The 227,238-nt window shown below is 72.2% G+C and carries 200 protein-coding genes, 6 tRNA genes, 1 other RNA gene and 9 pseudogenes (1 of these 216 cut by a window edge); 90 read left to right on the top strand and 126 right to left on the bottom strand.

What is annotated here, in order from left to right; translation table 11 throughout:
• Positions 1–499: the 3' portion of a hypothetical protein gene (locus tag OIE51_RS15995; RefSeq protein ID WP_326598364.1), read on the top strand. The gene continues 80 nt to the left of window position 1, outside the view; the window shows 499 of its 579 coding nt (coding positions 81–579); its start codon lies off the left edge, out of view; it ends in the stop codon at positions 497–499.
• On the opposite strand, the gene OIE51_RS15990 is transcribed toward OIE51_RS15995, so the two are convergent.
• Positions 485–1,459, bottom strand: coding sequence for a zinc-binding dehydrogenase (locus tag OIE51_RS15990; RefSeq protein ID WP_326598363.1), 975 nt, complete (start codon positions 1,457–1,459; stop codon positions 485–487). The genes OIE51_RS15995 and OIE51_RS15990 overlap by 15 nt on opposite strands.
• Positions 1,460–1,760: 301 nt before the next feature.
• Complete coding sequence (locus OIE51_RS15985; RefSeq protein WP_326598362.1) at positions 1,761–2,615, bottom strand: SigB/SigF/SigG family RNA polymerase sigma factor; 855 nt, start codon at positions 2,613–2,615, stop codon at positions 1,761–1,763.
• Positions 2,616–2,836: 221 nt separating this feature from the next.
• Between OIE51_RS15985 and OIE51_RS15980 the strand changes: the two genes are divergently transcribed.
• Positions 2,837–3,256: a DoxX family membrane protein gene (locus OIE51_RS15980; protein WP_326598361.1), complete on the top strand. Its 420-nt coding sequence runs from the start codon at positions 2,837–2,839 to the stop codon at positions 3,254–3,256.
• 142 nt (positions 3,257–3,398) lie between these two features.
• Positions 3,399–4,541: a MarP family serine protease gene (locus OIE51_RS15975; protein WP_326598360.1), complete on the top strand. Its 1,143-nt coding sequence runs from the start codon at positions 3,399–3,401 to the stop codon at positions 4,539–4,541.
• Positions 4,542–4,562: 21 nt separating this feature from the next.
• Here the strand turns inward: OIE51_RS15975 and OIE51_RS15970 are convergent, their stop codons facing one another.
• Positions 4,563–5,225: a histone deacetylase gene (locus OIE51_RS15970; RefSeq protein ID WP_326598359.1), complete on the bottom strand. Its 663-nt coding sequence runs from the start codon at positions 5,223–5,225 to the stop codon at positions 4,563–4,565.
• Positions 5,226–5,366: 141 nt separating this feature from the next.
• On the opposite strand from OIE51_RS15970, the gene OIE51_RS15965 reads away from it, so the two are divergent.
• Positions 5,367–6,245, top strand: coding sequence for a phosphatidylinositol-specific phospholipase C/glycerophosphodiester phosphodiesterase family protein (locus OIE51_RS15965; protein ID WP_326598358.1), 879 nt, complete (start codon positions 5,367–5,369; stop codon positions 6,243–6,245).
• Between the two features lie 19 nt (positions 6,246–6,264).
• On the opposite strand, the gene OIE51_RS15960 is transcribed toward OIE51_RS15965, so the two are convergent.
• Together OIE51_RS15960 and OIE51_RS15955 are read right to left on the bottom strand one after the other, a co-directional pair.
• Positions 6,265–6,468 (bottom strand): hypothetical protein, encoded by a 204-nt coding sequence (locus tag OIE51_RS15960; protein WP_326598357.1) that lies wholly within the window; start codon positions 6,466–6,468, stop codon positions 6,265–6,267.
• A 219-nt stretch (positions 6,469–6,687) separates the two neighbouring features.
• Positions 6,688–7,467 (bottom strand): VOC family protein, encoded by a 780-nt coding sequence (locus tag OIE51_RS15955; protein WP_326598356.1) that lies wholly within the window; start codon positions 7,465–7,467, stop codon positions 6,688–6,690.
• 235 nt (positions 7,468–7,702) lie between these two features.
• On the opposite strand from OIE51_RS15955, the gene OIE51_RS15950 reads away from it, so the two are divergent.
• Positions 7,703–9,253 carry an alkaline phosphatase D family protein gene (locus OIE51_RS15950; protein WP_326598355.1) on the top strand — a complete coding sequence of 517 codons (1,551 nt, stop codon included), beginning with the start codon at positions 7,703–7,705 and terminating at the stop codon, positions 9,251–9,253.
• 4 nt (positions 9,254–9,257) lie between these two features.
• The gene (locus tag OIE51_RS15945; protein ID WP_326598354.1) at positions 9,258–10,088 is read left to right on the top strand and encodes a polysaccharide lyase family protein; all 831 of its coding nucleotides are present in this window, start codon (positions 9,258–9,260) and stop codon (positions 10,086–10,088) included.
• Here OIE51_RS15945 and OIE51_RS15940 read toward each other — a convergent pair.
• The gene (locus OIE51_RS15940) at positions 10,075–10,341 is read right to left on the bottom strand and encodes a hypothetical protein (protein ID WP_326598353.1); all 267 of its coding nucleotides are present in this window, start codon (positions 10,339–10,341) and stop codon (positions 10,075–10,077) included. The two genes, OIE51_RS15945 and OIE51_RS15940, sit on opposite strands and share 14 nt — an antisense overlap.
• Before the next feature lie 361 nt (positions 10,342–10,702).
• Here OIE51_RS15940 and OIE51_RS15935 point away from each other — a divergent pair, with 361 nt between their 5' ends.
• Together OIE51_RS15935 and OIE51_RS15930 are read left to right on the top strand one after the other, a co-directional pair.
• Complete coding sequence (locus OIE51_RS15935; protein ID WP_326598352.1) at positions 10,703–11,785, top strand: hypothetical protein; 1,083 nt, start codon at positions 10,703–10,705, stop codon at positions 11,783–11,785.
• Positions 11,786–11,932: 147 nt separating this feature from the next.
• Positions 11,933–12,805, top strand: coding sequence for a phospholipid scramblase-related protein (locus OIE51_RS15930; RefSeq protein WP_326598351.1), 873 nt, complete (start codon positions 11,933–11,935; stop codon positions 12,803–12,805).
• Positions 12,806–12,815: 10 nt separating this feature from the next.
• Here OIE51_RS15930 and OIE51_RS15925 read toward each other — a convergent pair whose 3' ends face one another.
• Positions 12,816–12,953 (bottom strand): hypothetical protein, encoded by a 138-nt coding sequence (locus OIE51_RS15925; RefSeq protein ID WP_326598350.1) that lies wholly within the window; start codon positions 12,951–12,953, stop codon positions 12,816–12,818.
• 60 nt (positions 12,954–13,013) lie between these two features.
• On the opposite strand from OIE51_RS15925, the pseudogene OIE51_RS15920 reads away from it, so the two are divergent.
• Positions 13,014–13,282: pseudogene (locus tag OIE51_RS15920) on the top strand (hypothetical protein).
• Between the two features lie 71 nt (positions 13,283–13,353).
• Here OIE51_RS15920 and OIE51_RS15915 read toward each other — a convergent pair.
• From OIE51_RS15915 to OIE51_RS15900, 5 genes are all read right to left on the bottom strand, one after another.
• The gene (locus tag OIE51_RS15915) at positions 13,354–14,292 is read right to left on the bottom strand and encodes a hypothetical protein (RefSeq protein ID WP_326598349.1); all 939 of its coding nucleotides are present in this window, start codon (positions 14,290–14,292) and stop codon (positions 13,354–13,356) included.
• Between the two features lie 47 nt (positions 14,293–14,339).
• Positions 14,340–14,795, bottom strand: coding sequence for an NUDIX domain-containing protein (locus OIE51_RS15910; protein ID WP_326598348.1), 456 nt, complete (start codon positions 14,793–14,795; stop codon positions 14,340–14,342).
• A gap of 499 nt (positions 14,796–15,294) precedes the next feature.
• The gene (locus OIE51_RS26980; protein WP_442812057.1) at positions 15,295–15,849 is read right to left on the bottom strand and encodes a hypothetical protein; all 555 of its coding nucleotides are present in this window, start codon (positions 15,847–15,849) and stop codon (positions 15,295–15,297) included.
• Positions 15,850–16,038: 189 nt separating this feature from the next.
• Positions 16,039–16,218: a hypothetical protein gene (locus tag OIE51_RS15905; protein ID WP_326598347.1), complete on the bottom strand. Its 180-nt coding sequence runs from the start codon at positions 16,216–16,218 to the stop codon at positions 16,039–16,041.
• On the bottom strand, positions 16,215–16,640 hold the full coding sequence (locus OIE51_RS15900; RefSeq protein ID WP_326598346.1) for an ATP-binding protein: 426 nt from the start codon (positions 16,638–16,640) through the stop codon (positions 16,215–16,217). Before OIE51_RS15900 ends, OIE51_RS15905 begins: the two co-directional genes overlap by 4 nt.
• A 218-nt stretch (positions 16,641–16,858) precedes the next feature.
• Here OIE51_RS15900 and OIE51_RS15895 point away from each other — a divergent pair, with 218 nt between their 5' ends.
• The 5 genes from OIE51_RS15895 (at position 16,859) to OIE51_RS15875 (ending at position 19,518) form a co-directional block, all read left to right on the top strand.
• The gene (locus tag OIE51_RS15895; RefSeq protein ID WP_326598345.1) at positions 16,859–17,752 is read left to right on the top strand and encodes a helix-turn-helix domain-containing protein; all 894 of its coding nucleotides are present in this window, start codon (positions 16,859–16,861) and stop codon (positions 17,750–17,752) included.
• Positions 17,742–17,954: a DUF397 domain-containing protein gene (locus tag OIE51_RS15890; protein WP_326598344.1), complete on the top strand. Its 213-nt coding sequence runs from the start codon at positions 17,742–17,744 to the stop codon at positions 17,952–17,954. Before OIE51_RS15895 ends, OIE51_RS15890 begins: the two co-directional genes overlap by 11 nt.
• Positions 17,955–17,965: 11 nt before the next feature.
• Complete coding sequence (locus OIE51_RS15885; protein WP_326598343.1) at positions 17,966–18,157, top strand: DUF397 domain-containing protein; 192 nt, start codon at positions 17,966–17,968, stop codon at positions 18,155–18,157.
• Positions 18,154–18,387, top strand: coding sequence for a hypothetical protein (locus OIE51_RS15880; protein WP_326598342.1), 234 nt, complete (start codon positions 18,154–18,156; stop codon positions 18,385–18,387). Before OIE51_RS15885 ends, OIE51_RS15880 begins: the two co-directional genes overlap by 4 nt.
• 195 nt (positions 18,388–18,582) lie before the next feature.
• Positions 18,583–19,518 (top strand): DUF5996 family protein, encoded by a 936-nt coding sequence (locus OIE51_RS15875; protein ID WP_326600652.1) that lies wholly within the window; start codon positions 18,583–18,585, stop codon positions 19,516–19,518.
• 169 nt (positions 19,519–19,687) lie between these two features.
• On the opposite strand, the gene OIE51_RS15870 is transcribed toward OIE51_RS15875, so the two are convergent.
• Together OIE51_RS15870 and OIE51_RS15865 are read right to left on the bottom strand one after the other, a co-directional pair.
• A complete protein-coding gene (locus tag OIE51_RS15870) occupies positions 19,688–19,882 on the bottom strand; it encodes a hypothetical protein (RefSeq protein WP_326598340.1) in 195 nt (64 codons plus the stop codon).
• A gap of 62 nt (positions 19,883–19,944) precedes the next feature.
• Positions 19,945–21,021 carry a glutamate--cysteine ligase gene (locus OIE51_RS15865; RefSeq protein ID WP_326598339.1) on the bottom strand — a complete coding sequence of 359 codons (1,077 nt, stop codon included), beginning with the start codon at positions 21,019–21,021 and terminating at the stop codon, positions 19,945–19,947.
• A gap of 597 nt (positions 21,022–21,618) precedes the next feature.
• On the opposite strand from OIE51_RS15865, the gene OIE51_RS15860 reads away from it, so the two are divergent.
• Positions 21,619–22,830, top strand: a complete 1,212-nt coding sequence (locus OIE51_RS15860; RefSeq protein WP_326598338.1) for a helix-turn-helix domain-containing protein — start codon at positions 21,619–21,621, stop codon at positions 22,828–22,830.
• Here the strand turns inward: OIE51_RS15860 and fabG are convergent.
• The 3 genes from fabG to OIE51_RS15845 all read right to left on the bottom strand — a co-directional run bounded on the left by fabG (position 22,811) and on the right by OIE51_RS15845 (position 26,038).
• Positions 22,811–23,569, bottom strand: coding sequence for a 3-oxoacyl-ACP reductase FabG (gene fabG / locus OIE51_RS15855; RefSeq protein WP_326598337.1), 759 nt, complete (start codon positions 23,567–23,569; stop codon positions 22,811–22,813). The two genes, OIE51_RS15860 and fabG, sit on opposite strands and share 20 nt — an antisense overlap.
• A gap of 85 nt (positions 23,570–23,654) precedes the next feature.
• Positions 23,655–24,842, bottom strand: a complete 1,188-nt coding sequence (locus OIE51_RS15850) for a thiolase family protein (protein WP_326598336.1) — start codon at positions 24,840–24,842, stop codon at positions 23,655–23,657.
• A 47-nt stretch (positions 24,843–24,889) separates the two neighbouring features.
• Entirely contained in the window at positions 24,890–26,038 is a 1,149-nt protein-coding gene (locus OIE51_RS15845; protein ID WP_326598335.1) for an acyl-CoA dehydrogenase family protein, read from the bottom strand.
• Positions 26,039–26,181: 143 nt separating this feature from the next.
• Here OIE51_RS15845 and OIE51_RS15840 point away from each other — a divergent pair, with 143 nt between their 5' ends.
• The 4 genes from OIE51_RS15840 to OIE51_RS15825 all read left to right on the top strand — a co-directional run bounded on the left by OIE51_RS15840 (position 26,182) and on the right by OIE51_RS15825 (position 30,980).
• Positions 26,182–26,889 (top strand): TetR/AcrR family transcriptional regulator, encoded by a 708-nt coding sequence (locus tag OIE51_RS15840; RefSeq protein WP_326598334.1) that lies wholly within the window; start codon positions 26,182–26,184, stop codon positions 26,887–26,889.
• Between the two features lie 478 nt (positions 26,890–27,367).
• Entirely contained in the window at positions 27,368–28,891 is a 1,524-nt protein-coding gene (gene crtI, locus OIE51_RS15835; protein WP_326598333.1) for a phytoene desaturase family protein, read from the top strand.
• Positions 28,888–30,015: a phytoene/squalene synthase family protein gene (locus OIE51_RS15830; RefSeq protein WP_326598332.1), complete on the top strand. Its 1,128-nt coding sequence runs from the start codon at positions 28,888–28,890 to the stop codon at positions 30,013–30,015. Before crtI ends, OIE51_RS15830 begins: the two co-directional genes overlap by 4 nt.
• On the top strand, positions 30,012–30,980 hold the full coding sequence (locus OIE51_RS15825) for a DUF5914 domain-containing protein (RefSeq protein ID WP_326598331.1): 969 nt from the start codon (positions 30,012–30,014) through the stop codon (positions 30,978–30,980). The genes OIE51_RS15830 and OIE51_RS15825 overlap by 4 nt, the downstream gene beginning before the upstream one ends.
• A gap of 215 nt (positions 30,981–31,195) precedes the next feature.
• Here OIE51_RS15825 and OIE51_RS15820 read toward each other — a convergent pair whose 3' ends face one another.
• Positions 31,196–32,701, bottom strand: coding sequence for an FAD-dependent oxidoreductase (locus OIE51_RS15820; protein WP_326600651.1), 1,506 nt, complete (start codon positions 32,699–32,701; stop codon positions 31,196–31,198).
• 44 nt (positions 32,702–32,745) lie between these two features.
• On the bottom strand, positions 32,746–33,945 hold the full coding sequence (locus tag OIE51_RS15815) for a lycopene cyclase family protein (RefSeq protein ID WP_326598330.1): 1,200 nt from the start codon (positions 33,943–33,945) through the stop codon (positions 32,746–32,748).
• A gap of 7 nt (positions 33,946–33,952) precedes the next feature.
• Here OIE51_RS15815 and OIE51_RS15810 point away from each other — a divergent pair, with 7 nt between their 5' ends.
• Positions 33,953–34,183 carry a hypothetical protein gene (locus OIE51_RS15810; RefSeq protein ID WP_326598329.1) on the top strand — a complete coding sequence of 77 codons (231 nt, stop codon included), beginning with the start codon at positions 33,953–33,955 and terminating at the stop codon, positions 34,181–34,183.
• A gap of 355 nt (positions 34,184–34,538) precedes the next feature.
• On the opposite strand, the gene OIE51_RS15805 is transcribed toward OIE51_RS15810, so the two are convergent.
• Positions 34,539–36,230, bottom strand: a complete 1,692-nt coding sequence (locus OIE51_RS15805) for a GMC family oxidoreductase (RefSeq protein WP_326598328.1) — start codon at positions 36,228–36,230, stop codon at positions 34,539–34,541.
• Between the two features lie 203 nt (positions 36,231–36,433).
• Positions 36,434–37,663: a glycosyltransferase gene (locus OIE51_RS15800; RefSeq protein ID WP_326598327.1), complete on the bottom strand. Its 1,230-nt coding sequence runs from the start codon at positions 37,661–37,663 to the stop codon at positions 36,434–36,436.
• A gap of 80 nt (positions 37,664–37,743) precedes the next feature.
• Between OIE51_RS15800 and OIE51_RS15795 the strand changes: the two genes are divergently transcribed.
• Entirely contained in the window at positions 37,744–38,475 is a 732-nt protein-coding gene (locus OIE51_RS15795) for a TetR/AcrR family transcriptional regulator (RefSeq protein ID WP_326598326.1), read from the top strand.
• A gap of 37 nt (positions 38,476–38,512) precedes the next feature.
• On the opposite strand, the gene OIE51_RS15790 is transcribed toward OIE51_RS15795, so the two are convergent.
• From OIE51_RS15790 to OIE51_RS15745, 10 genes are all read right to left on the bottom strand, one after another.
• Positions 38,513–39,742, bottom strand: a complete 1,230-nt coding sequence (locus OIE51_RS15790) for a M48 family metalloprotease (protein ID WP_326598325.1) — start codon at positions 39,740–39,742, stop codon at positions 38,513–38,515.
• Positions 39,743–39,784: 42 nt separating this feature from the next.
• Entirely contained in the window at positions 39,785–40,297 is a 513-nt protein-coding gene (locus tag OIE51_RS15785; protein ID WP_326598324.1) for a Pycsar system effector family protein, read from the bottom strand.
• A gap of 53 nt (positions 40,298–40,350) precedes the next feature.
• The gene (locus OIE51_RS15780; RefSeq protein WP_326598323.1) at positions 40,351–41,475 is read right to left on the bottom strand and encodes a hypothetical protein; all 1,125 of its coding nucleotides are present in this window, start codon (positions 41,473–41,475) and stop codon (positions 40,351–40,353) included.
• An 88-nt stretch (positions 41,476–41,563) separates the two neighbouring features.
• The gene (locus OIE51_RS15775) at positions 41,564–43,786 is read right to left on the bottom strand and encodes a hypothetical protein (RefSeq protein WP_326598322.1); all 2,223 of its coding nucleotides are present in this window, start codon (positions 43,784–43,786) and stop codon (positions 41,564–41,566) included.
• Positions 43,783–44,700: a hypothetical protein gene (locus OIE51_RS15770; RefSeq protein ID WP_326598320.1), complete on the bottom strand. Its 918-nt coding sequence runs from the start codon at positions 44,698–44,700 to the stop codon at positions 43,783–43,785. The genes OIE51_RS15775 and OIE51_RS15770 overlap by 4 nt, the downstream gene beginning before the upstream one ends.
• Positions 44,701–44,829: 129 nt before the next feature.
• A complete protein-coding gene (locus tag OIE51_RS15765; protein WP_326598319.1) occupies positions 44,830–45,552 on the bottom strand; it encodes a Crp/Fnr family transcriptional regulator in 723 nt (240 codons plus the stop codon).
• Between the two features lie 424 nt (positions 45,553–45,976).
• The gene (locus OIE51_RS15760) at positions 45,977–47,239 is read right to left on the bottom strand and encodes a TIGR02679 family protein (protein WP_326598318.1); all 1,263 of its coding nucleotides are present in this window, start codon (positions 47,237–47,239) and stop codon (positions 45,977–45,979) included.
• Complete coding sequence (locus tag OIE51_RS15755; protein ID WP_326598317.1) at positions 47,229–51,563, bottom strand: SbcC/MukB-like Walker B domain-containing protein; 4,335 nt, start codon at positions 51,561–51,563, stop codon at positions 47,229–47,231. Before OIE51_RS15755 ends, OIE51_RS15760 begins: the two co-directional genes overlap by 11 nt.
• Entirely contained in the window at positions 51,560–52,984 is a 1,425-nt protein-coding gene (locus tag OIE51_RS15750) for a TIGR02678 family protein (RefSeq protein WP_326598316.1), read from the bottom strand. Before OIE51_RS15750 ends, OIE51_RS15755 begins: the two co-directional genes overlap by 4 nt.
• Positions 52,981–54,504 (bottom strand): TIGR02677 family protein, encoded by a 1,524-nt coding sequence (locus OIE51_RS15745; RefSeq protein ID WP_326598315.1) that lies wholly within the window; start codon positions 54,502–54,504, stop codon positions 52,981–52,983. The genes OIE51_RS15750 and OIE51_RS15745 overlap by 4 nt, the downstream gene beginning before the upstream one ends.
• 379 nt (positions 54,505–54,883) lie before the next feature.
• On the opposite strand from OIE51_RS15745, the gene OIE51_RS15740 reads away from it, so the two are divergent.
• The 4 genes from OIE51_RS15740 (at position 54,884) to OIE51_RS15725 (ending at position 61,668) form a co-directional block, all read left to right on the top strand.
• Positions 54,884–55,066, top strand: coding sequence for a hypothetical protein (locus tag OIE51_RS15740; RefSeq protein ID WP_326598314.1), 183 nt, complete (start codon positions 54,884–54,886; stop codon positions 55,064–55,066).
• A gap of 492 nt (positions 55,067–55,558) precedes the next feature.
• Complete coding sequence (locus OIE51_RS15735) at positions 55,559–60,247, top strand: putative T7SS-secreted protein (RefSeq protein WP_326598313.1); 4,689 nt, start codon at positions 55,559–55,561, stop codon at positions 60,245–60,247.
• Between the two features lie 23 nt (positions 60,248–60,270).
• Complete coding sequence (locus tag OIE51_RS15730; protein WP_326598312.1) at positions 60,271–60,495, top strand: hypothetical protein; 225 nt, start codon at positions 60,271–60,273, stop codon at positions 60,493–60,495.
• Positions 60,496–61,428: 933 nt separating this feature from the next.
• Positions 61,429–61,668, top strand: coding sequence for a hypothetical protein (locus OIE51_RS15725; protein WP_326598311.1), 240 nt, complete (start codon positions 61,429–61,431; stop codon positions 61,666–61,668).
• A gap of 92 nt (positions 61,669–61,760) precedes the next feature.
• Here OIE51_RS15725 and OIE51_RS15720 read toward each other — a convergent pair whose 3' ends face one another.
• The 5 genes and pseudogenes from OIE51_RS15720 to OIE51_RS15700 all read right to left on the bottom strand — a co-directional run bounded on the left by OIE51_RS15720 (position 61,761) and on the right by OIE51_RS15700 (position 66,026).
• Positions 61,761–62,684, bottom strand: coding sequence for an APH(6)-I family aminoglycoside O-phosphotransferase (locus OIE51_RS15720; protein ID WP_326598310.1), 924 nt, complete (start codon positions 62,682–62,684; stop codon positions 61,761–61,763).
• 57 nt (positions 62,685–62,741) lie between these two features.
• A pseudogene (locus OIE51_RS15715) lies at positions 62,742–63,931 on the bottom strand (IS110 family transposase).
• 394 nt (positions 63,932–64,325) lie between these two features.
• Positions 64,326–64,451: a hypothetical protein gene (locus OIE51_RS15710; protein ID WP_326598308.1), complete on the bottom strand. Its 126-nt coding sequence runs from the start codon at positions 64,449–64,451 to the stop codon at positions 64,326–64,328.
• 913 nt (positions 64,452–65,364) lie between these two features.
• Positions 65,365–65,802 carry a hypothetical protein gene (locus OIE51_RS15705; RefSeq protein ID WP_326598306.1) on the bottom strand — a complete coding sequence of 146 codons (438 nt, stop codon included), beginning with the start codon at positions 65,800–65,802 and terminating at the stop codon, positions 65,365–65,367.
• 5 nt (positions 65,803–65,807) lie between these two features.
• Positions 65,808–66,026, bottom strand: a complete 219-nt coding sequence (locus OIE51_RS15700; RefSeq protein WP_326600650.1) for a UvrD-helicase domain-containing protein — start codon at positions 66,024–66,026, stop codon at positions 65,808–65,810.
• A 316-nt stretch (positions 66,027–66,342) separates the two neighbouring features.
• Here OIE51_RS15700 and OIE51_RS15695 point away from each other — a divergent pair, with 316 nt between their 5' ends.
• From OIE51_RS15695 to OIE51_RS15680, 4 genes are all read left to right on the top strand, one after another.
• On the top strand, positions 66,343–66,585 hold the full coding sequence (locus OIE51_RS15695; protein ID WP_326598305.1) for a type II toxin-antitoxin system VapB family antitoxin: 243 nt from the start codon (positions 66,343–66,345) through the stop codon (positions 66,583–66,585).
• The gene (locus tag OIE51_RS15690) at positions 66,585–67,004 is read left to right on the top strand and encodes a PIN domain nuclease (protein ID WP_326598304.1); all 420 of its coding nucleotides are present in this window, start codon (positions 66,585–66,587) and stop codon (positions 67,002–67,004) included. The genes OIE51_RS15695 and OIE51_RS15690 overlap by 1 nt, the downstream gene beginning before the upstream one ends.
• A 189-nt stretch (positions 67,005–67,193) precedes the next feature.
• Positions 67,194–67,370, top strand: coding sequence for a hypothetical protein (locus OIE51_RS15685; protein WP_326598303.1), 177 nt, complete (start codon positions 67,194–67,196; stop codon positions 67,368–67,370).
• Positions 67,292–68,164 (top strand): transposase, encoded by an 873-nt coding sequence (locus tag OIE51_RS15680; RefSeq protein ID WP_326598302.1) that lies wholly within the window; start codon positions 67,292–67,294, stop codon positions 68,162–68,164. Before OIE51_RS15685 ends, OIE51_RS15680 begins: the two co-directional genes overlap by 79 nt.
• A gap of 37 nt (positions 68,165–68,201) precedes the next feature.
• Here OIE51_RS15680 and OIE51_RS15675 read toward each other — a convergent pair whose 3' ends face one another.
• A complete protein-coding gene (locus OIE51_RS15675; RefSeq protein WP_326598301.1) occupies positions 68,202–71,198 on the bottom strand; it encodes a DEAD/DEAH box helicase in 2,997 nt (998 codons plus the stop codon).
• A gap of 158 nt (positions 71,199–71,356) precedes the next feature.
• On the opposite strand from OIE51_RS15675, the gene OIE51_RS15670 reads away from it, so the two are divergent.
• Positions 71,357–73,945: a DEAD/DEAH box helicase gene (locus tag OIE51_RS15670; RefSeq protein ID WP_326598300.1), complete on the top strand. Its 2,589-nt coding sequence runs from the start codon at positions 71,357–71,359 to the stop codon at positions 73,943–73,945.
• A gap of 598 nt (positions 73,946–74,543) precedes the next feature.
• On the opposite strand, the gene OIE51_RS15665 is transcribed toward OIE51_RS15670, so the two are convergent.
• The 4 genes from OIE51_RS15665 to OIE51_RS15650 all read right to left on the bottom strand — a co-directional run bounded on the left by OIE51_RS15665 (position 74,544) and on the right by OIE51_RS15650 (position 77,701).
• Positions 74,544–74,620 (bottom strand) — tRNA-Thr (locus tag OIE51_RS15665).
• 42 nt (positions 74,621–74,662) lie between these two features.
• Positions 74,663–74,890 (bottom strand): zf-HC2 domain-containing protein, encoded by a 228-nt coding sequence (locus tag OIE51_RS15660; RefSeq protein WP_326598299.1) that lies wholly within the window; start codon positions 74,888–74,890, stop codon positions 74,663–74,665.
• Positions 74,887–76,473 (bottom strand): alpha/beta hydrolase, encoded by a 1,587-nt coding sequence (locus tag OIE51_RS15655; protein WP_326598298.1) that lies wholly within the window; start codon positions 76,471–76,473, stop codon positions 74,887–74,889. Before OIE51_RS15655 ends, OIE51_RS15660 begins: the two co-directional genes overlap by 4 nt.
• 19 nt (positions 76,474–76,492) lie before the next feature.
• Positions 76,493–77,701: a DNA polymerase III subunit delta' gene (locus OIE51_RS15650; protein ID WP_326598297.1), complete on the bottom strand. Its 1,209-nt coding sequence runs from the start codon at positions 77,699–77,701 to the stop codon at positions 76,493–76,495.
• Between the two features lie 217 nt (positions 77,702–77,918).
• Between OIE51_RS15650 and OIE51_RS15645 the strand changes: the two genes are divergently transcribed.
• Positions 77,919–78,881, top strand: a complete 963-nt coding sequence (locus OIE51_RS15645; RefSeq protein ID WP_326598296.1) for a choice-of-anchor P family protein — start codon at positions 77,919–77,921, stop codon at positions 78,879–78,881.
• Positions 78,882–78,902: 21 nt separating this feature from the next.
• Here the strand turns inward: OIE51_RS15645 and tmk are convergent, their stop codons facing one another.
• The 7 genes from tmk to OIE51_RS15610 form a co-directional block, all read right to left on the bottom strand.
• The gene (tmk, locus tag OIE51_RS15640) at positions 78,903–81,923 is read right to left on the bottom strand and encodes a dTMP kinase (protein WP_326598295.1); all 3,021 of its coding nucleotides are present in this window, start codon (positions 81,921–81,923) and stop codon (positions 78,903–78,905) included.
• An 82-nt stretch (positions 81,924–82,005) separates the two neighbouring features.
• Positions 82,006–84,942 carry a type I DNA topoisomerase gene (topA, locus tag OIE51_RS15635; protein WP_326598294.1) on the bottom strand — a complete coding sequence of 979 codons (2,937 nt, stop codon included), beginning with the start codon at positions 84,940–84,942 and terminating at the stop codon, positions 82,006–82,008.
• Between the two features lie 223 nt (positions 84,943–85,165).
• On the bottom strand, positions 85,166–86,674 hold the full coding sequence (locus tag OIE51_RS15630) for a DUF7059 domain-containing protein (protein ID WP_326598293.1): 1,509 nt from the start codon (positions 86,672–86,674) through the stop codon (positions 85,166–85,168).
• Between the two features lie 54 nt (positions 86,675–86,728).
• Positions 86,729–87,316, bottom strand: a complete 588-nt coding sequence (locus OIE51_RS15625) for a small secreted protein (RefSeq protein WP_326598292.1) — start codon at positions 87,314–87,316, stop codon at positions 86,729–86,731.
• Positions 87,317–87,446: 130 nt separating this feature from the next.
• On the bottom strand, positions 87,447–88,205 hold the full coding sequence (locus tag OIE51_RS15620; protein ID WP_326598291.1) for an SDR family oxidoreductase: 759 nt from the start codon (positions 88,203–88,205) through the stop codon (positions 87,447–87,449).
• Between the two features lie 41 nt (positions 88,206–88,246).
• Positions 88,247–88,666 (bottom strand): ATP-binding protein, encoded by a 420-nt coding sequence (locus OIE51_RS15615; protein ID WP_326598290.1) that lies wholly within the window; start codon positions 88,664–88,666, stop codon positions 88,247–88,249.
• Positions 88,667–88,802: 136 nt separating this feature from the next.
• Positions 88,803–89,144, bottom strand: coding sequence for an STAS domain-containing protein (locus tag OIE51_RS15610; RefSeq protein ID WP_052847650.1), 342 nt, complete (start codon positions 89,142–89,144; stop codon positions 88,803–88,805).
• Positions 89,145–89,279: 135 nt separating this feature from the next.
• Between OIE51_RS15610 and OIE51_RS15605 the strand changes: the two genes are divergently transcribed.
• Positions 89,280–91,643 carry a DEAD/DEAH box helicase gene (locus tag OIE51_RS15605; RefSeq protein ID WP_326598285.1) on the top strand — a complete coding sequence of 788 codons (2,364 nt, stop codon included), beginning with the start codon at positions 89,280–89,282 and terminating at the stop codon, positions 91,641–91,643.
• Here the strand turns inward: OIE51_RS15605 and OIE51_RS15600 are convergent.
• The 7 genes from OIE51_RS15600 to ssd all read right to left on the bottom strand — a co-directional run bounded on the left by OIE51_RS15600 (position 91,621) and on the right by ssd (position 96,362).
• On the bottom strand, positions 91,621–91,977 hold the full coding sequence (locus OIE51_RS15600; protein WP_326598284.1) for an Rv3654c family TadE-like protein: 357 nt from the start codon (positions 91,975–91,977) through the stop codon (positions 91,621–91,623). The two genes, OIE51_RS15605 and OIE51_RS15600, sit on opposite strands and share 23 nt — an antisense overlap.
• The gene (locus OIE51_RS15595) at positions 91,961–92,344 is read right to left on the bottom strand and encodes a TadE family type IV pilus minor pilin (RefSeq protein ID WP_326598283.1); all 384 of its coding nucleotides are present in this window, start codon (positions 92,342–92,344) and stop codon (positions 91,961–91,963) included. The genes OIE51_RS15600 and OIE51_RS15595 overlap by 17 nt, the downstream gene beginning before the upstream one ends.
• The gene (locus tag OIE51_RS15590) at positions 92,298–92,492 is read right to left on the bottom strand and encodes a DUF4244 domain-containing protein (RefSeq protein WP_326598282.1); all 195 of its coding nucleotides are present in this window, start codon (positions 92,490–92,492) and stop codon (positions 92,298–92,300) included. The genes OIE51_RS15595 and OIE51_RS15590 overlap by 47 nt, the downstream gene beginning before the upstream one ends.
• A 147-nt stretch (positions 92,493–92,639) precedes the next feature.
• Positions 92,640–93,230, bottom strand: coding sequence for a type II secretion system F family protein (locus tag OIE51_RS15585; RefSeq protein WP_442811933.1), 591 nt, complete (start codon positions 93,228–93,230; stop codon positions 92,640–92,642).
• The gene (locus OIE51_RS15580; protein WP_326598281.1) at positions 93,227–94,084 is read right to left on the bottom strand and encodes a type II secretion system F family protein; all 858 of its coding nucleotides are present in this window, start codon (positions 94,082–94,084) and stop codon (positions 93,227–93,229) included. The genes OIE51_RS15585 and OIE51_RS15580 overlap by 4 nt, the downstream gene beginning before the upstream one ends.
• A complete protein-coding gene (locus OIE51_RS15575) occupies positions 94,081–95,244 on the bottom strand; it encodes a TadA family conjugal transfer-associated ATPase (protein WP_326600649.1) in 1,164 nt (387 codons plus the stop codon). Before OIE51_RS15575 ends, OIE51_RS15580 begins: the two co-directional genes overlap by 4 nt.
• Before the next feature lie 44 nt (positions 95,245–95,288).
• On the bottom strand, positions 95,289–96,362 hold the full coding sequence (gene ssd, locus OIE51_RS15570) for a septum site-determining protein Ssd (RefSeq protein WP_326598280.1): 1,074 nt from the start codon (positions 96,360–96,362) through the stop codon (positions 95,289–95,291).
• Positions 96,363–96,857: 495 nt separating this feature from the next.
• Between ssd and OIE51_RS15565 the strand changes: the two genes are divergently transcribed.
• A complete protein-coding gene (locus OIE51_RS15565) occupies positions 96,858–97,700 on the top strand; it encodes an HAD family hydrolase (protein ID WP_326598279.1) in 843 nt (280 codons plus the stop codon).
• A gap of 24 nt (positions 97,701–97,724) precedes the next feature.
• On the opposite strand, the gene OIE51_RS15560 is transcribed toward OIE51_RS15565, so the two are convergent.
• The gene (locus OIE51_RS15560) at positions 97,725–98,570 is read right to left on the bottom strand and encodes an oxidoreductase (protein ID WP_326598278.1); all 846 of its coding nucleotides are present in this window, start codon (positions 98,568–98,570) and stop codon (positions 97,725–97,727) included.
• A 105-nt stretch (positions 98,571–98,675) separates the two neighbouring features.
• Between OIE51_RS15560 and OIE51_RS15555 the strand changes: the two genes are divergently transcribed.
• A complete protein-coding gene (locus OIE51_RS15555; RefSeq protein ID WP_326598277.1) occupies positions 98,676–99,665 on the top strand; it encodes an ATP-binding protein in 990 nt (329 codons plus the stop codon).
• Positions 99,666–99,707: 42 nt separating this feature from the next.
• On the opposite strand, the gene OIE51_RS15550 is transcribed toward OIE51_RS15555, so the two are convergent.
• On the bottom strand, positions 99,708–100,955 hold the full coding sequence (locus tag OIE51_RS15550; RefSeq protein ID WP_326598276.1) for a hypothetical protein: 1,248 nt from the start codon (positions 100,953–100,955) through the stop codon (positions 99,708–99,710).
• A 257-nt stretch (positions 100,956–101,212) separates the two neighbouring features.
• On the opposite strand from OIE51_RS15550, the gene OIE51_RS15545 reads away from it, so the two are divergent.
• From OIE51_RS15545 to OIE51_RS15530, 4 genes are all read left to right on the top strand, one after another.
• Positions 101,213–103,501, top strand: coding sequence for a bifunctional SulP family inorganic anion transporter/carbonic anhydrase (locus OIE51_RS15545; RefSeq protein ID WP_326598275.1), 2,289 nt, complete (start codon positions 101,213–101,215; stop codon positions 103,499–103,501).
• 172 nt (positions 103,502–103,673) lie between these two features.
• Complete coding sequence (gene acs, locus OIE51_RS15540) at positions 103,674–105,635, top strand: acetate--CoA ligase (protein WP_326598274.1); 1,962 nt, start codon at positions 103,674–103,676, stop codon at positions 105,633–105,635.
• A gap of 181 nt (positions 105,636–105,816) precedes the next feature.
• Positions 105,817–106,254, top strand: coding sequence for a phage holin family protein (locus tag OIE51_RS15535; RefSeq protein ID WP_326598273.1), 438 nt, complete (start codon positions 105,817–105,819; stop codon positions 106,252–106,254).
• Entirely contained in the window at positions 106,251–107,186 is a 936-nt protein-coding gene (locus tag OIE51_RS15530; RefSeq protein WP_326598272.1) for an alpha/beta fold hydrolase, read from the top strand. Before OIE51_RS15535 ends, OIE51_RS15530 begins: the two co-directional genes overlap by 4 nt.
• A 280-nt stretch (positions 107,187–107,466) precedes the next feature.
• Here OIE51_RS15530 and OIE51_RS15520 read toward each other — a convergent pair whose 3' ends face one another.
• Genes OIE51_RS15520 through nth form a run of 3 tightly spaced genes read right to left on the bottom strand, consistent with a single transcriptional unit; the run spans position 107,467 to position 110,271 of the window.
• Positions 107,467–108,678, bottom strand: a complete 1,212-nt coding sequence (locus OIE51_RS15520; protein ID WP_326598270.1) for a MarP family serine protease — start codon at positions 108,676–108,678, stop codon at positions 107,467–107,469.
• 13 nt (positions 108,679–108,691) lie between these two features.
• Positions 108,692–109,378, bottom strand: a complete 687-nt coding sequence (locus tag OIE51_RS15515) for an NUDIX hydrolase (protein WP_326598268.1) — start codon at positions 109,376–109,378, stop codon at positions 108,692–108,694.
• The gene (gene nth, locus OIE51_RS15510; RefSeq protein WP_326598267.1) at positions 109,375–110,271 is read right to left on the bottom strand and encodes an endonuclease III; all 897 of its coding nucleotides are present in this window, start codon (positions 110,269–110,271) and stop codon (positions 109,375–109,377) included. The genes OIE51_RS15515 and nth overlap by 4 nt, the downstream gene beginning before the upstream one ends.
• 316 nt (positions 110,272–110,587) lie before the next feature.
• Here nth and OIE51_RS15505 point away from each other — a divergent pair, with 316 nt between their 5' ends.
• Positions 110,588–111,262: a Crp/Fnr family transcriptional regulator gene (locus OIE51_RS15505; protein WP_326598266.1), complete on the top strand. Its 675-nt coding sequence runs from the start codon at positions 110,588–110,590 to the stop codon at positions 111,260–111,262.
• 119 nt (positions 111,263–111,381) lie between these two features.
• Here OIE51_RS15505 and OIE51_RS15500 read toward each other — a convergent pair whose 3' ends face one another.
• The 12 genes from OIE51_RS15500 to OIE51_RS15445 form a co-directional block, all read right to left on the bottom strand.
• Complete coding sequence (locus OIE51_RS15500) at positions 111,382–112,293, bottom strand: MBL fold metallo-hydrolase (RefSeq protein ID WP_326598264.1); 912 nt, start codon at positions 112,291–112,293, stop codon at positions 111,382–111,384.
• Positions 112,290–113,183: an NUDIX hydrolase gene (locus OIE51_RS15495; protein WP_326598263.1), complete on the bottom strand. Its 894-nt coding sequence runs from the start codon at positions 113,181–113,183 to the stop codon at positions 112,290–112,292. The genes OIE51_RS15500 and OIE51_RS15495 overlap by 4 nt, the downstream gene beginning before the upstream one ends.
• Positions 113,184–113,338: 155 nt before the next feature.
• Positions 113,339–113,869, bottom strand: a complete 531-nt coding sequence (locus tag OIE51_RS15490; protein ID WP_326598262.1) for a MarR family winged helix-turn-helix transcriptional regulator — start codon at positions 113,867–113,869, stop codon at positions 113,339–113,341.
• Between the two features lie 74 nt (positions 113,870–113,943).
• Entirely contained in the window at positions 113,944–114,309 is a 366-nt protein-coding gene (locus OIE51_RS15485; protein ID WP_326598261.1) for a hypothetical protein, read from the bottom strand.
• 110 nt (positions 114,310–114,419) lie between these two features.
• Complete coding sequence (locus OIE51_RS15480) at positions 114,420–115,325, bottom strand: hypothetical protein (protein ID WP_326598260.1); 906 nt, start codon at positions 115,323–115,325, stop codon at positions 114,420–114,422.
• Between the two features lie 21 nt (positions 115,326–115,346).
• Entirely contained in the window at positions 115,347–115,628 is a 282-nt protein-coding gene (locus OIE51_RS15475) for a hypothetical protein (RefSeq protein WP_326598259.1), read from the bottom strand.
• A 195-nt stretch (positions 115,629–115,823) separates the two neighbouring features.
• Complete coding sequence (locus OIE51_RS15470; RefSeq protein ID WP_326598258.1) at positions 115,824–116,249, bottom strand: PIN domain-containing protein; 426 nt, start codon at positions 116,247–116,249, stop codon at positions 115,824–115,826.
• Positions 116,246–116,524, bottom strand: a complete 279-nt coding sequence (locus OIE51_RS15465; protein WP_326598256.1) for a CopG family transcriptional regulator — start codon at positions 116,522–116,524, stop codon at positions 116,246–116,248. Before OIE51_RS15465 ends, OIE51_RS15470 begins: the two co-directional genes overlap by 4 nt.
• Positions 116,525–116,587: 63 nt before the next feature.
• A complete protein-coding gene (locus OIE51_RS15460; protein WP_326600648.1) occupies positions 116,588–117,484 on the bottom strand; it encodes a phosphorothioated DNA-binding restriction endonuclease in 897 nt (298 codons plus the stop codon).
• 56 nt (positions 117,485–117,540) lie between these two features.
• A complete protein-coding gene (locus OIE51_RS15455; protein ID WP_326598255.1) occupies positions 117,541–120,213 on the bottom strand; it encodes an ATP/GTP-binding protein in 2,673 nt (890 codons plus the stop codon).
• Positions 120,214–120,335: 122 nt separating this feature from the next.
• Positions 120,336–120,409 (bottom strand) — tRNA-Pro (locus tag OIE51_RS15450).
• Between the two features lie 45 nt (positions 120,410–120,454).
• Positions 120,455–121,396 carry a metallophosphoesterase gene (locus OIE51_RS15445; RefSeq protein ID WP_326598254.1) on the bottom strand — a complete coding sequence of 314 codons (942 nt, stop codon included), beginning with the start codon at positions 121,394–121,396 and terminating at the stop codon, positions 120,455–120,457.
• 56 nt (positions 121,397–121,452) lie between these two features.
• Here OIE51_RS15445 and OIE51_RS15440 point away from each other — a divergent pair, with 56 nt between their 5' ends.
• Complete coding sequence (locus tag OIE51_RS15440; protein ID WP_326598253.1) at positions 121,453–121,917, top strand: GatB/YqeY domain-containing protein; 465 nt, start codon at positions 121,453–121,455, stop codon at positions 121,915–121,917.
• Positions 121,918–122,099: 182 nt separating this feature from the next.
• On the opposite strand, the gene OIE51_RS15435 is transcribed toward OIE51_RS15440, so the two are convergent.
• The gene (locus OIE51_RS15435; RefSeq protein WP_326598252.1) at positions 122,100–124,397 is read right to left on the bottom strand and encodes a transglycosylase domain-containing protein; all 2,298 of its coding nucleotides are present in this window, start codon (positions 124,395–124,397) and stop codon (positions 122,100–122,102) included.
• Between the two features lie 340 nt (positions 124,398–124,737).
• Here OIE51_RS15435 and OIE51_RS15430 point away from each other — a divergent pair, with 340 nt between their 5' ends.
• The gene (locus tag OIE51_RS15430) at positions 124,738–125,094 is read left to right on the top strand and encodes a WhiB family transcriptional regulator (RefSeq protein ID WP_326598251.1); all 357 of its coding nucleotides are present in this window, start codon (positions 124,738–124,740) and stop codon (positions 125,092–125,094) included.
• A gap of 80 nt (positions 125,095–125,174) precedes the next feature.
• Here the strand turns inward: OIE51_RS15430 and OIE51_RS15425 are convergent, their stop codons facing one another.
• Positions 125,175–126,473 (bottom strand): ArsA family ATPase, encoded by a 1,299-nt coding sequence (locus tag OIE51_RS15425; protein ID WP_326600647.1) that lies wholly within the window; start codon positions 126,471–126,473, stop codon positions 125,175–125,177.
• Between the two features lie 59 nt (positions 126,474–126,532).
• Entirely contained in the window at positions 126,533–127,513 is a 981-nt protein-coding gene (locus tag OIE51_RS15420; RefSeq protein ID WP_326598250.1) for an ArsA family ATPase, read from the bottom strand.
• 95 nt (positions 127,514–127,608) lie between these two features.
• Here OIE51_RS15420 and OIE51_RS15415 point away from each other — a divergent pair, with 95 nt between their 5' ends.
• The 3 genes from OIE51_RS15415 to OIE51_RS15405 are packed head-to-tail and all read left to right on the top strand — an operon-like array spanning position 127,609 to position 130,047.
• Complete coding sequence (locus OIE51_RS15415; RefSeq protein ID WP_326598249.1) at positions 127,609–127,770, top strand: DUF4177 domain-containing protein; 162 nt, start codon at positions 127,609–127,611, stop codon at positions 127,768–127,770.
• Positions 127,767–128,234 (top strand): RidA family protein, encoded by a 468-nt coding sequence (locus tag OIE51_RS15410; protein ID WP_326598247.1) that lies wholly within the window; start codon positions 127,767–127,769, stop codon positions 128,232–128,234. The genes OIE51_RS15415 and OIE51_RS15410 overlap by 4 nt, the downstream gene beginning before the upstream one ends.
• Positions 128,227–130,047 (top strand): S9 family peptidase, encoded by a 1,821-nt coding sequence (locus OIE51_RS15405; RefSeq protein ID WP_326598246.1) that lies wholly within the window; start codon positions 128,227–128,229, stop codon positions 130,045–130,047. The genes OIE51_RS15410 and OIE51_RS15405 overlap by 8 nt, the downstream gene beginning before the upstream one ends.
• Here OIE51_RS15405 and OIE51_RS15400 read toward each other — a convergent pair.
• The 5 genes from OIE51_RS15400 to OIE51_RS15380 form a co-directional block, all read right to left on the bottom strand.
• A complete protein-coding gene (locus OIE51_RS15400) occupies positions 129,983–130,801 on the bottom strand; it encodes an SURF1 family protein (RefSeq protein ID WP_326598245.1) in 819 nt (272 codons plus the stop codon). The genes OIE51_RS15405 and OIE51_RS15400 overlap by 65 nt on opposite strands.
• A 30-nt stretch (positions 130,802–130,831) precedes the next feature.
• Positions 130,832–132,250, bottom strand: coding sequence for a hypothetical protein (locus OIE51_RS15395; RefSeq protein WP_326598244.1), 1,419 nt, complete (start codon positions 132,248–132,250; stop codon positions 130,832–130,834).
• Positions 132,247–132,912, bottom strand: a complete 666-nt coding sequence (locus OIE51_RS15390; protein WP_442811932.1) for a SigE family RNA polymerase sigma factor — start codon at positions 132,910–132,912, stop codon at positions 132,247–132,249. The genes OIE51_RS15395 and OIE51_RS15390 overlap by 4 nt, the downstream gene beginning before the upstream one ends.
• Positions 132,913–133,268: 356 nt before the next feature.
• Complete coding sequence (locus tag OIE51_RS15385) at positions 133,269–134,540, bottom strand: aspartate kinase (RefSeq protein WP_326598242.1); 1,272 nt, start codon at positions 134,538–134,540, stop codon at positions 133,269–133,271.
• A gap of 185 nt (positions 134,541–134,725) precedes the next feature.
• Positions 134,726–135,373 carry a TetR/AcrR family transcriptional regulator gene (locus OIE51_RS15380; RefSeq protein ID WP_326598241.1) on the bottom strand — a complete coding sequence of 216 codons (648 nt, stop codon included), beginning with the start codon at positions 135,371–135,373 and terminating at the stop codon, positions 134,726–134,728.
• A gap of 95 nt (positions 135,374–135,468) precedes the next feature.
• Here OIE51_RS15380 and OIE51_RS15375 point away from each other — a divergent pair, with 95 nt between their 5' ends.
• Positions 135,469–135,981, top strand: a complete 513-nt coding sequence (locus OIE51_RS15375) for a cupin domain-containing protein (RefSeq protein WP_326598240.1) — start codon at positions 135,469–135,471, stop codon at positions 135,979–135,981.
• Between the two features lie 50 nt (positions 135,982–136,031).
• Positions 136,032–136,187 (top strand): annotated as a pseudogene (locus tag OIE51_RS15370) (MFS transporter); the annotation flags it as partial.
• Positions 136,188–136,256: 69 nt separating this feature from the next.
• Here OIE51_RS15370 and OIE51_RS15365 read toward each other — a convergent pair.
• Positions 136,257–140,636 carry an NACHT and WD repeat domain-containing protein gene (locus tag OIE51_RS15365; RefSeq protein ID WP_326598239.1) on the bottom strand — a complete coding sequence of 1,460 codons (4,380 nt, stop codon included), beginning with the start codon at positions 140,634–140,636 and terminating at the stop codon, positions 136,257–136,259.
• Complete coding sequence (locus OIE51_RS15360) at positions 140,626–141,066, bottom strand: hypothetical protein (RefSeq protein WP_326598238.1); 441 nt, start codon at positions 141,064–141,066, stop codon at positions 140,626–140,628. The genes OIE51_RS15365 and OIE51_RS15360 overlap by 11 nt, the downstream gene beginning before the upstream one ends.
• A gap of 123 nt (positions 141,067–141,189) precedes the next feature.
• On the opposite strand from OIE51_RS15360, the gene OIE51_RS15355 reads away from it, so the two are divergent.
• Both OIE51_RS15355 and OIE51_RS15350 read left to right on the top strand, forming a co-directional pair.
• The gene (locus tag OIE51_RS15355) at positions 141,190–143,364 is read left to right on the top strand and encodes a SpoIIE family protein phosphatase (RefSeq protein WP_326598236.1); all 2,175 of its coding nucleotides are present in this window, start codon (positions 141,190–141,192) and stop codon (positions 143,362–143,364) included.
• A 49-nt stretch (positions 143,365–143,413) separates the two neighbouring features.
• Positions 143,414–143,848 carry a zinc-binding dehydrogenase gene (locus tag OIE51_RS15350; RefSeq protein ID WP_326600645.1) on the top strand — a complete coding sequence of 145 codons (435 nt, stop codon included), beginning with the start codon at positions 143,414–143,416 and terminating at the stop codon, positions 143,846–143,848.
• On the opposite strand, the gene OIE51_RS15345 is transcribed toward OIE51_RS15350, so the two are convergent.
• The 5 genes from OIE51_RS15345 to ffs all read right to left on the bottom strand — a co-directional run bounded on the left by OIE51_RS15345 (position 143,796) and on the right by ffs (position 147,927).
• Positions 143,796–144,557 carry a DUF5063 domain-containing protein gene (locus tag OIE51_RS15345; protein ID WP_326598235.1) on the bottom strand — a complete coding sequence of 254 codons (762 nt, stop codon included), beginning with the start codon at positions 144,555–144,557 and terminating at the stop codon, positions 143,796–143,798. The two genes, OIE51_RS15350 and OIE51_RS15345, sit on opposite strands and share 53 nt — an antisense overlap.
• A 102-nt stretch (positions 144,558–144,659) precedes the next feature.
• Entirely contained in the window at positions 144,660–145,259 is a 600-nt protein-coding gene (gene recR, locus OIE51_RS15340) for a recombination mediator RecR (protein ID WP_326598234.1), read from the bottom strand.
• Between the two features lie 80 nt (positions 145,260–145,339).
• A complete protein-coding gene (locus OIE51_RS15335) occupies positions 145,340–145,681 on the bottom strand; it encodes a YbaB/EbfC family nucleoid-associated protein (RefSeq protein WP_326598233.1) in 342 nt (113 codons plus the stop codon).
• A gap of 68 nt (positions 145,682–145,749) precedes the next feature.
• The gene (locus OIE51_RS15330; protein WP_326598232.1) at positions 145,750–147,801 is read right to left on the bottom strand and encodes a DNA polymerase III subunit gamma and tau; all 2,052 of its coding nucleotides are present in this window, start codon (positions 147,799–147,801) and stop codon (positions 145,750–145,752) included.
• Positions 147,802–147,830: 29 nt separating this feature from the next.
• An RNA gene (gene ffs / locus OIE51_RS15325) (signal recognition particle sRNA small type) lies at positions 147,831–147,927 on the bottom strand.
• Positions 147,928–148,012: 85 nt separating this feature from the next.
• Here ffs and OIE51_RS15320 point away from each other — a divergent pair.
• Positions 148,013–148,097 (top strand) — tRNA-Ser (locus OIE51_RS15320).
• 81 nt (positions 148,098–148,178) lie between these two features.
• On the opposite strand, the pseudogene OIE51_RS15315 reads toward OIE51_RS15320, so the two are convergent.
• The 3 genes and pseudogenes from OIE51_RS15315 to OIE51_RS15305 form a co-directional block, all read right to left on the bottom strand.
• Positions 148,179–148,485 (bottom strand): annotated as a pseudogene (locus OIE51_RS15315) (tyrosine-type recombinase/integrase); the annotation flags it as partial.
• 46 nt (positions 148,486–148,531) lie between these two features.
• A complete protein-coding gene (locus OIE51_RS15310) occupies positions 148,532–148,765 on the bottom strand; it encodes a helix-turn-helix domain-containing protein (RefSeq protein ID WP_326598231.1) in 234 nt (77 codons plus the stop codon).
• 39 nt (positions 148,766–148,804) lie between these two features.
• A complete protein-coding gene (locus OIE51_RS15305; RefSeq protein ID WP_326598230.1) occupies positions 148,805–149,578 on the bottom strand; it encodes an aminotransferase class IV family protein in 774 nt (257 codons plus the stop codon).
• Positions 149,579–149,610: 32 nt separating this feature from the next.
• Here OIE51_RS15305 and fxlM point away from each other — a divergent pair, with 32 nt between their 5' ends.
• From fxlM to OIE51_RS15295, 3 genes and pseudogenes are all read left to right on the top strand, one after another.
• Positions 149,611–150,795 carry a methyltransferase, FxLD system gene (gene fxlM / locus OIE51_RS15300; RefSeq protein WP_326598229.1) on the top strand — a complete coding sequence of 395 codons (1,185 nt, stop codon included), beginning with the start codon at positions 149,611–149,613 and terminating at the stop codon, positions 150,793–150,795.
• A 55-nt stretch (positions 150,796–150,850) separates the two neighbouring features.
• Positions 150,851–150,943, top strand: a pseudogene (locus tag OIE51_RS26975) (hypothetical protein); the annotation flags it as partial.
• Positions 150,944–151,336: 393 nt separating this feature from the next.
• Positions 151,337–152,536 (top strand): WXG100 family type VII secretion target, encoded by a 1,200-nt coding sequence (locus OIE51_RS15295; protein ID WP_326598228.1) that lies wholly within the window; start codon positions 151,337–151,339, stop codon positions 152,534–152,536.
• Here the strand turns inward: OIE51_RS15295 and OIE51_RS15290 are convergent.
• A complete protein-coding gene (locus OIE51_RS15290) occupies positions 152,486–153,247 on the bottom strand; it encodes a helix-turn-helix domain-containing protein (protein WP_326597110.1) in 762 nt (253 codons plus the stop codon). The two genes, OIE51_RS15295 and OIE51_RS15290, sit on opposite strands and share 51 nt — an antisense overlap.
• A gap of 174 nt (positions 153,248–153,421) precedes the next feature.
• On the opposite strand from OIE51_RS15290, the gene OIE51_RS15285 reads away from it, so the two are divergent.
• The 4 genes from OIE51_RS15285 (at position 153,422) to OIE51_RS15275 (ending at position 156,899) form a co-directional block, all read left to right on the top strand.
• Entirely contained in the window at positions 153,422–153,832 is a 411-nt protein-coding gene (locus OIE51_RS15285) for a hypothetical protein (RefSeq protein ID WP_326597111.1), read from the top strand.
• Positions 153,825–154,184, top strand: a complete 360-nt coding sequence (locus tag OIE51_RS15280) for a hypothetical protein (protein WP_326597113.1) — start codon at positions 153,825–153,827, stop codon at positions 154,182–154,184. The genes OIE51_RS15285 and OIE51_RS15280 overlap by 8 nt, the downstream gene beginning before the upstream one ends.
• Positions 154,181–154,639, top strand: a complete 459-nt coding sequence (locus tag OIE51_RS26970) for a DUF7848 domain-containing protein (RefSeq protein ID WP_442811931.1) — start codon at positions 154,181–154,183, stop codon at positions 154,637–154,639. Before OIE51_RS15280 ends, OIE51_RS26970 begins: the two co-directional genes overlap by 4 nt.
• Positions 154,640–155,507: 868 nt before the next feature.
• Entirely contained in the window at positions 155,508–156,899 is a 1,392-nt protein-coding gene (locus tag OIE51_RS15275) for a replication initiator (protein ID WP_326598227.1), read from the top strand.
• Positions 156,900–157,040: 141 nt separating this feature from the next.
• Here the strand turns inward: OIE51_RS15275 and OIE51_RS15270 are convergent, their stop codons facing one another.
• Complete coding sequence (locus OIE51_RS15270; protein WP_326598226.1) at positions 157,041–158,465, bottom strand: recombinase family protein; 1,425 nt, start codon at positions 158,463–158,465, stop codon at positions 157,041–157,043.
• A 49-nt stretch (positions 158,466–158,514) separates the two neighbouring features.
• Here OIE51_RS15270 and OIE51_RS15265 point away from each other — a divergent pair, with 49 nt between their 5' ends.
• The 5 genes from OIE51_RS15265 to OIE51_RS15245 all read left to right on the top strand — a co-directional run bounded on the left by OIE51_RS15265 (position 158,515) and on the right by OIE51_RS15245 (position 161,539).
• Positions 158,515–159,183, top strand: a complete 669-nt coding sequence (locus OIE51_RS15265) for a putative adhesin (RefSeq protein WP_326598225.1) — start codon at positions 158,515–158,517, stop codon at positions 159,181–159,183.
• Positions 159,184–159,202: 19 nt separating this feature from the next.
• The gene (locus OIE51_RS15260; RefSeq protein ID WP_326598224.1) at positions 159,203–159,625 is read left to right on the top strand and encodes a DUF4279 domain-containing protein; all 423 of its coding nucleotides are present in this window, start codon (positions 159,203–159,205) and stop codon (positions 159,623–159,625) included.
• Between the two features lie 11 nt (positions 159,626–159,636).
• A complete protein-coding gene (locus OIE51_RS15255; RefSeq protein WP_326598223.1) occupies positions 159,637–160,035 on the top strand; it encodes a hypothetical protein in 399 nt (132 codons plus the stop codon).
• A 259-nt stretch (positions 160,036–160,294) separates the two neighbouring features.
• Positions 160,295–160,663, top strand: a complete 369-nt coding sequence (locus OIE51_RS15250) for a hypothetical protein (RefSeq protein ID WP_326598222.1) — start codon at positions 160,295–160,297, stop codon at positions 160,661–160,663.
• Positions 160,664–160,801: 138 nt separating this feature from the next.
• A complete protein-coding gene (locus tag OIE51_RS15245) occupies positions 160,802–161,539 on the top strand; it encodes an alpha/beta fold hydrolase (protein ID WP_326598221.1) in 738 nt (245 codons plus the stop codon).
• A gap of 82 nt (positions 161,540–161,621) precedes the next feature.
• Here OIE51_RS15245 and OIE51_RS15240 read toward each other — a convergent pair whose 3' ends face one another.
• Both OIE51_RS15240 and helR read right to left on the bottom strand, forming a co-directional pair.
• On the bottom strand, positions 161,622–161,906 hold the full coding sequence (locus OIE51_RS15240) for a hypothetical protein (RefSeq protein ID WP_326598220.1): 285 nt from the start codon (positions 161,904–161,906) through the stop codon (positions 161,622–161,624).
• 211 nt (positions 161,907–162,117) lie between these two features.
• Positions 162,118–164,265, bottom strand: a complete 2,148-nt coding sequence (helR, locus tag OIE51_RS15235; protein ID WP_326598219.1) for an RNA polymerase recycling motor ATPase HelR — start codon at positions 164,263–164,265, stop codon at positions 162,118–162,120.
• Between the two features lie 449 nt (positions 164,266–164,714).
• On the opposite strand from helR, the pseudogene OIE51_RS15230 reads away from it, so the two are divergent.
• The 3 genes and pseudogenes from OIE51_RS15230 to OIE51_RS15220 all read left to right on the top strand — a co-directional run.
• A pseudogene (locus OIE51_RS15230) lies at positions 164,715–164,909 on the top strand (SAM-dependent methyltransferase); the annotation flags it as partial.
• A gap of 590 nt (positions 164,910–165,499) precedes the next feature.
• A complete protein-coding gene (gene sigJ, locus OIE51_RS15225) occupies positions 165,500–166,426 on the top strand; it encodes an RNA polymerase sigma factor SigJ (protein WP_326598218.1) in 927 nt (308 codons plus the stop codon).
• Between the two features lie 25 nt (positions 166,427–166,451).
• On the top strand, positions 166,452–166,808 hold the full coding sequence (locus OIE51_RS15220; RefSeq protein ID WP_326598217.1) for a DoxX family protein: 357 nt from the start codon (positions 166,452–166,454) through the stop codon (positions 166,806–166,808).
• 132 nt (positions 166,809–166,940) lie between these two features.
• Here OIE51_RS15220 and OIE51_RS15215 read toward each other — a convergent pair.
• The 11 genes and pseudogenes from OIE51_RS15215 to OIE51_RS15165 all read right to left on the bottom strand — a co-directional run.
• Positions 166,941–167,228, bottom strand: a pseudogene (locus OIE51_RS15215) (polyprenyl synthetase family protein); the annotation flags it as partial.
• A gap of 146 nt (positions 167,229–167,374) precedes the next feature.
• The gene (locus OIE51_RS15210) at positions 167,375–169,078 is read right to left on the bottom strand and encodes an ABC transporter ATP-binding protein (RefSeq protein WP_326600644.1); all 1,704 of its coding nucleotides are present in this window, start codon (positions 169,076–169,078) and stop codon (positions 167,375–167,377) included.
• A 2-nt stretch (positions 169,079–169,080) separates the two neighbouring features.
• Positions 169,081–169,899, bottom strand: coding sequence for an ABC transporter permease (locus OIE51_RS15205; protein ID WP_326598216.1), 819 nt, complete (start codon positions 169,897–169,899; stop codon positions 169,081–169,083).
• On the bottom strand, positions 169,896–170,849 hold the full coding sequence (locus tag OIE51_RS15200; protein WP_326598215.1) for an ABC transporter permease: 954 nt from the start codon (positions 170,847–170,849) through the stop codon (positions 169,896–169,898). The genes OIE51_RS15205 and OIE51_RS15200 overlap by 4 nt, the downstream gene beginning before the upstream one ends.
• Positions 170,846–172,441, bottom strand: a complete 1,596-nt coding sequence (locus OIE51_RS15195; RefSeq protein ID WP_326598214.1) for an ABC transporter substrate-binding protein — start codon at positions 172,439–172,441, stop codon at positions 170,846–170,848. The genes OIE51_RS15200 and OIE51_RS15195 overlap by 4 nt, the downstream gene beginning before the upstream one ends.
• A gap of 75 nt (positions 172,442–172,516) precedes the next feature.
• Positions 172,517–173,338 carry a class I SAM-dependent DNA methyltransferase gene (locus OIE51_RS15190; protein ID WP_326598213.1) on the bottom strand — a complete coding sequence of 274 codons (822 nt, stop codon included), beginning with the start codon at positions 173,336–173,338 and terminating at the stop codon, positions 172,517–172,519.
• The gene (locus tag OIE51_RS15185; RefSeq protein ID WP_326598211.1) at positions 173,335–174,618 is read right to left on the bottom strand and encodes an MFS transporter; all 1,284 of its coding nucleotides are present in this window, start codon (positions 174,616–174,618) and stop codon (positions 173,335–173,337) included. Before OIE51_RS15185 ends, OIE51_RS15190 begins: the two co-directional genes overlap by 4 nt.
• Positions 174,615–175,781 carry a mandelate racemase/muconate lactonizing enzyme family protein gene (locus OIE51_RS15180; protein ID WP_326598210.1) on the bottom strand — a complete coding sequence of 389 codons (1,167 nt, stop codon included), beginning with the start codon at positions 175,779–175,781 and terminating at the stop codon, positions 174,615–174,617. The genes OIE51_RS15185 and OIE51_RS15180 overlap by 4 nt, the downstream gene beginning before the upstream one ends.
• Positions 175,782–175,783: 2 nt before the next feature.
• Positions 175,784–176,818, bottom strand: coding sequence for a PLP-dependent cysteine synthase family protein (locus tag OIE51_RS15175; protein WP_326600643.1), 1,035 nt, complete (start codon positions 176,816–176,818; stop codon positions 175,784–175,786).
• Between the two features lie 74 nt (positions 176,819–176,892).
• Positions 176,893–177,732 carry a Rossmann-like domain-containing protein gene (locus tag OIE51_RS15170; RefSeq protein WP_326598209.1) on the bottom strand — a complete coding sequence of 280 codons (840 nt, stop codon included), beginning with the start codon at positions 177,730–177,732 and terminating at the stop codon, positions 176,893–176,895.
• Positions 177,729–178,994: an ATP-grasp domain-containing protein gene (locus tag OIE51_RS15165; protein WP_326598208.1), complete on the bottom strand. Its 1,266-nt coding sequence runs from the start codon at positions 178,992–178,994 to the stop codon at positions 177,729–177,731. Before OIE51_RS15165 ends, OIE51_RS15170 begins: the two co-directional genes overlap by 4 nt.
• A 369-nt stretch (positions 178,995–179,363) precedes the next feature.
• On the opposite strand from OIE51_RS15165, the gene OIE51_RS15160 reads away from it, so the two are divergent.
• Entirely contained in the window at positions 179,364–181,670 is a 2,307-nt protein-coding gene (locus tag OIE51_RS15160; RefSeq protein WP_326598207.1) for an excinuclease ABC subunit UvrA, read from the top strand.
• Here the strand turns inward: OIE51_RS15160 and OIE51_RS15155 are convergent.
• From OIE51_RS15155 to OIE51_RS15145, 3 genes and pseudogenes are all read right to left on the bottom strand, one after another.
• The gene (locus OIE51_RS15155; protein ID WP_326598206.1) at positions 181,667–184,462 is read right to left on the bottom strand and encodes a tetratricopeptide repeat protein; all 2,796 of its coding nucleotides are present in this window, start codon (positions 184,460–184,462) and stop codon (positions 181,667–181,669) included. The genes OIE51_RS15160 and OIE51_RS15155 overlap by 4 nt on opposite strands.
• 137 nt (positions 184,463–184,599) lie before the next feature.
• Positions 184,600–185,049, bottom strand: a complete 450-nt coding sequence (locus OIE51_RS15150; protein WP_326598205.1) for a hypothetical protein — start codon at positions 185,047–185,049, stop codon at positions 184,600–184,602.
• A gap of 233 nt (positions 185,050–185,282) precedes the next feature.
• Positions 185,283–185,507: pseudogene (locus OIE51_RS15145) on the bottom strand (TerD family protein); the annotation flags it as partial.
• A 288-nt stretch (positions 185,508–185,795) separates the two neighbouring features.
• Here OIE51_RS15145 and OIE51_RS15140 point away from each other — a divergent pair.
• Positions 185,796–187,019: a hypothetical protein gene (locus OIE51_RS15140; protein ID WP_326598204.1), complete on the top strand. Its 1,224-nt coding sequence runs from the start codon at positions 185,796–185,798 to the stop codon at positions 187,017–187,019.
• On the top strand, positions 187,016–187,612 hold the full coding sequence (locus OIE51_RS15135; RefSeq protein ID WP_326598203.1) for a hypothetical protein: 597 nt from the start codon (positions 187,016–187,018) through the stop codon (positions 187,610–187,612). Before OIE51_RS15140 ends, OIE51_RS15135 begins: the two co-directional genes overlap by 4 nt.
• Here OIE51_RS15135 and OIE51_RS15130 read toward each other — a convergent pair.
• Positions 187,545–189,485, bottom strand: coding sequence for a tetratricopeptide repeat protein (locus OIE51_RS15130; RefSeq protein ID WP_442811929.1), 1,941 nt, complete (start codon positions 189,483–189,485; stop codon positions 187,545–187,547). The two genes, OIE51_RS15135 and OIE51_RS15130, sit on opposite strands and share 68 nt — an antisense overlap.
• Before the next feature lie 377 nt (positions 189,486–189,862).
• Between OIE51_RS15130 and OIE51_RS15125 the strand changes: the two genes are divergently transcribed.
• Positions 189,863–193,042, top strand: coding sequence for an AfsR/SARP family transcriptional regulator (locus OIE51_RS15125; protein WP_326598201.1), 3,180 nt, complete (start codon positions 189,863–189,865; stop codon positions 193,040–193,042).
• A gap of 571 nt (positions 193,043–193,613) precedes the next feature.
• Positions 193,614–194,012 (top strand): hypothetical protein, encoded by a 399-nt coding sequence (locus tag OIE51_RS15120; protein WP_326598200.1) that lies wholly within the window; start codon positions 193,614–193,616, stop codon positions 194,010–194,012.
• On the opposite strand, the gene OIE51_RS15115 is transcribed toward OIE51_RS15120, so the two are convergent.
• On the bottom strand, positions 193,975–194,469 hold the full coding sequence (locus tag OIE51_RS15115; protein ID WP_326598199.1) for a hypothetical protein: 495 nt from the start codon (positions 194,467–194,469) through the stop codon (positions 193,975–193,977). The genes OIE51_RS15120 and OIE51_RS15115 overlap by 38 nt on opposite strands.
• Before the next feature lie 112 nt (positions 194,470–194,581).
• Positions 194,582–196,816: a terpene synthase family protein gene (locus tag OIE51_RS15110; RefSeq protein WP_326598198.1), complete on the bottom strand. Its 2,235-nt coding sequence runs from the start codon at positions 196,814–196,816 to the stop codon at positions 194,582–194,584.
• A gap of 267 nt (positions 196,817–197,083) precedes the next feature.
• On the opposite strand from OIE51_RS15110, the gene OIE51_RS15105 reads away from it, so the two are divergent.
• Together OIE51_RS15105 and OIE51_RS15100 are read left to right on the top strand one after the other, a co-directional pair.
• Positions 197,084–197,215 (top strand): hypothetical protein, encoded by a 132-nt coding sequence (locus OIE51_RS15105; protein ID WP_326598197.1) that lies wholly within the window; start codon positions 197,084–197,086, stop codon positions 197,213–197,215.
• Between the two features lie 39 nt (positions 197,216–197,254).
• A complete protein-coding gene (locus tag OIE51_RS15100) occupies positions 197,255–198,313 on the top strand; it encodes a hypothetical protein (RefSeq protein WP_326598196.1) in 1,059 nt (352 codons plus the stop codon).
• Here OIE51_RS15100 and OIE51_RS15095 read toward each other — a convergent pair.
• A complete protein-coding gene (locus tag OIE51_RS15095; RefSeq protein WP_326598195.1) occupies positions 198,310–199,806 on the bottom strand; it encodes an SDR family oxidoreductase in 1,497 nt (498 codons plus the stop codon). The two genes, OIE51_RS15100 and OIE51_RS15095, sit on opposite strands and share 4 nt — an antisense overlap.
• A 206-nt stretch (positions 199,807–200,012) precedes the next feature.
• Here OIE51_RS15095 and OIE51_RS15090 point away from each other — a divergent pair, with 206 nt between their 5' ends.
• The 3 genes from OIE51_RS15090 to OIE51_RS15080 are packed head-to-tail and all read left to right on the top strand — an operon-like array spanning position 200,013 to position 202,813.
• Positions 200,013–200,633, top strand: coding sequence for a hypothetical protein (locus OIE51_RS15090; protein ID WP_326598194.1), 621 nt, complete (start codon positions 200,013–200,015; stop codon positions 200,631–200,633).
• A 15-nt stretch (positions 200,634–200,648) separates the two neighbouring features.
• Positions 200,649–201,884, top strand: coding sequence for a 4-hydroxybenzoate 3-monooxygenase (locus OIE51_RS15085; protein WP_326598193.1), 1,236 nt, complete (start codon positions 200,649–200,651; stop codon positions 201,882–201,884).
• The gene (locus tag OIE51_RS15080; protein ID WP_326600642.1) at positions 201,881–202,813 is read left to right on the top strand and encodes a UbiA prenyltransferase family protein; all 933 of its coding nucleotides are present in this window, start codon (positions 201,881–201,883) and stop codon (positions 202,811–202,813) included. The genes OIE51_RS15085 and OIE51_RS15080 overlap by 4 nt, the downstream gene beginning before the upstream one ends.
• Before the next feature lie 10 nt (positions 202,814–202,823).
• Here the strand turns inward: OIE51_RS15080 and OIE51_RS15075 are convergent, their stop codons facing one another.
• Entirely contained in the window at positions 202,824–203,759 is a 936-nt protein-coding gene (locus OIE51_RS15075) for an AEC family transporter (protein WP_326598192.1), read from the bottom strand.
• Between the two features lie 184 nt (positions 203,760–203,943).
• Here OIE51_RS15075 and OIE51_RS26965 point away from each other — a divergent pair.
• The 4 genes and pseudogenes from OIE51_RS26965 to OIE51_RS15060 all read left to right on the top strand — a co-directional run.
• Positions 203,944–204,090 (top strand): annotated as a pseudogene (locus OIE51_RS26965) (amidohydrolase); the annotation flags it as partial.
• A gap of 212 nt (positions 204,091–204,302) precedes the next feature.
• Positions 204,303–204,494, top strand: a complete 192-nt coding sequence (locus OIE51_RS15070; protein WP_326598191.1) for a hypothetical protein — start codon at positions 204,303–204,305, stop codon at positions 204,492–204,494.
• A 67-nt stretch (positions 204,495–204,561) separates the two neighbouring features.
• Positions 204,562–204,858 (top strand): type II toxin-antitoxin system VapB family antitoxin, encoded by a 297-nt coding sequence (locus OIE51_RS15065; RefSeq protein ID WP_326598190.1) that lies wholly within the window; start codon positions 204,562–204,564, stop codon positions 204,856–204,858.
• A 101-nt stretch (positions 204,859–204,959) separates the two neighbouring features.
• A complete protein-coding gene (locus OIE51_RS15060) occupies positions 204,960–205,634 on the top strand; it encodes a LytR C-terminal domain-containing protein (protein WP_326598189.1) in 675 nt (224 codons plus the stop codon).
• Between the two features lie 29 nt (positions 205,635–205,663).
• Here OIE51_RS15060 and upp read toward each other — a convergent pair whose 3' ends face one another.
• Positions 205,664–206,299: a uracil phosphoribosyltransferase gene (gene upp / locus OIE51_RS15055; protein WP_326598188.1), complete on the bottom strand. Its 636-nt coding sequence runs from the start codon at positions 206,297–206,299 to the stop codon at positions 205,664–205,666.
• A 327-nt stretch (positions 206,300–206,626) separates the two neighbouring features.
• On the opposite strand from upp, the gene OIE51_RS15050 reads away from it, so the two are divergent.
• The 5 genes from OIE51_RS15050 to OIE51_RS15030 all read left to right on the top strand — a co-directional run bounded on the left by OIE51_RS15050 (position 206,627) and on the right by OIE51_RS15030 (position 209,882).
• Positions 206,627–207,172 carry a tRNA adenosine deaminase-associated protein gene (locus OIE51_RS15050; RefSeq protein WP_326598187.1) on the top strand — a complete coding sequence of 182 codons (546 nt, stop codon included), beginning with the start codon at positions 206,627–206,629 and terminating at the stop codon, positions 207,170–207,172.
• 54 nt (positions 207,173–207,226) lie between these two features.
• Complete coding sequence (gene tadA, locus OIE51_RS15045) at positions 207,227–207,712, top strand: tRNA adenosine(34) deaminase TadA (protein WP_326598186.1); 486 nt, start codon at positions 207,227–207,229, stop codon at positions 207,710–207,712.
• A gap of 48 nt (positions 207,713–207,760) precedes the next feature.
• Positions 207,761–207,847, top strand: a tRNA-Ser gene (locus OIE51_RS15040).
• A 165-nt stretch (positions 207,848–208,012) separates the two neighbouring features.
• Entirely contained in the window at positions 208,013–208,795 is a 783-nt protein-coding gene (locus tag OIE51_RS15035; RefSeq protein WP_326598185.1) for a SigB/SigF/SigG family RNA polymerase sigma factor, read from the top strand.
• Positions 208,796–209,006: 211 nt separating this feature from the next.
• Positions 209,007–209,882, top strand: a complete 876-nt coding sequence (locus OIE51_RS15030) for an RNA polymerase sigma factor SigF (protein WP_326598184.1) — start codon at positions 209,007–209,009, stop codon at positions 209,880–209,882.
• 58 nt (positions 209,883–209,940) lie between these two features.
• Here OIE51_RS15030 and OIE51_RS15025 read toward each other — a convergent pair whose 3' ends face one another.
• Genes OIE51_RS15025 through OIE51_RS15010 form a run of 4 tightly spaced genes read right to left on the bottom strand, consistent with a single transcriptional unit; the run spans position 209,941 to position 211,884 of the window.
• On the bottom strand, positions 209,941–210,162 hold the full coding sequence (locus OIE51_RS15025; RefSeq protein WP_326598182.1) for a hypothetical protein: 222 nt from the start codon (positions 210,160–210,162) through the stop codon (positions 209,941–209,943).
• Positions 210,163–210,194: 32 nt separating this feature from the next.
• Complete coding sequence (locus tag OIE51_RS15020) at positions 210,195–210,878, bottom strand: anti-sigma factor family protein (protein WP_326598181.1); 684 nt, start codon at positions 210,876–210,878, stop codon at positions 210,195–210,197.
• A complete protein-coding gene (locus tag OIE51_RS15015; RefSeq protein WP_326598180.1) occupies positions 210,875–211,477 on the bottom strand; it encodes a sigma-70 family RNA polymerase sigma factor in 603 nt (200 codons plus the stop codon). The genes OIE51_RS15020 and OIE51_RS15015 overlap by 4 nt, the downstream gene beginning before the upstream one ends.
• Positions 211,474–211,884 carry a hypothetical protein gene (locus tag OIE51_RS15010; RefSeq protein WP_326598179.1) on the bottom strand — a complete coding sequence of 137 codons (411 nt, stop codon included), beginning with the start codon at positions 211,882–211,884 and terminating at the stop codon, positions 211,474–211,476. The genes OIE51_RS15015 and OIE51_RS15010 overlap by 4 nt, the downstream gene beginning before the upstream one ends.
• 143 nt (positions 211,885–212,027) lie before the next feature.
• Between OIE51_RS15010 and OIE51_RS15005 the strand changes: the two genes are divergently transcribed.
• The 4 genes from OIE51_RS15005 to OIE51_RS14990 all read left to right on the top strand — a co-directional run bounded on the left by OIE51_RS15005 (position 212,028) and on the right by OIE51_RS14990 (position 214,325).
• Positions 212,028–212,456: a Rieske (2Fe-2S) protein gene (locus tag OIE51_RS15005; RefSeq protein ID WP_326598178.1), complete on the top strand. Its 429-nt coding sequence runs from the start codon at positions 212,028–212,030 to the stop codon at positions 212,454–212,456.
• Positions 212,457–212,495: 39 nt separating this feature from the next.
• Positions 212,496–213,395 (top strand): LLM class F420-dependent oxidoreductase, encoded by a 900-nt coding sequence (locus OIE51_RS15000; RefSeq protein ID WP_326598177.1) that lies wholly within the window; start codon positions 212,496–212,498, stop codon positions 213,393–213,395.
• A complete protein-coding gene (locus tag OIE51_RS14995; protein WP_326598176.1) occupies positions 213,396–213,962 on the top strand; it encodes an HhH-GPD-type base excision DNA repair protein in 567 nt (188 codons plus the stop codon). It abuts the gene before it with no gap.
• A gap of 129 nt (positions 213,963–214,091) precedes the next feature.
• Complete coding sequence (locus OIE51_RS14990) at positions 214,092–214,325, top strand: hypothetical protein (protein ID WP_326598175.1); 234 nt, start codon at positions 214,092–214,094, stop codon at positions 214,323–214,325.
• 736 nt (positions 214,326–215,061) lie between these two features.
• Here the strand turns inward: OIE51_RS14990 and OIE51_RS14985 are convergent.
• A tRNA-Arg gene (locus tag OIE51_RS14985) sits at positions 215,062–215,134 on the bottom strand.
• A 154-nt stretch (positions 215,135–215,288) separates the two neighbouring features.
• Positions 215,289–215,378 (bottom strand) — tRNA-Ser (locus OIE51_RS14980).
• Between the two features lie 200 nt (positions 215,379–215,578).
• Between OIE51_RS14980 and OIE51_RS14975 the strand changes: the two genes are divergently transcribed.
• Together OIE51_RS14975 and OIE51_RS14970 are read left to right on the top strand one after the other, a co-directional pair.
• Entirely contained in the window at positions 215,579–215,977 is a 399-nt protein-coding gene (locus OIE51_RS14975) for an SSI family serine proteinase inhibitor (RefSeq protein ID WP_326598174.1), read from the top strand.
• Positions 215,978–216,102: 125 nt separating this feature from the next.
• Positions 216,103–219,417 carry a PAS domain-containing protein gene (locus tag OIE51_RS14970; RefSeq protein ID WP_326598173.1) on the top strand — a complete coding sequence of 1,105 codons (3,315 nt, stop codon included), beginning with the start codon at positions 216,103–216,105 and terminating at the stop codon, positions 219,415–219,417.
• An 18-nt stretch (positions 219,418–219,435) separates the two neighbouring features.
• Here OIE51_RS14970 and OIE51_RS14965 read toward each other — a convergent pair whose 3' ends face one another.
• The 6 genes from OIE51_RS14965 to OIE51_RS14940 all read right to left on the bottom strand — a co-directional run bounded on the left by OIE51_RS14965 (position 219,436) and on the right by OIE51_RS14940 (position 226,133).
• Positions 219,436–221,112: a long-chain fatty acid--CoA ligase gene (locus OIE51_RS14965; protein WP_326598172.1), complete on the bottom strand. Its 1,677-nt coding sequence runs from the start codon at positions 221,110–221,112 to the stop codon at positions 219,436–219,438.
• A 137-nt stretch (positions 221,113–221,249) separates the two neighbouring features.
• A complete protein-coding gene (locus OIE51_RS14960) occupies positions 221,250–221,819 on the bottom strand; it encodes a SigE family RNA polymerase sigma factor (protein ID WP_326598171.1) in 570 nt (189 codons plus the stop codon).
• Between the two features lie 344 nt (positions 221,820–222,163).
• Positions 222,164–222,457 (bottom strand): hypothetical protein, encoded by a 294-nt coding sequence (locus OIE51_RS14955; protein ID WP_326598170.1) that lies wholly within the window; start codon positions 222,455–222,457, stop codon positions 222,164–222,166.
• 135 nt (positions 222,458–222,592) lie between these two features.
• Positions 222,593–223,261 carry a hypothetical protein gene (locus OIE51_RS14950; protein WP_326598169.1) on the bottom strand — a complete coding sequence of 223 codons (669 nt, stop codon included), beginning with the start codon at positions 223,259–223,261 and terminating at the stop codon, positions 222,593–222,595.
• Positions 223,245–223,943 (bottom strand): RNA polymerase sigma factor, encoded by a 699-nt coding sequence (locus tag OIE51_RS14945; protein ID WP_326598168.1) that lies wholly within the window; start codon positions 223,941–223,943, stop codon positions 223,245–223,247. Before OIE51_RS14945 ends, OIE51_RS14950 begins: the two co-directional genes overlap by 17 nt.
• A gap of 192 nt (positions 223,944–224,135) precedes the next feature.
• Complete coding sequence (locus tag OIE51_RS14940) at positions 224,136–226,133, bottom strand: outer membrane protein assembly factor BamB family protein (protein WP_442812056.1); 1,998 nt, start codon at positions 226,131–226,133, stop codon at positions 224,136–224,138.
• A gap of 309 nt (positions 226,134–226,442) precedes the next feature.
• Between OIE51_RS14940 and OIE51_RS14935 the strand changes: the two genes are divergently transcribed.
• A complete protein-coding gene (locus OIE51_RS14935) occupies positions 226,443–227,216 on the top strand; it encodes a putative protein N(5)-glutamine methyltransferase (protein ID WP_326598166.1) in 774 nt (257 codons plus the stop codon).
• Positions 227,217–227,238 lie beyond the last annotated feature (22 nt).

Raw genomic sequence — 227,238 nt, 5'->3', positions numbered from 1 at the left:
GGCCGTATGGGCGGCGATCCAGGGGGTGACCGGAGACGAACTCCCCGTCGCCCGCGCCCTGATGATGATTCGTCACCTCGGCTCCCCCCCGATGTCCGGGCGGCTTCTCGACGTGGCGCCCATGCCGGAGCTGCGCCGGGACGAGGGGCGGGAGACCGTCCACGGCCGGGTGGCGCGGTTCTGGCGGCTCCGGCCGACGCCGGGGCCGGAGGAGACGCGCGACGCCGAGGCGTTCGCCGCGTTCGCCGAGCCCGGGTGGGCCAAGGCCGCCCTCGCCTTCCGGCTCACGCCGATCGCCGACGGCCGCACCCTGCTCGCCGCCGAGACCAGGGTGCGGACCAACGACCCGGTGAGCCGCCGGAAGTTCGCGCCGTACTGGGCACTCATCCGGCTCGGCGGCGCCATGTTCATCCGGCTGGAGCTGCTGCGCGCCATCGCCCGCCGGGCGGAGGCACAGGCCCGCGGCGAGGCGGCGACCGCCGCGTCAGCCGACCAGTAGCAGCGCCTTCCCGGTGATGTCGCGGTTCTCGATGGCCGCGTGGGCGTCGGCCGCCCGTTCCAGGGGGAATGTGCGGCTGATGTGCGGCCGCATCCGCCCGGCCGCCGCCGCCTCCACCGCCTCGACCGTGCGGCCCACCGCGTCCGCCGGGGAGACCTGGAGCTCGGCGATGCCGGTCAGCGTGATGTTCCGGCGGGCCGCCTCCGCCGGGTCGATGGCGGCGAACGAGCTGCTGGGCGCGCCGTGCGCGGAGACCCGGGCGCCGTCCGCCGCGACCTCGAACGCCGCCCGGCCGATCTCGCCGCCCGCGCCGTCCCACAGCACGTCCACCCCGGCGCCGCCCGTCACCTTGCGCACCTCGTCCGTCCAGCCCGGCTCGGTGTAGTCGACGACCACCTCCGCGCCCAGCTCCCGGATCAGCGCCAGCTTGCGCGCCCCGCGCGCCGCGCCGATGACGCGGGCACCAGCCGCGTGGGCGAGCTGCGTGAGCAGCAGCCCCATGCCGCCGCCCGCCGCTGTGATCAGCACCCACTGCCCCGCTGTGACACCGGCCGGGCCGAAAAGCATCATCGCCGTCGTCCCGTCGTGCGCGAGCGCCGCCGCCTCCGGCAGACCGAGGCCCTCGGGAACGGCGACGAGCCCGTCGGCCGCGGCGACGACCTGCTCGGCGTAGGAGCCGTTGACCACGGCGCGGGTGATCACGGCCCGGCCGATCCACGCCGGGTCGACGCCCGTGCCGACGCGGGTCACATGCCCGGCGACGCCGCCGCCGGGCACATACGGCGGCTGGACGGGGAACCAGGTCCGCGCGTGGCCGCTCCTGATCTGGGTCTCCACGAAGATCGTGTCCACGACGGACACGCCGACCACGACCTGCCCCTCCCCCGGCTCGGGATCGGGCACCGCCACGGGCACCAGCACCTCGGGACCGCCGAACTCCGTCACTCGGATCTCGCGCATTCCGGCCTCGCTCTCGACTTGTTGTCATCGCTCTCGGTTGGTGGGGCCAAGGCTTCAACGTCACGTGGACTTGAGGTCAAGTCGGGGGGTCGCGCGATCCCGTCTGGATGTTCGATATCCGGAAAACGCGGATGAGCGAGGGCGTCGAGTGGCCCCGCACAGGTGCCACTACGTCGACAGTCCCGCCTGGCGGCGGCGGGCGCGCGAGGCCCGCGGCCTGAGCGCCCAGGCATCCCCGGGCACTCAGGCACCGCGCACTCGGTACCCGGCGCCCGGCACTCAGGCACCCGGTACCCGGCACTCAGGCCGCGGGCCGCCCGCCGTCGGCCTCGATCTCGTCGTGCAGGCGCTCGCAGACGCGGGCGAGAATGCGCGAGACGTGCATCTGCGAGATGCCCATCCGCCGCGCGATCTCGCTCTGCGTCAGCTCCCGGAAGAAGCGGAGATACAGGATTTCCTGTTCGCGTTCGGGAAGCTCGCGAAGCCTCGGCCGGACCGCCTCCCGATACACGATCTGGTCGTAGCCCGGCTCGGGCTCCCCGAGGGTGTCGGCCAGGGTGTAGCCGTCGGCGGTGCTGGTCAGCTCCGCGTCCAGGGACAGCGGGCGGAAGCTTTCCAGCGCCGCCATCCCGTCCTCGACCTCCGCGCGCGTCAGCCCACTGCGCTCGGCCAGCTCGCCGACGCCGGGCTGCCGGTCGTCCACCCGGCAGTCGAGCTCGTGGCGGGCGGCGCGCACGCGGTTGCGCAGCTCCTGCGTGCGGCGCGGCACGTGCACGCCCCACAGGTGGTCCCGGAAGTGCCGCTTGACCTCCCCCACGATGGTGGGAACGGCGTAGCTCTCGAACGCGCAGCCGCGCCCCGGGTCGTATCCTCGCACGGCCTTGACCAGTCCGAGCGCGGCGACCTGCGCCAGGTCCTCCAGGCTCTCGCCGCGATCGCGGAAGTTGCGGGCGAGCCGGTCGGCCATCGGCAGCCAGGCCCTGACCACCTCCTGGCACAGCCGCTCGCGCTCGGGTCCGTCCGGGAGCGCGACGATCCGTTCGAACTGACGGCCGGTGTCCGGCGCGTCGTGGTGCGGATGGGGGCGGCGGCGCCGACGGTAGCCGCCCGGCCGGTGCGGCGCGGACCCGACGGTCCTGGACGCGGTGGTCCTCATGACGAATTCTCCCAAGGCGTCGACGGCGGTTTCCGCGAAAGTGCCTTTTATATGCTTTTCGTCCTGGGCACTCCCTTCCCTTGCCCGACCCCGCCACGGGTAAACGGGGAACGGAACGGCGGAACGGGGAACGGGCGCCCCGGGGCCGTCCGCCGCGGCCTCCGGTTGCCCCGCGGACGATGCGGGAGCAAAGTGGGAAGGAGCGCGCCAAGGAGGCGAGTATGGACATCCTGGTACTCATCGGACGGATTCTCTTCGTCATCCTCTTCCTCCATTCCGCGGCCGGCCATCTGACCCAGACCAAGGCCATGACCGGCTACGCCCAGTCGAAGGGCGTGCCCGCGTCACATGCGGCGGTCCTCGGCTCCGGCGTCCTGCTGGTGGTCGGCTCGCTGAGCCTGCTGCTCGGCGTGTGGGCCGATCTCGGCGCCCTGCTCCTGCTGATCTTCCTGATCCCGACGGCTCTGCTGATGCACCCGTTCTGGAAGGAGACGGACGCGGGCGCGAAGCAGAACGAGATGACCCAGTTCTTCAAGGACACGGCACTCGCGGGCGCGGCGCTGATGCTGTTCGCGCTGATCGCCTTCGCCGGTGATGAGCTCGGACTGACCTGGACCGGGCCGCTCTTCGACTTCGACTGAGACCGCGGCCGGCCTCCCCGGCCGAGACCCCGGCTGAGCCCCGGCCGGGACCCCGCCGAGGGGGGGCCAGGGGCGCGCGGGAACCCACCGGGTGGCACACTTCGTTCCTTCTGCGATGAAACGGGACTGAGGGGCGCCGCCGGTGAATCTCCTGGATCTGCTGCTGCTGGTCGCGGTCGCGCTGGCCGCCGTGTCCGGGTTCCAGCGCGGGCTGATCGCGGGCGTCGTCTCGCTGGCCGGCTTCGTGGGCGGGGCCTGTCTCGGGGTGTGGCTGCTGCCGTTCGTGGTGGACGGCATGACGCCCGGCTCCGGGTCGGCCAGCATCGTCGCCCTGGTGATCGTGCTGGTCCCGGCCGCCGTGGGACAGGCGCTGACCTGGCCGCTGGCCGTGCGGCTGCGCGCCACCCTGAAGCGGGCGCCGGCGCGCTGGGTGGACGGCGTGGGCGGCTCGGTGTTCAACACGGTGGCGGCGCTGCTCGTCGCCTGGATCGTCGCCAGCGCCCTGGTCCCCACCCCCTCCCCCGGGCTGAACGAGGCGGTGCGGGACTCCTCGGTGCTGGGCGGCGTGCAGGACCGGATGCCCGCGCAGGCGCCGACGTGGTTCAGCCGGGCGACGGGCGCCCTGACGGACGCCGGGTTCCCCCAGGTGTTCAACCCGTTCGAGAACGATCCGACCGCCGACGTCCCGGCCCCCTCCGGGGACAACGTGACGGAGGCCGCCGTCGCCGCCGCGCAGCACAGCACGGTGAAGGTCACGGCCAGCGCGGGCCTCTCCGGCCATGAGGGCAGCGGCTTCGTCTACGCGCCCGAGCGCGTCATGACCAACGCCCACGTCGTGGACGGCGCGGATGTCACGGCCGTGCAGGTCGGGGGCCTCGGGCGGCGGCTGGAGGCGGAGATCCTGCTCTTCGATCCGGACGCGGACGTGGCCGTGCTCCGCGTGCCGGGGCTCGACGCGCCGACCGTGGACTTCGCGGGCGACGCCACGCGCGGCGATCCGGCGGTCGTCGCGGGCTATCCGGAGGACGGTGGCCTCGACCTGCGCGCCGCCACGGTCGCCGGGCGTACGGCGGCCAGGGGCCAGGACATCCACGGCGACAGCGTCGTCACCCGCGACATCTACGCCGTCCGCTCCCTCGTCCGCCCGGGGAACTCGGGAGGGCCGCTGCTCACGACGGACGGCCAGGTCTACGGGATGGTCTTCGCCCGTTCCGTCACGGACGCCGAGACGGGGTACGTGCTGACCGCCGACCAGATCCGCCGCCACGCCGAACAGGCGGGCTGAGCCCCGGGCCGGGGGCCGCGCTCACGGCCCGCCGCGCAGCAGCGTCTCGACCGAGGCCGCGCTCCAGTGCCCGGCGGCCCCCGGCCGGCTCGCCAGATAGGCGGCGGCGCGGGCCGCGTCCCAGCCGTGCGCGGCGATCAACCCCGCGCCCAGATGCCGCAGATAGGCGGCCGAGGGCGCGTTCCCCGGCACGTCGCGGCGGCGCCACGGCGCGGTGAACGTCAGCAGCGGGAACCCGTCGCGCCACCCGGCGAGCACCAGCGTCTCGTACCGGCCGGGGCCGAGCCGGTCGCGCCCGGCGCCGAGCACCCGGCTCAGGTCGAGATCGACGCCCGGCTCCCGGCCCATCTCCTGGGCGGCGATGTCGGCGAACTGCCCGGCCGTCAGCAGGTGCGCGTGCGCGAAGGCGACGCCGGGGGCCCCAGGGGCACCGGAAGCGCCGGTGTCGACGCCGGGGACGCCGGGGACGCCGGGGACGCCGGTGTCGACTTCAGGGACGCCGGTGTCGAGGAACGCGCGCCCGCCCGTCCACACCGCCGACTCGGTGGCGAAGTACAGCACTCCGGGCAGCGTCACGGGCGCCGACCGGATCGGTGGGCGCGGATCGCGGCAGCCGGGGTGCGCCCGCAGGCCGCCGGGCGGAGTGCCGCCGCGCAGATAGCGGTTGAGCCGGTCCAGATGCATATTCGACCCATACGCCGCATACCACACGCGGGTCGCGGAAAACCCCGGTGACCGCTCGGAGAACTCTTCCACCGCGCCTGTCAATCGCCGCTCCCTCCCCGGATACTCACTCGCGTCACCCACACCGTCCTGGGAGGAATCGTGACATTCCCCAGCCGTCGCCGCGCCATGGGGGCCGCCGCCGCCCTCACCGCCGCCCTCGCGGGCGCGGTCGCCGCGCCCGCCACCGCGCGCGCCGCCTCCTCCTCCGGCGGGGGCGTCGTGCCCCTGCGCCGCGCCCACGCCCACAACGACTACGAGCACGACCGTCCGCTGCACGACGCGCTCGCCCACGGGTTCACCAGCGTGGAGGCCGATATCTGGCTGGTGGACGGGCAGTTGCTCGTCGCCCACGACGAGTGGCAGCTCGACCCGAGCCGCACGCTGGAAGCCCTGTACCTCGACCCGCTGCTGGCCCGGGTCAGAGCCAACCACGGCCGTGTCTACCGAGGGCACGACGTCTCGTTGCAGCTCCTGATCGACATCAAGAACACCGGCGACGCCACCTACCGCGAACTCGCCCGCCGGCTGCGCCCCTACCACTCCCTCTTCAGCAAGGCCGTCGGCGGCCGGGTCCAGCCCCGCGCCGTCACCGCCGTGATCTCCGGCGACCGCGCCGCGCGCGTGCCGATGGAGGCCGAGCGGATACGCCACACGTTCTACGACGGCCGGCTGGACGACCTGCTCGCGGACCCGCCCGCGCCCGCCTCGTTCATCCCGCTGATCAGCGCCAACTGGAACAGCGGCTTCACCTGGCAGGGCATCGGCCCGATGCCGGCGGCCGAGCGGGAGCTGCTGCGCCGGATCACCGGCACCGCGCACGCGCGCGGCCAGCGCGTGCGGTTCTGGGCGACGCCCGATCTGCCGGGCCCGGCGCGCGACGCGGTGTGGCGGGAGCTGGTAGCGGCGGATGTCGACCACCTCAACACCGACGATCTCGCGGGCCTCGAAGCGTTCCTGCGCGCCGCCGACGCGGGCTGAGCGCCGGGAGCGCGGAGCGCTAGGACGACCGGGCGGGCAGGTCGTCGATCCAGGCATAACGGGTGCCGCGCCCCTCGGTGGAACGCAGCTCGTACAGCCCTCCCGCCTGCCGGGCCGCCAGCATCAGCGGCAGCGGCACCCGGCCGGTGATGACGACATCGACTGTCCGGCCGTCGCGTGGGCCGCCGTCGAACCGGACGCGGATCACATGGTGCTCAGCCATGATCTCCACGCTAGCCCGGTGGCCCACGCACCCGCGCCGCCCACAAGAGCCATACGGAGAACGGGAGTCGGAATACCGTCGGGCCGCCTCGCCGGACGAAACGTCACTTCGCGGCACACGGCGGCGCGGGGGCGGCGAGCGCACGGCCCTCGTCGTCCTCCCCCAGCGCGGTCCGCCGGCGCCGGGCGACGAGGACCGGCCACGGGAGCCGCTCGACCGTCACCTCGTTCGCGCCGGGTAGCGGTCGGCCACCACGAACGCCGCGCCCAGGGGGTCGGCCACGGCGGCGGAGCGGCCGTGGGGGCCGTCCGCCGGGGCGCCCAGCAGGCGTCCGCCGAGGCGGCGGACCGTCGCCACCGCCAGATCGCAGTCGCCGACCGCGAAGTGGATGTCGATGCGCGGCGGCGCCTCGTCCGGTGTCTCCGGCGGCATCCGCAGCCGGCCCGCCACGGGGACGCCGGCGACCAGCCACAGCACGTGATCCGTGCCCGGCGGCTCGGGAACGCGCCGGGTCTCGAACGGGAAGACGGCCGGGAAGAAGGCGTCGGCGGCGTCCGCGTCGCGGGTGACGATCTCGGCCCAGCGGAACGCGCCGGGCTCGCCGCGCCGGCCGAAGCCGTGCTGCCGGTCGCCCTGCCACACCGCGAACGGGACGTCGCCCGGGTCGCGCGCGAGCAGCAGGCTGCCGTACCGGCCGATCTCCAGGGGCTCCATCAGCAGCGACCCGCCGTTGTCCATCACCCTGGCGGCGGTGGCCTTGATGTCGGGCGTCGCGAAGTACAGCGTCCAGGCCGGGGGCTCCTCCTGCCACGGCAGCTGCGAGACCATCGCGCCGACCGGCTCGCCGCCGGAGAACGCCTGCGAGTAGAAGCCACCGTGCTCCCCCGCGCCCTCCGCGAACGTCCAGCCGAACAACTCGCCGTAGAACCGTTTCCCCAGCCTGGGGTCCGGCAGTGTGACGTCGACCCAACAGGGTGTGCCCTCGGGGAAGTCGGACATGACCAGCGCCCCTTCCGTTCATGCGGCTCCTCCGGCGGCGGCGGACCACTGGGTCAACGCCCCCGGCCGGGCCGTGGTCACGGCGATCACCCACTCGGGGCCCGCGCGGGCGAAATCACCTCGGTGACCCCTGCTTTTCGCCACCGGTCCGCGCGCGCGTCACCCCCCTCGGCGAGGGTGCGGATGGCCGGGTGACCCAGCGGCCGAAGCCCCACAGCGAGGACAGCACCACGCCATGGACCGCGCAGCCCCCGTACCGATACCCCCGGCGCGCCCGCGCCGCCGTTCCTTCCTCCAGCTCGCCGGTGTCTCGTCGGCGACCCTGCTGGCCGGCGTGGGCGCGCCCGGCACCGCCGAGGCCACGTTCACGGGCGAGCGCGTGCCCGGCGACCCGTTCCGCCTCGGCGTCGCGTCCGGCGACCCGGCCGAGGACGGATTCGTCCTGTGGACCCGGCTGGCGCCCGAGCCGCTGGCCGCCGACGGGCACGGCGGTATGCCGCGCGCGCCGTTCGACGTCGGGTGGGAGGTGGCCGAGGACGAACGGTTCCGGCGCGTCGTGCGGCGCGGGCACGCCCTCGCGACGCCGGACCTGGCCCACGCCGTGCACCCTAAGGTGCGCGGACTGCGCCCCGGGCGGCCGTACTTCTACCGGTTCACGGCCGGCGGCCACCTCAGCCCGGTCGGCCGGGTCCGCACCACGGCCGCCCGGGGCACGACACCGCGCGCGTTCACCTTCGCCACGGCCTCCTGCCAGGCGTGGTACCACGGCTGGTTCGCCGCGTACCGGCATCTGGTCGCGGACGACCCGGAGATGGTGTTCTTCCTCGGGGACTACATCTACGAGTACGCCATCACCGCCGCCAACCTCTGGCGGCGCGGCGCGGACCCGGGCGAGGGGCACGACCGGGAGACCGTGACCCTGGAGGAATACCGGCTGCGGTACGCCCTGTTCAAGAGCGACCCGGACCTCCAGGCCGCGCACGCCGCGACCGCGTTCGTCATCACGCCCGACGACCACGAGGTGGAGAACAACTACGCGGCCGACACCTCCCGGTACGGCATCCCGCCCGAGGACTTCGCGCCGCGCCGGGCCGTGGCCTACCGCGCGCTCTACGAGAACACGCCACTGCCGCGCGCCGCGCTGCCGGTCGGCGGCCCGGACGCCCGCCTCCACCGACGGCTGACGGCCGGCGATCTGGCGTCCTTCCACGTGCTGGACACCCGCCAGCACCGGGACCCGGGCGGCGGCGACATCCTGGGCCCGGCCCAGGAGCGCTGGCTGCTGGATGGGCTGCGGCGCTCCGGCGCCACGTGGAACCTGCTCGCCCAACAGGTCGCCGTGATGCGCGTCGGGGACGACCGCGTCGACCAGTGGGACGGCTTCCCGGCGTCCCGGCAGCGGCTGCTGGACACCTTCCGCGACCCGGCCGTCGCCAACCCGGTCGTGCTGACCGGTGACACGCACCGCGCGATCGCGGGCGAACTGCGCGCCAACTTCGCGGACCCGGACGCGCCGGTGGTCGGCACCGAGCTGGTCACCTCGTCCATCGCCTCGGACGGGGACGGCGCGGAGACCGACAAGCACGAGGCCGACTGGACGCGGCATCCGTGGGTGAAGTTCTACAACGCCCGGCGCGGTTACACGCTGTGCCGCCTGACCCCGGCCGAACTGACCGCCGACTACCGGTCCGTTCCGTACGTCCAGGCGGACGGCGAGGCGCCCGTCTCGACCGTCGCCCGTTTCGTCACCGAGACCGGCCGTCCGGGCCTGGAGAGGGTGGGCTGACGCCATGGCGCGCAACGTCCAAGGGCTGCGGGCCACGGGCCGGGTCGCCGCGATCGACCTGCGCTGGGAACGGGCGCCGTGGGAGCCGCTGGTCGACCACTACGCCGTGTACGCGGCGCGCGGCCGGGCGCCGGAGACCGAGCCGGCCGCGCTGGTCGGGAAGACCGTCTACCCGCACTTCACGCACGCCGTACTGGGCCCGGCTGCGGTGACCTGGCACTACCGGGTGGTGACGGTCCTCGCCTCCGGCGCGCGCGGGCGCCCGGCCGGGGTGTCCGCGAGCACGGTCGCGTCGTACGCCACGGGCCAACCACTCGTGGTCGTCGGCTCGTTCGACCACAAGGGCCTGGAGTTCGCGCTGTCGCCGGCCGGCAACTCGCGCTACCTCGCGACGTTCCCGAACGGGGTCGACTACCGGCACGGCGTCAGCCGGCCGGCGACGGACTGGCCGTACCTCCACCCCGGCCCGGCCGACGCCTGGGCGGGCCGCCGCCGGCATCTGTTCACGCTGCGCTTCGCGCTGGACGCGGCCCCGACGGGAGCGCTCGGGCTCGCGCTGTGGCTGACGGACACGCACGCCACGATCCCGGGCAAGGGCGTACTGGCGGTCAACGGCACGGAGATCACCACGATCGCCTTCGAAGGCGGCGCGACCAAGGGCTCGTTGGAGGGCGACGCGACCCGCCCGAACAATCCGCTCAAGCCGTCTTTCGTGGAACTCCCGCTCCCGGCGGCGGCCTTCAGGGCGGGCGAGAACGTGCTGACGCTGGAGAAGACCGAAGGCTCCTGGCACGCCTACGACGCGATCGGCGTCTTCGCCGTCACGGGAAGGTGACGCGCTCCGGCCGCACGACGAGGACGACGCGCCGCCCGGCGTCACCGACCGGCGCGTCGTCCTCCGGGCCGTGGCGGCGGGCCGGCACCTCGAAGAACGCGCCGGTGGGACGCTGGTACCGCGACGTGCTGGCGACCCGCCCCACCGAGGCGGGCCGGACCGCCCTGGAGGCCGCCGACCGCGAGGCGGTGCGGATCGGACGACGGCCGGCCGAGGCGTTCGTCCCGGAGGAACGGGGCCACGCCGCGGGCACCGCTGACCCGGTGCGGCGAGGCGATCAGGGCGGAATGAGCGACCGGCGACCGAATTGTTATGGATGCATTTCCGCGCAAGGTCACTAGGCTGTTCCTACCATGGGGTTAAACAACAGTCGGACGGGAGCCATGGACACCTGCAGCGCCTGCAAACGAGCCCTCAACGGCGCCGCGATATGCCCACATTGCGCCAAAATATCCCCTCGGCTGGAGGGGGCATTCGACCACCCGCCCGCCGAAATGCCCCAGCCTGGGGGGATACCTGCCTTCCCGTCTGCGGGGCCGACCACTCCGGTCGCCGAGGAAGCCGCCCTCCCGGCCCAGGACCCGGCCGCCGGGACAGCGCCGCCGCCCGAAGGGATGCCCGCCTTCCCGCCGGCCTCCCCGGCCGAGGGGGCCACCTTCCCGGCCGAGGCGACGAACGCCCCGGCCGCCGAGACGGCGGAGCCGCCCGCGGGGGCACCCGCCTTCCCGGCCGGGAGCCCGGCCGCGCCGGCCGTCGAGGGAACCGTCTTCCCATCCGCGGGGATGCCCGCCTTCCCGACCGCCGGGGCGACCGCCTTCCTGTACGAGGCGCCGACCGGTCCGGCCGCCGAGACGGCGGAGCCGCCCGCGGGGACGCCCGTCTTCCCGCCGGAGGCGACGGCCGACCCCGGTGCCGGGATGATGCCGCCCGCCGGCGGGATGCCCGGCTACTTCGGTGAAGGGGGGACCGTCGCCCTTTCACCGGAGGGGGTGCCGCCGCAGGGGGTGCCCTACTACGTGCCCGAGGGGTCGGTGGGGCCGGTCGCCGAGACGGCGCCGCTGCCGGCCTTTCCCGGGTTTCCACCCGTCGCCCCTCTCGATCCGGCCGTGCCCGGGGTCCTCTCCGGCGACGAGCCCGATCCGTGGGGACTGGAGGCGGCCATCGAGGCCGACCGGGTCGCGGAGGCCAGCGCGGCCAAGGCCGATGCCGACGACGACGAGCCGGAGGGGCGTTCCTCCCGGAGCAAGCTCCTCTACATCGGACTGCTGTGCGGCGTTCTGCTCGGCATCGTGATGGCCCGCGCCGACGAGATGCCGCTCTCGATCAACGACGAGGCCAACGGCGCGGACGTGTCCCCCTCGGACTCCCCCTTCCCCACGCCGACGTGGACCGATCCGCCGGAGAGCGGGGAGCCGACCGAGAGCCCGGAAGAGCCGGAAGAGGAGGAGTCGTCCGGCCCCGAGGCGGCGGAGACGACCGAGGCGGCGGACGTGGCGCCCCAGGCACCGGAGGCCACCGAGCCCGCCGAGCGCCCCGACCCGACGACCCCCGCGCCCCGGCGGACCACTCCCCCGCCGGACCCGGACCCCACCACCGAGGAGCCCCAGCCACCCGTGGGGGAGTGGCCCGACCAGAACGGGGACTGCTCCGTCGAATGGGCCTCCACGTGCTATTGGGACCCCCCGGGGCCGGACTGATAGTTCAACGACTCCCGTAGTTCGACAGAGGACATACTTCTGGCGACGCCGTCACCGGCCCCGGTCTCGCGGACCCCACCGGGGCCGTGGCCACCGGCGGCACCGTCGCGGCGTCCGCCGCACCCGGCGAGAGGTAGTCTGCCGAGCATGACAGCACAATCGAACGTTCCTGCGGGCTGGTACGCCGATCCGCAGGGCGCACCCGACCTGGTGCGCTGGTGGGACGGTGCCCAGTGGACCGACCACACCCAGCCGGGGCAGCCACAGCAGGCCCCCGTGCGGGAGCAGGTCCGGGAGCAGGCCCCCGCGCACATCCCGCCGCAGGCGCCACCGGTTCCGCCCGTGCGGCCGAACCCGGCCAAGGTCCAGCAGCAGGTCCACCAGCAGGCGGGGATAGCCCCGGCGCCCGGCGCCGGCGGCGGCACGCTGTTCAGTGAGCCCGTTCTGGTCGTGAACCAGAAGGCCAAGCTGATCGAGCTGACCAACGAGTACAGCGTCTTCGACCAGCAGGGACGCACCATCGGCTCGGTGGTCCAGGTCGGCCAGAGCGCCCTCAAGAAGGCGGCGCGGTTCATCAGCAGTCTCGACCAGTTCATGACTCACCGGCTGGAGATCCGCGACGCGGGCGGACAGCCGGTGCTGGTGCTGACCCGGCCGGCGAAGTTCATCAAGTCCAAGGTGCTCGTCACGCGCCCGGACGGGCAGCCGGTGGGCGAGATCGTCCAGCAGAACGCCATCGGCAAGATCAACTTCGCGATCCAGTCCAACGGCCAGCAGCTCGGCGCGATCAAGGCCGAGAACTGGCGCGCGTGGAACTTCGCCATCGTGGACCACAGCGGCGCCGAGATCGCCCGGATCACCAAGACCTGGGAAGGTCTGGCGAAGACCATGTTCACCACGGCGGACAACTACGTCCTCCAGATCCACCGCCCCCTGGCCGACCCGCTGCTGAGCCTGGTCGTCGCCACGGCGCTGACCGTGGACACCGCCCTCAAGCAGGACGCGCGCGGCTTCGGCTGAGCCGGCCCGTTCACCGGCCGGTCCCGACCGGCGTCGACCTGTCGCCCGCGCCGGTGCGCAGGCGTTCGACCAGGTCGGGGTTGGCCACGAACGCCCGCCCGATGAGACAGCCACTGTCCCACCGACCCGTCACACCTGCCTTGTCCACCTGGCGCGCGGTCGATACTCTTCGTGACAGGTGCGTCACATTCGATGGTGGGGAGGGGTTGTGACACGTCGCTGGGAAGCAGATCCTTCCGCGCTCTTCTGCGGCGGCTCGGGGAGTCGGCGGCCACGCTGGGGAAATCGGAAGACAACGACGACTGTCCGGACATCTGGCAGCTCGACAACGGCGACATCGCCGTGATCGGCCGCGACCTCACGAACGCCTATGACTCCCGCCTCCCGGCCGGCGTCACCCTGGCCTCGGCGAGGAGGACTCTTACACATCTTATGCCCTGGTCATCGGGGTGCCGAAGCGTCATACCGACAGGGTAGGCGTGTGGGCATGAGGAAGCCCCGCCCATGCGCCACGGGAGCAGCGCACGGACGGGGCCGCTCGGTGACCGCTACGCGGTCAAGCCGGGTTCGAAGTATCCCGGCGTGCGGAAGAGGCCCGCGAAGGTCCCGGGGCCGTGCCGCTCGTCCAGCCACGCCCCCAGTGCGCCCACGTCGCCGCTGATGATGGCCGAGAGAAGGCGCGTGTGGCACTCACTCTCTTCCCCAGGGGCGAACTCCTCAAGAAAGTGCGAGTACCGCCGATTGACGCCCTTCTCGTAGCCGCTGAGGGCCGCCGCGTATCGCGTCTGTTCTTCGCTTCCTGGCACGTCCACCACGCGCCCGGTGTCCTCTTCCGCCAGCGTTCCCGTCACGTCCCGGAACGCGAGTGCGCCGAGAACGTCTGAGGATTCCGTCACGCCGAAGTGTGCTGCCGTCTGCCGGGTGATGGCGCGCGCCTCTTTGTCGCACACGCCTTCCATGACGATTCCGAGATTCCTTGTGTAGCGGCTTCCGCGCTGGTCGGCAGCTGAGTAGGACTGTCCGCTTGTGCGGCGGTAGTTGATTCCGTACTGAGTGCGGACGGGCACGCCTGCCACTTCCACGTAACGCCGACGCGATCCGTAGTGAAGGCAGTCATGCGTGTACGCGCGCAGCAGGTCGAGAAGGGCCAGCGCGGGACACTCGGGATTCCGGCGATCCAGAGGCCCGTACATGGTGATGATGGCCACCATTTGAAGGTGGCGATATCCCTGGTCCGGGTGGTGGAATCCACCGAAGGCACCGGCACGCGAGGATTCGCAACCGACCAACACACGCTCAAGCGGCAGCATCTTTGCCAGCCCATGCCCGACGTACCGGCGGTTCGCGATTTCCACGCCATCACGGAAAGGCGCGGTGTCGATTCCGTCCGCTTCCCACGCGCTGAGCCTTTCCGGGAGAGGCCGGAACACATGGGCCGGGTGCTTCCCCATGAGCGGGGACGCGTCGGCGCGCATGGCCGCGAGCACCGCTATTGCCTTAGCGCCGATAACAGACTCATTCGGGGCGAGTTCCGTTAAGTCTCCATACCCGCCTTGATGAGCTGAACGTGAGACTCTTGCATCCCTTCCGGGAGAGCCTCCGGACTGAACCATTTCGCCTCCAGAATCTCGAAGCCGTCAATCTTCAGAGTTCCACCCATGTGAAGAGCCTCGTATGCGATTTCCACGCGGAGCTTGTAGCCACTGGTTACCTGAACCAGTCGCCCCGGAACGACTTCAAGGCCGGTTTCTTCCCGAACCTCTCGAACGATGGTCTTGGGGAATTCTTCGCTCTTGATCGCGTATCCGGTCGGAAGCCCCCATGGCCGATCGGAGGGCCACATGCGGTGCTTGAGCAAAAGGACTTGCCCTTCTTCGTTTCGCACCACACCCGTGACGCCGATCATGAACTTGGCGTGGGCGAACCACAGGACACGCCATTGCAGGGGGCCGCGAATGAGTTTCCACATTCGGGCAACGATTCGCTTCATACGCACCCTTTCGATAAGGCAAGCGCGTGGGGCGCTCGCGGTGCCTGACTCAACCTACGCGGTGGGGTAAGGGTCACGCCCACACTTTGCCTGCCCCGCCCGGCGGTACTGTCCTCCGGTCCCTCCGAGCGGGGCTCCCCCGGCCTCACACGGGTGCGGGGCCGGGATGCTCGCAGCCAACGGGGAGCGTCGGCGGAGCGTCCCTTGACCACTGGAGCCGGGTGTGACCGCCCTGAGCCTTCCTGCTCCCGGCGGTCGAACCGGGGGCTTGCCGCCGTGGGTTGACCAGTCATCCCCGGCAGAGAGCGGAAGTTCTATGCGACTGCCGCTAGCCTCGCGCTTCCGCAAGTGTGAGTGTCCGAAAACTGCCTCGCGGTGTGGGCGAACCGCATGTACTGATGCTCATCGATTCCCAATTGCACCAGGACGGCCTCACGCCCTCGCGCCAAATCCACGAAATCAGCAACCATCAGCAACAGGGAGAGCTTCCGCGGGAAGGTCATCTTCGGGTCCACGACACCCATCGCAGCTTAGAAGCTGTGATTGATTTCTTCGGCCGCTTCAAATTCGTCATCCGAGACGTACTGCGCAAGCAAATACATGTCGCGAAGGACCGAAAGGGCATCATATTGCGACCGAGAAGAAGGAGATCGGGCTCGATTCCGAGGCGGTTCGCGAACAACCGGTACTGCGCGGCCAGGGCACGTACGGCTTGAAGGTCTCGCCTCTTGCCGGTGCAGGCATCCAGGTCGCCGAAGACGACCTGACAGGTCTCCCCGGCCTCTTGAAGCCGCCTGATGCCCAAGAGCTGACAAACAGTTCCCATATGTGGCGGTCCGCTCATACCGAACCCTATGGTGACGATCCGCGCGGCGCGATCTGTTCGGGCGTAGGTACTGAGATTCGACTGCCACAAGTAGCGAATTGCCAGCAGATCGGCGCTCTGGCCAGCGAATCCTGCACCGAAGGGCTCGACACTCAAGTCGGAGTATCCGCATTCAGAGACGACTCGCTCATAGAAACCTGAATCGAACTGGACGGCAGAAAATGGCATCATTCCCCTCGCGTGACGGTTCGCTACTGAACTCCACCCGGAACAACCGGTTGGGTGGTACGCACGGCTACTGGAGACGCACAGCGGTCAGATTCAGATACGTGGCAATGGCATGCTGTTCCGCTCCGAGCGACGGCAAACACGAGGGACCGACTGCCTGTCGAGTCAACAGCCAGCACCGTCACCTGGTCATCGCCTCAGCTTGGCGGCCTGGGCGCGGTCGCGGAGGGGGACGTTCCATTCTTTGAAGCGCTTGGTCAGGTAGGGGGCGGAGACTCCGTGGTCGCGGGCGAGGGAGTTGAGGGATCGGCCGGCTCGGTAAAGGCGGATCAGTTCGTCCTTGGGCAGCTCGGGCATGCGGCGGGTCACAGTTGGAACCACACCGTCTTGCCCGGCCCCGGGGCGTGGCGGCAGATCGCCCATTCCCGCGCGCAGTGGGCCAGGAGGAGCAGGCCGCGTCCGTACTCGTCGTCGAGTGGGGGCAGTTCGCCGGGAACCTCGGGGTCGCCGGGGGCGCGGTCGTAGACCTTGACCTGGAGATGGCCTTCCGGGGACCAGAAGGCGTGTATGTCGACGGGCGGCGGCGTGAGGCAGTTGAGCGACGCCGAGATCGCGTTGCTGACCAGCTCGGAGGTCAGGAGGACGGCGGTGTCGACGAGTTCGTCATTGGCGACATCGACCGAGCGCAGCGCGGTGCGTACCGCCTGCCGGGCGTTGCGCACCCAGACCGGATGAGCCGGAAAGTGCAGGGCGAAACCGGCGGTCCCGGACCGCACGGGGACAAGACACATGCATCACTCCAGAGTTGATCAGCCCGTGGCTCGCCCGTTCGCCAACGGGTGGCGGCAGGTGCACTTCGGGCTCGCGACGACCGAGCGAGGAGGTTTCAAGCTAGAACGAACTCCGCCGCGATGCAACGTCCTGCGGCCAGTTCACTCCGGCGAGTGATAGCGGCTTGATACCGCAAGGATGTGCGGCAGACTGAAGCCAGTCTGCAAGGAGGACGATCATGGGACTGCGCGGCAAACCCAGTCAGCGGCAACGGCGTTTGGGCGCTGAACTGCGACGGATGCGGGAAGACGTCGGCCTCACCGCCACCAAGGCGGGTGCCGAGGTGGGCCTCAGTGCCGCGCACCTGAACCACATCGAAGCGGGGCGTACATCGATCTCGCCCGAGAAGATCAGGGGTCTGGCAGCGTTCTGCGGTTGCAAGCAAGAACGGCTGATCGAATCACTGATCGCGATGAGCCAGTCCAACGGGCGCGGCTGGTGGTCCGAGTACGAGCACCCGCCACATAACCAAGCGGTACGGGACCTGGCGGAGTTGGAGTCGATGTCCGTGCGGCTCCGGGCCTTCCAGTGGGTCAACGTGCCGGGAATGCTTCAGACGCCCGAGTACATGCGGGCACTGTTCAAGGCCGGTCACCCGGACATGCCCGCCGAGAACAGGGAGCAGTTCGTCGAGTTCCGGCTACGAAGGCAGCGCCTACTGACCGATCCGAAGCCTCCGGAGTTCCACGCGGTGATCCACGAGGCAGCGCTGCGCATGGAGTTCGTAGGTCGCGAAGTCATGCAACGTCAGGTGGAGCACATGGTGGAGATGGCTTGCCTTCCGCACGTGAAGATCCAGATCCTGCCGTTCCGCACCGAGGCCTACCCGGGCGGGTTCGGCTGCTCCTTCGTCTGCTTCGATGCCGCCGTAGCCGAACTGAGCACGGTCTACGTCGAACACCCGGCGTCGTCGCCCTTCGTGATCGACCAATCGAACCTGGCCCAGTTCTCTGACGCCTTCGCGAACCTGGGCGCCGTCGCCCTGCCTCCTATCGCCCCTGGCGCAGCAAGTAACGTCTCCGTGAGGCGAGACTCTCTCGGCCTGATCCAGCGCCTCATGTATGACCTGTGAAAGGGGAAGGATGTCCGGGCTAGCCTGGCAAAAGTCCAGCTTCAGCGGCCCGGACGGCAACAAGGAATGCGTAGAGCTTGCCGCCACCTCGGACGCGCTACTCCTCCGCGAGAGCGACGAGCCTGACGCGGTCCTCACTACCGGCCCCGCTCGGCTGGCGGCCCTGCTGGCCGCCATGAAGGCGGGCCGTCTCAACCCATGAAGGGGAACCCAGTGCCCGGACTCGCACGGCGGAAGTCCAGCTACAGCGCTTCTGGCGGCAACGGCGAGTGCGTGGAGCTGGCGGCCCAAGCCGAAGTGCTGCTGATGCGGGAGAGCGACCAGCCCGAAGCGGTCCTCACCACCGCACCCACTCGGCTCGCGGCCCTACTGGCCGCCGTGAAGGCGGGACGTCTCGAACGGTGAGTGCGGAGGCGGGGCGGGAGCCGGTTCCCGGGGGGCGGCGGTATCGGGTCGGGAAGGGGCTGCTGATCGGTGGCGGAGTCGTCGGGATCGGAGGGCCGGTCCTGGTGCTCTTCGCCGTGCCGGACGGGGCCGCGAAGCTCGTGCTCGCCATCGGGGCCGCTCCGTTGGGGGTGCTCCTCGCGCTCGTCGGGCTCGGGCTGATGTTCGGGGTGCGGACCCGCAAGAGTTGATGTCGGCCATAATCTTGCCGAACTGGTGAACCATTCGCGATGATCCTTCGTGTGTCCCTATGCGCCGTCGGCACGCGGAGCCGAATGCGTCGGCGGCGAGGACGCGGGCGGCGGCCGGGACGAGGGGTCGGTCGCCGTCGGCGGTCCCGGTTGCCGGAGGGGCGAGGGGCGCTCACAGTGGGGAGCGTGGACCCCGTGGCTGAGGAGCAGTACCCCGCGTTCCCGCTCGACGCGTGGCGGCCGACCAAGGAGACCGTGCACCGGTTCCTCCAGATCGCCGGCAAGATCCGGCTGGCCGCCGGACCGCAGCGGAATCACTGGTGGCATGTGCCGTTCCACCTCACCGGCAACGGCATCACCACCCGGCCGATGCGGGACCCGGTCAGCCGGCAGATGTTCACCATCGACTTCGACTTCGTCGGCCACCGGCTGCTGATCCGCACCCTCACCGGAGACGAGATCGCGTTCCCGCTCGCCGGGCGGTCCGTCGCGGACTTCTACGACGCCACCACCACCGCGCTCACCGATCTGGGGATCGAGGCGAGGCCGCACATCCCGCGCCCTTTCGATCTGCCGGACGCCGACCGGCCGTTCGCGCAGGACACCGAGCACCACGCCTACGACCAGGACGCCGTCTCCACCTACTGGCGGATCCTCAGCCGGGTGGCCATGGAGCTGGAGGTCGCCGCCGCCGACTACGCGGGGAAGATCAGCCCCGTCCACCACTTCTGGCACACGATGGACGTGGCGGTGACCCGGTTCTCCGACCGGCACATCGACAGTGATCCCTCCACCGATCCCGTCACCCGCGAGGCGTACTCGCGGGAGGTCATCAGCTCGGGGTTCTGGTTCGGGGACGACGACACGCCCGAGCCCGCGTTCTACTCCTACACCGCCCCCGAACCGGAGGGCCTGGCCGCACGACCGCTGGCGCCGGACGCCGCCCGCTGGCTGGACCGGGGCGGCTCGCACATGGCGCTGCTGCCCTACGAGGCGGTCCGTTCCGCGCCCGATCCAGGAGCCGAGATCCAGGCGTTCTACCACAGCGCCTACCGCGCGGGCGCGGATCTGGCGGGGTGGCCGCCGGAGCGGGAGTGCTCGCACGGCGTGACCGACCCCGTCCTCGCCTGAGCGGAGAACGGAGTCGGTCGCCCGGACGGAGGACGGCCCGGCGCGCGGGAAACGGCGGGCACCCCCGGGGAAAGGGTGCCCGCCGCTGGGACGGGGCGCGGGACGGATCACGGGAGCGGCGCCTTGCCCCGGCATGGCGGGGCACGCGCGTCCCGGCCCGCGCCGCGCGTCAGTACCGCCCGCGCCGTCCGGCGCGACCGCCGCCGCTCAACTGCTTGCGGACCAGGCGGGACACGACTCCGGCCGCGCCTCCGCCGCCCGTCCGCGCGCCGCGCGCGCCGCTCGACGGGCGCCTGGACGAACGGAGCGCCCTGGCGCTCAGCATGGCCAGCGCACCGCGCATGAGCCTCTTGCCTGTGGCCACTTCGATCAGCTCCTCTCGTTTTTGTCCGGCGACAACTCTTCGGGTGCCCGGCCCGGCGTCCTTTACGCCCGTGTGCGCACCACCGCGTCGCGCACCGCCTCGGTCGGGCCGCCGCGCGCGTACGCGACGCGCTGGCGGGCCGCTCCGTTGCCGTCGGCGAGGAGGCGTTCCACGCCCGAGCGGACCAGCTCCAGGTCGCCCGCGTCGCGCAGCGCGTCCGTGACGTGTCCGACCAGCTCCTCGACCACCTCGCGGGCGGCGGCGGGCCGTTGGGTGCCGGGGTGGAGCAGCGCGCCGTCCAGCCCGGAGCGGCTGGCGCGCCAGGCGGCCAGCCGCAGCACGTCCGTCTCGGTCTCCGGCGCGGGCACGCCGTCCCGCCACTCGCGGGCCGCCGTCTCGACCAGGCCGCGCACCAGCGCGGCCAGCAGGACCACGTCGTCCGCGTCCTGGCAGACGTCGTTGATCCGCACCTCGACGGTCGGATAGCGGGCCGAGAGCCGGGCGTCGAAGTAGACCATGCCCTGGTCCAGCAGCGTGCCGGTGGCCAACAGACGGGAGACGCCCTGCCGGTACCCGTCGGCCGAGCCGAACGGCGGCTGCGGTCCGGTCGTCGGCCAGCGGCCGAAGACCTGGTAGCGGTAGCTGGCGTAGCCGCTGTCCCAGCCCTGCCAGAGCGGGGAGTTGGCGCTGAGCGCGAGCAGCGGCGCCAGCCGGACGCGGACGCGGTCGAGCACCGCGACGCCCTCCTCGTCGGACTCGACCTGGACGTGGATGTGGCAGCCACAGGTGAGCTGTTCCTGGGCGGTGAGCCCGAACGCCTCGGCCATGCGGCGGTATCGGCCGCCGGGCGTCAGCTCGGGCGAGACGGGGAGCGGGGAGGTGGCGAGGGCGGCGATCTCGGCCCCTTCCTTCGCGGCGAGTTCGTCGGCGCGGCGGCGCCAGCCCCGGATCTCGGCGCGGAGTTCGGGAAGGGTGGCGCAGGGCGTGGTGTTCGTCTCCAGCTGTTGCTGCTGGAGCTCGGCCACCACCTCGTCCGTGTCCTCGTCCGCTCCGGCCAGCGCGGCACCCGCGACGGCACGCGGCCGGGCGGACTCCGCGTCCACGAGCAGCAATTCTTCCTCTACACCGATGGTTCGCACCCGAGTGCGACTACCCCGTTCGAGCCGGGGCGAACAAAACCGGCCGTTCCGCCACGTAACCCCGTGTGGACCCGGTCGGCTTCGGGTGGCAGTGGACATGACAAAGAAGCGTGACAGAAGGGGTCAGGTCCCGCGTCCCCCCACCGAATCCACAGCAGAGGAAGGGTCCCCCATGCCCGCAGCCAGACGCGCCGCCCTCGCGGCGGCCCTCGCCGTCGGCGAGCCGGGGTTCGGGTGGCCGTCCATTAGGGAGGGACGGACGGCCACCCGGGCCCTTCGGCGCGGCCGTCCGGCCACGGCCGACCAGAGCGGATCCTGTACGACCCGGACCGGCTCCGGGCAGGCGCGGGCGGAAAACCTGTCAACCCGATAGCAATATCCGCGCGCCGCCACTCAAGACCATGAGCCTTCCCTAGCACAGAGGACTCACCCGGCTCAGCGTCTCTTATCACGGCCCTTCCCGGCCCTTGATCCCCCCGTTACCGTTGGGTAACTCGCAGCGCTGGTTCGCGTCGCTGCGGCGCTCACCGACCACCGACCACCGACTGCCCACGGGAGTGGCTGGTTTCCTCACGTCCGTCGTCTGGAAGGGCCGCGATGCCACGGACCGAAGCCGTGATCACCCAGAATCCCTGGCGGGATCTGCCGCCCGCGCTCGCCGCGCTGCTGCGCCCGCGCCTCGCCGCCATCGAGGCCGAGATCATCAGCTCGATCCGCGGCGAGGTGGACACCTACAGACAGCCTCTCAACTCGGCCATGGGACGCGACCTCGTGGCCACCGTGCGCCGCGCGCTGGAGCAGTTCGTCGAACTGATCGAGAACCCGGACAGCCCCCAGGGGCACCACGCGGACTTCTTCCAGCGGCTGGGCCGCCTGGAATTCCTCAACGGGCGCAGCACGGACCTGCTGCAGGCCGCCTACCGGGTGGGCGCCCGGGTGGCCGCCCGCCAGTACGTGGCGGTCGCCCGCGCGGCCTCCTTCCCCGAGGAAGTCCTCTTCACCCTCAACGACGCGGTCCTCGCGCACATCAGCACCCTGTCGGAAGAGGCAGTCAAGGGCTACTCGTCGGCGATGGCCAAGACGGTCGGGGACATGCCGCGCGCCCGGCGGCTGCTGGCGGAACGACTGCTGGAGCCGGGGCCCGCGAACTCGGCCGAGCCCGTCGAGCTGCTCGCGGCCCGCGCCAAGTGGGTCTGGCCCGAGCGCGTCGCCTGCGTGGTGCTGCCGGGGCTGACCGAGGCCCCGGCCGGTCTGGACGAGGAGATCCTGGTGCTGCGGCGCGGCAACGTGCTGCACCTGATCGCGCCCGACCCCGACGCCGGCGGGCGGGCGAACCGGCTGCGGCAGCTCCTCGGGGACGGCACCCCGGCCGTGCTCGGCCCGACCGTGCCGCCCGAGCGGGCGTCGATCTCGCTGCACTGTGCCCGGCTAACGCTGACGCTGCTGCGCCGCTCCTCGCGCGGCCCGCAGGGCGTGGTCGACGCCACCGACCACCTCGTGGACGTCCACCTGCTGAACGGCGCGCCCGTCGGGCATCTGGTCGCCGACCGCGCGCTGCTGCCCCTGCAGCGCCTCACCCCGGGGAAGGCCGCCCGGCTGTCGGAGACACTCGACGCGCTGCTGATGTCGTGGCGGCGGACCGCCCCCGAGGTGGCCGAGGCGCTGCACATCCACCCGCAGACCGCCCGCTACCGCATCCGGCAGCTCGAAGACCTCTTCGGGACGCGGCTGACCGACCCGGCGTTCCGCTTCCAGGCGATGCTGGCGCTGCGCACCAGGGCGCTGGAGGTCATCGAGCCCCGCCGTTGACGTAGAGGGTCTGGCCGCTGACGTAGGAGGCGTCGTCGCTGGCGAGGAAGGCGACCACGGAGGCGATCTCCTCGGGCTGCCCGACCCGGCGCAGCGGGGTGCGCTCGGCGACGAGCCGCTGGTGATCCTCGGCGGAGGCGCCGACGCGGGCGGCGGTGGCGGCCGTCATGGAGGTCGCGATGTAACCGGGTGCGACGGCGTTGACGTTGATGCCGTACGGGCCGAGCTCGATGGCGAGGGTGGCGGTCAGGCCCTGGATTCCGGCCTTGGCCGCCGCGTAGTTGGCCTGGCCCCGGTTGCCGAGGGCCGAACGGCTGCTGAGGGAGACGATCTTGCCGTAGCGCTGCTCGACCATGCGGGACTGCGCGGCCTGGGCGCAGTTGAAGGCGCTGGTGAGGTTGACCGTCAGGACCGCGTCCCAGTCGGACCTGGGCATCTTGAAGAAGAGGTTGTCCCGGGTGATGCCCGCGTTGTTCACGAGGATGTGCAGGCCGCCGAAGTCCTCGGTGATCGCGTCGAACACGCCGTGCACGTCCGCCTCGTCCGCGACGTCGCAGCCGTAGGCGCGGGCCTTGCCGCCCGCCTCGGTGATGGCCTCGACCGTCGCCGCGCCGCGCTCGGCGGTGAGGTCGACCACGGCGACCTCGGCGCCCTCGTCGGCCAGCCGCCGGGCGGTGGCGGCGCCGATGCCCTGCGCGGCGCCGGTGACGACAGCGATCCTGTCGGTGAACCTGCTCACGGAATCTCCTTGTCGGTCCTCTGACGTCTTCTGACGTCTTCTGAGGTCTTCTGACGTCTTCTGGAAGCCTTCTGTCGGGGGAGCGTCAGTCGCGGTCGACCAGCACGGCGCTGCCCTGGCCGACGCCGACGCACATGGTGGCCAGGCCGCGCCGCGCGCCGGTCCGGACCATGCGGTGCAGCAGCGTGGTGAGGATGCGGGCGCCGGAGCCGCCCAGCGGGTGGCCCAGCGCGATGGCCCCGCCGTCGGCGTTGACCAGCTCCGGGTCAAGGCCCAGCTCCCGCACGGACGCGAGGGCCTGGGCGGCGAACGCCTCGTTGACCTCCGCCTCCTCGACGCCGTCGACGCTCCGGCCGAGGCGGCCCAGCACCCGGCGGGTGGCGGGGACCGGGCCGATGCCCATCACGTCGGGGTGCACGCCCGCGCTCGCGCCCGCCGCGTACCGGCCGAGCGGCGTGAGGTCCAGGTCGCGCACGGCCTCGTCGCTCATCAGCAGCAGGCCGGCGGCGCCGTCGTTCATCGGCGAGGAGTTGCCCGCGGTGACGCTACCGCCGTCGCGGAAGACGGGCTTGAGGGCGGCGAGGCGCTCGGCGGTGGTGTCCTCGCGGATGCCCTCGTCCTGGTCGACCACGACGCCGTCCGGCCGGGTGACCGGCAGGATCTCGGCGGCGAACAGGCCGTTCTTCCGGGCCTCGGCGGCCCGCCGGTGGCTGCGCAGCGCGAAGGCGTCCTGGTCCTCGCGGCTGACCCCGTACCGCCGGGCGACCTCCTCGGCGGTCTCGCCCATCGCCAGCACCCCGTGCAACTCACGCATCAGCGGATTGGTCAGGCGCCAGCCGAGCCGGGTGTCGGCCGTCGTCATGGCGCGCGGCAGCGCCTCGTCGGGGCGGGGCAGTACGAACGGCGCGCGGCTCATCGACTCCGAGCCGCCGGCCAGCACGATGTCGGCCTCGCCGGAGGCGATGGCGCGGGCGCCGGAGGTGATGGCCTCCAGGCCCGAGGCGCACAGCCGGTTGACCGTGGCGCCGGGGACGGACTCGGGCAGCCCGGCGAGGAGCACGGCCATCCGGGCGACGTTGCGGTTGTCCTCGCCGGCCTGGTTGGCGGCGCCCCAGTAGACGTCGTCGATCCGGGCGGGGTCGAGCGCGGGCACGTCGGCGAGGAGGCCGCGCACGACCCCGGCGGCGAGGTCGTCGGGCCGGACGGTGGACAGGGCGCCGCGCAGCCGCCCGATGGGCGTGCGGCGGGCGGCGACGAAGTGAACGGTGCGCATGGTGTCGGTCTCCGTTGCGTTGACGTGGCCGTTGCCGAGGCCGTGGCCTAGAAGGCGCTGACGCCTGTCAAGTCCCGCCCGATGATGAGCTTCTGGATCTGGCTGGTGCCCTCGTACAGGGTCATCACGCGGGCGTCGCGCAGGTACTTGCTGACCGGGTACTCGTCGATGTAGCCGTAACCGCCGAACACCTGAAGGGCGTTGCTCGCGGCGCGCACCGCCGCCTCGCTCGCGTAGAGCTTGGCGATGGACGACTCCGTGGCGAACGGCTGCCCGCGGTCGATGAGATCGGCCACCCGCCAGGTCAACAGCCGCGCGGCGTCCGTCTCGACGCGGATGTCGGCCAGCAGGTCCTGCACCAGCTGATGGGAGGCGATCTTCTTGCCGAACTGCTCGCGCTGGCCCGCGTACGTCACGGCCGCCTCCAGGCTGGCGCGCGCGATACCGACGCAGCCGATGGCGACCGACATACGGCCCTTGGCGAGGGCGGCCATGGCGACCTTGAAGCCCTGGCCCTCGCCGCCGAGCCGGGCGGTGTCGGGCACCCGCACGTTGTCGAACGTCAGCTCGGCGGTGGGCTGGCCGCGCAGGCCGAGCTTGCCGTGCACGGTGCGGCGCTCCAGGCCGGGGGTGGAGGTGGGCACCAGGAACGCGGTCACGCCCTTGGCGCCGGGGCCACCGGTGCGGGCGAAGACGAGGACGACATCGGCCCAGGTGCCGTTGGTGATGAACATCTTGGAGCCGGTCAGCAGCCAGTCGGCGCCGGCCCGGACCGCGCGGGTCGCGAGGTTCCCGGCGTCGGAGCCGGTGCCCGGCTCGGTGAGACCGAAGCAGCCGATGGCCTCGCCCGAGCAGAGCCGGGGCAGCCACTCACGCTTCTGCTTCTCGTTCCCGTAGGAGCTGATCGACTTGGCCACCAGGCCGAGCGAGACGGAGACGATGCCGCGCACCGCCGAGTCGCCCCGGCCCAGCTCCTCCAGGACCAGGCAGTAGCCAAGGTGGTCACCGCCGGAGCCGCCGTCCTCCTCGGGGATGGTCAGCCCGAGGAAGCCCAGCGCCCCCAGCTTGCCGACGATCGCGCGGTCGACGGACTCGGCGCGGTCCCACTCGGTCGCGTGGGGCACGATCTCCCGGTCGGTGAACTCGGCGGCCAGCCGCCGGACGGCCACCTGCTCCTCATCGAGCTCCAGGTTCATGGCGGGCACTCCGTAGGCATCCAGAAGCTTTCAGCAGCTTTTAATTAGCAGTGCAAGTTTTACAGGACGATACACGGCCCGCCCGGCCGAGGGGAAGCGTGTAGCCTCCCAGGAATCCCGTTCGCCCGCCCCGGAGGTGCGTCATGGGCCGGCCGCGCCGCCCGCTGCTCAGCCGTGATCGCATCGTCGAGGCGGCGCTGCGGATCGCGGACACCGAGGGCCTGGCGGCCCTGTCCACCCGGCGCCTGGCCGCCGACCTCGGGGTGAGCGGGCCGTCGCTCTACAACCACTTCCGGACCATGGACGAGCTGGTCGACGCGGTCGCGGACACGGTCCTCGCGCAGGTCGACATCTCGATGTTCGGCCGCCTCGACTGGCGGACCGCGCTCCGCGACTGGGCCCGCTCCTACCGCGCCGCGCTCGCCGCCCACCCCAACCTGGTGCCGGTCCTGGCCCGCGGCCCCGGCCGCCGGCCGGGCGCGCTGCGGCTGGCCGACGCGGTCTTCGGCGGCCTGGTGGAGGGCGGCTGGCCCCGCCCGCACGCCACCCGGATCGGCGCGCTGATGCGGTACTTCGTCACCGGCTCGGCCCTCGGCTCCTTCGCCTCCGGCTTCCCGGCCGACGCGAGCGTCTACAGCGGCGAGTACCCGCACCTCGGCCAGGCGCACCTGCTGGCGGAACACCAGCAGGAGATCGACGAGGGCGCGTTCGAGACGGGCCTCGAAGCCCTCCTCGACGGTCTGGAGATCCGCTACGCCCGCGTGCGACGCACCTCGTCCGCCCCCGCCCCCGCCCCCGCTCCCGCCGAGGACACCGACCCCGACACCGAGCCCGAGCCCGCGACCGGCTGAGCGGGCGCCGATCCGCCCTCCCACGAGGCCGCGGGGGCGTCGTCGTCCACCGCGACACGGGGAGAGCCTGACAACGGCGCGGGCGCCCCCGGCCTGTCCGGGCGGGCCCCCGCCCGACCCCCGCGACCTCGGGTGCGGGGCCGTCGGCCGCGTACCCGGTGGGCGGCACGCCCCGCCGCCGGCGGCGCGCACCGCCAGGCCGTCCCAACGCGAGCCTCCCGTAACGGCGTTCGGCCCGGACGGACGGTCGCGCCCGCGGCTCCGGCCGCCTTCCCGGGGTGCCGCCGCGGCCGTTCGGCCCGCGCCCGTTCGAGCGCCTTCGCGCGTCCGCCCGTCCGCTTCCGCCCGGGCCGGGGAAAAGCACCAACCGAAGGCGCCCGGACCGAACGCCGGGGGACCACGCGCCGGCGGACGCGACGAGAGGAAACGCGATGCGAAGCGACGACCCGAACCCCCGCACGGACCGAGGCGTTCCCCGGTGAGGCGGGTGAGCGGGCCCACCGACCACGTCGTGGTGGTCGGCGCCGGGCTGTCGGGCCTGGCGGCGGCCCTGCACCTGCTGGGCGCGGGCCGCCGGGTGACCATCGTGGAACGGGCCGGCCTGCCCGGCGGGCGCGCCGGGCGCCTCGACCGGGCCGGGTACCGCATGGACACCGGCCCCACGGTCCTCACCATGCCCGAGCTGATCGAGGAGGCGCTCGCCGCCGTGGGCGAGTCGCCGGCCGATCGCCTCGACCTCGTGCCGTTGCACCCCGCCTACCGCGCCCGGTTCGCCGATGGCGGCGGCCTCGACGTGCACACCGACGCCGAGGCGATGGAGGCCGAGGTGCGCCGGTTCGCCGGGCCGCGCGAGGCGGCCGGGTACCGGCGGCTGCGGCGGTGGCTCACCGACCTCCACCGGGCCCAACGCCGGCGGTTCATCGACGCCAACTTCGACTCCCCGCTCCAGCTCCTCCACCCCGACCTCGCCCGGCTCGCCGCGCTCGGCGGGTTCGGCCGGCTCGACGCCGGGATCGGCCGGTTCCTGTCCGACGAACGGCTGCGGCGCGTCTTCACCTTCCAGGCCCTCTACGCGGGCGTGCCCCCCGCCCGCGCCCTCGCCGCGTACGCCGTCATCGCGTACATGGACACGGTCGCCGGGGTCTGGTTCCCGCGCGGCGGCATGCACGCGCTGCCCCGCGCGCTGGCCGGCGCCGCCGCCGACGCGGGCGCCGCGTTCCACTGGGGGCACGAGGTGACCGGGCTGGAACGGTCCGCCGACCGCGTCACCGCCGTACGGACCGACCGGGGCCTGCGCGTCCCCTGCGACGCCGTCGTGCTGACCCCCGACCTGCCGGTGGCCTACCGGCTGCTCGGCCGCCGTCCGCGCCGCCCCCTGGCGCTGCGGCACGCGCCGTCCGCCGTGGTCCTGCACGCCGGGACCGACCGCACCTGGCCGGAGCTGGGCCACCACACGCTCTCGTTCGGCCGCGCGTGGCGCGGCACGTTCGAGGAGCTGACGCGCACCGGCCGTCTGATGAGCGATCCGTCGCTGCTCATCACCCGCCCGACGACGCACGATCCGGCGCTCGCGCCGCCGGGCCGGCATCTGCACTACGTGCTCGCTCCCTGCCCCAACACCGACATCGGGCCGAGCGCACGCGACTGGCGGACGCTGGGGCCCCGGTACCGCGACAGTCTGCTGACCGAGCTGGAACGCCGGGGGCTGGCCGGTCTGGGCGCCGCGATCGAGGCCGAGTGCCTGGTCACGCCCGCCGACTGGACGGCGTGGGGGCACGCGGCGGGCACCCCGTTCTCCGCCGCGCACACCTTCGCCCAGACCGGCCCGTTCCGGCCGCGCAACCTGGTGCGGGGCGTGGCGAACGCGGTGCTGGCGGGCTGCGGGACCACGCCCGGCGTCGGCGTGCCGACCGTGCTGCTCTCCGGCAAGCTCGCCGCCGCCCGGATCACCGGCCCGGCCACCGTCCGGCGCCGGACCGTCCTGGCGGAGGCCGCGTCGTGACCGCGCGCGAGCTGGACGCGGCGGGCATCACCGACCCCGACCTCCGCGCCGCCTACCGGCACTGCCGGCGGCTCAACGCGCGGCACGGCAAGACGTACTTCCTCGCCACCCGCCTGCTGCCCGCCGCGCGGCGCCCGGCCGTGCACGCGCTGTACGGCTTCGCCCGCTGGGCCGACGACGTGGTGGACGACCTGGACAGCGGCGCCACGCCGGAGGAACGGGCGAGGGCGCTGGACGGCCTCCAGGCCCGGCTCGCGGCCGGCCTGCGCGGCGCGGACACGGCGGACCCGGTGGTCCAGGCACTGGCGCACACCGCCGCGCGGTACCGCGTCGACCACGCCCACTTCGCCGACTTCCTGACGTCGATGCGCGACGACCTGGTGGTCACCGACTACCCGACCTACGCGGACCTGCGGCGTTACATGCACGGCTCGGCGGCGGTGATCGGGCTCCAGATGCTGCCGGTGCTCGGCACGGTCGTCCCGCCCGAACGGGCCGCGCCGCACGCGGCGGCGCTCGGCGTGGCGTTCCAGCTCACCAACTTCCTGCGCGATGTCGGCGAGGACCTGGACCGGGGCCGGATCTACCTGCCGGCCGACCTCCTCGCGGCGCACGGCGCGGACCGGGCGCTGCTGCGCTGGAGCCGGGACACCGGGGCGCGCGACCGGCGGATCACCGCCGCCCTGGTCGCGGCGGCCGAGCTGACGCGCGGTGTGTACCGGGAGGCGGCGCCCGGCATCGGCATGCTCGATCCCGTGTCCCGGCCATGCGTCGCGACCGCGTTCACCCTCTACGCCGGGATCCTCGACGCCATCGCCGACGACGGCTACGCCGTGCTGCACCGCAGGGCCGTGGTGCCCCGGCGGCGGCGGGCGGCCGTGGCGCTCGGCGGCCTCGGCCGGATCGCGGCGGCCCGGCTGCGGGCGCGCGTCGGGGCCGCCGCCGGCCGCGTCCCGGTGTCGGGGCCCGGGAACGGAAACGGGAACGGAAACGGAAACGGGAACAGGAACGGGCCCTGGCGCGGGCCCTGGCGCGGGCGCGGGCAGGGGAACGGGCGCGGGAACGGGCGCGGGAACGGGCGCGGGCAGGGGAACGGGACCGTGCCGGAGAAGGAGACCGTGTGAACTCCGGCCGTTGTCCGCTGCGGCTGCGCCGCCGTCCCGTCGCCTGGGAGGACCAGCGGCCCACCTGGCGCGACGCCGCCCCCGGCCTGATCGCCGCCGCCCTCAAGCGCGCCACCGCCCGCCCCTCGGGCAACTGGTACGTGCTCGCCGCCGCCCGCGAGATCGGCCGGGACCGGCCCTTCGGCCGCACCGTGGCCGACACCGAGGTCGTCGCCTGGCGGGACGCGGGCGGGCGGCTGCTGGCCGGGCCCGGCGCCTGCCCGCACCTCGGGGCGCCGTTGAAGGACAGCCGGGTGCGGTGCGGACGGGTGGTCTGCCACTGGCACGGACTGGCGCTGAACGGCGCGCCGTTCGCGGGCTGGGAGCCGTTCCCGGCGCACGACGACGGCGTGCTCGCGTGGGTCAGGCTGGACGCGGTGGGCGGGGAGGAGCCGCTGCCCCGCCCGGTGATCCCGCCCCGGCCGCGCCCGGCGGGGGCGCTGGACGCGGTCTGGACCGGGATCGGGGCCTGCGAACCGGAGGACGTGCTGGCGAACCGGCTCGATCCGTGGCACGGCGCGTGGTTCCACCCGTACACGTTCGTGGACCTGTCGGTCGCGGAGCCCGGGGACGGCGAGGACGGTTTCTCGGTGGAGGTGTCGTTCCGGGTGGCCGGGCGAGCGGTGGTCCCGGTGCGCGCCGTCTTCACCGCGCCGGAGCCGCGCACGGTGACCATGCGGATCACCCGGGGCGAGGGCGTCGGTTCGGTGGTCGAGACCCACGCCACGCCCCTCGCCCCCGGCCGCACCGCCGTGGTGGAGGCGATCATCGCCACCTCCCCCCGCCCCGGCTTCGCCCTGGCCCGCACCGCCGCCCCCCTGATCCGCCCCCTGTTGCGCGCCACGGCGGCCCGCCTGTGGCGGGACGACCTGACCTACGCCGAACGCCGCTGGCTGCTCCGCCGAACCGGCCGCTTCCCGGCCTGACCCCCGACCGCCCCGAACGGCCCCCGGCACGCGCCACGCACCCCCGCCCCGTCACCCCCACAACCCGACGGCGCGGCCCGGACCACAAGGCAATCCGCGCGCCACGGCGGTCCGCCGTCGGCCCGTTCCCCCAGCACCACTGGCACGGCCGCACGGTCCGGTGCCGGCACCTCGGGCGGGCAGCGCGGCGCCGGGCGCCGCGGGCGGGCGGCCACTCAGCCGCGCCCCCACCGCCCCGACCGCGCGAGGGCGCGCAGGGCGGCCGTGCGGCCCCGGTCGGGGACGGTCCACAGCGCCTGGCCGCGCACGCCCCACCGGGCGAGCAGGGCGTTGGCCGCCAGGAAGCCGGTCGTCGCCGCCCGTTCCATCAGCGCCACCGGCAGGTCCGTACGCACCAGGTCGCCCGCCAGCATCACCTCCCGGTGCGGGGTGCGGACGGGCGGGCGGTCGGGCCAGCCGTTCACCGGGAACAGCGGGCAGTCCGCCCGCCACTCGTGCCGCTCGTCCACGACCCGCGCCGCGCGCAGCTCCGGGTAGACGCGGCGGGCCTGGGTGACGAGGTCCCGCTCCACCGCGCTCCGGTCCGCGCCGGCATCGACGGCGTAGGCGTGCAGCTCCACCACCGAACCGCCGGTGCGCGCGGCCCAGCGCGCCGCCTCGCCCTCCCAGACGTCGAGGACGCTGATGTTGTCCAGCGGGCCGTAGCCGCTGGTGCCGAGGAACCCGGGCCGGCCCGCCGCCACCGGCCGGTCCAGCCACAGCCGGGAGACCAGGAACGGCGGCGCGGTGCGCAGCCGGGCGATCCGATCGCGCCACGCGCTGTCGCCGAGCGCGGGGGAACGGGCCACGAGGTCGCGCAGTCCGGTCGCGTCGAGCGCGAGCACCACCGCGTCGTAGCGCGCGGTGCCGCCGCCGTCGGCGGTGACGTCCGCGCCGCCGCCCGGCGCGGGCGCGACCCGTTCGACGGCGGTCCCGGTGCGCACCACGGTCCGGTGCCTCTCCAGGTAACGCCGCAGCGGGTCCCACAGGGCGCGCGGGAACGGCTCGTCCGGCACGTCGAACAACAGCCCTTCCGCGCTGCCGAGGAAGTAGATATGGAACATCAACGCCAGCTCCGCCGCCGAGAGTTCACGCGGGTCGGCGAAGAAGCTGCGGGAGAAGACCTCGAACGCCAGATGGTGCGCCGCCGGGGGGAAACGGATGCGGCCGAGGAAGTCGAACGCGCTGATCCCGTCGAGCTGTTGGTAGACGCGCGGCACGCGGACGTCGAGCAGCGGCAGGGCGGCGGCCGGGCGCATCCGGAGCAGGTCGGCCCAGCCGAAGCTGGGGCTGAGCGCGACGAAGCCGAGCGCGCTCCACGGCGGGGTGCGCGGCACGCGGGCGAAGCCGTCACGCAGGCCGCCGCTGTGCTGAAGGGGGTAGTCGGGCAGGCCGGTCAGCGCGCGCAGCCCGGGGTCGGCGCGGCGCAGCAGACCGCGCAGGTTGTAGTACTGGCGGAAGAAGGCGTGGAAGCCCCGCGACATGGTGGCGGCGGAGCCGTCGGCGAGCCGGATGTCCCAGCCCGCGAGGCGCCCGCCGAGCGCGGTCTCGCGCTCGAACACGGTGACCCGCACGCCGCGTTCGGCCAGCGCGGTGGCCGCCGCCAGCCCGGCGATGCCGCCGCCGGCCACGGCCACGGTGGGCGGCGCGTCCCCGGCCCGCGCCCGCCCCGGCACGGGCATCACGACCCACGCCCGCCGATCCCGCCCCCGCCGCACGCCACTTGTCACCGTCCGCCTCCCGTCTTCCGGCTCAGCACCGGCAGTTCGGCCACCGTGCGCAGCATCGGCCGCACGGGCGTCCGCAGGCCGATCGCCAGGTCCTCCCGCAACGTCGAGCGCCCGTCGAGGAAACGCAGCAGCCGTTCAGTCGGCACGCCCCGGAAGAGTCCGGTGAAGAACTCGGCGCCGTCGATCCGCCCGGTGGCCAGCGCGCGCAGCAACACCGCGTCCATGGCACGGGACTTGGCGGGGTGCGCGGGCGGCGGCACCGGGGGCCGGCCGCGCCGGTAGGCGGCGGCGATGGTCCGGGTCTGCCGCTGGACGGCGGCGAACGTGTAGCCCGTCGCGGGACGTGTCGCGCCGCCCGCCGTGCCGATCCGGAAGACGGACTTCCCGGCGCGGCGCGGGAAGACGGCGTCGGTCATGGGGATCACGCCCTGCTCGACGGCGGTGACCCGCGGCCCGCGCAGGCCGAGCACATCCCGGGTGAAGTGCCGCAACGCCCGCTCGTAGCCGTCATGATCGAGGAGCGCGGGCGCGAACTCGGTGTATTCGACCAGCGCTTCGCACGGCCCGAACGGCAGCACGTATCCGAAGGACAGCCCGCGCCCCGGCTGGCGGGTGCGGAAGTCCATGAGGTCGGCGATGTCCGGGTCGAACGCGGCCCGTTCGGTCCGGACGAACCAGCCCCGGAAGTGCTGGAAGAGGGTGGTCCGCGCGGGCGGCAGCCGACGCGGCGGCCGGGAGTCGAACGCCCAGCGCGCCCGCAGCTCGATCCGCCGCCCGTCCCCGGCGACGCCGCGCACCACCGCGCCGCCGCCGCCCGGCGCGTCGCGCACCGAGTGCACCGCCGCCTCCACCCGCCCGAAGCCCGGCCGTCGGCCGAGCCATCCGGTCACCAACGCCTCGAACGCGGTCGAGCGGAGCATCTTGTACCGCAGCGGCCCCGGCCGCCCCTCGACCGCCCGGCCGTCCGTCCCGCGCACGCGCAGGCGGTCCCAGGAGGCGGCCACGGCGTCGTCGTACTCGCCGCGCTCCTCCTCCCAGAAGCACCAGGTGCGTTCCGCCGGGCGCAGCGGCCCGGCCGGGGCGTCGACGAGCACCACCGACGCGGTGTCCGGCAGCCGGTGCGCGAGCGACAGCCCGGCGGCGCCCGCGCCGACGATCACGACATCGGCGTCACCGGTGACCGGCCCACTTCCCACAGGCGCGATGCTCCCGCACAACGGCCCTCCGGCCCGGCGGACGACACCCCCGCCGCCGCTCCCGCCCGACAACCACCCGGACGGACGCGCCGGCTCCGGCCCCTCCGGCTGCGGCTCCGGCGTGTCCGGCTCCCGATCCGGCTCCGGCTCCGGCTCCGGCTCCGGCTCCGGCTCCGGCTCCGGTCAGTCGCCCACGCCGCCGCTGTCCTGGGCGCCGATCGGGGTGCCGCTGAGCTAGCGGGCCGTGTTCACCAGGCCGACCACACCGCCACGACTGACGCGACCCGCTGCCCACCCCGCGCCTGCCGAGCCTGGTCCTGGAGGCCGCCCCGGACCGGGTGTTCCTGCTCCCGGCGAGCGACTGGCGCACTCCCCCGGTCGCGAACGGACCGCCGCACCGTCGGCACCGGCCAGATCCCGACCGGCCCCCCTGCTCCGCGCCGTCCACGCCACCGGCTACCGGCTACCGAAGCCCGTGCGTGATCGAGATCTTCTCCGGCGATGTGCCCGACTTCCTCCACGACACCGACCTCACCGCCCTGATCCACGCCAACCGAACCAGCCTGGAGACGGCTTGGCGCTCCGGGGTCGCGTCATGAACGCCGCAGCGCGGCGGGGGCGTGGGCGGGGACGGCGGGGTCGCGGGGCGGGATCGGGTCCAGGCGCCGGTACGGCTCGTGCTGTGCCGGGCGCGGATCGGCCTCGCCCTTGTTCGGCCAGAAGGAGCAGGCGCGTTCGGCCTGCGCGGCGATGGTCAGGGACGGATTGACCCCGAGGTTGGCCGAGATGGCGGCGCCGTCCACCACCGAGATCCCGGGATGCCCGAACACCCGGTGGTACGGGTCGATCACGCCCTCCTCGGCGCTGGCGCCGATGGCCGCGCCGCCCAGGAAGTGCGCGGTGAGCGGGATGTTGAACACCTCGCTCCAGGCGCCGCCCGCGACCCCGCCGATGTGCTCGGCCACCCGTTGGTTGGCCTCGTAACCGGCCCGGATGAACGACGGGTTCGGCTCGCCGTGGCCCTGCTTGGACGCCATCTTCCGCCGCCCGAGGATGCTCCGCTTGGTGAACGTGGTGATGGAGTTGTCCAGGCTCTGCATCACCAGCAGGATCACGGTGCGCTCGCTCCACCGGTACCCGTGCGCCACCTTCACCGTGTTCAGCGGATGCCGCAGCGCCTGGAGCAGCACCTGCAACAGGCGCGGCATCCGCCGGTCGCCGTCGGAGGAGAGGGTCTGGAGCAGGCTGATGGCATTGCTGCCCTTGCCGTAACGCACCGGCTCGATATGGGTGTTCGGGTCCGGGTGGAACGAGGAGGTGATCGCCACCCCGCGCGAGAAGTCCCGCTCGGGATCGACCTTCGTGCGCGCGGCGCCGATGATCGCCTCGGAGTTGGTCCGGGTGAACTCACCGAGCCGAGACGACACCCGGGGCAGCGATCCGGTGTCGCGCAGCTTGTGCAGCAGGGTCTGCGTCCCCCATGTCCCGGCGGCGATCACCACCTTGCCCGCGGTGAACTCCCGGCGTCCGCGCCGCAGCACACCGCCGGTGGCCCGGGTGGAGACGGTGAACGTCCCGTCCGGCCGCTCCCGGACATCGGTCACGGTGGTGAGCGGCAGCACCGTCGCCCCGGCGCGTTCGGCGAGGTACAGATAGTTCTTGACCAGGGTGTTCTTGGCGCCCACCCGGCAGCCGGTCATGCAGGAGCCGCACTCGGTGCACCCGGTGCGTTCGGGCCCGGCCCCGCCGAAGTAGGGATCGGCGGCGCGTTCACCCGGCTTGCCGAAGTAGATGCCGAGCGGGGTGGGATGGAAGGTCTGGGCCACTCCCATGTCGGCGGCCACCTTCTGGATCACCTCGTCCGACGGCGTGCGCGCCGGCCGGGTGACGACGCCGAGCATCCGGCCGGCCTGGTCGTAGTGGGCGGCCAACTCGGCCTCCCAGTCGGTGATGTGGGCCCACTGCCCGTCCTCGTAGAACGGCTTCAGCGGCCGGTACAGCGTATTGGCGTACACCAGCGACCCGCCGCCGACCCCGGCCCCGGCCATCACCAGGACGTTGTTGAGCAGATGCAGCCGCTGAATGCCGAAGAACCCGAGCCGGGGCGCCCACAGATACCGCCGCAGATTCCACGAGGTCCGGGCGAACTCGTCATCGGCGAACCGCCGGCCCGCCTCGATCACCCCGACCCGGTACCCCTTTTCACTCAGCCGGAGCGCGGCGACACTCCCGCCGAAACCCGAACCGACCACAATCACATCGAAATCCGGCTCAACGCCTGCCATCGCCCAGACCCGCCTCACGGCTCGGAAACCAGGATCGCTGATGCTACGCGGCGCGCCGGTCAAAGTGCAGAGCCCCGGGGCCACTTGCGCCCCGGATGCGCACCGCCCCCGACACGGCACGCACCGCGATGACAAGCCGCAGGTCAGGGCGGTGCCCGACCGCCCGGGGGACCGGGGCGACCGGGGCGACCGGGGCGACCGGCTCAGCCGACCAGGTCCGCCAGGTCCGCCAGGTCCGCCAGGTCCGCCAGGTCCGCGACCAGTTGGTCGAAGCCCGGCAGCGCGAGAAAGCGGCGCTGCATGGCGCGGGCCCGGAATCGGTAAGCGGGGTCGTCCAGAATCCGGCGGCACGCGGCGGCGACCGAAGCCGCGCTGAGCTCCTCGACGGAAAGCGTGACGCCGAGGCCGAGTTCGCCGACGCGGGCGGCGTTCTCCGGCTGTTCTGCGAACAGGGGCAGCACCACCATGGGCACGCCCGCGTGCAACGCCTCCCTGACGCCGCTGAATCCTCCGTGCGTGATGAACAGATCGCAGGCGGGCAGCAGGAGCTGCTGCTGCACGAACGACGTCAGGTACACATTGTCCGGGCACCGGCCGGGCCAGTCGTCCGCGGTCCGCCCCTCGCCGAGCGCCACGACCGCCGTCACCGGCAGCTCGCCCAGGGCCGCCACGATCATCTCCAGCGCCGCCGGGCGCTCGGCGAGCAGGCGCGGGGCGAACGACCCCATGCTGACGAGGACGAGCGGCCGGTCGGCCGGCAGCCCCGCGACACCGGGATCGAGCCGCTGGTCGGCGGGCGGGCCGGCGGGCCGGTAGTGGCGCAGACCGGCCGGGCGCCGGCCGGGAGGATAGAACGCCTCGGGCACCACCCCCGCGATCATCGTCCGGAACGGGTGCAGGGGATCGTCCGTCGGGCGCAGACCGAGGGCGCGGCGCTGGGTGTTCAGCTCCCTCAGCAGCGACTCGCCGGCGGGCGGCACCAGCGGCGAGATGTCCAGCACCGCGCGCGGCAGGCCGAGGACCTCGGCCGCGTAGTAGGCGGCGAAGGCGACGGTCTCGTAGACGACCAGGTCCGGCTTCCACTCCCCGAGCGCCTCGATCAGATCCTCGGCGAAGCATCGGGCCAGCCCACCCGCGAAGGTCCTGGCGACGGAGTCGGGCGCGCTCCTCACGGTCTCGACGCCCACCTTCGCCAGCCCGCCCAAGTCGAGGCCGTAACGCCGGGCCGCCTCGGGATCGTTCCACAGCGTGCCCAGGCTCCGGGCGTTGGGCAGCGTCAAGGTGCGCAGCCCCACGCGCTCCACAGCCGGGACCATGTGCGCCCCGGTGGCGACGACCGTGTCGTGACCGGCCCGCCGCGCGGCGTCCGCCACGGGGACCACGACGGGCATCAGGTGGGAGTACTCGGGCTGAGCGAAGAAGGCCACGCGCATGAGACCGTCCCTCTCTTGGGAACAACGATCCAGTGACCGGATCGATGATCCGGTTCCCGAGCAGGCTAGCCTCGTGGGCCATGGGACACGCCGGGGATGAGACCAGCATCACAAGCAGCGATAGACCCAGCACCGAACGTGAGGCCGATTCCCGACAGCGGAGCGTCTGGCTCCGCGAGGGAAGACCCCACCGCGGGCACCGCCCGCTCACCCGCGCCCGCATCGTCGAGGAGGCGGTCGCGCTGCTCGACGAGGAGGGCATCGAGCGGCTGACCATGCGCCGCCTCGCCGAACGCCTGGGCACCGGCTCCACGACGCTCTACTGGCACGTGGCCACCAAGGACGACGTGCTCGACCTCACCCTCGACGCGCTGTTCGGCGAGGTGCCCCTCCCGCCGCGCGGCGACGACTGGCGAGCCGACCTGCGCACCCTGATCCTGGCCTGGCGCACCGCGATGCTGCGCCACCCGTGGGCCGTGTCCCTGCTGGGCCGCCCGCTACTGGGCCCGAACACGCTGGCCCGCGTCGAGTTCGTGCAATCGACCCTGCTCCGCGCGGGCCTGACGGGCGACGACCTGGCCGCCGCGACGTGGACCCTGTGCAGCCAGGTCATGGGCGCCGCCTCGACCCAGGCCGGCTTCCACCTCTCCCCCGCCGATCGCCACGCGGCACACACCCACCTGCTGGCCCACCGGAACAGCTACCCGACCCTCGCGGCCCACGGCTACATGCACGACGAGGACTGCGACACGGCCTTCGCGACCGGCCTCGACTACCTCCTCGACGGCATCACCGCCACGACCCACCGCTGAGCCCACACCCACCTGCCGGGGAAAGAGACCCAGTCCGTCAGCGCGGCGGCGGCACGTACTCGAGCAGCCGACGCACCCGGACCTCAGAGCCGGGATGGCTGCTCAGCATGTGATCCATCGTGCCCAACCGACTGCCGGCCGGGCCGGTCCACGCCGACAGCTCGCCGTCTGGGCGCTCGGCGAGCCCATTCCGCCGCAGCACTTCGATCAGCGTGGGAGCGAACCCGAGTTCGGCCGCCTTGCGGTCGGCACGCAGTTCGGCGGAGCGGTCCAGCGCCGCCAGCAGGTAGGGACTGAGCAGCATCGGCACGAAGATCCACGGCATGGTCACCACTGCGGCCACACCCGCGACGCCCATGAACAGGATCACGAAAGCCCCGCCCAGGCAGAAGAGCCGCTTGGAGATGTGGAAGACCACCCGCGTCGCCGCGCGCAGCGCGGCCCACGTCATCCGGACCGGCAGCGCGTACCACCCGCCCATCAGCCGGGCCCAGGAGTGGCCTCCGGTGTGGTGCCCCAGCTCATGCGCCAGCACCCCGGCGAGCTGACCAGGCGGCAGATGGGTGAGTGAGTGCCGGGTGACGCCGACGATGTGGCCCGCCGCCGCGACGGCGTTGATCTCGTCGCTCTCCTCGATCCACAGCTCGTAGTCGGTGTGGTCGACCTGCGATCGTTTGCTGATCTCCACCCAGATGGGTGCCAGATAGGCGAACTCCTCAGCGGTCGGGGGCCGGAGTCGGAGCATGCGCAAGGCGACCAGCCGCTCCGTCGGGCGATGGAACACCAGAGCCCCGGACGCCACCCAGGCCGCAGCCACCAAGTACCCCAGGACATGGCCGAAGAGTTCGACAGCCAGCGCGCCGACAATGACCAGGCTGCACACGAAGTGTGGGACGAGCGTGAGCAGTTGTGTGACGGCGGTGGCATCGGCGCCGCGCTGATTCCTGGCGATGTAGTGGCGACCGTCGTGCAGCGCCAGGTCGCGGGCCGGGTCGAAGACGCGTGGGACCGGAGGCGCGGTCGGCGGCGGCACAGCGATCGGCGCCGCGGGCAAGGGGAGAGCCGACGGCCGAGGAGGGGCCACGGCGGTCGGCGGCTGCTCGACCGGATAGACGGGGGCCGCAGGGGCGGAGGCGCCGGTCGCCAGTGGTTGTTCGCCGGGATAAGGGGGTGCCGCCTCACCGCCCACTGGATAGGCCGGAGGCTCCTGCGGCATCCGGTCGTCGGGATATTGGGGGTCGGTGGTGTCGTCGTGCTGCTGGTTCATCGCTCTCTCCTGGGCTTCCCCATTGGTGTTCCGGTGCTCACGTCATCCGATGAGCAGCGACGTGAACAGAAGCAGCGCCCCCGTGATGAACGCCACGAGGCCGATCCGCACCCAGCGCAGCTTGATCGCCGCGATGCGGCTGGTGACGTCGAGCGCTTGAACGAGCCGTGCCCGCGGGACTTCCTCGGTCGCGGCCAGGGCCGTGGCAAGCTGTCCGCGCTCCGCGGCGCGGCGGACGTCACCGAAATAGGTCAGGGGAGCGCCCGGTACCCACTCGGGTCGTCCGTAGCGCGGCGCCACCGTCAGCAGAAAGGCGGCCAGGGACACCGTCAGGGCCAAGGCGCCGACCCACCACAGGATCCGTCCCGCCGTGGCCAGTAATCCCGGCGACCAACCGCTCGTCGCCACCGCTCCGCCGAGCAGTCCGCTGGTCAGGCCGAGCGCCCCTACCAGCGCCGCCGCCTTACCGTCGGCCCGGGCGATCTCCACACGGATCTCGGCGAGCAGCCGCTCCGCGAGGGGCTCGGGTAATCCTCCCGTGACTGAATCCGTCATGCCGTTCTCCCTCCCGGCTCGCGTCTTTCGGTCCGATCGCTGATCCGTGGTGATCAGTCCGGCACCGGGCCCTCCTCCACCCGGCTCCCGGCCGCCGGAGTGCCCAGCGGTGAGGAGGGCGGTTCGTCCGAGCCGCCGGTGCCGGGAGGCAGGGAAGTCATCACTGGCGGAGCGGCACCACCGACGCTCCCCCCTCCGGCGAAGAGATCCCGGATGGAGCTCAGGGTCCGCCGTACCGGCTCCTCCAGTTGGTAGCTCTCGAAATGCCCGCTGTTCGCCACGCGGTCGAGCATGTCCAGGTTCCTGGCCACCTGAGCCGCCTGTTCGCCGCTCAGCATCTGCAGGATGTTCGGCAGATCCTGGGGGCGCTGCGCGACCTCCAGCGCCCACGGGACGACGCCGCGCTGCTCCAGGTGCCACGCGTAGAACCGCGCCTTCTCGGCCAGCATCTGCTGCTCATGGGTGAGTTCGGCGCGCTCGTTCTGATGCCGGTGCGCCTGCCGTAGCACTTCGAGCTCCTGCTGCTGCACTTCCCTGAGCCGCTCCAGCTCGGTCTCCGGCGCGACGAGTTGCGCCTGGTAGCCGATGTCTCGCAGCGCGGCCTGCTGCCCACGGGCCGCCTCGTCCAGGTCCAGCCGGACGGCGCACGTGATGGTCAGCCCCAGCTCCTCCGCGACCTGGACGCCGGCGAGGTCCTCGCGCACGGCGGTCTCCGCCCCTGCGCTGTCCTCGATGGCGAACTGACGGGTCGTCACCCGCATCCGCTCCTCCAGCCGCGGTACGACGTGCGCGGGCACGTCGCGTACCTGGCCGGCCACCACGCGGTCGGGGGCCGTGACACGCCAGGAGACGTCCAGCTCCGCGGTGAACGCGAACGCGTCGTTTTCGGAGGGGACTGAAAACGTCCGCTGGAAGTGGTGGAGACCCATGTCGACTTCGTGGACCGAGAGGAAGCGACCGGCGGTGAGTTCGCCCCGAGTAGGACGGCGTGGCGGGACGTACACCGCCAACGTGCCGTGCGGGCTCGTGAACACCAGCGCGTGGTCGACCTCGCTCACGGGCCGACGCGTGGCGAACTCGAAGCGCGAGAGCGGCCGGACCACCAGCACCGGGTCGATGATGTCCGTGCTCCGTCTGGCGTGCTGATCCCATTGGGGCGCGTAGCGGTACCCCGCCATAACTGGCTCCTTGCCGTGTTGAAGTAGTTCTTCCGCAGTGCGGTAGGTCGTTGACGTGTGTCTGGGTGACGCCGGAAAGAGTCCGTGCTCACGCCGCTGCGGCGCTCTCCCGCAGCACGTCGAGCAGCCGGACTGCCACAGGGGGCGGCGGCCCGCCGTCCTCGCCGGGCATGGTGCGCAGCAGGTAGCCGAGACGGTCACGGTCAGAGTCGGCCCCCGCGAGATGCGGGAGTAGTCCCGCCAGCGCGGTCTCCGCCCCTTCGTCGCGCGCGGCGACCAGCACCCACGCCCGCAGTCGTTGCTGTGCGGTCTCGGTGGTATGCCGGTCCCGCAGGACTCGCCGCCAGAGCGCTGCGAGGGCGTGACGCACCGGGGAGCCGACGGTCTCGTCGTCATGACTGCGCAGCAGCAACGGCCAGCTCGTCGGCTCGTCCGAGGGCTCCTCACGCCGTACGGCGGCGGCGAGAAAGGCCAGTCGGGGGAGTGACCGCAGACCCGGGTGGTTGTCGTCGCACCACGTCATGAACCGGTGCGGCACGGAGGCGCCGGGCGTGGACAGGAGCAGGAGCTCGGCCGCTTCCACCAGGCCGCCGAACTCGTCCCGCGGCCCGGCTCCGGCTGCGGCGTTCTCCTCCGTCTCCTCGCCGGCATCGGCCGACCGCTCCGCGCCCTCCGAGTGGGCGGTCCTCCGGACCAGCTCCTCCAAACTGTCCAAGGTGTCATCCGGCGCCAGGGGTCCGATGAGCGCGTAGGCGCGGACGGCCGTCCAGCGACGCTGCGGATGGGTACCGGCACCCCACTCCCGCAGCACCCGGTGCACCGCGGACGTTCCGGCGTACGCGGCCAGGGTGAGGGCGTTCGCCGCCTGGATGCAGAGCCGGTAGTCACCGCTGGACGCCCAGCCCCGCACCAGTCCGTGCATCACGGCGGAGAAGTCCCGGTCGGCCAGGGTGGCCGCGGTAGCCGCGGCGCGGGTCCGGACGAACGGGTCACCGTGCCTGGCGAGGCCGGTCAGCCAGGCGGTGAGCGGCGCGCGCACCGCCGGGTGCCCGGTCCACGCCTCGCGGAGCAGCAGTTGCGCGGTGCGCCGGTCCCTGAAGCGGGACATGGTCTGGCGCACAGGGCCCCAGGGCGTCAGTTCGCTCTCCGTGTAGGAGTCGGCGTGCGCCAGATCCATACGCTGGGTGAGAGAGGTGCTGAAGATGGTGAGTCCGGGGTCGTGTTCCGGGGACTCGACGCGCCGCATGCCCCGGCAGAGCCGGTCGCCGAGTTCGGCCGCGGTGGTGTAGGGGCCTTCGTCGCAGACGGCCAGCGCCAGCAGAAAGGCTTTATCCCGAAGCGTGATCCGCTCGGCGGGCGCGCTGAGCCAATTGCCGACCTGCTCCTGCAGCGTCTCGTGCCCATAGCGCTCCAACTCTTCCACGCCGATCTCGCCGCGGTGATACCGGGCGACTTCGACGGCGAAGTCGGCGAGGTGGGCGACGGGACGGCCGCCGACCGTCAGGAAGTCGCGGACTTGCGGCAGGGCCAGCAGTCGCATGACCTCGTCCCCGTCCCGTTCCGCCACACCCAGATGACTGCGCAGATGGGCCGCCACTACCGTGCCGGGCTCGGGCCGATGCCAGGGCACGGCGTCCACGTCCCACAGGACGGCGGAGCTCTCCACCGTGACGACGAGATACGCGTCCTGTTTGCGCAGGCGCTCCTGGCAGCGCAGCAGGTGGTGCGGGCGCAGGGGGTTGCTGCGGCTGGTGGGCAGGTCACAGACGACGTAACCGTCCGCCGCCGCCACCTCCTTCACCAGGGCCGCGGGACCCGAGTCGGGATCCAACGCCCGGACGCGGGCGGCCCCCGCGCGTCGCAGCAGCATCAGGGCCGCCGCACGACGCCCGGAGTCGTGGTCGCCGCGGAGAATCACCACGCGCGACGCGCGCAACTCGGCCAGGGCCTCGTCGAACGTCCCGTCCTCGTGGAAGACCCCCGCCAGGCGGTCGAGGTCCGCGTCGAGGACCTCCCCCGAGCCGTGGAGTTGCTCGCCGACCACCGCGCGGACGTAGACCTTGTCGCCCATCACGACATCGCCGGCCACCCGGCCGCCGGAGACGCCATGCTGGTCCCCGGCCACCAAGCCGCCGCCGAAGGACGCGGGGGCGTAGTCGCGCAGTTCGCGTGCCGCGGCCCACGCCTCTGCGGGGCGTTCACCGTCCTCGGTACCCGACTCCCGGTCGGTTGCAGGGTCCTGCTCCGGGTCGGGGCCTTCCGGCGACGCTCCCTCACCCGGCGCCGCCGCCTGCCCGTCCTCCGCCGTCATGACCGGCCACCGCCGTTCCCGCCACCGATGATCTTGTCGCCCATCACGACATCGCCGGCCACCCGGCCGCCGGAGACGCCATGCTGGTCCCCGGCCACCAAGCCGCCGCCGAACGTGGGTGCGCCGCTGTGGAACGTCAGCGCTGGCCCACCCCAGCTCTTCTTCGGCCCCACCTCCCCCGGATCCGGCTCCGCCGCGTCGTCCGGGGCGGGCTCCGCCGCGTCGTCCGGGGCGGGCTCCGCCGCGTCGTCCGGGGCGGGCTCCGCCGCGTCGTCCGGGGCGGGCTCCGCCGCGTCGTCCGGGGCGGGCTCGCCGTACAGCCAGCCGCGGACCGGTCCTTCCTTCCCCGGCACCCGCACCTCGTGGAAGGCGTCCCGGCGGATGCCGCGGTGATCGTGCCGCACCACGCCCTGATATACCGCTTCCGAGACGCAGATCACCACGTCCTGCCCGTCCTTGCCGACAGCCCGCCGGTGACGCAGTGCCCGGCGCAGCGGCTCGCCGTCCAGCAGCCGGAACGCCTGGTCGAGATCCCAGCCGTACACACCGCCGAGGACGCCGGGAATCTCGTGCGGCGCGACCTCTCCCGCCGCCAGCACCATCCGCAGCCGCACCTGCGCGCTGTCCGCCGCGACCCGGTTGTAGCCGTGCAGCTGGGTCGGGACCTCAGTCAGCAGGGCGCGCAGCAGAGCGGACTTCGGCACCAAGGGACTGACCAGCGTCATGACGCCGTCCCCGCGGTCCTCCAGACGCTGATCAGTGCGCTGCACCTCGGCGGCTTCGAGCGCGTACTGGACGGCCTCGTACATGTGGTGGCGCCTGACCCGCCGCACGACGTCGTCGCTGGTCCCCGACCCCTCGATGTCGGCCAGCAGGATGGTCTGATGCAACGGTTCGGCGATGGCTTTTGCCACAGCGGCTCCTCGTACGGTGTCTGCCTTCCAGGGAGAGCAGCCTGGTCCACCGCCGGGTTTCCGCCTAGGACGACGGGCACAGACGGAATGTGACCGATGACGCACAACCGCACCCGGAGGCCGGGGCTCTCAGATCTGCTCCCCGCCCGCCGCGATCCGGCGCAACACCTCCGGGCGCAGCACCAGGATCTTCCGCCGGGCGGTGACGACGACGCCGTTCTTGCGCAGCTCAGTGAGGAGTCGCGCGATCGCCTCGCGGGACGCCCCGACCGACCCGGCCAGCTCCTGCTGGCTCAGGGGCACGGTCAGCAGGAGACCGGAATCCGTTCGCCGGCTGTGCGAGCGAGCGAGGTCGAGAAGCAGGACCGCGAGCCGTTCCTTCACGGACAGAGAGGCGAACTGCAGCGCCCGGCGATCCCCCGCGCGCACCCGGTCGACGAGCAAACCGCTCAACTGGTGGTGTGCGTTGGGATACTGCGCCAGAAACTCCAGAAAGGTCTCCCTGCCGACCAACACGCACTCCGCGTTCTCCAGCGTGGTCACGGTCGCCGAGCGCGGGCCTCCGGACAGAGCGGCGGACTCCCCGACGAGGTCACCGGGCCGACGCAGCGCCAGCAGGACCACATAGCCCTTGGCGGCGACGGCCGTCACCATCAGCCGCCCCTTGAGGACGAGCAGCACGTGGGTCGAAGGGTCGAACTGGTGAATAACTTCGGTGCGAGCCTTGTAGTTGACCTTCCTGCCCAGAGTGAGTAACGCCTTGCGCTCCGCGTCCTCTAAGCGGACGAGGAACGGGACACGGTCATCGAAGGACGGAAAACTGATGCCGCCAGGTGACGCGATCTCGGCCATGGAAAAAGCCCCTGAGGTAGACACGTGCCGCCACACCGTAGCGGAGCCGCAGCGCGTAGACCGCTTTCGGCAATCGCCGAAGTGAGAAGCGGATGCGCCTGTGGCGAGTCGACGTAACTGCGAGCCGCACCGAGCGGAGAGGTGTTCGTGAGCTTACTCGGAGTGCTCGCCCGTATGCAGCGATATCCGAAGGGACTTCAGCGGCATGAGCGGCAAAAGACACCGGATTCCGGCGCGCATTGCCACAGGGAGAACGACGGTCCGGTGGCTGCCGGCGCCGGGGCCCACGCCCACGGCCTGGCCGCCCACAACCGCACCCGCTCGTGTTCCGCGTGCGCTCGCGCCGAGCACCTGGGAGCACGGTCACCGATATCGCCGACGCCGCGTCAGGACACGCTGTCCGTATCCGCGCAGGACCGCCGGGTCAGGTGCGGGCGAGGTCGGACAGGAGTGCGGGCAGGAGGCGTTCCTCCATGACCGTGCTGCCCGACTCGTTCATGGCACGGGCCAGTTCGGGGTCCCAGGGGCTGGCCGCGGGCGGTCCCGCGAGCGGTGTGGACTCGCCCTTGCTGAGGGCCGCCGTGTAGTCGGCGGCGGTCATCCGCCACGGGCGGGCACCGTGGCGGGCCACGGCGCCCGCGGTGATACGCAGGCCGGCCCAGTCGAAGTCGGCGCGCCAGTGCAGCCGGGCTCCCGCGCGTACGGCGTCGCCGAGCAGTTTGTGGCAGGCGGCGGACGGGACGCCCTCGGTGCAGACGAGGGCCGCGCCGGTGTCCTGGAGTTCGCCGGCCGCGGCCCGCAGTACAGCCGGGTTCTCGCAGACGAAGATGGCGCGGGCGGCGGGGACGACGGGGTCGGTGGCGAGTTGGTGGAGGGTGAGCCGGAAGGGGATGCCGAAGTCGGCGGCGTCGCGCAGCCAGTCGCAGACGACCGTGTCGCCCTCGGCCCCGATGTTGAGGACGAGTACCTGGCTGGCGAGGTCATCGGCGATGGCTCCGGCGCTCTCCCACAGGGCGCGCCGCCCGGCCCTCTCGCGCGGGACATCGCCACCGGTGCGCTGGGCGAGGGCGCGCAGGACGAGCTGTTCGAGCGGGGTGCCGGGAACGAGGGCCTTGGTGTCGCCGATCGCCCACTCGGCGAGGACCGGGAGCGGCAGGAGGCCGGCCGGGTGCCCGGGGATCCGGTCCGGGTCACCGGGGAGCCTTTCCAGGACGCGCACCGCGGCGTCGAGGAGGGGTGCGTCCCCGCGGCGTACGAGACGGGTGAGGGTGCCGTCGGCGGCGATCCGGTCCAGCCAGGCCGCGAACCACCCTTGCCCGGCGAGTCGGCTGGAGTGGGCGGATTGCAGGGCCTGTTCGCGGCCCTCTTCCTCGTCAGCCCGTTCGGCCGGCCGGTCGCGCAGCGGGCCGTGGAGCCGGCCGAGGGTCTGGAGGAGACCGGTGCCGTAGCGGTCGTGCAGATACCCGTCCAGGTCGCGCAGGGGTATGGCGAGGCGTTTGGCGGTCTCGGGCCGGTAGCGGCCGGTGATGCCGATGACGGTACGGCGTTCGGCCTCGCTGGGCCCCGTGAGTCCGATGTCGCCGTCGAGCACGCCGCCGGTGCGCTCCAGCTTGCGGCGGGCGGCGGCGAGCAGCCGGGTCCAAGCCTCGCCTCGCAACTCGTCGTACTCACGCCGCTCAGCTGACAACCGCGGCCTCCTCAGGCGTCGGGACGCGACGGGTGCCGGGCGAGCCGAGGGCGGCGGTGAGGTCGCCGGTGTCGTCGGCGAGGAGCCGGTGGCCGTCCCAGACGAGCAGCAGCGCGGAGACCGTGTGGTCGACGGCCGTGTGGGCGAGGTCGTAGTGGGCGGCGGCGGGGACGGAGGGGTGGGCGGCCCACAGGTCGTATCCGGTCATGAACAGGTCGAGGTCGAACTGGGCTGCCAGCGACATGAGTTCGCCGCGCCCGGTGTCGTCCACGCCCGCGAATGCCTCGTCGAGGGCGAGCAGCCGCGGGGCGTGCGGGTCGGCGGAGTTGAGCATGGCGTGGGCGGCGGCGAACAGCGGCAGGTGCAGCGACACGGACTGCTCACCGCCCGACAGGCGGCTGTGCCGGGCGCGGGTGAGCTTCTCCTCGATCTTGCCGGGCTCGCCGGGGCGTACCAGCTGGAACGCGAACTGCCGCCAGCGCCGGTAGTCAAGGACCTCGGCGAGGAGTTCGCGGTAGGGCTGGTCGCGGTGGTGGGCGCGGGCGGTCTTGATCTGCGCGGCGAAGTGGGTGCGCACCCGAGCGAGGCCGTCGGGGCCGAGGCGGGCGGCGTCGGCGTCAAGGAGGGCGCAGACAGCGCGCTGCTCGTCGTCGAGATGTTCGGCGAGTAGCCAGCTCACGCCGACCGTCGTCCCCGATGACATCGTGCGCTTGCGCATGTCGGTGTTCATCCGCCTGATCAGGTCGCGGGCGTCGACGGTGCGGTCGTGGATCTGCTGGGCGAGCCGGGTGAGTAGGGCGTCCTCCAGGATGCGCTGCTCGGAATCGGAGAGCAGTTCGGCCTGGTCGCGGTGGTGCACCGCGATCTTCCCGGCGAAGGTGGCGACGGGCAGCGGGCCTTCCTCGTCGGCGACGCGTACGAGGATGACCCCGTCGGAGCCGTCCCATTCGGGCCGGTAGTCCTGTCCGGCGGCGGCGAGCCGCGCCTGCAGGTCGTCCAGGGCCTTGGTGAGACGGGTGACCGACTGCTTGACACTGGTCTCGGTGGGGGTCAGGTCACGGGTGGCGGCGAGGATCGCCTCGTGCACGGCGACCGCGGCGGGCGGCAGTTCGCCGCCGGCCCAGTCGGCCTCCTGCGCGGGCCAGGCGAGGCCCGGCGGGCAGCGCAGAATGTCGAGGAGCTCGCGGGCGGCGTACGGGCGAAGGCCACGGGCGGTGTCCTTCTCCTCCGCGGCGGCAACCGACCGGGCCTCGGCGGCGGCCGTGCGGCGGGCCTCGGCGGCCGCGGTGTCCGCGATCGCGGTGTGCTGGGCCACGCGAGCCGCCTCAACCTCCCGGACCAGAGCGTCGATCCCGTCTTCGGCCTCCCGCACCTGGCGCATCACCTCCTGCGTCTCGGCCCCGACGGCCTCCTGGAGGGCTTCGAACCCCGCGGCCTCCTCGGTGTGCCGACGGCGCGCGGCGCGCTCGGCGCTCAAGGCCGCTTCCTCGTCTTCGGCCGCGACGGTGAGCCGGTCGGCCGCCGCCTGCGTGGCCTGAAGCTGGTGGGCGTGTTCGCGGCGGCGGGCGGTGAGTTCGCGTACCGCGGTCTCGAAGGCGCGGGTAGCGGTCTCGACAGCGTCGACGCGCTCGATCTCGATGGCGTGCTCGGCCGCGGTGCGACGCAGGGCGCGCTCAGCGACCGAGCAGGCGGCCACGGTCTCGTCGTAGGACGTCTGGGCGGCGTCGGCGGCGTCGCGGGTGGCGCGCAGCCTCGCCGCGGCCTTGTCGACTTCACGCAGCGCCTGCGTGATGCCGGTGGTGCGGGGCAGGGCGGCGCGGGCGGCGGCGTACGCCTCAAGGGCGGCGTCCGCACGGGCCTCGGCGCGCGCCAACTCATCGATTTGGGCGGCGAGTTCGGTCAGCAGCTGCTCGCAGGCGGCGATCCGGGCGGCGCGGCGGCGATGGCGGGCGGTGGCGCCTACGTACTCGGCGTGTTCTTTGGTGTGGGCGCCGACCAGGACGCCGGCGGCGTATCGGCCGTCGGGGCTGATCTGCGGGGTCCCGGTGTCGAGGTCGCCAGTGATGGTGACGGAGCGCAGCACGGCGGTGATACGCACGGCCGGGATCGCGGTGCCGTCCTCGGGCCGCAAGAGGTCGGCCAGGCTCGGTCCGCTGACCGGGGCACCGGCGCGGAGGTAGCCGTCGCTATACCCGGCGGTCACGGGGGTGTCCTCGGCGGTGAGGAGGGCGTCGAGGAGGCCCGATGCCTCCAAGGCTGCTTCGACGCTAGCTTGTTGATGATCGGTCAGCCCACTGGCGAAATCGACGAGTTGCCACAGCGGCATGCCGCCGCCGGATGCCCTCCCCCTGGGGGCACCTCTGGGGGCACCCCCAGAGGTGGCTGGGGGAGGTAGCTGGGGAACTTCGGCCGGGGAGACCCCCAGCTCCCGCCGCTCGGCGGTGCGGCCACGGGCCGGGGGCGGGGCGTCGTCGTGTTCGGCGGCGATCCGGTCGCGTTCGGCTTCGGTCTCGGCACGGCGGCGCTCGACGTCGGCGCGCTGAGCGCGCGAGGAGGCGAGCGTGTCGCGCAGATCCTGCACGGCGGGGGCGGTGAGTTCGGCGAAGACGTCGCCGAGGGTGACCGCCTCGGCCTCGCCGGTAAGGCCCAGTGCTTCGGCGAGTCGGTCGGCACCCTCCTCCAGCCTTCGGTCGGGGGGACCCCCATCTCGCTTCTCCCCCAGCCTCCGGCCGGGGGGACCCCCATCTCGCTTCTCCCCCAGCCTCCGGCCGGGGGGACCCCCATCTCGCTTCTCCCCCAGCCTCCGGCCGGGGGGACCCCCATCTCGCTTCGCTCGGGGGAGGAGCGCGCCGTGTGCCCGTGTCCACTGGCCGAGCGCCCAACGGGCCTGTTCGCGGGCGGATTCGAGGGCCGACTCGGCAGCCGTTTCGGCGGTTTCGGCCGCGGCGACGGCTTCCTGGGCGCGGTCGAGGGAGACCCGGGCGAGGTCGCGAGTCTGCTCGGCACCGCGTGCCGCCTGCTGGGCGGCGCGCACCGCCCGGACGCCCTCGTGGCGGGCGGCGGCGAACGCGGCGGAGCGCTCGGCAAGGCGGGCGGGCTCGGCGTCGGCCGGGGTCCAGGGGATGCCGGCGGTATGGGCGTGGTCGGCGACGGTGGCGGCGTCGCGGGAGACCGCGGCGTCGAGTTCGGCGGCGAGTTGAGTGGCGCGTTCGGCCTCGGCGCGGGCGCGGCCGGTGGCGGCGGTGCGGCGTTCACGTTCGGCAGTCGCCTGCCGGGCGATGTGCTCGCAGGTGCGCACCAGGCGTTCCAGGTCGGCCAGTTGCTCGACGGCCTGGTAGGCGGCGGACGAGCGCAGCTGGTCGAGGCCGGCGCGCTGGGCGGCCAGCGCGGCGTCGGCTTTCTCGGCGCGCGTCTCGGCGGCTGCCTGCTGTTCGCGGGCCGTCTCCAGGTTCGCGGTGGCGGTACGCAGTGCGGTCGCGCGCTCAGCGGTTTCACCGCGGCGGGCAGTGAGCTTGTCCGCGGCTGTGCGGGCGTGGACACGCAGATAGGTGGAGTAGCTCGCGAGGAAGGCACGGGTGGCGTCGTCGGCGGCGGCCAGCCCCTCCAGGGTGCGCTGCACGGACTCCATGTCGTCGAAGGAGCGGGCCGCCTCGGCGATCAGGTCGTCGTCGAGCGGGCGCAGGCCCGCGGTCAGGGTGTCGGAGAGCTTGGCCGGGTCGAGGTTCTTGGCGAGCTGCGGGCGGCGCAACGTGAGGATCAGGGTGAGCAACTGCTCGTACCGCTCCCTGCCGAGGCCGAACAGGCGTTGGTCGACGGCGGCGCGGTAGTCGGCCGTGGGGGCGATCAGCTCGCGTCCGAGCTCGGCGGCGAGCTGCTTCTTCGTCATCGGCCGGTCGTCGTTCGTCAGGAGGGAGAAGTCCTCGCCGACGCGGCCTTCGGCGACGAAGTGCCAACGAGCCGGTGTGTCGCGGTGCCGCTGGGCGTGCAGTCCGATGCCACAGGTGACGGCCTCGCCGGTGTCCCGGTGGGTGAACTCGATCCAGACGTAGCCGAGGGCGCTGTCCTGGCCGCGGAAGAGCAGGTTGGACTTCATCGTGCGGTCTTCGGCGGCGAACGGGTTGAGCCGCTTGGGGTCGATGCGGCCGTCGAGGACGAACGGGAAGAGGACTTCGAGGGCCTTGGTCTTGCCCGATCCGTTGGGTCCGCGCAGCACCAGCCAGCCGTTGGCGAAGGAGAATTCCTCGTCCCGGTAATCCCAGAGGTTGATGATCCCGGCGCGGGTGGGGACATAGCGGGCGGCCGGGGTGGGAGCGGGGGTGCTCACGGCGTCAGGTCCTTGGCGGTGTCGTCGGCGAACAGGGCGGTCTGGACCGGCAGTTGGACTGCCGCACGAGTCTTCACCCGAGCGGTGACCCCGCGGTAGCGGGCGAGCAGCGGGAGTGCGAGGGCTCCTCCGTCGACACGGGCGATCAGTGACATGGCGGCCAGCAGGTCCAGAGCCTGGTCGAGCAGCCGGTCGGGGTCGCCGCGCAGATCGGCGGAGAAGCCCGCACCGTACTCGCCGGTGATCTCCTTGAGCCTGCCACGCAGCCAGGAGTCGGTGACGAAGGGATACCGGATCTCCTCCCGCTCTTCCCCCGCCTCGTCATACGTCCCGGACTCCGACTCCTCGTCCCGCTCGGCGAATTCGGCGAATTCAGCGATCACCGAGCGCACCGGAAGAGCGGCGTCGATCCGCCGGGCGCGGGCCGCGAGGTATTCGGCGGCGGTAGGTGCGGGCAGCAGTTCGAGGACATGCCGCCCTGTGCGCTGCGCGGCGGCGCTGATGCGAGCGGCCAACAGCAGCGCCGCCTGCGCGACCGTGCCGCCGCCGGGGAAGCGGATGTCGGACAGCCTGCCGGACGTGTCGACGAGCGCGACGCCCTCGGCTCGCCGCTCCACCCCGAGCCCGGTCAGGCGCTCAAGGTCCTCGGCGAGGGCGGGGGCACGCAGCTGGCCGAGGAGTCCGGGGTCCGCGTCGGCGTAGTACGCGACCGGGTTCTCCAGCACCAGGCGGCGGGCGCGACGAGCCTGGTCGCGGCGCTGGGCGGTGCGGCCGGCGGACAAGCCCAGCGCGCCGGAGGAGTCGAGGAGCGCGGTGACGGAGGTCAGGTGCTGCAGGACTCGGGTCGGGTGGTGGACGGCGGTGAGGATCTCGCGGTCGATGTCGTACAGGGCCTCGGCGCGCTCGGGATCGCCGGCCCAGGCGGTGGCGGAGCCGTCGGCGAGGGTGAGCGCGCCGCGTTCGGTGAGCCAGGTGACGGCGTCGACGAAGGCGTCCCGGTCGGCCTTGCGTGCGGTGTCGAGCCCCAGTCCGTCGATGCGTACGGCGTCGGCGGCGACCGCGTCGGCCAACTCGCCCAGCGCCACCTGCGCGCCGTGGCGGCCCAGGGCGGCGAGGATGAGGACAAGGTAGGCATAGCGGCGGCGGTCGAAGGGGCGGCCCACGCGGGTGAGGGCCGGGCGGGTGGCGTCCAGGCCGTCCTGCGCGCGCTGCAGCCGGGCGGTGTCGGCGGTGGTGACGAGCCGGTAGCCGAGCACCTCCAGCAGATCGGTGCGCAGTTGCTCGGCCCAGCGGCGCACGGTCGCCAGCGCCGCCTTGTCCGGATACCCGGGCGTGACCAGGGGATGCCGCAGCACGAGCCGCACCGCCTTCTGGTAGTCGGCGAGTTCGAGCGGGGAGACGCTCTCGGCAACGCGGCTCACGCGGTGACCTCCAGGCGCAGTCCGTCGAGGTGGAGGCGACCGCGCACGGTGTCGACGGTGGTGGAGCCCTCGGCGGGGGTGAGGGTGAGACGTACCCCGTGGGCGGATCCGGAGGCGGCGGTGACGGAGCGGCTGGCGGGCACACGGGCGGCGAGCGCCACGTCCAACAGGGCGAGCAATGCCCGCGTTTCGGGCTCGTCGAGCCTCCGGCCGTAGACGCCGTCCGATACGAGCGCGTTCGCGGCGCTCCGGCGCTCGGCCTGCTCCTTCAGCTGCTCGGCACGGAGCCGGGCCCGCTGGGCGTCGTTGCGCTCAATGCGGCCGGGGCCGTGCAGGGCGGGGGTCCGGCCGGACTGGACCAGGGTGCGGGCCAGCTCGACCGGTTCTGCGTCCCACCAGGACGTACGTGCCGGGATCTGTTCGGGATCGGCGTACGGGACGGCGATATGGCGGGGCGCGCCCAGCCCGAAGACTGCCTGGAAAAGGGCGTGGGCGTCCTCGTCACTCTCACAGGAGGTGAACCACTGGGCGAGATGGCGCAGTTGGCTCTCCCGGCTCACCCCGCCACGGCGCGCCTCGGTGACGCGGCGCAGCAGAGCGAGGACGGAGCGGATCGCGGTGACGGTGGCGTCCTGCAGCCGCTCAGCCTCGCCGTGCTCGCGCTCCGCGAACCAGTGGACAATGCCGTCCCACCGGTGGCGCCAGTCTGCCAGCCGGTCGGCGGGACTGCGGAAGAGCCGCTCGTCGGCCTCGGCCGCGTACTCGATCATGCGTTCCACACCGCTTGCCGCGGCCTTCTCGACGGCCTCGGCGAGCAGTGGAGCGTAGCGGCCGAGTTCGGCGGTGAACTCCCGCATGTGCGCCAGCAGCGTGTCCTTGTGGGCGAGGAACACCTCGGGCCGGGTGTCGTTGGTGCGCGCCAGGTCTCCCAGCATGAGGTAGAAGCGGGCGGCGCGCTGCGCCATCTCGTTCAGCACGGAGTCGAGACGGCCGAGCTTGCGGTACACCTCCTCGGCATCGCCCGCGGTGTTGGCCTCGGCCAGCGCGCGCAGGTCGCCGAGGATGTCGGGGAAGACGAGGCGGGAGAGCTGGGCATCCTCAAGGCGCGCGCCGAGTACGTCCTCCACGGCCCGGTACGCCCGGTATCCGGCCTGGGTGAACTGGTACACGTAGTGGCGGTTGCGATATTCGGCGAGGTTCGCGGCGCGCGTCCCGTCGTACGACCGGTCCAGAATCCGCCAGTCCGCGAGCGCGTCGAGCAGCGGCTGAACGTCGCCCACGGCGCCCGCGGCAGGATGGTCGGCGGTGAGCCGCTCAAGCAGTCCCACCGCGTCCGAAGCGTGCAGCAGCACCTGGTAGTTGGCGCGCCCGCGGTCGAAGGCGCGCAGCAGCCACAGGTACTCGTGGCGCTTCTCAGCGGCAGCGAAGTGGAACAGCCGCAGGCGGTCGTCGAGGGAGAACGCGTCGATGCCGAACGCGCCCTCGACGACCGCCTGCGGGGCGTCGGGCTCGTCACTCACGGATCTGGCGCTTCCCTTGCTTCGGCTGGCACACGTTCGGCCGACCACAGTCGGACCCGCACCAGTCTGCCGCACCTGGACCAGTGCGGGTAAGCCACTCACCAGCCCACGCCACCTGTGCTAGCCTGCGCCCTTCTCACCCCCCGTACATCGCGCCGACCAGCGCCCTCGGACGAACCCTCCCCCCTCCCGGATCAGCAACCGGCCCCCTCGGGAGGTCCACCCGCCGAGTTCGAAGGAATGCGACGCGCCGCACAAATTAATCGGTCATATCTCTGTCCGAGAGCAGCGAGGCCCCTCAGGCTGGGCCGCCCGCGTCATCCCCGACCGCCTGCCGACCGTCGAGCGCCGCGCCCGTTACCTCACCGACACCGCCCGCATGGGGAACAAGCGCGGCGACCCTCACCGCGCCCTCGCCGCACTCCGCGCCCTGGAGCGCACCGCACCCGAAGAGGTACGCCATCCCTCCCCGCACATACTGACCACCGCCCCGCCGCACTCCCCGCAGCACCTCCCAGACATCCGCGAGTTCACCACCCGCACCGGAGCACTCACCGTCTGATGGAACTCGGCCGCGCAGGATGCCCCTTCTTGCTTGATACGACGACCAACTCACCCTGCGCCGGGCGCGAATGGCGCGCGCGGCAGCCGTCGTCCCCCGAGCCGAAAACCGGGCGCCCCACCCAGCCCGGATGCCCGCCCGTCGTCGCCGACCGGCCTGAACATCCCCCGGCTCTCCTCGGCCGCGCCAAGGCCGTGGCCGGATCCGCCCGCACCGGGACGCGACGCGTTGCCACGGGCGAACGGGGCGGTGGACCATACCGGGGATACGGAGTCGGGGTCACACAGCGGCGGTACGGGCCGGAACGGTCGATCCGGCCCCGATGGTCGAGGAGTTCCGGCGGACGGCGGATTGCGTCGGCAGGGCCCCATGGGAGCCGCCGAGTGCGCGCTTTCACGCACGAGGCGGCACCCGTGCGGTCCGCGCGCACGCTCGGCGCACTACCGGCCCGGGAGTGGGAGCTACGCGCGCCAGGGGGAGGAAGAGCAGGCCATGGGTATCGGGGACATCGTCAGTGACGTCACTCCGGATGTGGTCGAGGACGCCGTTGAGGAGGGCGTCGAGCTGGTCGGTGAGGGTGTCGACGCGGTCGGCGACTGGACGGCGGACCGGCTGGAGGATGTCGGTCTGGAGGGTGCGGCGGATTTCGTCCGGGACACGAGTGATTCGGTGGCCAACCGACTCGGCGCGGATGTCGATGAGTTACGGCTGGACCAGTCCGAGGACCCGACGAAGTTGATCCACGGCAGCGCGGGGAAGCTGCGTTCCACCGCCGCCCATCTGACGGACTTCGCGGGCGCGTTCACGGATGTCGGCCATGGGCTGACGGGCGTGGACGCGGAGGCGTTGCGCGGGCAGACGGCGGACGCGTTCCGGGAGCGGGTGTCGGTCGAGCCGGAGAAGTGGTTCCGCGCGGCGGAGGCATCGGAGCGGGCGGCGCGTGCGCTGAACGGCTTCGCGGACACGGTGGAGTGGGCGCAGGGCCAGGCGCGGCAGGCCATCGACAGGTACCGGGAGGCGAAGCGGACCTCGGAGGAGGCGCGTTCGGCACACAACGCGCGGGTGGAGGAATACAACGCGGCGGTCGAGGTCTACAACGCCACCCCCGCGGAGGAGCGCGGCTCGGTCGTACTGCCGCCGTGCCCCACCGAGTTCCGTGATCCGGGTGTGGCGATGGTGGAGGAGGCCGCCGACATCCTGGCCGAGGCGCGGCGGCAGCGGAACGCGGCGCATGACGAGGCGAAGGCGGCGGTGGAGGCGGCGCGGGACATGGCCCCGCCGAAGCCGTCCTACAGCGAGCAGGCGGGCGACGCGTACACCGGCGTACAGCTGGCCTCTTCGCACTTCACGGCCGGGCTGGTGCGGGGCACCGCCGGGTTGGTGAACTTCGCGCGCGGTGTGAACCCACTGGACCCGTACAACCTCACACACCCCGCCGAGTACCTCACCAGCCTCAACAGCACCGCCGCCGGCCTGGTGCGGATGTCCAACGACCCCATCGGCACGGCCGGGGCCATGTGGGACACCTTCTCCCAGGATCCAGCCGAGGGAACCGGCCGGCTGGTGCCCGAACTGCTCGGCACCCGCGGCCTGGGCGCCGCGCGGACCGGGGCCAACGCCGCCCGTCACGCCCCGGACCCGCCCGGGTCCGGCCGCTCCCAGGTCCGCCAGGACGGCCCTGACACGCACACCACGCCGGAAGAGCAGGTGACGCGCGGGCCGACGGACCCGGTGAACCTGGCCACCGGCCGGATGTTCCTGCCGCAGACGGATGTCGCGCTGCCCGGGGCGCTGCCGCTGCTGTTCCGCCGGCATGTGGAGTCCGGCTACCGGGCGGGGCGCTGGTTCGGCCCGTCCTGGACGAGCACGGTCGATGCGCGGCTGGAAGTGGACGCTGAGGGCGTGGTGTTCCTCTCCGAGGACGGCCTGGTACTGGCCTACCCCCACCCGGCACCCGGTGTGCCGACGCTGCCCACGTCCGGGCCCCAGTGGCCGCTGGAGCGCACCCCCGGCGGCGACTACCTGCTCACCGACCCGGAGTCGGGCCGCAGTTGGCACTTCGACGGCCCGGCGGGCGCGGAGCCGGGCGGGGACGGCGAGGCATGGCTGGCGGAGATCACGGACCGCAACGGGCACCGGATCACGTTCGAGCACGACGAGCACGGCGCACCGACTGCCATCGTCCACTCCGGCGGCTACCACGTGACCCTGACCACCGAGGCCGGCCGGATCACCGCACTGCACCTCCTCGGTGTGGAAGCGCCACTGGTCCGCTACCGCTACACCGACGGGAACCTCACCGCCGTCACCAAGTCCTCCGGCGCCACCCTGACGTTCGAGTACGACGACGACCGCCGGGTGACGGCGTGGATCGACAGCAACGACCGCCGCTACGACTATGTCTACGACGCACTCGACCGGTGCGTGGCCGAGGGCGGCACCGAGGGCCACCACGCGGTGCGCATCCGCTACGGCGACCCCGACCCGGCCACCGGCCACCGCGTCACCACCGTCACCACCACCCCGGCAGGCCACACCAGCCGCTACGTAATCGATTCGGCGTGCCGGGTGGTGGCGGTCACCGACCCCAACGGGCACACGGTCCGCACCGGTTACGACGGCGAGGGCCGCGTCACCGCCCGCACCAACCCCCTCGGACACACCACCCACTTCCGGCACGACCAGGCAGGCCGGCCGGTGGCAATCGTTCTCCCGGACGGGACCGAGACCACCGCTGTCTACAACGACCTCGGCCTGCCAGCCCAGATCACCGACCCGGACGGGGCGGTGTGGGAGCAGGAGTTCGACGCGCGGGGCAACCGGACCGCGGTGACCGACCCGGCCGGCCACACCACCCACTACACCTACGACGCCTCAGGCCATCTCACCTCGGTCACCGACCCGCTCGGCCACACCACGCGCGTACGGTGCGACGCGGCCGGACTGCCGCTGGAGATCACCGACCCGACCGGCGCCGTCACGACATACCAACGCGACCCGTTCGGCCGCCCGGTGACGCTCACCGATCCTCCCCCGGACTCCGTCCGGGGGAACCCCCAGGGCGCCACCACCCGCCTGGAATGGACGGTCGAGGGTCATCTCGCCCGCCGCGTCGACGCATGCGGCGCCGAAGAGACCTGGGCTTACGACGGCGAGGGCAACTGCGTCCGCCACACCGACGCCCTCGGTCAGGTCACCCGCTACGAGTACGGCCCCTTCGACGTGCTCACCGCCCGCACCGACCCCGACGGTGCCCGCTACGCATTCACCCACGACACCCAGCTGCGCCTCACCCGCGTCACCAACCCCCAGGGCCTGACCTGGGAGTACACCTACGACCCGGCCGGACACCTGACCGCCGAGACAGACTTCGACGGCCGCACCCTCACCTACACCTACGACCCCACCGGCCGCCCGCACTCCCGCACCAACCCCCTGGGCCAGACCATCGCCTTCGAACGCGACCCGGCCGGCCGGATCACCCGCAAGGACGCCGCCGGGCAGATCACCACTTACACGTACGACCCCGCCGGACGGCTGACCTCCGCCGCCGGACCGGACGCGGAGATCGTCTACCAGCGCGACCGCCTCGGCCGCGTCAAAACCGAGATGGTCAACGGCCATGTCCTCACCCACACTTACAACGCGGCCGGCCGCCGCACCCGCCGCACCACACCCGCCGGCGCCGTCTCCACATTCACCTACGACCAGGCCGGCCGCTCCACCGCCCTGAACGCCTCCGGCCACACCCTCGCCTTCGACCGCGACGCCGCCGGCCGCGAAACCGCCCGCCACATCAGCGACACCCTCCAACTGACCCGCACCTTTGACCCGGCGGGCCGCCTCACCACCCAAACCCTCACCACCCCCGGCGGGCCGCTGCACCACCACACCTACACCTACCGCGCCGACGGCCACCTCACCGGCATCGACGACCGCACCTTCGACCTCGACCCGATGGGCCGGGTCACCGGCGTCCACGCCCAGGGCTGGAGCGAGACCTACGCCTACGACACGGCCGGCAACCAGACCCACGCCACCTGGCCCACCGGCCACCCCGGCACCGCCGCCACCGGCCCCCGCACCTACACCGGCACCCGCCTGCTACGCGCCGGCCGGATGCGCTACGCATACGACGCGGCCGGCCGGGTCGTCCTGCGCCAGAAAACCCGGCTGTCGAAGAAACCGGACACCTGGCGGTACGAGTGGGACGCCGAGGACCGCCTGACCGCCGTCACCACCCCGGACGGCACCCACTGGCGCTACCACTACGACCCCCTCAGCCGCCGCACCGCCAAACAACGCCTCGCCGCCGACTGCGAAACAGTGGTGGAACAGGTCGACTTCACCTGGGACGCCACCACCCTGATCGAACAGACCACCACCACCCCGGCCCTCCCCCACCCGGTCACCCTCACCTGGGACCACGACGGCCCGCACCCCATCGCCCAGACCGAACGCATCACCGCCGCCGACACACCCCAGACCGAAATCGACCGCCGCTTCTTCGCCATCATCACCGACCTCATCGGCACCCCCACCCACCTCATCGACCAGAACGGCACCACCGCCTGGCACACCCAAACCACCCTCTGGGGCACCACCACCTGGAACACCAACGCCACCGCCTACACCCCCCTCCGCTTCCCCGGCCAGTACTACGACCCCGAAACCGGCCTCCACTACAACCACCACCGCCACTACGACCCCCAAACAGCCCGCTACACCACCCCCGACCCCCTCGGCCTCACCCCCGCCCCCAACCCCACCACCTACGTCCACAACCCCCACACCTGGACCGACCCATTGGGGCTCGCACCGGAATGCACGCCAGGCGATGTGCGACGTTCGGGCAGCGAACTAGTCCCGCACAGCAGGACTTTCGCGCACCGCCAGCTCAACAATCTGCACGTTCCCGAGCTGATCACGCCTGAGGGAAGGACCCTGAGCGCCCATGCGGCTGAGCGCGTCGCAGGCAGCGGGCCGGGGCGGCCGCCCACCACGCTCGATGTAGTGGATTACATTTTGGATAACGGTACTAAGGTCAAGTACGATCCCGTGCGGGAAACCATCCAAGTGAGGGCTCCTGAGTTGCCTGGAAAACCATTCGTCGTGATAAGCGGAAGCGATCCGAACCACGTTGTCACGGTCATGATCCCCAAGACGGTGCATCTCCCATGAGTGGCCGACAAACACTTCTCGACTTGATCGATGTTTTCCTGACGGGCCGCGATCGTTCCGCTCAATTCGTCCAGGAGATCGAGGATGTCCTGGTTGCAGATTTCCTGGATACGCCAGTCTTCGAGGTTCTGGCCGAGGTGGTTTCTCTCTATCGTCCAGGTGCTGGCTTGCCGTACACCGATGAAGAAGAGATGTCAGAAGCGCTGGCGTCCGCACGCGATCTGTTGACCGAACCGCGAGGAAGGTAACGACGGCGGACACCCGCTACCGAGCAATGCGGACCACCTCGGCCGCCCCAACCCGCCGACGCGCGGCCGGGGCCGGGCGTCGGCGGGTGAGGTGTCAGCAGGACAGGCCGTAAGTCGGCGCAGGTCGGTTGATGTTGGGGCGGCGAGGCCAAATCACTCAGTACGCTTTTCCCTTCTGGATCACTCGCCTCCAGGAACGGGTCTCTGCAGGGCCTCACCATGCCGGAGGAGTGCGCCCTTGCGGGTCTGGTGGAGGCTCGGTGCCCTGGAAGGATCGAATCATGCACGTCCGTCGCCCTGTCCTGCCGACATTCGTGAGCGTGTGGTGTGCATGGTCGCGGAGATCCGCCCGGAATCCCGGTGCCTCACCGAGCTTCCGGCGGGGGACCGGACCATTCGCACGTCTGCGAATTCCAGTATTTCTCGCCTCTGACGACAGGCCCCTCCCTCACAGTCACTACAGACGCAGAGGACATCACGGAGTGTCGTTGCAGTAAGGCACCTGAGGTGGCCGATGGGCCTGTCCTGGCAGGGGCCCGGATGGGACGTCCGGTCTGTATGCAGCACCGGGAGTGTCCACACGCTGCTGCGGCAGATCCGCCGGCTCCCCCTTCCTTCAGTCCCGCGGGTCAAGGTCCTGGGTGTGGACGAGTTCGCCTTCCGTCGGGTTCGCCGTTCCGGCGCCATCTGTTGGACATGGCCTCCCAGCTCCCGGTGGACGACCGACCCGACCACACCTCCGACACCTTCACCGCATGGCTGCGCGATCACCGGCACGCCAATACGACTGATTCACCCATTCGAACGATTCGCTGCATCCTCGACTTATATCCAAGACAGGGCAATCACGAAGGGTTGCCACTTTCTGACACTTGGTGGCCACTCGGCAGAGCTTGTTCTCGAAATGGAGCGAACAACATGTGGATTCGGACTATGGCTACACGTCTGGGATGCCTTCTGGCGACCACCCTGACGACCCTCGCGCTGATCGGCATCAACTCGCCGGCGTCCGCACAGCCGGGCGATGATGACTCGTTCTGCACGATCGACAGGAAAGTGAACAACTCCGTCGACGGCGCAAGCGCCTACTGCTATGCCGCCCCCTGGGATGCCGATCGCTTCCGACTCGTGATCAGGTGCGAGGTCTTGGCGGATGGCCTCGTTGAGGGCTGAGGCGTCCGGGGGGTGCCTCTATGCCTTCCGTCAAGGCGCCCATGTTGGGTTTGGACCGGTTTGGGGGTATGTCGCGCTCGGTGGTGAAGTGTTCAGTGAGGGGGCAGCGCCTCGGCCACGGCGGTCTGGGAGGGGTGGATGGTGGTCCGTCCGTCCTCGATGTCCCACAGTGTGTTCTGCAGCAGCCGGGCCAGGGTCCAGCCGGCCGCGCGCTGGCGGTCCAGCCCGAGCGCCTCGGTCAGCAGGTCGAAGCGGCGCCGCACCACCCGGGGAGCGTCCCCGGTGGCGTGGTGCTTCTCCCAGCCGGTGTCCAGCGCCGGCCACAGGTCGAAGCCCGGGTCGCCGATGAGGGGTTCGGGGTCGATGGCCAGCCACGGCTCGCGCTCGGCGGCGAGCACGTTGTCGTAGTGCAGGTCCCAGTGCAGCATCCGGTCGCCGGGCTCGCCGACCAGCTCGGTGACTGCCGAGGCCCAGCCGTGCAGCCGCTGTCGGTCCTCGGGGTCCGGCAGGGCGGCGACGGCCGCCGGCACGGACGCCAGCATGTCGCGCGCGACGTCACCGAGGCCGCGCAGGCCCTGGGGCGCCGGAACGGAGTGCAGCCGGGCCATAAGTCCGGCCAAGGCACTCATGGCCACGTCGTCGTCCTCGACGGAAGCCAGGGTGCGTGAACCGTCCAGGCGTTCCAGCAGCATGGCGCTGCTCTGCGGGTCGTGATCGAGCAGCCGCACGATGCCGTCGCCGTTCCACGCCCGCAGCCCGATCAGCGCGGCGGTCGTCTCCTCGCGGGGCATCTGGAGTTTGAGCGCGGCGCGGGTGTCGTCCGTGCGGCGCACCGGCACCACCAGTGATGCCTCGCCGGAACCGATACCGCCGTCGCGCTCCAGTTCCCATCGGTCGAGCAGCTCCGCCACCAGCGCGGGCAGCCGGGCGATCCAGGTCCGTTTTTCTTCACCACCGTTCCTCGTGTACGACGCGATCAGGGCGTCAGGGACGTCGATACCCTGCGGCGAACTCATGGGGGTTGTCCTTCGGGGGCGCGGGCTTCCCACCGCGACCACGGGCAAGGCCAAGGGTCATGCGGCGGCTGCTTCGGGGGTGCGGGTCTCGTAGAAGGTGCCGCGGAGCATGCGAACAGGACGCTGATGCGCTGGCGGGCGAGGCGGAGGAGGGCTTGGGTGTGGGTCTTTCCGCGCGCCCGGCAGCGGTCGTAGTAGGTGCGGGAGGCGGGATCGTGCAGGGCGGCGAACGCGGAGAGGAACATCGCGCGGGCTGCCGGTTGCCGCCTCGGGGTGCGTGTTCGCCGTGGATCGAGGTCCCTGAGGACTTCGTGGTCGGGGCTAGGCCGGCGTAGGAGGCGAGGTGGGCGGCGGTGGGGAAGCTGGTTGCGTTCGCCGACGGTGGTCAGCAGGACAGCGGCGGTCCTGACCGCGATTCCCGGCATTGAGGTCAGGACCTTAGAAAGAGGGTGGGCCTCCAGCAGGGTCTCGATCTAGGCCTCCAGGGCCCGGCGCTGTTCGTGAACGGCGGCGAGCGAGCGGGCCAGGGACGGGATCACGATGTCGAGCGTGCCGGTGCCGGGCACGACGACGGTCTGCTCGTCGAGTGCGTTGAGGACCTCGTCGATCAGCCGGACGGCCATGCGCGGGGCCCTGGGCCGGATCACCTCAACGAGCCTGCGGTGACCGGCTTTTCGCAGTGCGGACGGGGAACCGTAGCGTTCCAGCAGCCAGGTCACGGCCGGGTGATCCAGACGCGGCCCGAGCACGCGTTCCAGGCCGGGGTGGAACTGGGTGAGCAGGCCGCGTATCCGGCCCGAGGTGCGGGTGGCCTCGGCCGCCAGGTCCTGGTCGAAGCCTACGAGCACGGTCAGCCCGGCGGTGATCTCGTCGGTCAGCTCCAGAGAGCGCAGGGTGTACGGCATGGTGCGGGCCGCGTCTGCGAGCACGGCTGCGTCCTTGGCGTCGGTCTTGGCCTCGCCCGGGTAGAGGTCGGCGATGCGGCGCATGGCCAGGCCGGGCAGGTAGGCGACCTGGCAGCCCGCGTCCCGGGCCACGGTCAGGGGGAGGGCGCCGATGGAGGCGGGCTGGTCCACGATCACCAGCACGGTGCCGAACTTCGCGATCAGCCTGTCGAACACCGCCAGCAGTCTCGGCTCGCTGTTGGGCATGGCCTTGTCGAAGACCTTCTTGCCGGCCGGGGTCAGTCCGTGCCCGTGATGGGCGCTCTTGCCGAGGAAGACGCCTACCCTGCTGGTATCGAACATGGCAGCCTTCCAAGGAAGTTGAACGGTGCCGGCCTCGGCAGTGGTGTCATACGCGCGCATCCACGTTATGCAGACCTGCCGCCCGCGAGCTGTCCGGCATTGCGCCGGACCGGGTGGTGACCGGACCTCTCATCAGCATCTCCGACGGCATCTCCCGGGCCCGGTGACACCACCCCCCTGATCGCTGCACCGACTTCGGTGGCCAGATCCATCAGTCGCGCGGCCGAACGCCCGTCTCCGTTAAGGAAGGCGTACTTGCCCGCCTGGGCGCCAGCCATCGCCAGACAGCCCAACTGCCGGACTCCCGCGAGGACTTTCCGGTCGTCGAGCCGAACCGGACGGACAGCGTGGACCGACTCGGCACCCTCCAGGGATGGATCAGCGGCTGCCGCGATCAGCTCGGCCACCGATCCGCCGAGACGACCAGCAGCGCCTCGTCCAGGTCCAGGCCCGTGCGGGCCGCGATGCGGCTGACCGCGACGGCCGTCGCGCTGCGCATGGCGAAGGGCTCGGCCTCCATGCGCCCAGCGTAGGCCGCCTTGTCACATGGCTACAACGAGAGACCGGGACGTGTCTCGGCTCAGCGCCGGCGTGCGCGCACCCTTCCGCACCCGTGCTGCGCTGATGCGCTCCCCTCGCGCTCCACTGGGCTTCCGGCCACCTCCCGGGACCAGCCCAGCGAGGCCCATCAGACGCCAGAGAAAGCAAAAGGCCCAGGTCAGCGGGTTGCTGTCCTGGGCCTCGGCTGAGCCGCCTGGGGGAGTCGAACCCCTGACCTACGCATTACGAGCACACTAGGGCTCATGACGCACGGTGTTGCCGCCTGCTACCAAGTCTTGTTTTGCCTGATCAGAGCACGTGCAGCGTGCTGATGCATGATGCTCTGTCTATGTCGTCCAAAGGCGTCCGGGCTCCCCTCGCGCTCCCCTCCCGCTCTTCTGGTCCTGTCCAAGCACGAGCGGAGCCCGGCTACCTTTGTCGATACTCGACAGGTCGGCGGTCCGCTCTGCCTGCATCGTTCACGCATTTGGAGTCACTCGCCCGCTGCGGCCGAGAGCCTTTCCGGTCCGGGCCGCCGAAGCGGCTGGTCTCGTACGGAGCCTATTCCTACGACGAGCCGCAGCCGTCGGATTCGAAGCCGTTCGATGCCCGTAGTGGTACTGCGGCCGATTGCCGCAGAGGCAGCACTCCGGAGGAACGGGCTGCCGTCTTCGGGTTCGAGCCGTAGCGGTGGGGGTCCATCAGGAGTCGTGGCACTCCCCCACTCAGTCCCCCAGGAACAGATCCGTTCAGTCCCGCTCAGCCTCTGACTCCAGCAGGAACGGGCTGGGATCGCCGTGCCAGGTGATGGTGAGGGCGTCACGGGCGCGAGTGGCAGCAACGAACAGCATTGAGCGGGCCTTGCGCAACTCCCGGCGGTAGCGGGTGGGATCCTACGTGCGATACCGGTCGATCGAGTCCATGCGCGGCACGAGCCTGTCGCTGGCACCCACGATGACAAAGCGCTGGTACTCCAGCCCCTTGAAACGGGGCATAGTACCCACGTGGATCTCGCCGTCACCGCGAGGGCCGTCCGAGGTCAGCTGCGCGTAGCCGAGGCCTGCCTTCGTGGCGAGATGGTAGATCACTTGGCTCACCTTGTCCCGGTCAGGGACCGCGACGGCGATCAAACCGCGGATGTCGCGCGCCGCGCCATTTTCGTCGGCGGCAAGCCCGTCGCGCCATTCGCGCAAGGTGGTGGTAAGGCCGTCGAGTTCCTCCTCCCAGGTGGGGTAACCGCGCAGTTCGGGGACTGGCCCGTCAAGAACGGAGCGGTAGCCCGACAAAGTGTCGGTTCCGTCGTCGAGGTCGTCATACGTCTCGCCGGACATCACTGTCAGGGCGCGGGCGAGGATCTCGTGGTGCGGTAGCTCAGGGACAGGCGGGCGGAGCGGCCTCGGACGTTGATTCCGAGAGCGCCGAGGGAGACATGGTTATCGTAGACCCGTTGGTGCGTGTCGCCGGCGATGAACATGTCGTTGTTACCGGGGGCGACCATAGCCCGCAGCATTTTCCAGTGAGCGGCGCGCAGGTCCTGAGCCTCGTCGACGACGATGTGCTTGTAGCGGTGCTTCAGGTTGCTTATCGATGCCTCGGCGTCGCGATGGATCAGATCGCGACCACCGACCTACTGTAATCCTTGTACTCATGGCGGGTCTGGATGCGGGTGGCACGTTCCATCTCGTAGCAAAGGGCTCGAATCACGGAGGTTGTCGAACTCAGACAAATCCCAGACCTACTGGACATCCGGGCCACCCCCACCTAGCCGGGCACCTGGGCCAGAGAGAACAGCCCACAGTGAAACGACATCATCCAGTTCGATGAAATGGTATCGTTTGACAGGTCGCTGCGACTATCTGGGAGGTGCCTTCGTGGCTCGTACTGTGATCGACCTCGACGAAGACATGGTCACCGAGGCTATGCGCATCTTCGGCACCAAGACCAAGGCCAAAGCCGTCCGTCTGGCCATGGAAGATGCCGTCAAGCGGCACCTGCGGCAGGAGGGCTTCGACGCTATGGACGCCGGAGAGCTCGACTTTAGCGAGATCATCGAGAACACCGGCCCTCGCAACGCCGACGGAACCCTCAAGCGCAATGGCGGCCAGGCCGCCTGATGCAAGACCGCTACCTGATCGACAAGTCCGCCCTCGCCCGCTGGACCAAACCCAGCGTCAGAGAGGTTCTGAAACCACTCCACGAGCGCTACCTACTCGCCGTCTGCCAGCCCACCGAGTACGAGATGATCCACTCGGCACGGGACAGCGCAGAAGCAACGCGCATCAGCACCTGGCTCCACGCCTTCGATTACCTGCGCACCGACGACGACAGCTTCACCCGCGCCCTAGAGGTCCAGCGGCACGCCCTCAACGCAGGCTTCCACCGCGCCCTGTCGCTCCCCGACCTCCTCATCGCCGCCACCGCCGAGCAGAATCGCGTCACGATCCTCCACTACGACGGCGACTTCGACATGATCGCCTCACTCACCGGCCAGCCCACCCAATGGGTCGTCCCGCCTGGCAGCGCCGACCACTGACCCCGCCGGCCCGACAACTTGACGCCAGCCCGAAGTGTTCCTGGTGCCCAAACCAAGCGGTCGGGGTGCACCGGACGGAACCCTCCTGCTCAACGACCTCGGACAGCTACCCGGCCACCCTACTGAGCTGGCGAGCGGTGCGGGGCAGGTGCGGCATGGCCCGGTCATCGTGACGGCACCAGCCTCCACGTGCCCGACCACGAACAGGCCACCTGGGGCTACCCCAAACGCGCGGGCGAGAAGATCGAGTTCGACTACCCGCTGCTGCGCCTGCTGGTCCTGGTCGAGTGCGGCACCCGCGCCCTGCTCGCGGCGCGTTCGGACCCGAGTGCACCGGGGAACTCCCCTACGCCGCACAGCTACTGACCGCCCTGGACCGCTCGACGCTGCTGCTGGCGGACGCCGCCTTCGACGCCTTCGACTTCCTGGGCGAGGTCGCCGCGACCGGGGCGCAGTTCCTGGTGCGCTCCAGCGCCCGGCGTTGCCCCACCGTCGGGCGCCGCCTGCCCGACGGCTCCTACCTGGCCCAGCTGAACGGCGGCTACCGGCTCCTGCCGGTACGGGTGGTGGAGGCATGGGTTACCGTCACCCTGGCCGACGGCACCGCGCGCCGAGTGCAGTGGCGGCTGATCACCAGCCTGCTCGACCACCAACGCTACCCCGCCCGGGAGTTGGTGGATCTCTACCATGAGAGGTGGCAGGTCGAGACCACCTATTTCTCGATCAAGGCGACGATGCTGGACGGACGCGTCCTGCGCTCACGCAGCCTGGACGGCATCGACCAGGAGTTCTACGCGCTCCTGACGGTCTACCAGGCCCTGATCCCCAGCGCCGCCGACATCGCGAGCACCCGGCCCGGCCTGGACATGGACCGGATCAGCTTCACCGTGCTCCTGGAAACCGCAGGCGACCAAGTTATCGTCGCCGCCGGGATTCGCCCTGCCAGGCCCGTCGAACTCGTCGGGGCGATCGGCCGGGCCGCACTCGCCGCGCTCTGGCCCGCCCGGCGACGTCCCCGCATCAAGGCACGCAGCCGGAAGAACCCCACCAGCAAGCACTCGGCAAATGTGGGCAAACATCCCCAAGTCGCCCAGTCCTGCAGCTTCCACTTCGAGATCGCCATCCTGGAGGACGGACTTGCGCCCCACCGCCGACGCTAAACGCAACGGTATTGTCGTGATCACACAAAAGCGATCTTCACCCGCAAGGGGGTAGATCGGAAACGCTCAGCACAAGCGCCGCGGTGAGGATCTGCGGCGGCTTCGTCGACATCAGCTGCTGCTGGTCGAGCAGTGCGAGACGCCTTCGAAGCCGTACATCGAGCTCGACAGCCTTGCGGCGGAGGCTCTCGGAGGACTCCTTGGGCTTCTCGCCCCTCCGTTCCTTCTCAGCGGCCGCCGCAGCATCGAGGAGCAACCGCTCGCTCTCCGAGGTCAGGCGCTTGGTCACCAGTTCCCGAGTCTTGATCAACTCCGCCAGGCGAGGGGGCTGGACCTCGGCCAGGTATTCGGGAAGCTGGTTGGCGATGATCCAGCTGGTTGCCTTGTCTTCGGCGTCTGCGAGCCAGGGAAGTCCGCATGCAATGTCGGTCGCCGCGCCGTTGGGCGCCGCGACGCAGTCGAGGTAGGGCGCGTGGCCGGCCGGGTGCACGATGCCGTGGCTGTCGACGTAAGCGTAGGCGAACCGTCGGGCCACCGACTCACCAGTGGCGTCCGCGACCTCCTCGACGACCCCGACGAGGAGGTGCTGTTCTTCGAGGGTGGCCGAGACGAGGACCGTGCCCTGGTTCAGGGCACCCCCGAAGTTCCGGATGGTTTCGTCCATGACGGCGTCGTGCAGCGGGTGGCCGGGGGCGAGCAGGTCGGCGCGGGCGCGGTCGTCAGGCTGGACGTGGCTGAGGTCGAAGGTGATGCGGTCGTACTTGGTGGCAATCGGTCCGTTGCCTGCCGAGCGGATGTGCTGGGGCACGTTGGCTATCTCGTAATGCCCCTGTTCGCGCTTGACGATCCGGCCACCGAGCCGGGTGAAGGCTTCCTTGAAGGTCGATTCGATGGAGTGCGGCTGAAGACGTCGAGAGCGGGCTTCGTCCATCGTGGTGCGCAGGGCGCGGAGATCGGCATCCGAGAGGTGCTCCGAAGCGAGCGCACGCTCGTCCAGAAGGCACTTGAGGCCGTCTCCGACGGTGGTGTCGATGACTTCGTGCATCCTTTCCTTGACATCGGGCCGCTCACCGTACTGGATGGCATCGAGCAGCAAGTCTCGCAGCGGGGTCTCGGCGAACGCCTCTCCCAGGACATCGAAGACCTTCCCGCCGTACGCCTCGTGCATCTGATCGAGCTTCTCCAGCAGGCGCGCGAAAACCTCGCCCTCGCGGGTGTTGGAGGCGACGAGGTTCCAGAGCCGGCAGACCTCCTCCTGGCCGATGCGGTGGATGCGGCCGAAGCGCTGCTCGATGCGGTTGGGGTTCCAGGGCAGGTCGTAGTTGACCATCAGGTGTGCGGCCTGCAGGTTGAGTCCCTCGCCGGCGGCGTCGGTGGCCAGCAGGATCTGAACGTCGCGGTTCTTGGTGAACCCTTCGGTGATCTGCCGCCGCTCGGGCCGGCGTACGCCGCCGTGAATAGCCTTGACTGCATCGGGCTTGCCCAGAAGCGACCCGATCTTGCGCTGCAGATACTGGAGGGTGTCGCGGTGCTCGGTGAAGATGATGAGTTTCCGAGGCCGGCCATTGGCGTCCGTCGCCAGCGCGTGGTCTCGAAGGAGGGCGGACAGCTCGGTCCACTTGCGGTCCGTACCTGCCTCTCGGACCCGCTGCGCCGTCTTCACCAACGCCCTCAGCTCGGTGAGCTCGACGTTGAGCTCCTCGACCGTCTGCGCCGCCGTCGCGGCATCGAGCAGTTCCTCCTCGGTCTCCTCGATCTCTTCGGCATTGAAGTCGTCGTTGTCGAAGTCGGCGAGGTCGATGGTGGGCATGCTCTCGCGCCAGGTGCCGTTGAGGATCTCCTGCTTCTTGCGCTCCAGGCGCTCGGTACGCCGCACGAGGCTCTTGTAGATCGCCTCGGGGCTGGAGGCCAGGCGTCGCTGCAGAACGGTAAGCGCAAAACCGACAGTGTTCTTGCGTTTACCACCGACGCGGTCGGCGCGGTTCATCCCCTCGCGCACATAGTGGGTGACGTCCTCGTAAAGGTCGTACTCGAGTGCCGTGAGCTCGTAGGGGACGGTCTCCGCGATGCGCTCGGGGAAGAGCTTCCTGCCCTCGAAGGTGAGCAGGTCTTCCTTGATCATGCGCCGCATGATCCCGCTAACGTCGGCGTTCCTCTTCTGCCTGCCCTCGAACCGGTCACGGTCCAGCAGGGTGAGGAAGAGCTGGAAGTCCTCCTCCTTTCCCGAGTGCGGGGTCGCTGTCATCAGGAGCAGGTGGCGAGTGATCTCGCCGAGCATTTCGCCGAGCTGGAACCGTTTGGTCTTCTCCATCTTGCCGCCGAAGTAGCGGGCACCCATGCGGTGCGCCTCGTCAACGACGATCAGGTCCCACTCCGTCTGCTGAAGGTGCGCCTTCAAGTGCTCGTTACGAGAAAGCTGGTCCATGCGAGCGATCAGAAGCGGGGTGGTCTCGAAGACGTTGAGATGGAGCTGGGAGTCGATGAGCTGGTTGGTGAGCAGGTCGAAGCGGAGGCCGAACTTGAAGAAGAGCTCGTCCTGCCACTGATCGACCAGGCCTCCCGGAGCCACGATGAGGCACCGCTTGACGTCATTGCGCAGCAGCAGCTCCTTGATGTAGAGCCCAGCCATGATTGTCTTTCCTGCGCCCGGATCGTCGGCGAGCAGGAAGCGCAGCGGTGTACGGGGCATGAGCTCGCCGTACACGGCGCGGATCTGGTGCGGGAGCGGCTCAACGTCACTGGTCGCCACGGCGACCATCGGGTCGAACAGGCCGGCCAGTGAGATCCGCTGAGCCTCGGCGACCAGCTTGAAGTCACTTGCGTTCGCGTCGAAGGCGCGGCTGCCGCTGCGGGCGACGCTCAGCTTGTCCTCGTCCTTTCGGAAGACGACCCGCTGGTCGAGGCCGCCCGCGGCGGTCTTGTAGGTCAGCTCGAGTGCGTTTGCACCGTGCCACTGAGCGGCGATGACCGTGACGACCTCCGTCGGCATGAGTCCGTCGATCCGCAGACCCGGCTTGAGCTCCTCGAGCAGCACGTACAGAACCTCCTGGGCGGCAGCCTGCGAACGCTACTCGGACGTTCCGGCGGTTTTGTGGTCCCGTCGACTTCGTCAACCGGGGTCGCTAATCTTCGCAGAGGTCATGTGAGTCGGCGGGGGCAATGGAGCGAGAAGAACGTCAGCACCTTCGTGGTGTGGTGGAGGAAGTCAGCGGGTGGCGCAAGTTCGCGGCGAGGATCGTCGAGGAACGTGAGCCCGTCGAGGCAGCGGCGGAAGACGCGGCCAGGCAGTTCCTCGGCCGAGTGGCTTCTCTCGAGACAGGAGCCACCACCGCATGGCGCGTACTGCAAGTCTCGCCGTCCGATGTCGACCTGGTGACCTCTCTGGCCTGCCGACAGGCTCTTCCAGCGCTCACGGCGAATGCCCAGCAGGGCATCAACCAGTTGACAAACGACGCCGGCCGGGCGCTGACGGCCGTCCGGGCACTGTTCGGTGCCCGCCGGGTATTTTCGGGCAAGAGCCGCAAAGACGAAGCAGGGGAAGCTGCGGCATACCTGATATCCCTCCACGAGTGGGCTGCGAGCACCCCACTCGTCACCGAGTTGGAAAGCCTGGCAGCATGGGACAGGAAGGCTCTCCCCGCAATCGGGCCCTCGTCCATCCTCGATGACACGATCGGCTTCGCCCAGCGCCTCGGCGACCGGGCCGAACTCGTCGGGCGGCATGAACTGGACGTCGCCAAGACCGCGATCAGCGCGATCGATCAGGCCCTGCAGCGCGAGGACCAGTTCAGAACGGCAGTCAATGCCGCCGGCAATGCCGTCCGACAGGACGAGGCTCGCAAGCTGGTCGCCGAAATGCCCGTCGAGCGGCTCAAGGACGCAACCAGCGGCCAACTGCGCATCACGGCGCTGATCGATGCCGGGATCAGGAACGTGCAGCAGGTCCTCGACCAGAGATCACGGATTCGATCACTCCCCGGAGTCGGTGAGACGACGGGCAACCGGATGGTCGGAGCCGCGCGCACCATCTGGCAGACCACGCTGGACGAGATGCCGGTCCGGATCGACATCAAGAACCGATCCCGCGCCACCACGAAGCTCCTCAAGACGATGCGCGCTTGGGACGCGGCACGCTCGATCCGCAGCGCGACAGCCGACCTCGCTGCCGCCGACGCGGTTCGGCCGCTCCTCCAAAGCCTTGATTCCAAGACCTCCCACGTGGCTCTCGTCCCCCAGGCCCGGACCGTCGCCGAGTTGCGGACCGCGCTGGCGGCCGTCGAGCGCCGCGGGGCGGTGCTCGACGGTGGGGCAGACGTCGCAGGCGGTGATCCTTGGGAGGATTTCAGCACCCGCCCGGCCGACTACTACGCGATGCTCGCGGAGCTCGGATTCCTGGCCGACGACGCCGAGAAGAGCCAAGGCGACCTGCCGGCCGAAATCGTCGAGGCGGTCAGGGAACTCAAGCTCGAAACCAGCCATCTGAAGGCGTCCCTGCGCGGGTACCAGTCATTCGGTGCCCGCTTCGCGATCGTGCAACGGAAGGTCATCATCGGCGACGAGATGGGTCTGGGAAAGACGGTCGAATCACTCGCCGTGCTCGCTCACTTGCGCGCCAAGGGCTCCTCCCACTTCCTGGTCGTGTGCCCCGCCGCTGTCGTGACCAACTGGGTGCGCGAAGTCCAGGCAAAGTCCGATCTGCGTGCGTATCGCCTGCACGGGCCGGGTCGTGATGACGCGCTGAAGTCCTGGATCCGCAACGGTGGAGTCGCGGTCACCACCTACGACATCCTCGGGTGGCTGGAAGGGCGGATTCCCGGACGTGCCGGACCTGCATGCCTGGTGTTCGACGAAGCGCACTACATCAAGAATCCGGACGCCCAGCGAACCCGGCGCTCCACGGCCCTGATCAAGTGCTCGGGGCGGGCGGTCCTCCTGACCGGCACCCCGCTGGAGAACCGGATCGAGGAATTCCGCAATCTCGTTGGCTACCTCCGGCCAGACCTGTCGATCAACGCCTCGGAAATCGCTCCTCGCCAGTTCCGGAAGCAGGTGGCACCGGCCTACCTGCGGCGCAATCAGGAAGACGTCCTCACCGAGCTCCCGGAGCGGTTCGAAGTCGACGAGTGGATGCCGATGTCCAGCGCGGACGAGCAGCACTACCGAGCGGCTGTCGTCGAGGGCAACTTCATGGCCATGCGCCAGGCTGCGCTGCGCGCCGGCGCGAAGTCCGAGAAGATGCAGCGCCTCATCGACATCGTCCAGGAGGCAGAGGACAACGAGCGCAAGGTGCTGGTCTTCTCGTACTTCCGTGACGTCCTCAACGAAGTGGCGTCGGTCCTTCCGGGGAAGGTATTCGGGCCCCTTACCGGCTCCGTTCCCGCCGCGAAGCGACAGAGCATGGTTGACGAGTTCTCCCGAGCCCGCCACGGGGCAGTCCTCATCGCGCAGATCGTGGCAGGTGGCGTCGGTCTGAACATTCAGTCGGCATCGGTCGTCGTGATCTGCGAGCCCCAGCTCAAACCGACGACCGAATGGCAAGCCATCGGCCGCTCCCACAGGATGGGGCAGCTGGAGTCGGTACAAGTACACCGCCTACTCTCCGAAGAAGGCGTCGACCAGCGCATCATTGAGATCCTGGCGCGCAAGAACCAACTCTTCGCGGAGTTCGCCCGCGTCTCCGAAACCGCCGACAGCGCCCCGGAAGCGTTCGATATCACGGACGCTGAGCTGGCACGGGAGATCGTGGCGGCCGAGCGCGAGCGCCTACTCGCGGGCGGCTGAAGGACGCGAGACACGGATTCTGATCACGAATGATCAGATGCAGTCACGTTATACGAGTCGCGGCCCGGAGCGACGATCGTGTCGATCGCCGCGGACCCGGGCATCAACGCGGAGACGGTCCGGACGTGGATTCGGGCAGCCGGCAAGGCCACGCCGAGGGCGGTGACCCCGGCTCCTGCTGCGGCGAAGCCAGCGCTGGAGGCGGAGATTGAGGCCCTGCGCCGCAAGGTCCCGAGCTCGAGGAGGAGCGCGACACCATGCGCTGGACGGCCAAGTATCTGGAACGCGCGATTGTCGGGCTGGCACAACAGCCGTTCCCCCGAGTGCCTCCAGTCGCGCGGCCGAGCAGGAGCCGGTCTGCACGGTGGCTGCACGCTTGGCCACTAAGTGGCCACCACGTCATTCCGAACAGGCCGAGGCGGATCGACAGTGAGCAACAAAAGTCCAGTTCACAGCCTTGCAGGGCAGAATCACTACCGACCGTCAGCCTCGGACCTACGCTTTACCATGCGTAGACCATGAGTGTCCGATTGGCCCGAATCCCAAGGTCAACGAAACGAAGAAACCCCAGGTCAGAGGATTGACCTGGGGTTCTCCATGGAGCCGCCTAGGGGAGTCGAACCCCTGACCTACGCATTACGAGTGCGTCGCTCTGGCCGACTGAGCTAAGGCGGCGGGCGTGCGGTCCCCCGTCGGGGGGACGCAGCGGTGGTCAGTCTACACAGGTTTGGAGGGGGACCCGGAACGCCTTCGGCGGAGGAGGTCGTCGGTCGTCTCGCGCAGTGTGCGGAGGCGGTTGGACCAGCGACGGCACTCCAAGCAGGTCGTCAGGTGGGTGTCGAGGTCCTGTTCGCTCAGCCCCGCCGGGAGCGGGGCGTGCTGGGCGTGGGCCGATATGGCCGTGCGGTAGCGGATGCACTGCATACCGACATCATCCCAGCTCATGAACAGGTGGTGCCCTCCTCCGGACTGCTGTTCTCCAACAGGTAGCTGTTGACGGCGGAATCGACGCAGTCGCTCGCCCCGCCGTAGGCGCCGTGGCCGTCACCGTCGTACGTCAGGAGGATGCCGGTGTCGAGCTGGTCGGCCAGGCCCTCGGCCCAGGAGTACGGGGTGGCCGGGTCCCGGAGGGTGCCGATCACCAGGATGTCCGTGGCGCCTTCGGCGGCGATGCTCACCGGGCTGCCGGTCGGCTCGACGGGCCAGGCAGCGCACAGCAGGGTGGCCCAGGCGAAGTCGCGGCCGAACGTCGGGGAGGCTTCCTCGTACGAGCCGATGGTGTCCTCAAGCGCGTCGGCGTCCGCGTTGCCGGCCGGGCTGTCGAGGCAACTGATCGCCGGGAAGGCGAACATCGTCGTGCCGTACGAACCGTCCGGCTCACGCTCGTTGTACAGGTCGGCCAGCTCCAGCAGCGCCGCGCCGTCGCCGTCGTCGATCGCCGCCGTGAGCGCGTCGCGCAGCATCGGCCACAGGTCCTCGGCGTAGAGCGCCATGGAAACGCCGGTGGTCGCGAGGGACTCCGTCAGCGGGCGGTCCGGGTCGCCGGACGGCAGCGGCTCGGCATCGACCTGGTCGAAGAAGTCCGACAGCCGGCGGGAGGCGTCGTCGGCGTCTTCCGAGCCGAGCGCGCAGTCGGGGCCGGAGACGCAGTCCTCCGCGAATGAGCGGAACGCCGTCTCGAAGCCGCCCGCCTGCTCGCGGTCGGTGGTCAGCGTCGGGAGCCGGGGGTCCATCGCCGCGTCGAGCACCAGCCGGCCGGTGTTCTGCGGGAAGAGGCCGGCGTAGACGGCGCCGAGCTTGGTGCCGTACGAGAAGCCGATGTAGTGCAGGTCCTCGTCGCCCAGCGCGGCGCGCAGGACGTCCATGTCCCGGGCGGACTCGATGGTCGAGATGTGCTCCAGCAGCTCGCCCGACTCCTCCTGGCAGCCGGTCGCGAACTCCTCGAAGGCCGCGAGCAGTTCATCGATCTCCGCGTCCGAGTCGGGGGTGCGGTCGGTCAGCGTGTAGTCGTCCATCTCGGGGCCGGACAGACACGCCACCGGCTCGCTGCGGCCGGTGCCGCGGGCGTCGAAGCCCACCATGTCGTAACGGGCGCGGACCTCCTCGGGGAACAGGTACTCCGCCGAGCCCTGCGCGAAGTCGACCGCCGAGGCGCCGGGGCCGCCGGGGTTCATCAGGAGAGCGCCGATCCGCCCGTCCGGGTCTCCGGCCCGGTCCCTGGTGACCGTGAGCTGGAGGTCGACGGCCGGGTCGGGGTTCTCGTAGTCGAGCGGAACGGTCAGGGTCGCGCACTCGAAGCCCGCCTCGCACGCGCTCCAGCTCAGCTCCTGGTCGTAGTACGTCCGCAGCTCCGCCGGGATCTCCTCGGGGAGGGGCTCCAACGGCGGCGCGTCCGGGGCGGGTGAGCTCTCGCCGGCCCCGGAGGGGGCGCGTTCGTCCGGGCGGTCGTTGGACGAACATGCGGTGACGAGCAGGGCCGTGGACGCGAGGAGGCCGAGGGCGAGGCGGCCTGTGGTGCGGAGGCGCATGGTGGTCGAGCGTAGTCGCTCACCGCAGGGCCATCGTCATCGCCTCCACGGCGAGCAGCGGCGCGACGTTCCGGTCGAGGGCACGGCGGCAGTCGAGAACGGCCTCCATCCGCCGCAGCGTCTGCTCGGGACGGGACGAGGCGGCGATACGGTCCACCGCCGCCGCGCTCTCCCCGCCGGCGAGAGCGAGGGCGACGGCCGAGCCGAACTGGCGTGCCAGCACGTCCCGGTAGAAGGCGGTGAGGTCGGTGAGGGCGAGATCCAGCGCGTCCCGCTGGGTGCGGGTGGCGCGACGCTTCTGCCGGTCCTCCAACTCCTTCATCGCGCCCGCGGTACCGCGCGGCAGGCGCTTGCCCTCGGCGGCGCCGAGCGCCGCGCGCAGCTCCCCGGTCTCCTTCTCGTCGAGCTCCTCGGCGAGCTGCTTGGCGTCCGCCGCCGCGGCGTCCACCAGCTCCTGCGCGGCGCGCAGACAGCCGCCGATGTCCGTCAGCCGCTCGGGAAGCCGCAGCACGGCGGCCCGGCGGACGCGGGCCTGCTCGTCGGTGGCCAGCCGCCTCGCGCGCCCGATGTGGCCCTGCGTCGCCTGGGCGACGGCCGCCGCGACGTCAGGCTCGATGCCGTCGCGGCGGATCAGGATCTCGGCGACGGCGGCCACCGGGGGCGTGCGCAGCGCGAGGTGGCGGCAGCGGGAGCGGATGGTGGGCAGCACGTCCTCCGTCGAGGGGGCGCACAGCAGCCACACCGTGCGCGGGGCGGGCTCCTCGATGGCCTTCAGCAGCACGTTCCCCGCGCCTTCGGTGAGGCGGTCGGCGTCCTCCATCACGATGGCCTGCCACCGTCCGCCGGCCGGCGAGAGCTGGGCCCTGCGGACCAGCTCGCGGGTCTCCTTGACGCCGATGGTGAGCAGATCGGTGCGGATCACCTCGACGTCGGCGTGCGTGCCGATGAGGGCGGTGTGGCAGCCGTCGCAGAAGCCGCAGCCGGGCCGACCGCCCAGCGCGAGGTCGGGGCTGACGCACTGCAGGGCCGCGGCGAACGCCCGCGCCGCCGTGGACCGGCCCGAGCCGGGCGGGCCGGTGAACAGCCAGGCGTGCGTCATCGCCGAACCCGACAGCTCCGGCTCCTCGCCGCTCGCCGCCGTCGCGACATACCCGTGCGCGTCACGCGCCGCCGCGGCGAGCTGCTCCGTCACCCGATCCTGTCCGACCAGGTCGTCCCAGACCGCCATCGCCCGCTCCCTCCCCTGACCAAGATCCACACCGACACCACCGGCAACACCGACACCCGACGCCACCGGCTCCGGACAGCACGCACCGGCACCCACTGACGAGGTAGCGACCATTCTGCGGCACGCCACTGACAGCCGGGCCCGTTCGGAGGAACCTGCCGTAACGACACCGTCACGCTGAGCACATTCCCCACTCGCCACATGGAACGTTTGCCGCATGATGCACATCCTGCGCGCCGCCGCCACCGCTGCCCTGACGGGGGCGCTTCTCCTCACCGTCTCCGGATCGGCCCGGGCCCAGGCCGACGACACCCCCGTCCCCGCGTCGAGCTCCGGCCTCGGCGTCTTCGCCCGGCTCGGCGACGTCGACGTGGCCGAGGCGTATGCCGCCTACCCCGAGGGCCCGGCCCGGATCACCGTCGAGACCGTCGAGCTGGGCACCCTGGGTGCCGCGCACAACGTCACCGCGACCGCCTCCGGCGACGACAGGCGGGGCCGCAGCGCCGCCGAGGCCGGGGTCGAGAGCGCGCGCCTCGATCTCGGGGAGACCGTTCTGCGCACCGGCCACATCCGCGCCGGCTGCTCGACCGGCCTGGGCGCGGCCCCGGTCGGCGCGGTAGCCCTCGGCGACGCCGTCTTCAGCCTCCCGGCCGAGCCCGACGTGACCTTGGCCGAGGCCCCGGCGCCGAACACCACGCTCGAACTGCCCGGCCTCGGCCGCGTGGTGCTCAACGAACAGATCACCGAGGCCGACGGCTCACTGACCGTCAACGCCTTCCACCTCACCCTGGCCGAGGGCGAGCTGACCCTCGGCAGCACCAACTGCGGCACCCGGACCGAAACCGTCACCTTGACCGGCGTCGCCCACGACGCCGACACCGACACCGACACCGACACCACCGCCGCCGACGGCGCCGAGCCGACCGGTGTCGCCGGCGTCCAGTTCGAGATCGTCGACGGGACCGGCCTGGTCCTCGGCGGCTGCGTCACCGGCGCCGCCGGCCGGTGCGGGGTGGACTTCGTGCCCGAGGACGGCGCCGACGTGTACGTCTGCGTCACGGACGTCCCCGACGGGTACGTGATGCCGACCGCCGACGAGGTCTGCTCCGGGCCGTACCGGGTGGCCGCCGGGGACGACGTCGTCATGGGCCGGCCCTTCGAGCTGAAGCGCGCCGTCTGACCAGAGGACCCGGCCCCGTCGTCAACCGCGCCGGGCCCGGCCGCCCTCCTCGCCGTCGTCCTCGTCCCGGTGCGGACCGAGGAGCTCGTCCGCCAGCGTCGGGACGTCGTCCAACGGCGTCTCCTCCGCCCACTCCCGCCGCGAGCGCGGCCCGGAGGCGGACGGCGCGGACGGCACAGGAGGTGCGGGGGGCGCGGTCGGCGGAGGCGGCGGGGCCGCCCGGTCCGCGCCGCCGATCTGCGGCAGCGGCCGGGTCTCCCGCACCGCGTCGGGGCCCTCACCGCGCGGGATGATCGCCGTTTCCTCGTTGTCGGGGTTGGCCAGCGGAATCTGCACGGTCTCCGCGCTGTCCGGCTCCTTGGCACCGGACTGCCCGGACGCCCCGGACGGCTCCGACGCCCCGGCCTCAGGTCCCGCCGTCGACGCGGCCGACGCAGCCGCCGCCGAGGCCAGCCGCGCCTGCTCCGCCCGCACTAGCGCCTCCTCGGCCTTGCGCTGCTTCTCCCGGCGCCGCTCCTCGGCCTGGGCGCGCAGCCGTGCCTCCTCCTCGGCCTCGCGCCGGCGCCGTTCCTCCTCCTCGCGCCGCAGCCGCTCCTCCGCCTCCCGGCGACGGCGCTCCTCCTCCGCGAGCCTGCGGGCCTCCTCGGCCACCCGGCGCGCTTCCTCGATGCGGCGCGCCTCCTCGGCGAGCTGCCGCTCCTCCTCCTCGCGCCGCAGCCGCTCCTCTTCCTCGGCGCGCAACCGCGCGAGCTCCGCCTGGCGTTCGCGCTCCAGGCGCTCTTCCTCCTCCTTGCGCCTGCGCTCCTCCTCCGCACGCCGGCGCGCTTCTTCCTCGGCGCGCCGCCGCGCCTCCTCCAGAGCGCGCACCTCGGCCTCGGACAACGGCAGCATCTGGTCGAGCCGGTGCCGCGCGGCGGTGGTGACGGACGCCGGGTCCTGGCCGGCGTCGATCACCAGATAACGCGCCGGGTCGGCGGCGGCCAGCGCCAGGAACCCGGCCCGCACCCGCTGGTGAAACTCGTTGGGCTCGGACTCCAGCCGGTCCGGCGCCTCGGTGAACCGCTCGCGCGCGGTCTCCGGCGACACATCCAGCAGCACCGTCAGATGCGGCACCAGCCCGGCCGTCGCCCACCGCGAGATCCGTGCGACCTCCGTGGAGGACAGGTCGCGGCCGGCGCCCTGGTAAGCGATCGACGAGTCGGTGTACCGGTCGGAGACGACGATGGCGCCGCGCTCCAGGGCCGGCCGGATGACCGACTCGACGTGCTCGGCGCGGTCCGCCGCGTACAGCAGGGCCTCGGCCCGGTCGGACAGCCCGCCGGAGGCGACGTCCAGCAGGATCGCCCGCAGCCGCTGGCCGACCGGGGTGGCGCCGGGCTCGCGGGTGACGACGACCTCGTGGCCCTTGCTGCGGATCCACTCCGCCAGCGCCTCCACCTGGGTGGACTTGCCGGCGCCGTCACCGCCCTCGACGGCGATGAAGAACCCGGTGGCCGCGGGCGCCGACCGGTCGGTCCGGGAGCCGCCGCCCAGCGCGCTCGCCAGATCGCGCCCGAACGGCACGCCGCGCCGGTCGTCGGTGCGGCCGAGCACGACGGCGGCGACGGGCAGCAGCAGCGCGCCGACGATCATCAGGGTGAACGCGGCGCCACCGTGCTGGATGACGAAGTCCCCGCGCTCCACCCGGTGCGGGCCGATGAACGCGGCGGCCAGCGGGGCCGCGACCAGCGCCACCGCGACGGCGAGGCGCACCACCGCGTTCAGGTGCTGGGTGAGCCGGGGCCTGCGGAACGCCTCGGTCTCCTGGTCGAGCAGCACGTGTCCGGTGTTCGCGGCGACGCCGGCCACCAGACCGGTGGCGGCGGCGGTGAACAGGACGGTGGCCGGATCCGCGATCAGGCCGGTGCCGAACAGCCCGAGCCCGGTGAGGGCCAGGGCCAGCGCGAACAACCGTCGCCGGGACAGCGCGGGCAGCACGGCGGGCGCGAGTCGCACGCCGATCACGACCCCGCCGGTGAGGCCCAGCACCAGCAGCCCGAATGACACCGGGCCGCCGCCCTGGTCCCCGACGCGCAGCACGCCGAGCGCGACGGCCGCGGCGACGGCGGCGGCGACGGCCGCGCAGCCGAGGATGAGCACCGGAACGGCGCCGGTCCTGCCCTTGTCGGGAGCGGAGCCGACGGCGGGGCGGCGCAGGCCCTCCAGCGGCGAGCCCGGCCGCCGGGACTCGGCACCCGGCAGCCGCAGGAAATACAGGACGGAGATCGAGGCGGCGAAGAAACCGGCCGCCACATAGGAGGCCAGGGCCGCCTGGTGGGTGGAGAACCAGTCGAGGCCGGTGGCCAGCAGGTTGCTCACCAGGGCCGCGCCGAGCAGCGTGGCGGCGGCCAGCGGGATCGCGACATAGCCGCTGCGCAGCCAGAGGCGGCGCAGCGCCTCGTGGTGGTCGGGCAGCGGCCGGACGGCGGCGCCCTCGGGCGGCGGGACGGGCAGCAGGGCGGGCGCGACGCTGTCCCTGGTAACGGCCCAGATCCGTTCCGCCGAACCGGTGACGAGAACGGTGAGCAGGATGTAGACGTACGCGCTGTCGGGCACCCAGTCGATCCACAGCGGGGCCACGATCAGCAGCACGGCGCGGACCGCGTCGGCGCCGACCATCGTCCAGCGGCGGTCCAGCGGTCCGGACGGCGCGAGCAGGCCGACGAGCGGGCCGAGCAGCAGCACGCCCGCCAGGCCGGTGGCCAGCAGTCGCACGGCGAGCGCGACGGTGACGGCCAGCGCCACACCGCGGTACTCACCGCCGAAGATCGGCTCGCCACCGTCCTCCGGCACGTAGAGGGCGGCCTGAACGGAGAGCAGGATCAGCACGAGCTGGGCGAGGGCGTCGCCTATACCGCCGGCGAACGCCGCCTCCCACAGCCGACGCAGGCCGGGGACCTGCAACAGTGCCCGCCGCGCGCGCTCGCGTGAGTCCGCGGCGAGCGCCTCGTCGGTGGCGCCGCGGGCGGGGTCGACAACCTCGGGTTGCTCTGCTCGCGTCATTCGGCCAGCGTAACCTTCACCACGGACGGCCAAACCACGTACCCGAACATTTGCCCGGAGGACGGGGCCGGCACCGCCACGGCTACTCCCGCGCGCTCGTCGACGACCTGGCCGACGTGGCCTTCTTCGCGGCGGCCTTCTTCGCCGGAGCCTTCCTGTCCGTCGCCTTCTTCGCGGTCGCGTCGGCCGCGCCGGCCCGCGTCTCCCCCGCCGGCGTCTCCCCCGCCGCCATCTTCTTGGCGGCGGTCTTCTTCGTCGGCGCCTTCTTCGCGGTGGTCTTCTTGGCCGGGGCCTTCTTCGCCGCTGTCTTCTTGGCGGCGGTCTTCTTGGCGGCGGTCTTCTTCGCCGGCGCCTTGGCGCGCTTCTCCGCCAGCAGCTCGTACCCGCGCTCCGGCGTGATGGTCTCCGGGTCGTCGTCGCGGCGCAGCGTCGCGTTCGTCTCCCCGTCCGTCACATACGGCCCGAACCGCCCGTCCTTGACCACCACCGGCTGCCCGGTCACCGGGTCCTCGCCCAGCTCCTTCAGCGGCGGCTTGGCCGCGGCCCGCCCCCGCTGCTTCGGCTGCGCGTAGATGGACAACGCCTCGTCCAGCGTGACGGTGAAGAGCTGCTCCTCACTCGTCAGCGAACGCGAGTCCGTCCCCTTTTTCAGGTACGGGCCGTACCGCCCGTTCTGCGCCGTGATCTCCTGCCCCGACTCGGGGTCGGTGCCCACCACGCGCGGCAGGGACAGCAGCCGCAGCGCGTCTTCGAGCGTGACGGAGTCCAGCGACATCGACTTCAGCAGCGAGGCGGTGCGCGGCTTGACCGCGTTCTTCCCGGTCGTCGGCGTGCCCTCGGGCAGCACCTCGGTGACGTACGGTCCGTACCGGCCGTCGCGGGCGACGATCTGGTGGCCGCTGACCGGGTCGGCGCCCAGCTCGAAGTCGCCGCTGGGCTTGGCCAGCAGCTCCTTGGCCAGGTCGACCGTCAGCTCGTCCGGCGGCAGGTCGTCGGGCACGTCGGCCCGCTTGCCCGGCTCCCCCGGCTCGCCGTCCGGCTCCGGCGGCGCCTCCACGTACGGTCCGTACCGGCCGACGCGCAGCACGATGCCGTCGCCGACCGGGAACGACGAGATCTCCCGCGCGTCGATCGCGCCGAGGTCGGTGACCAGCTCCTTCAGCCCGCCGAGGTGGTCGCCGTCGCCGTTCCCCGCGTCGGCCGCGCCGCCGACGGCCGCGCCACCGTCGGGGGCCTCGCCGAAGTAGAAGCGGCGCAGCCACGGCACGGCCTCGGCGTCGCCGGTGGCGATGCGGTCGAGGTCGTCCTCCATCCTGGCCGTGAAGTCGTAGTCGACCAGCCGCCCGAAGTGCTGTTCGAGCAGGTTGACGACGGCGAAGGAGAGGAAGGAGGGAACGAGCGCCGTGCCCTTCTTGAAGACATAGCGCCGGTCGAGGATGGTGCCGATGATCGTGGCGTAGGTGGACGGGCGGCCGATCTCCCGCTCCTCCAGCTCCTTGACCAGCGTGGCCTCGGTGTAGCGCGCCGGCGGCTTGGTGGCGTGACCGTCGGCCGTGATGTCCCGCGCGCCGAGCGGGTCGCCCTCGGCGACGGGCGGCAGCCGCCGCTCGCGGTCGTCGAGCTCGGCGTTCGGATCGTCGGCGCCCTCGACGTACGCCTTGAGGAAGCCGTGGAACGTGATGACCTTGCCGGTCGCGCCGAACTCGCAGTCCTTGCCGTCCGCGCTGGTGCCCGCGATCCGGACGGCGACGGACTGGCCGACCGCGTCCTTCATCTGGGAGGCGACGGTCCGCTTCCAGATCAGCTCGTACAGGCGGTACTGATCGCCCGTCAGACCCGTTTCGGCGGGCGTGCGGAAGCGGTCCCCGGAGGGGCGGATCGCCTCGTGCGCCTCCTGCGCGTTCTTCACCTTGCTCGCGTAGACCCGCGGCCGGTCCGGCAGGTACTCGGCGCCGTAGAGCTGGGTGACCTGGGTCCTGGCGGCGGAGACGGCGGTGTCCGACAGGGTGGTGGAGTCGGTCCGCATATAGGTGATGAAGCCGTTCTCGTACAGGCGCTGGGCGACCTGCATGGTGGACTTCGCGCCCATCCCGAGCTTGCGGGAGGATTCCTGCTGGAGCGTGGTGGTGCGGAACGGCGCGTACGGCGAGCGGCGGTACGGCTTGGCCTCGACCGAGCGGACCGCGAACGCCGTGTCCGTCAGCGCGGCGGCCAGCGCGCGGGCGCTCTCCTCACCGAGCTGCTGGACCTGGCCGGGGTTGCGCGGCTGCCCGTCCGGGCCGAAGTCCCGGCCCTGCGCGACCCGCCGGCCGTCCACGGCGATCAGCCGCGCGTCGAACGGCCCGTCACCGGGCGCGGGGGTGAACGTGCCGGTCAGGTCCCAGTACTCGGCGGAGCGGAACGCGATGCGCTCCCGTTCCCGCTCGACGACGAGCCGGGTCGCCACGGACTGCACCCGGCCCGCGGAGAGCCGGGGCATGACCTTCTTCCACAGCACGGGCGAGACTTCGTAGCCGTAGAGGCGGTCGAGGATGCGGCGCGTCTCCTGGGCGTCGACGAGAAGCTGGTTGAGCTCGCGGGGGTTGTTCACCGCGGCTCTGATGGCATCGCGGGTGATCTCGTGGAAGACCATGCGGCGGACGGGGACCTTGGGCTTGAGGACCTCCTTGAGGTGCCAGGCGATGGCCTCGCCCTCGCGGTCCTCGTCGGTGGCGAGATAGAGCTCGTCGGAGTCGGCCAGCAGCTCCTTGAGCTTCTTGACCTGGTCCTTCTTGTCGCTGTTGACGACGTACAGCGGCTCGAAGTCCTCATCCACGTTCACGCCGAGCCGGGCCCAGGGCTCGCCCTTGTACTTGGCGGGCACCTCGGCGGCGCCGCTCGGCAGGTCGCGGATGTGCCCGACGCTGGCCTCGACCACATATCCGGGGCCGAGGTAGCCCTTGATCGTCTTGGCCTTGGCGGGCGACTCGACGATGACGAGTCGACGGCCGCCGTTCGCGGTCTCGCTGGTCGGGGACAACTTCTTCTCGCTCTTCTCTCCAGCCCAGGGGGAAAGTACTGACGGTGCGGAGTGTGACGGTACATCCCTGCTCTGTGTCAAATGGGAAAACCCCGCGACCGCATCTCGAACGGTAACCCGAGATCCGCCATTCCCGCCGCCCGGTAACGCCAGCGCGTTGTCCATGGACAGTCACCGACCGTGCACCCCGCGCGCCGCGCGGGCACCCCGCGCCCCCCGCCGGTCACTCCGCCGGGATCAGAAAGCCCTGTTCAACCAGGGGCCGCAGCCATTCCGTCGCCCCACTACGCACGGCTACCTCGTCCGCGTCGAGCAACCGTGCGATCGCGTCGAGGATCGTGCCGGCGGTGAGTGTCCCGTCACAGCTTCCGGCGAAACCCGCGCTGATCGTGTCCATGGCGCGGGCCCGCATCATGCCGTGCCGCTGTCGCAGCACCACGTGCTCGGGGTCCTCGTCGCCGGGGGTGCCGAGCTGCTCCTGGACGACGCCGTCGGCGAGGACGTAACGGGCGCGCAGCAGCGCGGCGTCGTCGTGAGCGCGGAGGAAGTCCCGCCGCGCGAAATGCGTCCGGATCGTGTCGCCGAGTGGCTGTTCGACGGTGTGCGGCCAGTCCTCGATCACCAGGGACGGGCGCGCGGCGCCCGACTTGCGCAGCGTGATCCAGCCGAAGCCGACCGCGTGGGTGCGGCGGGCGGCGAACTCCTCCAGCCAGGCCGCGTACGCCTCCTCGTACGCTGCTTGGTCGCCGCGGTGCGCCCCGGCGTCGCGCAGCCACAGCTCGGTGTACTGGGTGACGTCCTGCTCCTCGCGGCGCACGATCCACGCGTCGCAGCCGGGCGGCACCCAGTCGGCGACGCGCTCGCGCCAGTCCTCGCCGTCGACCTGCTGCCAGTTGGCCAGGAGCTGGCACCAGCCGCCGTCCGCGAGGTGGGCGGCCGACTCCCGCACGACCGTGCGGCACAGCTCGTCGCCCGCCATGCCGCCGTCGCGATAGGTCAGGCCGCCGCCGTCCCCGGCCCGGGTGGGCGAGATGACGAACGGGGGATTGGAGACGATGAGGTCGTAGGCGTTCTCCTCGTCCTTCACCGGCTCGAAGAGCGACCCTTCGCGCAGGTCGGCGGCCGGGGCGCCGGAGAGGGCGAGGGTGAGGGCGGCCATGCGCAGGGCGCGGGGGTTGACGTCGGTGGCGGTCACCCGGGCGGCGTGCCGGGTGGCGTGCAGGGCCTGGACGCCACAGCCGGTGCCCAGGTCGAGCACCCGGCCGACGGGGTGGCGGGGCGTCAGCCCGGCGAGCGTGGTGGACGCGCCGCCGACGCCGAGCACGATGTCCCGGGCCTCGCCCCGGTGTCCGAGCGCGTCGGAGACGATCCACCAGTCCTGGCCGTCATCGCCCGCGTAGGGGCGCACGTCCACGGTCGCGCGCACCTCGTCGCCGTCGCGCGCCAGCCAGCCGTCGCCGAGCGCCGCGTCGAGCGGCAGCGCGTGCCGGGCCTCGGCCAGCGGAACGGGCCGCCGCAGCAAGAACAGCCGCGTCAGCACGGCCGACGGAGCGTCGACTCCGCGCGTGGCGCGCCGGGCCGGCACGGTCTCGCCGCGCGCGAGGGCGGCATGGGCGGGGGCACCGAGCAGGTCGAGGAGACCATCGGGCGTGAACGAGGCGGCCAGCAACGCCTCCCGCAGACGGGGGGCGCCGAGGCCGGCGACGGGCGGCGGAAGTGGAGTGATGCTCACGTCACCATTGTCCGCGCCATGGGCGGCACCCGTGTCCGGGCCGCCGCCCGCCGGTCACTCGCCGTTCTCCTCCTCCGGGGACGCGGAGGCCGAGGCGGAGGGGCCGCGGCAGCCTTCCTGACGGCTCATCGCCTCCCCGAGCTCGCCGGACTGAAGCTCGCTCAGCGCCTCGTCACCGCTCTGGCCGAGCGCTTGGAGCTGTTCGGCGATGTCCCGCAGGCCCTCGGCGAAATCGCCCTGGTCGGAGGTGTCGAGGCCGTCGATGCTCTCCTTCAGCTCGGCGTAGGAGTCGGACAGGCCGCGCAGGGCGGTGACGGCGTTCTCGCGCAACTCCGTGCCGTTGTCGACGGGCGGGTCGCCGGCCTCGTCGACCGCGTCCGCGAGGGCGGCGTAGGCGTCGGAGACGTCCTGGAAGGCGGTGGAGTCGGCCTCCCGCACTTCCTCCGCGGAACGGTTGCCCTCGCTCGCCTCGGTGATGGCGGCGTTGGCGGCTTCGATCCGCTCGACCTGGGGCTGCAACTGCTCACAGACGTTCCTGGCCCACTCGTCCGTGTCGTCACCGCCGTCGCCGCCGCACGCCGACAGCGTGAGGACGACCAGCGTCGCGCAACCCGACAGTGTGACCGCGAGCTTCTTGTTCACCGTTCCCCGTTCCTCGTCCTTGCGTACCGCTAGGGCGGGAACTTACACGCCGTTCATCCCTCTTCCGAGTGACAGCCAGGCTTATTGTCCTGAATTACACCCATCTGAACCAGCTCTGCCGGGACGTTCGTCACGCGCTGAAACCCCCGTCGCTGTGCAGCAGCCGACCGTTGATCCAGCCACCCTCCGGGGAGCACAGGAACGCGACGAGGCGCGCGCAGTCGCGCGGCGTGCCGAGGCGGCCCAGGGGCGTGCGCCGGACCACGTCCGCCTTCAGCTCCTCGGTCATCCAGCCGGTGTCGGTGGGGCCGGGGTTGACGACGTTGGCGGTCACGCCGAGATCGGCCAGCTCCCGGGCGGCGGCCAGCGTGATGCGGTCCAGGGCGCCCTTGCTGGCGCCGTACGGCAGGTTCCCCGCGGTGTGGTCGCTGGTCAGAGCGACGATCCGGCCGGTGCCGCGCGGGCCGGTGAAGCGCAGCGCGAACTCCCTGATCAGCAGCCAGGTCGCGCGGGCGTTCACGGCGAAGTGGCGGTCGAAGCTCTCCACGGTGGTGTCCAGGATTCCGGAGTCGGTGGACTCGCAGTGGCCGAGCACCAGCGCGGTGACGCTCCCCAGCCGCTCCTCGGCGGCGTCGAAGAGGCGGGCGGGCGCCTCCGGGTCGCTCAGATCGGCCTCGAACCCGGCCGACCGGGCGCCGAGCCCGCGCAGCCGCGCCGCCACCGCGCCGACCGCGCCGTCGTCGGCGCCCCACGGCATCCGGCGGTCATAGGGAGTCCAGTACCCGAACGCCACATCCCAGCCACCCGCCGCCAGCCCCTCGGCCACCGCGGCGCCGATCCCGGCCGACCGGCCCACGCCGGTGACCAGCGCGACGGGGCGGGCCGCCACCGCGCCGTCCCGCCCGCCGTCCGCGCGCTCTCGCCGGCCGGTCAGGAGACGGCGGCGGTCGCGGTCGGCCAGGTCATGCGGATCTTCCCGCCGCGGGCGTCGGAGATCACCTCGACGTCGTCGACGAGCCCGCTGATCACGGCCAGGCCGAGCTCGTCGCTCTCCTCGGCGGCCTCGGCGGCCGACTGGTCCCGGGGCGAGGGAACGACGCTGGGCGCGTCGTCGCCGACCTCGATGGAGAACGCCTTCTCCCCCTCGGTCAGCACGACGCGCACGGGACTGGTCAGTCCGTGAACAGCGTGCAGGCCCACCGCGCGGCTGCACGCCTCGCCGACCGCGAGCCGGAGCTCGTCGAGCACCGACTCGTCGACTCCGGCGCGCCGGGCGACCGCCGCGGCCACCAGCCGGGCGGTGCGCACATGCTCCGGGGACGCGCTGAAGCGAAGTTCGACGGTGGCCATGGCCATCCCCCTCGATCGTGCGGAAACACCGCCCCGGGCCACGGTGCCGACAGGGCCGGCGCCGCCGTCGCGCGGGGCGGTCGCGGTGTTGATCTCTTGGCTTCCGCCCGGCTCGGCTCGGCGAGCCCGGCGCTTGTCAGTCGGTGGCCGCGATGGCCTCGTCCACGGACTCGTGGATGGGGAACACCTTGGTCAGGCCCGTGATCCGGAAGATCTTCAGGATGCGCTCCTGGTTGCACACCAGGCGCAACGAGCCCTCCTGGGCACGCACCCGCTTCAGGCCGCCGACCAGCACACCAAGCCCGGTGGAGTCGAGGAAGTCGACGCGCTCCATGTCCACCACGAGGTGATGGTTGCCGTCATTGACCAACTCCACCAACTGTTCGCGCAGCTTGGGCGCGGTGTATACGTCAATCTCGCCGCCTACCTCCACGACCGTACGGTCGCCAACGGTTCGGGTTGACAGGGACAGGTCCACGGATCCTCCAGCACCTTGCATCGAGCGGTCGCCCCCCATGGATCGGCAGCCGCCAGGGCATTCAACCACTTACCGCCTGCCCAGGACGACGTCTTACAGCCATTGTCCGTCGGACCAGTGACAGACTCGATGCCGATGCCCGACACCCACCGGCCGCACGAAGCGGGCGACACCGAGGCGCACCGCCCGTCACCCCGGGAGGTGCTCGAACTCCTGCGCACACGATCGGAGCGCGCCGCACGGCTCACCCACATGGAGCAGCTTCCCGCGCGTCCCGGCCGCCATGCGCCCTGGCCGGACCGAATACGCCCCGAGGTGATCGGCGCCGTCCGGGCCACCGGCATCGAACGACCCTGGGCACACCAGGCTCGCACGATCGAGCACGCCCTGCGCGGCGAATCCGTCGTGATCTCCACGGGCACCGCCTCCGGGAAGTCCCTCGCCTACCAGGTGCCGGTGCTCAGCACCCTGCTCGACGGCCACCCGGCCCGGGGACGGCGTGGCGCCACCGCGCTGTATCTGGCGCCGACCAAGGCGCTGGGCGCCGACCAGCTCCGCGCGGTCCGCATACTGGCCGCCCCCCTCGGCACCGCCGTCCGGCCGGCGGCCTTCGACGGCGACACCGCGTCCGAGGAACGGACCTGGGCGCGGGAGCACGCGAACCTCCTGCTCACCAACCCCGACATGCTCCACCGCGGCCTGTTGCCCGGCCACCGGCGCTGGTCCTCCTTCCTGCGGGCGCTGCGTTACGTGATCGTCGACGAGTGCCACGTCTACCGGGGCGTCTTCGGCTCGCATGTCGCCCAGGTGCTGCGCCGGCTCCGGCGTGTCTGCGCCCACTACGGGGCCGAGCCGGTGTTCCTGCTCGCCTCGGCCACCACGGCCGACCCCGGCACGACGGCGTCCCGGCTGACCGGGCTGCCGGTCGCGGCGGTGACCGAGGACGCCTCGCCCCGCGGCGAGCTGGTCTTCGCCCTGTGGGAGCCGCCGCTGACCGAGGCCGTGGGCGAGCGGGGCGCGCCCGTCCGCCGCACCGCGACCGCCGAGACCGCCGAACTGCTCACCGACCTCGTCTCCCGGGGGGTGCGCACGGTCGCCTTCGTCCGCTCCCGGCGCGGCGCGGAGCTGATCTCGCTGATCGCCCAGGAGCGCCTCGACGCGGCCGACCGGCGGCGGGTGGCCGCCTACCGGGGCGGCTATCTGCCGGAGGAGCGCCGCGCGCTGGAGCGCGCGCTGCACGAGGGCGAGCTGCTGGGCCTGGCCGCCACCACCGCGCTGGAACTGGGCGTGGACATCGCCGGGCTCGACGCCGTGCTGCTGGCCGGCTATCCGGGCACCCGGGCCTCGCTGTGGCAGCAGGCGGGCCGCGCCGGGCGGCGGCGGCAGGGTGCGCTGGCCGTGCTGGTGGCCAGGGACGACCCGCTCGACACCTATCTGGTGCACCACCCCGAAGCGCTGTTCCAACAGCCGGTCGAGACGACCGTACTTGACCCGGGCAATCCCTACGTGCTGGCCCCGCACCTGTGCGCGGCGGCCGCCGAGCTGCCGCTTACGGAGGCCGAGTTCGCGGGCGAGAGGGCGCTGTTCGACCCGGCCGCGGCCGAGCTGCTGCCCAAGCTGACCGAGCGCGCGCTGCTCCGCCGCCGGGGCGCGTCCTGGTACTGGACCCGGCGGGAGCGGCCCGCCGACATGGTCGGCATCCGGGGGGAAGGCGGCGAGCAGGTGCGCGTCGTGGAGGACGGCACCGGGCGGCTGCTCGGCACGGTGGACGCCGCCGCCGCGCACACCTCGGTCCACGAGGGCGCGGTCCACCTGCACCAGGGCCTCACCTACGTCGTCCGGGAGCTGGACCTCCGGGAGTCGGTGGCTCTGGTCGAGGAGGCCAGCCCGCCATGGTCGACCTCGGCCCGCGAGGTCACTGACATCTCCGTGCTGGAGACCGACACCGAGGTGCCCTGGGGGGCGGCGCGGCTGTACTTCGGCTCGGTCGAGGTCACCCATCAGGTCGTCTCCTATCTGCGGCGCCGGCTGCTGACCGGCGAGGTCCTGGGCGAGACCCGGCTGGATCTGCCCGCCCGCACGCTGCGCACCCGGGCGGTGTGGTGGACGGTCACGGAGGATCAGCTGGACGCCGCCCGGATCGGCCCGGAGATCCTGCCGGGGTCCCTGCACGCGGCGGAGCACGCCTCCATCGGCATGCTGCCGCTGTTCGCCACCTGCGACCGCTGGGACATCGGCGGGGTGTCCACCGCGCTGCACCCCGACACGCTGCTGCCCACGGTGTTCGTCCACGACGGCCATCCCGGCGGCGCGGGCTTCGCCGAGCGGGCCTTCCACACGGCACGGCGGTGGCTGGCCGCGACCCGGGACGCGATCGCGGCCTGCGAGTGCGCGAGCGGCTGCCCGTCGTGCATCCAGTCACCCAAGTGCGGCAATGGCAACGATCCGCTGCACAAGGCCGGTGCCATCCGCCTGCTCACGGAACTGCTGCGTCACTAGGCCCGGCCCGGGCCCTCGCCCGGACCGCGTACGGTCCGGCCCTGGCCTCGGCGGTCAGATCCGCGATCTCGCCGCCCACGTGACAGCGCGTCAGGAGGGCGCCCTGGGCCTCGGCCACCCGCCGGGCCAGCCCGCACGCCGTCTCCGCCCCGGCGAGCGCCCTGTCCGCGGCGGCCAGCGCCGCCAGGTCGGCGGCCCCGGCCGCCCGCTGCCGGGCGGCGGTCACCTGGCCGAGGGCCAGGACGGCGGCGAACACCAGGCACAGCAGTGTGGCGCTCGCGGCGGCCCACACCGTGGCGGACCCTCGGTCGCCGAGGTCACCCCGGCTCGGCATGGGCCACCGCCTCCCCGGAGACCGGCACGGCCAGCGGGCCGGGGCCCAGCGTTCTGGCCTCGACGGACACTCGGTAGATCTCGCCTTCGCGCGCCACCCGCACCTCCGCGTTCTCCGGGGCCGCGGCGCGCGCCACGCCCGTGACGGCGGCGGGGTCCTCCCCACGGGCCGCCGCGCGGGCCCCCGCCCGCGCGGCGTCACCGCACCGGATCTGGGCGCCGACGGCGCCCAGGCTCCACAGCAGCATCCCCAGCAGCAGGACGAGCGAGGGAATGACCACCGCGCTCTCCGCCGTGACATAGCCGCCGTCCGGGGCACAGTCACGGCTGAGTGTTGAGCGCCCGCTCCACCACCTGCTGGAGGGCATCGGTCACCGCCCCCGAGGTGACGACCTGATACAGGACGGCGGCGAGAGCGGCTGCCGCGAGAGTGCCGACGGCGTACTCCGCGGTGGACATTCCGGCGTCCCGCCGCCACCGGGGCGACAGCTTGATCGAACGTGTGACTGGCCACATGGCCGGACCTCCCGTGCGCGTTGATGACGTTGATGACATTGATGACGTTCTTTGACGCATTGATGGGGTTGACGAATTGGGTGAATCGAGGGATTGCCGGGGCCGGTGGGTTGACGGACGGGCGTCCGAGCGCCGGGGGCGGACGGGTCACAGCAGCTCCGCCGCCAGGCCGATCACCACCGGGGCGACGCCGATCAGCAGGAACGCGGGCAGGAAGCACAGCCCCAGCGGCCCCGTGACCAGGACACTCGCCCGTCTGGCGCGGGTCTGGGCGGCCCGGCGGCGGCGGGCCCGGCACTCGGCGGCCTCGGCGGCCACCGCCGCGACCGCGGGCGCTCCGCTGGTGCCGGCGAGCTCCAGGCGGCGGGCCAGCGTCGCGGCGCCCGGCAGGCGGCCGAACCTGGCCCACACGACGGCCGGCTCGCCGCCGAGCCGCAGCTCGGTGGCGGCCCGGCGCAGACGCTCGCCAACCGGGCCGCCGAGCGACGCCCCAACCGCATCCGCCGCTGTGCCCGGCGTGGCGCCCGCCGCGAGACAGGCGGCCAGCAGCTCCGTCGCCAACGGAAGCCGCGGATCGTCCGGCTCGCGCGGGCGCCGCCGGGCCCGGGCGACGAGCGACCGCGCGAGGCGGCGGCGCCTGCCGCCCGGGACCCGGAGCCCGCCCCGGGGCGGCCGGCCGCCCCGGCCGCCCCGGACGGCCCACCAGGCCAACGCCAGCAGAGCCAGAGCCGCCGTCATGCCGCCCCCCGCTCCGCAGACCGGACGATGGCCCGCACCCAGGCCACCCCCGCCCACTCCAGCAGCGCCCCGACCAGCAGACAGCCCAGCCCGGCCGGGGTGCCGAACAGCACCCGCAGCGGCTCCACACCCATCGTGGCGCCCAGCGCCAGCCCGAACAGCGGCAGCGCCGCGAGCACCAGCGCCGTCGCCCTCGGTCCCGCCAACTGCGCCCGCAGCTCCTCCTGCTGGTCGCGCTCGGCGCGCAGCGCCCCCGCCACCCGCTCCAGCCCCGAGGCGAGCGAGGCGCCGCCGTCCACGGCCACCGCCCAGCAGGCGGCCAGTCCGCGCAGCCCCTCGGCCCCGGGCCGCTCCGACGCCGCCCGCAACGCCGACGGCACATCCCCGCCGTACCGCGCCGCGGCCAGCACCGCGCCACCGGGCACGCCGAGACCGCCCGTGCCCACGTCGGCCAGCGCCTTCCCCGGCGGTCGGCCCGCCCGCACCTCCCCGGCCAGCGAGGCGCAGAGGGCGATCACCGCGTCCCGCCGCTGGTCGGCGGCGCGCCGCGCCAGACAGCCCCGCCACCACCGCGCGACCAACGGCGCGGCCAGCAAGGCGGCCGCCAGCGGCAAGGCAGAACGCCCCCACAGGGCCAGCAGCCCGCCGACCGCCAGACAGCCCAGCACGACGCGCACCGTGGCGGCGTCCGGCGGGCGCGTCATCGGACGGCGACGACGAGCGGACGGCGCGGCTCCGGCGGCGCCGACGGGCAGCAGCCGGGACCGGCGCCGCCACGGCGACCCGTCCGCCAGCAGCCAGGCACCCGCGCCTGCGCACAGGGCCGCCGCGAACTGCGTGATCTGCCCGGTCACAGCGCACACCCGCCGCCCCGGGCGCACAGCCGGGCCAGCCGGTCCCAGCCGGGCCCCTGGGCGAATCCCCCGGGCTCCCAGCGGGCGGCGGGGACAGTGCGGACCAGGCCGGAGCCGTCCCGCCCCAGAACGTGCACCTCGGCGATCCTGCGCCGTCCCGTGGCGCGGTCCCGCCCCAGGTGCAGCACCACGGAGAGCGCCGCTTCGAGCTGGCTGTGCAGGGCGACCCTGGCCAGCCCGGCCGCGCTGCCGAGCGCTTCGAGCCGCGCCGGGACATCGGCGGCGGCGTTGGCGTGCAGGGTGCCGCAGCCGCCCTCGTGGCCGGTGTTGAGGGCGCCGAGCAGGTCCAGCACCTCGGGTCCCCGGCACTCGCCCACCACCAGCCGGTCCGGACGCATCCGCAGGGCCTGGCGGACCAGGTCCCGCAGCGTGACCCGGCCCGCGCCCTCCTGGTTGGCCGGCCGGGTCTCCAGCCGCACCACGTGGGGGTGGGCGGGCCGCAGCTCGGCCGAGTCCTCCACCAGCACGATCCGCTCCCCCGGCTCGACCAGGCCGAGCAGGGCGGCCAGCAGGGTGCTCTTGCCGGAGCCGGTGCCGCCGCTGATCAGGAACGAGAGCCGGGCCGTGAGCAGCGACCGCAGCAACCGCTCCCCGCCGGGCGGGATGGTGCCGGCCTCGCTCAGCTCCGCCAGGGTGAAGGCCCGCGCGCGGAGCACGCGCAGCGACAGGCAGGGCGAGCCGACGACCACGGGCGGCAGCACGGCGTGCATCCGCGTGCCGTCGGGGAGCCGGACGTCGGCCCAGGGGCTGGCGTCGTCCAGGCGGCGGCCCGCCGCCCCGGCGAGCCGCTGAGCGAGCCGACGGATGGCCGCGGCGTCACGGAAGCGCACCGCCGCCCGCTCCAGGCCGCGCCCGCGGTCCACCCAGACCTCGTCCGGCCCGTTCACCAGGACGTCGGTGACGTCCGGCTCGGCGAGCAACGGCTGCAACGGCCCGGCGCCGACCAGCTCGGACCGCAGCGCGCGCACCACGGACAGGACGGCGCTGTCGCCCATCAGCCGCCCCTGGGCGCGCAGAGCGGCCGCCACCCGGCCCGGCGTCGGCTCGGCCCCCTCCTCGGCCAGCCGCAGCCGCACGGCGTCCAGCAGCTCGGGCGGCACGGCCGGCTCCTCCCGCTCCGGCGCCGCGGCCCGGGTCCCGGCGCTCACGCGACGACTCCCTCGGCGGGCAGGGCCCGCTCCAGCAGAGTGGCGCAGAACTTCGCGAGCACGCCCCCGGCATTCGCGCCCGGCGGCTCTCCCGCGTCGGCCGCCGCCGACAGGCCCGGCTCGTCGGGCAGCTCACCGGCGAGCGGCAGCCCGAGCAGCCGCGCCAGCTCGGCGCCCGCCGGCCCGCCGGGGCCCGGTGGGCGGGCCACCACCCGCAGGTCACGGACCAGCGCCCCCGTCGTGCCGATCACCCGCCGGGCGCCGGCCACGGCGCGCAGCTCGCCCGGGACCACCAGCAGCCCCAGGTCGAGCTGGACCAGGGCCTCGGCCGCCGCCTCGTCGGCGGCGCGCGGGAGGTCGAGCACCACCACGCCGCCGCCGCGCCGCGCGGCGGTCAGCACCGTGCACATCGCCTCGGCCGGAAGCCTCGCGCCGTCCGCGCGATCGTGGCTGAGCAGGCTCAGCCCGTGCAGCCGGGGCAGCGACTCCTCCAGCGCCGCGCCGGACAGCCGCCCCCGGGCGGCGAGGAACGACGGCCAGCGCGGCCCCGGCACCCGCTCGCCGCCGAGCAGGACGTCCAGTCCGCCGCCCAGCGGATCGCCGTCGATGAGCATCGTGCGCCGCCCCTGCCGGGCGGCCGTCACCGCCAGCGCGCAGGCCAGCGAGGAGGCTCCGGCGCCGCCCCGGCCGCCGAACACGCCGACGGTCAGCGCCGGGGTGCCCGGTCGGTCGATGGCGTCCGCGATGCGGTCGGCCAGCCACGGCTCGTCGCCCGGTAGATGGAGCACCTGCTCGGCACCGAGCGCCACCCCACGGGCCCAGATCGTGTGATCGTCCAGATCGCGCCCCACGAGCAGCACGCCGGGGCGCCGGCCCGGCCAGCGGCCGGCCTCCGGGCTCGCCACGGCCCGGTCGTCGCCGACGAGCACGAGCGGGGCCCGCTCCCACCGCGCGGCCGACACGGGCGCGCCGTGCACGACCTCGGCATCGGCCCCCGCCGCGGCGCACAGCCGCAGCAGGTCGTCAAGAAGATCCTCGTCCTCCGTGAGAATCAGAATGGAATCGGCCACGGCTATCCCCCTTCGCACAGCGCGTCCGGCCGGTCGCCGAACGCATCGACAGCCATGCCTTTACGGTGCCGTCGTTCGCCGCTTTCTGGGGGTCTCGGCCTCAATCTGTGGATAACTCCAGCGTTGTGGAAATCTCCATCACCCGTGGTGGTGCACGCCAGCGCACGCGCCGCGAAACGGTCGCGCAGGCGCTATCGTCAATCACACACTGTGATCATTTGGGCAGAGAAAAAGCCCCCGTCGAGGGGGCGGGAAAGCCACGGACAAGCGGCGGAAGACCGCTCCGAGCTGGGAGAATCGCATCCGGACATGCGACGACCCCCGCCGGGGGGGAGAGCGGGGGTCGTCTTTCCACGGCCGACTCGGGGGGGGAGGAGTCGGACCGGGTTAGCACGGTCGCGAACGATCCGTGACTTCCATGGTGTACCCGAGAGCCCTCTGTGGCAAACCCACGCGCACAGGCGTACGCCGAATGGCGGGCTTTATGCTCGGGACGTGAAAATCCTGGCCCAGCCGCGGACGGCTGCCTTCTTCGACCTGGACAAGACGGTCATCGCGAAGTCGAGCACCCTCACCTTCAGCAGGTCCTTCTATCAGGGCGGACTCATCAACCGGCGCGGCGTTCTCCGCAGCGCCTACGCACAGTTCGTCTATCTGCTCGGCGGAGCCGACCACGACCAGATGGAGCGGATGCGGGAGTATCTGTCGTCGCTCTGCCGTGGCTGGAACGTGCGTCAGGTCAAGGAGATCGTCGCGGAAACCCTCCATCAGGTGATCGATCCGATCATCTACGACGAGGCTGCCTCTCTCATCGAGCAGCACCACGCCGCCGGGCGCGACGTGGTCATCGTCAGCTCGTCGGGCGCCGAGGTGGTGGAGCCCATCGGCGAGCTGATCGGCGCGGACCGCGTGGTGGCCACCCGCATGGTGGTCGAGCACGGCTGCTACACCGGCGAGGTCGAGTACTACGCGTACGGCCCGGCCAAGGCCGAGGCGATCGCCGCGCTGGCCGTCTCCGAGGGGTACGACCTGGACCGCTGCTACGCCTACAGCGACTCGATCACCGACCTCCCGATGCTGGAGGTCGTCGGCCACCCGCACGCGGTCAACCCCGACCGGGGGCTGCGCCGCGAGGCCGTGGCGCGCGGCTGGCCGGTGCTGACGTTCGAGCGGACGGTCCGGCTGCGGCAGCGCCTGCCCTCGCTCGCCATGCCGCCCCGGCCCGCGCTCGCGGCGGGCGCCGCCGTCGCCGCCGCGGCCTGCGCGGCCGGCCTGGTCTGGTACGCCAGCCGCCGCCGGATGCCCCAGCCCGTCGGCGCCCGGCTCACCGCCGTCTGACACGGAAGGGGCGGCGCTCGCGCGTCAGGCGGCGCCGCGCTGGAGCGCCTCGCACACCGCGACCGACTCGCGCGCGCCCAGCTCGACCGCGCGCCCGCAGTGCGCGATCCAGCCCGCCACGCCCTCCGCGGTGCCCGACGCGTAGCCGTCGAGCGCCGCCGCATACGCCGTCCGGCCCTGCTCGGCGTGGCCGACCTCGGCCGGCGTCACGCCCTTGGGGTCGAGACCGGCGCCGATCAGCACGATCCGCTCCGCCGCGCGGGCCACCAGGGCGTTGTGCGAGCCGAACGGCCGCAGCGCCAGCAGCTCGCCGTGCACCACGGCCGCCGTCACCAGCGCCGGGGCGCCCGAGCCGCGCACGACCAGCCCGCTCAGGGCGTCCAGCCGCGCCGCCACCGCGTCCGCCCCCGGCGCCGGCGTGGCCAGCGCGGCGAGCCCCGGCTCGGTCACCGCCTCACCCGCCAGCCGGGGCCGACCCACGGTGTCGTGCGGCGCCGTGCCGCCCGCCGCGACCAGATGGAGCCGGGCGAGCACCCGCAGCGGGGAGTCGCGCCAGACGGAGAGGAGCTGCCCGGCCTCGGCGGTCAGCCGCAGCGCGGCGCCGACGGTCCTGGCCTCCTCCTCGGAGCCGAAGTCGCTGCGCCTGCGCACCTCTTCCAGCGCCCAGTCCGCGCCGGCCAGCGCGGCCGAACCGCGTGCCGCCCGCAGCGCCGCCTCGGCGGCGATCTCGGGGCTGCGGCGGCGCATCACCCGGTGCCCGTAGACCCCGTCGACCGCCGCGCGCACGGCGTCGACGGCGGCGGTGACGCCGGGCAGCCCGGCGAGGGGGGCCAGGGGGTCGGTGGTCGTGTCGGCGTTGTTCGCACCCATGGGACCGAGCCTAGGCCCGGCGCGGCGCGCCCGAAGGACACGTCCGAGTGGACTTGTTCACTCCCCGCGTCAGGGCGGCCGACGGGCCCCGCTAACCTAATGAACATGAAGATCGCTTTCGTGGGAAAGGGAGGCAGCGGAAAGACCACGCTGTCCTCGCTGTTCATCCGGTATCTGGCGGCCCAGCGCATCCCGGTGACCGCGGTGGACGCCGACATCAACCAGCACCTGGGCGCAGCCCTCGGGCTCGATGACGACGAGGCCGCCGCGATCCCCCCGCTCGGCGGGCGGCTGCCGCTCATCAAGGACTATCTGCGCGGGGACAATCCGCGCATCGCCTCCGCCGAGGCCATGATCAAGACCACGCCGCCGGGCTCCGGCTCGCGGCTGCTGCGGCTCGACGAGGAGAACCCGGTCTTCGCGACCTGCGCCCGCGCGGTCCCGTTCGACGGCGGCGCGGCGGCTCGGCTGTTGGTCACCGGCCCGTTCACCGAGGACGATCTGGGCGTGGCGTGCTACCACTCCAAGACCGGCGCGGTGGAGCTCTGTCTGAACCATCTGGTGGACGGCCGCGAGGAGTATTTCTTGGTGGACATGACGGCCGGCAGCGACTCGTTCGCCTCGGGTATGTTCACCCGCTTCGACATGACGTTCCTGGTCGCCGAGCCGACCCGCAAGGGCGTGTCCGTGTACCGGCAGTACCGGGAGTACGCGCGGGACTTCGGAGTCGCGCTGCGCGTGGTGGGGAACAAGGTGCAGGGCCCCGAGGACCTGGACTTCCTCCGCGAGGAGGTGGGCGAGGACCTGCTGGTCACGCTCGGCCACTCCGACTGGGTGCGCGCCCTGGAGCGGGGCCGGCAGCGTCCGTTCGCCGGGCTGGAGCCGGCCAACGCGGCGGCGCTGCGCACGCTCCACGAGGCCGCGGACGCCGCCTACGCCCGCCGCGACTGGGAGCGGTACACGCGGCAGATGGTGCACTTCCACCTGAAGAACGCGACGAGCTGGGGCAACGACCGGACCGGGACCGACCTCGCGGCCCAGGTCGACCCGGGGTTCGTGCTGCGGGAGGCCGCCGCGAGCCCGCAGCCCGCCTGACCGCCCGACCCTGACCGCCCGACCCCTGACCGCCCGACCGCTTCACCGGGCGGTCTCGTCGGCCGCCGGCGTCCCGTGCAGGAACGCCGCCCAGCCGCCCTCAGGTTGCTCGCCGACGCCCAGGGTCCGCAGCTTCTCCAGCACCGCCGGGTCCTGGGCGTCGAGCCAGTCCACGAGCTGGCGGAACGACACGCAGCGCACGTCGTCGCGCGGGCACAGCTCCTTGATGACCTCCTCGACGGCATCGACGTAGGCGCCGTCGTTCCAGTCGGCGAAGTGGTTGCCGACGATCAGCGGCGCGCGGTTGCCGTCGTGGGCCCGGTCGAACGCCGCGAGCAGCCCGTCGCGCATCTGGTCGCCGTCGGCGCCGTTGACGTAGAAGTTGTAGTCCATGGACAGCGTCTCGAAGGAGCGGCCCGGCACCGGGACCGACTGGAGCGGGATGTCCCAGACGCCCTCCCGCTTCTCGGGCCACACCTGGAGCCCGTTGCCGCTGGAGTCGTAGCGGAAGCCCTCCTCGGCCGCCGCCTTCAGCAGGTTCTCCTGCCCCTCCAGACAGGGCGCGCGCCCGCCGACCAGCTCCTTCTCGTAGTCGAACGGCAGCGGTTCGAGGTCGTCGAAGCCGGTGGTGGTCTTCCAGTTCCGCACCATCCACTTGGCCTGGTCGATCTCGCTGCGCCAGTCCTCCACGGACCAGCCGGCCACGCCCTCCGAGCCGCAGAAGTGCCCGTTGAAGTGGGTGCCGATCTCGCTGCCGTCGAGCCACACGGCGCGCAGCTGCTCGAGCGTGGCCTCGATGTTCTCGTCCTTGAGATAGCCGATGTCCGACTCGCCCGGGGTCCGGCCGGGCGGGCGGTAGGTGGTGCGCTCGGACTCCGGGAGCAGATAGAGACCGGAGAGGAAATACGTCATGTCCGCGTCGTATTTCTCGCCAACCTGGCGGAAACGCGAGAAGAGCTCATTGCCGTCCTCGCCCGCGCCGTCCCACGAGAAGACGACGAACTGCGGCGGCGTCTCGCCGGGCGCGAGTCGGGCCGCCTTCGGCTGACGCGGCTGCCGTCCGGTGTACGCGGTGGAGCCGTCCCCGATGAGGCGGACCCGCGACTGCTGCCGCTCCGCCTTCTCCGCCTTCTCGGCACCGGCTTTCGCCTTGCCGCCCTTGCCCTCGTCGGACGACGCGCCGTCGCCGCCCGAGCAGCCGGCACCCGCGGCCATCACCGCGGCGACGAGCGTGAGCACGGCGATCGCCGCCCCGGTCGTCCGCCGCCGTCCGCCACATCCAACCGCCATCGGTCCTCCCACCACCCAAGAAGGGGTTCATTCGGTCCTCACCTGACCGGACAAACTTCCCTCTCAATCGTGAAAGAAGATGGGAGGACGAGAGTTTTAGATGATTAATTAGCTGAATTGGAGTAAAGCAAGGGAAGAAAGGGACACTGGACTAGCCGAGAGCTTTACGCCACATTACTCTTCATTTACTAACGCTTGAGAGTCGCGATACGCGCCATCACTGATTTCTCCCCCCATAGAACGGACGGAGACGGAACATGTCCGCCTGCGCCCCCTCTTCCTCCGCGCGCAACCGCGCCGATCTGTCGGCGTCCATCTCGGTATTCCTCATCGCCCTGCCCCTCTCCCTCGGTATCGCCCTCGCCACCGGCGCCCCGCTCCAGGCGGGGCTGGTGGCCGCGGCCGTCGGCGGCATCGTGGCCGGAGCGCTCGGCGGATCGCCGCTGCAGGTCAGCGGCCCCGCGGCCGGGCTCACGGTGATCACCGCCGAAATCATCCAGCAGTACGGCTGGCGCACCACCTGCGCCATCACCGCCCTGGCCGGGCTCGCCCAGCTCGGCCTCTCCGCGCTGCGCGTCGCCCGGTCAGCGCTCGTCGTCAGCCCCGCGATCGTGCACGGCATGCTCGCCGGCATCGGGGTCACCATCGCCCTCTCCCAGCTCCACATCGTCCTGGGCGGCAACCCCGAGAGCTCCGCCATCGAGAACGTGGAGCAGCTCCCGAGCCAGCTCGCCGACCCCCATCTGGCCGCCATCGTCGTCGGCTTCCTCACCGTCGCCGTGCTGCTGCTCTGGCCACGGCTGCCCGGCCGGGCCGGCGCCATGGTCCGCAAGGCCGTCCCGGCGGCTCTCGCCGCCGTCGTGGTGGCCACCGCGCTGCCGTGGGCGGCCGGGACGGACGTGCCCCGCGTCGATCTGCCGGCCTGGAGCAGCCACGCGCTGTCCCAGATGCCCGAGGGCCCGGTGCTCGGACTGATCGCGGCCGTGCTCACGGTGACGCTGGTCGCCAGCGTGGAGTCGCTGCTCTCCGCCGTCGCCGTCGACAAGCTGGCGGCGGCCCGGCAGCGCGCGGGCGGGCCGCGGGTGCCCAAGGCCGACCTCGACCGCGAGCTGCGCGGCCAGGGCGCGGCCAACGTGGTGTCCGGCCTGCTCGGCGGTCTGCCCGTCACCGGCGTCGCGGTGCGCAGCTCGGCGAACGTGGCCGCGGGCGCCGTCAGCCGCCGCGCCACCGTCCTGCACGGGGTCTGGGTCCTGGTCGCCATCGGCGCGCTGGTCGGCCCGCTCCAGCTCATCCCGCTCGCCGCGCTGGCCGCCCTGGTGATGGTGGTCGGCGTCCAGATGGTCAACATCACGCACATCCGCAGCGTCACCAAGCACCGCGAGGTCGTGGTGTACGCGGCGACCGCGGCCGGCGTCACGCTGCTCGGCGTGCTGGAGGGTGTGGCGATCGGCATCGCGGTGGCGGTCGCGCTCGCCCTGCACCGGCTGACCCACACCCGTGTCACACACGAGCGGCTCCCGGACGGCAGGCACCACGTGCGCGTGCGCGGCCAGTTGACGTTCCTCGCGGTGCCCAGGCTCAGCCGCGTACTCGGCCAGGTCCCCGACGGCGCGGAGGTCGCCGTCGAGCTGGACGGCACGTTCATGGACCACGCCGCGTACGAGACGCTGCACGACTGGCAGGCGGCACACGCCGCGCAGGGCGGGCGCGTCGAGGTCACCGGCAGCGCCGGCGAGCCGATCGCCGAGCAGGAGCACCGCTGCCGACCGTGGCAGCCCTGGCACAACCACCAGTGCACGGCCGCCGCACCGGCCGCGCAGGGCGGTCCGCGCCCCGAGCATGACCAGCTCCTGAGCGGCGTGCGGAATTTCCAGCGGACCACCGCGCCCCGGATGCGCCAGGAGCTGGCACGGCTCGCGCAGGAGGGACAGCGCCCGTCGCAGCTCTTCCTCACCTGCGCCGACTCGCGCCTCGTCACCAGCATGATCACGTCAAGCGGCCCGGGCGACCTGTTCACCGTGCGGAACGTGGGGAATCTGGTGCCGCCGCCCGGCACCGAGTCCTCGGACCATTCGGTGGGCGCCGCCATCGAGTACGCCGTGACGGTGCTGCGCGTCTCCTCCATCATCGTGTGCGGGCACTCCGGCTGCGGAGCGATGCACGCGCTGCACACGGCGGCGGAGGGGGCCCGGCCCGAGAACGGGATGGTCAGCTCGCTGGAGCACTGGCTGCGGCACGGCCGCCCCAGCCTGGAGCGGCTGCGCCGACGCTCCGACCCGCTTCCGCGCATCGACTGCCGCCCGGCCGTCGATGAGCTGGAGACGCTCTGCCTTGCCAACGTGGTGCAGCAGCTCGATCACCTGACCCTGCACGAGTGCGTGGCGGAGCGGCTGGCCGAGGGCACGCTCGATCTGCGCGGCATGTACTTCGATGTCGGCGCGGCGCAGGCGTATGTGCTCAGCAGGCCCACCGACGGGACGGACCCGGTGTTCACCGCGGTGCGGCCGGACGCCGTGGAGGAGCGGGAGGAGATCCTGACCGCCTGACGCGCCTCTCCCGCCGAGCGGCCGCCGGCCCCGCCGGACGGCCGCTCGGTGCGGCTCGCGCCCCCTTCCCGACAGGTCTACACCAATTCCCCCGTCGGCCTTGTCAAAGGGGCGACCGGACTGATGAGCTGTGCCGTGGGACACATCTGACGCCGTGCCGCGAGGAGAAGCCGTGACCAACGAGAGCCTGGCCAATCTCATGACGGAGAAGCGCAGGTTCGCGCCCCCCGCCGAGGTGACCGCCGATGCCAACCTGACCGCCTCGGCCTACGAGGCCGCCGCCGCCGACCGGTTGGGCTTCTGGGCGGAGCAGGCACACCGGCTGACCTGGGAGATGGAGCCGACCCAGACCCTGGACTGGTCCAACCCGCCCTTCGCCAAGTGGTTCGCCGACGGCCGGCTGAACGTCTCGTACAACTGTGTGGACCGGCATGTCCTGGCCGGTCACGGCGACCGGGTCGCCCTCCACTTCGAGGGCGAGCCCGGCGACTCCCGGTCGATCACCTACGCGGAGCTCCAGCGCGAGGTGTCCCAGGCGGCCCACGCGCTGACCGAGCTCGGCGTCGAGGCCGGCGACCGGGTCGCGATCTACCTGCCGATGATCCCCGAGGCGGTGATCGCGATGCTGGCCTGCGCCCGCGTCGGCGCCCCGCACTCCGTGGTCTTCGGCGCGTTCTCCGCCGACGCGCTGGCCACCCGCATCGAGGACGCCGACGCCCGCGTCGTCATCACCTCCGACGGCGGGTACCGGCGGGGCGCGCCCTCCGCGCTCAAGCCGACCGTGGACGAGGCCCTCACCCGACCCGGCGCGGCGAACGTCCGCAGGGTGCTCGTCGTGCGCCGCACCGGCCAGGACATCCCCTGGACCGAGGGCCGGGACCTGTGGTGGCACGAGCTGGTGGCCCGGCAGCCCGAGCAGCACTCGCCGCTGGCGTTCCCCGCCGAGCACCCGCTGTTCATCCTCTACACCTCGGGCACGACCGGTAAGCCCAAGGGCATCCTGCACACGTCGGGCGGCTATCTCACCCAGGCCGCCTTCACCCACCACGCCGTCTTCGACCTCAAGCCGGAGACGGATGTGTACTGGTGCACCGCCGATGTCGGCTGGGTGACCGGCCACTCGTACATCGTGTACGGCCCGCTGGCCAACGGCGCCACCGGAGTGCTCTACGAGGGGACACCCAACACCCCGCACAACGGCCGGTGGTGGGAGATCGTCCAGAAGTACGGCGTCACCATCCTCTACACCGCCCCCACCGCGATCCGCACCTGTATGAAGTGGGGCGACGACATCCCCGCCACGTTCGACCTCTCCAGCCTGCGGATCCTGGGCTCGGTGGGTGAGCCGATCAACCCCGAGGCGTGGATCTGGTACCGCAAGCACATCGGCGGCGACCGCACGCCCGTGGTGGACACCTGGTGGCAGACCGAGACCGGCGCCATCATGATCAGCCCGCTGCCCGGCGTCACGCTGGCCAAGCCCGGCGCCGCGCAGGTGCCGCTGCCCGGCATCGCGGCCACCGTCGTCGACGACGACGGGGCGGAGGTGGCGAACGGTTCGGGCGGATATCTGGCGCTGACCGAGCCCTGGCCGTCCATGCTGCGCACGATCTGGGGCGACGACCAGCGGTACCTGGACACGTACTGGTCACGGTTCGAGGGCAAGTACTTCGCGGGTGACGGCGCCAAGAAGGACGACGACGGCGACATCTGGCTGCTGGGCCGGGTGGACGACGTCATGCTGGTCTCCGGGCACAACATCTCGACGACCGAGGTGGAGTCCGCCCTCGTCTCGCATCCGCGCGTCGCCGAGGCGGCCGTCGTCGGCGCCGCCGATCCGCAGACCACGCAGGCGATCTGTGCGTTCGTCATACTGCGCGGCGGCGCGCACAATGACGAGGGGCTGGTCGACGCGCTGCGGGCGCACGTCGCCAAGGAGCTCGGCCCGATCGCCAAGCCCAAGCGCATCCTGCCGGTGGACGAGCTGCCCAAGACCCGGTCGGGGAAGATCATGCGGCGGCTGCTGCGGGACGTCGCGGAGAACCGCGAGCTGGGCGACGTCACCACGCTCACCGACTCCTCGGTGATGGAGCTGATCCAGGCCAAGCTGCCCACCGCGGCGTCGGAGGACTGAGCCGCGTCGCCGACGGCACAGGGGCGCCCGACGGCCGGTCGGACGCCCCTATACCATTTGCGGCATCACTCCCCTTGAGCGACGGTGAGATATCAGCTACTGACGCCGCACCCTCGCACCACTACTGTCACGTGCACCACAACAGCATCCGCCTCCGGGAGAGGAAAGAGGGAGAATCGCGATGAGCGCAGCGGAAGAGGGCCGCAGTCTCGGAGAGCTGGTCGCCTCGGCCGCCGACGAGCTGTCCGGACTGGTGCACGACGAGATCGCGCTGGCCAAGGCCCAGGTGAAGCAGGATGTGCAGCGAGCCCTGTGGGGCATCATCGCGATCGCCGTCGGAGCCGTGCTCGCGCTGTTCGCGCTGGCGCTGCTCAGCTTCGCCGCGGCGGATGGGCTGCACGAGTGGTGGGACGTGCCGATCGGCGTCACCACCGCGCTCGTCGGGGTCGTCTACCTGGCGGTGACCGGGGCGCTCGTCCTGTTCGCCGTCAAGAAGTTCAGCCGCCTGGGCAGCGCCCAGCGCTCCGTCCGGTCCGCCAAGTCGTCGGCCGCCGTACTGGCCGGGGTCAGGCCCCACCCGCGTCCCGTCCCCGTGGACAAGGCGGGCTCCGCCACATGACCAATCCCGATCAATCGGGGATGCGGTCCTCGGTCATCCTCCGGGACGGCCCCTGGACGCATCGGGACGTCGCCGCCAACGGCGCCCGCTTCCACATCGCCGAGCTCGGCGACGGCCCGCTCGTTCTGCTGCTGCACGGGTTCCCCCAGTTCTGGTGGACCTGGCGGCATCAGCTGACCGCGCTGGCCGGCGCCGGGTACCGGGCGGTGGCGATGGACCTGCGCGGGGTGGGCGGCAGCGACCGCACCCCGCGCGGGTACGACCCGGCCAACCTCGCGCTCGACGTCACGGGCGTGATCCGTTCCCTGGGCGAGCCCGACGCCGCGCTCGTCGGGCACGACCTGGGCGGTTACCTGGCCTGGACGGCCGCCGTGATGCGACCCAAGCTGGTACGGCGGCTCGCCGTCGTCTCCATGCCGCACCCGCGCAGCTGGCGCGCGTCGCTGCTGCGCGATCCCCGGCAGACCGCCGCCAGCTCCTACATCTGGGGCTTCCAGCGCCCCTGGCTGCCCGAGCGGCAGCTCGTCGCCGACGACGCGGAGGCGGTCGGCCGCCTGCTGCGCGAGTGGTCGGGGCCGCGTCAGCCGGAGCCCGATGATGTGACGGTCTACCAGCGGGCGATGACGATTCCGTCCACGGCGCACTGCGCGATCGAGCCCTACCGGTGGCTGATCCGTTCGATCGTCCGCCCGGACGGGGTGCAATTCAACCGGCGGATGAAGCGGCCGGTGCTCGTGCCCACGCTCCATCTGCACGGCTCGCTCGACCCGGTGACGCGCACGCGCAGCTCGGCCGGCTCCGGCGAGTATGTCGAAGCGCCCTACCGTTGGCGGCTGTTCGACGGTCTGGGACACTTCCCGCACGAGGAGGACCCGGTGGCGTTCAGCACCGAGCTCATCGACTGGCTGCGGGACCCCGAGCCCGACCGTTGAGGGGTGCCGGTGGCATAAGCCGACAGACTTCGCTTCCGGGCGGTTACTGACCTTGGACCCCGGGCAGGGTCGAGGGTATGGGCTGGACGCACGACTACCGTGACGTGGCACGTGATCGACGCGGCGATGCCGCCGCCGCCCGGGCGCGAGGCGCCATGCGGCGAATTCAGGGCGGCCCGATGGCGGACCCCCATATCGGCTTTCCGGATATTCTCCGCCGCCGTGCCCGCTGGGTCGGGGTGCGGCTGCGACACCCCCGCGGCTGACCCGCCGCGGGGCTTCACATCGCGCATGTCTGGCTGTCGACCGACTCGTCGACGGCCCGGCCTCGCGTGATGATCTCGCGCACCTCGTCGGTGGTGAGGGCGTAGCCGGTGCGGTCGTCGTCGAGCGACTTGGCGAAGATCACGCCGTACACCTCGCCGTCCGGCGTGAGCAGCGGACCGCCCGAGTTGCCCGGCCGGACCGTCGCGTACAGCGCGTACACGTCGCGGCTCACCGTGTCCCGGCGGTAAATGTCGGGCCCCTCGGCCTGGAATCGCTCGCGGACGCGTGCCGGTCGGGAGTCGAACGGGCCGCTCTCGGGGAAGCCTGCGATGATCGCGTCGTCCCCGGTGATGGCGTCGCCCTCGCTCAGCTCCAGGGCCGGGGCGTTCAGGCGCGGCACGTCGAGGACCGCGACGTCGCGCTCCCAGTCGTAGAGGACGACGCGGGCGCGGTAGCGCCTGCCCTCGCCGCCAACCTGGACGGTGGGCTCGACGACTCCGCCGACGACGTGGGCGTTGGTCATCACCCGGCCGTCGGCGAAGACGAAGCCGGTGCCCTCCAGGACCTTGCCGCAGCCGGAGGCGGTGCCGGCCACCTTCACGATGGACCGTTTCGCCTCGGCGACGGCCGGGCTGCCCGCCAGCTCCGGGTCGGGCGGCGGGACTTCGGTGATGGGCTCGGCCGCGAAGGGCGAGAAGACCTGCGGGAAGCCCTGCTGGGCGAGGACCGAGCCGAAGTCGGTGAACCAGCCGTCGGCCCGCTCCGGGACGACGCTGGAGACGCCCAGCAGCACCCGTGAGCCGCGGACCTCGCGGCCGACGGTGCCCAGCGTGGTCGTGGCCAGGGCGGAGCCGAGCAGCCAGGCGACGAGCAGCATCGCCAGCACGTTGACCAGGGCGCCGCCGGTGGCGTCCAGGGCGCGGGCCGGGGACCAGGTGATGTGGCGCCGCAGCCGGCCGCCCAGGTGAGTGGTGAGGGCCTGGCCGACCGTGGCGCAGACGATGACGGCCGCGACCGCGGCGATCGCGCCCAGCTCCCCCGCTCCGGCGCCCGAGGCGTCCGCGTCGCGGGCCGTGCGCCACACGAGCGGGAGGGCGTAGGCGGCGATCAGGCCACCGCCGAGGAAGCCGGTGACGGAGAGCACGCCGACGACGAACCCCTGCCGGTACCCCACCACCGCGAACCAGACGGCGGCGAGCAGCAGCAGGATGTCGAGCCCGTTCATGCCCGATACCGTCTCACGCCCCGTGGTCGAGTGAAATCTCCCGGTCGCGGTCCCAGGGCTCTTCCCAGCCCGCGTAGTGCAGGATGCGGTCGATCACCCCGGCGGTGAAGCCCCACACCAGGGTGCCCCCGACCTCGAAGGCGGGGCCGCGATACCCGCTGGGGTGGATGGCGGTGCCGCGGCTGCGCGGGTCGGCCAGCTCGGTGACGGGGACGGTGAAGACGCGGGCCGTCTCGGCCGGGTCCACCGGCGCGACCGGGGACGGCGTCGCCCACCACCCGAGCACGGGGCTGACCACGAAGTCACTCACCGGGATGTAGAGGCGCGGGAGCGTGGCGAAGACGCGCACCCCGGCGGGGTCGAGGCCGGTCTCCTCCTCCGCCTCCCGCAGGGCAGCCGCCAGCGGACCCTCGCCCTCCGGGTCGCCGTCCTCCGGGTCGAGCCCGCCGCCGGGGAACGAGGGCTGGCCGGCGTGCTCGCGCAGGCTGGTGGCCCGCTCCATCAGCAGCAGCTCGGGCCCCCGGGCGCCCTCGCCGAACAGCACCAGGACCGCGGACGGCCGACCGCCGGACGGGGGCGGCAGAAAACGGCTGAGCTGGCGCGGCCGGATGGTGCGGGCCGCCAGCGCCAGGGGCCGGAGCCAGTCCGGGACTCCTTCCGGGCCGATCTGTCTGATGTCGGCTTCACGGGCACTGGTCATGCGGCTCCTAGAGGTGGGGCGGGCTTCCCGGGATAGTCGGCGGGCGGCTTCAGCCGCTGGCCCGGCTGCCCGCCCATCTCGTACTTGAGAAGCTTCCCGGCCTTCTCCGGGTCCGTCTCGCCCTCCCCGTAGGAGGGGCACAGATGCGCGACGGGGCAGGCTCCGCACGCGGGCTTACGGCTGTGGCAGATGCGGCGGCCGTGGAAGATGACGCGGTGCGAGAGCATCGTCCATTCCTTCTTGGGGAAGATCTCGGCGACCTCGGTCTCGATCTTCTCCGGGTCTGTCTGCTCCGTCCACTTCCACCGGCGCGCCAACCGCTGGAAGTGCGTGTCGACGGTGATGCCGGGCCGGCCGAACGCGTTCCCCAGCACGACGTGCGCCGTCTTGCGCCCGACGCCCGGCAGCGTCACCAGATCCTCCAGTCGGCCGGGGACCTCGCCGCCGAACCGGTCGCGCAGCGCGGTCGACAGCCCTATCAGTGCCTTGGACTTGCTGCGGAAGAAGCCGGTGGGCCGGATGATCCCCTCCAGCACCGCCGGGTCGGCGGCGGCCATGTCCTCGGGGGTCGGATAGGCGGCGAAGAGGGCGGGCGTCGTCTGATTCACCCTCAGGTCGGTCGTCTGGGCGGACAGGACCGTGGCCACCAGCAGCTCGAAGGAACTCTCGAAATCGAGCTCGGGATGGGCGTAGTAATACACCTCGGACAGCGTCCGGTTGATCTTGCGGGCCCGGCGGATCATGCCGAGCCGGGTCTCCGGCTTCGCCGCGCGGCCACCGGCGCCGGTATCGGCACCCGGACCCGCCGCGGGACCCGGACCTGCCCCGCGACCGGGACCGGCGCCGGGGCCGACGGCGGCGCCCTTGGCACCCACCGCGGTCGCTCCGCTCACCCGCCCGGTCGCACGACGTTCGCTCTCAGCGGAATCCTGGGCTGCGCTCACCCGCCCGGCCCTCCCTCTCTCGCATCGTGGTCCCGTCCTGCCCCATACGCACCACGTGCCTGTTGACCACCCGGCCAGCGTAAACGGGACCGCCGACATTCGCCCGGCTCCCCGGGGATTCGGCCCACGAAAGGGGACCTGGCGTGTGCACGGCTGTCCCGGTACGTCAAACTTGTGACTGATAGCACTGCCGAGGTGTCCGGCGTCATGAGGGACGGCCCCTTGCCGTCCCTTGCCGCACCCCGGCCGACAAGGAGAGGAACTCGTGGACGACGTTCTGCGGCGAGCCCCGCTGTTCGCGGCGCTCGATGATGAGCAGGCCGCTGAGCTGCGCGCCTCCATGTCCGATGTGACGCTGGCCCGTGGTGACACCCTCTTCCACGAAGGGGACCCGGGCGACCGGCTGTACGTCGTCACCGACGGCAAGGTCAAGCTGCACCGCACCTCTCCCGACGGCCGGGAGAACATGCTGGCCGTGCTCGGTCCGGGTGAGCTGATCGGGGAGCTGTCCCTGTTCGACCCGGGACCGCGCACCGCCACCGCCACCGCGGTCACCGAGGTGAGGCTGCTCGGCCTCGGCCACAGTGACCTCCAACCCTGGCTCAGCGCCCGCCCCGAGGTCGCCGCCGCGCTGCTGCGCGCGGTCGCCCGACGGCTGCGCCGGACCAACGACAGCATGTCCGACCTGGTGTTCTCCGACGTGCCGGGCCGGGTCGCCAAGGCCCTGCTCGACCTCTCGCGCCGCTTCGGCGTGCAGTCGGACGAGGGCATCCACGTGGTACACGACCTCACGCAGGAGGAGCTGGCCCAGCTCGTGGGCGCCTCGCGCGAGACGGTGAACAAGGCGCTGGCCGACTTCGCCGCCCGGGGCTGGCTGCGGCTGGAGGCCCGCGCGGTCATCCTGCTCGACATCGAGCGCCTGGCCCGCCGCTCCCGCTAACCCGGCCCTTCGCACACCTGGCCCGTTCCGCCACGCCTCTCGGGCATCGGCGGGACGGGCCATGTGCGTGCTACACCCACGTGTCGGGCGGCGGTCGGGGCCGCCCGGGAGCCGCGCCGTCAAAGGAGCCCGTGCTCGCGCAGGTAGTCGAGCTGGGCCCGCACCGACAGCTCGGCCCACGGCCACAGCGACCGGTCCACGTCCGCGTACACGTGCGCCACCACCGCCTCCGGCGTGCGCAACCCGTCCTCCACCGCCGTCTCCACCTGTGCCAGCCGCTTCGCTCGGTGCACCAGGTAATAGTCGATGGCGCCCTGGGCGTCGTTGAGGACCGGGCCGTGGCCCGGCAGCACCGTGTGCACGCCGTCGTCCACGGTCAGCGAGCGCAGCCTGCGCAACGAGTCCAGGTAGTCCCCGAGCCGGCCGTCCGGGTGCGCCACGATGGTGGTGCCCCGGCCCAGCACCGTGTCCCCGGTCAGCACCGCGGCGTCCGCGACGACGTGGAACGACAGCGAATCCGACGTGTGTCCGGGCGTCGGCACCACGCGCAGCTCCAGGCCGCCCGTCCTGATCACGTCCCCCTGGCCGAGGCCCTCGTCGCCCAGCCTCAGCCCCGGGTCGAGCGCCCGCACGGGAGCGCCGCTCAGCTCGGCGAAGCGGACGGCGCCCTCGGCGTGGTCCGGGTGCCCGTGCGTCAGCAGCGTCAGCGCCACGCGACGACCGGCGCGCGTCACGGTGTTCAGGACGCGGCGCAGATGTCCCTCGTCCTCGGGGCCGGGATCGATGACCACCGCGAGGTCCGAGCCGGGCTCGGCGACGATCCAGGTGTTGGTGCCGTCCAGGGTCATCGGGGAGGGGTTGGGCGCCAGCACGCAGGTGGCCCGCTCGGTGACCGGGCCGTCGGGCGCCTCCGGCCTCGGCCGTCCGGGTGGCGCCGGGGCCGCCTCGGGGGCGTCGTCGGCCCCGGGGGCGTCGCCGGCCTGGTCGGCCTCATCGGCCTCCTCGCCGACGGTCGGGAGTGACTCGCTCATGATTCCCGCTCCCCCTCGTGGTACCGCGTGCGTGCCCGGCTCCCGGCCGGGCCCTCGTTCGGTGCCGGATCGGCCGCGGCCACGCGCCGTTCGAATTCCTCATACCCCGGCCAGCTCACCACCACCTCGTTTCCCACGAGTGTGACCCGTGCCATGACCGGCAGCGCGGCGGTCGCCTCCCGGGCGGGGGCAGTGGCCGCCGCCAGGGCCCGCGCCGCCGTGTCGTACGGCGCCAGTTCGCGCAGCGTCGCGATGGTCGGCGGCAGCATCAGCAGCTCGCCGCGCTCGTATCCGTCGATCGCCTCGCGCGGGGTGAGCCACGCCGCGCGGTCCGCCTCGGTCGAGGCGTTCCGGCCGCGCTGCCCCGGCGGCAGAGCGGCGACGAAGAACCATGTGTCGTACCGCCGTTCCTCGAACTCCGGGGTGATCCACCGCGCCCACGGCCCGAGCAGATCGGTGCGCACGGTCAGGCCGCGCCGGGCCAGGAACGCGGTGAACGACAGCTCGCGCGCCACCAGCGCCGCCCGGTCCGCCTCCCAGTCCTCGCCGGTGACATCGGCGACGATCTCGCCGGGCGAGGCCCCGGCCAGCAGCACCCCGGCCTCCTCGAACGTCTCCCGGACCGCCGCCCACACGGCCGCGCCCCCGGCGCCGACCGCCGCCACGTCGCGCGGGTCGACGGCCCCGCCCGGATAGGCGTACGCCCCGCCCGCGAACGCCATCGACGCGCGGCGCCGCAGCACGTACGCCTCCAGGCCGGCCGCGCCGTCCCGCAGCAGCATCACGGTCGCGGCCGGGCGCGGCGTCACCGGGGCCAGTTCGCCCCGCGCGAAGGCCCGGATGCGGTCCGGCCAGTCGGCCGGGAACCACCGGCCACCGTTCGATCCCATGCCGGGATGCTACGCGCGCCGGAAATCCGGGCCCGGCGCACCGTGCGCTCCGACTCCCGCTGGAGGGCGGCCTGCTCCCGGCCCGTGTGACCGAGCCGATCCGCACCGACAGGCGCCGGCTCCGCGCGCGGAGCCGGGCTTCCCGGCCGTGCGGCTCAGGCGTGCTCGCGTGAGCCGCCGCCGTCGGGCACGGCCAGCACATCGCTGAAGCGCGCCACCATCGGCAGGTCGGGCTCGTCCGCGACGGCCGTCAACGCCCGCAGCCCCTCGGTGAGTCCACGCCTCGCCTCGGCGGGCAGCCGACCGACCAGCACGGCGATCTCACGCCGCCGGTGAGCGAGGAAACGGGCCACGAGCTCGGTTCCGGCGGGCGTCAGCCGCAGCACGACCTCCTGTCCGCCGCCCGGCTCGACCCGCCCCGTGACCAACCCCGCCGCCTCCAGCCGCGCGACGGTGCGCAGGGCGGTGGCGGCGCTCACCCCCAGATCCCTGGCCAGCACGCCGAGCGCGGCCGGCCCACTCGTGTCGAGCACGACCAGTCCGCGCAACTGCGGCAGCGTCAAGGTGAGCGTCTCGTCAACGGTGATCAGCGCCCGGGCGGACATCGCCACGACCAGCCGGGAAGCCGCCATGAGCGAGCTGATCAGCTCCTGCGAGAACGTATCGTCAACCCGCTCGTCACCCACCGGCTCACCGTAACCGACCCCGCGAGGCCACCGCCATGGTTCACCGCTGAACAACGTGGGAACAGTGCCGCGAATCAGCCCGCGTCACCCGCGGACACGATGCGCTCGGCGAGATCACCGACACCGGCCAGGATCTCCGCCGGCGGGCGGCCGAGGTTCAGCGCGTGGACGCCGATGGTGATCCCCGCCTGCCGGATCGCGTGCTCCGCGACCGCGACCCGGCCGCCGCGCGCCGCGGAGGCCGCAGAGACCGCGGCGTCGACGAGGTGTCCCTGCCCGCAGTCCGAGCGCCGCGCGGTGCTCTCAGCCCGCCATCGGTAGCCGGTCTTCCGCCCGATCCCCAACTGCTCGCATGCCTCGACCCCGCCCATCCCGGCCGCCAACAGGCGCCAGTACTCGGCCTCGATCTCCAGATTGATGGATCCGGACCGTGTGGGCATACAGCAACTCTCCGCCCACACCTTGCCGTAGACAGATCCGGGGGATCGTGGTCAGCGGTAGCTGGTGGGCACGGTGTCCTGCCGGAGGGGCATGCAGAGTAGCCCGCGGGCTATGGCTCGCAGTGTGGCGGCCGGGGCCCGGTCAGCAGGAGCTCCGACAGGACTTTGTGAGCCAGTTCGACGGGCTGGTTGCGGGGGCCGTGGGGTACGGAGGCAGCGGATTCGAAGCCGCGCTGCGCGGCGAGGGCTCTGGGGCCTACCAGTCCGGTGAGCCGGTAATGCCGCCAGAGAGGAATCGGCCGGCGGGCATCGACCACGATGAGGTCGGGCCGACGCCAGACGACCAGCGCCCAGGCTCCCCCGCCGGAGTCCGAGCCCGAGTCGGCCCAGGCCCCGACCAGGGGCGCATCCTCGGCGGCGCCGACTGCTTCGAGTGCCACCAGCGCGGGGTTGCTGAAGCGGCCGGTGACATGGAGCAGGAGTCGTCCGTGGCGGTGTACGTCGCGCCCCTTCTCGGCGAGGGACCATACGACGTCAGCGAGGGGATCGTCCTGGACGACGTCCGACGCGACATCGAACACGGCGGCCTGGTCGACGGCCGGGCCAAAGGCTGTGTCGAGCAGCGTCGTGTACTCCGTGACGTATGCGGAATCCACTGCGGGAAGCAGGTGGCCGACTGCCTGGGAGGCTTCGTTGAAGGCGAGTGTCTCAGGGGTGATCTCGTAGCGTGGGGCGTGGCTTCGGAGCACGGCGAGGGCGACTGCGGCGAGGCTGCCGACCTGGGGCTCGATCCGCTCGGGGAGATCGTTTCGGTTCAGTGCGCGGACGGCCCGGGAGAGCAGCGACAGCCAGTCGGTGTGTGCCGGAGGCCAGGCGCCTGCCGCGACGGTCCACAGGGTCAGCCGGACGACGAGCGAGGGCGACGAGGCGCTCCACCCAGCGCCGGTATCTACGGCGGACTTCCTGGTCGGCCTGCCGGAGGTCGGGCAGGGTGGTGGTACTGCTCGCTTCGGCACTGGCTGCCTCGGGGTCGTGCTCTACTGCCACGGCCTCGGCGTCGTCATCAGTGCCGTCGTCTCGAGCCGCGGTCCGGGAACCGGCATAGGATCTGCACCGAGGATGCCGAGCGCGACTTCGGATCCGGCGTAAGGTCCCCAGAAACCCCACGAGTTGCGTACGTACCCGTCCTTGCCCGGGGCCTCGGCCTCGGAGATGGCGACCGTCCCGGCGTGCAGCCGCCGGGCCAGGGCATCGACCCCATGAGCACGCGGCACCCACTCCAGAGCCTGCGGATGATGCGCGAACGACACGGCAGCCAAGGCCACTCCGCGCGGCGAAGCAGAGTCTGGGCGGCCAGGACCGTCAGGTCCTCCACCTTGGCTTGCGCCGCGATCAGCCCGTGCAGAGCGTAGTAACGCGCGTGCGGAGTCACTGCGGTCACCCCGGGGGACCAGATGTCCCGCTCCCGGGCTGGTGCCATCCCAGCTGCGGGCCCTTGAGGGGCGCGGGTCGGGTCACACCTTCTTGACGACGATCGTGTCCGGGACCAGCTTCTCCAAGTCGTCGACGTCCGAGGTGAAGACGGTGACCTGTCCCTTTTGCTGTCGCGCGATCACGGCGAGCACGGCGTCGATCGCGTACTTGTGGCCGTGCAACTTGGCGTCGGCCAGGAGCCGGCGTGCCTGGCGGGCGTCGTCCTTCCCGATGTCGGCGACCTGGAGCCGGGACAGTACCCAGTCCCAGCGCTGTTCGGTCGTTCTGCCGTCGTACGCCTCGACCAGGGTCATCGGCGACGTCACCACTTCGGCCTCCCCTCGCGCCGCGAGGTCGAGCCAGGCGATCATCCTCCGATCACCGCGCACGGCCCGGGAGAGAGCTTCACAGTCCAGGACGAAGACACGGAGCGGCCTCTGCCCGTGCTCACCGACTCGCTTCTTCACGCAGCCTCTCCGGCGTTGTGTTGTCCGGAGACGCGGCGCCTCTCGTGTTCGGCGTCGAGATCCTCCAGCTCGCCGAGGGCTGCCACACGCTCGTCCTCAGTCACGGGGCCGTGTTCTTCCTGCAGCCAGTCGACCAGTTCCAGGAGCCGGTCCCGGTCGCGCTTGAAGCGCAGCGCCTCGGCGACGTACGCCGACAGGCCCCGCTCTGCCGCGTCCGCGCGGATCTCGTCCAGGAGATCCTCGGGGATCGTCACCGTGACCTTCTTCGTCGCCATATAAGCGACCATACTCTTGGTGTCACGCTCCTTACTAGTGGGGCGCAGTCGACGATTCGACGGTCAGGCGGCAGTGGCAGGGCGTGGGCTGCCGTGGAAGACCTGGCTGGTGTGCCAGGAACGGTGGATCGCGGCGACGGGGTGGGCGCCGGGCTGAGGTCCGATGAGTGGTCGGTCGGCGAGCGCGATGACGTGTTCGCGGGCGGCGGGACTGTGGCCGACGAAGCGCTGGGAGACCAGGATGCGGTGGCTCTCGCCGACACCGAGGACGCCCTTGTCGAAGAGCTTGTGGTGAAGGGAACACAGGCAGAGTCCGTTATCGACGTCGTCGGGGCCGTCGAACGCCCACCAGCGCACGTGTGCGGCCTCCAGCCCGACCGGCACCGCGCCGATCCTGCCGTCGTAGCCGCAGAAGGCGCACCGGTACTCGTAGGCCGTCAGGACCCGCTCCCGCATCCGCGGATCCCGCCGCCTTCGCACGGCGGCCGAGAGCGCTCCGGTCTCCGCCGGCTCCAGCTCCAGACCGACGGATTCGCACAGGTCGCCGTGGAGCGAGGGCGGGAAGTGCAGGTCGAGTAGGACTCGTGCCATCCGGCCGAGTAGCTCCGGCTCACGCCGCAGCGCCGCCCGCAGTTCCGGCGCCAGCCGCCCAGCGGCCCCCGCGGCCCGCAACTCCCGCACCCCACTGCCGGGGCTGCCCGGTCCGCGATCGGTGCGCACCTCCCACACGCCGTCGCTCACCAGGTGGTGGAACGGGTAGGCCGGAGTCGTCCTGTTCGGCGGACCGTACTCGGTCAGCAGCCGCTGCAGATCCTCCTCCACCGCGCTGTACCGCAGTTCGCCAGCGGCATCCTGCTGGAACCGACCGAGGGCGTACAGCAACAGCAACGGCTTGTGCGGAGCGCGGGTCCCGCTTCTGCTCCACTGCCTCAGTTTCGCGGTGCGCTCCAGCCAGCCCATGACCGGCGATCGTAGTCGCGCCTCGTTGACCAGCGATCTGCGCATGTGTGGAAAGCCTAACGAGTCGTGGCGAGGTGATTGCGACGTGTCGTAACCAGGTGGCGCCATCGTTCGCGGGTCTGTTGTTCTCCGTCGATCCACCGTGCTCGCGCGGTGTGCTCGGGAAGCGGAAGGCCGGCCATGAAGTGGGCGATGTCGACGTAGTAGGCGTAGTCGCCGCTCTGCGTGAGTTCGCACAGGCGGGTGATCGCGGTGGCGAGGTCGTCCTGGGCGTCGAGGACGGCGTGGTGGAAGCACAGGGCCAGTTGCAGTTTCGCCGCGGCGTAGGAAATGCCGGAGACACCGATTTCGGCGAGCAGTACGGCCGCCCGGCCGGGCAGGTCGGCGGCGAACCCGGCGTCGCGTACGAGCACGGCGATGCGAGCGGTCATCACGCTGGAGCGCAGGCTCAGGTGGGACAACAGCCTTTCCGCGAGGTCGAGTTCGTCATCGGCCCGAAGCGGATCGGAGAAGGAAACGGCGAAGGCGAGATGCGCCTGCACCATGGCGATCTCGCCGACCACACCGTGCTCCTCAGCTTCGCTCCGGCCTGCCAGGTAGGCGGCTTCCGCCCGCTCCATGTCGCCCTGCACCCACCACACGTCTCCCAGCACCCGATGGTGCCGCCCCTCCCAGCCCAGCCTCCCCGCGGCTTCGACCGCGGTCGGGAAGTCTCCGGACAGTCGGCTCAGGTGTGCCAGGCCGCGCCGAGCCGCGGAAGCGAGCCGACCCCCGGCTGAGGCGACGCGCTGCATCCCGCGACGCGAAGCGTCGGTCAGCCCGAGGTCTCGCTGGGCCTTCGCCAGGTAGTACGTGGCCAGTTCGACGAGGTCATCGGGGAGCAGCTCCGATGTGAGGACGGCTGAGAGCCGACTGGACGTGCGTTCACGGTGCTCGTGCTGGCGCCGGGCGATGGCGCTCAGCGTTTCCACCAGGGCGTCCGCCGCGGTCTGCAGGCCACCTGACGACGTGGCATCGGCGGCGGGAAGCGCCAGCGGTTCCCAGACGGAGTCCCCTACGTACTGGAATGCGGCATCGGCGAGCCAGTCGAGATCGAGACGGAAGTCCCGTGCGAGGAGAAGTCCTTGCTGGAGACAGCCGACCAGGACGGCGCGATCGTGTCGCAGGTCCTGGCGCCACTGTGATTCCAGGGCGTGGAAGGCGCGTTGGGCCGCGCGCTGCCAGTCCTGGTCCGACCAGCGGTCGTCACTGCCGTCGTCCGCGTTGCGAATGGCGGAGCGGATCAGGTCGTGGACATGGAAGGGCCACACGCCGGAGAAGGACTCCCGGATGAAGGGGCGCTCGGTCAGCCGTAGGGCGGGCGCGTCGTGGTCCATGCCGGCGGCTTGGGTGGCCAGGGGTACGGAGAATGCGCTGAGCAGGCTGACCGAGCGGAGCACGTGGCGTTCCTCGGTGGTCAAGTCGCTGAGGGTACGGGCGATCAGGGCGGGGAAGTCGTGGTCGAAGTCGGTGACCTGCGGCTGTCCGCCGCCGCGTCGGAGTTCCAGGTAGCGCATGACCGACAGGTCCAGGTGCAGAGGCAGCCCATGCGAGCGCTCGGTGATGATCCGGCGGACCGGTTCGTCGATCAGCGGCTGCCCGTCGCGGCTCAGCCTGCGGACCAGGTAGTCCTCGCAGTCTTCGGGAGAGAAGTCGCCGATCAGGACCTGACGGCCCGATACAGCTCGCCCCCCATGTGCCGTGTCGGCTGCGAGACCGGGCCAGGCGTTCGGCCCGGTCCAGTCGAGTTGCCCTTGCAGGATCGTCTCCGCCCACTGGAGGCGGTTGCGCCCGGTGACGACGAAGAACGCGTTGGGCATCAGCCACACGACGCGCTGGAGCAGGCGCTCGAAATCGCGGTGTGTGCGGTCGCCGGTGTCCTCGAAGGTGTCCAGCAGGATCACAGGTAGTGCGACCTTGCCGGCCGGGATTTGGGCCAAGTCCCAGGCGAGGAGGTGCGGGTAGAAGCTGAGGGCTTCCAGGTCGGGCTCGGCCTCCAGGAGGTCGGCCAGGCGAGAGCAGCCGGCGAGGGCGCGTACGGACTGGCGTCGTTCGCGTAACGCCTTGATGAGCGCTCCGGCCCCGTGCCCGAGCGCACTGCCGACTGTGCCGGGCAGGAACAGGGCCTGGGCGACATCGCTGAGGGCGGACTGCATCTGCTGGGGCAGGCCGGCAGCGGCGCTGAAGCGGCTCAGCAGCCCGCCCCGGCGCAGGTGGTCCTCGATCGGTTCGCCCGGGTGGTTGTGCTCCCAGTAGCGGCGCAGGGCGAGGTCGAAGGCGGGCATCGGCCGGTCGAGCGCGGCTACGGCAAGACGGATGGTGAGGATGACGCGTTCGAAATCCATGCCCGCGGCGCGCGCGAGATCGATACGGACCGGCAGAGTCCGCTCCTCGGGGTGGGACGGCGATTCCCATTGCGCCGGGCGGTGCTCGCTGTGGGCTAGCGATGCCTCGATCTTGCGGGAGAGCGTGGACTTGCCGATCCCGCCCACACCGTGGAACACGAGGATGTTGCGGCGGGGAGCTTCCAAGTCCTCCACGTCGAAGTCCGCACAGGTCACGTGCCGTATGTGCTCGGCGAGGCCGGCCGTTACGGCCTGCCACTGTGCCTGTCGGTTCGTGAACGCCTCACTGGCGGCGATACTCCGGTCGTTCGAGCTGAACAACGTTTGAAGGTCCCGCCCTGCCACAGCTCCCCCTGACGATCAACTGGAACCAAGCCAAGCTCCGTTGATGACAGCATGGCACCCAGGAAACCACTCAGGGGCCCGACCCGCTCTGCGGATCAGGCCCCTGGGTTGGTGGTTCTCTGTCGGGGTGGCGGGATTTGAACCCACGACCTCTTCGTCCCGAACGAAGCGCGCTGCCAAGCTGCGCCACACCCCGGTGCAGCGACGACTACTCTAGCCGACCGATCGCCCGTACGGGAAATCAGCTTTCCCCGGGGGTCAGCGTCAGCAGGGTCGCTTCCGGGGGGCAGGCCAGGCGGAAGGGGGTGTAGCGGTTCGTACCGCAGCCGGCTGAGACGTGGAGGTACGCGCGGTGGCCTCCCGTTTCGTGTGTGGAGAGGCCCTTCACGCGCGCCGCGTCCAGGTCGCAGTTCGTGACCAGGGCGCCGTACAGCGGGACGCAGATCTGGCCACCGTGGGTGTGGCCGGCCAGGATCAGAGGGTAGCCGTCGGCCGTGAAGGCATCCAGGGCGCGCAGGTACGGGGCGTGGACCACCGCCAGGGAGAGGTCGGCGTTCCGGTCGGGGCCGCCGGCGACTTCCGGGTAGCGGTCGCGCTTGATGTGCGGGTCATCCAGGCCGGTCAGGGCGATTTCCGCGCCCGCTGCCTTGAGGCGGCCCCGGGTGTTGGTGAGGTTCGCCCAGCCCGCGTCGTCGAAGGCGTCACGCAGCTCCCACCAGGGGTTGCGTGGAACATTCCGGGCCGGGGCGTTGCCGTTGAGGCCGTGGTGGCCGGAGATACGTTCCGCCAGGTAGCGGGCGGGGTTGCGCGGGACGGGGGCGTAGTAGTCGTTCGAGCCGAAGACATACGCGCCGGGGAGGTCCAGCAGCGGACCGAGGGCGTCCAGGACCTCGGGGACGGCCTCGGGGTCGGACAGGTTGTCCCCGGTGTTGATCACGAAGTCCGGGCGGAGCGCGGCCAGCGACTGGAGCCAGCGCTGCTTCTTCCGCTGGCCCGAGACCATGTGGATGTCCGACACGTGGAGCAGCCGGAGCGGGGCCATGCCCGGCGGGAGGACCGGGACCGAGACCCGGCGCAGGCGGAAGGACCGGGCCTCGAAGCCGGCCGCGTACGCCGCTGTGGCGGCGGAGAGCGCGGTCACCGTGAGAGCGGCGTTGAGGGGAATGCGGTATCGGGCGCGCATGGGTCCATGCTCGCAGAGTCGGAGGTGCCTTACGTACCGGCTGTCACAATGGGCCCATGACCACGTTCAAGTCCCGGCTGCGGAACGACCTGACGTCCTCGATCAAGGAGCGCGACGAGCTGCGCTCCGCCACCCTGCGGATGACGCTGGCCGCGATCACCACGGAGGAGGTCGCGGGCAAGACGGCCCGCGAGCTGTCCGACGACGAGGTGGTGAAGGTGATCACGCGGGAGGCGAAGAAGCGGCGGGAGGCGGCCGAGGCGTTCGACAAGGGTGGGCGGCCGGAGCAGGCGGAACGGGAGCGGGCCGAGGGCGAGGTGCTGGCCGGCTATCTGCCGAAGCAGCTCACCAACGAGGAGCTCGACGGGCTGGTCGCGGCGGCCGTGGCCGAGGCGAAGGCGGGCGGTGCCGAGGGGCCGCGGGCCATGGGCGCGGTGATGAAGATCGTCAACCCGAAGGTCGCGGGGCGGGCCGAGGGCGGCCGGGTCGCGGCGGCGGTGAAGCGCGCGCTCGTGGGTTAGGCGCCGTCGTCGATCAGGTGGTGGATTCGACCAGGCCACGCGGCGGGCGCGGTAGCCAGGCCGGGCCGGGCGGGAGCGCTCGGCCTCGGCCTCGGCCTTCGAGACGTTACCGTCCGTCGACCAGGTCACCGGGACGCGTCGCCGCGCCGTGAGGGGAACGTCGCGGGCGTGAACGGGGGCGCTCAGGGGCCGTTGGAGCTCCCGTTGCCGTTGCTGTCGGAGGTGTCCGGGGGCCACTCGATGTCGGGCCAGTCGTCGAAGTCGGTGTTGCCGTCGCCGAAGATATCGCCGGTGTCGTCGCCGTCGTTCCCGCCGTCGTTGCCGTTGTTGTCCCCGCCGTTGCCGTTCCCGTTCCCGTCGCCGTCGTCGTCGTCGCGGTCGGGGCGGTCGTTGCCCCGGGGGACGTCCACCTCGTTGAACGACGACGCCGGAACGTCCGCCAGCGCGCCGGTCATGGCCTGGCTCCAGATCGGGCCGGCCACGCCCGCGCCGCTGGCCTGCGCGAAGTACCGCCCGCCGATGTAGAGGTTCTCCATCGACATCCGCTCGGTGTCACTGCCCACGTGCACGGCGGTGGAGATGTCGGGGGTGTAGCCGACGAACCACACGTCCGCGCGGTTGTCCGTCGTACCGGTCTTGCCCGCGTTGTCGCGGTCCTGGAGACCGACGGCCGCGCCGGTGCCGTCCTCGACGACGCCGCCGAGCATCACGTTGATGGTGTCGGCGGTGTGCTCGGACATCACCGTGGTGCACTCGGACTCGGGAACGGTCAGCTCCTCGCCGTCCGCGTCCGTCACCGCCGTGATGGCGACCGGCTCGCAGTAGGTGCCGCGGTTGGCGAAGGTGGCGTAGGCGTTGGCCATCATCAGCGGCGTCGTCTCCTGGCCACCGAGCGTCACCGAGGGGTGGGCCTCCAGCGGGACGTCGTTGCCGCGCTCGACGCCGAGCCTCCCGGCCATGGTGATGGTCTCGCAGAGGCCGACCTGCCGCTCGAGCTCCACGAAGTAGGTGTTGATGGACTGGGCGAGGGCGGAGGTCATGTCCCAGGTGCCGCGCTCGTCCTCACGCTCGTTCGTCAGCTCGTACTCGGGGCCGTCGGCGGACTCGTAGGGGACGTTCTCGCAGTTCCGGAAGTCCTCGAAGGGGACGGAGTGCTCGTAGTCCGTCGTGTATTCCTGCGCCGGGGAGATGCCCTGCTCCAGCGCGGCGGCGGCGGTGAACGGCTTGAACGTGGAGCCGGGCTGGAATCCGCTGGAGCTGCCGCCCATGCCATAGGAGACGTTCAGGTTGATGACGGTCTGGTGCTGCTCCGCGTCGTTGCCGTAGGGACGGCTCTGCGCCATGGAGAGGATGTGCCCGGTGCCCGGCTGGACCTGGACCACGGCGGCGGCGACCTCGTCGTCCTCGTACACGTGGTCGCGCGCGGCCTGGGCGGCGGCCTGCTGGTCGCCGGGGTCGAGCGTGGTCTGGATGGTCAGGCCGCCGAGCTGCCACAGGGCGCCGCGCTCCTCCGGCGTCTCGCCGAAGACCGGATTGCTGAGGAACTCCTCCCGGACGTAGTCGCAGAAGAAGCCCGCGTCGTTGACGGCGGTGATGCAGCCGTTGCGCGGCTCGCTGACGTTGAGCCCGAGGTCGCGGGCCATGGCCTCGTCGGCCTCGGCCTGGGTGATGTCGCCGGTCCCGACCATGCGCGTCAGGACGGTGTTGCGGCGGTCGAGGGCGGCCTGGTCGTCGTTGACCGGGTCGTACGCGGTCGGGGACTGGACCAGGCCGGCCAGCAGGGCGGCCTCGTGGAGCTCCAGGTCGGCGGCGGACTTGGAGAAATACCGCCGGGCGGCGGCCTCGATACCGTATGCCTGCTGACCGAAATACGTGATATTGAGGTAATTCTCCAGGATTTCGTCCTTGGTCAGCTCCTGTTCGAGCTGGATCGCGTACTTCATCTCCCGGATCTTGCGGCCCAGACCCGCGGCGCCCGTCTGGGTCGTCGCCTCGGCCACGGCCTCCTCGTTGTCGCCGGCGGCCTCGACGAAGACGTTCTTCACGTATTGCTGGGTGAGCGTCGAGGCGCCCTCGGCGACGCCGCCCTCCTCCACGTTCCGGCTCAGCGCGCGCAGGATGCCGCGCAGATCGACGGCTCCGTGCTCGTAGAAGCGGGCGTCCTCGATGGCGACGATGGCCTCGCGGACGTACTCCGACATGTCCTCCAGTGGAACGACCGTCCGGTTCCGCGAGTAAACTTCGGCGATCGTGCCGCCCTCGGCGTCCAGGATCGTCGTCTTCTGGCTCAGCGGCGGCTGCTCCATCATGGCGGGGATCTCGTCGAAGCCCTCCATGGTCCCCCGGGCCGCGAGACCCAGCGCCCCCACGGCGGGCAGGGCCAGGCCCGCCAGCACCGCGCCCGACAGAACGCTGACCCCGAGGAACTTGGCCGCCTGCTGCGTCGCGCTCGATCCGCCACCCGGACGCCTTCTACCCATGCGGACAAGCCTACGTTCTCAAACGCCGGACAAGGGTCCAACTGTTCGCCTAAGCTACTTACGGGTTCACACAAGGCCCCGGCCAGTCAAGCGCGCCCTCCCCCGAACGGGTGAGATCACGGAGACGACGTGTGAAACGTCGGCCGCTCCGTGACCAGGCCCCTCTCCGTCACTCACACGAGTGACTTCGCGCTGCCCATAGTCCGATCGGGCCATTCAAGAATGGACCCCCTGGGGGTGTTGTGCCTTGCCTGCCTTCCGTAACGTCCTCAACTGGCAAGCCGGAATATGCCACTTGCCGCCGTGGGGGAGCCTCGATTCGGGAGAGGACGGCACCTGCATGAGCTGGATTACCGACTGGAGTGCGCAGGCCGCCTGCCGCACGACGGATCCGGATGAGCTGTTCGTCCAAGGAGCGGCGCAGAACCGGGCGAAAGCGGTCTGCACCGGATGCCCGGTGCGCACCGAGTGTCTCGCCGACGCCCTGGACAACCGCGTGGAGTTCGGCGTCTGGGGAGGAATGACCGAACGGGAGCGGCGCGCTCTGCTGCGCAGGCGCCCGACCGTCACGTCGTGGCGGCGTCTGCTGGAGACCGCCCGCTCCGAGTACGAGCGCAGCACCGGCCGGGCCGTGTCCGCCGATTTCGACGACTACGAGGGCTTCGGGGACTACGAGGGCTTCGCGAACGCCGGCTGAGCCTCGCGCCCGCCCGGTCTCCTGCTCCTGCTCTGATCAAGCCTGAAAGCCCGGCCAACCCGGTCAGCTTGGTCGTCCGGTCAGGGAGCCAGCCGGTCGCCTATGGCACGCAGTCCCGCCAGATCGTGCACGTCACCCGGCAGGGCCGCGACCTCCGCCACCGGCACCTCCGGGTGCAGAGCGGTGAAGCGGGCACGCATCCGCTCCTCGCGCGTGATCTGCCGCATGCGCTCAGCGTGCACACGCAGCAGTGCGGAGGCGAGATGATCGGCGTCCTCGTCAACGCCCGAACCGTCGTCCGTGGCCGCCGGAACGCTGGAGCCTGCTTCAGGACCTGCTTCGGGAGAGGGGCGGCCACTCCGACTGGCATTCTGCCCCGGCGAGTGATCCACAATGCCGTCGGCCGCCGAGATTTTCCGCGCCTCCAGCACCTCGGCCGCCGCCTCCGCGCGCTCGGCGCTCAGGCGCGTGGCGCCCGAGGTGTGCACGCGGTTGAGCACCAGGCCGGCCAGCGGCATGCGCTCGGCGGCGAGCCGCTCCACGAAGTACGCCGCCTCGCGCAGGGCGTCCCACTGCGGCGCCGACACCACGAGGAACGCGGTGCCCGGCGCCTGGAGCAGCCGGTACGTGGCGTCGGCGCGGGCGCGGAACCCGCCGAACATCGTGTCCATGGCGGCGACGAACGTCTGCACGTCCCGCAGCAGCGCCGTGCCGAGGATCTTGCCGATCGTCCCGGTGAACAGCGACAGGCCCGCCATGCCCAGGCTCATCACCTTCCGCCCGGCCCGGCCGCCCGCCTTCGCCGGGGCCATCAGCATGCGGATGAACCGCCCGTCGAGGAACGAGCCGAGCCGCTGCGGCGCGTCGAGGAAGTCGAGGGCCGACCGGCTCGGCGGGGTGTCGACCACGATCAGGTCCCACTCGCCGCGCGCGGCGAGCTGGCCCAGCTTCTCCATCGCCATGTACTCCTGGGTGCCCGCGAAGCCGGCCGACAGCGACTGGTAGAAGGGGTTCTCCAGGATCGCGCGGGCCCGCGCGGGGTCCGCGTGGCCCTCCACGATCTCGTCGAACGTCCGCTTCATGTCGAGCATCATCGCGAACAGCTCGCCGCCCGCCGTTCCGTCGATGCCGGGCACCGGACGCGGCACGTTGTCCAGCTCGGTCAGACCCATCGACTGCGCCAGCCGCCGGGCCGGGTCGATCGTCAGCACCACGACGCGGCGCCCGCGCTCCGCCGCCCGCAGACCGAGCGCGGCGGCGGTGGTCGTCTTGCCGACGCCGCCCGCGCCGCAGCAGACGATGATGCGGATGCCGGGGTCGTCCAGCAGCGGATCGACGGCCAGCGAAGGGGGGTCCTCGCTCGGCGTCGCCTCGGACACGCCGCCCGCGCCGCTCACGCCGGCTGCCTCGGCCGCCTCGGGTGCCTCGGGTGCCACGGTCACCACTCCAGGTCGCGCAGTCGGCGCGCCTGCCGGTAGAGGCCGGCCAGGTCCGCGCCGTCGGGCAGCAGCGGCAGCTCCCGCACGGGAAGCCCGAGCCGGTCCAGCTCGGCGCGCTGGGCCGCCTCCAGCTCCAGCCGCCGACCGTACGCGTGGCCCTCGGCGAGCAGCGGCCCGGCCAGGGACTTGGCGCCGCGCAGGCCCGCCCGGCGCAGGGCGCCGGCCAGCGGGTCGCGGTCGGCGGCGGCCGTCCCGGCCGGGAGGGGGGCGGGCGCGACGGGCGGGCGGACCATGTTCACCACGACCGAGCCCACCGGGAGTCCGGCGGCGCGCAGCTCCGCGACGCCGTCGGCCGTCTCCTGCACCGGCATCTCCTCCAGCAGCGTCACCAGGTGCACGGCCGTCTCCGCCGACTTCAGCACCCGCATCACGGCCTGCGCCTGGTTGTGAATGGGCCCGACCCGGGCGAGCCCGGCGACCTCGTCGTTCACGCCGAGGAACCGGGCGATCCGCCCGGTGGGCGGCGCGTCCATGACCACCGCGTCGTACGCCCACCCGCCACTGCCCGGCGGGCGGCGGCGGACCGCCTCGCACACCTTGCCGGTGAGCAGCACGTCACGCAGACCGGGCGCGATGGTGGTGGCGAAGTCGATGGCGCCGAGGCGGCGCAGCGCACGGCCCGCGCCGCCCAGCTTGTAGAACATCTGGAGGTAGTCCAGCAGGGCCCGCTCGGCGTCCACGGCCAGGGCGTGCACCTCGCCGCCACCGGGGCCGATCGCGATGCGGCGCTCCTCGTAGGGCAGTGCCTCGGTCTCGAAGAGCTGGGCGATGCCCTGGCGGCCCTCGACTTCCACCAGCAGCGTGCGCCGTCCCTGCTCCGCCAGCGCGAGCGCGAGGGCCGCGGCGACGGTCGTCTTCCCGGTGCCGCCCTTGCCGCTGACCACGTGCAGTCGGGTGCGCGCGCTGCTGCTCCTGCTCACTCCAGCGAGCCTAGGCGAACGCCCCGGCGAACGGCGTGCCGGGCCGGTACCGGCGGACCCCGGCGCTGTCGGTGGCGATCGCTAGAGTGAGGCCCATGACGAAGTGGGAATACGTGACCGTGCCGCTGCTGGTGCACGCCACCAAGCAGATCCTGGACAACTGGGGGGAGGACGGCTGGGAGTTGGTCCAGGTCGTCCCCGGACCGAATCCGGAGCAGCTCGTGGCGTATCTCAAGCGCGAGAAGCCGCAGCCATGAGCGGCGTCGAGGCGAAGCTGGGCGAGCTGGGCCTGACGCTTCCCGATGTCGTGCCGCCGGCGGGCAGCTATGTGCCGGCCGTGCGCTCCGGCCGCTATGTGTACACGGCGGGGCAGGTCCCGCTGGTCGACGGCAAGCTCCCGCTCGCCGGGAAGGTCGGCGCGGAGGTCACTCCTGAGCAGGCGAACGAGCTGGCGCGGATCTGCGCGCTCAACGCCCTGGCGGCGGTGAAGTCGGTCGCCGGGGACCTGGACCGGATCGCGCGGGTGGTGAAGGTGGTCGGCTTCGTGGCCTCCGTCCCGGAGTTCACCGGCCAGCCGCAGGTGATCAACGGCGCCAGCGACCTGCTGGGCGCCGTCCTCGGTGAGAAGGGCCGACACGCGCGCAGCGCGGTGGGCGTCGCGGCGCTGCCGCTGGACGCGCCGGTCGAGGTCGAGATCCAGGTGGAGCTGACGGATGACTGAGCCGGGGGCCGCGGCCGACGGGTCGATGCCCGACTGGGAGAAGCGTTTCCGGGCGCCGCGCGTCGGGCTGCCGCACTGGGCGCACGAGGCGCCGGACCGTTCCGTCTTCGTGTCGAACGCGACCGGCACCTTCGAGCTGTACACCTGGGACCGGGCGTCGGGCGCCCAGCGGCAGGCCACCGACCGGCCGAACGGCACGGTGGACGGCACGCTGACGCCGGACGGCGAGTCGCTGTGGTGGTTCTCCGACACCGACGGCGACGAGTTCGGCGTGTGGATGCGGCAGCCGTTCGGCGGTGGCCCCGACGAGCCGGCCCTGCCGGGGCTGGAGCCGTCGTATTCGGCGGGCCTGGCGCTGGGCCGGGACGGCACGGTCGTGGTGGGGCGGATGACCGAGGAGGTCGGCACCACGATCCACGTGGTGGCACCCGGCGGCGAGCCCGTCGAGGTCTATCGGCACCGGCAGTCGGCGGGCGTCGGCGACCTCTCGCACGACGGCACGCTGCTGGCCATCGAGCACACCGAGCACGGCGACGCGATGCACTCGGCGGTGCGCGTGACGCGGCGGGACGGCGGCGTGGTCGCGGAGCTGGACGACACCGAGGGCGGCACCCGGGAGCTGGGCCTGTCGGTGCTGGGCTTCGCGCCCCTCGCCGGCGACTCGCGGCTGCTGATAGGGCACCAGCGGCACGGCCGCTGGGAGCCGATGATCTGGGACCCGCTGACCGGTGAGCAGACCGAGCTGCCCACGGATCTGCCGGGTGACGTGCACGCCGAGTGGTTCCCGAACGGCGGCGCGCTGCTGATCGCGCACAGCCACCGGGCGCGCAGCGAGCTGTTCCGCTACGAGCTGGGCGAGGGCGGTGGCCCGACCCGGATCGACACTCCGGCGGGCACGATCTCGGGCGCCACGGCCCGTCCCGACGGCACCGCCGAGTATCTGTGGTCGTCGGCCGCCGAGCCGCCGCAGGTGCGGTCGACGACCGGGCGCGTCGTGCTCGACCCGCCCGGGCTGCGTGCGCCGGACTCGGTGCCGGTCATGGACGTGTGGGTGGAGGGGCCCGGCGGCACGGTGCACGCGCTGGTGCAGAAGCCGCCGGGTGGCGGTGACGGGCCGTTCCCCACCGTCTTCGACATCCACGGCGGCCCGACCGCGCACGACAGCGACTCCTTCGCGGCGGGGCCGGCGGCCTGGCTGGACCACGGCTTCGCGGTCGTCCGGGTCAACTACCGGGGCTCCACCGGCTATGGCCGGGCCTGGACGGACGCGCTCAAGCACCGCATCGGGCTCATCGAGCTGGAGGACATCGCGGCGGTGCGGGACTGGTGCGTGGAGTACGGGCTGGCCGACCCGGCGCGCCTGGTGCTCACCGGCGGGTCCTGGGGCGGCTATCTGACGCTGCTCGGCATCGGCACCATGCCCGATTCCTGGGCGGTCGGCGTCGCCGCCGTCCCCGTCGCGGACTATGTCGCCGCGTATGAGGACGAGATGGAGGCCCTGAAGGCGATGGATCGCACGCTGCTGGGCGGCACGCCGGAGGAGGTCCCCGAGCGCTGGGCGACGTCGTCCCCGATCACGTATGTGGACCAAGTACGGGCCCCGGTGTACATCTCGGCCGGTGTCAACGATCCGCGCTGCCCGATACGGCAGATCGAGAACTATGTGGGGCGGCTCGCCGGGCGCGGCGCGGTCCACGAGGTGTACCGGTATGACGCCGGGCACGGCTCGCTCGTCGTGGAGGAGCGGATCAAGCAGGTGGCCCAGGAGATCCGATTCGCACAACGGCATCTTCCGCCGTCGGCCGCGGGATGAGGCCGAGGGCGGCGTCGCGCCGGCTCTCGACCTCGCGGCGGAACAGGCGGAACCACATGAAGACGGCGAAGGCGGCGAAGACGAACCACTCGCCGGTGTAGCCCAGGTTCTGGAAGGCGTCCATGTCCAGCCCGGTGCCCGTGGGCGCGGTGGCGGGCACGGGCGTCATCGGCCGGTCGGCGTCGCGGACGGTGATCCAGACGTCCGCGATGTCGTACGGGAGCACGTTGATGAGGGAGGCCGCGCCGATCACGCCGAGCTGGCCGCTGGGCAGGCCGGTCGTCCGGGTGGCGACCTGGCTCGGGGATTCGGCGGCCTGCACGGCTCCGGTGACGGTCACCTCGCCGGCCGACGGCTCGGGGACGCTCCCGGCGTCGGCCGCGCCGGGCAGCCAGCCGCGCACCACGGGCACGGCCGGGGAGCCGTCGGTGGGCCGCAGCGGCGTCAGCACGTAGAAGCCGCGCTCGCCCTCCACCTCGCGGTCGGGGACGAGGAGCTGGTGCCCGGCGTCGTAGACGCCGGTGATCTCGGCCTGCTCGCCGACCGTTTCGGCGGTGAGCGGCAGCAGCGACGCCAACGGTCTGACCTCCGCGTCGTCGGCCGACTCGGTCCGCTCGCGCTGCTCGTTGTGCTGGTCCACCTGGTCCTCGAACCGTGCGAGCTGCCACATGCCCGCCACCAGACAGACGGGGATCGACAGGACCACGAAGACGTTGATCGCCCACCAGCGGGGGGTCAGGAGGAACCGGTACACGGCCTCAACGGTACTTCCGCGGCGACGCGGCTAGCCCGCGGGGGCCTCCAGTACACCCGTGCGGTAGATCGTTCCCGAGCAGTCGCCCTCCAGGCGGATCTCGGCGGCCTCCGGCTCGCCGGCCGCCGGGGTGTAGCGGAGGAGCACGACGTCGTCGGGCTCGGTGCCGCCACCGCCGCTGTCGCCCGTCGGGTCGTCCGTGGGCTCGCCGGTCGGCTCGCCGGCGTCGCCGCCCCCGCCCTCGGTGGTCCCACCGCTCTCGTCGTCCGAGCCGACCGGGGCCTCGCCGCCGGTACCGCTGTCGTCGGCGGCGGCCAGGTCACCCTCGCTGTCGGCGGCCAGGCTGTCGACCGACGTGCCGCCGGAGTCGGCGCCCGTCTCGGGCGGGGTCCCCTCGCCCTCCCCGGCCGCGGGCTCGGCCTCCACCTCGCAGCTGCCGACGCCGGTGTCGTTGGGCACGAACGCGAACCGCACCTCGTACGCCTGTCCCGGTGGCAGGACGAGCTGCTCGTGGGTCTGAGCCGGGGTGGGCAGCCGAGTGGCGCGGTCCCCCTCGGTCCGGTCCACGATCTGCACGTCGGCGGACGGCACGGCGCCGAGCGGCAGCGCGGCCATCTCGCCGTTGCCGGTGACCTGGCAGGGCCGGTCGGAGACGTTGGCCATGCGGATCAGCCCGTAGACGCGACCCTGCGCGTCGGGCGGGTCCATCATGGTCTCGACTCCGCCGAGCTGGCCGCGGTCGCAGGTCGGGGAGGCGGCGCCCATGGCGTCCCCGGGGTCGGGGGACGTCTCGGCCGTCTCCTCGTCGCCGCCTCCGGAGGGCTCTCCGGCGTCGGCGCCGCTCTCGGGCGACCCGGCCGCCCCGGCCGCGGGCCCGCCCGACGGATAGCTGCCGAGCGCGCCGTCGCCGTTCTCGGCCCCGGGGTCACCCTCGGTGGAGGGCGGGAGCCCGGCGTCGATGGTGGTCTCCCCGTTCCGGCCGGTGACGTCGGCCACGGCGGACACCACCATGACCAGACCGATGGCGAGCACCGCGACGGACGCGGTGGCCCCGACCAGCAGTTGCTTCCGCCGTCGGGCGCGGGCGGGCACGGCGGCGCGCAGATGCTCCAGGGACGCGGCCGAGGGCTCGATGTCCTCCACGATGTCCCGCAGCAGCCGCCGCAGCGCGTCCTCGTCGCCCGAGGCCGGCGCCGTGTCGTCGGCCCCCGTGTCGCCTGCCGGGGTGGTGCCTGCCGTGGTGCCTGCCGTGGGGGCGTCCGGCGGGGGGGCGTCCGGCGGGCTCGCGGTGTCGTCGCCGGTGCCGGCGCCGGATGTCGCGTGATCCGCTTCGTCGGCCGCCTCCGCGTCCGGAGCGACGTCCGGAACGACGTCGGCGGTGGGGTCCACGCCGCCCGTGCCGGGGGCCGGCTCCGGCAGAGGCCGGGAGCCGGAATCGTGGTCGTTCATCGGGCGGCCTCCATGGCCACGCGCAGTGCCGCGATGCCACGAGAGCCGTACGCCTTCACCGACCCGGCCGAGATACCGAGCGTCTTGGCGACCTCCGCCTCGGTCATGTCCGCGAAGTACCGCAGCACGAGGACCTCGCGCTGGCGGCGCTGGAGCCCGCGCATCGCCCTGATCAGGTCGGCCCGCTCCAGCTGCTCGTACGCGCCCTCCTCGGCGCTCGCCATGTTCGGCATGGGCTTGGAGAGCAGCTTCAGCCCGAGGATGCGGCGGCGGAGCGTCGAGCGGGAGAGGTTGACCACGGTCTGCCGCAGGTACGCGAGCGTCTTCTCGGGGTCGCGGACCCGGGCGCGCGCGGAGTGCACGCGGATGAACGCCTCCTGGACCACGTCCTCGCACGACGCGGTGTCGTCCAGAAGCAGTGCCGCGAGGCCCAGGAGCGAGCGGTAGTGCGCCCGGTAGGTCTCGGTCAGGAGATCGATCGTGGTGCCCGCGGTGACCTCAGCCATCGCATCGTCCGCATCCTCGCCCGGGGCGTGGATGCGGGCCGGCCGGGATACGGGCAGAGGTGCCGTCACGGGCATGCCCCCGGCCCCGGCCCTTGGCGACCCTGGAAACGGAAGGCGTCGCGGGAGCGCTGCCGGGAGCTCGAAGACCTCTGCCACGCCTGTTGGACACGCTCTTCCCCGCAAAGGTTGTACGGCGGGGGCAGGATGGGGGCTTTCGCCGCTCTCGATCTCATTCCTACCGCCTGCCGTATATGTCCTGTTGTGCTGCGAGCGCCGCGCGCCGCGCAGGGGCGCTAAAGACGCTCCCCGCACCGCGCTGGTTCCTGGAAGCGGTGCGGGGAGTGAAATGTTCTCCCGGCTGATCGGCCGGGAGCAACCCATCCGAGCCTACGACTTGGTCACGAGAGCTTCACATTCGGCCGAGATCGGTCAACATCGGCGCACACCAGTGCACATCGGCGCACTCCGGTCGGATCCGAAGCCGTCCGGGGCCGGACCGCGCCGGGCCGGTCTCAGCGGCCGGTGCCGCCGTAGACGACGGCCTCGTCGCTCTCGCTGTCCAGCCCGAACGCCGAGTGTACGGCGCGGACGGCCTGCTTCACGTCGTCCTCGCGGGTCACGACCGAGATCCGGATCTCGGAGGTGGAGATCAGCTCGATGTTGACCCCCGCGTTGGACAGCGCCTCGAAGAACGTGGCCGTGACCCCCGGGTTCGTCTTCATGCCCGCGCCGACGAGCGAGATCTTGGCGATCTGGTCGTCGTAGCGCAACGTCTCGAACCCGATCGTCTCGCGCCGCTTCTCCAGCGCCTCGATCGCCTTGCGCCCCTCACTCGTGGGAAGGGTGAAGGAGATGTCGGTCAGCCCGGTCGACGCGGCCGAGACGTTCTGCACGACCATGTCGATGTTGACCTCGGCGTCCGCGATGGCCCGGAAGATCGTCGCCGCCTCGCCCGGCTTGTCCGGCACCCCGACAACGGTGATCTTGGCCTCGGAGGTGTCGTGGGCGACGCCCGAGATGATTGCCTGCTCCACCGGCTTACCTCCCAGCGGTTCGTTGCTGACCCAGGTCCCCTGCAGCCCCGAGAAGGACGACCGGACGTGGATGGGGATGTTGTAGCGCCGGGCGTACTCGACGCAGCGGTGCAGCAGCACCTTGGAGCCGGAGCTGGCCAGCTCCAGCATGTCCTCGAACGAGATCCAGTCGATCTTGCGGGCCTTCTTCACCACGCGCGGGTCGGCGGTGAACACGCCGTCGACGTCGGTGTAGATCTCGCAGACCTCGGCGTTGAGCGCGGCGGCGAGCGCCACGGCGGTGGTGTCGGAGCCACCCCGGCCGAGGGTGGTGATGTCCTTCTTGTCCTGGGACACGCCCTGGAAGCCGGCGACGATCGCGATGTTGCCCTCGTCGACGGAGCTCTGGATGCGGCCCGGCGTGACATCGATGATGCGGGCCTTGTTGTGAACGGAGTCGGTGATGACGCCGGCCTGGCTGCCGGTGAAGGACTGCGCCTCATGGCCGAGCGCTTTCACGGCCATCGCCAGCAGCGACATGGAGATGCGCTCCCCGGCGGTCAGCAGCATGTCCATCTCGCGCCCGGAGGCGACGGGGGACACCTGGCTCGCCAGGTCGATGAGCTCGTCCGTCGTATCGCCCATCGCGGAGACCACGACGACCACCTGGTGGCCGTTCTTCTTGACCTCGACGATCCGCTTGGCGACGCGCTTGATGCCCTCGGCATCGGCAACGGAGGAGCCGCCGTACTTCTGCACGACAAGGCCCACGTGTGCTCGCTCCTCGTATCTTCTTACTCTCCGTGACCGGAAAACCGGTCACGATCGGCTGAATTCTACCGAGCGGAGCCATGGCCACGCCCTTCCCAGCAGCCACCCCTGCCCACTGGGACGCCGTGACACGCGGAAACACGGCGGATACGTGGGCAGGCTCACACACCGGTCTCACATACTGGTCAGCCGCCCGGGGACCGCTCCAGGCCGAGGATGAGCAGATCGAGCCCGGCGCGGAACTCCGTCTCCGGAGCGCTGCCGCGCGCCGCCGCCGCGATCTCGATCAGCCGGGGGAAACGGTCGGGTGGCAGGGCGCCCACCCGGTCGATGACCTCCTCGGCCGTCTCCTGGGGGGCGATGGACAGCGGCCCGGCCAGCTCGGCCTGGGCGAATCCCATGACGAAGCCCGAGACCGCGCGGAACGCGACCAGCAGCGCGGTGCCGGACCGGCCGCTCCGGGCCAGGGCGTCCAGGGTGTCCTCGGCGCCCGCGAGCGTCGGCGGGTTGAGGCTGCGGCGGGTCAGCACGAGCGGGATCACGTCCGGGTGAGCGCGGACGGCGCGCCAGTGCGCCTCGGTGACAGCCCGCAGATCCGCTCGCCAGTCCGGGGAGGGAACGCCCGGCACCGGGTGGACGGAGGTCATCACGGCCTCGATGAGCAGGCGTTCGAGGCCGTCGCGACCGTCCACGTAGTTGTAGATGGTCATGGCGCCGGTGCCGAGCGCGGCGGCCAGATTCCGCATGGTCAGGGCAGCGAGCCCCCGCTCGTCCACCAGCGCCAGCGCGGCGGCACGCAGACGCTCCTCGCTGAACTTGCGCGGTGCGGGCACGCGGCTCCCCTCCCCCTTGACGTACGTACATCGTACGTGTTGAGCTGTGGTCGAGTACACGTACAAGGTACGTAAACGAGGGAGGGCTCACGCCAATGTCTCTGATCGACCTGTTCACGTCCGCCGTCCGGCTGTACGAGGACGGAACGGTCGCCGCCCGGGAACGCCGCATGTCCGGCGACCCGGGCGGCGGCTGGACGGTCGCGACGTTCCACGTCGAGACGGACGAGGATGTCCACGCGGATCACTGGGAGACCCATCCGGGCGCCGACGAGGCCGTGTGCGTGCTGACGGGCGGGGTCAAGCTGATCCTGCGGGCCCATGCCGGCGCCGCCGAGGAGACCGTCACGCTGACGCCCGGCACGGCGTTCGTCGTGCCGCGTGGTCGCCCGCACCGCCTCGAACTGACCGCGCCCGGCGACCTGATGTCCATCACCCTGCGCGCCGGTTCCCGCCTTGAGCCCGTGGGGCCCAGGGAGCCGGTGGAGCCGGTGGAGCCGGTGGAGCCGGTGGAGCCGGTGGAGCCGGTGGAGCCGGTGGAGCCCGGGGAGCCGGTGGAGCCCGGGGAGCCGGTGGAGCCCGGGGAGCATCTGGGGCGCCGGTCATGACCGTCTCGGCGACCGCACCGGGGGCCGAACGCGGCACTCCGCCGCTGGGGCGCGTGCTGCTGGGTGTCGTGCTGACCGTGCAGTTCATGGTCGCGCTCGACATCTCGGTGGTGAACGTCGCGCTGCCCGACATCCGGACCGGCCTCGGCTTCGGGGAGGACGGCCTGACCTGGGTCGTCAACGCCTACGCGCTGGCGTTCGGCGGCCGCGAGCGGAGTGGCGCCCTCCGGCCCTGAGCCCGCGGCGGGCCGTCGGGCGTTCGTCTCGCGGCGACCTCACCGGCAGGGCTGGCGGAGCGGCAGCTCCGGCAGGTACCGCTGCCACACCTCGTCCATGCCGGTGGCCGCGTCGCCGGTCACGTCGCAGATCCGTTCCGTGGCCGATCCGGCGTCGAGTGTCCACAGCCGGGTCGTGCCGTCCTCCCCCGCGCTGGCCAGGACGTCGCCGTCCGGGCTGAAGGCGAGCGAGCCGATCCGGCCGGTGTGCCCGCTGAGCGAGCCGCCGAGTTGTTCGGGGCGGAGGGGATCGCGCACGTCCCAGAGCCGCAAGGTCAGGTCGGCGCCCGCCGTCGCCAGGGTCGCGCCGTCGGGGCTGAACGCGAGGGCGCTGGTCTCGCCGGTGCGGCCGGTCTTGAGCGTGGCGAGGGGCTGGGCGTCGTGGGGGTCGGCCACGTCCCACAGTTGCACGGTGGGGCCCGCGCCCGTGGTGGCCAGGACGGTGCCGTCCGGACTGAACGCCACCAGGTCGAGGCCGTCCGCCGCCGGATTCAGGGGCAGGCCGAGGGGCGCGGGCTGGGCGCGGTCGCCGGTGTCCCAGAGCTGAACGCCGCCGAAGCCGTCCGCGACGGCCAGCGTGTCGCCGTCGCGGCCGAACGCGATCGACAGGACGCCGCTGATGCTGGCGTCGAACGGTTCGCCGAGCGGGACGGGGGCGGCGGGGTCGGTGATGTCCCACAGGATCGCCGTGCCGTCGGCGTGGCCGGTGGCGAGCGTGCCGCCGCCCGGGCTGAACGCCAGCGCGGTGACGGGGGTGTCGGGGGTGTCGGCGGTGCTGGGGAGGCCGGCCGTGCCGGCGGTACCGGTCCCAGCGCCGGCCGTGCCGGCGGTACCGGTCCCAGCGCCGGCCGTGCCGGCGGTACCGGTCCCAGCGCCGACGGTGTCGTCGGTACCGGTCGCGGCGCCGGCGGTGTCGTCGGTACCGGTCGCGGCGCCGGCGGCGCCAGCGGTGTCGGCATCGGCGGATCCGAGCGGCGTGGGGCGGGCCGGGTCACCGACGTCCACCAGCCGCACGCCGGCCGCCTCGCCGCCCGCGAGCGCCATCGTCCTCCCGTCCGGACTGACCGCCAGCAGGCGGACGGGTGCCAGGCTCTGGGCCAGGGACGGGGGCAGCGACGGGCCCAGAGGCCGGGGGTGGGACGGGTCGCCGGTGTCCCACAGGCCCGAGGTCAGGAGGTCGCCGGTGGTGGCGAGGGCCGTACCCCCGGCGGCGAACGCGGCGGCGAGGGGGACGTCCGCGCCGGTGAGGAGGGTGGTGTCGGGGAGGTTCCACAGCCGCACGGTCGTGTCGGCGCCGCCGCTGGCGAGCGTCCGGCCGTCCGGGCTGAACGCGAGGGTGGTGACGGCGGCGGTGTGGCCGGGCAGCGGGCCGCCGAGCCGGACCGGGTGGAGCGGGTCGGTGACGTTCCAGAGGCGGACCGTTCCGTCGTCGCTGGCCGTCGCGAGCGTCCGGCCGTCCGGACTGAGGGCCAGCGCGTTGACGCCGCCGGTGTGGCCGATGAGCGGCGGGCCGAGGGAGGTGACGTCGGCCGGGTCGCCGGTGTCCCACAGCCGGACCGTTCCGTCGGCGCTGCCGGTGGCCATGAGCCCGCCGGAGGCGTCGAAGACGATGGCGTCGACGGTGCCGGTATGGCCGGGCAGCGGATCGCCGAGCCGCTCGGGGTGGGCCGCGTCGCCGACGTCGAACAGCAGCACCTCGTCGGCCGCCGTGCCGACGGCCAGCGTGTCGCTTCCGGGGCGGAACAGCATCGTGGTGAACGTGCCCTCAGCGCCGGGGAGTTCGGTCGGCCCGGGTGGGGAGGCGGCGTGGAGGTCCCACAGCCACACCTCCTCGCTCGTCCCGCCGTCCGGCTCGGCCGCGTGCGCGGTGACCAGCGTGCCGCCGTCCGGGCTGAACTCCTGTGCGACCACCGGCAGTCCGGTGCCGGTGAGCGGCTCACCGGTCCGGCGCGGATGGCGTGGGTCGTCGGTGTTCCACAGCCGCACCGAGCCGTCGGAGCTCCCGGCGGCCAGCGCCGTGCCGTCCGGGCTGAAGTCCACCGTCACCCGGCCGACGACGGGAGTGCGCAGCGGGTCGCCGAGGGAGGTGACGTCGGCCGGGTCGCCGGTGTCCCACAGCCGGATCTTGCCGTCGAAGCCGCCGGCCGCCAGGACAGACGTGCTCCGGCTGTGGGTCAGCGAGTTGACCGTCCCGGTGTGGTCGGGCAGGGGGTCGGCGGAACGGACCGGGGCGAACGGGTCACCGGTATCCCACGTCTGCACGGTCCCGCGTTCCCCGGTGCTCACGAGCAGAGAGCCCTCGGGATCGAACGTCACGTTCTGCACCGGGTCGCTGTGACCGATCAGGGGCATGGACAGGACGGCGTTCGCGTCGTTGATCAACCGGGCTTGCACGTCCGGGTCTTCGGGCCGTCTGCGGTGTGCGGCGAGGTCGAACTGCGCGGCCAGGGACGGGTCCGTAGCACGCAACGCCTCGGCCTCGGCCAGGATCTGACGGAAGAGGGCGGTGTCGCGCTCGGCGTCGGCGGCTTCGCGCTGCACGAGGGCGACGTAGGCGGTGGCGCACGCGATCAGCGTGAGCGCCGTCCCGGCGGCCTGCCAGGCGCGCCGCAACCGCGTGGCGCGGCGGGCGCGTTGGAGCGACGCGGTGAGGAAGGCGGCGGCCAGGTCGGTCGCCCGGCCGACCTGGGCGGCGGCGTCCTCCAGGCGGCTGCCGCTGAAGAGCATGGTGGGGTCGCGGAGGGCGCGGTTCCAGTCGGCGGCGGCCTCTTCGAGCTTCTGCCGGGTGAGCCGGTCGTCGCGGTCGGCCGTGATCCATTCGCGCAGCCGGGGCCAGGACTTGATCAGCGCCTCGTGGGTGATGCTGACGATGTCCTGCTCGCGGGTCAGCAGCCGGCCGCGAGCGAAAGCGTCGAGGGCGACGGCGGGCACGTCGGTGACCGGGAGGCGGCGGCGGGCGTCCTCGGTGCCGTCGGGGCTGTTCCCGATGCGGACCAGGCGCAGGAACATCGTGTGCGCGGCCTGTTGGTCCGGCTTCGCCAGGCTCTTGAAGATCTGGTCGGCGGAGGTGGCGATGGCGTGGTGGATGCCGCCGGTCGCCCGGTATCCCTCAAGGGTCAGTGTGCGGCCGTGGCGTTGCTGCCAGGTGGTGCGCAAAGCGTGGGCGAGCAGCGGGAGTCGGCCGGACTCGTAGGTGGGATGGCCGAGGTCGTTCAACAGGACTTCGACCAGGCCGGGTTCGACCGCCAGCCCGGTGTCGTGGGCGGGGTGGGTGATGGCCTGCCGCAGTCCGTCCTCGGAAAGCGGTCCGACCACGATCTGGCGGGTCTGCAACGCGGAGCGCAGGCGCGGGTAGTCGGCACAGTGGGGGTAGTAGTCGGAGCGCAGGCCGTAGACGACGAGGGCGAGGGGCTCTTCGCCGTCGGGGCCCGGCTCGGACAGCGCTTCGAGGAGGTCGAAGAAGGCCCAGCGTTCCTCCTCACGTTTGCAGAGGGAGAACACTTCCTCCAACTGGTCGACGACCAGGACCAGTCGGCTTCCGCCGTCGCGGCGGCGCCGGTGGCCCGGAGGGACCTCCCCGGCCGGGGGGCCGGGCCGGGGCAGGTCCTGGAGTAATCGCCGCAGGAGGGAGACGCACGCGGTCGGCTCCCGGGCGACGGCCGCCACGAGACGCTCCGGCTCGGCGCCGGTGACTCCGGCCAGTTCGGCGGTCAGGGTCTCGAACGGGTGGGCGGTGGGGGTGAAGAGGAGACGCGGCCAGCGCGCGGAGCCGGGCAGCTTGCCGTCGGCGAGCGCGGGCAGCACACCGGCCTTGAGCAGCGACGACTTGCCCGCCCCCGAGGGCGCGACGAGGATCAGCGGCCCACCGCCGCGGCGGCCCTGGTCGAGGGCTTCGAGCACCTCGGCGGTCAGGTGGTCCCGGCCGAAGAACCAGCGGGCGTCCTCCTCCTCGAAGGCCGCCAGTCCGGGGTAGGGGCACGCGGCGTCGATCGCCTCCGGGGACGGGGACGAGTCCGCCGCCAGGACCCGGCGGGTGCCGTCCGCGTAGTGGACGTGCACGTCACCGCGCTGGGTGATGACCTGATCGCCGACCGCCTGGTACACCCGCCCCTGCCCGGAGGCTTCGGCACGGAGCCGGACGGTTGCGGTATCGGCGTCCTCGACGTCTCCGGCGCCCTCGGCTGCTTCGGCGTCCCCCGCGTCCCCGGCCGTTTCGGATTCTTCGCGTTCTCCGGACTCCGAAGCCGCCCCGGCCGCCCCGGCCGCCTCCGCGCCAGCCGGGTCCGCCGCGTCCGCCGCGTCCGCCGGGTCCGCCGCGTCCGCCGCGTCCGCCGGGTCCGCCGGGTCGTCACCGGGCGGCCGGATCACCTCAGCGCTCAACGTCCGTCGCCCGCTCGGTGATGTGCTGGTCACCGGCCGCCTGATAGATCCGCGCGTTCCCGGACGCGCGGGCCTTCATCACGATCGACCCGACCCGCGACCGCTCCCCGGCGGACAAGGCGGGCGTCAGCTCCTCCTCCACCAGGCGCCGCAGCTCCGCCGCGAGGTGCGGCTGGTCACGCACGAGCTGTTGCAGGCGCAGCCGCCAGGCGCCGATCAGTGCCTGCTCGGTGTCCTCGTCGCCCTCCTGCCGCGCGGTGACGATCTGCGGCCGGACCGCGTCGAGGTCGGCGCCGACCGCCTCCGCGTCGTCGTCGGCGCGCGCGGCGCCGCGCCACCACGCGACCGTCGCGTTCCTCACCTGCTGCCACCCGTCCGTGGCCATGGCGCTCACCAGCGCCGTGCCCGCCGCCAGAACGATCGGATCCATACCGGGTCCCTCCCCTTCGTTCCCCGCGTTCCCCTGTGTTCCCCGCGTTCCGCCGCATTCCCCTTGTCCCCATGGTGCCAGCGCGGGTGTGCCGGTGGGACGGTCTCCGCGTACTGTTCGGATATGGGCGATTCGTCGCATTCGAGCACCGAGGTGCTGGACCCGTTGCTGGTCCGGGCGGTGCGGGAGACCGGAGCCTATGGCGGCGCGGTCCTCCTGCTGCCGCCAGGCGGCGACCGGGTACTGCGGCTGGCCACGGTGACTGGCGTGCCGCCGGCGTTCGCCCGGTCCTGGCGACGGGTGGGGATCGACATCCCGACCCCACTCGCCGAGTCGGTGCGCGAGCGGCGGCTGATGTGGATGGGCGTCGGGGAGATGGCCCGCCGCTATCCGCAGGCGGCGGTCGCGGCGCCGTATCCGTTCGCCGTCGCCGACGTGCCCCTGCTGACCGGCGACATCTGCTGGGGCGCGCTGGTGCTGCTGTGGCCGGGCGCGCGTCCGGCGGAGCTGTCGCCGGAGGAGCTGGCGACGGTGGAGGCCGCGGGCGAGCGGCTGGCCCGCGTGCTGTCCGAGACGGACCGGGCGGGGCGGCCGGTGACGGCGGGCGACGAGCCGCGGTTCGTGGCGCGGCCACGCGAGCGGACGCCGGGGGCCGCCGAGGCGCTGGCGGCGGCCGACTTCGCGGAGCGACTGCCGGAAGGGTGCTGCGCGCTGGATCTGGACGGCCGGATCACGTTCGCCAACCGGGCCGCGGCCGAGCTGCTGGACGTGGGCGTTCCCGAGCTGCTGGGCGGGTACGTGCGGGAGGCGCTGCCGTGGCTGAGCGCCACCGCGTACGAGGACCGGTACCGGGCGGCGGTGCTGAGCCAGGCTCCCACCTTCCTCACGGCCCGGCGCCCGCCGGACCGGTGGCTGCGTTTCGACCTCTGGCCGGACCCGGCGGGCATCAGCATGGTCATCACGGAGATCGGGCGGCAGACCCGCGCCGAGACGACGGAACGGGCGGGCGCCACGGAACGGGCGGAGACGGTACGGACGCCGCCGCTGGCGCCCACTTCCCCGGCGGGAGACGGTGGCGAGCCCGTGCTCACCGGCGCGCTCTCCCACCTGATGCAACTCTCCGCCACCCTCACCGAGGCCACCGGGGTGGAGGAGGTGGTCGAGCTGGTCGCCGGGCAGCTCATGCCCGCCTTCGGCGCCCAGGGACTGGTGATGTTCATGGCCGAGGGCCCGCGGCTGCGCATCGTGGGCCACCGCGGCTACACCGACGAGGCCATCGAGGCTTTCGAGGGCGCGCCGCTCGGCGCGCCGCCGACACCCGCCTCCAACGCGCTGACCAGCGGCAAGCCCAGCTTTTTCGCCTCGCCCGAGGAGCTGGGCCGGGAGTACCCCGGCGTCCCGGCGCTGGTCCAGAAGGCCGCGTGGGCGTATCTGCCACTGGTCACCTCAGGCAAGCCGGTCGGCTGCTGCGTCCTGTCCTACGAACGCCCGCACCACTTCCCCGCCGAGGAACGCGCCATCCTCACCTCCCTCGCCGGATTGATCGCCCAGGCGCTCGAGCGCGCCCACCTCCACGACGCCACCCAGCAGCTCGCCCGCCGCCTCCAGGACGGGTTGCTGCCGCGCGAACTGCCGGAGATCCCGGGCCTGGACGTCGCCGCCCGGTACCTGCCCGCCACGCGCGGCATGGAGATCGGCGGTGACTTCTACGACCTCATCCGCCTCGACGGCACCACGACCGTCGCGGCGACCATCGGCGACGTGCAGGGGCACAACGTGACGGCCGCCGCGCTGATGGGCCAGGTCAGAACGGCCGTGCGCGCGGCGGCGGGCGCGGCCCCCGGCGAGGTCCTGGCCCGGACGAACAAGCTGCTGGTCGACCTGGACCCGGGCCTGTTCACCAGCTGTCTCTATGTCGACATCGATCTGGCGCACCACCGCGCCCGACTGGCCAACGCGGGCCACCCGCCGCCGCTGCTGCGCCGTCCGGACGGGGAGGTCACGGTGCTGCGGATGCCGCCGGGGCCGCTGCTCGGGATCGTGCGCCGGGCCGAGTATCCGGCCATCGAGGTGCCGTTCCCGCCGGGCGCCGTGCTGGTCCTGTACACGGACGGGCTGGTCGAGACGCCCGGCATCGATCTGGACGTGGCCACCGACGAGCTCGCCGGCCACCTGGCGCGCTACGGCTCCGTTGCGGACCGGTCGACCGACGAGGTCGCGGACGCGCTGCTGGGGCACGCGCGGCAGACCGCCTCGCGCAGCGACGACATCGCGCTGCTGCTGATCAGCCCGCGGTGACGGCGGCGGGTTCGTCCACCGCCCCGGGGTCCCGCGTGCCGGCCGTGCCATAGGCGGTGCGGGACCACGGCGCGTTCGTCGCGGTGACGGGCGCGGCTGGCGTTGCCTCGGCGCGGGATCCGGGTTCGTCAACGAGTGGATCGCGGCGGACGCCGCGGCCCTCGCCGAGCTGTCCGCGCTGGCCGGGGCGGGCCGCCCGACGACGCGGATCGCGGAGACCCTGCCTCTCGCCGAGGCGGCCCAGGCGGCCCAGGCGCACGAGCGTCTGGCGAAGGGCGGCCCGCGGGGCCGCCTGGTGCTGGTGCCATCACGTTCAGGCGACCGGCCGGCCGGGGCGGGCCGGGGGCCGCCAGGCGGCCGACCGGTCAATCGGCCGCCCGGGCTCCGCCGGTCAATCGGTCAGTCAATCGGCCGGTCGGCCGCCCGGTCAGTCAGGAACCGGCGGTCTTCAGGCCCAGCGGAGTGGCGATCTCGGCCTCCATGACCCGGCCGGCCTGGCGCTCCAGGTCGCCGTCCTCCGCGTCGCTGTCCGTGTCCAGCCCGTCCAGCTCGGCGAGCGGCGTGTCCAGACGCACGTGGGCGACGAGGGATTGCAGCGCGCGCAGGGCGGCGCTGGCGGTGGGGCCCCAGTTCGACAGGTAGGAGAACTGCCACCACCACAGTGCCTCGCTGACCCGGCCCTCGGAGTAGTGGGCCATGCCGTGCCTGAGGTCGCTGATGATGTCGGCCAGGTCGTCCGAGATCCGGGCGGCCACGGGGGTGCTGCGCGGCACGTACGGGTCGAACACCTCGGAGTAGACGTCGATCGGCGCCAGCAGCCCGGCCAGCCGCTCGCGCAGCTCGTCCATGTCCGGCTCGGGGCCGGTGTCCGGCTCGTACCGCTCCTCGGGAACGATGTCCTCATACGCGCCCAACCGACCGCCCGCGAGCAGCACTTGGGACACCTGCAACAGCAGGTAGGGCACCGCGCTGTCCGGGTCGTCGCCCTTGGCCACCTCGGTGACCGCGACGATGAAGCTCTCGACTTGGTCGGCGATCTGGACGGCGAAATCGTCCGGACCGGCGGCAGAGACGCCCGCGGCGGGGACGCCGGTGGCCGGGCCGCCCGTGACCAGGTCACCATGGACCGGCGCCGGGGCCGGGGCGCCGGTGGCCAGGCCGGTGGCCGGTCGCTGCGGCATCGCTTCGGACATCACGTGGTCGCCTCCCCAAAGGTCATCGCAGGTGCGACGGCTACGCGCTTCGCGTGTACGTCCGCCCGTGCGCCCGCGCCGGCGGCGCCTGCATCGCCTGCATTACACATCAAGCAGCCGTCTACCCTCGAAGGCGCGTCCCAAGGTGACCTCGTCGGCATACTCCAAGTCTCCCCCGACTGGCAGGCCACTGGCTAGCCGGGTGACGCGAAGGCCCAGTGAGCTGACCATACGCGCCAGGTAGGTCGCGGTGGCCTCGCCCTCCAGGTTCGGGTCGGTGGCCAGGATCAGCTCGGTGACCGCGCCGTCCGCCAGGCGGGCCAGCAGCTCCCTGATCCGCAGGTCGTCGGGGCCCACGCCGTCGATGGGGCTGATGGCCCCGCCCAGCACGTGGTACCGGCCGCGGAATTCGCGGGTGCGCTCGATGGCGACGATGTCCTTGGGCTCCTCGACCACGCAGATCACCGAGAGGTCGCGGCGCGGATCGAGGCAGACGCGGCAGCGTTCGTCCTGCGCCACGTTCCCGCACTCGGCGCAGAACCGCACCTTCTCCTTCACCTCGGTGAGGGCGTGCGCGAGGCGGCGGACGTCGGCGGGCTCGGCCTGGAGGATGTGGAAGGCGATCCGCTGAGCGCTCTTCGGGCCGACGCCCGGCAGCCGACCCAGCTCGTCGATGAGCTCCTGGACTACGCCTTCATACACGGAACGCCCCGTCCTCTCGCCTGCGCTCGCTCATGCCGTCCGTCTCGTGCCGTCCGTCTCGTGCCGTCCGTCGTCCGGGATCAGAAGGGCAATCCGGGGAGGCCGCCACCGCCGCCGAGGCCCTCCGCGAGCGGACCGAGCTTGACCTTGGCCAGCTCCTGGGCCGCGTGGTTCGCGTCGCGGACCGCGGCGATCACGAGATCCGCGAGGGTCTCGGTGTCCTCCGGATCGACCGCGTTCGGATCGATCACCAGACCGGTCAGCTCGCCGGCGCCGGTGACCGTGGCCTTGACCAGGCCACCGCCCGCGCTGCCCTCGACGGGCGTCTCGGCCAGCTCCTGCTGGGCCGCGGCGAGATCCTGCTGCATCTTCTGGGCCTGCTGCAGCAGCTGCTGCATGTCGACCCCACCACCGGGGAACACGGCCTCACTCCTGGCTCGTCGGCAACGGTGCGTACCCCTTGAGCCTACGGGCTCGGGCCGCCGGGGTCTCACTCGTGGTGAAACTCCTCGATAACGGTCGCCCCCAGCTCCTTCACGATCAGCTGATAGCCGGTGAGCGCGGTGTCGTCGAGGTCCGGATCGTCCTCCTCCGGCACGTCGTCCTCGACGGCGACGGGGGGCGGTGGTGGCGGGGACGGCGCGATCGACTCGGGCGAGGGACGCGGCACGGCGGGAGCCGGCTGCCGCGGAGCGGGCGCGGCGGCCGGGGGTGGCGGGGGCGGCGCCACCGGCTGCGGCGCGGGTGCCACGGGCCGCACCCCGCCGCCTCCGCCGCCCGTGTCCCCGCCACCGGTGTCGACGACGGTCTCGATGCGCCACTGCACGCCCAGCTTGTCGCCGAGGACCTGCCGCAGGACGTCCTCACTCCCGCTGTTCACGAAGCTGTCCCGGGCCCCGGCGGTGGCGAACCCGAGCCGCAGCGTGCCGGCGTCGAAGCCGACGACCTGCGCGTTCTGGCTGAGCAGAATCCAGCTGAACCGCCGCCGCCCCTTGACCGCGTCCAGGATCTCCGGCCACATCTGCCGCACCCGCTCCGGATCGCCGGCCCCGCCGCCACCTCCACCGGGTGGCGCCTGCGGCTGCGGCTGCTGCTGCGGAGCGGGCGCGGCGGCCGGAGGCGTCGCCGCCCCGGTGGGCCAGGCCCCGGGCCGGGCCGCGGGCGCTGATGCCTCAGCGGTCGCCGGGGGCGCGGCGGGCGTCGGCCAGGCCCCGGGTCGCGCGGCGGGCTGCGGCTCCGCGCGGGGGGGCTCCGGCTCCGCCTGCCGGGGCTGCTGCGGCTGCTGCGGTGGCGGTGGCGGCGCGGGAGCGTGCACCGGCGGCGCGACCTCCACCCGCACGGGGGCCTGCGCGGGAGGCGGCGCGGACATGGACACCACCGTCCCGCCCCCCCTCTCCAGCCGCTCCAGCCGGCTGAGCAGGGACCGCTCGTCCCCGTACGCCGCCGGAAGCAGCACCCGGGAGCAGATCAGCTCCAGCTGAAGCCGCGGCGAGGTGGCGCCCCGCATCTCCGTCAGGCCGCTGTTGACCAGATCGGCCGCCCGGCTCAGCTCGGCCGGGCCGAGCTTGGTGGCCTGCGCCCGCATCCGCTCCAGCACATCGGCGGGCACGTCGATCAGCCCCTTGTCGGCCGCGTCCGGCACGGCCGCCAGGATCAGCAGGTCCCGCAGCCGCTCCAGCAGATCGGTGACGAACCGCCGCGGGTCGTGACCGCCCTCGATCACCCGGTCCACGATCCCGAACGTCGCCGCGCCGTCCCCCGCCGCGAAGGCGTCGACGACCGCGTCGAGCAGCGCCCCGTCCGTATACCCGAGCAGGGCCGTGGCCATCTCGTAGGTGACCCCGGCCTCCCCGGCCCCGGCCAGGAGCTGATCCATGACGGACATCGAGTCCCGCACCGACCCGCCCCCGGCCCGCACGACGAGCGGCAGCACGGGCCCCTCCACCGGAATGGCCTCGTGCTCGCACACCTCCGCCAGATAGTCCCGCAGCGTCCCGGGCGGCACGAGCCGGAAGGGATAGTGGTGCGTGCGCGACCGGATGGTGCCGATGACCTTCTCGGGCTCGGTCGTGGCGAAGATGAACTTCAGATGCTCGGGCGGCTCCTCCACCACCTTCAGCAGGGCGTTGAACCCCGCCGGGGTGACCATGTGCGCCTCATCGATGATGTAGATCTTGTACCGACTCGACGCCGGCCCGAAGAACGCCTTCTCCCGCAGGTCCCTGGCGTCGTCCACACCACCGTGCGAGGCGGCGTCGATCTCGATCACATCAATGGACCCGGGCCCGTTCCGCGCGAGGTCCCGACAGGACTGGCACTCCCCGCACGGCGCGGGCGTCGGCCCGCTCTCACAGTTGAGACAGCGGGCGAGGATGCGCGCGCTGGTCGTCTTGCCACAGCCACGCGGCCCGCTGAAGAGATAGGCGTGGTTGACCCGGTTGTTCCGCAGGGCCTGCTGCAACGGATCGGTCACGTGCTCCTGCCCGATGACCTCGGCGAAGGTCTCGGGTCGGTAGCGGCGGTACAGCGCGAGGGAGGACACGTCTCCGACGATATCGGCCCCCACTGACACAGGAGGGCCCCTCACGCACCCGCGAGAGCTCACCTACCCTTGCTGCCTTCCGGCCCTGGGGGAGTTCAGCGAGATAGCGCCACGTGAGGGGCTATCGCCAACCCTACCGGATCCCCACCCCCCACCCCTCCCTCACCCAACGGTTCGCGACCACGGACCATGGTCTTGTAAGGTGTCCGACGGAGGATTCGCCTAGTGGCCTAGGGCGCACGCTTGGAAAGCGTGTTGGGTTCACACCCTCACGAGTTCGAATCTCGTATCCTCCGCCCAGCTCTCACCGGGCTGAACGAAGGCCCCGCCGCCATCCACGGCCGGGGCCTTCGTTGTGTTCCGTCTCAGTTTCCGTCTCAGTTCGGGCCGGGTGTCCCCCACAGCGCGTCCCCGACCTGGCCCGCGACCGTCTTCAACACGGACTCGGTGACGTGCATGTACCGGGCCCGCATCCGCGCGGCCCCGCCCGGCTCCCAACCCATGATCGAGTCCACCACGACGTCGGGAACGCCGAGGACCAGAAGCACCGTGGCGGCGGTGTGACGAGCGTCAATGCTGCCGCCCGTCCCGGACACCCGCATCGCGCAGGAGCTGCTTCCACACGTGGTAGTCGGTGTTGGGACTGAGCGGCCCGCCGGTGGGAGAGGCGAAGACGTAGCGCTCACGATGTCGGCGACGCCAGTACGGCCAACCTACTCGTCCAAGCGACTCAGCGGGATGGGCGGGCGAACCGCTCGTGCGCATCCGGGCTTGGGGCGGCCAGCGATGTGTCGAGCGCCGCCTGATTCACCGGGCGGGGCTGGATCGACGCACCACGAGCTTCCCACTTCGACACCATGCGGTCGCTCACGCCCAAGTGGGCCGCGAACGCCTCGATGCTCATCCGCTTGGCCTGCCGCAGGGCCCGTACCTCGACACCGGTCCAGATCTCGACTGTGGCCACCAGTCTCGTCCCCCTCCTCCTCCCGTCCGGTGGGGGCGATTACAGCAGGTCTCCGGGAAGTTGGGCGTACTTCTTGGCCAAGGCGGCGATGACGTCGTGCGTCTCGGGGAAAGTGACCTCGTCGATCTGGCTGATCGCGCGGACGCCGATGGCGACGTTAGTGGCGAAGGCCGCGTCAAAGCCGGGCAGGTCGTCCCGCCGCACCGGCTCGGTGGTGTGCTCGTGGGCCTGCCGCAGCAGCTCCATCGTGGTACCCGTCAAATACTCCGCCTCCGGCCAGATGACCTGGCCGTCCCGGACGAACCCCACGTTCCAGGTGCCGCCCTCGGAGACACGGGACTCCTCGTCCACGAACAACGCGTCGTCGAACCCAGCCCGTTGGGCCGCCCGCCGGTGCCGCAGCGAGCCGAACAGGCCGACGCTCTTCACCTCGGGCATGTCCCGCGTATACACGACCGAACGCACCCGCAGCGGCGCCAGCGGCAGGGCAGCGGCCGGCCGCGTCGTCACCAGCACCTGCGGGTGCGCGTCCGCGCCGATGTGCCGCAGGTCCAGCGCGGGGTCGAAGACAGTGATCCGGACAATGCCGGCCTCGCTCTCCGGCGCGGCACGGCGGGCGAACTCCCGGACCCGCTCAACATCCAACTCCACATCGAACAGCGCCCGGCAGTCACGGGCCAGCCGCTCCAGATGCAGCCCGAGCCCCCGCACCCGGCCGTCCTCGACCCGCATCGACGTGAAGTGCCCATAGTTGGTCAACGCCAGACTCTGCAGAACCCCCAGGTCAACCGGGACGCCATTCAGCTCAGCCATGCGCCCAGCATGACACCCACCACGGCGCCAGCGTGCCGTTCACTGCCCGGGCCATCCGCACCGACGCGGTGGAGAACGCCGTCCGCGCCGTGCCCCGGCATCTGTTCGCTCCCGAAGCATCGCTCGTCCGGGCATACGCCCCGGAGGACGCCGTCATCACGAAGAGGGACGAGAACGGGGTCGCTCTCAGCTCCGTCTCTGCCGCCCGCATCCAGGCATTCATGCTGGAGCAAGCGGAAGTCCGCCCCGGCATGCGGGTTCTGGAGATCGGATCGGGTGACTACAACGCGGCCCTGATCGCCGAACTCGTCGGCGAGGACGGCCAGGTCACGAGCATCGACATCGACCCGGAGGTCATCGGCCGCGCCCGCCGCCTCCTTGATGAAGCGGGCTATGAACGTGTCACCACCCTCGTCGCGGACGGTGAGCTGGGGGCGCCGGAGCAGAGCCCGTTCGACCGGATCATCGTCGCCGTCGGCGCCTGGGACATCCCTCCGGCGTGGTTCGAGCAACTCACCGATGAGGGACGGATCGTCGTTCCGCTCCGCGTGCGCGGCCTGACCCGCTCCGTGGCCTTCGAACGGAACGGCGACCACCTGGTGAGCCGGGACTACGAGTTGTGCGGCTTCGTCCCGATGCAGGGCGCGGGTGAGAACCGCGTGCAGCTCGTTCTGCTGCACACCGAGAAGGAGGAGGAGGAGGAGGAGGTCGGTCTCCGCCGATGGTCAGCGGGTGGACGTGGACCGGCTGCGCGACGCCCTGGCTCAGCCCCGGGTCGAGGCGTGGTCCGAGGTCACCGTTGGCGGCATGAAGCCCTTCGACGACCTCGATCTGTGGCTGGCGACACGCCTGCCGGACCACCCCTCCTCACCGGGACGGTGGCCGCACGCGACCGTGGCCTCGTTGCTTCCGCCTCGCCACTCGGTGTCTCGACGCTGGTCGACGGTGCGAGCTTCGCCTACCGCACGGTCCGGCCGACGAATCCGGAGCGGGCCCTCTTTGAGTTCGGCGCCTACGGGCACGGCCCGGATGCCCAGAAGGCGGCGGAACGGCTGATCGAGGAGATCCAGACCTGGGACCGCGACCAGCGCTCCCACCACGCGCGGTACCAAGCGCACCCCGTCGGCACACCCGGCGCGCACCTCGCCGTCGACCGCGTGATCGACAAACGACACACCCGCGTCACGATCTCCTGGCCCACCCGTCAGCAGTCCTGATCCGGGCCAGGTCCCGCAAAGAGCACATCCGCCCATCCACACGAGGAGAACCGAATTGGCAGCGGCAGTACCGAACTCGACGGTCGCCCAGTCCGACTTCGATCTGGACATCACGATCGTCGAGCAGGGGCCGGTCATCGCCGAGCTTATGAACGACACCGGAGACGGCTGTGTCCAGACGTGCCAGAGCGCTCGCCGCCTGGAAACGCCCCGACGACCCCAACAAGCCCTACATCTCCGGCCTGATCGCCGAACCGCACGAAGCGTAACCGATCGAGCACGATGCGCGATATCTGCTCGGCAGCGAGCCCGTGTTTCACCGGGTGGGAGAGCCGTACCAGCAAGACGCCGATGGCGAAGTGTTCCGTTGTGACCTTCATGTCTTCGAGCACCTCCGGCGCAGAATCGAAGTGGCCAACGTCAACACAACGCCGCCGCGTGGTTGAGATGGGGCCGGTAGGTCGCTAGCGTCGTCCCCGTAGTCGGCTGACCACGCATGGGGGTGGGGATGGCGCGGCCGTCTGACTGGAGCCCGGTCGGCATGGAGTCTGACCCGACGCCGGGTGATCCGGAACAGGTTCGCGAACTGGCCGAAGAATTACAGACCTTCGCGGACGATGTGGGGGAGGCCCTCGGCAAGATCCGCGGAATGGCCTCCGACCGTGCCGTGCTGGACTGGGCCGGCCTGTCAGCGGAGGCGTTTCGTTCGGAGTTCGATGACGTTCCAAGCAACCTGACCAAGTTGCAGACGTCGTACGACATGGCGGCCGATGCGTTGGCCACGTACTGGCCCAAGCTCCAGACGGCACAGGGGATGGCGGACCGGGCGCTGGAGCGGGCGATCGCTGCGCAGGCCGATCTCACCGGAGCCCAGGTCGAGTTGGGCGGTGCGCAGGACTGGCTCTTCCGTGCGGGCGAGGAAGCCGAACGCCTCCAGTACGAGCAGGCCCGGGATGGTCCAGAGCCGCCCTCGGAGTCGGAGGTGCGTGGCGCGGTCCGCGATCAGCAGGCCGCCCAAGCTGCTGCCACCGCGGCCGAGAACCGGGTCACGGACGCGGAGGAGCACCTGTCAGCCGCGCGTGACTTGGCCGCGCAGGCACGGGAGATGCGGGAAGAGGCAGCCCGCACCTGCACCCGGGAGATCGACGAAGCCTCGGACGCCGGAATCCACAACCGCAGTTGGTGGGAACGCGCCGTCGACTGGGCCCGCGACAACTGGGACACCCTCGTCGAAGCCTGCAAACTCGTCGTGGCCGTCCTTGGCATCGTCGTGATGATCATCGGCGGCCCCCTGGCCTGGGTGGTCCTGGCCGCCGCCCTCATCGTTCTCGCCGACACCCTCGTGAAGTACGCCAGAGGTCAGGCAACGTTGCTTGACGTAGCCTTCGCAGCTGTCAATGCCTCTTCGTACAGTGATTCCGCTGCTGGTCAGAGGGGGTGCGGCCGTGTGGTGGATCGGCGTGCGCGTGGTCACGCGGGTGGCCGGAGAGACTTTGGGCGGGAGCTGCCGGGGGGCGAGAGAGCGGGGGGCCGTACGCTTGCCAGCGGATCGGGCAGCCTTGGCCTGCCCGGTGTTGTGCCCGATGGGCCCCCCGCTCTTCGAGGCTCGCCCCCCGGTGGCTGCCTAAAGTCTCGGAGGCCGCCCGCCCCGGCACGCCCTTTCCGTTCCTGCTTGTTGTGTCGGGAGGAGTCAGTCCGCGGGAGGTCGGTTGTACTTCTGCATCGCCACCTTGGAAGTTGAAGCGTCCTGGAAGACGAGTTCCCACGGTCCGGTGTTGATGTCGAATTCCTTGCCGAAGCCGACCCACTTGCCGGACATCCTCCGATCGGTCAGCTCAATCACGAGCTGTATGGCGCCGTGGTAGCGGGCGCCCTGGTAGTAGCCGTCGGTGGCGGTCTGCTCTGACCAAGTGCCGGTCGCGACCTTGCCGTCGACTTGCAGGTCGATCGTCAGGGAGGAGTCGGAGGAGCCGGGAAGGCTGCGGACCGTCAGTTTGTCGCCGTGCTGGAGGATCACCACGTGGTGCAATCCGGTGTGCTTCTCGTCGCGTCCGGAGCTGAAGTATTCGTAGCGAGAGAGCCAGATGCCGGAGTAGTTGGTGTGGGTGCGCGGTGCGGCGGAGGGCTGTGCTACCGGGGTTGGTGGCGTGGCGGCGGGGATGCCGTCTGGTGATGTCTCGACGTCGTGTCCTCCGTGTTCGTCGTCGGTTACCCGGGCCAGTGGGACGGGGGTTGTGAAGCCGAGGGCTTCGATGGGGATACCGGTCACTTGCTCCAGCGCGCGGGCGTGGACCGGGCGGGGGTTGCACGTCGTCCCCGCTTCCCAGCGTTGCACGAGGCGCTTGGAGGCTCCGGGGATGCCTGCCTCGCGTAGTGCCTTGGCGAAGTCGTCTTGACTCATGAGCAGGCCCATGCGGACGGCCCTGAGTGAGGAGTTGGGTGTTGCGCTCATGGAAGGCACAGTAGACGCCTAGTGGGAGAAATGTCACCGGAATGACGTCATTGATGTCGCCGGAATGACGCCTTGAACGACGTCGCGCTTACCGCAGTCGAGCCGCCACGCTAAGTGGACCCCGCAGCCGGTGGGACGGCCCGGGGAATGGCCAACGCCACAAGGAGCGCCGACATGGATCACAGTAACGGCAAGGACCACGCAGCCGCAGAGCCACCCGAGTGGCTGCCCTCGGCTGAGGAGGGTACGCAGGCGGTGCCGTGCGGGAAGTGGTTCGATGCGGTGCGGGTGCCGCAGCGGAACGGGCCGTTCGTCCTGGCCCGGCTCAACCGGGCTTCCGGTCCTGTGATTCAGGGGCCGGTGAACTGGTTCTGGCTCATCGGGCCGGGCTTGGGTGACGACTGGAACCTTCCCGCCATGGCCGTGCTGGGCATCGGCAGCCACATCGCTGTTCCGCCCGCGAACAGTACGGCGGCGCCGCTGCCGCGCTGGCTGCTTGCCCCGGTGGGCGACTGCCTGACCGATCCCGAGCCGCTGCGCTCCGCCCTGACCGTGATCGGCATGCCGGGAGTGCGGCATGGCTGATATGCAGCCATCTGACAGCTTTGAACAGCAGTCATGTCCGCACCTCGGACAGCTACGGGACATGACGAACCGAGCGCGGTTGTTGCCGTGGCCGGGTGAGGACGGCGGTCCCTGCTATCTCTCACCCGAGGGTGAGGGCGGGGAGCTGGCGTCTTTGGCCGACCAGACGGAGGCCGTCCAGCTTGCGGCGGGTGCCGAGGTGCTGGGTTACTTCCGGCCGAAGCTGGATGATCCGGCGGCGTCGGCGGAGGATCTGCGGTTTGCGGCGAAGCAGCTCGCTCGGTGCCTGTGCACTGTGTTGCGGGTGGCGGAGAGTCGGGGCGGGCGGCTTGCGGATGGTGAGCTGTCGTGAGCCATGCGGTGATCCGGGGTGCTGAGTGGGTGCTGAGTGCTGAGCGGGCGGAGGGTGCGCCGGATGGTATCTACGGCGCTGAGTGCCTGTGGTGTGGTGAGGCGTCGCCGCTGGTGGACGACGATTCCAAGCCGGTGGGGATGTGGGCGCTGGATCATGCGCTGCGGCTTGGGTTAGATCACGGTCAGTTCCTGGTGACGTCGCAGCGGCACTGGCGGGTTGACCCGGTGGTCCCGGCTGGCGGTGCGGGGCGTCCTGTGCGTGAGCGGCTGCCTCGGGCTCATGCCCGGCCGCGCGGGGGTCTGCGGCGGCTGATGGTGCGATTCGCGCGATCAACGATCGGCTGGGTGGTGGCGGTGTCGGCGCGGTTGCTGCCGGGACTGTCGTCCGGTATCGGCGCGGGCCGTGGCCGGTCGTCTGCTTCTTCTGCTCCTACACGGCCGACTGGAGGTTGACGGCCCTCGTGGCCGTGTGGGCTGGTGGTGTTCCCGACCGGACAAGCCCCGAGTAGTGGCAGAGGTGTCACGGCCTGAGCGGACGCGCTTGGGTGCTCCCGCCCCGGTCCGCCCCTTGACTGGGGTGTCGCGTGCTGCGCGGTGAGGACATCATCATGGCTCCGTCCATCCGGGCTTCATTCCTCTCGCCGGATGGACGGGGCCTTTTTTGTGTGTCCGTGCCGGGGTTGAGCAGGGGCGTGTCGGCGGGGAGCGGGAGCGTGGCCCGGGTGTGGGTCGGCCGTGGCGGTTGGTCCGGCTGGATCGTCGTGGGTGGCTGGTCCTGGTGCTCACGGGGGTGGGCGCGTCGGTGTGGGGTGGCCCGGGGCCGTTCGGCCGGGAACGGCCGAAGGTCCGCATGCCCGGCCGAGGGCGGCACGGGGGCCGCCCGGCGCGTCGGTGGACGCGCCCTTGAGTAAGTGAAGAAACTTTGGACCGCCCGGATTGGCGGCTGTCGGTGGCCGGGTTGGTGGCGGGGTGGCCGGTCGCCTGAGGGGCGCGGCGGTGAGCGGACACCGGGCCGGGGATGGCTGAGTGATGACCCTGTGGGCGCGGTCCGTTGGCCTTGGTGGGCTGGTTGGCTGGTGCCGGGTGGCTGGTCGGGAATTCGGTTGTTTGGCCGGTTATGGCGGCGCATTGTGGTAGGTGGCTGCTGTGCGGGTGGTGGTCCGCCCGGTGGCGGTGGCGGTGGTTGCGGGTGGTGATGGTGGGGGCGCGCCGGCCGTGACGGTTCGTGGTCATGGCCCCGGTTCTGTGCCGGGGTGTGGTGAGGAGTGGTCGTCGTGTCTGCGTCTTCGGGTTCTGCGAGGGCTCCACCATGCGGGGCGCTGTGAGTTGGACGGAGCGGGATCTGCTGCGGCTGGTCGCTGATCCGGGTTTTGAGGGGTGGCTGGCTCAGATCCGGGCGACGGGTGGGTGTGAGCACCCGGTGTATGTGGCGGGCCGCAAGAGTGTGGTGGACGGGGCGACGGGGGAAGTGCTGTCGCACGTGGACACGGCCGGTGAGCCCGGGGGGCGGCTGGCGCTGCGGTGCGGCAACCGGCGGTCGGTGGTGTGTGAGCCGTGTGCCTACCGGCATGCGGGCGATACCTATCAGGTGGTGCGGGCGGGCCTGGCTGGTGGCAAAGGGGTGAGCGCTGGTGTCGGCGGTCATCCGAGGCTGTTCGTGACGCTGACGGCTCCCGGCTTCGGGCCCGTGCACCGTGCGGGCCGGTGTCACGGGCTGGGGCGGGCGTCGTGTGAGCACGGGCGTCCGCGCGGCTGTGGCCAGACGCATCGGGATGGCGCGGGGGTGGTGGGCACGCCGTTGTGCGGGCGGTGTTACGACTACACGGCTCACGTGCTGTGGCACGCGCATGCCGGGGAGCTGTGGTCGCGCACGATGCGGGCCGTGCGTCGGCAGCTCGCGGCGCTTGCGGGTATTTCCCGGTCGGGGCTGGGCGATGTGTTGCGGGTGTCATTCGCGAAAGTGGCTGAGTATCAGAAGCGAGGTGCTGTGCATGTTCATGCGGTGTTACGGCTCGACGGCCCGCAGGGGCCGGAAGATGATCCGCCCGGCTGGGCGACGGAAACCGTACTTGCGGCGGCGGTCCGCACCGCCGTAGGCGCGATGAAGGTTTCGACTCCGTACGTGCCCGGCGTTGGCGAATTCACGGTTCGCTGGGGGCGGCAGCTCGATATTCACCCGATACGCGCGGTCAGCGCGTCACCGGTGGACGAGAACGCCGTGGCGGCGTATGTCGCGAAGTACACGAGCAAGAGCGTGTCGGATAGCGGTGGCACGGATTTCCGGGTGGGGAGCCTGGCGGATATCCGGGCGCGGCGGGTGAGCGGGCATGTGCGGGCGCTGATGGCAGCCTGCTGGCGGCTGGGCGGGATACCGGAGCTGGCCGGGCTGCGGCTGCGGCACTGGGCGCACACGCTCGGGTACCGGGGGCATGTGCTGACGAAGTCCCGAAGGTATTCGACTACGTATAAGGAGTTGAGAGAGGAAAGACGGGCGTTCGTCGTGGACGCGGGAAAGGAAGGGGGAGGGAGTGGAGAGGTCAGGGGCGGAGCCGTGGCCGTGGTATCGGATATCCGGTACGTGACGGCCGGGCACTCTCTGGCGGAAAGGGAACTGGCGCGGGGTATAGCGCTTGATGCGGTTACGAACAGGGCGGCGGCCAGAGACGCGGACCCGTGCGCGGGTGGGCGGGCGGGGCGCCCCGGCCATGAGTGAGCAACAGGAGCACGGGGACGAAGAGCCTGCGCCGGAGACGCGGGAAGAGTGGCTGGACTGGCAGGCGGCACGGTTCGTGAAGCGTCTGGGGCCGAGGAGCGCGGAGCAGCTCGCGCGGCTCCTCGGCCGTGGGTCGGACGGTTAGGCGGCGAGATGCATGTTGTTGGGCTCCACGTCGATCCGCTTCAGGTCGAGTCCCCGGCCCCTGCGGGTGCGGGGCTTGACGATGACGGCCGCAAAGAGGTGCTGGTAGATGGCGTTGATCCGCTCGTAGTCCCCGGCCTGTTCGAGGGCTCGCCACGCGGCGCGGGCGTTGGGGCCGGTGATGCCCTCCAGGACGACGACGGGGCGGGTGATCGTCACGCGCTGGCGGGCCTTGATACGGTCGCTGATCCTGCGGCGCATCGCCCGGTACTCCGGGGTGCTGATCTCCTTCGCGGTCCACATCTCATCCAGCTCGGTGAGCTGCCGCTGATCGGCCGCGTCGGCGTCGGCGTCCACCTGGGACACGGGCATGACGGACATCGGACGGCCGGAGACGTCCAGCCCTTCCAGGACCTTGATCGCAAGATCCCGCATGAGCCGTTCCAGTGCTTCGGCGGAGATGGTGACGGGGCAGCGCTGGGTTCCATTGCGCTGGGAGCGGGCGCACCGGTAGATGTGCGTGTTCCGGGTGCTGCTGCTGCCTCCCATGCGGGAACCACAGGTGCACGTGACGATTCCGCGCAGGGTGTAGAAGTACCTCTGGGCGCAGCGCTGCTTCTCCTGCCGTCCCCGGTGGGCGCGCTTCTCCTGGGCCTCCTGCCACACACCGGTATCCACGATGGCGGGCCATGCTCCCATGCGGATCGGCTCGCCGGGCTGGCTGATGATGCCCGCGAGACGGCGGGAATCCAGCATGTTCCGCACGGTGGACGGCTGCCAGTCCTTCCCCTCGGCGGTGGTCTCGCCCCGCTCGTGGAGTATCCGGGATATCGCCACAGCGGTCTTCCCGTCGAGATACAGCCGGAATATCTCTCGGATGATCTCCGCCTCGTGCTCCACAATGGTCATTCCGTCGCGTTCGTATCCGTACTGGCGCCTGCCCGTGTGGGGCTTTCCCGCGCGGCGGCGCTCGGCGTAGGCGTCCTTCACACGGCGGGAGGTGTCATCCGAGGAACGGCAGGCGTGGGCCACCTCGATACGCAGGATGAACCGGTCATCGGGGTCTGACAGGTCCCGCCGGTTGGCCTGGCCGTGTAACGTGACGTGCTGGTTGTCCGCCACGGACAGCAACTCTTCGAGGTCGCGCGGCTGCCTCATCAGCCGGTCGGGGTGATACACGATCACGTGCAGGTATTTTCCCTCCGTCATGTCGGCAAGGAGCTTTTCCCAGCGCGGTCGCTTACGGTTCCGCTGCCACGCGGAACGGTTGTTGTCCTTGAATACGCCCATGACACGCAAGCCGAGCCGCTGGGCGACTTCACGGCAGAGTTCTTCCTGCCTGTCCACGCCTGTCTGGTCCTCGTCGTCGGCCTTCGAGATGCGGCAGTAAATCGCGGCTTCTTCATTCTGAATTTCCCTCATATAAATACTGTACGGCCGCAGATAGGCAGCCCTCGACTGCATTCCCGGTATGAAGGGCCTCACCACCGCCGGCGGCCTGCTCGCGATGGCGCGGAGCGTACCCGGCTTGCTCAGAAACGTCACGGGCAACCTCGGGCGTCTGGCCAACTCCGCCCGGGGTCTGGCCACTCGCGGCATGACCACGATCGCCCGTGGCTTCGACGGCGGCATGCTCAACGTCGCCGGGGCCATGCGCGGTCTCGGCAACAGTAGGCCGCTGACGGATGGCGTGATGAGCGCACTCCGCAACCTCAATCCGCAGCTGTCGCGCCGGACGTTCACTTCCGACCAAGGCCATTACTACGCCACTCGCGTTTTCGAGGGAGGCCGCCCGGACGGGCAGACTGTTTTCGCAGGTCACGGATTTCTGGAGCGCGGAGCGGGTGATTTCGTCGTGCCCGAGGGCACGTCGATCGCGTTCTACGCCGATCACGGCGAAGCCCTGCACGGGCTCGACGGAGTGGCGGTGGAGGGTGGCGTCTATCCGGGTAATGCGGTGGAGGTGTTCCGCAGCGGTGACGTCATTCCCAATTACACCCTCGCCGCGCCGCAGAGCCCATCGGGAGGTTTCAGTGTGTTCGAGAGTTCGACCACGGTCGCCGACCGCACAAGGCTGAGTGACCTGCTCAGCTCGAACATGGGAGACGTCCACTGGGCGGCCTGCCGGGAGCTGAAGTGACACACGTTAGGATTCCGCTGTGATCGACGGGACTTACACGCTCGCGAAAAACGCCTGGGTGGGAACGAATGCCGCCCTCGTCGTACGCAAGGACGACTTGGAGCCGCAGGCCGTCACCGAACGTCTCGGCGTGACCCCCACGGGGACCCGTATGCCGGGGCCGGATCGCTGGCGACCGGGCGGGGACGAGGCCGGGCTGTGGCTCTTCGAGTGTCACGAGACACGCAAGAGCCTGCCAGAGCAGGTGGACGAGGTCCTGGACGCCTTCACGGCCAAGGCCGACGAGCTGCGCGCCCTCGTCGATGAGGGTTACAACGTGACGCTTACGCTCTTCGGCTTCGTAGGCGACGGTTCAGTGGTCGAGTTGTCATCCGAAGCGACCGCGCGTATCGCCTCGCTCGGTATTCCCCTGGAAGTCGGCATCAGCACCAGCGAGCGTTAGGAGCAGCGGCCATGGAGAGCAACCAAATGCAGTGGCAGTCGCTCAGCGCGGCACTGGAGATCACCAAAAGCGCCCTGGATCCGGCTTCCCTCGGCGAACGGCTGGGCACGGACATCGACTCGCTGTCCGCCACCGGGGACGACCTTGAGGGAATCTTCGATGAGCTTCTTCCCAAGGTGACGCCCCTCGCGAGCGAACTGACCGCCCTGCGCGCGGAAGGCTACCAGGTCCGGATCGACATCAAAGGCTGGGTGGAATCCGGTGCCCGCCTCACGGTCCCCGCCGGCGTGCTGGCACAAGCAGCTGAGCTCGCGCTGCCTCTGTCCTTCACCACACAAGCCAACGTCTCCACAGAAACCGAAGACTTCCTCTCCTCACTGGGCGGGCCTCCCCAACCCGAAGAGAGCTGACTTCTCCCGCCAGCCCGAGGTCGGATGTGGCTGCAGGCGTTGAGCCACCCTTCCCCGATCGACACGCGTACCAGAGCCCCGTGGCACGCGCCCCGGACCACCCCGGCCCGCCTGCCGGGCCGCGGTTCGGCTGGCTCCGCCCGCAGGACCGCACCGTGCGCCGGATCGCCAACCACATAACCGTCCGGCGGGCCGTTCATCGGGGAGGCCCGGGACGCGGATGGTGCGCGTGCCGCCGGGGGGGATGGACGGCAGGTGGATGACGTTGCTGGACATCAGGTGCGGGTCGGGGCCGAGATCCCGCGCGGCGGTGGCGTGGTCAAGTGCTGGCACGGGCGCGCTGGTGTCGGACCTGCTGTCCGCGCTCGCCGCCGAGGCGGAGTTCCACCGGCCGGGGATCGGTGACCGGCTCGCCCCCCGTGTCGTGGATCTCCTCGCCGTCCCCGTCATGGAGCTTTGTCACGCGGAGACGGAAGAGGAGACGGCCGAGAAGACGGCGGACGCGCCGACGGCCGGCACTGAGACGCTGGCACGGATCCGGACGTTCAGCGAAGAGCATCTGACGGACCCGGACCCTGCCCCGGACCCGTCACCGGAATCGATCGCCCGCGCGCACCGTGCTCGGTGAGGACAGCTTCCGTGCGCTCGCCCTCAACGCACCTCCGCCGCGCGGTCATAGCGTGGCGTGCGGCGGCGCCGGAGCGTTCTTCGCTGGTGCGTCGACGCGCCGCCCCGTACACCGCCTGACACCGAGGAGAACCCCGTCATGACGACCTCCGCCGCCCCTTCCGCCGCCACCCCCACCGTCGTCCTCGTCCATGGCGCCTTCGCCGACGCGGCGAGCTGGACGGGGGTCATCGCCGAGCTGCGGAGCCACGGCGTTGCCGTGGTGGCTCCGGCGAACCCGCTGCGCGGACTGGCGTCCGACGCCGCGTACCTCGCCTCCGTGGTCGCCCAGATCGACGGGCCCGTCGTGCTGGTCGGGCACTCCTACGGCGGCGCGCTCATCACCGTCGCCGGCATCACGGACAACGTCGTCGGCCTCGTCTACGTCGCGGCCTACGTCCTCGAAAAGGGCGAGAGCCTCGGCGAGTTGCAGGGCCGCTTCCCTGACTCCCCGCTGGTGAGCAGCCTGAAGCAGTGGACGTACCCCGTCGCCGGTGCCGACCCCGCCGTCGAGGTGACCATCGCCCAGGACGCCTTCCCCTCGATCTTCGCCGCCGATGTGCCCGCGGACGTCACCGAGGTGCTGGCGGTGGCCCAGCGCCCGCTCGCCGCCGAGGCCTTCACCGAGCCGGCCGCCGCTGCCGCGTGGCGGACCAAGCCTTCCTGGGCGCTCGTGGCCGGAGCGGACCGGGGGATCGACCCCGAGGTGCAGCGCTTCGGCGCGGAGCGGGCCGGGGCCACCGTCCTCGAAGTCGACGGCGCCTCGCACGCCGTCGCCATCTCCCGGCCGAAGCAGGTCGCCGGCCTGATCCTCGACGCGGTACGCGCGACGAGCTGACCCGGCGGCACACCGGCCCCGCGGACGAGCGCGTCTCGTCCGCGGGGCCGCGTTCGCACGTCGTGGTCGCGGGGCGGAGCGGTCAGCCCAGGGCGTCCAGGGCGGCCCCCACGGCCCGGTGGAAGGTGGGGTAGTGCAGATCATGTGCCGGAGGCGCTTGACGGGCACCTCCGCGTGGACGGCGACGGTCAGCCCGTACAGCGCCTCCGGCACATGATCTGCACCCCCGGTCGGCGTCCTCGACCAGCTTGATGAACCCCTCGTTACCCGGTCCGTGCATCCAGCCGCGCGTGGCGGCGGCAATCGGCAGCAGGCTGGTGCGCACCCGCGAACGCTGGTCGCGCGCCTGCCGTTCCGTGAGTCCCACGGCCGCGTCCGCTCGCCGCCGAGGCGGAGTTCCACCGGCTACCACGCCGCCGTCGCACCGACCGCTCTCAGCACTGTCCAGCTCTCGCCCGATACCCGGATCGTCATCGGCGCCTGATTCGGCCCGGCGCGGATCGCGAAGCCCCGGCAGACTCCTTCGGCGGCGGTCCTCGTGATCGGCGGGCGGCGCTCACGTTGTCCTGGACGTTTCGTCAGGAGCTCGTGAGGATGACGAGTCGCTGGGTCGCCCGGGTCATCGCGACATAGCGGTCGACCGCGCCTTCGATCCCCCCGCCGAACGCCTCCGGGTCGATGAGGACGACCAGGTCGAATTCGAGCCCCTTCGACAGCTCCGGGGTCAGCGACCGGACGCGGGAGGTCGGCCGGAACGTGGGATCGCCGATGACGCAGGCGATCCCGTCGGCATGCGCAACGAGCCAGGTGTCGAGGATCGAGTCCAGATCCGAGACGGATCCGTGTACGACGGGGATGTCGCCGCCGCGGACGGAGGTCGGCACATTGGCGTCCGGGAGCACGGCTCGGATGACCAACTCGGCTTCCGCCATGACCTCTTCCGGCGTCCGGTAGTTGATGCTCAGGGAGGCCACGTTGATCCGGTTGAGCCCGATCCGCTGGAGCCGTTCCTGCCACGACTCCGTGAACCCGTGCCTGGCCTGGGCGCGGTCCCCGACGATGGTGAAGCTCCGGGACGGGCAGCGGAGCAGCAGCATCTGCCATTCCGCGTCGGTCAGTTCTTGAGCCTCGTCCACGACGATGTGCGCGAACGGGCCGGCGAGCAGGTCCGGTTCGGTGCCGGGCAGTGCGGTCTCGTCGACCAGGCTGTCCCGTAGGTCCTGTCCGCGCAACATCGTCACCGCGCCTTCACCGTCGTCATCGGCGTCGAGCAGATCGTCGATGACGCCGGCCATGCGCTCGCGTTCGGCGGCGACAGAGGCGTCGTGCCGGCGCTTGCGTCGTGACGCCTCCGGGTCGCCGAGCCGCTGCCGTGCCGCGTCCAGGAGCGGCAGGTCGGACACCGTCCATGCCTGGGCGTCCTCGCGCCGCAGCTTCCGAACGTCTTCGGGGCTGAGCCAGGGAGCGCACATCCGCAGGTAGGCGGGTACCGACCACAGGTCTCCGACGAGGTCAGCCGCTTCGAGCAGCGGCCACGCGCGGTGGAGGGTCCCGATCAGCTCACTGTCGTGCAGCAGCGACCTCCGGAACAGGTCGGGCGAGACCTCGCCGTCGTACTTATCCATCAGGATCGTGAGCAGCTCCTCCCAGATCTGGTCGCGCGCTTCGTTGTGCGGAGTACCTGGTCCCGGTGCTTCGAACGCCTCGGCCCAATCGTCGGCGCTCAGCCAGATGTCGGACCAGGGGGTCGTGACCGTCATCCCCTCGGTGGGCGGCTCTTCGTAGAACCTGACGGCCGTCTCGATCGCCTTCACCATGTTCGAGGACGACTTCAGGAGGGCCACGTTCGGGTCGGTCTCGATCGTTGCTCCGGCTCCTTCGGGGACGAGGTCCCGCAGGGTGCAGGTCTGCACGCCCTCCTCTCCGAGGCTGGGGAGGATGTCGGCGACGTAGGCCAGGTAGGGCTGGTGCGGACCGACGAACAGCACGCCGCCCCGTCGGTGACCGAGGCGAGGGTCGGAGTAGAGGAGGTAGGCGGAGCGGTGCAGAGCGACGACGGTCTTCCCGGTGCCCGGACCGCCGTCGACGACGAGAGCGCCGCGGGATCCCGCCCGGATGATGGCGTCCTGGTCGGCCTGGATGGTGGCGAGCACGTCTCGCATCCGGGTCGAACGGTTGCTGCCCAGGCTGGCGATGAAGGCGGACTGGTCGTCGAGCGCGGCGTGTCCTTCAAGCCCGTCAGCGGTGAACACCTCGTCCCAGTAGTCGCTGATCCGGCCGCGGGTCCAGCGATACCTGCGGCGGCTTGCCAGACCCATCGGGTTGGCGTGGGTCGCCGCGAAGAACGGCTCAGCCGCGGGGGAGCGCCAGTCGATCAGCAGCCGACGACCCGCGCTGTCGGTGAGGCCGAGTCGTCCGATGTACATGGGCTCGGGGTGGTCCGCGCTGACGATGTGTCCCAGGCACAGGTCCAGACCGAAGCGACGCAAGGCGCGCAGCCGACCGGTCAGCCGGTGGATCTCCATGTCCCGCTCCATCGCCTCCCGGCCAAGGCCGCCGGGCGCCTTGCGCTCGGCATCGAGGCGGTCGGACAGCTCGGCGATCGCCTGCTCAAGGCTCTCCGCGATGGCCGCGAAGTGCCGCTCGTCGTCGGCGATCAGCGTCGGGTCGGCCTTGGGGGAGAGCTGGACGGGAAGGTCGAACGCGCTGGACGTCAGGGGGTTCATGTCACCAGCTCCGTTCCGGGGTCGCTGTCGCGCAGTCCGGCGGCGCGCACACCCGCACTTCGGCGCCGAGTGCTCGCAACCGTCGCACGAGTCCCACCACCGGCTCGACGTCACCGCACGACCCATAAACCGACAACAACACGCGCACTTCGTGCATCTCCCGTTTCCGCAGGGTCTGGCCTTGGCCAGCGATTCTGCGGCAGGACCCGGGTCTTGCCGCAAGCCCCCCGGTGCGCTATATGTTGAGAGTGGCAAGGAGTGGGCATTCTCGTGCCCTTCCATGTTTCCCTTGATCAGTTCCCTTGATCAGTTCCCTTGATCGTCCGCTGCGGATCGCGTCACCTCCGTCGACAGGCCACCGCACGGTCCCCCATGGGCTACTGGGCCGCAGGTCAGGACAACCCCGGCCCCGACCGGACAGCCGAGCGGGGGCCTGGAAGGCGCGTCGCGTCGACCTGCTCGCCTTGTTCGACGGAGAGCCACGGCCCGACTCGGCCGGTGATCTGGTCGGCAGAGGCCCGGCCACATTGATCCACACGCCCTACGCCTTCACCCGCCTTGATGGACACGGCCTCCTGCCGGAGCGGAACGACGCGCCGGCGGGCAGCCGGTGGCCGTTCGCGAACAAGCCCGCGGGTAGATGACCCCTCGCACGTCGTTGAGCCCGAGGCCGAGGCACAAGGGGTGACCGGGCGTCCCAAGACGCTGGACCGCCTGTCCCGCGACCGTGACCCGGCAGGCGAGTTCGGCCTCGTCGGCCGCCGGCATGCCGCTCGCTCTCCAGGGTGATCACGGCGTCGACGTAGGTCTGCGGTGGCATGCGGCGGACCCCCAGCCATTGCTTTCGAGGCTGGCCGTCGGCTGGTCCGGACGCGCGTTCAGCGGGGAGCGGCGAGGCGCACGGCTCCGCCGAAGTCGAGGGCGTCGACCGCCCCGTCCCGGGCGGTACGCCGCACCGGACCGGCCCCGGGCCCAGCCGCCGGCTCTCCGGGCAGCATCGACCGCGGCACGGGGGTCGGGCCCCGCCATCACGGAAGTACGGGTGCGGCTCGGTCAGCACGCGGTCACCCTCGCGGCCGGCGTTGTCGGGCGGGCAACGGATCTCCGCGCGCGAGCGCTGACCGCCCCCGTTTCGTGATCCGGGTCACACTTGAGATCGCGTCGTCACACCCGGGGAGGCCCAGCCGCTCTCAAGGTGCGATCGGAAGCCCGGCGCGACGGAAGGGGGCCCACGGTGTCCGAGTCCACATCGGACGCGACGGCGACGGAGGTGTTCGCCGTCCATCGCGGGCTGCTGTTCTCCGTCGTCTACAACATCCTCGGCAGCGTCTGCGACACCGAGGACGTGCTGCAGGAGACCTGGGTGGCATGGGCCGACCGCGTCCGGTCGCCCGGGGGCGAGAAGATCGCCAACCCGCGCGCGTACCTGGTGCGGATCGCGGTGAACCGCGCGCTGGCGCGGCAGGAGAGCATCAGCCGCCGCCGGGAGACGTATATCGGGCCCTGGCTGCCCGAGCCGTTCGTCGCCGCCGCGGGCGGCGGCCCGGCGGACGCGGCGGCCGGTGACGCCGCCGACGCGGTGTTGCGCGCCGAGTCGGTGTCGATGGCGCTGCTGGTCGTGCTGGAGTCGCTCACCCCGCTGGAGCGCGCGGTCTTCGTGCTGCACGAGGTGTTCGGCTACGCCCACCCCGAGACGGCGGAGATCCTTGGCCGCAGCCCCGCCGCGATACGCCAACTCGCCCACCGTGCCCGCGAACACGTCCAGGCCCGGCGGCCTCGCCACGAGGCCGGGCCACGGCTCAGGCGGCAGGTGACCGAACGCTTCGTGGCCGCCGCCGCCGGCGGTGATCTGCGGGCGCTGATCGAACTGCTGGCGCCGGACGTGACCTTGGTCGCCGACGGCGGAGGCAAGGCCCCGGCCGCCGGCCGGCATCCGGTGCACGGTCGTGACAAGGTCGCCCGCGCCCTGGCCGCCGGCGTCGGCCGTTTCCCCGATGGCCTGGACATCCGCTACCGGCGGATCAACGGCGCCCCGTCGGCGGTGTTCTTCCGCGGCGACACCCTCTTCGCCGCGCTGACCCTCGATCTGAGCCCCAGCGGCGAACAGATCAGCGGCATCTACCTGCTGTCCAACCCCGACAAGCTCTCCCACCTCCACTGAACCGACAAGCCAACGGAGCCTCCCCATGTTCGCCGCATACGTCGCCGTCACCGTGCTGGCCGTGATCGCCAACGCCTTCTCGGCCTCCATGGACTTCGTCCGCCACGAGCGGGTCCTCGTCGTGATGGAGAAGGGACATGTGCCCCCGTCGTGGATGATCCCGCTGGGCGCCCTCAAGGCGGCGGGCGCGCTCGGCCTGCTGGCCGGCTTCGCCGTGCCGCTGATCGGAACGGCCGCCGCGGCCGGCCTCGTGCTGTTCTTCCTCGGCGCGCTCGTGGTCCATCTTCGGGCCCATCACTACGAGTTCGGCAACCTGTCCATCTTTCTCTCGCTGGCCTCGGGCGCGCTGGCGGTCGGCCTGGCCCACCACGGAGCGTGGTGACCGGCGCCGGCCGTCCGGCGGCGCCCGCCCGTCAGTCGCCCCGCGGGGGGACTTCGGCGGACAGCGGCGGGGCGATCCAGCGGTCGGTGCGGGCGGTGGTGGAGGTGACGGCGCCTGGAGCGCGATGTGGGCGGTGGTGCGCCCGTGTCGGACGGGACTGTCGTCGATGATGTCGTCGTGGACCAGGGCGGCGGCGTGGACCAGCTCCACGGCGGCGGCCACCATGACCATCTCGCCGCTGTCCGGCTGGCCGGCGGCCCGCCAGCCCCAGTGCCAGAAGGCGCCCCGCAGACGTTCGCCCTCCGCGGTGACCTTGCGCAATCCGTCGGCGAGGGGCGCCAGTGCGGCGTCGATGTCGAGGAGCAGCGCCACCTCCTCGTCCACGAACGTCCTCAACTCCCCGTCGATGCGTGGCTTCATGAGGAGGTGCTCGGGCAGGTCCTCAGTCATCGGACGCGCCGGAACGGGCGGCGGCGCGCCGTCTGGCGTTCCCGGGGCACCTCGCGGCACACCCGCTCGTGGCCCGCCGCGCCCACGACCGTACACGGATCGAATGGAAACTCGAACTATGAGGGCAGGGCATCCAGGAGCCGACGTGTGAACGGGTGACCGGGAGCCGTCAACAGGGTCGCCGCCCGCGCCTGTTCCACGACCCGGCCCTCGTCCAGCACGGCGATGTGGTCGGCCAGGCTCGCGGCCACCGCCACGTCATGGGTGATGAGCACCAGCGACGTCCGCTCCTTCAGGCCCGCGAGCAGCGTGCGGACGCCCTGCCGGGTGACCGGATCGAGCCCCGAGGTGATCTCGTCGCACAGCAGCACCTTCGGCCGGGCGAGCAACGCACGGGCCAGCGCGGCACGTTGCAGTTCACCACCGGAGAGGCCGCCGGGCGGGCGGGCCGCCGTACCGGCGTCGACGCCCACGGCGGCGAGCGTCACGACCGCCTCGTCGCGCGCCACCCCGGGAGCGGCGCCGCGGAGCCGCACGGCGGTGCGCGCGATCTGGTCCAGCACCGGCCGGAATTCGTCGAACGACGCCCGCGCGTCCTGGAACACATACTGCACGGCGGCCAGTTGCCCCCGGTCGCGACCGCGCACACTGCGCGGCAGCGCGGTCCCGTCCAGGACCGCCCGGCCCGACCAGCGGCGGTGCAGCCCGGCGAGACAACGGGCCAGGGTCGTCTTGCCCGAGCCGGAGCGGCCGACGACCGCGAGACACTCCCCCGCGCCCAGCGTCAGCGAGGCGTCGCGCAGCACGGTGGCGCCGCCCCGGCGCGGGCCGTGCCACGCGGTGAGCCCCTCGACGCGCAGGACGGCCCCACGTTCCCTTGACCGCCGCGGCTGAGGCCCGCGCTCCGGATCGGGGCCGGGGCCGGGGCCGGGGCCGGGGCCGGGATCGGGATCGGGGTCGCGTTCGGCCTCGGGGCCGGAATCGGGGCCGGAATCAGGGCCGGGGCCGGGATCGGGGCCGGGGCCGGGATCGGGATCGGGGTCGCGTTCGGCCTCGGGGCCGGGGCCGGGGCCGGAATCGGGGCCGCGTTCGGCCTCGGGGCTGGAATCGGGATCGGGGCCGGGCAGCGCGGCGGCCAGCAGCCGCGCGGTCCACGGATGGCGGGGCGCCGCGAAGATCCGGGCGGCGGGCCCCGACTCCACGACCCGACCCGCGTTGAGGACCACCAGTTCGTCGGCCAGCTCCCGCACCACGTCCAGATCGTGGCTGAGCAGCACCACCGCGACGCCCCGCGTCAGCACGGCGCGCAGCTCCGCCACCACCCGCTGCCGGGTCAACGGGTCCTGTCCCGTGGTCGGTTCGTCCGCGACCACCACCGGCGCGCCCGACAGCAGCGCCTGCGCCAGGACGGCGCGCTGCTGCTGGCCGCCCGAGAGCTGGTGCGGGTAGCGGCGCACCACCCGCTCCGGCTCGGGAAGCTGGGCGGCCCGCAGCGCCGCCGCCACCCGGTCGGCGCGCTCGGCACGGCCGCCACCCGCCTGCCGGGCGATGTCGCCGAGCAACGCCCCCGCCCGGCGCGCCGGGTTGAGCGCGGCGGCGGGCTGCTGCGGGACATACCCGGCCCGGCCGGTCACGGTGACCGTGCCGGACACCCGCGCCCCGGCCGGGTATTCGCCCAGCAGCGCCAGCCCGGTGGTGCTCTTGCCGCTGCCGGACGGCCCCACCAGCGCGGTGCAGCGGCCCGGCCGCGCGGTGAACGAGACGCCGTCGACGACGGCCCGGCCACCGATCTCGACCCGCAGATTCTCAACGCGCGCCACGGTCACGGTCGTTTCCCTCCCCTCGCGGGCCTTGCCAGCCCGGCGTCGAACAGCAGATTGGTGCCGGTGGTCAGCGCGACGATGAGCATCGCCGGGACCACCACGGCCCAGGGCTGGACGAACAGCCCGGTCCGGTTGTGGTCCACCATCACGGCCCAGTCGGCGGCGTCCGGCGCCACGCCGACGCCCAGGAACGCGGCGGTGGCGACCAGGTACAGCGTCCCGGTGAGCCGCACCCCCGCGTCGGCGGCCAGCGTCCGCAGCGTCGAACGGCCGACGTAGCCGACCGCCATCCGCCACCAGCTCTCGCCCTGCATCCGCATCGCCTCCACGGCCGGCCGGGCCGCCGCCTCCGCCGCCGCGGCCCGCACGATCCGCACCGTGTCGGGCACGTTGATCAGCGCGACGATCAGCGCCAGGCCCACCGGCCCCGGCGTGAACAGCGCCGCGGTCATCAGCAGGAGCAGCAGCGACGGCACGGCCAGCACCACGTCCAGCGGCCTGATCAGCAGCTCCTCCAGCCACGTTCGGTGCGTGAGCGCGGCGGCCAGCCCGATCGGCAGCGCCACCAGATACGCGGCTGCGGTGGCCGTCACGGCGGTCAGCGCCACCGAACGCCCGCCGAGCAGGACCTGCCGCCACACGTCGCGGCCGGTGAAGTCCGTGCCCAGCCAGTGTCCTTGGCCGGTGGTGAACGAGACGCCGCGCGGCGCCGGTTCGCCCGCGAGCCACGGACCGGCGACGGCGAGGAACAACGGCACGGCCACCAACGCCAGCCCCAGCGCCGCCTGTCCGCCTGCCGGCCGGCCGAGCCGCCTCACGCCGCCACCCCCGCGCGGGGCGCGAACCGGTGCGTGACCATGTCCGCCGCCAGGTTGAGCAGCACGGTGACCACGCCGAAGACCACCGCCAGCCCCTGCACCACCGGGATGTCACGGGCGGCCACCGCGTCGATCAGGACGGTGCCGAGGCCGGGGATGACGAACAGCGCCTCCACCACGATCACCCCCGACAGCAGCCAGTCGCAGGTCCGGGCGAGCTGCTGCGCGGCCGGGGCGACAGCGTTGGGCAGGGCGTGCGACCAGCGGATCCGGCCGCCGGGGACGCCGTACCGCCGGGCCTGCGCCACATACGGCGCGGCCATCGCGTCGATCATCCCGGCCCGGACCAGCCGACTGATCGAGCACACCGGGCGGGCCAGCAGCACCAGCACCGGCAGGACCAGCACGGCCGGCTCGGCGAGCAGGTCGGTGCCGTGCCCGACCGCCGTGGGCGGCAGCCACCCCAGCCGCAGCGCGAACACCACGATGAGCAGCACCCCGAGGGCGAACTCCGGGATCGCGTACACCCCGAGGGTCACCGCGCTCACCAACCGGTCGATCAGGCCGCCCTCGTGGCGGGCGGCGAGCACGCCCAGCCCCACCGAAAGCGGGACGAGCAGCAGCAGGGTGAGGCCCGCGAGCAGCACGGTCGGCCCGATGGCGTCCGCCAGATAGCCGGTGACCGGCCGCCCCGACACGAGCGAGGTGCCGAGATCGGCGCGGAGGAGCCCGGCGGCCCAGTCGCCGAAGCGCTCGGCGGCCGGCTCGTCCAGTCGCATGATCTCCCGGATGCGCGCGACACGTTCGGGATCGGGGACGTCCCCGGCGAGCGCGACGGCCGCGTCGCCGGGGAGCGCCTCGGTGAGCAGGAAGACCAGCACCACCACGCCGGCGGTCTGCGCGGCGCCGAGCGCCAGTCTCCGCGCCAGCCAGGAGCGGCGGTCGGTCACGCCAGCCAGACCCGGTCGAAGCGCGCCCAGTCCAGGGTGTTGGCGGGCGCGTCCTCGGAGACACCGCGCAGGTGCCCGGCCGTCGCCAGGATCCAGTCGGCGAAGCCCCAGATGAGGAAGCCGCCCTCTGCGTGCAAGCGGCGCTGCATCCGCCCGTACAGCGCGGCGCGTTCGGCCTCGTCGCGGGTGGACTGGGCCTGCCGGTACAGCTCGTCGAAGTCCTCGTGCCGCCAGTGGGTGGCGTTGGTGGGCGAATCGCTGAGCAGGCGCTGCGAGATGTGGGACTCGATGGGCATGGTGCCGGAGCGGGTGCAGGCGATGGTGCCGGAGTCGAGAGTGTCGGCCCAGTACGTGTCCTCGCTGCCGACGGCGACCTCGATGGTGACCCCGGCGCGGGCGGCCTGCTCCTTGAAGATCTCGGCGGCCTCGATGAAGCCGGTGGCGACCGGCGAGGTGTCGAGGGTGACGGTGAGGCCGTCACCGTGACCGGCCTCGCGCAGCAACTCCCTGGCCCGGTCGAGGTCCTGGGCGCGCTGCGGGATGTCGTCGGCGTAGTACTGATAGCCCTTGCCGAACAGGTCGTTGCCGATCTCGCCCGCGCCGGACAGGGCGCCGTCGACCAGCTCCTGGCGGTCGGCCAGGAGGAAGAACGCCTCGCGCACGCGCGGGTCGTCGAAGGGGGCGCGGTCGGTCTTCAGCACGAACCCCTGCATGGCGCTGTTGCGCAGCCGCACGATGTGTGCCTGGCCGCCGTTCTCGTGGGCGCGTGCGGTGGCCGGGTTGAGCTCGTGGGCGTACTCGACCTGGCCACCGAGCAGCGCGTTGATCCGCGCGGACTCCTCGTCGGCGATAACGAACTCCAGTTCGTCCAGGTGCGGGGCGCCGTCCCAGTAGCCGTCGAAGCGCTCCACCAGCAGGGAGCGGCCGGGTTCGAAGGAGACGAAGCGGAACGGCCCCGAGCCGACCGGGCTGTCGAACGCCGTCGCGCCGTCCGGCACGATGTACGCGCCGAACGCGGCGAGCACGTTGGGGAATTCGGCGTAGGGGCGCTTCAGGCGGAACTCCACGGTCCGGTCGTCCACCACCCGGCTGGCGTCCAGATCGATGGGCTCCAGCGACGCCTTGGCGCGGAACGCCTGGTCGGGATCGGCTATCCGGCGGTAGCTGTGGAGGACATCGGCGGCGGTGACCGGCGCGCCGTCGTGCCACTGGGCCTCGCGCAGGGTGACGGTCCAGCGGTCCAGACCGTCGCTGGGCTCCCAGCGCTCGGCGAGGCGGGGCTGGGCGGACATGTCGGCGCCGAAGTCCGCGAGCTTGTCGAACAGGGCCTTGGCGCGGGCGGCGTCGGCGAACAGGTTCGTCAGGTGCGGGTCCAGCGTCTCGCTCGCGCCGCCGCCGGCGAAGGCGGCCCGGAGCCGTCCGCCCCGGCGCGGCTCGCCTCCGTCGCCGTTCCCGCCGGAGTCCGCGCCGGAACCGGCGCCGGAGCCGCCGCCACAGGCAGTGAGCGCCAGGGCGGTGGCCGCGCCGCCGCCGACGGCCAGGACGGTGCGACGGCCGGGGCCGTCGGGGAGGGATCTCGTGTGGTCGGTCATGCTGATCGTTCCTCATTCACTGGGGAATTGGGGGAGTTGGGAGAATTTGAGGGAGTTTGAGGGAGTTGGGGGAGGTCAGGAAATCGGGGGATCGGGGGAATCGGGGTGAGCGGAGAGCCGGGCGACCACGTGCAGCCGGTCGCCGTCGGCGGTGCCGCCCGGCGCGGGCGCGCCCAGACGCCAGGGCGGGTCGGTACGCGGACCGGGTCCGTCGTGCAGCTCCAGCACGTCGAAGCCGGCACCGGTGAGGAGATGGCGCAGCTCCTGCGGGAAGAGCAGCCGCCAGGCGGAGCGCTGCTCGATGGGCGGCGAGCCGTCGTCGGCGGTCCACACCCGGCGTCGGCACAGGAGTTGCGCGGCGCGGTCGATCCACAGGGTGGTGACGGCCGTGCGGGTGACGCCGCCGTCGGTGAGCGACCGTGTCGTCGGCGCGTCGAGCAGCTCGCAAGACCCCAGGAAGAACGCGCCGTTGCGCATCTCCACGACGAGCAGGCCGCCGGGGGACAGATGTCGGCGGCAGGCCGCGAGAAACCCGGCCAGTTCCGCGTTGGTGTGGCAGTACAACAGCGCGCTGTCCAGGCAGAGCACGGCGTCGACCGTCCGGCGGCCGAGATCGAAGTCCCGCAGGTCGGCCCGGAGATACTCGGGACCCGGGTGGTGGGCGCGGGCGTGCGCGAGCATCGTTGGGGCGAGGTCGATGCCGACGACCCGACGGCCGAGGCCGTGCAGGTGCGCGGCGTCCCGCCCGGTGCCGCAGCCCGCGTCCAGCACGCGCGGCCCGGCGCCGTGGCGCCGCAGCACCTCCTCCGCCCAGCGGGCGGCGAGCCGTTCCGGATCGGGGAACCGGGCCTCGTACAGCTCGGGCCGGTCGGTGAGCAGGTTCTCGCCGCCAGTCATGGCACGGCCTGCCGGGTGGACACGGCGGCGGGACGGGCTTCGGCCGGGGCGGGCTCGGGCAGCGCGTTCCGGCGGCTCAACAGCGCCACCCCGGCGGCGGAGAGCAGGCCGACGGCGACGCAGCACAGCCACGGCAGCCACGGCCGGCCGCCGCGTTCGCCGAGGTCCATGGCCCAGCCCACGGCCGTGTTCCCGGCCGCCGCCACGACGCCGGAGACGACGTAGAAGAGGCCGAAACGGGTGCCGGTGAGGGCCTGACGGCCGAACGCGGGGATCAGCTCCATGACGAACGGCTGGGCCGCCATCACACCGAGGTAGAGCAGTGCCGCGCCCGCGAGCACCGGCAGCAGCCGCGGCACCGGCCCGCCCGGCGCGTCGCCGGACACCACCAGCAGCGGTGGCACGAACGCCAGCCCCATGCAGGCGAGTCCGGCGGCGATCCAACGGCCCCGGCTGCCACGGCTCTTGAGCGCGGTGGTGACGCGGAGCTGGAGGGCGAGGCTCGCGACCGTGCCCACCAGGAAGATCAGGCTCGGCGCTCCCTGCCATCCGGTGGCGGTCCTGGCGCCGTCCGGAAGCAGCAGGTAGAGCTGGCTCTCCAGCGTGAACATGCCGGTCATGGCGACGGCGAAGGCCAGGAAGCGGCGGTTGGACACGACCTCGCGCCAGTCGGCGAGCACGCCGGCCCGGCCGCCATCCGCCTTCGGCACCTCACGCGCGGGCAGCACGACGGCCTGCGCCACGGTGAGCGCGGCGAAGATCGCGGCGGCGGTGAGCGCCGAGGCGCGGAAGTCGATCAGCAGCAGCGCGCTGCCGAGCAACGGTCCGGCGAGCGCCCCGGCCATCGCGAACACCTGGAAGAGCGCGAACGCCTCGGCCTTCCGCTCTCCCGACTCGACCGAGATGTAGGCGCGCACCGCCGGGTTGAACAGGGCGCCCGCCAACCCGCTGAGCACGGACGCCGCGATCAGCACGGCGAGCGCGTCACCGAGCGCGAAGAGCGCGAATCCGACCGTGCGCACAGCACATCCGGCGATGATGACGCCCCGCGCGCCGAGCCGGTCGGCGGCCGAGCCGCCGATGATGAACAGCCCCTGCTGGCTGAGGTTGCGCACCCCGAGCACGACACCGATCAGCGCGGCGGACATCCCCAGGTCCTCGTCCAGGTGGACGGCGAGATAGGGAACGAGGAGATAGAAGCCGGTGTTGACGCCGAACTGGTTGACCAGCAGCAGCCGCACGGCGAGCGGGAAGCCGCGCACGGCATGGAGGGTCTTCATGTGCCGTCCCCTCCCGACCGGGACACCGGGCTGACGCCGAGGCCGGGCCGACCGGCGGCGCGGACCGTTCCGTCGGCGCCGCCGATGCCCTGCCACGGGTCGTGGGCGAGCAGCAGATGGCCGTCGAGATCGACCCAGCGGGCGCGTGCCACGAGGTGGACGGCCGGGGCGATGCCGAGCGAGGAGGCGGTCAGGCAGCCGAGCATGACGTCGGTGCCGCTGCCGTCGAGCGCGGCGCAGATACGCGCCGCCGCGTGCGCGCCGCCGCACTTGGCGAGCTTGATGTTGACGCCGTGCACCCGGCCCGCCAGGCGCAGCGCGTCGTCGTACCCGACGGCGTCCTCGTCGGCGATCAGCGGCACGGGCGAGTGCTCCGCGAGCCGGGCCAGCGACTCGGGATCGCCCGGGGCGGTGGGCTGTTCGACGGCCTCGACGCCGAGCGCGGAGAAGAGCGGCAGCAACGCCTCCGCGCGGGTGGGGGTCCAGGCGCCGTTGGGGTCGAGCAGCAGCCGGACGTCGGGGGCGGCGTCGTGCACGGCCGCGACGCGGTCCAGGTCCTCGGCCGGATCGACCGAGCCGGCCTTGACCTTGAGAATGCGGAAGCCTCGGGCCGCCAACTCGCGGGCCTGCTCCGCCGCGTCGGCCGGGTCGGTGATCCCGATGGTGCGGGCGGTGACGGCGGCCACCTCGTCGCGGTCGCCCGGATCACCGTCGCCAGCGCCAGCGCGAACGCCCACGTCAGCGCCAACGCCGTCGCCAACGCCGTCGCCGTCGCCGTCGCCGTCGCCGTCGCCGTCGCCGAGCAGCCGGTGCACGGGCCGGCCGGCGCGCTTGCCCACGAGGTCGAGCAGCGCGGAGTCGACCGCCGCCGTGACGCCCGGTGGAAAGCCGCGCGGCAGCAGCGTGCCGTTGAGCAGACCCAACAGGGCTGCCTCCGGGTCGGGTTGGCGGGCCAGCGCCGGGGCGGCGTGGCCGAGCAGGGCGTGCTTGGCGCGCTCGGCGGTCAGCCCCAGGTACACCGAGCTGACGACCTCGCCGTACCCGGCGGCGCCGTCGCCGTCCTCGACGGACAGCCACACGGCGTCGCGACGGGCCATCACCGAGCGCGAGATGCGCAGCGGCGTGCGGAGTTCGAGCGACGCGGTCCGAACGGTAATCCTCATGCTCATGCAGAACCTCGCAGCGGATCGACGACGGTGCGGCAGCGGGTCCAGCCGGTCGCCTCGACGGCGCGCGGGTGCGGGATCTCCAACGGCCGCGCGGCGGGAGCGCCTTCGGTGCCGATGCCGTGGCGCAGGCAGTAGTCGTCGTCGTAGATGGTGCCGACGTAGCGGTGCGGCCCGTCCGGGAACACCGTGGCCACCACCGCGCCGGGCCGGGTGCGGGCGGCCCACGCGGAGACCAGGGCGACCGCGCCCGTGCTCCACCCGCCGCTGACGAAGCAGCCCCTGGCCAGCCTGCGGCAGGCGTCGACGGCCTCCACCGGGCCGACCCAGTGCACCTCGTCGAAGATGTCGTGACGGACGTTGCGCGGGTGGATGCTGCTGCCCAGGCCGCGCATCACGCGGGAACGGGCGGGCTGGCCGAAGATCGTGGAGCCGATCGAGTCGACGCCGATGACGTGCAGCGCGGGCCAGCGGCGGCGCAGCGGGCCGGTGATGCCGGCGCTGTGGCCGCCCGTTCCGACACTGCACACCAACACGTCGAGGTGGTCCAGCGCGTCCCCGATCTCGGCGGCCATGGCGGCGTAACCGGCCGCATTGTCGGGGTTGTTGTACTGGTCCGGCCAGTATGCGCGGGGCAGGTCCGTGAGCAGTTCGCGCAGCCGGGCGATACGGGCGGCCTGCCAGCCGCCGTTGGGCGCCGGTCGTTCCACCAGCTCCAGCCGGGCTCCATGGGCGCGAAGTAACGCACAGACGGCGGGCTCCAGTTCGGCGTCGCCGACGAGCACCACCGGATGGCCCAGGGCCTGCCCGGCGAAGGCCAGGCCGAGGCCGAGCGTGCCGGAGGTGGACTCCACGACCGGTGCGCCGGGGAGCAGTTCGCCGCGTTCGCGGGCGCCGAGCAGCATGGCGACGGCGGCGCGAGCCTTGAGGCCGCCCGCGCCCAGCGCCTCCAGCTTCGCCCAGAAGCCGGGGTGCGGATGCGGCAGCGGCACGGTGATCCGCGCCAGGGGGGTGCGGCCGAGGAGGGCCAGCATCTCGGGCCGGGCGACGGCCTGCCCGGCCTGCCCGGTCTGCTGGCCCTGCCCGGCCTGTTCCGTGGCGATGACGGTCATGCCGCACCTCCGGCCACGCCCGCGCCCACGACGCTCGGCACGGCGTAGCGGTGCAGCACGCCGGGTCCACCGTCCAGCCAGAAGAACGGGTACGGCTCGGCCGACACCGCGCTCACCCCGGCGCCGAGGAAACGCGGCAGCACCGCGCTGCCCGACTGCGCGAACAGCACCAGCGGCTTGCCGGTGGCGCGGGCGTGGTCCAGCAGCGGTTCGAAAGTGCCGTTACCCAGTGTCATACCGGAGACCAACAGCGCATCACAGCCGTCGAGTTCGGCGGTCGCGTCCCGGTGCACGGGCTCGCCCCATTCGGTGGCGCCACCCTTGAAGTCGCATGCCACGTAGCCGGTGCCGCGCTCCCGCAGCCGCTCCAGCAGGGAGTTGACCACGCCGACCACCAGCACGCGGCGCGGCGCCGGGTCTTCGGGCAGCAGGTCCACGACGGCCCGCGCGCGGGCCCGCGACTTGCGCAGGCTGTCCCCGGCCGGCAGCGGGTACGGGCGGGCGCCGTTCTCCGGCGTGTGCGGGAGCACGTGCCCGAGATAGGCGTCCAGCGCCGCGATCCGGACGGCGGGCAGCGGATGGCCGAGCAGCCGGGCCACGTCCGCGCCCACGCAGTCGTCGAGCGTCCCGCCCGGCAGGCTGCCGGGCTCGACAGCACAGGAGCCGACCGCCCCGGCCAGCCGCAGGCTGAGGACCTCGTTCCGGTACCCACCGGTCCGGCCCCGATGCCGCACGGCCTGGCAGGTGGTGAACGCCACGGATATCCGCAGCTCCGCCGGGTCGGGTCCGAACTCCCCTGTCAACACGTGCCGTTCCAGCTCCACGAGCGACCTCACGCCGCACCGTCCACCGCGTAGCGGGGGCGCAGCCCGGCGAGCACGGCCTCGGCCCGGCCGCGCGCCACACCGGTCTCCTCGGCGGTGACCAGGGCGTGGCCCAGGTAGTCGTTGTTGCTGGCCGCCGGCCGCACGGCTCGGCCCGGCCCGGCGAGGTCCAGCTCACGCAGCCCGGGCGCCGCGACAGCGGCCTCCACACCTTCGAACCCGGCCAGCTCACCCGCCTGTTCGGGCAGCAGGAAGCCGATGGCGGCGCTGTGCACGCCCGTATCGCGCGGCGCGAGATCCGGGCGCCGGCCCAGCGCGACGTCGACGGCGGCGGCGGGCAGGTCGACGCCGGTGACGTGGCGGACCAACTCGGTGATCCGGTTGCCGGCCGGTCGCGGGTTGACCTCGATCACCCGGGGGCCGTCGGCCGTGAGCTTGATCTCGGTGTGCGCGACCACCTGGTCCAGGCCGAGCGCGCGGAGCGCGGCGACCGCCGTGTCCGCGACGCGGCGGGCGTCGGCCGGCTCCAGCGCGGCCGGGAACATGTGCCCGGTCTCGATGAACGCGGGCGCCCCGCCGACGCTCTTGTCGGTCACCCCGACCACGTGGCAGGCGCCGTCGTGCGACACGGTCTCGACGCTGAACTCGGGTCCCACCAGCAGCGCTTCGAGCAGCACAGCGGGATCGCGACGCTGGCCGCGCGCGTTGACGGGGAAGTCGCCCAGCGCCTTGTACGCCTCGGCGAGCGCGCGTTCGCCGTCGACCTCGCGGACGTACATCCCCGCGCACAGGTCAACCGGCTTGATCACCAGCGGATATCCGAGGCGCGCGGCGGCTGCGGCCGTCTCGGGCCAGTCCCGGCACACCGCGTGGGCCGGCCCCGGCACCCCCGCCTCGGCCAGCGCGCGGCGGGTGGCGTCCTTGCGGCAGGCGGCCGTCACCGCCTCCGGCGCGGCCCCCGGCAGCCCGAGACGGCGGGCGACGTGGGCGACGGCGGGGAGGTAGTAGTCGCACGACGAGATCACCCCGTCGAAGCGCAGCACCTCGTGCAGCCGCTCGGCATAAGCCGCCAGCGCGGCGAGGTCGTTGGTATCGGCCGTGAGAACGTTCCCGGCCGCGAGCAACGGATGCGGCGCCGAAGGCGGCGCCGCGCGCAGATAGTGGTGCAGATCACGGGTGAGGAACGTGAACCGGTGCCCCGCTTCCCCGATCGCACGCGGCAGCAGCCGGCTCATGGAGCCGACCCAGCTCTCGATCATCAGCAGATGTCCCACGGTGCGCCCTTCCAGTGACATGGACCTGGCCGCCGGGAAGACTATCGATAATCATTTTCATTGTCATCTGATGGGCGCTCACCCCTGCGGAAACCCCGCGACCCCGACCCCGGCCCCGGCCCCGACCACACCGAGCAGGACGCCACGGGGTCCACGCCTCACCATCGACTCGCCCGGTCCGGCCCGGAGAGCGAAACCGGTCCGGCCCAGCGAGCGACATCGGGGCGGTTGGCGGGGCGGCCGTCGGTCTCCGGTGGGGAGTCCGGCCGGATTGTCAGTGGTCCGGGTCATACTCGGTCGCACCGGTGTCCGCCCGCCGGTGCCCGTCCACCGAAGTCCGCTGTCGCCGCTGATGTCCGGGAGCCACGCATGTCCGCCGAACCGTCCGCCACCACCGCCGCCGCCCAGCCCGCTCCGGCGGACAGCCACGACGTCATCCGGGTGCGCGGCGCCCGGGAGAACAATCTGGCGGACGTCTCGCTCGACATCCCCAAGCGCCGCCTCACCGTCTTCACCGGCGTCTCCGGCTCCGGCAAGTCCTCGCTCGTCTTCGGCACCATCGCCGCCGAGTCGCAGCGCCTGATCAACGAGACGTACACCGCGTTCATCCAGTCGTTCATGCCGAGCCTCGGCCGGCCCGATGTCGACGGCCTGCACAACCTGAGCGCGGCGATCGTGGTCGACCAGGAGCGGATGGGGGCCAACTCCCGCTCCACCGTGGGCACCGCCACCGACGCCTACACCATGCTGCGGATCATCTTCAGCCGCCTGGGCACCCCGCACATCGGGACGTCGAGCGCCTTCAGCTTCAACAGCCCGGAGGGTATGTGCCCCGAGTGCGAGGGCCTCGGCCAGGTGTCGACGATCGACATCGACCAGCTCGTGGACCGGGACCTCTCCCTCAACGAGGGCGCGATCACCGCGCCCGGCTTCGCCGTCGACTCGTGGTACTGGCAGATCATGGCGCACTCCGGGTTATACGACCCGGACAAGAAGCTGCGGGACTTCACCCCGGCCGAGTGGGAGGACTTCCTGCACAAGTCCGCCACCAAGGTCAAAGTCGGCTCGAACAACATGACGTACGAAGGGCTCGTCACCAAGGTCCAGCGGACCTACCTGTCCAAGGACCGCGACTCGATGCAGTCCCACATCCGCGCGTTCGTGGACCGGGCCGTGGTGTTCACCGAGTGTCCCGCCTGCGGCGGCTCGCGGCTGAGCGCCGCCGCGCTGTCCTCGACCGTCGCCGGGGTCAACATCGCGCGCTGCTCCGCGATGCAGATCAGCGATCTGGCCGAGTTCGTCCGCTCCATCGAGGACCCGTCCGTGGCCCCGCTGCTCGCCACCCTGCGGCAGACGCTGGAGTCGCTGGTGGAGATCGGCCTCGGCTATCTGAGCCTGGACCGCACCTCCGCCACCCTCTCCGGCGGCGAGAGCCAGCGCGTGAAGATGGTCCGCCACCTCGGCTCCAGCCTGACCGACGTCACCTATGTCTTCGACGAGCCCACGGTCGGCCTGCACCCGCACGACATCCAGCGGATGAACGGCCTGCTGCTGCGCCTGCGCGACAAGGGCAACACGGTGCTCGTCGTGGAGCACAAGCCGGAGGTCATCGCGATCGCCGACCACGTCGTGGACCTCGGCCCCGGCGCGGGCACGAACGGCGGCCGGATCTGTTACAGCGGGGACGTGGCCGGGCTGCGCGCCTCCGGCACCCTGACCGGACGGCACCTCGACCACCGGGCGGGACCGCGGGAGCGGACCCGCGAGCCGCTGGGCACCCTGTCGATCGAGCACGCCGACCTGCACAACCTGCGGGATGTCAGCGTGGAGATCCCGCTCGGGGTGCTGACCGTGGTCACCGGGGTCGCCGGGTCCGGGAAGAGCTCGCTGATCCACGGGTATCTGTCGGACCGGGACGGCGTGGTGGTCGCCGACCAGTCGCCGATCCGCGGCTCCCGGCGGAGCAACCCGGCGACGTACAGCGGCCTGCTGAGCCCGATCCGCACCGCGTTCGCCAAGGCCAACAAGGTGAAGGCCGCCCTGTTCAGCGCCAATTCGGAAGGTGCCTGCCCCCACTGCAACGGTATCGGCGTCGTCTACACCGACCTCGCCATGATGGCGGGGGTGGCGTCGGTGTGCGAGCGGTGCGAGGGGAAGCGCTTCACGCCCGAGGTCCTCAGGTACACGCTGCGCGGGAAGAACATCAGCGAGGTCCTCGGCATGTCGGTGGCCGAGGCCCGCGAGTTCTTCCCGTCGGGCCAGGCGAGCGCGATCCTGGAGCGACTCACCGATGTCGGGCTCAGCTATCTGCGCCTGGGCCAGCCGCTGACCACCCTCTCCGGCGGGGAGCGCCAGCGGCTGAAGCTCGCGATCCACATGGCGGAGAAGTCCTCGACCTATGTGCTGGACGAGCCGACGACCGGGCTGCACATGGCGGACGTGGACCAGCTGCTCGCCTTGCTGGACCGGCTGGTGGACGACGGGAACACGGTGGTGGTCATCGAGCACCACCAGGCGGTCATGGCCCACGCCGACTGGATCATCGACCTCGGTCCCGGTGGCGGACACGACGGCGGCCAGGTGGTGTTCACCGGCACACCCGCCGCGCTCATAGCCGACGCCGACACGCTCACCGCCCGCCACCTGCGGGAGTACGTGAGCGCGCAGCGAGGCTAATCGCTCTCCGCCACCACCTCGATGCCCGTGCCGCCCCCGCGCCGCGCCCACACCCCGGCCTGCCGCGCGGTGGCGGCCTGCGGGAAGGGGCCCATCGACTGGGGCGATCCGTCGGCGGCCCGCCAGCGCAGGTAGTAACGCACCTGCCCGGCGCGCCAGAACGCGATCCGTTTGCGTGTGGCCGCGATGTCGCGGTGCTCGGGCCCGAGCACCCGCAGCCGGTCCACGAGCAGCTCCTCCAACGCCCGCGCCGCGCCGGCCCGGTCACCCGCCGCGCCGCGCGTCTCCGCGATGCTCGCGCGGGTGGCGAGCGTCTCGCGATGGTCGGGACCCAGCACCCGTAGCCGTTCGGCCAGCAGCTCCCGCAGCGCCCGCATCGCGCCCTCGCGGTCGCCCGCCGCGCCACGCCACTCCGCGAGCCGGGCCCGCGTGGCCAGCGTGTCCGGATGGTCGGGCCCCCGCACCCGCAGCCGGTCCGCGAGCAGGTGTTCCAGCGCCTCGGCCGCGCCGGTCCGGTCCCCGGCCGCGCCCTTGCGCTGTGCGAGGAGCGCCCGCGCGCCCAGCGTGTCGGGATGGTCGGGGCCGCGCACCCGGCGCTGCTCGGCGAGCAGATCCTCCGCCGCCCGCACCGCGCCCACCCGGTCCCCGGACTGCCCGCGCCACTCCACGATCAGCGCCCGCGTCGACAGCGTGTCACCGTGGTCGGGACCCAGCACCCGCACCCGGTCGGCCAGCAGCTCCTCCAACGCCCGCACCGCGCCCGCCCAGTCGCCCGCCCGCCGGCACTGTTCCGCGATGACGGCCCGCGCCATCAGCGTGTCCGGGTGGTCCGGGCCCAGCACCCGCACCCGGTCGGCCAGCAGCTCCTGCGCCGCGACCACCGCGCCGGCCCGGTCCCCGGACTGCCCGCGCCACTCGGCGATCCGGGCCCGGCTGGCCAGCGTGTCCGGATGGTCGGGGCCCAGCACCCGCAGCCGGTCGGCCAGCAGCTCTTCCAGCTCCCGCACCGCGCCGGCCCGGTCGCCGGACTGCCCGCGCCGCTCCGCGATCCGGGCCCGCGTGGTGAGCGTGTCCGGATGGTCGGGGCCGAAGACGCGCAGCCGTTCCGCCAGCAGCTCCTTCAACTCCCGCATGGCGCCCGCCCGGTCGCCCGCCGAGCCGCGCCGTTCCGCGACCAGGGCACGGGCGGCCAGCGTGTCGGGGTGGTCGGGGCCCAGCACCCGCAGCCGTTCCGCCAGCAGGCGTTCGGTCGCCCGGACCGTGCCCATCCGGTCCCCGGCCTTCTCCCGCCAGTCCGCGATCAGGGCGTGCGCGATCAGCGTGTCCGGATGGTCGGGGCCCAGCACCCGCAGCCGGTCGGCCAGCAGCCGTTCCAGCGCGTTGACCGTGCCCATACGGTCCCCCGACACGCCCCGCCACTCGATGAGCGCGACCCGCACCGTGAGGGTGTCCGGGTGGTCGGGTCCCAGGTGCCGCCGCGCGTCGGCCACCATCTGCTCCCAGTGCTGGGTCGCCGAGACCGCGAGCCCGGCCCGGCCGAGGCTGCGCCCGACCTGGTAGAGCGCGACGGGCGCGCCGTCCCGCCACAGCCGGGCCCCGGCGTGGGTGTGCAGGGCCTCGGCGTTGGCCCGGACGTCGCCGCCGCTGCCGCCGTTGTCGATCTCCGGCCAGGCGTGCATCAGGGCCCGCTCTGCGACCCGCACCACGCGGTCGAACTCGGCGGAGTCCAGCTGATCCCGGGTGGCCCGCTGGATCAGCGCGTGGATGCGGACCCGGCTGCCGGGGACATCGCCGCCCGCCAGGTCCACGAGGTTGAGCCGGTGCAGGCAGTGCAGCGCGTCGTGCGCGTCCTCCTCGTCCACTTCCCGGCCGCCGATGTGGGCGCCGAGGTATTCGAGGGCGGGCGGGCTGGTGAGCACGGTGGTGGGGATGCCGTTGGCGTTGAGCACGCTGGCCACGCGCAGCAGCGGCCGGGCGAGGCCGGCGGGCCGCAACCGGTCGGCCAGATCGACGGAGAGCGACCAGGTGGCGGCGACGGTCCGGCGCTGCTCGTCGGGCAGCGCCCCGTCCTCGGGCATGATGTCGGCCAGCGTCCGGCGCCGGTCGGCGAACCGCCTGCGGTACGAGGCGCAGTCGAGGCCGCGGTCGATCAGATACGCGACGGCCTGGGCCAGGGCCAGCGGTAGGAAGCCGAGATCCTGGGCCAGTCGGAGCACCTGCTCCGGGTCCTCCTCCCGGCCGTGCTCGGCGAGCGTCGCGTTGAGGTAGGCGGTGGCCTCCTCCGGGGTGAACAGTCCGACCGGCACCAACTCCCGCCCGCTGCCCGTCAGTACGGCGTCCCGGCGGCGGGTGGTGACGACCACGCGGCCGACCGGGTTCCGCCGGGGCCACAGGCCGCGCAGGTCCCCCGGGTCGGCCACGTCGTCCAGGACGACGAGCCAGGGCCGCGCGGTGGTCTCCAGCCAGGCGAGGAAGTCCCGCGCGGCCTCCTCCGGATCGTGGCCGTCGGCGCCGGCGACCTGCGCTCCGGCGCGGGCGTAGGCGGAGATGATCGCGTCCCGGTTCCCCGCCGTGGCCCACACCAGCAGATCGACCGTGCCCGACTGCCACTGCCGCCGGGCGTAGTGCGCGGCGAGCTGTGTCTTGCCGACCCCGCCGGTGCCGGACAGCACCTGGCAGAGCACGGCCGTGCCGCCCCGTGCGACGGCGGCGTCGAGGGCGTCGACCACGCCGCGGTGCTGGAAGCAGCTCGCCCGCTCAGGGATGACGCCGATGCGCTGCGGCCAGGACACGCCGCCGGGCGCGGGCGGGGCCAGTTGGTAGGTGACGTGATCGGCGTGGCCGACCGCGAGGCCCCGGTCGATGGCCTGGACGGAGAAACCGCCCGGGTCCGCCGGGAGGTGTGGGGGGCTGACGGGAGCCGGTCCGTTCAGCCCCGGGACGGAACCGGCTTGAGAGGGGGGCCGAGGTACGCGCCTCCGTTGACCACGCCCGCCGCGATCGAGCCCCGGTCGGCGCGGATGCCCGGGCCACTGCCGGGCGGGTCCCCGGTGTCCGGTGCCAAATCCCGCAGCAGCGCCGCGACTTCCGCCCGCTCCTGCTCCCCGGAAAGATCCTCCAGCAGCGTCTCGAACCGCGTCCGCCAGACCGCCCGCAGGCCGAACCGCACCCGCTCCGCCTCGTCCCCGCGCTCCGCGGCGGCGAACTCGGCCGCCGCCCGGTCCAGCCGGGCCAACTCGTCGTGCTCGCGCCGCTCGTCACCGCGCGCGAGCAGCCGCGCCGCCCGCCGCCGGACCTCGGGCCACGCGCCCGTGCCCACCGCCTCGGCCACCCCGGTGCCACCCACGGCCGCCAGGGCCGCCCACGCCTCCACCGGCATCGCGTCACCCTCCCCCTTACGTGACCTGCTGCGATGGTAACGCGTGCCGGGGGGCGCTCACCCGGCCAAGAAGAATTCCGTCAACTCCGGTGCCAAGACGGCCGCTTCGAACCTCATGCGTCTACCCGTCAGCTCGCGGTGACGCCCGTCGGAGGTGAGACCGCGTCCGACGGTGGAACTCATCGGTACCGAGCCCCGAACCCCAGCTCAGCCGACGACGGTCGGTACCTTGGGCCCAGGAGTTGCCCACTGCCGTCCACCGCCGACGGGTTGTCGGAGAAGAAGAAAACGGCGTCGCCGCGCACCTTGCCGTCGGCGTCGGGCAGGAGCACGGAGACGTCCGCGTCCCCGTCCCCGTCCCCCGCCTCGCTGCTCCAGGTCAGGCCGACCATCACCGACCCGGCGTTCTCGCTCAGGGCTGCCAGGCCGACGTTGGCTCCCTTGACCATCTCGTGCATACGCCCCCCAAGGCATATCGTGTGCGCCACACACCTCACGCTCTGTGTGCGAACCATAGCGCTGGATCGCCGGTTTGAGCCCCGGGATCGCCAAGTCCGGTGCGGCGGAGCCGAAGAGCCCGCCCGCAAGGCCCGAAGCCGTGCCGTCGGCAAGGTTTCCGCAAGACCGCGGCAAGCCTTTCGACCGAACGCGCGGGCATCAGCCCCCCGTCCCCCGCGGACGCCAGGCTGAAGCGGACGTCCGACGGCGGGGACATCACCATCCCTCAGAGCAGACATGGAGATGTCATGCCGGCCATCGGCCTGCCGGAGCGGGAGCACAAGGACGGCTCCCGTCACTGGCACACACTGCCCGAGCGCAAGAACGTCCTGGTCGTCGCGCACACCATTCCCTACGGGAAGCGGCTGCGGGACGTCATCCACCTGCTGGCGCCGGATCTCCGGCTCCACGTGCACTTCGCGGCACCGCCCCATGAGTTCGGCGACGGGGTCACCCGCTTCCTGCGGCGCCTCGGCGGTTCGGTGATGCCGTGGCGGGACGTCATACGCACGCCCTTCGACCTGGCCCTGGCGGCGGGTCCGCGCGACATGGGCGAGATACAGGCCCCCGTGATCACGATTCCGCACGGCGCCAACTACCTGAAGCGCATCTCCGGCACCGCGGATCTGCGCGTACCGGGCCTCAGCAGGGAGGACATCGTCCTCGGCGAGGGCTCGCTGCCCGCCGCCGTCGTCCTGCCGCACCGCGACGACAGGGCGCAGCTCGCCCGCTCGTGCCCGGAGGCGCTCCCGGTGGCGACCGTCATCGGCGATCCCGTCCACGACCGAATCACCGCCAGCCTGCCGCTGCGGGACCTGTACCGGGAAGCTCTGGGCCTGCGTGAAGGCCAGAAGCTGCTCGCCGCGGTCTCGACCTGGGGGCCGCTGTCGTCCTTCGGCAAGATCGAAGCGCTTCTGCCCCGGCTGCTGGGCGAACTCGACGGTGACGACATCCGCGCCGCGATCCTCGTCCACCCCAACGTATGGTCCCGGTACGGAGCCTGGCAGATGCACTCCTGGCTCGCGCGGTGCGCGGAACGCGGCATCGCTGTCCTGCCGCCCGAGGCCGACTGGCGCACCGTCCTCATCGCCGCCGACTGGATCATCGGCGATCACGGCTCGGTGACGCTGTACGGCACACTCACCCCGGCCCCGATCCTGCTGGACGCCTCGCCGCGGCAGGAGATGAACCCCGAGTCGCCGGCGGCCACCCTGGCGCTGACCGCGCCCGCCCTGTCTCCGACGCATCCGCTCCGGGACCAACTCCACTACGCGGAAGCCGAATACCGGCGTCAGGACTATGTCGCCATCGCTTCCCGAATCACCTCCGAGCCGGGCCGGTTCAACGAGAACATGAGGCATCTGCTGTACCGGGTGCTGGGCCTCGGCCGACCGGCCTTCCCGGCACCCACCCATCAACTTCCTCCACCGGCGCCCCTGGACGCCTGGATACGAAGGGAGACTCCGGCATGACCGCCATCGACCGGGCCGGCACTCCGGCGGCCGAGGACGGACATCGTCATGTGAGTGTCGAGCGGGCCCCGGACAGCGTCCACGGGCTCCCGGCACCCGGCCTGCTCGCCGTCGCCCGCTCGGACCGGTTCACCGTGATGGCCTGGGGCGACGACGGGTGGCTTCCGGCGAGGCGCTGCTGCGCGCCCCTGCCCCGGCCCGTCGACGAGCATTTACTCGTCAGCGCCGACACCTGCCGGGACGAACGCCGGCTGGCCTGCGCCGATGTCCTGCACAGTCGCCGTCCCCGGTCCCTGCCCCAGGCGGACCGCTGGCTGGAGACGGCGCTGGAGCGCCATCCGGGGTGCGGGCTCGCCGCGCTTCCGCTCATCGGGGGAGGATGGGCGGCGGCCGGGAACAGCGGGATCACCCACGTCCTGCCGGCGGGGCCCGGCGGTGAACTCGGTCCCCGGGACAGCGCGCTGGTCGCGTCCTGCCTCCACGGATGGCGGGCGGCAGGGCGCTCCCTGTCGGAACTGAAGTCGGTCAGCCCGCTGTCGTCCTGTCCAGCAGCCCTCTCACCCGGCTCGCGTCCGCCGGGCTGTAGGAGGTGAACAGGGCGAGGGAACGCCCCAGATAGCCACGCGCGGCAACGGCGTCCCGCTGGCGGAGCGCGCTGTCACCCAGCATCTCCAGGGTGCGCGCCTGCCAGTGGGACGCTCCCGCCGCCTCGAACACGGCCAGCGCCGCGCCCAGTTCCGCCCGCGCTCCGTCGAAGTCCCCTGCCACCGCGCGGGTGTGCCCGAGAAACGCCGAGGCGCGGGCCGCCTCGTACGGTTCGGTTAGGGCGGTCAACTCCTCGCGGGCCTCGGTGAAACAGTCCAGGGCGTGTGGCAGATCCCCGGTGGCCGCGGCGATTTCGCCCAGCACGATCCGGGCGAGCGCCGCTCCGCGCAGGTAACCGACGTCCTTCCAGACGGTGATGGCCCGCGTCAGGTGCGGCGCGGCGGCCGTCAGTCGCCCGGCGTCACGGTGACAGGCACCGAGCCCCAGCAACGCCTGCCCCTCGTCCCGGGCATCTCCCGCTTCCCGCGCCGCGCGGAGCGAGGCGGTGTACCAGTCGATGGCGTCGTCCAATCGCCGGGCACCGCTCAGTCCGATGGCCCCGGAGTTGAGCATTCGGCGTTCGGCCGGCCCGTTCCCGGCCTCCCGTGCGGCGGCCAGGCCGAGTCCGTGCGCCTCGATCCAGAGGTCGTAGTGGCGCAGCCGCAGGAAGAGCGGCCACAGGGCGTCCACTTGCTGCCACACCGTGTCGTGCCACCCCTCGGCCGACGCCGCGCGGGCCACCGCCAGCAGATCCGATCGCCGGCTCTCCATCCACGCCAGCGCGTCGGTCTCGTCGGCGAAGGAGCGCGGCTCCGCGGGCGGATGGGCGTAGGCGCGCGGCATCGTCGCCTGGGCGGGGGTGAGCATCCTCTGCGCCGCGCTCGTCGTAGCCAGGCACCAGTCGGCCGTCCGCCGCAGCGTTTCCGTCCGGCTCGCCCCGGAGTCCTCCTCCGCCGCGCGTTCGGCGGCGTGAATGCGGACAAGATCGTGGAAACGATGACTGTCCGGGCCGATGTCCTCGATCAGATTCGCCTCGATCAGCGCGTCGAGCAGTCTCTCCGCCTCCTGAACGGGAACGGCACAGGCCGCGGCCACCAAGCGGGCCTCGAACGTCCGCACGGGAAGCGGCCCGAGCCGCCGGTAGAGCCGGGCGACGTCGGGAGGCAGTGCGGCGTACGACTCGTCCAGCGCGCTGCGGACCACGGTCTCCCCTTCCACGGCCAACTCGGTCAGCCGCCGCTGCTCCTGCGCGAGCGCGTCGGCCAGGGCCCTGACGGGCTGCCTCGGCCGGGACGCCAGCCGCGCGGAGGCGAGACACACCGCCAACGGCATCCCGGCGCACAGCGCGACGATCCGCCGGGCCGCCGCCGCCTCGTCGCGCATCCGCTCCCTGCCGACTCCCCGGGAAAGGAGCTGGACTGCGACCTCGGGCTCCAGCGGACCGAGTTGGTGGAGGACGGCGCCCTCCGTGCTCAGCCCCGTCAGCCGGTACCGGCTGGTGGCCACCACGAGACCGCGCTCGCCGCCCGGGAGCAGCGGACGCGCCTGAGCGGCGGTGAAGACGTTGTCGAGCATGATGGCGATGGCTCGCCGTTCGGTGACCGAGCGCCATAAGGCCATGCGCTCCTGCGGATCCGCCGGGATCGCCGCGGCACCGAGGGCGCGCAGGAATTGGCCGAGGATTTCGCCCGGAAGAGCGGGACCGCCGGGCGCGTGCGCGCGAAGATCCGCGTAGAGATGGCCGTCGGGGAAGTCGTCCGTCGTGCCGCGCAGCCACCGCGAGACCAATGCCGTCTTCCCGATCCCGGCGGGTCCGGTCACCACGATCAACGGGCTGAACCCGTCCGGGCTGTGGGCGCGTGACTCGGACAGTGCCGCCAACTCCTGTTCCCTGCCGGTAAAGTGCGTTGATACACGCAGTAACTGCCGTGGCACAGGAGGCGTCTCCTGTCCCGCCGCGTGCACATGAATCCCGCCCTGGATCTGCCCCGCCTGGATGCTCGGCCCGTGAATCCTGGCCGAGCCGCCGATCGTGCTGGCATGAGGATGCATCCGCCCGCCCCTCCCGCACATCACGCGGGCCATCCCGGGCCCTCGTGAAGGCTGATGGCGGGAATCCCTACCCACGTTCGAGCCGGAAAAGACACCGGATAATCCACCGGCACAAGAATTCGGCCAGATGTCCGAGACCCCTGGTGGAGCACCTGACGGTCTGTCATGCTTTTTATCTGGCGGATATGCCGGCGAGGGGAGCGCTGGTGGAGGTGCACATCCTCGGCCCCGTCGGAATGGTCTCGCGGGGGCGGCTGACGGGCCTCGGTTCCGACAAAGAGCGCCTCATCCTGGCTTCCCTGGCTCTCGTCGTGGGGCGTCCGATCGCGATCGACACGCTCATCGACCGGCTGTGGGAGGGCCAGACGCCGGAGACGGCGCGCCCGAACGTCCACACCTACATATCGCGGATCCGCAGAGCGCTGGCCAAGGCCGGAGAGGGTTCCGACGCGCCCCGCATCAGGGGCCACGCGCACACGTACACCCTGGAGGCGGCGCCGGAGTCGGTCGACTGGCACCGGTACCGGGAGACCGCGGAGCGGGCCAGAAGGCTGGTGGCCGAGGGAGACGACGACGCGGCCGGCGCGCTGCTGCGCCAGGCGGACCTTCTCTGGCAGGGGGAAGCACTCGCCGGGCTGCCCGGCTCGTGGGCGGGTCAGATGCGCCTCAGCCTTACGGAGTCGCGGCTCAGCGTCACCTCCTCCCGCATCGCGGCGGAGCTCCGCATGGGGCGCTTCTCCGAGCTGGTGGGGGAGCTGTCCGCGCTCGTCCAGCAGTATCCGAGCCATCAGACGCTGGCGGGACAGCTCATGATCGCCTACTACGGCGACCGCCGACACGCGGACGCCCTCCGCGTCTACCGGGAGGTGCGCAGGGCGCTCCGCGCGGAGGACGGGCTCGATCCGGACGAGGAATTGACGCGGATCCACCGGCATGTCCTGGACCGCGCCCCGTTGCGCGAGTTGATCCCCGGCCCGCCCAACGGCCCCCGCCCGCCACGCTCCCCCGCCCCCCGGAGCAACCTGCCCCGGCACAATCCCCTGGTGGGCCGCGAGCCGGAGATGCGCCGGCTGCGCGCCGCGGCCGAAGCGGCGGGCGACAAGGGGGCGATCGTCGCCCTGGAGGCGATCTCGGGCATGGCCGGCGTGGGGAAGACCGCGCTGGCCGTCAACGCCGCGCGGCAACTGCGCGAGAGGTTCCCCGACGGTCAGTTCCACATCGAGCTGCGCGCCCACGACCTCGCGCGGCAGCCGCTGACCACGGGCGCCGCGCTCGCCAGTCTCCTGCGCCACCTGGGAGTTCCGGCGACGTCCATTCCCCTGGACGTCGAAGAGCGGGCGGTCCTGGGGCGGAACGTTCTGTCGCGCCGCCGCGCCGTGATCATCCTGGACGACGCCGACGGACCCGAGCAGATCCGGCCGCTGCTGCCGACCGAGTCCGGCTCGCTGTTCATCATCACCAGCCGCAGGCGGCTCAGCGGACTGCCGGGCGTCAGGTCGATCGCCCTCGATGTCCTGCCCCCGGCGGACGCGATGGCGCTGTTCAGAAGCTTCGCCGCCGACGACCGGACGGAGGACGACGCTGAACTCTCCACCGTGGTACATCTCCTCGGCTATCTCCCCCTGGCCCTGGAACTCGCGGCCAACCGCTTCGGCGCCCACCCGTCGTGGTCACTGGCCACCCTCCGCGAGCGCCTCTCGCGCGGCTCCGGGCGGCTCTCCGAGATACGCGACGGCGACTCGGAGATCGCCAGGGCCTTCGAGCTCTCCTATCAAACGCTGACGGCCGACCAGCGAGCCGCCTTCCGCAGGCTGGGACTGCACGTGGGCGGCGGATTCGGACCACACGCCGCGGCGACGCTGATGGACCTGCCGCTGGAGAGGACGGAACGGCTGCTTGAGTCGCTGCTCCGGTGCCACCTCCTGCAGGAGCCCACGCCCCATCGGTACCGCTTCCACGACCTTCTGGGGGAGTACGCGCACGCCCTGGCGCTCTCCGAGGAGACGGCGGAGGAGCGCGACGCGGCACAGCGGCGGCTGATCGAGTTCTACCTGCACGCCGCGGCCCGCGCCGACCGCGTCCTCTATCCCCGGCGCCCACGCCTCACGCTCCCCGCGCCGCCCGTGAGCCTGCCCATCCCGACGCCGCGCGACGCGGAGGACGGCAGGCAGTGGCTCACCACCGAGCGCTCGAACCTCCTCGCGGTGGAGCGCGACGCCCGCCACGGCCGGGCCCCCGACCGAGCGGCACTGCTGAGTCACGTCCTGGCGGAGTTCCTGCACGCCGAATCCCACTGGGTGGACACGGAGCGGATGCACCGGCACGCCGTCGATCACTGGCAGCGGGCTGGTCTCCAACGCCCGCTGTGTCTCGGGCTCCTCGCCCTCGGCAACACTTACGCGGCCACCGGGAACTACCCCGAGGCCCGGCGTACGTGCCAACGTGCTCTGGAGATCGCCTCCACGGTGCTCGACGCCGACGCGGAGGTGGAAGCTGTGAAGCTGCTCGGAATCGTGCACTGGCATCTGGGGGAAAACCGAACGGCTCTCGCCTTCCATGAGAAAGCACTTGCTCTGCGCGCGGTCGGCGGAGTCACGCACGACCGGGTGAGGCATCTCAACAATATAGCGATTTCACTCATCGCCCTCGGCGACCACGGCCGCGCCCGGGAATTCTTCCTCCAAGTCATAGGTCTGCTGCAGGAGGAAGGAGATGAGAGGAATCTCTGCAAGGCCCTGAACAATCTCGGAGACCTCTACATCAACATGGGGCAGCCGGAATCGGCGCGTGAGGTTCTCGAGCAGTCGATCGACCTCGCTGAAGCAAGCGGAAGCCTTTCCGACCTGACCACCGCGCGGGCGAATCTCGCATCGATTCTGACCGCCGGCAGCAGCGAGGAAGTATCGTCCGCGCTACGGATGTACGAGGCATGCCTCGAAACCTTCTCACAGCTCGGCGACCGGAAGAACGAGGCCAACGCACTGATGGGCGCCGGGAAATGTCTGCATCGCATGCGGGACTTCGCCGCCGCCATGAGACGGCACTCCGACGCCCTCAAGTTGACTCGCGCCATCGGTGCCGCGCATGAGGAGGCCCAAGCTCTCCGCGGGATGGCGGAGGCGGAGACGGCCTTCGGACACCTTGATGCCGCCAGCGGGCATTTGCACGAGGCGATCACGGCGGCGGAGAGAATAGCCGCCCAGGGAGAGGCGGCACGGGCCAGGGCCGCCTTGGCCGAGGTCCGTCATCTTCAGGGTCGGAAGGCGGAAGCGCGGGCCCTGTGGATGGCGGCGCACAAGACGCTTCTCCCCCTTGACCGTGTACACGCGGCCCAGATTCACGCCCGCCTGGACGGTGGTGCGACGGCTTCCGTCGACCCCGTTTGAGTCCGATTCGATCCCGCCCAGAACGCCGCCAATGCGCCGGAAGTCCGAACGGGGGCGCGGATTTGCACCGCTCAGGTTTGTAGTATGTAATGGCCCTTCTTTCGAGCCAGCTCGCCAGAAGGGGACGCACGTGCAAGCAAGAACGCCCGCCGGTGCGACACTGTGCACAATCGCCGTTTCAGCTTTGCTGATCGGCGCCGCGCCAACGGCGAAAGCCGCAGGGGGAGTAACCACCCCGCCGCAGTCCCGCGACTTCGGCCTGTGGGTATCCGTGACGGCGGAACACATCGCCCACACCGCGGAAGCCGGGGCGTACAAGGGCCGTATATGCATCCCGATGTCCCCGGTCGCGGCCTGAGGCGTGCGTATCTGCGCGGTGGGGCCTTGAGTTCAACGGCCCCGGCGCGCACTTGCGCACGCCTAGCGGTGCGGCTATTCATGCATTCCTCACATAGGGGGGCCATAACGCCAGTGGACGCAGGCGGCGTACGGCCGGAGATGGGCGGCCTCGTCGCGCGGACGGGCACAATGGCCGCAGGAGCACGGCGGCCACACGACGCGGGAGGCACACGTGCGGGTCGGATTGTTGCGGAAGGTCGGGGTGGCCACCGCCGTGTACGGGGTCGCCGTCGTGGTGTGGCCGGGGGTATTGGGGCGGGCGTCGGGGTTGGCCGACGACGAGTCGACGCGGGTCTCGTTGCGTCCCGTGGGGTGGCGGGACGCCGCCGGAGGGGCCGCCATGGCGCTCGCGCCGGAGGGGCCCGCGCTGCGGGTCGCCGCCGGGCTGCGGATCGCGGCGGACTTCGGGGACGCGGCGCTGCTCGGGATGACGCTGCCGGACCGGGGTCGGCGACGGGCCGCCGTCGCGGTGTCCGTCGGCTGGGGGGCGCTGTCCGTGGCCGGGCTGCTGTGGCCCGAGGGGCACGACGGGGTCAGCCGTCGCAGGAGACGCGCGGGTTCGTCGCGTTGAGCAGGCCGGCCGGGTTCACCTTCCACACCCACGCGCGCAGCGTGTGGTAGGGCACCGCGTCACTGGGCGGGTCGAACTCCCGGCCGAACAGCGAGGCGGGCGTCTTCGAGGCGTACCCGACGGCGACCAGCTCCTCACCGCCGCCGGTCAGCGGGGCGTAGACGAGCACGTTCGGCTCGGCGACCGCCAAGTCGTCCTGCCCCTCCGCGATCGACTTCACATACGGGACGCCTCTCCCCGGCACGCACGCGGAGGCCGGCGCGTAGCCGGCGGTCTCCGCCTGGCCGGGATCGTGATGCGGGTACGTCGCCGCCCTTATCTCCCGCACCTGGAACGGGAGCAGGGCGTTCGGCGGCAGGAAGGACTTCCAGTCGTCGCCGTCCAGGGCGAGGGCACCGGTCGGTGGCACGGCCAGCAGGGCGATCAGGCCCAGGACGGTGAGGGCGCGTCTGCGCATGTCGGACTCCGTTTCCCCACGCCCGGTGCGCGGTAGGTCCGATCGTGGTCGCGCGCCCGGAGACCGGCCATTCCGGAGGAGCCAAGCGGGGGACGCGCTCTCACCCCTGGGCTCAGCGGCGACCGGCCGGCCGGGGCGGCGCGGGCAGCCGCGCCGCCGACGTGCCGAGGCCGGTGGGCGCGCTCAGCGGCCACTGGCGCGCGAAGCGGCGCACCAGGTCCTCCTCCCGGTACCGGCGGCAGTCGCGGTGCCAGACGAGAATGCCGGACATCCAGTTCCGCAGCTCCCGCACATAGCCGTCCAGGATCTCCCGCGCCTCCGTGTCGAGCTCGAAGTCGTCGTAGACGACCGGGAGTTCGTTGTCGGCGACATGCTGGAACTGGCGCATCCGCTCCGTCATCAGGTCATGGATGATCGCGAGGCCGGTGGGGTAGTCGCAGTCGAAGAAGGTCTGCACCACGATGATCCCGTTGTGGAACTCGCCCTCGAACTCGACCTCCTTCTGATACGAGAAGACGTCATTCATCAGGCTGGCGTAGTTGGCGGCGGCGCTCTCCAGTGAACGCATCGGCCCGCTGCGGTAGATCTCCTCGGGAATCCGCTGCCCATGCCCGATCCGGGCCAGGCTCATCGTCAGGTCGGTGCCGAACGTGTGGCGCCGCATCTCCATGTAGTCGACGGGGTCGGGCACCCGGTGGTGCGCCTGGTTCGCCAGCTCCCACAGCCAGCTCGCCGTCATCTTGTCGATGGCCTCGCGGAACGAACGCCGCGCCGGCTCGGCCAGCGGTCCGGCGGTGCGCCGCCACAGGTCGGCGAGGCCGCGCTCCAGCGCGTTCAACGGCGGGGGCACGGTGCCCGGTTCGTCGACCGGCATGAACAACGACAGCCGCTCGGTGCACACCTTGGCGGCGACCAGGTCGCGGCGGGCGCCGAAGACGACCGGGTAGTAGTCGTCGCCATAAGTGCCCCAGGCCAACCAGGCGGAGCCCAGGTCGAGTTCATCGGCAGAGCCGTCCGGGTGCAGCCCGGCCGCGCACAGCGGCAGGTCGAAGTCGAGCAGCCCGGGCTCGTCCCAAATGCCCTCGGACAGCAGCCCCGTCCGCCGCGACCAGTCGACCAGACGGACCCGGGCCCCGGGCAGGTGCGGGTTGAGCCGCGGCTCGAACGGCATATGGAAGTCCGGCAGCCGGGACGGCCCGACGCGGCGGAAGGGGATATGGGTGAAGTTCCGTACCCGGGCCGTCTCCGCGCGCCGCGTGGTGAGCCTGATGTCGGCGGCCGAGAGCCCGAATCCGGCCCCGGTCGTGCCGGGCGCCCCGATCGTCCCCGCCATCCCGAGCGGCGCGCGGGACCGGGTGGCCTCGTTCATGTACCGGCTGGAGCGCATGTGCCACTCGTGGCCGCCCGCCTGCCAGTCCTGGAGCCCCTTCACATAGGCCAGCACGCTCGCCACGGCCGCGGGGTCGAGCCCGTGCTCGGCGAAGAGCGGCGGCAGCTCGGTCAGGGTGGTGTGCTCGAACTGCTGAAGGCGCGAGGTGAGCAGGTCGTTGACGGCGTCGGCCGCCTCCTGCGTGGTGCAGTCGAGGAAGGTCTCCAGCACCAGCACGCCGTTGCTCAGCTCGCCCTCGTCCTCGACCTCCCGCTGGTACGAGAACAGGTCGTTGCGCAGGTGCACCCCGTCCGAGAAGGCGTCCCGCAGCACCAGCAGCGGCCGGGAGCCGGCGACTTGGGCCGGTACCTCGGCGCGGGCGGCGTACTCGATGAGGCCCGCCGACCAGGGCGCGCCGCCGACCTTGCGGCGCATCTCTATGTACTCGACGGGGTTGGGGACCCGGCCGATGTTGATGTTGGCCAGCTCCCACAGGGACTCGTTGAGCAGGTTCTCCGTGCTCTCGGCGAAACGGACGCGCCAGTCCGGGGACATGGCGGGCACGGTCCGCCGCCACAGGTCGGCCAGGCCCGCCTCCACCGGGTTCGTCGGCTCGGGCGTCGGCGTGGCCGGGTCCATCGGCATGAACGCGGGCAGCCGGTCCAGATATGCCTTGCCGCCGGCCCGGTCCTGGCTCCGCTTGAACGTCTCCAGGAAGTGGTCGTCGAAGAAGAACACCCACACGTACCAGTCGGTGACCAGAGAGAGGTCGGACGCGGAGGCGTCGGGGTGGGTGTAGGCGCACAGCAGGGCGTAGTCGTGGGCGTCGAGGTCGCTCCGCTCCCAGATCCCGGAGCCCTCCAGCATCCCCATCTCGTGGGCCCACCGCCGGGAGTGCTCCCGCGCCTGCTCCAGATGCGGATTCAAACGCGCGGGATAGGGGGTGTAGAACTCGGGCAATTCGAAGGGCTGTGCCATGACACGCCTTCCGTGAGTCGCGGTCCCGGTCGGCCCAGCGTTACCCGGCCGCCCGCCTCCAGACCCGGCGACGGCGGCAAACCCCCCATGCGGGTGAATCCAAGACGCCCGAGCGGACACCCGCCGCACGCACATCACGCGCCCACCCGCACGCACCCGCACGCCCACCCGCACGCCCACCCGCACGTGACGCGGATCACGCCGCGAGACGTCACCCGGGCCGCCGGCCGCTCGTCCTCCCCGCGCCACCAGGAGAAGGAGAAGACCATGCGCGTTCTCGTCGCCGGAGCCACCGGGGTCATCGGCCGCGGGCTGGTCCCGCTGCTGACCGGCGGCGGACGGCGCGTGAAGGTTTGGTCCGGCCCCTGCCGCGACTCGCCCCGGCCGCCCCGGGGATGACTACGATGACACCGCACTCGGGGGCGTAACGGGGGAACGATGAGCGACGTCATCTACGCGGAGAAGTCCTGGAATCCGCTGGCGACCAGCGTCAACTTGACCGATGGCGAACTGCGCCTGGGCGGGCGCCGGATGCCGCTGTCCGAGCTGAACCTGACGGCCATGGCCGACGCCTGCCTGCGCGGCACGTGGCTGGGCGGCGGCGGCGGCGAACGGCCGCTGTCGGCCATCCCGGCGGGCACCTCGGTGGTGCCGGTCATCCGTGCCACGGGCGCCGCCAAGCCGATACGGGTGCGGCGGGCCGCCGAGTTCGCGCGCGCCCTCGGCGACCTGGCGGTCCGGCTGAGCGGCGGCCCGGCCGCGGTGGCCGAGGCGGCCGGGCTGGCCGCGCGGGAAGGCGTCCCGCTGTGGATGGCCCGGCGCGTGGCGCAGGGACCGGCCGGCCCGGTCGTGGTCGCCGTCGACCGGCGGCTGGTGCGGGCCGACGTGTGGACGCCGGGGCTGCCCGTGGCGCGGCTGCGCGGCCCGTACGGGCTCCCGGCCGGGTTGACGGAGGTCCCGCCCGGCCTGGTCGTGACCATCGGCGAGCTGCCCGCGCACGTGACGCTCGCGCAGAACTGGCGGAAGTCCAAGCGCAGCGTCATCGTCCAGGCGGCCCAAGGTCGTTGGGAGCTGTGGCGGCATGATGCCCGAGCCGGCCGGCTGCTGCGCGACGGCCGGCCGGTGGCGCTGCTGCGCCGCCCGGCGCCCCGGTCGGCCCGGGGCCACCTGCTGCTGCCGCTGGCGGACGTCCGGCACGAGACCGGTGACCCGCTCGACGCGGTGGTCGCGCACTTCTTCGCCGTCGTCTTCGCCCTCGGCGACGCCACCGGCACGATCCGCTTCGGCACCCGCCGCCGGCTGCCCGAGCCGGAGGAGTCCGCGTCGTGGGAGGAGCCGTGGTACACCGGTCTGGGCGAGGGCGGCGACGACTCCGGCCCCGGCGGAGGCGGTGACGGCTGGTCCGGCGACGGCGGGGGTGACGGAGGCGGAGGCGGAAGCGGCGACGGGGGCGGCGGAGGTGATGGCGGCGGTGGCGGCGGAGGCGGCGGCGACTAGTCCGGCGCGGGCCGCCCCGTTCCGCGGGGCGCTCGGCCGTCGTCCCGTGCGGCGGCGGCGGTGATGTTGCGGACCATCCCGCCGAACACCCAGGCGTGGAACGGCCACACGGCCCACCAGTAGGCGTGCCCGGCCAGGCCGCGCGGCTGGAACAGCGCGCGCTGCCCGTACACCGTCCGGCCCGCCTCGTCCTGGCGCACCGTCAGCTCCAGCCACGCCAGCCCCGGCAGCCGCATCTCGGCGCGCAGCCGCAGCAGCCGCTCCCGCTCCAGCGCCTCCACCCGCCAGAAGTCCAGGTGGTCGCCGACCCGCAGCCGCCCCGGGGCCGGGCGGCCCCGCCGGAGACCGACACCGCCCAGCAGCGTGTCCAGCCAGCCCCGGGCGGCCCAGGCGAGCGGCGCGGAGTACCAGCCGTTCGCGCCGCCGATGCCCTCCATCACCCGCCACAGCGCGGCGGGTGACGTGTCGACGGCCCGCTCGCGCCGGTCGGTGTAGAGGCTGCCGCCCGCCCAGCCGGGGTCGCCCGGCTGTGGGTCCCCCGGCGCGGGCCGGGCGGGCGGCGCGGTCCCGGCGACCTGCCGCAGCGCCGCCCGTAGCGCCCCGTCCAGATCGAGGAACCCGCCGTCCGGCGGCGGCACGTACCGTTCGATGTCCCTTTCCGCGCATACCACTTCGTGCCTCAGCGACTCGACCAGCGGGCGCGCGGTCCGGCTGGGCACCGGCGTCACCAGTCCCACCCAGTGGCTGGAGAGGCTGGGGGTGAGCACCGGCACGGGCACGATCAGCCGCCGCCGCAGCCCGGCCTGCCGGGCGTAGCGCCGCATCATGTCCTGATACGTCACCACGTCGGGCCCGCCGAGGTCGAACGTCCGGCTGACGTCGTCCGGCAGCGCGGCGCAGCCGACGAGGACGCGCAGCACGTCGCGGACCGCGACCGGCTGGACCCGGGTGCGCACCCAGCTCGGCGTGGTCATCACCGGCAGCCGCTCGGTGAGCTGCCGCAGCATTTCGAACGACGCCGAGCCCGAGCCGATGATCACCGCCGCGCGCAGCGCGGCGGTCGGCACGCCCGAGCCGAGCAGGATGCGGCCGACCTCGGCGCGCGACCGCAGGTGCGGGGAGAGCTCCCGCTCGGGCACGCCCACCGGGGTGAGCCCGCCGAGGTAGACGATCCGCCGCACTCCGGCGGCGCGCGCCCGCTCGCCGAAGATCCGGGCGGCGCGGCGGTCGGTGTCCTCGAAGTCGCGTCCCGAGCCGATGGCGTGGATCAGGTAGTAGGCGACCTCGACGCCGTCGAGCGCGGCCCCGACGGAGGCCGCGTCGGTGGCGTCGCCGCGCACCGTCTCGACCCGGTCGGCCCAGGGGCGGTGTCGCAGCCGGTCCGGCGTGCGGGCCATGCAGCGCACCGCGTGCCCGGCTCCGAGCAGTTCGGGCACCAGCCGGCCGCCGAGATAGCCGGTGGCGCCGGTGACCAGGCAGCGGCGGCGCGTCATGCCGCCATGCTCGGCCGCGCGCGGGAGGCCCGCAACCGGGGACGTGCGAGCGGGGGCCCGTGCTCGCGACCCCGCGACCGGAGCCCGCCTCCCGCCCCGGCGCCGGGCCCCCGGCGCACACGCTTCCGTCGGGGTGCGGGGCCGTGACCTGACGGGGCCGACGCCGTTGGACATCTAGGTGATGCCCGGCGATGAGGAGTGATCAGATGTCCGTGCCGACGTCATGCGGCGTCTTTCCCGCGGCTTTTCCTCTCGACGTGCCGCTCGACGTGCCCCTCGACGCGATACTCGGCGCCGCCCTCGACGGCACCGCCGACCCGAGAGAGCGGATCCGCCACTTCTCCTCCCCGCTGACCCGCATGCTGCTGAGCAGCGAGGGACTGACCACGACCCTCCTGGAATCCATGGCTGGCGAACCGTTGCATCTGACCTGTCTTGCCCAGTTACGGACCCCCGCCCGCGACACGGGGAACGGCGTGCCCGCGCTGCTCCGGATCGACGGCGGCGGGGACGTTCTCGTGCGGTACTCCGCCACCACCCGGACCGGGGGGCAGGCCCTGTCCGTGAACCACGTGGTGGCCAGGCTGGGCCTCGCGCCCGGCCTCGAACCCTGCCTCACCAGCAGATCCATCCCGCTCGGCCCGGCGCTGACCGCCGCGGGCACGGGCTATCGCCGCACGCTGCTCGACGCGGGCCGCCGCCCCTGGACGGGCGACGACGGCCCCGGCCGCCCGGCGGCCTACAAGACCTATCTCGTCTGGCACAGCGACGACCCGCTGGCGCTGATCAACGAGCTCTTCAACCCGTCCGCCGTTCCGGCGGCGTGAGGCGGCACGGTTCTCATGCGGCGGCTGCGTACCCAGGTGGGCATCATCGGCGCGGGTCCGGCCGGGCTGGTGCTGGCCAACCTGCTCAGCAGGGCCGGCGTCGCCTGCCGCGTCGTCGAACGGCAGTCCCGCGAGCACGTCGAGCACCGCCCGCGCGCCGGGCTCCTCGAACACCGCGTCGTCGCGGCCCTGCGCCGCGACGGGCTGGCCGACCGGCTGCTGGCCGACGGCGTCCGGCACGGCTGGTGCGCCTTCCGCTGCCTGGGCCGGGACGTCCGCGTCGACTACGGCGCCCTCTCCGGCGGCCGGCGGCACTGGGTCTATCCGCAGCAGTTCCTGGTCAGGGACCTGATCGCGACCCTCACTGGCGGCGCCGGGCCGCCGCCGATGTTCTCCAAGACCGTCCGGGCCGTCGAGGACGTCACGACGCACCGCCCGCGCCTGGTGTGCGACGGCATCGAGATCGAGTGCGAGTATGTCGTCGGCTGCGACGGCTTCCGCGGCGCGTCCCGCGCCGCCCTCCCCGCCGTCCGCCACCGGGTCTTCCGGCGCCGCTATCCGTACGACTGGCTGACCGTCCTCGCCGAGGTGGACCGTCCCGCCGAAGGAGTCGTCTACGCCGTGCACCCCGACGGCTTCGCCGGCATAATGCCGCGCACCTCCCGCCTCAGCCGCTTCTACCTCCAGTGCGCCCCCGGCGACACGGCGGACGACTGGCCCGCGCACCGCATCCACGAGCAGTTGCGCGCCCGGCTCGCGCCCCTGCCGGACATCGCGGGCTTCCCCGACGTCCACGTCCTGCGCATGCGCAGCAGCGTCACCGAACCGCTCCGGCACGGCCGCCTGCTGTTGGCCGGGGACGCGGCGCACGTGCTCACCCCGTCCGGCGCCAAGGGCATGAACCTGGCCATCGCGGACGCCATCGCCCTCGCGGGCGCCCTGCTGCGCCGCTACCGGGACGGCGATCGCGGCGCCCTCGACGCCTACAGCGCGCGGCGGCTGCCGCAGATCTGGCGGGCCCAGGAGTTCTCCGACCGGCTGCTGCGGCTGCTGCACCTGCCGCCGGGCAAGGACGGCGACGCCGGGTTCTCGCTGCGGCTGCGGCTCGCGGCGATCGAGCGCCTGGGCCGGCCGGGCCCGCACGCCGCCGCCTTCGCCCACGACTACGTCGGCTCCGGCGCGCGGGAGCCGGAGAGCCCGGACGCACCGCATGCCGCGGAAGGGCCGACGGAGGGAAGCGCGTGGCCATGACCGCGGTGCTGACCGAGAACGTCCGGGCGCTGTACGGCTTCTCCCGGGGCACGCAGGCCACGCTCAGCGTCGCCCAGCCGCTGCTCGGCGTCTTCCTGGCCGACGGCAGCCCGCCGCCCACCCGGCTCGGGCTGGTCCTGACGGCCTCCCTGGCCGGGTACTTCGCGGTGTTCGCGGCCAACGACCTCATCGACGCGCACCTGGACCGGCAGCGCTTCGCGTATGTCCGCGCGTACCAGGGTTTCGACATCGACAGCGCGGGGGGCCGCCACCCGCTGGCCCAGGGCCGGCTGAGCCCGGTCATGGGCATGGCGTGGGTGGCCACGCTCGGTGCCGTCTCGCTGACCCTGTCCGCGATGCTGAGCTGGGTGTGCGCCGCGCTGCTGATCACCGCGGCCCTGCTGGAGGCGGCGTACTGCGCGCTGGCCCGGGTGACGCCGCTCAAGTTCCTGCTGACCGGGGTGATGGTGGCGCTCGGCGGCTGCGTCGGCTGGTTCGCGGTCTCCTCCGAGGTGGACCGCCCGCTGCTGTGGCTGTTCTGCGCCTGGCTGGCGGCCTGGGAGATCGGCGGCCGGAACATCGTCAACGACTGGGCCGACGTGGAGGAGGACGTCCATCTCGGCGTCCGCACCATCCCCGTCGTCTACGGATACCGGGTCAGCGGCCTGCTGACGTTCGCGTTCCTGGCCGTGGCGGTGGTCTCCGGCACCGGCATGGCGGTCGCGTCCTGGCCGTCCTGCGGCGTGCCCGGCGTCGCGGGCACGCTTCTGGCCGGCCTGTACGCCCTGCTCGCCCCCGGCCTGCGTCTGCTGCGCGACCCCTATCCCGAGAACGCGATGGCCGTCTTCAACCGCGCGAGCCTCTACCCCCCGGCGATGCTGCTGATCATCGTCGCCTGCCTGGCCGCCCGTCAGGTGCCCGGGTTCTGACACCCGCCGCTCAGGGCCCCAGCAGCGCCACCACGAGCGCGATCACGGGCCCGGCCAGGATCGTGGAGAGCAGGATCGACTCGCGGGCCAGCCGGACATCGGTGGCGTAGTGGGAGGCGTAGGTGAAGAGGTTCTGCGCGGCGGGCAGGGCGGAGGTGACCACCACGTTCAGCTGCTCGGCCGGGTCCAGGCGGAACAGCCAGGCGGCCGTCACCCACGCGATCGCCGGATGGGCCAGGGACTTCAGCGCCACCGAGAGCAGCACCGGGCCGCGCTCCGCTCCCCGGGCCGGGAACGCGCTGCCGCGCAGCGAGATACCGAAGGCGAGGAGGATGGCGGGCACGGCCATGTCACCGACCAGCGTGGCCGGTCCGAGAACGGCGCTGGGCAGGGTGGTGCCCGAGGCGGCGACCGCGATGCCGCTGAGGGAGCCGATGACGATCGGGTTGCGGAACGGGGTGGTCAGCCGCTGGACGACGGTCCGCCGCTCGCCGCCGCCGTCCCGCGCGGTGGACATGTCCAGGACGGTGAGGGCCGTCGGGGTGATCGCGAGCTGCTGCAGAAGCAGGATCGGCGCGACCAGCGAGGCGTCGCCCAGCACGTAGAGGGCGATGGGGATGCCCAGGTTGCCCGCGTTCACGTAGGCGGAACACAGCGCCCCGATCGTCACCCGGGCGGCGCCCCAGCGGCGGGCGGCGCCGACCGCGACGAAGATCGACGCGGTGGCGACCGTGCTCAGGGCCGTGGCCAGCAGCGACGGCGAGAAGAGCACGCCGAGGTCGGCGTCGGCGAGGATGACGAAGAGCAGGGCCGGGTTCGCCACGTGGAACGCGAGCCGGGTCAGGACGTCCCGTCCGCTGTCGCCCAGCAGGTCGTGCAGGCCGAGGAGGTATCCGATGGCGATGACGGTGGCGATGATCGTGAAGCCGGTGATCACCCCGCCCATGCCGCCACCCTTCGCATATTCGAACTCTCGGCCGCATTCCGCGTCTGGTCAATGGGCTCTCCGGTAGCGAGGCATGCCGGAGCAGCGCGCCGGGCACCCGCGGCATGGGCGATAACGTCCCCTCACGTGACGTTCTCCCGCATGCGTCTCGCCCACCTCGGGGACCGGCCACCCGCACAAGGTCAGGTTCGCGCTGTGGTCCGCCGAGGAGTTCGGCCCGCTGGGCGCCGAGCACTCCATGGACAACCTGCCGGCGGCCGGACCCGACGCCGTCGCGCCCTACCTCCACTTCGGCATGATCGCCTCCCCCACCTACGGCCTGTTCGTCCACGAGGGCACCGCGTCGGTCGAGCGGGACGTCACGGCGTTCCTGACCGACCGTGGCCTGTCCCCGGGCCGTAAGCCCTGGACGGCCGCCGCGACTACGGCCCGTTCGTCGCGGCGGGCATCCCGGCCGGCGGCGTCTTCACCGGCGCCGAGGGCGTCAAGTCCGAGGCGGAGGCCGCCGCGTGGGGCGCGTGGGGCGGCGCCGGAGGCCGCCGCATGGGGCGGCGCCGGAGGCGGCGCCGGGGCGTGCCGTACGACGCCCGCTACCACGCCGCCCGCGACGGCCTCGGCAACGTCGACGTCAACGCCACGGCTCTCGACATCGGCGTCGACGTCATCGCGTACACCCTCGGCCGCTATGCCCGCAGCCTGCCCGAGCCCGACTCCCCGGCCCCCGCCCGGCGGTGACGATGGTCCGACTCGTCACCACGGCGGGAGGCTGCGACGGAAGCGTCCCGCCCGGTAGGCTCTCCGTGTGATCTTCAAGCGCATCGGAAACGGACGACCTTACCCTGACCACGGCCGGGAACACACCCGGCAGTGGGCAGACGTGGCGCCGCGCCCGGTCCGCCTCGACCAGTTGGTCACCACCAAGCAGCAGCTCGATCTGGAGACGCTGCTGGCCGAGGACTCCACGTTCTACGGGGATCTCTTCGCCCATGTCGTGAAGTGGCGGAGCGATCTGTATCTGGAGGACGGACTGCACCGGGCGGTCCGCGCGGCCCTGCAGCAGCGTCAGGTGCTGCACGCCCGGGTGCTGGAGCTGGACTGAGCCGTCGCCCCGCCGCCCGCCGATTGCCCCGTTCGGGTCGGTCCGGCATCTGAGCTGATCATTTATTAGGCCCCCGTCGATCCCCTGACTACGCTGCGGCCATGAGCATGCTGACGCCCCCTGGCATGGGCGGCAAGAAGTTCCGCGTCACGGGCGACCGGTATCCCAGGATGCGCCCGCGCCGACGCCGCGGACGCCTCGTGCTGGCCGTCCTCGCCTCCGTCACCGTGCTCGCGCTGCTCGGCTACGGGACCCTTCAGCTCATCGATGTCTTCTCGGCGGACGACGGCGGCGGCAGCGCGCCCCGGGCGCGATCCGGCGTCGGCGACGAGGACTGCGCGCCCCCCGCCCGCGACGGGCGCCCGGCCGACACCACGGAGCTGCCCGACCCCGCCGCCATCACCGTCAACGTCTACAACGCCACCCGGCGCAGCGGCCTCGCCCAGGAGACCGCCGACGCGCTCGCCGAGCGCGGCTTCGCCATCGGCGAGGTCGGCAACGCCCCCGAGGATCTCGACGGCCAGGTCGACTCCCCCGGGCTGCTCCTCGGCACCGCCGCCGCGGCGGAGTCCGGCGCGCTGTCCGTCCTCGCCGCCCAGCTCGACGGCGCCGAGACCGGCGAGCCGAGGTCCGGCCAGGACGCCGGCGCGGACTCGGTCCTCGACTTCGTCATCGGCGAGTCCTTCACCGAGCTGACCGCGGCCGACGAGGCCGAGCGCCGCCTCGCGGAGCTGACCGCCCCTCAGTCCGCCTCCCCGACGACACCGTCCTGCTGACCCGGGCCTCCGGCTCAGCTCAGCTCAGCTCAGTCGACCGTCCCGTACATCCGGTCGCCCGCGTCCCCGAGACCGGGGACGATGAAGCCCTTGTCGTTCAGCCCCTCGTCCAGCGCGCCGGTCACCACCGTCACCGGCGCCCCGGCCAGCTCGCGCTCCAGGCGCTCGACGCCCTCGGGCGCCACGAGCAGACAGATCGCGGTGATGTCGTCGGCGCCGCGCCGCAGCAGCTCCCGCACCGCCGCCACCAACGTGCCGCCGGTCGCCAGCATCGGGTCCAGCACATAGACCTGCCGCCCCGACAGGTCCTCCGGCACCCGGTTCGCATAGGTCGACGCCTCCAGCGTCCGCTCGTCGCGGATCATCCCGAAGAACCCGACCTCCGCCGTCGGCAGCAACCGGACCATGCCGTCGAGCATGCCGAGACCTGCCCGTATGATCGGCACGACCAGCGGACGGGGATGGGAAAGTCGCACACCCGTGGTCGCCGCCACCGGAGTTGTGATATCGACCAGCTCGGTGCGGACATCACGGGTCGCTTCGTAAGCGAGCAGGGTGACGAGCTCATCCGCCAGCCGCCGGAACGTCGGTGAATCGGTACGCGCGTCGCGCAGCGTGGTCAGCTTGTGCGCCACCAACGGGTGGTCGACGACATGGGTCCGCATGCGTCCGACAGTACCGAACACCACCGACATCGCAGGACTGACCGGCTCGTTTCCCGTCCGAGACCCCTGGTGGACAAACGGCGGCGGGGACGTGGAGAGTGGTGCATGGAGGGAGGAGAGGGGATATACCGCGACTCGGGAAGCCGCAGGCCCGCGACCCGGTCGCCCGGCGTGTCCGCGTCCGGCCACACCGCGCCCGTACCGCCCGCCCGCACGGGGAATGACGTGTGGGGACATTCCGTTGGTGAACTGCCGAGTTACCCGACAGCGCACCCCTTATCTGCCACGATGCAGGTGGCACAGCCGAACCGAGTGGGGAGAGTCACGGTGTACTTCACCGCACTGCTCGCGCGGACCGATGATGGTTGGGAAGCGAGTGATACAGAGCTCGATGACGTGGAGAGCCTGGACGAGCTGGCCGAGTTGGCCCGCGAGGCGGCTCCCGATGACGAGACCGTTCTCGTCTGCATCGAGCAGGAAGGCGCCTGGTTCGGCCTCGTCCGCGTGGACGGCGAGGACGACCCGCGGGTCTTCGTCTCCGACGCCGCACGCGCGCTGCGCAGCGCGTATGGCGAGATTCTGCTGACCGACGAGTTGCTGGGCCGGGAGCCGGAGGACCCCGACGCCCTGGAACAGATGGTCGATCTGGACGGCACGGAGGACGGCGTCGAGGAAGAGATCGAGGACGATGACGAGGAGAGCGCCGCCCCGAGCGGCTCGGACGCGGTGCCGCGCGGCCCGCTGGGGGACGCCGATCTGCTGGCCGACCTCGGCATCGACGCGGGCACCGTGCTGAAGCTCGCCCCGGACGACGCCCTCAGCGAGATCGCCGACGCGCTCGGCTGCGCCGAGGTGCTGGAGGCGGTCCGGTGACGGCGCCGACGACGTGAAGGCCCCGACGACGTGACGGTGTGAAGGCGTGACGGCATGACCCCCGGGCACGGCGATCCGCTGCGCGACCCGTGGCGGCCGGCGATGCGCCGGGCGCTCGCGGAGGCCGCCGCGGCCGTGGCCACGGGGGACGTGCCGGTCGGAGCCGTCCTCCTCGGCCCCAGCGGCCCGGACGGCCCGGTGCTCGGCCTTGGGCGCAACGAGCGCGAGGCCACCGGGGATCCGACCGCCCACGCGGAGGTCCTCGCGCTGCGCGCCGCCGCCGGTCGGCTCGGCGACTGGCGGCTCACCGGCTGCACCCTGGTGGTCACGCTGGAGCCCTGCACGATGTGCGCGGGGGCGAGCGTGCTCGCCCGGGTCGACCGCGTCGTGTACGGCGCGGTCGACGAGAAGGCGGGTGCGGCCGGGTCGCTGTGGGACGTGCTGCGGGACCGTCGGCTCAATCACCGCCCGGAGGTGATCGGCTCGGTGCTCGCCGACGATTGCGGCCGGATGCTGACGGACTTCTTCCGCGATCGCTGACCCTCTCCGGTTCCCCAGCACGCCGCCGTGTGGGATAGGCTTTCTCTCGGTAGCGTGTCCGAGCGGCCGAAGGAGCTCGCCTCGAAAGCGAGTGTGGGGGCAACTCCACCGAGGGTTCAAATCCCTCCGCTACCGCCGCGAATACCGCGAACGGTGAAGGGCCCGGTCCACTGGATCGGGCCCTTTCCGCGTTCTCCGCGATTCCCCGGCTGGCAACACGTAGTTATCGGATGCTTGCGCTGCGTGGGAATGTCTGGTGATGCTAATGACTGCTTCTCCCAGTGAAGGGGTGGTCGGCAGGTGGCGGCGACGCAGACCAGGGGTGCCAAGGCCCGGGCCCTTACCCAGGCGCTGTTTGAGCGGCTGGCGCACTGCGAGCCGGGGACCGCCGAGCACGCGCGGGTGCGCGGAGCGCTGATCGAGGCGAACCTGCCGCTGGTCCGCTACATCGCCCTGCGGTTCCGGGGCCGCGACGAGCCGCTGGAGGACATCGTCCAGGTCGGGACCGTCGGTCTGATCCAGGCCATCGACCGCTTCGATCGCGAGCGCGGTGTCCAGTTCCCGACCTTCGCGATGCCCACGATCACCGGGGAGATCCGCCGATACTTCAGGGACGGGGTGCGCGGCGTGCACGTTCCCCGGCGGACGCACGAGCTGTGGGCCCGGGTCCGGGCCACGACCGACGAGCTGACGGCCGCCCTCGGCCGCACGCCGACCGCCGCGGAGATCGCCGGCCGGCTGAGCGTGCCCGAGGAGGAGGTGCGCGCGAGCGCGGAGGCGACGCGGGCGTACCGGGTCTCCTCGCTGGACGCCGCCGACGAGCGGGAGGATGGCGGCCCCGGACTGATCGACCGGCTCGGGTACGAGGATCCCGGGCTGGCCGGCGTCGAGCACCGGGCGCTGGTGCGGCATCTGCTGGTCCAACTCCCCGAGCGGGAACAGCGGATCCTGCTGATGCGCTACTACCGGAACCTGACGCAGTCGCAAATCAGCGCGGAATTGGGCGTTTCGCAGATGCACGTGTCCCGATTGCTCGCCCGCAGTGTCACCCGGCTGCGCGCCGCAAATCTGATCGAGACGTAAGTCACACGTGGTCCCAACTCCGGGAACTCCCCTATCGGCTATAACGTTTTATCGACATGAAGCTACGTCGCGTTGATGACATGTGACATTCTGTGGGAACCGCGTTTGCCGTGGCGGCAGGACCGGTATCCACGAGGTGGCGCCTTCTCCTCGTGGAAGTCACATGCGGAAGCGCGCCGCCGCGACCCGTCCACGACCTCAAGGGGGTGGCATGTCCGTAGAACTGGGCAGCTCCAAGGTGCTCGACACGACCGGCACGCCGCACGTACCCGCGCAGCACGCACCCTCCTCGTTGCCGCACGAAGCTCCCGCGGACACCGACCACCTCGACACCCGCACGCTCTCGCGCTCCCTCTTCCAGCGGCTGGCCACGCTGGAGGCGGACAGCCCCGAGCGGGGCTATGTGCGGGACACCCTGATCGAGCTCAACCTCCCGCTCGTCCGTTACGCGGCGGCCCGTTTCCGCAGCAGGAACGAGCCGATGGAGGACATCGTCCAAGTCGGCACCATCGGTCTGATCAAGGCCATCGATCGCTTCGACTGCGAACGCGGCGTGGAGTTCCCGACGTTCGCGATGCCGACGGTCGTCGGTGAGATCAAGCGCTTCTTCCGCGACACCTCGTGGTCCGTGCGGGTGCCGCGCCGCCTGCAGGAGCTGCGGCTCGCCCTCACCAAGGCGAGCGATGAGCTGTCCCAGCGGCTCGACCGTTCCCCCACCGTTCCCGAGCTGGCCGTGTGCCTCGGCGTCTCGGAGGACGAGGTCGTGGACGGCCTGGCCGTGGGCAACGCCTACACCGCCAGCTCCCTGGACTCCCCCTCGCCCGAGGAGGACGGCGGCGAAGGCTCGCTGGCCGACCGTCTCGGCTATGAGGACACCGCCCTGGAGGGCGTCGAGTACCGCGAGTCGCTCAAGCCGCTGCTCGCCCGACTGCCCGCCCGCGAGCGACGGATCATCATGCTCCGCTTCTTCGCGAACATGACGCAGTCGCAGATCGGCGAGGAGGTCGGCATCTCGCAGATGCATGTCTCCCGGCTGCTGACCCGCACGCTCGCGCAGCTGCGCGACGGGCTGACCGCCGAGGAGTGATCGGGCCCGGACCGGCGGACGCATCGCCGGTCCGGGAAACGTGCGTGCTCCCGTGGCGTCAGGCGAGAGCCAGCCACGCCACGGCGACGACGACGAGGAGCGCCAGCACCACACCGGCGATCACGCCGACGCGCGGCCCGGTCGAGGTCGCGGCCGGAGTCGCGGGTGCCGAACGCCGGGTCTGGGCATCGTCGTTGACGAACGCCTTGAACATCTGGGTGCTGCCCGCCGGGTCGAAGTCCTGCGGACCCTGCTGCGGTGCCTGGGGATTGTGGGCCATGCCTGCCGACACTAGCGAATCCGCCGCTGTCTCTAAAGGCTGGACCGCAGCACCGGAAGTCCGCCCGGGGTCCTGATCTCCAGCGACAGGAGATCCGCGCGCGGCAGCGGCGTGCTCACGGCCAGCCGTGCCGTGTCCCGGGGAAGCGCGTGCCAGCGGGCGAGCTCCTCCATGGTGCCGTCCCGGCCTATCGCGACCAGCACATAGTCGCCTGCCCGGTCGCCGCCGTAGGTACATTCCATCGCCACCCGCGTCCCGCCACCGGTCGCCACCGGGCCGATCTCGACGATGGCGCTCACCGGCCAGTCCCCGAGCGGCGTCATCGCGATCCCCGGGCGCTCGCCGGTGCCGGAGCCGTCCTGGGAGCCGGAGTTCCCCAAGGCACTCGTGAGGGTGAACACCAGGGCCAGGCACGCCGCCAGCGCGACCGCCGCGGCTGACAGCACGGTCAGCACGCGCCGCCGCCGGCGCTCCCGGGCGACCCGCGCCAGCAGCGCGGGCAGCAGCGCGGCGGGCGGCGGCTCCGCGTTCCGCGTCAACTTCCCGTCCCCCGGCGCCGCCTGGCCGAGCAGGCCGGGCAGCCCGGCCAGCTCCCCCACCGCCCGCGCGCAGGTCTCGCAGCCGCGCAGGTGCTCCTCGAACGCGGCCCGCTCCTGCGGGGAGAGCGCGCCGAGCACGTACGGCCCGTCATACATCGCGAACGGATCCGCGCTCATCGCGTCACGCCCTTCTCCTCCAGCACCAGGCGCAGCGCGCGCAGGGCGTAGTGCGTCCGCGACTTGACCGTGCCCTCCGCGACGCCGAGGCGGGCGGCGGCCTCAGCCACCGACAGCCCGTGGAAGTAGCACAGCACCAGCACCTCGCGGTGGCGCTCGGTCAGTTCGGCGAGTGCGTCGGCGACCAGCCAGCCCTGCACGGCGCGTTCGGTGTCGTCCGGCACGGCCAGCTCCGGGGGCGCGTCGGTGCTGATCTCGGCGCGGGACGCGGCCGAGCGCCAGCCGTCGATGACGATGCGCCGGGCGACGGTGAACAGCCAGGTGCGCGCCGAGCGCGTCGTCTGGTCGAGCACGCCCGGGTGCCGCCAGGCGCGCAGCAGGGTCTCCTGCGCGACGTCCTCGGCCCGTTCCCGGTCACCGCCGGTGAGCTGGAGGGCGAACGACCACAGGGCCGCCGCGTGTTGGTCGTGCAGGGCCCGCATCAGCTGCTCCTCCGGGAGCTCTTCCCGCGCCCGGCCGCCGCCTGTGCCGCTGCCGCCGCCCGTGCCGTTGAGGCCGCCGCCCGTGCCGTTGAGGCCGCCGCCGTTCAGGCCGCTCATGGCCGCCGGCCCACGCCGCCGCCCGCCAGGAGGCGCGGCGCGTTCGGCGCCCTGCGGGCGAGCAGGGCGGCGCCGAAGACGGCGCACGCCGCCTCGGTGACCACGCCCCACACCTCCTCGTCCGTGCGGAACTGCTCCGCCACGCCGAAGAAGCCGACCGTCAGCGACAGGACGTAGGCGCCGAGCGTCGCCAGGCCGAAGGCGACGGCCGCCAGCTCCGGCAGCCAGTGCCCGCGCCAGGCCAGCACGGCGAGGGCGAGGACCGGCCCGGCGACCACGTTGACCAGGAAGAGCGGGCCGACCACGTCGTCGTCGCGGGCCCAGTCCTGCCACACCACCAGGTGCACCCAGGCCGAACCGACGAGGCCGAGCGCCGTCAGTACCCGCAGTGCCCAGCCGACCGCCATGGCTCGCTCCCTCGTTGTCGCGCCGCGCCCTCACCCACCCACACGTACCGGACCCGTGCGGGGTTCAACCATGCCGCACCCCGCGCGGCGTCCGTTCCGCCCCCGCGGTGAACCCGGGGGTGACCGGCTCCGTGTGCTCGGGTATGACAACGACCCCACAGCACCGGCAGGCCCTGTGCCGCCGCACCGTTCTCGCCGCCACGGCCGCCTCCGCCGGGACCCTCGCCCTCACCGCGTGCGGCGACGACGGCGGCTCGGAGGGCGAGACCGCCCCCGGCTCCGGACCGATCGCCGCTCTCGTCGACGTGCCGGTCGGCGAGGCCGTCGCCGTGACGACCCCGAACGGCGCGGAAGCGCTGCTCTTCCGGAGCGACGAGACGACGGTCGCCGCGTTCAGCGCGATCTGCACGCACGCGGGCTGCGGCGTGCAGCCGGACGGTGACCGCCTGCACTGTCCGTGCCACGACTCGGTCTTCGACGCCGCCACCGGGGAGCGTCTCGAAGGTCCGGCCGACGCGCCGCTGCCGCCCATCCGCGTGCGGATCGAGGATGACCAGGTGATCGTGGAGTAATCGCGGAATAACGAGGGCCGGTGCGGGGTTCGGCCCCCCATGACCACACTCGCGAAGAACCTCGCCGGAGACCTAGGCCGCGTCGGCGTCTGGAGCAGCGCGCTCCGCTCGGAGGACCCGGCGCGGCGGACCGAGATCGCGGACGCCGCCCGGGAGTTGGACGAGCTGGGCTACGGCACGATCTGGCTGGGCAGCGGCCCCGGCGTGCGGCAGGCCGTTCCGGTGCTGGAGGCCACCTCCCGGATCACGGTCGCCACCGGCATCCTGAGCATCTGGGTGCACGAGGCCGCCGACGCGGCCGACCAGTTCGCGGAGGTGAACGCGGCCCACGGCGGGCGCTTCGTGCTCGGCCTCGGCGTCAGCCACGACGCCCTGACCGACCGGTATCAGCGGCCGTACTCGGCGATGCGGGACTACCTGTCGGCCCTGGACGCCGCCACGACCCCCGTCCCGGCGGACCGGCGGGTGCTGGCGGCGCTCGGCCCGAGGATGCTGGAGCTGGCCCGCGACCGGGCGGGCGGCGCGCACCCGTATCTGGTGACCGTCGAGCACACCGCCCAGGCACGCGCCACCCTCGGAAGCGCGACGGTGCTCGCGCCGGAGCTCAAGGTGGTGCTCGACCCGGACCTCGCGCGGGCGCGCGCCACCGCCCGTGCCTACCTGTCGTACTACCTCGTGCTGCCCAACTACACCAACAACCTGCTCCGGCTCGGCTTCACCGAGGACGACTTCCGGGACGGCGGCAGCGACCGGCTGCTGGCCGAGGTGTTCGCGCTGGGCGACGCGGAGGTCATCCGCGCCCGGGCCGAGGACTACCTCGCGGCGGGCGCCGACCACCTGGCGCTCCAGGTGGTCACCGACAACCCGATCGACGACATCCCCCTCCCCGCCTACCGGACGCTGGCCGACGCACTCGGCCTGACCGGCCATGATGGGTGAATGACCACCCTCCGGCTCGCCCAGCACGAGGAAGCCGACGAGCTGCTCGGCCGCAGCCCGCTGGCCGCGCTCGTCGGCATGCTCCTCGACCAGCGGATCCCGATGGAATGGGCCTTCACCGGCCCCTGGACCCTGGCCACCCGCCTGGGCCGCGACGACCTGGACGCGCACGAGATCGCGGCATACGACCCGGAGGCGTTCGCGGCGCTCTTCGCCGCCAAGCCGGCGGTGCACCGCTACCCCGGCTCGATGGCCAAGCGGGTGCGGGCCCTGTGCGGCCATCTGGTCGACCACTACGACGGCGACGCCGCCGCGGTCTGGCGCGACGCGGCGGACGGGCAGGACCTGCTGCGCCGGGTGCTGGCGCTGCCGGGATTCGGGCGGCAGAAGGCGCAGATCTTCGTGGCGCTGCTGGGCAAGCGGCTCGGCGTCACCCCGCCCGGCTGGCGGGAGGCGGCGGGCCCGTACGGTGAGGAGGGCTCCTACCGCTCGGTGGCCGACATCACCGGCCCCGAGTCGCTGGACCGAGTGCGCGCGACCAAGCAGGAGGCGAAGCGGCGCGGCTAGCGTTTTTGTGCGCCGAACCTCAAATTACCCTCTGAGATGGCCCCGGGGTCTTTCGCGACCCCCTCACCGGGGCATGGTGATGGCGTGATGCCGACCACGCGGCGCGGATTGAGCCTGGGGAGTCCGGCCATGACAGGCAACCACTTCGCCGCCATCCCCGAGATCGGGACGATGGTCCGCGACACGTCACGCGACACGATCGGCCGCGTCATGGCCCACCTGTACGGCACCCTCTGGCTCCGCCCCCCGGGCGGCGGCCAGGAATGGACGGCCCGCCCCGAGGACGTCACCCCCGTCACCGCGAGCGAATCCCTCCGCGCCCGCGTCGCAGAGGTGAACCGCCGTACCCGCGGCGCCCGTTGACCCCGAGGCCGGCTCCCTGCCGTCATCGCGCGCACCTCTGGCTGTTACCGACCGTCCTCCGCCGCGCGCGGTCCGCACCCCCACCACCCACCCAAGGGACAGCCCCCGGTGCATCCTGCCGAGAGCTGAGTCAACGCACCGAACAGACGCCGACAGCGGGGGCGTCGCGGCGACTCGCCACCGGATGCACCCCATGGACGGCGGCGTTGCCGCACTCCGTCGCTGTACGGCACGCGAAAGCCCCTGTCGATCATTCGACCGGCTTGTGCTGTGCGCTCGGCGGGATGCGCACCCGCCACCTTCTGATCCGCGGGACCGGGCAGCCCACTGGGTGAGTGGCCCTCGGACCGTCGCTCCGGGGGTCAAGAGGGTCAAGGGGGTCAACAGGTCTGCGGCCGGTGTCCGGAGAGTCCGCTTCCACGATCTCCGGCACACCTGCGCGTCGCTGCTGCACGAGCAGGCGCGGACGCCCGGATGATCATGGAAGTCCTCAGGCACAGCTCGATACGGTCACGATGGACATCTCTCCGTTCGTCCCCCTGGACGCTGAGCGCTCGGCCTTCGACCGGGTGGGGGACGCCTTGTGGGCTGGCGGCAACACGGTGGCCGGTGACGACGGATTCGGTGGTGTCCCCGGCCCGTCTGAATCACTCGCCCGGCGGTTGCCATCAATCACTGCCGTCATGGCCCACGCAAAAGCCCCCGCCATTCACTTGGCAGGGGCTTTGAGCTGCTGTGCGCTCGGCAGGATTCGAACCTGCAACCTTCTGATCCGTAGTCAGATGCTCTATCCGTTAAGCTACGAGCGCCCGGCCCCGGGGGCCGTGGTGCGGGGACAACATTACATGACCCGGCCGTCCTGGTGAAATCAGATCGCCGCAGCCCCGCTGACCTGCGGGAACAGCAAAAACCCTGGCCGGTGAGGACCAGGGCTCTCGGGCGTTCTCGATCTTGTTCTGTCGGCGGAGGCTCCGGGATTTGAACCCGGGATGGGGGGTAACCCCAAACCGCATTAGCAGTGCGGCGCCATAGACCAGACTAGGCGAAGCCTCCTCACGCAGCAGCGCGAGCGCCGCGTGCGAGCAAATGATGCCACAGCCCGAACAGCCGCAGCCAATCGGATTCCACCCTACGGGGGTGCCGTCGTCGCGTCGAGTTGCGCAACGGAACGGGCCGAGGAGCGTTAGCAGTGGGAGCGGAGGCATCACGTGGCTTCCCTCGCCCCACCGCCCACTCGCATAGGGAGCACCCGCATGCCGTACAAGAGCCTCGCCGCCGTTCTCGCCCTCGCCGCGTCGGCCGCCCTGCCGACCGCCGCCGCCGCCGATGATCCGGGCGCCGACACCCACCGTCTGGAGATCACCGTCACCGGCACCGGGGAGACGGACGGCACCTTCGAGCTGACCTGTCTGCCCGCCGGGGGCGACCACCCGCAGGCGGCGGAGGCGTGTGCCGCGATCGACCGGGCAGCCGCGCCGTTCGAGCCGGTCGCCGCGGACACGTTGTGCACCTACGTGTACGGCGGCCCGGCCACCGCCACGATCGAGGGTGTGTGGCAAGGGGAGCCGGTCCAGGCGGAGTTCAGCCGATCGGACGGCTGCGAGATCGCTCGCTGGAACGAGCTCGTGCCCGCGCTGCCCGCGTTGAGCTGAGCGCGCCTGAGCTGCTTCTTTCGAACGCACCGCCGCGCCCGGCGCCGCTGCCCGTAGACTCCCCTTCATGACACGCACGGGGTACGTGCACCAGGGACACGTGGGTCAAGGGAGGAACCGACGTCGTGAGCAGCAGGCCAGCGAGGGGCGCTGCTCGCCTCGCCGCCATACTCGACGCGCTGCCTGACGCGCTGTTGCTCGTCAACGGCAACGGCACCGTCGTCAACGCGAACGCCATCGCCGTGGAGACGCTGGAGGTGCCGGGCGCTCCCCTCATCGGTCGCGGCCTGCTCGACATCGTTCCCGATTTCGACCCACGCCGGATTCCCGGCTCCATGCGCCGCCCGGAGGAGGACCCCGGTGTCCGGACCAAGCCGACCCGGATGGTGGCACGCCGCACCGACGGCGTCGAACTGCCCGTCGAGGTGACCAGCGCCGGCCTCGGCGCGGGTCGCGCGCCGTACGCCTCCGCGATCGAGGCGGCGTTCGCGGACGACCACACCGGTGAGGAACTGCTGGTGCTGATCATCCGTGATCTCTCCGAGGCCCTGGACACCGAGGCCGAGCTGGTCCGGCAGCAGCGGCAGACGGAGATGATCCTGCGCGCCGCCTCCGAGGGCGTGGTCGGTGTGGACACCGCCGGCCGGATCGTGCTGGTCAACCCCGCGGCGGCGCAGGTCCTCGGACACCGCGCCAGCCAGCTCGGCGGCCAGGAGCTCCACCCGCTGGTGCAGCACTCGCGGGCGGACGGCACCCCGTTGGCGTTCGAGGAGACCCCGCTCCACGACACGCTCACCTCCGGCCGCAAGCACCGGGTGCGCGGGCAGGTGCTGTGGACGAAGGACGGCCGGGCGGTGCCGGTCGATCTGACCACCGCGCCGGTGCGGGATGGGGACCAGCTGGTCGGCGCGGTCCTCGCGTTCACCGACCGCCGCGCCTACGACGCGCTCGCCGCCCGCCACGCGCAGCTCCTGTCGGTGCTGCGCGAGAGCCTGCGCGGGCCGCTCGACCAGCTCCGCACGGAGCTGTCGGCGCTGGCCGCCGACCCCGCCGGGCAGTTGTGGCCCGAGGCGAACCAGGTGCTGCACCATCTCGCCGCCGGATACGCCCGGATGACGACGCTGGTCGACAACGTGCTCAGCTATCAGCGGCTCGACGAGGGCCGGGAGAAGCTGTCGTTCAAACGGATCTCGCTGGACACCGTCGTCTCGGCGGGCGTTGAGGGCGCCACCGAGCTGATCGGGCCGGGGCGCGCGCAGTTCGCGGTGCACGCTCCGCCGATCGAGGCGGAGGTCGACCCGGAGCGGATGGCGCAGGCGCTGGCGCATCTCATCGCGGCCGTCGCCGGGGTGGACTCCACCGGGCAGGCCGTTCCCGCCGCGCTGTCGCCGGGCGCCGACTCCACGATCGTGGTGGCGGCGGCGCAGCGCGGCGACGTGGTGCGGATCGAGGTGCGCGGGCCGTTTCCGGGCGGCGATCCGGTGCACGAGCCGATCGTGCGCGGCATCGTCCGGCAGCACGGCGGTGTGTTGCAGACGCACGAGGTGGGCGGTTCGTCCGCGTATGTGCTGGAGGTGCCGGTGCTGGCGGCCGGGGGAACGGCTCCCCGGGCCGCCCCAGCGCGCGACGCGAGCGGTGACACGACGGTGATGCCCGTTCCGGCGCAGCCCGTTCGGGGGACGACGAAGGCGCCGATGGCCATAGAACCGGTGCCCGACACCCCGACCGGGCGGCGGCGCCGGCACTCCGGCGCGGCGGCTCCCGTGCCGGACCTCGGCCCCGCACCGGGGCCGGGGCAGGATCCGAGCCAGGGGCAGGGGCAGGAGTTCGGCCCCGGACACGGTCGTCGGCGGCGGGCGCTCGGGCCGGCCGAGGAGGCGCCGGGGCCCGTGCTCGGACCGGTGCCGGCACCGGCACAACCGGCCGCGCAGCCCGCACCACCCACGCCCGAGATCGCGCCCGGGACCACGCCCGAGACCACGCCCGAGCCGACCGGGCGGCGTCGGCGGGCGACCGCGCAGGAGCCACTCGCGCTCAGCCCGGCGGCGGCGGACCAGCAGGCTCCGGCCACCCCCGCCGCTCCGACGGGCGCCGCCGCCCTCGAACCCGCCGTCCCGCAGACGGCACAGCAGCAGCCCACCGGCCCCGCCACCGGCCCCGCCACCGAGACCGACCCCGAGGAGAGCGACGAGCCGCAAGTCGTCGAACACACCGTCGTCGCGGCCAGCCCGATCCTGGACGGCACCGCCCCGCCCGTTCCCCCGCGTCGGCAGCCCCGCGCGCTGCCGATGCCCGGCAGTGAGCGGGCGAAGGCCGCCCCGCGCGTCTCCGGCGTCAGTGTGCAGACCCTCGGCCAGGGGGTCCCGATCGGCCCGCACCTGTCCCAGCCCCAGACCCAGCCGCAGCCGGGGCCGCAGCCGGGGCAGGCGCCGCGGACTGCCCCGGCGGCACCGGGCGCGCAGGCGTCCCCGCCGCCGATGCCGGTCCGGCGCCGCAAGCTGGCGACGCCGCCCGCCGACGACCCGCGCGGCGCGGCACCCGGCGGACGGCAGGATTCGCAGGGCCGCGGCCGTCAGTTCGCGATCGGCGCGCCCGCGCTCGGCGCCGCCGAGGGCCCCGAGCCGCTGGACGGGCCGAACGGCGCGATCGAGGTCACCGAGGCGCACACGAGCGGACGCGGGCTGCGGAGCCTGCCCGCCCCGGCCGACGACGAGCTGCCACCGGAGCCGCTGGACAACCCGAGGCGGCTGCTGGTCTGGCCCGAGCCCGATGTCTCCACGCAGCAGGCGCTGACCGACCGCGGCTACCGGCCGGTGATCGTGAACTCGCGGGAGGAGGTCGACGCGCAGATCGCCGCCTACCCGGCCGCGCTCTTCGTCGACCCGCTGACCGGGCCGATCACGCGCACCGCGCTCCAGTCGCTGCGGATGGCTGCGGTGGCGGCCGAGGTGCCCGTCCTGGTGACGGCCGGTCTGGGCCAGGCGAGCCGCGAGGCCGCGTACGGCGCGGACCCGGCCGTGCTCCTCAAAGCCCTGGCGCCCAGGGACAGCGAGCAGCACCCGCCACGGGTGCTCCTGGTCGAGGAGCAGCAGGCGATCGCCAACGCGCTGGCCGTCTCGCTGGAACGGCGCGGCATGCAGGCCGCGCACGCCGCCTCCGACGCCGAGGCGATGGAGGTGGCGGCGCAGATCCGGCCGAACCTGGTGGTCATGGACCTCAACCAGGTCCGGCGCCGACGGACCGGGATCATCGACTGGCTGCGGGTGAACGGGCTGCTGAACCGCACGCCGTTCGTCGTCTACACAGCCGCCGAGATGGACCCGAGCCAGCTGCCGCTGCTGGCCTCGGGGGAGACGGTGCTCTTCCTCGCGGAGCGCTCCACCAACCCCGAGGTGCAGTCCCGGATCGTCGACCTGCTGACCAAGATCGGCGCCCACTGAGCCGTCCGGCCCCGGCGGCTAGCCCAGGGTGGTGATCGTGAGTTCGCCCTTGGCGTAACGCGCGCGGATCAGCTTCTTGTCGAACTTGCCGACGCTCGTCTTGGGCACGGCCTCGATGGTGGTCCAGCGTTCGGGCAGCTGCCAGCGGGCGATCCGTTCGCCGAGGAACGCGCGCAGCTCCTCGTACGTGACGCCGCCGTCGTCGGCCGCGCCCGGGCCCAGCACCACGGCGGCCAGCGGGCGTTCGCCCCACCGCTCGTCCGGGACGGCGACCACGGCGGCCTCGGCGACGGCGGGGTGGGCCATCAGATGGTTCTCCAGCTCGACGGACGAGATCCACTCGCCGCCGGACTTGATGACGTCCTTGGCACGGTCGGTGAGCGTCAGATAGCCGTCCGGGGAGATCACGCCGACGTCGCCGGTGCGCAGCCAGCCGTCCGGGCTGAACCGGTCTTCGGGGCGCAGCGGCTCGGCGTCCGCGCCACCGTAGTACGCGGCGGCGATCCACGGCCCGCGCACCTCCAGCTCGCCAGCCGACACGCCGTCCCAGGGCAGGAACGAGCCGTCCGGTCCGGTCAGCCGGGCCTCGACCCCGGCCGGGAAACGGCCCTGGGTGACCCGGTAGGGCCACTCCTCCTCGGGGGTGAGGCCGGGCGGGGGGTTGGACGTGGTGCCCAGCGGCGAGGTCTCCGTCATGCCCCAGGCGTGGCAGAGGCGGACGCCGTGCCGTTCGTCGAACGCCTTCATCAGCGCGGGCGGGCAGGCCGAGCCGCCGATGGTGACGCGGGCCATGGACGAGATGTCGCGCGGATTGGCGGCGAGCTCGGCGAGCAGGCCCTGCCAGATGGTGGGCACGGCGGCGGCGTGGCTGGGGCGTTCGGTGGCGATCATGTCGGCGAGCGGGCCGGGCTGGAGGAAGCGGTCGGGCATCAGCAGGCCGGTGCCGGACATGAAGACGGCGTGCGGGATGCCCCAGGCGTTCACGTGGAACATCGGCACGACCGGGAGCGTGGTGTCGGCGTCGGTCAGGCCCATCGACTGCGCCGCGTTGACCTGCATCGAGTGCAGGTAGATCGAACGGTGTGTGTAAAGGACGCCCTTGGGGTCGCTGGTGGTGCCGGAGGTGTAGCAGAGGGCGGCGGCGGTCCGTTCGTCCAGCTCGGGCCAGTCGTACGAGGTCGCGCGGCCGGCTATCAGCGCCTCGTACTCGTGGACGGCGGCGCCGGTGCCGGCCGCGGCGTCCCGGAGCGCCGCGGCGTCGCCGGGGCCGACGACCACGACGTGCTCGACCCGGGGCAGGCCGGGGAGGAGGGGCGCGAGGAGCGGGAGCAGCGTGCCGTTGACGAGGATGACCCGGTCGGCGGCGTGGTTGACGATGAAGGTGAGCTGCTCGGGCGGCAGCCGGAGGTTGAGGGTGTGCAGGACCGCGCCCATGGAGGGGATCGCGAAGTACGCCTCCAGGTGCTCCGCGTTGTTCCACATGAGGGTGGCCACGCGGTCGCCGTCCCGGATGCCGAACTCGTCGGCGAGGGCGTGGGCGAGCTGCGCGGAACGCTCCCCCGCCTCGGCGAAGGTGCGGCGGTGCGGCGGGCCGTCGCCGGTCCAGGTGGTGATCCGGGATCTCGCGTGCACGGTGGAGCCGTGCCGCAGGATGCGACTGACCAGTAGGGGGGTGTCCTGCATCATGCCAAACACGGTGGCCTCCCGCTGTCGCGCGCGGCGTCGCGCGCCGGTCGTGGGTGAGCTGGGTCACCGGTGATTCTGGCGGCGCGAAGCGTCGGCGCACTACCCCTTGTGCGCCGCGAGGCTCGAAAACGGCGGCCCGGCCGCCGTCAGGCGGCCATCGCCTGGTCGGCCTGGCTGGCCTGGGTGTCGCGGGCGGCGACCTCGGCGAGGTCCACGTCCTCGCGGAGCTTGGCGAGCGCCCGCGAGACCGCGCTCTTGACCGTGCCGACCGAGACCCCGAGCACCTCGGCGGTCGACGCCTCGCTCAGGTCCTCGTAGTACCGCAGGACGACCATGGCGCGCTGCCGGGCGGGCAGCTTGCCGACCGCCCGCCACATCGTGTCGCGGATGGCCTGCTGCTCGGCCGGGTCCGGCTGCGGCAGCGGGTCGGGCTCGGGCAGCTCCTCCACGGCGAACTCGTCGACGCGGCGCTTGCGCCACAGCGAGGTCCGCGTGTTGAGCAGCGCGCGGCGGACATAACCGTCCAGGGCCCGGTGGTCCTCGATCCTCTCCCATGCCAGGTACGTCTTGGTGAGGGCGGTCTGCAACAGGTCCTCGGCGTCGCTGGGATTCGAGGTCAGCGAGCGGGCGGTGCGCAGCAGCACCGGGCCCCGTGCCTGCACGTATGAGGTGAAGGTCGGCGGCGTGCCCGTCTGGGCCGTCCTGGGCGTGGTCATGCCTTATAAATTAGGTGACATTACCGCCGGAATGGATCGGCCACAGGTCGCGATGCGGCCTCCGCCCCAGGGTGTAGACGGGACACTGTCACCACCTCCCCTAGGTGGAGGTCTCCTCGTCCTTACCCCCAGGCGTGCTCAGGGGTTCGCCTGATGATCACCTTCCGATCGCTTCCTGAGCGCCCCCTGAGCGCCCCTGATCTCGCGGTGATCGTCCGGCGATCGCCGGGTCATCGGCCACCGCGCACGACCGCGCGACCACACCCTGAGCGGTGTGGCCGCGCGGCCTGACCCTCCGGAATCCGGGCCGAGACGCACCCCAGAGCGTCACCGACCCCCTCGGCTCAGCCGGCGAGCACCAGGGCGAGCGGCTTGCGCGGCTGATCGACGAAGACAGGGGCGAGGGCACCGTCCACACCGGCGATGGCGCTCTCGCTGGACGCGCCGTCGCCGATGGCGGGCCGAAGGCCCGTCGCGACGCTCCCCGAGCTGTCCCCGGGGACTCCGCTGCCGGCACCGCCGGCAGCGCCGGCGATCGGGAAGATGCTGTGCGCCCGGGCGATGCCTGCGGCGGCGCCCGGGACCAAAGGGACCGCGGTGAGCGCGCCAAGGGCTCGCGCGGTGCGGATACTTGCCATTCATGTCCTCCGTGGGCATCTGGTGGTGGTGCTGATCGCGACGTCGCGATGCAGAGTTGCCCACGCGGTCACCGGGGAATCGCGCGGATCGGGGCGATTCGCTCGCATGAATGACGAATGCCCGATAAACCTCGCTCACCCGGCGGCGGTCAGCTCCTCGATCCTCTCCACGAAGTCGGCGGCTGGCAGCGGGAGTTCGATCTCGTCGACGAACTGGACGGCGTCCGGGACGTAGTGCACCACCGCGGCGGCGGCCTCCGTCAGGTACGCCCGGTCCCCGCGCAGCAGCGTGAGCACGCGCAGCACGAGGGCCGGGCTGCTGCCGTCGGTCGGCTGGCGGTCGCCGTCCCCCGCGCCGTCGGCCTGCCGGTACCAGAGCTCGGCCTCCCAGCGCTCGCCGAGGGTCGTGTGGTGCAGATACAGGCAGTACGCCGCGGCGGCGTCCCCGGCCCCGGCGGCGTACTGCCACCAGAAGCGGGCGCTGTCCTCGCGCCCGGCCAGCTGGAGCACGCAGCCGAGCACGCGCGCGCCGTCCGGGTACGGGATGCGCCGGGCCAGGAAGGCCGCGAGGTGCTGGAGCGCGCCCTCCTGCTCGACCACGGTCCGGCACAGGATCCGCAGCTGCCCGGCCGCCTCGGCGTCGCGGCCCGGGCGGGCGCCCGCCCCGCGCTGCTGACGCGGCACGCGGTCGGCGATCCGGGCCGCGATGCGCGCCTCGGCGGCCTCGATCTCCTGTTCGGAGTAGGTGTGAGGGCGGTGGGCAAGGACCGCTCTGGCCAGCACGTCGTCAATGGACCTGGACATCGTCGCCGCTCACCTCCCGCGCCGCGTCGTCCGGCCGCTCGCCGCCGGTACCGCCCGGCCGCTCGCCATCGGTGACGTCCCGCTCCTCGTCGTCGGTGGCGTACCGCCGATCGCCGGCCCCGCCGCCCAGCCGCTCGTCGTCGTCCAGACCGAGCACCTCCTTGAGCCGGTGCCGGGCGTACCGCGCGGTGGAGCGGACGCCGGGCACGCTGATCCCGAGGATGTCGGCGGTCTCGATCGTGCTGTAGCCGACGCAGTAGCGCAGCACGATGACATCGTGCTGCCGCTCGGGAAGCTCCCGGATCGCCTGATAGATGGACAGGCTCTCCGCCAGCTCTCCTATCGGGTCGACGGCGTCGCGCAGGGCCCTGGTCTCGAAGACCGCCGTGTCCGCCATGACCGCCCGGCGACCGCGGGCGTGCGCGGCCTCGACGGTGTGGTGCTTGAGCACGGTCCAAGCGTGCCCGGCGGGGCCGTCCAGCCGGAGGACGTCCGGCCACTCGGCGGCCAGTTGCTCGAACGCGCGGTCGACGGCCTCCTCTGCGTCGGCTCTCGTCCCCAGGAACAGCTCGGCCCAGCGCACGTACGCGGGCCGGTAGAGCTGGTGAAAGGCGCGGAAATCCGCGGGCAGCGGCTGCAGCGGGGCCACGCCGCCGCGCGGCGCGGGAAGGGGATCGGTCACCGCTGCTCCTTCCCGTGCGCGGTGTTCCCAACGAGCTGAGCGTTCACGGACCTTCGGGTCCTCTCTTCGGTCTCCATCGACTGAGGTCACAGGTCTTACGGAAAGGAGCCTATCCATTACGGAAAAGATCGCCGATCGCCATAAACGTGACACGACGCGGTCGGCCGGTCGATCCGGCGCGGCCGACCGCGGCTACTCCTGCACCGCGTACAGATGGCCGTCGTCACTCCCCACGTAGACGATGCCACCGGCGACCGCCGGCGACGAGCGGACCGAGGCGTCGGTGGAGAACGTCCAGCGGTACTCGCCGGTGGCGGCGTCCACAGCGTACAGATTGCCGTCCGCGCTACCGACATACGCGACACCGTGGACGACGGCCGGCGAGGAGATGCCCGCCGTGTCGGTGAGGGGGAACGACCAGCGGCGGGTGCCGGTCGCCGTGTCGACCGCGTACAGCCGGCTGTCGTCGCTGCCGACGTAGACCGTCTCACCGACGACGGCGGGCGAGGAGAACACCCGGGCATCGGCGGCGAACGCCCAGCGCCGCGCGCCCGTGGCCGCGTCCACCGCGTACAGACGCGCGTCCGCGCTGCCGACATACGCGACGCCGCCCACGACGGCGGGCGAGGAGAAGACGTCGCCCTCGGTGTCGAACTCCCAGCGCCGCTCGCCGGTTTCGCCGTCCACCGCGTACAGGACGCCGTCCAGGCTCCCGACGTAGACGATTCCGCCCACCACGGCCGGGGAGGAGTCCACGACATCCCCGGTGGCGAACCGCCAGCGCCGCTCGCCGTTGCGGGCGTCCACCGCGTAGAGGCCGCCGTCACCGCTGCCGACGTAGACGGTGCCGCCGTCGACCGCGGGCGAGGACAGCACGGCGTCATCCGTGCGGAACTCCCAGCGCCGTTCCCCGCTTTCCGCGTCCAGCGCGTACAACCGCCCGTCCAGACTGCCCACAAACACCACGCCGTCGGCCACGACCGGCGATGACAGCACCCGTTCCTCGGTGGCGAAGGCCCAACGCCGCTCGCCGTTCCCGGCGTTCAGCGCGTAGAGGCTGCCGTCCAGGCTCCCCACGTACACGGTCCCGTTCACCACGGCCGGGGAGGAGACCACGGCGTCCCCGGTGGCGAAGGCCCAACGCCGTTCGCCCGGCTCGGCGTTGCCCGGGCCCTCCCCCACCCCCCACCAGCCGGCGGCGAGCCCCGCGCCCGCGGCGGCGGCCACGGCCGCCGTTCCGCCCACAAGCCCCAGCACGGCCCGCCGGCGGACCGGGCGCCGCTCCCGCGTGGTGGGGTCGTCCGGGCCGAAGGAGAAGACGTTCCGCCCGCTCTCCTCGGTGCCGGACCCGTCCAGCGGAACGGGCGGCAGGGGAGCGCTCGTCCGGACGTGGAGATCCCGTGCCACGGGCGGGGGAAGCCAGTCGGTCTCGGCGAACACCCGCGCGGTGTCGAGCGCCTTGTCGGCCATACCGGTGAGCTGGTCCAACAGCGCGGGCAGGCCGGGCCGTTGGGCCGGGTCCTTGGCCAGGCAGGGACCGACCAGCGTACGCAGCATGGGCGGCAGCGCGTCCAGCACCGGATCCTCGTAGACGGCACGGTAGTTGAGGATGTGGGCCGACCCGATGCCGAACGGCCCGCTGCCCGTCGCCGCGTAGGCGAGCACGGCGCCGAGCGCGAAGACGTCGGCCGGCGTGCCGACCGGCTTGCCGGTGAGCTGCTCGGGACTGATGAACCCGGGCGTGCCGACCGTCATACCCGCCTGCGTCAGCATGCTGGCCTCGCCGGCCACGGACACACCGAAGTCGATGACGCGCGGCCCGTCCGCCGCCAGCAGCACGTTGGACGGCTTCAGATCGCGGTGCACGACACCCACGAGATGAATGGCCTCCAGCGCCTCGGCCAGCCCCGCCCCCAGTACCTGAACGGAATCCGGCGGCCAGGGCCCGTGCGCGGCCACCGCGTCCCCGAGAGATATCCCGGCCACATATGCCGTCGCCAGCCACGCCGGAATACCGTTCGGATCGGCGTCCACGACGCCCGCGGTGAAGAACCCGTTGACGCGCCGGGCCGCACTCACCTCCCGAGCGAACCGCCGCCTGAACTCGGCGTTCTCCGCCAGCTCCGGGTGCACCACCTTGACGGCCACCCACCGGCCCCCGGGCGATCGTCCCAGATAAACCCGCCCCATCCCCCCGGCGCCCAGCCGCGCGATGACCCGATAACGGCCCACGTGCGAAGGATCTCCCGGCTGCAACGCCCTGAATGCCTCCACCCCGACTCCCTTTCCCGCCCCTCGCCAATGGAAAAACCATAGGGAGCGACGCGATCAGGATCGACGCCGCCCGCGGTGCCCGGCCCCGCTCGGGTAGGGTGACTCGCACGCGCACGGAGGAGGTGAGACCGATTACCAGCAGCAGCAGTCCGGATCGGGCTCCCTCGACGCGCCGCGCGTAGGCGGCCGGGGAGCACCAGGTATCACCCGAAAGGCTCCCCTCTGATGTCCTTCTTCGACATCGTCGCCGAACTCCGCGCCGCCGGCTGCGTCTTCGCCGAGGACGAGGCCCATCTCCTCACCGCCGAAGCGCGCACCCCGTCCGAGCTCGCCGCCATGGTGGGTCGGCGTGTCTCCGGTCTCCCCCTCGAACACGTCCTGGGCTGGGCCGAGTTCCACGGCCTGCGGGTGGCCGTGGACCCCGGGGTCTTCGTCCCCCGCCGCCGCACCGAGTTCCTCACCGAGCGGGCCGCCGCCCTGGCGCCGCCACGCCCCGTGATCCTGGACCTGTGCTGCGGCTCGGGCGCGGTCGGCGCGGCACTGCTCGCGACGCTGCCCGGAGCCGAACTGCACGCGGCCGACATCGACCCGGCTGCGGTCGCGTGCGCCCGCCGCAACCTCGCCGCCACGGGCGGCCACGTCCACGAGGGCGACCTCTACGCCCCGCTTCCCCCGGCCCTGCGCGGCCGGATCGACATCCTGGTGGCCAACGTCCCGTACGTCCCGACCGCCGAGATCCCCCTCCTCCCCGCCGAGGCCCGCCACCACGAACCCCGTACAGCCCTCGACGGCGGCCCGGACGGCCTGTCCCTGCTGCGCCGGGTCACGGCGGAAGCCGACTCATGGCTCGCCCCGGGCGGCCACCTCCTGACGGAGACGAGCGGAACCCAGGCCCCCGAAGCTCTCAGGATCATCACGGAGGCCGGCCTGCTCCCCGGCCTGGCCACGTGCGAGGACCGCTGCGCCACGGTCGCGGTCGCCACGAGGCCGGTCGCGTGAGCACGACCTGTGGTTCAGCAAG

Origin of the sequence: Streptomyces sp. NBC_01803, from assembly GCF_035917415.1 — a bacterium.
In the GTDB taxonomy this organism is placed as follows: domain Bacteria; phylum Actinomycetota; class Actinomycetes; order Streptomycetales; family Streptomycetaceae; genus Streptomyces.
This window is presented reverse-complemented; position numbering and strand designations above follow the sequence as displayed.

What these genes read in the sequence shown, in the direction of transcription:
- OIE51_RS15990 (WP_326598363.1), bottom strand. Translation starts at nt 1,459, where the DNA reads ATGCGCGAGATCCGAGTGACGGAGTTCGGCGGTCCCGAGGTGCTGGTG.
- OIE51_RS15985 (WP_326598362.1), bottom strand. Translation starts at nt 2,615, where the DNA reads ATGAGGACCACCGCGTCCAGGACCGTCGGGTCCGCGCCGCACCGGCCG.
- OIE51_RS15980 (WP_326598361.1), top strand. Translation starts at nt 2,837, where the DNA reads ATGGACATCCTGGTACTCATCGGACGGATTCTCTTCGTCATCCTCTTC.
- OIE51_RS15970 (WP_326598359.1), bottom strand. Translation starts at nt 5,225, where the DNA reads ATGCATCTGGACCGGCTCAACCGCTATCTGCGCGGCGGCACTCCGCCC.
- OIE51_RS15960 (WP_326598357.1), bottom strand. Translation starts at nt 6,468, where the DNA reads ATGGCTGAGCACCATGTGATCCGCGTCCGGTTCGACGGCGGCCCACGC.
- OIE51_RS15955 (WP_326598356.1), bottom strand. Translation starts at nt 7,467, where the DNA reads ATGTCCGACTTCCCCGAGGGCACACCCTGTTGGGTCGACGTCACACTG.
- OIE51_RS15950 (WP_326598355.1), top strand. Translation starts at nt 7,703, where the DNA reads ATGGACCGCGCAGCCCCCGTACCGATACCCCCGGCGCGCCCGCGCCGC.
- OIE51_RS15945 (WP_326598354.1), top strand. Translation starts at nt 9,258, where the DNA reads ATGGCGCGCAACGTCCAAGGGCTGCGGGCCACGGGCCGGGTCGCCGCG.
- OIE51_RS15935 (WP_326598352.1), top strand. Translation starts at nt 10,703, where the DNA reads ATGCCCGCCTTCCCGCCGGCCTCCCCGGCCGAGGGGGCCACCTTCCCG.
- OIE51_RS15930 (WP_326598351.1), top strand. Translation starts at nt 11,933, where the DNA reads ATGACAGCACAATCGAACGTTCCTGCGGGCTGGTACGCCGATCCGCAG.
- OIE51_RS15910 (WP_326598348.1), bottom strand. Translation starts at nt 14,795, where the DNA reads ATGAAGCGAATCGTTGCCCGAATGTGGAAACTCATTCGCGGCCCCCTG.
- OIE51_RS26980 (WP_442812057.1), bottom strand. Translation starts at nt 15,849, where the DNA reads ATGCCATTTTCTGCCGTCCAGTTCGATTCAGGTTTCTATGAGCGAGTC.
- OIE51_RS15900 (WP_326598346.1), bottom strand. Translation starts at nt 16,640, where the DNA reads ATGTGTCTTGTCCCCGTGCGGTCCGGGACCGCCGGTTTCGCCCTGCAC.
- OIE51_RS15895 (WP_326598345.1), top strand. Translation starts at nt 16,859, where the DNA reads ATGGGACTGCGCGGCAAACCCAGTCAGCGGCAACGGCGTTTGGGCGCT.
- OIE51_RS15890 (WP_326598344.1), top strand. Translation starts at nt 17,742, where the DNA reads ATGACCTGTGAAAGGGGAAGGATGTCCGGGCTAGCCTGGCAAAAGTCC.
- OIE51_RS15860 (WP_326598338.1), top strand. Translation starts at nt 21,619, where the DNA reads ATGCCACGGACCGAAGCCGTGATCACCCAGAATCCCTGGCGGGATCTG.
- OIE51_RS15850 (WP_326598336.1), bottom strand. Translation starts at nt 24,842, where the DNA reads ATGCGCACCGTTCACTTCGTCGCCGCCCGCCGCACGCCCATCGGGCGG.
- OIE51_RS15845 (WP_326598335.1), bottom strand. Translation starts at nt 26,038, where the DNA reads ATGAACCTGGAGCTCGATGAGGAGCAGGTGGCCGTCCGGCGGCTGGCC.
- OIE51_RS15840 (WP_326598334.1), top strand. Translation starts at nt 26,182, where the DNA reads ATGGGCCGGCCGCGCCGCCCGCTGCTCAGCCGTGATCGCATCGTCGAG.
- OIE51_RS15820 (WP_326600651.1), bottom strand. Translation starts at nt 32,701, where the DNA reads ATGCCCGTGCCGGGGCGGGCGCGGGCCGGGGACGCGCCGCCCACCGTG.
- OIE51_RS15810 (WP_326598329.1), top strand. Translation starts at nt 33,953, where the DNA reads ATGCTCCCGCACAACGGCCCTCCGGCCCGGCGGACGACACCCCCGCCG.
- OIE51_RS15805 (WP_326598328.1), bottom strand. Translation starts at nt 36,230, where the DNA reads ATGGCAGGCGTTGAGCCGGATTTCGATGTGATTGTGGTCGGTTCGGGT.
- OIE51_RS15800 (WP_326598327.1), bottom strand. Translation starts at nt 37,663, where the DNA reads ATGCGCGTGGCCTTCTTCGCTCAGCCCGAGTACTCCCACCTGATGCCC.
- OIE51_RS15795 (WP_326598326.1), top strand. Translation starts at nt 37,744, where the DNA reads ATGGGACACGCCGGGGATGAGACCAGCATCACAAGCAGCGATAGACCC.
- OIE51_RS15790 (WP_326598325.1), bottom strand. Translation starts at nt 39,742, where the DNA reads ATGAACCAGCAGCACGACGACACCACCGACCCCCAATATCCCGACGAC.
- OIE51_RS15785 (WP_326598324.1), bottom strand. Translation starts at nt 40,297, where the DNA reads ATGACGGATTCAGTCACGGGAGGATTACCCGAGCCCCTCGCGGAGCGG.
- OIE51_RS15780 (WP_326598323.1), bottom strand. Translation starts at nt 41,475, where the DNA reads ATGGCGGGGTACCGCTACGCGCCCCAATGGGATCAGCACGCCAGACGG.
- OIE51_RS15775 (WP_326598322.1), bottom strand. Translation starts at nt 43,786, where the DNA reads ATGACGGCGGAGGACGGGCAGGCGGCGGCGCCGGGTGAGGGAGCGTCG.
- OIE51_RS15765 (WP_326598319.1), bottom strand. Translation starts at nt 45,552, where the DNA reads ATGGCCGAGATCGCGTCACCTGGCGGCATCAGTTTTCCGTCCTTCGAT.
- OIE51_RS15740 (WP_326598314.1), top strand. Translation starts at nt 54,884, where the DNA reads ATGGGGAACAAGCGCGGCGACCCTCACCGCGCCCTCGCCGCACTCCGC.
- OIE51_RS15735 (WP_326598313.1), top strand. Translation starts at nt 55,559, where the DNA reads ATGGGTATCGGGGACATCGTCAGTGACGTCACTCCGGATGTGGTCGAG.
- OIE51_RS15725 (WP_326598311.1), top strand. Translation starts at nt 61,429, where the DNA reads ATGGCTACACGTCTGGGATGCCTTCTGGCGACCACCCTGACGACCCTC.
- OIE51_RS15720 (WP_326598310.1), bottom strand. Translation starts at nt 62,684, where the DNA reads ATGAGTTCGCCGCAGGGTATCGACGTCCCTGACGCCCTGATCGCGTCG.
- OIE51_RS15710 (WP_326598308.1), bottom strand. Translation starts at nt 64,451, where the DNA reads ATGGAGGCCGAGCCCTTCGCCATGCGCAGCGCGACGGCCGTCGCGGTC.
- OIE51_RS15705 (WP_326598306.1), bottom strand. Translation starts at nt 65,802, where the DNA reads ATGTCCGGCGAGACGTATGACGACCTCGACGACGGAACCGACACTTTG.
- OIE51_RS15690 (WP_326598304.1), top strand. Translation starts at nt 66,585, where the DNA reads ATGCAAGACCGCTACCTGATCGACAAGTCCGCCCTCGCCCGCTGGACC.
- OIE51_RS15660 (WP_326598299.1), bottom strand. Translation starts at nt 74,890, where the DNA reads ATGAGCTGGGATGATGTCGGTATGCAGTGCATCCGCTACCGCACGGCC.
- OIE51_RS15655 (WP_326598298.1), bottom strand. Translation starts at nt 76,473, where the DNA reads ATGCGCCTCCGCACCACAGGCCGCCTCGCCCTCGGCCTCCTCGCGTCC.
- OIE51_RS15650 (WP_326598297.1), bottom strand. Translation starts at nt 77,701, where the DNA reads ATGGCGGTCTGGGACGACCTGGTCGGACAGGATCGGGTGACGGAGCAG.
- OIE51_RS15645 (WP_326598296.1), top strand. Translation starts at nt 77,919, where the DNA reads ATGATGCACATCCTGCGCGCCGCCGCCACCGCTGCCCTGACGGGGGCG.
- tmk (WP_326598295.1), bottom strand. Translation starts at nt 81,923, where the DNA reads ATGACGCGAGCAGAGCAACCCGAGGTTGTCGACCCCGCCCGCGGCGCC.
- OIE51_RS15615 (WP_326598290.1), bottom strand. Translation starts at nt 88,666, where the DNA reads ATGGCCACCGTCGAACTTCGCTTCAGCGCGTCCCCGGAGCATGTGCGC.
- OIE51_RS15605 (WP_326598285.1), top strand. Translation starts at nt 89,280, where the DNA reads ATGCCCGACACCCACCGGCCGCACGAAGCGGGCGACACCGAGGCGCAC.
- OIE51_RS15600 (WP_326598284.1), bottom strand. Translation starts at nt 91,977, where the DNA reads ATGCCGAGCCGGGGTGACCTCGGCGACCGAGGGTCCGCCACGGTGTGG.
- OIE51_RS15595 (WP_326598283.1), bottom strand. Translation starts at nt 92,344, where the DNA reads ATGCCCTCCAGCAGGTGGTGGAGCGGGCGCTCAACACTCAGCCGTGAC.
- OIE51_RS15590 (WP_326598282.1), bottom strand. Translation starts at nt 92,492, where the DNA reads ATGTGGCCAGTCACACGTTCGATCAAGCTGTCGCCCCGGTGGCGGCGG.
- OIE51_RS15585 (WP_442811933.1), bottom strand. Translation starts at nt 93,230, where the DNA reads ATGACGGCGGCTCTGGCTCTGCTGGCGTTGGCCTGGTGGGCCGTCCGG.
- OIE51_RS15560 (WP_326598278.1), bottom strand. Translation starts at nt 98,570, where the DNA reads ATGGGTGCGAACAACGCCGACACGACCACCGACCCCCTGGCCCCCCTC.
- OIE51_RS15555 (WP_326598277.1), top strand. Translation starts at nt 98,676, where the DNA reads ATGAAGATCGCTTTCGTGGGAAAGGGAGGCAGCGGAAAGACCACGCTG.
- OIE51_RS15550 (WP_326598276.1), bottom strand. Translation starts at nt 100,955, where the DNA reads ATGGCGGTTGGATGTGGCGGACGGCGGCGGACGACCGGGGCGGCGATC.
- OIE51_RS15545 (WP_326598275.1), top strand. Translation starts at nt 101,213, where the DNA reads ATGTCCGCCTGCGCCCCCTCTTCCTCCGCGCGCAACCGCGCCGATCTG.
- OIE51_RS15535 (WP_326598273.1), top strand. Translation starts at nt 105,817, where the DNA reads ATGAGCGCAGCGGAAGAGGGCCGCAGTCTCGGAGAGCTGGTCGCCTCG.
- OIE51_RS15530 (WP_326598272.1), top strand. Translation starts at nt 106,251, where the DNA reads ATGACCAATCCCGATCAATCGGGGATGCGGTCCTCGGTCATCCTCCGG.
- OIE51_RS15520 (WP_326598270.1), bottom strand. Translation starts at nt 108,678, where the DNA reads ATGAACGGGCTCGACATCCTGCTGCTGCTCGCCGCCGTCTGGTTCGCG.
- OIE51_RS15515 (WP_326598268.1), bottom strand. Translation starts at nt 109,378, where the DNA reads ATGACCAGTGCCCGTGAAGCCGACATCAGACAGATCGGCCCGGAAGGA.
- OIE51_RS15500 (WP_326598264.1), bottom strand. Translation starts at nt 112,293, where the DNA reads ATGAGCGAGTCACTCCCGACCGTCGGCGAGGAGGCCGATGAGGCCGAC.
- OIE51_RS15495 (WP_326598263.1), bottom strand. Translation starts at nt 113,183, where the DNA reads ATGGGATCGAACGGTGGCCGGTGGTTCCCGGCCGACTGGCCGGACCGC.
- OIE51_RS15485 (WP_326598261.1), bottom strand. Translation starts at nt 114,309, where the DNA reads ATGCCCACACGGTCCGGATCCATCAATCTGGAGATCGAGGCCGAGTAC.
- OIE51_RS15465 (WP_326598256.1), bottom strand. Translation starts at nt 116,524, where the DNA reads ATGGCGACGAAGAAGGTCACGGTGACGATCCCCGAGGATCTCCTGGAC.
- OIE51_RS15460 (WP_326600648.1), bottom strand. Translation starts at nt 117,484, where the DNA reads ATGGGCTGGCTGGAGCGCACCGCGAAACTGAGGCAGTGGAGCAGAAGC.
- OIE51_RS15445 (WP_326598254.1), bottom strand. Translation starts at nt 121,396, where the DNA reads ATGCGCGCCCGATACCGCATTCCCCTCAACGCCGCTCTCACGGTGACC.
- OIE51_RS15440 (WP_326598253.1), top strand. Translation starts at nt 121,453, where the DNA reads ATGACCACGTTCAAGTCCCGGCTGCGGAACGACCTGACGTCCTCGATC.
- OIE51_RS15435 (WP_326598252.1), bottom strand. Translation starts at nt 124,397, where the DNA reads ATGGGTAGAAGGCGTCCGGGTGGCGGATCGAGCGCGACGCAGCAGGCG.
- OIE51_RS15430 (WP_326598251.1), top strand. Translation starts at nt 124,738, where the DNA reads ATGAGCTGGATTACCGACTGGAGTGCGCAGGCCGCCTGCCGCACGACG.
- OIE51_RS15415 (WP_326598249.1), top strand. Translation starts at nt 127,609, where the DNA reads ATGACGAAGTGGGAATACGTGACCGTGCCGCTGCTGGTGCACGCCACC.
- OIE51_RS15410 (WP_326598247.1), top strand. Translation starts at nt 127,767, where the DNA reads ATGAGCGGCGTCGAGGCGAAGCTGGGCGAGCTGGGCCTGACGCTTCCC.
- OIE51_RS15405 (WP_326598246.1), top strand. Translation starts at nt 128,227, where the DNA reads ATGACTGAGCCGGGGGCCGCGGCCGACGGGTCGATGCCCGACTGGGAG.
- OIE51_RS15395 (WP_326598244.1), bottom strand. Translation starts at nt 132,250, where the DNA reads ATGAACGACCACGATTCCGGCTCCCGGCCTCTGCCGGAGCCGGCCCCC.
- OIE51_RS15375 (WP_326598240.1), top strand. Translation starts at nt 135,469, where the DNA reads ATGTCTCTGATCGACCTGTTCACGTCCGCCGTCCGGCTGTACGAGGAC.
- OIE51_RS15360 (WP_326598238.1), bottom strand. Translation starts at nt 141,066, where the DNA reads ATGGATCCGATCGTTCTGGCGGCGGGCACGGCGCTGGTGAGCGCCATG.
- OIE51_RS15355 (WP_326598236.1), top strand. Translation starts at nt 141,190, where the DNA reads ATGGGCGATTCGTCGCATTCGAGCACCGAGGTGCTGGACCCGTTGCTG.
- OIE51_RS15345 (WP_326598235.1), bottom strand. Translation starts at nt 144,557, where the DNA reads ATGTCCGAAGCGATGCCGCAGCGACCGGCCACCGGCCTGGCCACCGGC.
- OIE51_RS15305 (WP_326598230.1), bottom strand. Translation starts at nt 149,578, where the DNA reads ATGGCTGAGCTGAATGGCGTCCCGGTTGACCTGGGGGTTCTGCAGAGT.
- OIE51_RS15295 (WP_326598228.1), top strand. Translation starts at nt 151,337, where the DNA reads ATGGAGTCTGACCCGACGCCGGGTGATCCGGAACAGGTTCGCGAACTG.
- OIE51_RS15290 (WP_326597110.1), bottom strand. Translation starts at nt 153,247, where the DNA reads ATGAGCGCAACACCCAACTCCTCACTCAGGGCCGTCCGCATGGGCCTG.
- OIE51_RS15285 (WP_326597111.1), top strand. Translation starts at nt 153,422, where the DNA reads ATGGATCACAGTAACGGCAAGGACCACGCAGCCGCAGAGCCACCCGAG.
- OIE51_RS15280 (WP_326597113.1), top strand. Translation starts at nt 153,825, where the DNA reads ATGGCTGATATGCAGCCATCTGACAGCTTTGAACAGCAGTCATGTCCG.
- OIE51_RS15270 (WP_326598226.1), bottom strand. Translation starts at nt 158,465, where the DNA reads ATGAGGGAAATTCAGAATGAAGAAGCCGCGATTTACTGCCGCATCTCG.
- OIE51_RS15265 (WP_326598225.1), top strand. Translation starts at nt 158,515, where the DNA reads ATGAAGGGCCTCACCACCGCCGGCGGCCTGCTCGCGATGGCGCGGAGC.
- OIE51_RS15255 (WP_326598223.1), top strand. Translation starts at nt 159,637, where the DNA reads ATGGAGAGCAACCAAATGCAGTGGCAGTCGCTCAGCGCGGCACTGGAG.
- OIE51_RS15250 (WP_326598222.1), top strand. Translation starts at nt 160,295, where the DNA reads ATGACGTTGCTGGACATCAGGTGCGGGTCGGGGCCGAGATCCCGCGCG.
- OIE51_RS15245 (WP_326598221.1), top strand. Translation starts at nt 160,802, where the DNA reads ATGACGACCTCCGCCGCCCCTTCCGCCGCCACCCCCACCGTCGTCCTC.
- helR (WP_326598219.1), bottom strand. Translation starts at nt 164,265, where the DNA reads ATGAACCCCCTGACGTCCAGCGCGTTCGACCTTCCCGTCCAGCTCTCC.
- OIE51_RS15220 (WP_326598217.1), top strand. Translation starts at nt 166,452, where the DNA reads ATGTTCGCCGCATACGTCGCCGTCACCGTGCTGGCCGTGATCGCCAAC.
- OIE51_RS15195 (WP_326598214.1), bottom strand. Translation starts at nt 172,441, where the DNA reads ATGACCGACCACACGAGATCCCTCCCCGACGGCCCCGGCCGTCGCACC.
- OIE51_RS15190 (WP_326598213.1), bottom strand. Translation starts at nt 173,338, where the DNA reads ATGACTGGCGGCGAGAACCTGCTCACCGACCGGCCCGAGCTGTACGAG.
- OIE51_RS15185 (WP_326598211.1), bottom strand. Translation starts at nt 174,618, where the DNA reads ATGAAGACCCTCCATGCCGTGCGCGGCTTCCCGCTCGCCGTGCGGCTG.
- OIE51_RS15180 (WP_326598210.1), bottom strand. Translation starts at nt 175,781, where the DNA reads ATGAGGATTACCGTTCGGACCGCGTCGCTCGAACTCCGCACGCCGCTG.
- OIE51_RS15175 (WP_326600643.1), bottom strand. Translation starts at nt 176,818, where the DNA reads ATGCTGGCCCTCCTCGGCCGCACCCCCCTGGCGCGGATCACCGTGCCG.
- OIE51_RS15160 (WP_326598207.1), top strand. Translation starts at nt 179,364, where the DNA reads ATGTCCGCCGAACCGTCCGCCACCACCGCCGCCGCCCAGCCCGCTCCG.
- OIE51_RS15150 (WP_326598205.1), bottom strand. Translation starts at nt 185,049, where the DNA reads ATGCCGGTGGAGGCGTGGGCGGCCCTGGCGGCCGTGGGTGGCACCGGG.
- OIE51_RS15140 (WP_326598204.1), top strand. Translation starts at nt 185,796, where the DNA reads ATGCCGGCCATCGGCCTGCCGGAGCGGGAGCACAAGGACGGCTCCCGT.
- OIE51_RS15135 (WP_326598203.1), top strand. Translation starts at nt 187,016, where the DNA reads ATGACCGCCATCGACCGGGCCGGCACTCCGGCGGCCGAGGACGGACAT.
- OIE51_RS15115 (WP_326598199.1), bottom strand. Translation starts at nt 194,469, where the DNA reads ATGCGCAGACGCGCCCTCACCGTCCTGGGCCTGATCGCCCTGCTGGCC.
- OIE51_RS15110 (WP_326598198.1), bottom strand. Translation starts at nt 196,816, where the DNA reads ATGGCACAGCCCTTCGAATTGCCCGAGTTCTACACCCCCTATCCCGCG.
- OIE51_RS15105 (WP_326598197.1), top strand. Translation starts at nt 197,084, where the DNA reads ATGCGCGTTCTCGTCGCCGGAGCCACCGGGGTCATCGGCCGCGGGCTG.
- OIE51_RS15100 (WP_326598196.1), top strand. Translation starts at nt 197,255, where the DNA reads ATGAGCGACGTCATCTACGCGGAGAAGTCCTGGAATCCGCTGGCGACC.
- OIE51_RS15095 (WP_326598195.1), bottom strand. Translation starts at nt 199,806, where the DNA reads ATGACGCGCCGCCGCTGCCTGGTCACCGGCGCCACCGGCTATCTCGGC.
- OIE51_RS15090 (WP_326598194.1), top strand. Translation starts at nt 200,013, where the DNA reads ATGTCCGTGCCGACGTCATGCGGCGTCTTTCCCGCGGCTTTTCCTCTC.
- OIE51_RS15085 (WP_326598193.1), top strand. Translation starts at nt 200,649, where the DNA reads ATGCGGCGGCTGCGTACCCAGGTGGGCATCATCGGCGCGGGTCCGGCC.
- OIE51_RS15080 (WP_326600642.1), top strand. Translation starts at nt 201,881, where the DNA reads ATGACCGCGGTGCTGACCGAGAACGTCCGGGCGCTGTACGGCTTCTCC.
- OIE51_RS15075 (WP_326598192.1), bottom strand. Translation starts at nt 203,759, where the DNA reads ATGGGCGGGGTGATCACCGGCTTCACGATCATCGCCACCGTCATCGCC.
- OIE51_RS15070 (WP_326598191.1), top strand. Translation starts at nt 204,303, where the DNA reads ATGGGGCGGCGCCGGAGGCGGCGCCGGGGCGTGCCGTACGACGCCCGC.
- OIE51_RS15060 (WP_326598189.1), top strand. Translation starts at nt 204,960, where the DNA reads ATGAGCATGCTGACGCCCCCTGGCATGGGCGGCAAGAAGTTCCGCGTC.
- upp (WP_326598188.1), bottom strand. Translation starts at nt 206,299, where the DNA reads ATGCGGACCCATGTCGTCGACCACCCGTTGGTGGCGCACAAGCTGACC.
- tadA (WP_326598186.1), top strand. Translation starts at nt 207,227, where the DNA reads ATGACCCCCGGGCACGGCGATCCGCTGCGCGACCCGTGGCGGCCGGCG.
- OIE51_RS15030 (WP_326598184.1), top strand. Translation starts at nt 209,007, where the DNA reads ATGTCCGTAGAACTGGGCAGCTCCAAGGTGCTCGACACGACCGGCACG.
- OIE51_RS15025 (WP_326598182.1), bottom strand. Translation starts at nt 210,162, where the DNA reads ATGGCCCACAATCCCCAGGCACCGCAGCAGGGTCCGCAGGACTTCGAC.
- OIE51_RS15020 (WP_326598181.1), bottom strand. Translation starts at nt 210,878, where the DNA reads ATGAGCGCGGATCCGTTCGCGATGTATGACGGGCCGTACGTGCTCGGC.
- OIE51_RS15015 (WP_326598180.1), bottom strand. Translation starts at nt 211,477, where the DNA reads ATGAGCGGCCTGAACGGCGGCGGCCTCAACGGCACGGGCGGCGGCCTC.
- OIE51_RS15010 (WP_326598179.1), bottom strand. Translation starts at nt 211,884, where the DNA reads ATGGCGGTCGGCTGGGCACTGCGGGTACTGACGGCGCTCGGCCTCGTC.
- OIE51_RS15005 (WP_326598178.1), top strand. Translation starts at nt 212,028, where the DNA reads ATGACAACGACCCCACAGCACCGGCAGGCCCTGTGCCGCCGCACCGTT.
- OIE51_RS15000 (WP_326598177.1), top strand. Translation starts at nt 212,496, where the DNA reads ATGACCACACTCGCGAAGAACCTCGCCGGAGACCTAGGCCGCGTCGGC.
- OIE51_RS14995 (WP_326598176.1), top strand. Translation starts at nt 213,396, where the DNA reads ATGACCACCCTCCGGCTCGCCCAGCACGAGGAAGCCGACGAGCTGCTC.
- OIE51_RS14990 (WP_326598175.1), top strand. Translation starts at nt 214,092, where the DNA reads ATGACAGGCAACCACTTCGCCGCCATCCCCGAGATCGGGACGATGGTC.
- OIE51_RS14975 (WP_326598174.1), top strand. Translation starts at nt 215,579, where the DNA reads ATGCCGTACAAGAGCCTCGCCGCCGTTCTCGCCCTCGCCGCGTCGGCC.
- OIE51_RS14960 (WP_326598171.1), bottom strand. Translation starts at nt 221,819, where the DNA reads ATGACCACGCCCAGGACGGCCCAGACGGGCACGCCGCCGACCTTCACC.
- OIE51_RS14955 (WP_326598170.1), bottom strand. Translation starts at nt 222,457, where the DNA reads ATGGCAAGTATCCGCACCGCGCGAGCCCTTGGCGCGCTCACCGCGGTC.
- OIE51_RS14950 (WP_326598169.1), bottom strand. Translation starts at nt 223,261, where the DNA reads ATGTCCAGGTCCATTGACGACGTGCTGGCCAGAGCGGTCCTTGCCCAC.
- OIE51_RS14940 (WP_442812056.1), bottom strand. Translation starts at nt 226,133, where the DNA reads ATGGGGCGGGTTTATCTGGGACGATCGCCCGGGGGCCGGTGGGTGGCC.
- OIE51_RS14935 (WP_326598166.1), top strand. Translation starts at nt 226,443, where the DNA reads ATGTCCTTCTTCGACATCGTCGCCGAACTCCGCGCCGCCGGCTGCGTC.